Origin of the sequence: Stenotrophomonas maltophilia, assembly GCF_047782825.1 — a bacterium.
Classification (GTDB): Bacteria; Pseudomonadota; Gammaproteobacteria; order Xanthomonadales; family Xanthomonadaceae; genus Stenotrophomonas.
On the sequence record NZ_CP180589.1, the window covers coordinates 4396384 to 4625999 of the forward strand.

Below are 229616 nucleotides of genomic sequence, written 5' to 3' on the forward strand. Positions count from 1 at the left end.
CTGCTGCCAGCCGGTGGCCGGCGAACCGATCGTCGGCTACCTGACCCGTAGCCGGGGTGTCACCGTGCATCGTGCAGACTGCGCAGCGCTGGCGCGGCTGTCCGCGACCAGCCCGCAGCGCATCCTGCCGGTGGAATGGGGGCAGGCCGGGGGCGGCTACGAAGTGGACGTGGTGGTCAGCGCGGTCGACCGCCGCTGGCTGCTGAAGGACATCACCAACCTGATCGCCCAGGAAGACGCCTACGTGCTCGACATCCACAGTGACAACGTCCGCAACAGTGGCCGCGCGCACCTGCGCCTGCGGCTGAAGGTGAGCGACTACGGTCAGTTGTCGAACCTGCTGGGCAAGCTGGATGCCCTGCCGGGCGTGAGCGAGGCGCGTCGTCTGGGCTGAGCTTCACGCTGCCCCGGCTACCCTGCACGCATGGAACGCGAGCCCCTGCATCGCCGCCACGGCGCGGACCACCCCGCGCTGGACCGCGTTCGCCGCGAAGGCCGCTGGTGGTGGTTACAGGCGCGCCATGCGCGCCGGGTCTGGCGTTGGGCGCTGCTGGCGGCCGTGGTGGTGTTCGTTGCGCTGGTACTGCTGCGCAAGCCGCTGGCCGACTGGTTCTGGGATGAGCCGCAGATCGAACAGCTGCTGGCCGAGGGCGACCGCGCGCTGGCCGCCGGGCGGCTGACCGCTGCCGATGGCAGTGGCGCGCGGGAGCGTTACCAGGCCGTGCTGGCGCTGGATGGTGATCGCATGCAGGCACGCCAGGGGCTGGCCCGCACCGGTGCAGCCGCGCTGCAGCAGGCGCGTGATCGCCTGCAGGCCGGCGATCTGGAGGGCAGCGCGCAGGCGCTGGCGCTGGCCCGTGAACTGCAGGTGCCGCAAGGCCAGGCCGATGGCGTGGCGCGCGACCTGCAGGCCCGGCGCAGTGCCGGTGCAGGGATCGGCGCCCTGCTGGCACAGGCACGCAATGCGTTCGCGGCCGGGCGCCTGGATGAGGGCGACAGCAGTGCGCTGCCGCTGTTCCAGCGCATCCTGGCCCTGCAGCCGGACCATCTGCCGGCGCTGGAAGGCCGCGAGGACGCACTGAGTGACCTGCTGCAGCAGGCCCGTGCGCGCGCCGCGCGCGGGGAACTGGCCGACGCGGCCGCCATCCTGCAGCGCGCGCGCCAGTTCGATGCCGGCCACGCCGATCTTCCCGCCAGCCAGGAAGCCTTGGCGCAGGCCATCGACCAGCGCCTGCGGCAGGGCCAGCGTGCGTTGAAACAGCAGCGGCTTGAGATGGCCGCCGACGCCTTCGAGGCGGTGCTGACAGTGGCGTCGGATGACGCCACTGCGCTACGCGGCCGTGAACAGACCGCACAGGCGCTGCTGGCACGCAGCCAGCGCCAGGCGGCGGACTTCCGGTTCGAGGCGGCCGCAGAGGATCGTGCGCGGGCCGCCGCGCTGGGGGCATCGCAGGCGGCGCTGCAGCAGGCCTCGCAGCGCATCCAGCGCGCCCAGCAGGCGCAGCAGTCACTGCAGCACCCCGTACTGAGCGCCGCCCAGCGCGAACGCCAGCTGCGCGATCGCCTGCGCCAGATCGACCGTGCCGCGCGCGACGGGCAGTGGATCAGTCCACCGGGGCACAGCGCATTCGATGCGCTGCGCGAGGCGCAGGCCCTGGCCCCGCGTGACCCGCGGGTCAAGGCAGCGGCGGCACGGCTGCTGCCGGCCAGCCAGCGCTGCTTCGACGACAACCTGCGGCAGAACCGGGTACAGGCCGCGGGCGCCTGCCTGCAGGCCTGGCAGACCCTGGCGCCGACCGCACCGGGCATTCCTTCGGCGCGGGTGCGCCTGGCGCAGCGTTGGCTGGCGATCGGCAGCGAGCGCCTGGGCCGGGGCGATGTGGCGTTCGCCGAATCGGCCGTTGCCCAGGCGCGCCGCCTGCAGCCGGACCTGGCGGAGCTGCCGGCGTTCGAGCAGCGCCTGCGGCAGGTCGGGGCGGACGCGTGGCGGCGGTGACCCTGCGTGGCGGGGGGGAGTCGGGTATAGTCCTGCGGCTCCAACTTCCCCAGTCTGGCCATGTCCTGCGTAGCATCTGAAGTAACCATCGGCTTGAGCGTGTTGCCGGAGATGCGGTGGACCCGATGATCCAGCAGGCGGCAGCTTCCCCCGCGGGCTTCGATCCGTCCCGCGTCTGCGCGGTCATCGTTACCTATGGTCCAGACGCAGCGCTGCTGCGGCGGGTGGTCGACAGCGTGCTGCAGCAGGTGGGGCACCTGGTCGTGTTCGACAACGGCAGCGGCGATGTCGATGTCGCCGCGTTGTTGGGTGATGCGGCCGGCGTCAGCCTGATAGCGTCGCCGCACAATGTGGGGCTGGGCTCAGCCCTGAACCGCGCCTACCAGAAGGCCGACGCGCTCGGCTTCGATCACGTGCTGCTGATGGACCAGGACAGCGTGCTGGCGCCCGGCATGGTGGACGTGCTGGGGACAGCGCTGGCCGAACTGGCCGGCACTGAGCGTGTCGCCGCTGTCGGGCCGCAGTTCCGCGATTCGCGTAGCGGCGTATTGGCACCGTTCGTCCGTTTCGGTTTCCCGCTCAACCACAAGCTGCGCGGTGGGCCCGGCCAGCGCATCTCCTGCGATTTCCTGATCACATCCGGCTCGCTGGTACCGATGGATGCATTGCGGGAAATCGGTCCGATGGACGAAGGCCTGTTCATCGACAACTTGGACATGGACTGGTGTTTCCGGGCCAAGCGCAGTGGCTATGCCTTGTATGGCATCTGCGACGCGCAGATGAGCCACAGTATCGGCGAGGAACTGCTGCCATCGCGGGCAAAGCCGGATGGCGTAATTGTGCACAAGCCGTTCCGCCTGTACTTCATCATGCGCAACCGGGTGCTGCTGTATGCGCGCGCTTATACCCCGCGCGTGTGGATTGCCCAGGACGTTCCGCGGCTGGTGCTCAAACTGGTAGGCAACAGTCTGTTTCTTGCCCCCCGCTGGGCTCGACTGCGGTTCATGTTGAGAGGCCTGTGGGATGGCCTGCGGGGCAGGACCGGCCCCTTGCCGCCGGGCCGTCGCTGAACAGAGGGATGGTCGAACCTGTCTTGGGGGAAGGGCTGGGGTAGACTCGCCAGACCCTACATACCTGCATTCCCGTGCCCCGACGCTACGATTCCGACGACATCGACGATTCCGACGACGACGACCAGCAGGACTCCGGACCGCTGTGGCGGCGCCGGCTGATCACCTGGAGCATGGCGGCGGTCGCGCTGGGATTGGGCTTCCTGATCCCCTATACGCTGTACCTGAACCAACAGGTGACCCAGCGTTTCGGCGAACTGCGCTGGCAGATTCCGACCCGTGTCTACGCGCGCCCGCTGGTGCTGGCGCCGGGCAAGGCCATGGACGCGGCCACGCTGAAGACCGAACTGGCGGCCTCGGCCTACCGCGATGATGGCCAGGGCAAGGAACCGGCGACCTACGCGGTGCAGGGTGGGCGCTTCACCATTGCCAGCCGTGGCTATAACGATGTCGACGGACACGTCGCGGCCAAGCGCGTGGAACTGTCGCTGTCCGACGGCAGCATCGCCTCGCTGCGCGATGCCGACAGCCGCAAGGCACTGAAGGCCGCGCGGCTGGATCCGGCACGCATCGCTACCCTTTACGGGCAGAAGCAGGAAGAGCGGCGCCTGATTCGCATGAACGAGGCGCCGGACCTGCTGGTGACCGGCCTGCAGGCGGTGGAGGACAAGGACTTCAACCGCCACCACGGCATCGATCTGTCCGGCATCGCGCGTGCGGTGTGGGTGACCATCCGTTCCGGTGGCCAGAGCCGCCAGGGCGCCTCCACGCTGACCCAGCAGCTGGCCCGCAGTGGCCTGCTGGGCATCGGCAAGGAACAGACGATCACCCGCAAGTTCAACGAAGTGCTGTACGCGCTGATCATGGAAGCGCGCTACGACAAGCGCACCATCTTCGAGGCCTATCTGAACCAGGTGTACCTGGGCCAGCGCGGCAGCCAGGCGATCCACGGCATGTCCTCCGGCGCCGAGTTCTGGTTCGGCCGCGACCTGTCCTCGCTGGATACCGAGCACATCGCGCTGCTGATCGGCCTGGTCAAGGGCCCGTCCTACTACGATCCGCGGCGCAACCCGGAACGCGCGCTGGACCGCCGCAACTTCGTGCTGGGCAAGCTGCACGAATCGGCGCTGATCGACGACGCCGAGTACCAGCGTGCGCTGAAGGCGCCGCTGGGGGTGCCGAAGAGCCCGGGCCTGGTGGCGGCCAACCGCTTCCCGGCCTACGTGGATCTGGTGCGCCGCCAGTTGGGCCATGACTATCCCGAATCGGCCCTGCAGGGCGCCGGCCTGAGCGTGATGAGTGGTATGTCGCCGTCGGCCCAGGCGTATGCGGAAGGCGCGGTGACCCGCACCATCAAGTCGCTGGAAAGCAAGCGACGCCCCGAGCTGCAGGCCGGCATGGTGATGACCGACGTGCACAACGGCGACGTGATCGCGGTGATCGGCAGCCGTGAAGTGTCCGAGGTCGGCTTCAACCGCGCCATCGAGGCACAGCGCCCGGTCGGCTCGCTGCTCAAGCCCTTCGTGTATCTGCTGGCACTGGCCCAGCCCAACAGCTACTCGCTGGCCAGCTGGGTGGACGATTCCCCGGTCACCGTGCAGCTTGGCCGCGGCCGCAACTGGAGCCCGGGCAACGCGGACAACCGCAGCCACGGCACCGTGCGCCTGATCGACGCGCTGGCCCATTCCTACAACCAGGCCACCGTGCGCGTGGGCATGCAGGTCGGCCCGGAGCGGGTCACCCACCTGATCCACGTGCTGGCCGGTATCAAGGCCGAGGCGAACCCGGCGGTGATCCTCGGCTCGACCGACCAGAGCCCGTACGCGATGGCGCAGCTGTACCAGTTTCTGGCGTCCGGCGGCGAGATCCAGCCGCTGCACGCCGTGCGCGGCGTGCTCGACCCGCAGGGCAAGCTGCTCAAGCGCTATGACAAGAGCCCGGCACCGGCGCAGGAAGGCGACTCGATCGCCGCCAACCTGATCAGCATCGGCCTGCAGCAGGTAGTCGCCAGCGGCACCGCGCAGCGCCTGAATGCCGATGGCCTGGGCCGCCTGCAGCCGGCGGGCAAGACCGGTACCACCAACGATGGCCGCGACAGCTGGTACGCCGGCTACACCGGCGACCATCTGGCGGTGATCTGGATGGGCAACGACCAGAACGAGCAGGCTGGCCTGTACGGCGCCACCGGCGCCATGCGCGTCTGGTCGGGCATCTTCCAGCGCCTGCCCAGTGCGCCGCTGAAGGTCAGCAACAAGGGCCTGGACTGGCAACCGGTGGCCGCCACCGGCACCAACAGCACCGATGAAGGTTGCCCCGGCGCGCGTCGCTTCCCGTTCGTGGTTGGCTATGCGCCGGCCTACGCGCCGTGTGCACCGGCGCCGCTGCCGGAAGAGCAGGGCGGCGGTGAGAGCGAAGGCGGTGGCTGGCGCAGCTGGTTCGGCCTGGACCGCAAGCCGGAGCCGCCGGCCGAACCTGCAGCCGCACCGGCTGCAGCCACTCCTCCCCCGAGCCGGTGATGCCGATGACGATTCGATTCCTGTACCAACCCCTGGCCGTTGCCGGCCTCAGCCTGGCCCTGGCGGCCTGCATGAGCAGCGCGCCGCAGGTGGTCAAGCCGGTCGACACCACCACGCCGGCGCAGCGCCTGGCGGCCGTGGAAGCCGCCGCCGGTCCGGACGACAAGGAACTGTCGGTGCAGCCGCTGCGTGATTCGCAGGTGGAAGACCTGCGGCAGACCGCGCAGTCGCAGCGCCAGGCCAACGACCTGGCGGCGGCGGCTGGCAGCCTGGACCAGGCGTTGCAGATCGTGGCCGGTGACCCGTCGGTGCTGCAGGAACGTGCCGAGCTGGCACTGCTGCAGGGCCAGTGGGCCGAGGCGGAGACGTTCGCGCGCAAGGCGGTGGACCTGGGGTCGAAGACCGGGCCGCTGTGCCGCCGGCACTGGGCGACCATCGAGCAGGCGCGGTTGGCGCGGGGCGAGAAGGAGAATGCCGTGTCGGCGCATGCGCAGATTGAAGGGTGCACGGTGCCGGGGATCAAGCGGTACTGAGTTTCCAGCCAACGGCGCAGCCCCTCGTGGCTGGGTCGGCTGCGGGTATGCGAGTTGGGCCGGGCGGGTTGGGTTCGCGGGACACGCCGTAAACCCATCCTTGGGGGCTCGTAGGCGCCATCCATGGCGCCTGCGGTCCCGCGAACCCAACCCGCCCGGCCTCTGACAGTTTCTGTGTGCGTCCAGCCACGGAAAAGAAAAACTCGAATCAAAAGCGGGTCGCGCGCTGCGCGCACTCGCCGTGGGGTCGGAGCCGTTTTCCGCAGGAAAACGGCTCCGACCCCTTCTTGTTTCCGTTCGACCCACCGCTTCTGAATCCAGTCGAGCAAGCTCGACGCTACGCAGCATGTCCATCCGCCACCGGGAAACTGTCGAAGGCGAGGCGGGAGGGGCCGGCAGGACCGCTGGCGCCATGGATGGCGCCAACGAGCCCCCCAGGAATGGGTTTACGGCGTGTCCTGCCTGCCCCTCCCGCCCCGCCAAGCACGCAGCAACCCAGAGCCATGAACCACGCTGTTGCTGTTGCTCCAGCCCTGGCCCTGGCTTGAAACGGGTGCCGGGCAGCGCCCGGCCGGGTATCCTTCCCGTCTGATGTCCGACCTCGTTCATGCCAGCCGCGAAGCCCTCAGCGAAGGCGGCGCGCTCGCCTCCCACCTGGATGCCTTCAACCCGCGTCCCGCGCAGCTGCGCCTGACCGAGGCCATCGCCGATGCGCTGCAGCAGCGCGATCTGCTGTTGGCGGAGGCCGGTACCGGTACCGGCAAGACCTTCGCCTACCTGGTGCCGGTGCTGCTGTCCGGCCTGCGGACCATCATTTCCACCGGCACCCGCGCACTGCAGGACCAGCTCTACCACCGTGACCTGCCGCGGGTGCGGCAGGCACTGGGGGTGGGCATGCGCAGCGCCTTGCTGAAGGGGCGCGCGAACTACCTGTGCCGTTACCGCCTGCAGCAGGCCCGCGGCGAGCCGCGCTTTTCCAGCCCCGAACAGGCCGCGCAGTTCCAGCGCATCCTGGCCTGGTCGGGCCGTTCCGATGCCGGTGACATCGCCGAACTGGAAGGCCTGGCCGACGACTCGCCGCTGCTGCCGATGGTTACCTCCACCGTCGACAACTGCCTGGGCACCGATTGCCCGTTCTGGGATGACTGCTTCGTCGTACGCGCGCGGCAACGTGCGCAGGCGGCCGATGTGGTGGTGGTCAACCACCACCTGCTGCTGGCCGATCTGGCGCTGAAACAGGAAGGCTTCGGCGAACTGCTGCCTGGCGCGCAGGCCTTCGTCATCGACGAAGCGCACCAGCTGCCTGAACTGGCCGCGCAGTTCTTCGGCGAGGGCTTCGGCATGCGCCCGTGGCAGGAACTGGGTCGCGACTGCCTGGCCGAAGCGCGCGGCGTCGGCGGTGCGCAGTCTGCGCTGCAGGAACCGGTCGACCAGCTGCAGCAGGCGCTGCTGGGGCTGCGCGCGGCGATGGAAGGACTGCCGTCACGCGGCACGCAGTGGCGCGCGCTGGCGATGCCGCAGGTGCGCGAGGGGTTCGATACGGTGATGGCGCATCTGGTTGCGCTGGAACAGGCGCTGCAGCCGCTGCGCGAAGCTGCGGCCGGGCTGGATGCCTGCCATGCACGCGCCCGCGAAGCGGTGTCGCGGCTGGGGCGTTGGCTGGGCGACGACGAGCCTACGCTGGATTTCGATACCGATCCGGCCGAAACGGCCAGCGCCGCCGACGTGCTCTGGTACGAACTCACCCCGCGTGGCTTCCGCTGCCAGCGCACGCCGATGGATGTATCCGGGCCCTTGCGCGAACACCGCGAGCGCAGCCGGGCGGCATGGATCTTCACCTCGGCCACGCTGACCGTGGGCGGTGGCTTCGACCACATCGCCACCCGCCTGGGCCTGGAGGATCCGCACACGCTGGTCCAGCCGAGTCCGTTCAACTGGCCCGAGCAGGCGCTGTGCTACCTGCCTGAAAACCTGCCCGATCCGGCTGCGCGCGGCTTCGGTACGGCCCTGATCCAGGCGCTGCGGCCGGTGCTGCAGGCCTCGCAGGGCAGAGCGTTCCTGCTGTTCGCCTCGCACCGCGCGCTGCGCGAGGCCGCCGAGGCGCTGCGTGACGGGCCGTGGCCGCTGTTCGTGCAGGGCGAGGCGCCGCGCGCGACCCTGCTGCAGCGCTTCCGCGATTCCGGAAATGGCGTGCTGCTCGGCTCGGCCAGCTTCCGCGAGGGCGTGGATGTGGTGGGCGAGGCGTTGAGCGTGGTGGTCATCGACAAGCTGCCGTTCGCCGCGCCGGATGACCCGGTGTACGAGGCACGGCTGGAGGCGATCCGTGGCCAGGGGGGCAATCCGTTCCGCGACGAGCAGCTGCCGCAGGCAGTGATCGCGCTGAAGCAGGGCGTTGGCCGGCTGATCCGCAGCGAGACCGACCGTGGGGTGCTGGTGCTGTGCGACCCGCGCCTGCTCAACCGTGGCTACGGCCGGGTGTTCCTGGATTCGCTGCCGCCGTTCCGTCGTACCCGCAGCCTGACCGATGTCCAGGCCTTCTTTGCGCCACAATGGACCCCCGCGGGCGCCCCTGCGGCCACCACCGTCCCGGCCCCCGCGCCGGGCCCGGAACCGGCCCCCGGCGCCACGTTCCCCCTGTTCTGACCCGATCCGTGCTGACCCGATCCGATGAAACTGCTCGCCTTTGAAACCGCCACCGAAGCCTGTTCCGTTGCCCTGCATGTGGACGGGCAGGTGCTGGAACGCTTCGAGATCGCCCCGCGCCGGCATGCCGAACTGAGCCTGCCCTGGGCCGAAGCGCTGTTGGCCGAGGCCGGAATCAGCCGCAGCCAGCTGGACGGCATCGCGCTCAGCCGCGGCCCGGGCGCCTTCACTGGTGTGCGCCTGGCGATCGCGATCGCACAGGGCATCGCCCTGGCGCTGGACCGCCCGCTGCTGCCTGTATCGACCCTGCAGGTGCTGGCGCTGCGCGCGCCGGCCGGGGAAGAGCAGATCCTGTCGGCGATCGACGCGCGCATGGGCGAACTGTACGTGGCGCGTTTCGAGCGCGTGGACGGCCTGCCGGTGGCCCGCGACGCCGAGCGCGTGTGTGCGCCGGAAGCAGTGGCGTTGCCGGAAGGGCTGCAGGCTTACGGTATCGGCACTGGTTTCGGTGCCGCCGACGGCGCGCTGGTGGCGCAGCTGGGCGCAGGGTTGCGTGGTTTCGATGCCACCGCACTGCCGCGCGCATCGGATGTACTGGCGCTGGCGGTACCGGCGTTCGCCCGCGGCGAAGGCATGGCGCCGGAGAAGGTGGAGCCGGCGTACCTGCGCGACAACGTCGCACTGACCCTGGTCGAGCAGCAGGCCGCCCGCGAGGCGAAGGCGAAAGCCAACGGCTGAGCCCCTCGTGGCGGGGGATAGGTAGAGTCGACTGCAACAGCCGCGCGTGGCCGGGCGGGTGGGTTGCGCAGGGGACGCCGTGAATCCGTCCATGGAGCAACTGTGTTGTTGGAGGGGCTCAGGCCCCTCCGGCAGACGGGCACGGTAGTGCCGGCCGCTGGCCGCAGCCTGTAAACGTACGCGCAAGCTGGCTTCAGGCGGGGATCGGTCCGCTTTCAGCGTCTCGCACGCGGGCGTTGAGGATCACCAGCATCTTCCGCATCACCGCCACGATGGCCACTTTGCCTTCCTTGCCGCGGGCCCGTAGTGACTGATAGAAATCCCTCAATCGAGGCTCATGGCGCATGGCCGACATCGCCGCCATGTAGAGCACCTGGCGGATTTCTGCTCTACCGCCCTTGATACTTCGTTTTCCTCGCATCGTGCCGCTGTCGTGGGACATCGGGGCCACCCCGACCAGGCTGGCGATGCGCTTGCCACTGATCCTGCCCAGTTCGGGCAGATAGCTGGCCAGTACGGCCTGCAGGGCCGGCCCTACGCCCTTCATCGACTTCAGTATCTTCAGTTGCGGCTGCTGACCAACCTGCTCGGCAATCTGCTTGCCCAGACGTTCCACCAGCGTCTGCTGCCGGATGATGTTGGCCTGCAGCAGGCGACGAAGCTCACGATCACTCACCATTTCCTGCTGCTGGCGGGCGATGGTCAATGCCTCCATCGCCTGCCGACGTGCCCGCACGAACTCCCGCATTCTCTGTTGCCAAGGCTCCAACGGCTGATAGGAGTGCAGCTTCACCAGGGCTGCCATCTGTGCCAACGCGTAGGCATCCAGCCGATCAGTCTTGGCCGTCTGGCCCATCCCCTGAGCGAACTTCCGGGCCCGAAACGCGTTGGCGCGGACCACCGGATGACCGGCCTTGTGCAGGAAATCCAGCACCGGCTGCTCATAGCCACCGGTGGCTTCCAGCACGATCTGGCTGGCCGCGTGTCTCTTCAACCATGTATCCAATTCAGAAAAGCCGGAGCGGCTGTTGCTGACCTGCAGGGTCTCTCCGTCGGTCGTGCCGACATCCAGCTGGCGCTTGCTGACATCAATCCCGATCCCGTTCATCACCGGACTCCGTATAGTCTGGAAGGGTCGAGAGCTCCCCCGCTTGCCCAGTCTTATCACTGCGAGTGTCAGCTCCAGCAACTGTTCGGGCGGATCAAGGGAGATTCCGGCGTGGGCGCCAAGCTCCATGGCGATCGTCGAGATCCAGGCTTGCACGGCGGCCCACGCCGGCTCTCGACACCTAAGCTGCCAGATCTCCATCAGATAAGGCTCGTAGGCGCCATCCATGGCGCCTGCGCCCCCGCGAACCCACCCCGCCCGACCTCTGACAGTTTCCGTGCGCGTCCGCCACGGAAAATCAAAAAAGAAAAATCAAAGTCAAAATCAAAAGCATCCACGCGCTGCGTGGATGTGTGTCGAGCAAGCTCGACACCTACCGGCGAAGAAGCGCCGTGATCTGTCAGAGGTGGGGCGGTGTGGGCTTGCAGGACCGCAGGCGCCATGGATGGCGCCTACGAGCCCCCATGGACGGGTTTACGGCGTGTCCTGCAAGCCCACACCGCCCCGCCAGACCAACAGTCCAACCGCCGTTCTTGACGTTGATGTTGATGTTGACGTCCAGCGGGTCCCGGGCCGCAGGCCCGGGCAACAAACCTACCGGTCGTCGCGCAGTTCGCCACCCGGCAGAAACACCCACGTGCGGGTAACCTGCAGAATATCCACCCCATCATCCGTCTTCGGCAACGCCGGGAACGGCTGCGCCAGCTGGATCACCCGCAGCGCCGCCTCATCCAGCAACGGTGTGTCGCTGGATTTCAGGATCCGGCTGCTTTCCACGCTGCCATCGCGGCGAACGCCCACGCTGATCACCACCTGGCCGCCCAGCCGGCGCTGCCGCGCCTCATCGGGGTAGTTCAGGTTGCCCACCTGCTCGGCGCGGTCCACCCACGCGCGCAGGTAATTGGCATAGGCATATTCGCGCGTGCTGGCCGAAACGAACTTGCGGTTCGGGCGCTTGGCGTACTGCGCCGAACGCAGATGCACTTCGGCCGCCAGCCTGGCCATTTCCGCATCGCGCTGCTCGCGCGCGGTCATCGGCGCGTCAGGTGCCGGCTCCAGCGGAGTGGGGCGGGTCTGCGCCTGCTCCACCGTGTCCTGGCCGTTGCGGCTGCTGACCACCCGGGCCTGCGGCGGCGGGACCGGCGCGGCCGACTGCTGTTGCTGCGGCACCGGGCTCAGCCCGGTCTGCGCCTGCGGCACGATGCCGGTCTGGTTGTCACGCGGGCGCTGTGCGCGGTCATGCTCGCCGCCGCCCTCCTGGCTGGCGGCGGCCAGGAAGTCGGCCTGCTTCGGCGTCAGCGCCGTGCGGGTCTGGCTGAAAATCACTTCCAGCGTGGGCACCAGCGGGGCCTCGCCCTTCACGGCAAAGCCCACGCCCAGGATCAACAGGGCGTGGACCAGTACCGACAGGGCAATGGTCGCTCCCAGCCGCTGCGTTTCGCGCGGCGGCGGGGGCAGCACGGCGGGTGCGGCTTCCATCAGCGCAGACCGGCCTCGATCGCATCGAACAGGGTGCCGGCGATGTTCAGGCCGTACTGTGCGTCCAGTTCGCGCACGCAGGTCGGGCTGGTCACGTTCACCTCGGTCAGGTAATCGCCGATCACATCCAGGCCGACGAAGCGCATGCCGCGGCGCTTCATTTCCGGGCCCACCTGGGCGGCAATCCAGCGGTCACGCTCGCTCAGCGGGCGGCCTTCGCCGCGGCCACCGGCGGCCAGGTTGCCGCGGAACTCGTCGCCCTGCGGAATGCGGGCCAGGCAGTAGTCCACCGGTTCGCCGTCCACCAACAGGATGCGCTTGTCGCCAGCAGTGATGTCGGGAATGAACTTCTGGGCCAGCGCCAGCTTGCGGCCGCCGTCGGTCAGGGTCTCCAGGATCACGTTCAGGTTCGGATCGCCCTGGCCGCTGCGGAAGATCGAGCGCCCGCCCATGCCGTCCAGCGGCTTCAGCACGGCCTGGCCGTGTTCCAGGGCGAAGGCCTTCAGGGCCTTGGCATCGCGGCTGACCAGGGTCGGCGGGCAGCACTGCGGGAACAGCAGGGCCGCCAGCTTCTCGTTGTAGTCGCGCAGGCCCTGCGGGTTGTTCACCACGCAGGCACCGGCGGCGGCGGCCACGTCCAGCACCTGGGTGTCATAGACGTATTCGGCATCGACCGGCGGGTCCTTGCGCATCAGCACGATCTGGCCGGGGCCGAACTCGGTGCGGCTGAATGCGCCCAGTTCATACCAGCCGGACGGGTCGTCGCGGACCTGCAGCGGGGCGGTCTGGGCCACGGCCACCCCGCCTTCCAGGGCCAGTCCGCCCGGCCGCACGTAGTGCAGGGCATGGCCGCGGCGCTGGGCTTCCAGCAGCATGGCGAAGGTGGTGTCCTTGGCGATCTTGATGTGGGCGATGGGGTCCATCACCACGATGACGTTCAACGGCATGGGTGCACCTGTCAGGCAAGGCGTTGATGGTAGCGGCAACGCCCGCCGTCCGCCTCCCCGCGGCGCTGCAACGCTGCGTCCGTCCCCCGGTTGCGCAGTCATTGCCAAACTGGTCACGTTCAGCCAGCCGCCACCCCAAGCCCCGTGGGCGTCCCTTGAAGCGGGCGCGGAAAGTGCGATATAGATACGCCTTCGTAGCGGCCCCCAGTACAGAAGGGTCGCGCGCTTGGGGAAAGGCAATGACTGAAAACACGACTGCGGGCGGGGAGCTCGCAGGACTCCGGGTGATGGTCATCGATGACTCGAAGACCATCCGCAGGACTGCGGAAACACTGCTCAAGCGCGAAGGCTGCGAGGTGGTGACCGCGACCGATGGCTTCGAGGCCCTGGCCAAGATCGCCGACCAGCAGCCACAGATCATCTTCGTGGACATCATGATGCCCCGTCTGGACGGGTATCAGACCTGCGCGCTGATCAAGGGCAACCAGCTGTTCAAGGCGACCCCGGTCATCATGCTGTCCTCCAAGGACGGCCTGTTCGACAAGGCCCGCGGGCGCATCGTCGGCTCGGAACAGTACCTGACCAAGCCTTTCACGCGTGAAGAACTGCTGGGTGCCATCCGCACATACGTCAACGCCTGACCAGGGGGGAAAGGCACAATGGCTCGTATCGTCCTGATCGAGGATTCACCGACCGACCGCGCGGTGTTCACCCAGTGGCTGCGCCGTGCCGGCCACGAGGTGCTGGAAGCGGGCAACGCCGAAGATGGCCTGCAGCTGGTGCGTGACCAGGTTCCGCAGCTGGTGCTGATGGACGTGGTCCTGCCCGGCATGAGCGGTTTCCAGGCCACCCGTGCGATGGCCCGCGACGCGGCCATCAAGCACATCCCGGTCATCATCGTCAGCACCAAGGCGATGGAAACCGACAAGGCCTGGGGCCTGCGCCAGGGCGCAGCCGATTACATCGTCAAGCCGCCGCGCGAGGAAGACCTGATCGCGCGGATCAACGAACTGGTGGCCTGATGCGTTCGCCCTTCGACATTCTTGAAGCCTATGAACGGCGCAGCCTGTCCCACGCGGTGCAGCTGCCCGAACGGCAGTTCGCCCAGGACCTGTGGCGTGGCGTCGGCTTCCGCGTCGGCCAGCGCCGGCTGGTGTCCGATTTCCGCGAAGTGGTGGAAATCGTGCCGATGCCGCCGGTGACCCCGGTGCCCTGCGCACAGCCCTGGCTGCTGGGCGTGGGCAACCTGCGCGGCAACCTGTTCCCGGTGGTCGACCTGAAGTACTTCCTGGAAGGCGCGCGTACCGTGCAGCAGGAAGGCCAGCGCGTGCTGATCATGCGCCAGGCCGGCGGCGACGTCGCCCTGACCATCGATGAACTGTTCGGCCAGCGCAGCTTCGAACTGGGCCAGCAGGTCCAGGCCGGCACCTTGGCCGAGGGCCGCTACGGCCATTTCGTCGATCACGCCTTCCATGCCGATGGCCACGACTGGGGCGTGTTCTCGCTCTCGTTGCTGTCGCGCACCCCTGAATTCCGGCAAGCCGCGGCCTGAGGCCGGGCAACGCCCCCTGCATTGAAGATCGAGGTTGAACGATGAGTACTGCTTCGGACGCCCCCAAGACCGGCAAGCTGCGGCTGGGCGGCAGCAACCTCTGGCTGGCCCTGCTCGCCCTGTCGATGATCGTGTTCGGCCTGAACACCGGCGTGTCCACCTGGCAGGGCAGCCGCCTGGCCGACGCCGGTTCCAAGGCCGCCGACCTGCAGGTGCTGTCGCAGCAGCTGGCCAACCAGGGCCGTGACGCGGTGGGCGGCAACGCGCAGGCGTTCACCGCCTTCAAGGCCACCCGCAACGCCATCGAACAGAACGTGTCCACGCTGCAGGGCCGCTACGGCAACGAGCCGGGCGTGTCCAAGGCCATCTCCACGCTGGCCGATACCTGGACGCCGCTGGGCAAGCAGGCTGGGCAGCTGGTGGCCAGCGAACCGGCGGTGCTGGCCCTGGCCGGCAATGCCAACAACTTCACCGGCGCGGTGCCGGGCCTGCAGGCCCAGCTGAACGAGCTGGTCCGCGCGATGTCCGCATCTGGTGCTCCGGCGTCGCAGGTGTACAGCGCCCTGCAGCAGGTGGTGGTGGCCGGTTCGATGGCACGCCGGGTGACTGAAATGCGCGCCGGTGGCACCGGCGCGGCGACGTCCGGCGATGCACTGGCGCGCGACATCACCGTGTTCTCGCAGGTGCTCGATGGCCTGCGCAACGGCAACGAGGAACTGGGCATCACCGCCGTGCGTGGCGCTGCCGCCGTGGCCGCGCTGGAACAGTCGCAGCAGAAGTGGCAGGCGATGAAGCAGGACGCCGACGCCATCCTGGCCAGCTCGCGCCAGCTGTTTGCCGCGCAGTCCGCCGCCAACGCGCTGGGCCAGGGCTCGGCACACATGCTGGACGACAGCCGCAAGCTGTTCGAGGCGTTCTCCTCGTTCGGTTCGGTGTCCGATACCCGCCTGTTCCCCAACTTCTGGATCGGCGTGGTGTCCGGTGCGCTGTCGCTGATCGCGATCATCGGCTTCGTGTCCACCAGCGTGCGCAGCCGTTCGCGCGAACAGGAACTGCGCTACCAGACGCAGGTGGAATTCAACAGCCGCAACCAGCAGGCGATCATGCGGCTGCTGGACGAAATCTCCTCGCTGGGTGAAGGCGATCTGACGGTGAAGGCCTCGGTGACCGAGGACATGACCGGCGCCATCGCAGACGCCATCAACTACGCCGTTGACGAGCTGCGCCACCTGGTGACGACCATCAACGACACCTCGGCCAAGGTTGCCCTGTCCACCCAGGAAACCCAGGCTACGGCCATGCAGCTGGCAGAGGCGGCAGGCCACCAGGCCAACCAGATCACCTCGGCCTCGGATCGCATCGGCGAAATCGCGGCGAGCATCGAACAGGTGTCGCGCAACTCGGCCGAGTCGGCCGACGTGGCACAGCGCTCGGTGGTCATCGCCGCCGAAGGTGCCGGCGTGGTGCGCGAGACCATCCAGGGCATGGACCAGATCCGCGACCAGATCCAGGAAACCTCCAAGCGCATCAAGCGCCTGGGCGAGTCGTCGCAGGAAATCGGCTCGATCGTGGAACTGATCAACGACATTTCCGAGCAGACCAACATCCTGGCGTTGAACGCGGCCGTGCAGGCAGCGTCGGCCGGTGAAGCGGGCCGCGGTTTCGCGGTCGTGGCCGACGAAGTGCAGCGCCTGGCAGAACGTACCTCGGGTGCGACCCGACGCATCGAGAACCTGGTGCAGGCCATTCAGGCCGATACCAACGAAGCGGTCACCTCGATGGAGCAGACCACCGCTGAAGTGGTGTCCGGTGCACGCCTGGCCGAGGACGCGGGTACCGCGCTGACCGAGATCGAGCGCGTGTCCAACGCCCTCAACACCCTCATCAAGAACATCTCCATCGCCGCCCAGCAGCAGTCCGCTGCGGCATCGGACATCACCCGCACGATGGGCGTGATCCGCCAGATCACCGGCCAGACCTCGCAGGGTGCCGGTCAGACCGCCGAATCGATCGGCCACCTGGCGCAGTTGGCGGCCGACCTGCGTCGTTCGGTCGCCGACTTCAAGCTGCCGGCGTGACACGGGCAGGGCGGCGAGCAAGGAACCATTCGATGAAGCATTTCCATTCCCCACGCCAGAATGCGCGCGGCCCCCGCGCGGCGGCGACCGGAGCGCGTCCATGAGCAGCCTGCGCGATGCGATGAGCCATGCGGCGCTGGGCTGGGTCAAGCCCGAGCTGGACGAGACCCTGCGCCAGGTGCGCAACGAGGTCGAGTACTTCGCCGAGGACCCGGCCGACGCCAGCCGCATGCGCATCTGCGCCGGCTACCTGCACCAGGTGCAGGGCACCCTGCGCATGGTCGAGCTGTATGCACCGGCGATGGTGGCCGAAGAACTGGAACAGCTGGCGGTAGCCGTCGGCGAAGGCCGGGTGGTCGACCGCGATGAAGCCTGCGCGACCCTGATGCGTGGCAGCGTGCTGCTGCCCGATTACCTGGAGCGCCTGCAGAACGGCCATCGCGATATTCCCATCGTGCTGATGCCGCTGCTCAATGAGATCCGTGCCGCGCGCGGCGAGGAAGGCGTCAATGACAGCGTGCTGTTCGCCTTTGCGCCGGACAGCGTCAGCGCCACCGAAGCCGAGCTGGACCACGCCCGTGGCAGCCTGAGCGGGCGCAACCGCGAACTGCTCGACACCGTCGGCAACGCGGTGAAGGAAGAACTGCTGCAGGTCAAGGACGCCCTGGACCTGCACCTGCGCACCGGCGGTGCGCCGCAGCAGCTGCAGGAGCAGGTGACCAAGCTGGGCGCCGTGGGCGACACGCTGGGCATGATGGGCCTGGGCGCCGCCCGCAGCGTGGTCGCGCAGCAGCGCGATGCGCTGCTGGGCGTGGTCGAAGGCCGCCAGCAGATCGATGAGGACCTGCTGCTGGATATCGCCGGCGCACTGCTCTATGTCGATGCCTCGCTGGATGACCAGGTCGCCCACCTGGGCGCCGGTGGCAGTGGCGAAGACGATCCGAGCGCGGTGGAGAACCGGCGCACGGTGGAAGTGCTGGCGCATGAGGCCATCGCCAATTTCGCCGCCGCCCGCGAACACTTCGTCGCCTTCATCGAAACCAGCTGGAACCATGCCGAACTGCAGGACGTACCGCGCCTTCTGGGCGACGTGTCCGGTGCGTTGCGCATGCTCGACCTGGGCACCGCCGCCGACTACCTGCGTGGCGTACAGCAGTACATCGAAGCCGAACTGATCGGCCGCCAGCGCGTGCCCAGTGGCCGCCAGCTGGACACGCTGGCCGATGCCATGGCCAGCCTGGAGTACTACCTGGAAGCCCTGCGCGACCGCCGCCCGGGGCGCGAGGACATCCTGGACATTACCCGCAGCAGCCTGGAAGCCCTGCGCTACTGGCCGCTGCCGGAACGTGGCAGCGCCGAGGCCGCGCCGGAACCGGTGCAGCCGGTGGCCCGCGAAGCCGTGGCCCTGGCCGCCGCGCCGCTGCAGCTGGATCCGCTGGAGATGGCCGTGCAGGCCGCTGCGCCGGCCCCGGGCGATGCGCCCGTGCCGCTGCCGGACTTCACCTTCGATCCGCCGCCGGCCGCACCGGTGGAGGACAACCGCCTGCTGTTCGGTGGTCTGAGCGAGCCGCAGGCCGCCATTGAGGCGCCCGCCGAGCCGGCGCCGCTGCTGTTTGCCGCATCCACCGCGCCGGCGCCCAGCGTGCCGCAGTGGGAGATCGGCGGTTACGAAGCGGCCGCGACTGCTGAAGAGCGTGCACCGGCCTTCGACAGCTTCGATCCGGTCAGCTTCGATCCGGTCGGTGCCGAACACGGGCAAGCCACCTCGCAGTGGACCCTGTCCGACGTCGTTGCCGTGCAGGCCGATGACAACGACACCCTGGTGCTGGAAGAGGCGGGCGAGCACTTCGGCTTTGCCGCGACGGACGACACGGTCGCTGTCGATACGCTGGATGTGGTCGCCGCACCGGCGTTCGATCCGGTGGCCGCCGAGCATGAAGGCCAGGCCGCGCCGGCCGACGAAGTGGTGTTCCACTTCGACAGCAGCGCCCTGGACAATGCCGACGACGTGCTGTCGCTCGATGCGATGGAAACGCTGACCCTGGACGAAGCGCAGGATCAGCTGCCGCCGGTGCTGGAGATCGTGGATGCGGTGCCGACCGACGAGGCCACCGGCCGGGTCGTGGGCGCAGACGCGGACGTTGTTGGGTTCGCCGATGGCATCGAGGTGATCGAGGCCGTCGATGTGGTCGTGCCGGCCGATGCCGTGCAGACCGTCGAGACGCTGGAGGTGGCCGAGGCTGCTGCCGCTGACGATGTCGCCGTGGCCGATGAGCCGGTGGCCGCGCCGACCGTGGCGCTGGTCGATGTCGATACCATCGCCCCGATCGATTTCAGCGACGCCGATGCGCAGTTCTTCGCCGAACTCAGTGCCGCCGCTGCCGACTTCAATCCGCAGGCAACGCCGGTTCCGGCCGTGCCGGCGGAGACGGCTGCCGCCGTGGCCGTGGAGGACGCCGGTTTCGAGGGCGGCTTCGACGACGACGCCGAGAACATCGACCAGGACATCCGCGAGGTGTTCCTGGAAGAGTTCGACGACGAAATGGGCAATCTGGGCACGCTGCTGCCGGCCTGGCGCATGCAGCCGGACAACATGGACCGCCTGCGCCCGATCCGCCGCATCTTCCACACCCTGAAGGGCAGTGGCCGCCTGGTGGGTGCGCGCACCCTGGGCGAGTTCGCCTGGAAGATCGAAGGCATGCTCAACCGCGTGCTGGACGGCAGCCGTCCGGCCACGCCGGCCGTGCTGGCCATGGTCGACCACGCCCACGCCGCGCTGCCGCAGTTGAACGCCGCACTGCGCCACGGCCAGCGCATCACCGTGGACCTGCAGGCGATGCAGGCCATCGCTGATCGCGTTGCTGCTGGCGAGGAAACCTTCTACGTGCCGCTGCCGGGTGCAGCGGCGCCCGCGCTGGTACCGGCCGAGCTGGCTGCCGAGGCGCCGGCCGAGGCGCCGGCCGAGGTGGCGGATGTTGCCACCGAGTCGATCGTTGTGGCCGAGCCGGAGCCGATCGGCACCCCGGCCAACATCGACAGCGTGCTGCGCGAGATCCTGGAGGCCGAGGTGGAAGTCCATCAGGCCACCCTGCAGGCCTGGGTGCGTTCGGCACAGCAGGCTCCGCAGCCGGTCGACGACGCGCTGCTGCGCGCAGTGCACACCATGAATGGCGCCTTCGCGATGACCGAAGTGCCGGAGATCACCGCAGTTACCGGTGGTGCGGAGTCGTACATCAAGCGCGCACTGGCCGCCGAGGCGGTGCCGGGCGATGACGCCGTGGCCGCTTTGGACGCCACCGCACAGGCCATCAACACGACGATGGACGCGCTGCAGGCCGAACAGCCACGCATCGCCCCGCATGCCGAACTTGCGCAGCGCCTGCAGGCGCTGGCGGGAGAGCTGCCCGAAGCGCGTTGGCCGATCGTCGGTCTGGAAATGGACGACGAGGACGAGGACGAGGACGAGGACGAATTCGAAGCGGAAGCTGAAGCTGGAGTCGTGGCCGATGCCGCAGTCGAAGCCGAACCCGAAGCCGAAGCACCGGCAGAACCGGAACCGGTGGTCGACACCGCTGCCGAAGAACCGGCCGCGATTGAGCGTGAGGCCACCGCCGAAACCGATTTCGACGCACACGATGCCATGGTCGCGCAGGCCGCGGCTGACACGCTGCAGGCGCCGACCGAGGCCAGCGAAGCGGTGCTGGACAGCGGCCTGGAAACGGCTGAACTGACCGGCGGTGAAGATCTGTCGCGCTACTTCGACGCCGGATGGCCGTCGATGCCCGAGGCTGCGGCAACGCTGCCGGCGGCGCACGACGCCGTGGCCACCGAAGTGGCAGCGTCGGACGCCGACGGCGCATCCCTGCCGGAAGACCAGGCCGTCGCCACGCAGGGCGAAGATGAGGATGTCGCGCCGCTGGAGCCGGTGGCAGGGGACATCGCTGACCTGACCGGCGCTGACGATCTGTCGCCCTACCTGGACGCCAGTGCGCTGCCGGTCGACGACCGTGACCCCGAAGAGCGCCGCCTGGACGCTATCGTTGCGGCTGATGACGCAATTGACCTGAATACGCAGGCGCAGGCCCCGTACGAGACCACGATCGACGAGGACGTCGCGCTGTTGGCGCTCGACAGCGACGCTTCCAGCGTTCAGGATGAAATGGCTGTGCCGGGCTTCGCAGAACCGGTCACGCTGGAAGCCGCGCTCGAGGCCGGCCTGCACGTGATCGATGAAGAACAGGCGCAGGACGACGACGGCCAGTGGCCGGTACTCGGCCTGCAGGCCAGCGAACTCGCGCCGGGCGAGGCGGAAGCCTTTGCCGAGGATGCGGACGTCGGCGGGGAGGCAGCGGTCGGTGAAGGAGAGAGCGCCGACCTGCCGTCCCCGGCGACGGTGGAGGTTGTCGAGCCGGTGCGCTTCTTCGAAATGGAAGATGCCCCGGGTCAGCATCTGGATGCAGACGCAACCGTGGTTGCGCCTGTTGCCCCGGTCGTAGACGAACCGGCTGCCGCCGAAGCCGCGCCGGCCGAAGCTGAAGCAGAGGCCGAAGCCGAAGCCGAAGCAGAGGCCGAAGCCGAACAGCTGGATTTCAGCATCTACGACCGCGAGCTGGTGGACATCTTCGTCGAGGAAGGCAAGGACCTGCTCGACCATTGCGATGGCCTCATCAGCGAACTGCGCGATGCACCGCAGGACCGCGAAGTCGTGGCCGGGCTCCAGCGCGATCTGCACACGCTCAAGGGCGGTGCGCGCATGGCCGGCATCAATGCCATCGGCGATCTGGGCCACAGCATTGAATCGCTGCTGGAAGCCGTGGCGGCGGGCCGCACCGAAATCGAACGTCGTGATGTGCAGTTGCTGGAGCGCGGTTTCGACCGCCTGCACCAGCTGCTGACCCGCACTGGCGACCATCGCGTGGTCGAGCCGGCGCAGGATCTGGTGGACGCCTTTGAAGCGCGCACCCGCCACGACGCTGCGGCTGCGGCCGCAGCCGCGGCTGCCGCCAGCGCGGCCGTCGCCGACGAGGCACCAGCAGCCGCATCGCCGCTGGCCGTGGTCGACGCGCCGCTGTCGGCACCGCTGCCGGTGGAAGGCACGCCGGATGAAGACCCGCTGGCACGTCCGCAGCAGGAACAGGTGCGTGTGCGCGCTGACCTGCTCGATCGCCTGGTCAACCATGCCGGTGAAGTGGCGATCTACCGTTCGCGCCTGGAACAGCAGCTCGGCGCCTTCCGTGGCGCCATGGGCGAACTGGAGCGCACCAATGCGCGACTGCGCGACCAGCTGCGCCGACTCGATCTGGAAACCGAGGCGCAGATCGTCGCCCGTTACCAGCGCGAGCAGGACCAGGCCGACCAGAAGTTCGATCCGCTGGAACTGGACCGCTTCTCCACCCTGCAGCAGCTCAGTCGTGCGCTGAACGAATCGGCAGCCGACCTTGGCGGCCTGCAGGGCGTGCTGGACGATCTGTCGCGCCAGTACGATTCGCTGCTGCAGCAGCAGTCGCGCGTCAGCTCGGAACTGCAGGATGGCCTGATGCGTGCGCGCATGGTGCCGTTCGACGGCCTGGTGCCGCGCCTGCGCCGTGTGGTCCGCCAGGCCGGCATGGACACCAGCAAGCAGGTCCACCTGACCCTGGAAGGTACCCATGGCGAACTGGACCGCAACGTCCTGGATCGCATGGTCGCGCCGCTGGAACACATGCTGCGCAACTCCGTGGCCCACGGCCTGGAAGCACCGGAACAGCGTCGCGCCGCCGGCAAGCCGGAGGAGGGCGAGATCGCCATCCGCCTGCACCGCGAAGGTTCGGAAATCGTGCTGGAAGTGGCCGATGACGGCGCCGGCCTGGACCGTGAGGCGATCCGTCGCCGCGCCATCGACCGTGGCCTGCTGGCCACCGATGCGGCGCCGTCGGAACAGGAACTGGACAACCTGATCTTTGCATCGGGCTTCTCCACCGCCGACCAGGTCAGCCAGCTGGCTGGCCGTGGCGTGGGCATGGACGTGGTGCGCAATGAAGTGCGCCAGCTCGGTGGCTCGGTCGACATCCAGTCGGTGCGTGGCCAGGGCGTGCGCTTCACCCTGCGCCTGCCGCAGACCCTGGCGGTGACCCAGGCGGTATTCGTGCAGATCGGCGAAACCACCTTCGCCGTGCCGGTTGCTTCGGTCAGTGGTATCGGCCGCCTGTCGCGCGAACGTTTCGAAGCGGCCGACAGCAGCTACCGTTACGGTGGCGAAGAGTACCCGCTGTACGACCTTGGCAGTCTTGTCGGCCAGGCCCCGGCACGCGCCGATGGCCAGGACCAGGTGCCGCTGCTGCTGGTCCGCGCCGGCGACCTGCGCGCCGCCGTGGCGATCGACCAGGTGCTGGGCAACCGCGAAATCGTGGTGAAGCCGGTGGGCCTGCAGATTGCATCGGTGCCGGGCATCTACGGCGCCACCATCACCGGCGATGGCCGCGTGGTGGTGATCCTGGACGTGGCCCCGCTGGTGCGCCGTTACCTGGCCAACCCGACCGTGCCTGTGCAGGACAACGCACCGCGCCAGGACCGCCAGGTGCCGCTGGTGATGGTGGTCGACGATTCGCTGACCATGCGCAAGGTCACCGGCCGCATCCTGGAACGCCACAACTTCGAGGTCAGCGTCGCCCGCGACGGCGTCGAAGCCCTGGAGCAGCTGGAAGAGCGCGTGCCCGACCTGATGCTGCTGGACATCGAAATGCCGCGCATGGATGGCTACGAGCTGGCCACCGCCATGCGTGCCGACCCGCGCTACAAGGATGTGCCGATCGTGATGATCACCTCGCGCAGCGGTGACAAGCACCGCCAGCGCGCCTTCGAGATCGGCGTGCAGCGCTACCTGGGCAAGCCTTACCAGGAGCTGGACCTGATGCGTAACGTGTACGACCTGCTGGGGATCGCCCGTGTCCGTGAGTGATGCCAATCCGGTTCCGGCCGTTGCCCTGCTGGCCCGCCCTGGCGCAGCGCGTGAGCGCCTGCGCGAGGCGCTGGCCCATGCCGACGTGCTGATCGTGCTGGAAGACGACCCGACCACGCTGGAGCCGCAGGCGCTGGGCGATGCCCATCCGCAGTTCGTGGTGATCGCCCTGGAGGCGGCCATCGAGGAAGCGCTGGAGCGCCTGGAGCCGGCGTTGTCGGCCCCGGGCCTGACCCTGGTGTTCGACGAGGCCGACCTGGCCGCACGCCGCGACGGTTGGGAAGCGCAGCGCTGGGGACGCCACCTGGCGGCCAAGCTGCACGGCCACCAGCAGGTGCTGCCGCCCGGTGCCGAAGACGAACCCAGCCTGCAGCTGGAGCCGGGGCGGCCGTCGCCGCCGCCGGTGCCGCCGAAGGATGAGGTGCTGCACGCCCATATGGAACAGGCGCAGGACTGGGCGGGCGACGTGCCGGCCGACGGCCTGTACGCGCCGCCTGCACCGTCCCCGACGTTCGCCGAGCCGGTGTCGCTGGAGCAGCACCTGGCCGCCCTGCAGGCGCTGACCGCGGAGCGGACCCACGACGAACCACCGGCAGCGCCCGCGCCGCCTGCCGATGTGCCTGCGCCGCAGCCGCCGGTGTCCTTCGATCACACCGCCTGGTCGCTGGTGGACGAGGCCGCCGATACGCCGGCTGCCGCCGCACCCATCCGTAACGAGGGGATAGCCGCGCCGTCCTTCGATACCGGCCACCTGAGCCTGGTCGATCTGGATGCGAACCTGCCTGCCGGTGCACGCGCTGGTGCAGGTGCCGGTGCGCTGCTGGTGCTGGCCGGCATCGGTGGCCCCGATGCGCTGCGCCGCCTGCTGGGAGCGCTGCCGACCGGGCTTGATGTGCCGGTGCTGGTGCACATGCGCCTGGATGGCGGCCGTTACGGCAACCTGGTCAAGCAGATGGCCCGGGTATCGCCGTTGCCGGTGCAGCTGGCCGAGACCGGCCAGCGTGCCGTGCCGGGCGAAGTCCATGTGCTGGCCGATGACATCGGCGTGAGCGCCGCTGCCGATGGCCTGTATTTCCAGAGCGAGCCGCAGGGCATCTCGATTGCCGCGCTGCCGCCCGAAAACAGCGCCCTGGTGCTGCTCAGTGGTGCCGATCTGGCCCATGTCGGCCCGGCCCTGGACCTGGCCGCCGCCGGTGCCTGGGTGGCCGGCCAGGTGGGCGAAGGCTGCTATGACCCGGCCGCGGCGACGGCCGTGGTCGCCGCCGGCATGGTGGCCGGTGAACCGCAGGAACTGGCGCAGGCGATTGCCGCGCGCTGGTCGGTGGACGAGGACAACGGAGAGACGCCATGAGCTATGCCAGCAACGATGAAATCCGTGGCGTCCTGATCCAGGCCGGTGGCGAGCGCGTACTGCTGCCCAACGCAACGGTGGCCGAAATGATGTCGCGCGTGCCGGTGGAGCCGGTGGCCGATGCGCCGCGCTGGCTGGTCGGGCAGATCGCCTGGCACGGCTGGCAGGTGCCGCTGCTGTCCTTCGCCCGCCTGTCCGGGCTGGGCGATGAGGTGGTGGGCGGGCATAACAAGGTGGTGGTGCTCAAGGCGCTCAGCGGCAACGCACAGCGCCCGTACTACGCGCTGCTGACGCAGAACTTCCCGCAGCTGATTGCCGTGCCGCGTGACGGCCTGCTGGCCGACGCATCGGAAGAAACGCTGCCGGACATCGTGCACATGCGCGTGCTGCTGGGCGAGCAGAGCGCCCTGCTGCCGAACCTGGACGCACTGGAAGCCGCGCTGGATTCGCTGGCGGCCTGAAAATCCGCCGGGCCACGCCCGGCGAGCGCAGCGGTCACGGTCGTCCGTACCCTTACCCCAGGTCCCCCAGCCGCGCCTGCAGCGCCGCGATCGCGGCCAGGCCTGCGGTTTCCGTGCGCAGGATGCGCGGCCCCAGCTGCAGCCCCTGGAAGCCCGCCGCCGCCAACTGGTCACGATCACGCGGCGACCAGCCTCCCTCCGGGCCAATCGCGATGACGATGCCACCGGCTGGGGCCGAATCCAGCGTCGACAGCCGGTGCGCACCCTGCGGGTCCAGGGTGAGCCGCAGTGTGTCGGCCGGCAGTGCCGCCGCGGCCTGCGCCAGCGACAACGGCGAACCCACCTGCGGAATGCGCGCCCGCCCGGACTGGCCGCAGGCCGAGGTCACCACGTTGTTCCAGTGCGCCACGCGCTTTTCCGCGCGCGCGGCATCCAGCTTCACCTCGGTGCGCTCGGCATTCACCGGCACGATGGCGCTCACCCCCAGTTCGGTGGCCTTCTGCAGGATCAGGTCCATCTTCTCGCCGCGGGCGATGCCCTGCAGCAGGGTGATCGCCAGTGGCGATTCGTTGTCCACCGCCTGCACCGCGTCGATGCGCACCTGCACCTCGCGCTTGCCGGCCACGACAAGCGTGGCGCTGTAGTCGTGGCCATCGCCATTGAACAGCACGCAGGCATCGCCTTCGCGCAGGCGCATCACCCGCACCAGGTGGTTGGCCGTCTCTTCCGGCAGGGTCACGGTCTGGCCGCTGTGCAGCGCCAGGTCGATGGGGCAGCGGGTCACGCGCATGCAATCGCCTCGTCGATGGCTGCCAGCGTGGTATGTGCCAGCAGCTCCAGTTGTTCGTCATCCACGCAATACGGTGGCATCCAGTACAGCACGTCGCCCAGCGGGCGCAGCACCACGCCGCGCTTCAGCGCGGCCTTGTAGGCGTGCAGGCCAAGCCGCAGCGCCGGGTCGAACGGGGTGCGCTTGTCGCCGCCCCGGGAAAGCTCGAACGCCACCACCATGCCGGCCTGGCGCACATCGGCCACGTGCGGGTGGTCGGCAAACGGTGCCGCCAGCGTGCCCATCACCGAGGCGATGCCGCGGTTGCGGGCAACCACGTCCTCGTCGCGGAAGATGTCCAGCGTCGCCAGCGCCGCGGCACAGGCCAGCGGATTGCCGGTGTAGCTGTGCGAGTGCAGGAAGGCGCGCTCGCGTGAGTCGTCCAGGAAGGCATCGTAGACCGCCTGCGTGGCCAGCACGGCCGCCAGCGGCAGGAAGCCCCCGGTCAGGCCCTTGGACAGGCACATCAGGTCGGGCATCACGCCGGCCTGTTCGCAGGCGAACATCGTGCCGGTGCGGCCAAAGCCGGTGGCGATCTCGTCGGCGATCATGAATGCGCCGTGCGCATCGCACAGTTCGCGCACGCGCTGCAGGTAGACCGGGTCATGCATGCGCATGCCACCGGCGCACTGCAGGCGGGGCTCCAGGATCACCGCGCAGATCTCGCCGGGGTGCTGGTCGAACAGGGTGGCCAGGCCATCGGCCGCCTGCCGTGCGCGGTCGGCGGCGCTCTGCCCCGGTTCGGCCAGGTAGGCATCGGGGGAGGGCGCGAACAGGCCTTCGGCCAGCAGCGGCGCGTACACGCGGCGGTACAGCGGGATGTCGCCCAGCGCCAGCGCACCCAGGGTTTCGCCGTGGTAGCCGTTTTCCAGGGCGATGAAACGCGTACGGCTGGGTTCGCCGCGATTCTGGAAATACTGGAAGGCCATCTTCAGCGCCACTTCCACGCCCGCCGAACCGTTGTCGGCGTAGAATACTTTGGCCAGCGGTGCACGCCCGGCCTGGCGCGGTGCCAGGGCCAGCAGGCGCTCGGCCAGCACGATGGCCGGCTCATGGCTGAAGCCGGCCAGCATCACCTGTTCCAGCTGCCCGGCCTGGGCGGCGATGGCCGCGCCGATGCGCGGTTCGGCGTGGCCGAACAGATTGGTCCACCAGCTGCTGACCGCATCCAGGTAACGGTTGCCGTCGTGGTCGATCAGCCACGCACCCTGGCCCCGCGCGATCGGCACCAGGGGCAGGGTGTCCGGGTGCTCGCGCATCTGCGTGCACGGGTGCCACAGCACCTGCAGGTCGCGATCCCGCCAGTGCCGGGCCAGCGGGGAGGGGGTTGGGTCTGCTAGCATTTCGGGCTCATGAACATGTTGCTGCCTGCACATTCTATCGGCCCCGGCGCCCGCGCCGGCCGCCGCGGAGATTCCGCATGAACGACGACCGCGCCGGCCGTCGCCTGCCGATCATCCACCGGATCACCGACGAGGAGAACGGCCCCTTCCAGCGCCAGCACCTGGACCTGGAGTTCTCCAACGGTGAACACCGCCGTTTCGAGCGCCTGGTCAGTCGTGGCCATGGCGCGGTGGTGGTGGTCCCGATGCTGGATGAAGAGACCGTACTGCTGGTGCGTGAATACGCGGCCGGCGTGCATCGCTACGAGCTGGGCCTGGTCAAGGGCCGCATCGATGCCGGTGAGACCCCCGAACAGGCGGCCGACCGCGAACTGAAGGAAGAGGCCGGCTACGGTGCGCGCCGGGTCGATGTGCTGCGCGCGATGACCCTGGCGCCGACCTACATGAGCCACCAGTCCTGGCTGGTGGTGGCCCGCGACCTGTACCCGGAAAAGCTGGCCGGTGATGAACCGGAAGAGCTGGAAGTGGTGCCGTGGAAGCTGGCCGATCTGGACCAGCTGATGCTGCGCGAAGATTTTTCGGAAGGGCGCTCGCTGGCGGCGCTGTTCATTGCCCGCCAGTGGCTGCAGGCAACACGATGATCAAGTTGACCACGGAGCTGCGCGAGACCGCCATTGCCATCGCCCAGGAAGCCGGGCAGGCGATCATGCAGGTCTATGGCAGTGGCTTCGACGTGACCCTGAAAGCGGACGACAGCCCGGTCACCGCCGCCGATCTGGCCGCCAACCGGGTGATCGAGCAGGGCCTGCGCCAGCTGACGCCGGAGCTGCCGATCCTGTCGGAAGAATCGCCGGTGGTGCCGTGGGAGCAGCGCCAGCACTGGGGCGCCTACTGGCTGGTCGACCCGCTGGATGGCACCCGCGAATTCGTCAAGCGCAATGGCGAATTCAGCGTCAACATCGCCCTGATCTACCAGGGGGCCCCGGCCTTCGGCGTGGTCCAGGCCCCGGTGACCGGCATCGTCTGGCATGCCATGCGGGGCGAGCTGGCCTACCGCCGGCAGGGCCTGCACGACACCGTGCTGCGCACCCGCACGCCTGCCACCGCGCCGTTGCGCGTGGCCGCCAGCCGTTCGCACCGTTCGCCGGAAACCATTGCGCTGCTGCAGCGCATGGGCGAGATCGAAACGGTGGCACAGGGATCATCGCTGAAGTTCTGCCGGATCGCCGAAGGCGGTCTGGATGTGTACCCGCGGCTGGGCCCGACCTCCGAATGGGACACTGCCGCCGGCCAGTGCGTGCTGCACGCTGCCGGTGGTGCGGTGCTCTCGGCCAGCAGTGGCAAGCCGTTCCGCTACAACCGCCGCAATACCCTGTTGAATGGCGATTTCATCGCCCTTGGCGACACCAGCCTGCCGTGGCGCGACTGGCTGTCCGACTGACCCTGGAGCCCGCATGAGCGACACCCCCACCGCCGGCAACGCCGCCAGCACCGAACTGGAGCGCCTGCTGGCGATCATGGCGCGCCTGCGTGATCCGCAGGGCGGCTGTCCCTGGGATCTGGAGCAGAATTTCGCCACCATCGCCCCGTACACCATCGAAGAGGCCTACGAGGTCGCCGATGCGATCGACCGCGGCGACCTGGATGACCTGTGCGACGAGCTGGGTGACCTGCTGCTGCAGGTGGTGTTCCATGCGCGCATGGCCGAAGAGCAGGGTGCGTTCGCCTTCGCCGATGTCGCCCGCGCGATCAGCGACAAGATGCAGCGCCGCCACCCGCACGTGTTCGCCGACGTCAGCGTGGACGATGCCGATGGCGTGATGCGCAACTGGGATGCGATCAAGCGCGCCGAGCGTGCCGCCAAGGGCGACCAGGACACCTCGGCACTGGCTGGTATTTCGCGTGGGCTGCCCGAATGGCAGCGCGCGGTGAAACTGCAGTCGCGCGCGGCCAAGGTCGGCTTCGACTGGCCCGGCCCGCTGCCGGTGCTGGACAAGGCGGCCGAGGAACTGCAGGAACTGCGCGAGGAATTCGAGCGCGGCGACATCGCCGGCAACAAGGCGCGGCTGCAGGAAGAGCTGGGCGACCTGCTGTTCGTCTGCGCCAACTTGGCCCGCCATGCCGACATCGACCTGGGTGCGGCCCTGCGCGGTGCGAATCACAAGTTCGAGCGTCGTTTCCGCGCCATGGAAGCGCAGGCCGAAGCCAAGGGCAACACCTTGGCGGCGATGGACCTGGATGCACAGGAAGCCCTGTGGCAGCACGCCAAGGCGACGGAGAAGGCGTGAAGACGCTGGGGCTGTTCCTGCTGACCGCACTGGCCGAGATCGTTGGCTGCTACCTGCCGTGGCTGTGGCTGCGCAAGGGTGGCAGCGTCTGGCTGCTGCTGCCGGCCGCGGCCAGCCTGGCGCTGTTCGCCTGGCTGCTGACCCTGCACCCCACCGCCAGCGGCCGCGTGTATGCCGCCTACGGTGGCGTCTACATCGGCACCGCGCTGTTCTGGCTGTGGCTGGTCGATGGCATCCGCCCCAGCCGCTGGGACCTGCTGGGCGCCGCACTGTGCCTGGCCGGCATGGCCGTGATCATGTTCGGGCCACGCCAGCCGGTGTGATGCCCGACTGCCGTTGATCTTCTGTAGAGTCAAGCCATGCCCGACTGCCTTTGATCCTCTGTAGAGTCGAGCCATGCTCGACTGCCTTGGCTTTGGCAAAAAGCAGTCGAGCATGGCTCGACTCTACAAAAACCGGGTCACCATCTGATCCGGCCGCGCAGGATGTCGGCGAACATCACCCAATCGCCGACGAACGAGTACAGCGGGTGGCGGAAGGTGGCCGGGCGGTTCTTCTCGAAGAAGAAATGGCCGACCCAGGCGAACCCATAGCCGCACGCCAGTGCCGCCAGCAGCAGCATCGGCTGGCCGCGCAGCAGCGCTGCGGCCACCAGCAGCAGTACGCCACAACTGCCGATGAAGTGCAGGCGCCGTGAGACCGGGTGGCGGTGCTCGTCCAGGTAGAACGGGTAGAACTCGCGGAAGCTGGCGAAGCGGGACATGCACGTGCTCCGGGGCGATGACCGGCTACATCATGCACCTTCCGTGTGTAGAGTCGAGCTTGCTCGACTGCTTTTGATCTTCTGTAGAGTCGAGCCATGCTCGACTGTTTTTGGCAGAGGCAATCGAGCAAGCTCGACTCTACGAAACCACGGCAGCCGAGCATGGCTCGGCTCTACCGGAAGCGCCCTACCGCGGGGGTTCGCACCCCAGCATCTCCAGGTCGATCGCTTCGGCCATGCGCCGGTAGCCTTCATCGTTCGGATGCAGATGATCGCGGGTGATGTTGGCCGGCAGTGATTCGGGCTGCGCCGGATCGCGCAGTGCCGCATCGAAGTCAACCACGCCATCGAAACCACTGTCCTTGCCGCGTGCCCATTGGTTGATCGAGGCGCGGGTGGTGGCCGAGACCGGCTCGTAGCGCTCCGAGCCGCCGAACGGCGTGAGCGTGCCCAGGTAGGCGCGGATGCCGTGCGCGTGCAACCGGGCCGCCACCTGCCGGTAGCCCAGCAGCATGTCCGGTGCGTTGCGGCCGGGAACCGGCTGCGCGCCGCCGCCGTGGCGGATGTCATTGATGCCCTCAAACAGGATGACCTGATCGGCATCGGCCACCGCGATCACATCGCGGTCCAGGCGCGAGAGTGCGCTGTGGCTGCGGCCATGGTCCAGCAGCTTGTTGCCGCTGATGCCCTGGTTGAGCACCACGAAACGGTCCGGGCAGGCCTGCTGCAGACGCTGCGCCAGCCGCTCCGGCCACTGGTTGAACGATCCGCGCGTGGCGGTCGCGCCTTCGGTGATCGAATCGCCCAGCGCCACGATCACCTGCGGTCGTTCCGCGCGCTGCACCAGCACCGCCGAAAACACGTTCTGCTGGTAGCTGACGCGTACCTTGTCGGCCACCTCGTCCTGCTGGCCTTCAACCGCGCGCACCACGGTACGCCGGACGGCCGGCCGTGTGGGCTGCGGGAACCAGGCGGTCACACTGATCTCCTGCAGCGCGTTGACCGCCAGCGGCAGCGGATCGCTCAGCAGCGCCGCGCCCACCGGTACGTCGATGGCGCGGCGGCCATCGACAGTAACCGGCAGCGCCGCAGCGCTTCCGTCCTTCAGTCGCACGCGGATGTCTTCCACGTGCAGCGGCGCAGCGCCCAGCTCGTTGCTGATGCGCAGGCGCAGCGCCCGGCCACGGCTGCCCACCCGGATGTCCTGGCGCACCGTCTGTGCAGCGAACTGCACCGGTGCATCCGGCTTGCCGTCCTTGCGGTCGGGGGCGGGCGAAGCGGTCCAGGCGGTGACCCAGACCGGAGCGGCCTGGGCGACGGGGGCAGCCACGGCAGCGCCGAGGGCCAGCGAAAGCAGGGTGATCCAGCGCTGCATGGCAGGTGTCCGCTCAGGTCAGGAGAAGTAGGTGCCGCCGTTGACGTCCAGGTTCGCACCGGTGATGAAGGCGGCTGCATCCGAGGCCAGGAACACCGCCGCATCGGCCGCTTCATCCGGCACGCCCTGGCGGCGCAGCGGGGTGTTGCCGGCCACGGCGGTACGCACTTCCGGCTTGGTGAATTCATCATGGAAGCGGGTGGCGATCATGCCGCAGCACAGCGCGTTCACGCGGATACCCTTCGGCCCCAGTTCCTTGGCCATGGCGCGGGTGAAGGTCATCACCGCGGCCTTGGCCGTGGCGTAGATCGACGCGCCAGGGCCACCGCCATCGCGGCCGGCCTGCGAAGCGAAATTGACGATGGCCGCGCCTTCGCCCATGTGCGGCACCACCGCGTGGGTGGTCAGGTAGGTGGACGTCAGGTTCAGATCCATCACCGTGTGGAAGAACGCGGGGTCGATCTCGGCCAGCGGGCGGCGCTGCACCATGCCGCCGGCCACGTTCACCAGCAGGTCGATGCGCTCGCCGAACGCGGCCTGGGTCGCGGCTACCAGACCGGCCACGGCGGCGGCATCGGTCACGTCGGCGCGGTGCACGATGGCCTGGCCACCGGCGGCCTGGATCTGCGCCAGTGTTTCGTTGGCGCTGGCTTCATCGTTGGCGTAGTTGATGCAGACGCGTGCGCCGGCAGCGGCCAGCTTGATCGAGACGGCACGGCCGATATCACGGCCACCACCGGTGACGATGGCCACCTTGTCCTGGAACGACATGCGGGAAACTCCTTGGTTTGCGGGGGAATGAAGAGAAAAGACAGGCTCAGCCGCCACGGCGGTCGAGCTTGTGGATGGGTCCGGTCCACCACCACAGCGCGGCCAGCGACAGCGGCACCAGCGCGGCGACGAGGATGAAGATCGGGGCGTAGGAATGGCGGGTCAGCACCGGCACCAGCCAGGTGGTGATCAGCGTGCCGGCCACCGCGGCCAGGCCACCCAGGCCGGCCAGCGTGCCGACCGAGCGGCCATCGAACAGGTCACCGGGCAGGGTCTGGATGTTGCCGATGGCCACCTGGAAGCCGAACAGCACCGCGGCAATCGCCAGCACGGCAATCAGCGGCTGGTTGGCCAGCACCGCGCCCAGCAGGGCAGGGGCCATGATCACGCAGCCCAGGGTGATGGACAGCTTGCGCGCGCGGTCCACGCTGTGCCCGCCGCGGATCAGGCGCCCGGACAGCCAGCCGCCGCTGAGGCTGCCGAGCATCGCGCCGACGAACGGCACCCAGGCAAACAGTCCGATCTGCTTGATGTCGAAGCCGAAGGTCTCGGCCAGGTAGATCGGCAGCCAGGACACGAACAGCCACCAGATCGGGTCCAGCAGGAAGCGGCAGGCCAGCATGCCCCAGCTCTGCCGGTGGGCCAGCAGCGCACGCACGCTCACCTTCGGTGCCACCGCGTCCTGCTGCCCGGCCTGGTCTTCCATGATCAACCGGCGCTCGGCATCGCTCACCCACGGGTGCTTGTCCGGGCCGGCACGGTAGACGAACAGCCACGGCAGCAGCCACAGGAAGCCGATGGCACCGACCAGCACGAAGGTGCCGCGCCAGCCCAGCCACAGGTACAGGCCGGCGATGGCCGGTGCGGACACGATCGCGCCGATCGACGCACCCGCGTTGAACACGCCTTGCGCCAATGCGCGCTCGCGCGCCGGAAACCACTCGGCATTGGCCTTCACCGCGCCCGGCCACGCACCGGCCTCGCTGATGCCGAGCATCGCCCGCACCAGGCTGAAGGACAACATCGAATGGGTGATCGAATGCAGGGCGATGGAGATCGACCACACGCTGATCGACAGCGCGAAGCCCAGGCGCGTGCCGATCATGTCGAACAGGCGCCCGAACAGGAACTGGCCGGCGGCGTAGAACAACATGAACACCGTGACCAGCAGCGCGTAGTCATCCTTGGTCGCGCCCACTTCCTTGGCGATTTCCGGCCACATCACCGCCAGTGCGTTGCGGTCGATGTAGTTGATGACCGTGGCCACGGCGATCAGGCCAACGATCAGCCAGCGCACGGCCGACCGCACCGGCACCTTGCGCAGCTGGCTCACCACCGCAGGCCCGTTCATTTCGCGCCACCCTTGCTGCGGTCCATACGCGCATGGCTGCCATTCCAGCGGTAGACGTGGCCGTCGACGGTCACGCTGTGCTCGCCCTTGGCGGCACTGTCATCGGCCACGCCCAGGGCGATGCGTGCGCCGCTGGCCAGGCGCAGCTCGATCACCTCGGCATCGCTGCCACGGGTGCGCACGATGTCCTTGATGCGGCTGTCGGCGCCGTGCACGTACTCGGCCGTGCCGTTGTACTCGCCATGCGGCTCCAGCACGCTGAAGAAGGTCACGTCCTTCTGGCCTTCCACGCGCTGCAGCAGGGCCGGCTCACGGCGCAGGTTGAATTCGGGGTCGTTGGCACCGCTTTCCACCAGCAGCGCCTGTGCCGGCGCACTACTGCCGAAGCGGTAGGTGTAGAAACGCCCATCCAGCAGCCACGCCAGAGATCGCGGCTCGCTGCCGGGCTTGCTGCGTGCGTCCAGCCACAGGTGCTGGTAGCCGTTGTCCTTGCCCAGCACCGGGCGCTGGGCGGGGAAGTGTTCGGCTTCGAAGCCGGTGGTGATGATGTGGCCGTTGAAGTGCAGCGGCAGGTCGTAGCGCGCGGCCTTGTCGCCGTGCACCTGCAGCAGGTCCAGCACCACCGGCAGGCCCAGGTCGGGATGGCGCAGCAGTGCCTGGGTACGGGTGAACACCACGCCGGGGTAGGCGTCGCGCATCGTTGCCGAGGCAACCTGGGTATCGGCATCGGCCTGGAAGAAGCGCACCTGCGGCGCATGTTCCTCGCCGCGCTTCCAGTCACCCTTGAAGTGGCTCTGCTCGTCCACCACCAGCGTGTTGTGGGCCACGGTCTGCTTGGCCCAGCTGCGGTTCTCGGCCAGGTAGATGCCGCCGCGCTTGGCTTCCACGTTGAGGAAGCGTGCTGCACCGTAATCGGTCACCACCGGGTTGCCGTTGTCGTAGAACAGCCAGTTGAGCTTGTCGAAATGGCCGTGGCCCATTCCCTGCATGGTGTCCTTCTGCACCAGCGCCTGGCCGCGTTCGCCGTTCATGCGCAGGATGGCCAGGCCGCCGCGGTCGCCGTCAGGGCCGTCGCGCAGCAGCATCGGCCGGTAGTCGAAGGGCTTGGCCTTGTTCGCGGCCAGGGCCTGCGCCACCTGCAGGCCTTCGGGCGAAAGCAGCAGGCGTTTCTGCTGCTGAGCCACCGACAGCAGGCGGTCATCGCCGGTACGCGCATACGCAATGCCGATGCCAGCCACCAGTTCCTCGGTGTCGATGCCTTTGTCCAGGATCGCATCGTTGATCGGGAAGAACAGGCCGTCGTAGCTGGTCTGCACCAGCACATCCACGGCCTTCAGCAGCACGCCGTCGCGGCGCGCGAATATCTTCCGCTGCGGTTCGTTGCGTTCGATGGCATTGGCGAACAGCAGGAACGGCGCCAGGGCATAGCGCTGGTAGTAGGGGCCTTCCTCGTAGTAACCGTCGGGCGAGAACAACAGGTCGATCTGCCGCAGGAAGCCGAACTGATCGTCCTTGCGGCTGCCGCGCAGCGATTTCTCCACCAGCTCCTGGTCGCGCAGCACGTAGCCGGTCATGCCGGTGGCGGCCACGGCCCAGGTGGCGTGGTTGTGGATCTGGTCGTAGTTCTTCGGCTCGCTGATGAGGAATTCGGCCATCGGCCGGAACACCTGCGATTCGATGGTCTGCCGGTCCTGCGCGGACAGCGCATCGCGGATCGCGTCGTAGCCCTGGATGGCGTTGACCAGCCACACCGAATCATTCAACACCTGCCAGAACACGCGGCCGGGAATCTGCCCGCGACCTTCCGGGTGCGGGCCCAGCGTGGGGTAAAGCTTGGCGTACTGCAGCAGCATGTCGCGCGAGTACGCGACATAGGCCTTGTCGCCGGTCAGCCGGTACAGGGTGCCGGCCGCCAGCAGGGCCTGGTAGTTGCGCTTGTGCTGTTCATGGGTCCGGCCGCCGCCCTTGTCCTTGGGCGCCGGCACGTCGATGCCGGCCTTCATCATCTTCTTCAGCGACTTTTCCGTGCGCGCCTGTTCCTTGGCGAACCACGGGTAGCGGCTGCCTTCGCTGGCCATCTGCTGCCACTGCGCGGCGGTGACCAGCACTGGTGCGGCATCGGCCTGGCGCGCAGCCGCGGCCGGGGCCGCCAGCAACGGCGCGGCCGGCAGCAGGGCAAAGGGGACGGCCAGGGCCAGGGAAACGAACAGCGGCTGCAACCTCATCGATCAACTCCGGTGCTGGTGCGGGACAGGGCAACCTCGCCCACCTTGGGATACCAGTCCACCCCCGTGGCCTCGCGTGCGGTCATCGCCAGAGCCGGATCGGCACCATTGGCGGGCAGGGCAGGGGTGGGCGTCCACAGGCCGCCGGCGGCCTGCTGCAGGGTCACGCTGCGGCTTTCGACGCCGCTGGGAAATACCGTGCTTGCCTGCGGCGACTGCACGTTGCCGCTGAAGGCGATGCCGGCCAGCGCACTGGCGGCGGTGGGCGGGTTCTCGCTGGTGCGGTTGACGATCAGGTTGGCGCTGAAGCGGCTGTTGCTGGCGGCCACGTCGATGCCCTTGGCCGCGTCATGGCCGACGCCGAAGCTGATCTTCGCCACATCCACGAACGTGTTGCGGCTGATGGTGGCGTTGACCACCGGCGCATAGCCGGACAGCGGCGGATCGGCCTGCGCGTCCATGATCGCCAGCGCCGAGCGGTTGCTGGAACCGGCCAGGCGCTCGAAGTAGTTGTTGCTGACAGTCTGGTCGGCGTTGATGATGCGCACGCCGCCGGTGCCGGCCTTGTCATCGCCCAGGAAGACGTTGTCGATCACCCGGTTGCCGTTGCCATGGCGCAGGGTCAGCGCACCGGCGGAGCGGTAGAACACGTTGCCGCGGTAGGTGTTGCCGCCGGACTTGTTGGAGACGATCTCGGTCTCGCCGTCGCAGCCTTCGAACCAGTTGTTTTCCACGGTGCTGTTGGAATCGCTCAGCGAGGTATCGCTGGTGCCGACGCGGATCGTTTCGCCGCCGTTGACGCCGAGCAGCGGGCGCGGCCCGAACCAGTTGTGGTCGATGCGGTGCTGGTTGTCCAGGCCCTGGGTGGCATCGCGCACCACCACCACGGTCGGCCCGGCATTCGTCTTGCCGCGCAGCTGGCTGTGGTCCAGGCGGTTGTGGCTGCCGTACAGCGATACCCAGTAGTCCTGGTCGCTGGCATCGGGGTTGGTGTAGTCGTCGATGACCAGGCCGGTCACCCGGCTGTGGCTGGCCACCGCCTTGCTGGATTCGCGGAAGGCCACCACCGCGTCGCCCGGCGTGTAGCCGTTGCGGAACACCAGGTGGGACACCTGCAGATAGCTGCCGGCCAGGCGCAGGTCAGAACGCCCGCTGAGGATCACCTTGCCCGGCGTCTGCGCGCGCAGGCTGATCGGCGCGGCCTCGGTGCCTTGGCCCTTCAGCAGCAGGCGGGTGTCGGTCCAGGTGCCATCGGCCAGCACGATTTCATCGCCCGGCTGCAGCGCAGCGCTGGCGGTGGCGAACTCGGCGGCATCATGGACCAGCCAGCTGGCGGCCAGTGCTGGCTGGGTGGTCAGGCAAAGTGACAGACCAGTTGCCAGCGAAAGTGAGCGATAGAGGTTGGACGGGCGTTGCGAATTCGATTCGATGCGCATGAAGTCCTTCCGGGAAGGGTCGAGCCGCGGTTTCGGGTGGGTGTGCATACCACTTGCAGGGCTTGTTGTAAGCCAGCTTTCGCGCAAAGTCATGCTGCATCAGCACATTCAATGGCATCCAAGTGGTATGAAACAAAGGTATTAAGAAAAATACAGTCCAGTTGGTTGACATTTGTGTGGCGGCGTGTCGAAGCTGCGTCCCACGCCTGCCGTCCAGGCGATCCTTTGGGAGGAGGAAACCATGCGGCGAACTGCCGGAGCTGTACGCACGTTGTCACCCACGCCCCTGGTCGTGGCCCTGCTTGCCGCGCTGTCGGCCGCCCCGGCGGTGCAGGCGCAGTCCACCGCCGGCAACAGCGGGCAGGACGCCACCACGCTGGACCAGGTGCAGGTCACCGGCATCCGCGAATCGATGCAGAGTTCGATCAACAAGAAGCGCGACGACACCGTCATTGCCGACGTGCTGTCGGCCGACGACATCGGCGACCTGCCGGCCCCCTCGCTGGCCGATGCGATCGAAACGCTCACCGGTGCGGCCTCGACCCGCGACAAGACCGGCGCCTCGGAAATTTCCATCCGTGGCCTGGGCGCCTTCCTCAGCAGCACCAACTTCAACGGCCGCGAGATCACCAACGGCAGCGGCGACCGCTCGGTGAACTTCAACATGTTCCCGGCCGAGCTGATCAATACGGTGGCGATCTACAAGACCCAGCGCGCCGACATCATCGAAGGCGGTGTGGCCGGAACCATCGGCCTGGAGACAGTCAAGCCGCTGGAGTACGGCAAGCGCTCGGTGCAGTTCGACCTGCGCGGCAGCTGGGCCGAGTATGACAAGAAGTACCGCGACGACGATGGCATCGGCTACCGCGGCACGGCCAGCTACATCGATCAGTTCGAATTCGGCGATGGCCAGAAGCTGGGCATCTCGCTGGGCTTCCAGCGCCTGGATGGCACCGACCCGGAAGAAAGCATCACCAGCGGCTCTACCTGGTATGCCTGCGATGGCAAGCAGAACGTGACCAACGCCAACTGCAGCGAAGTGTCCGCACAGGCCATTGCCAACGGCGCACCGTACTACCTGGTGCCCAGCAGCCGCATCTACCGCCTGAAGCAGGAACGCAACGACCGCCAGAGTGAATTCGGTGCACTGCAGTGGCGGCCCAACGACATGGTCGAAGTGAATGTCGACTTCGAGCATACCGAGCGCAACTGGTACGAGAACCGCAGCGACCTGAGCCTGTCCAATGCACGCCGGGGCATCACCCAGCGCGAGGTGGATGAGGACGGCATCGTCCGCCACCTGCACGGCAGCACGTCCATCGATTCCACGTCCAACCGCTACTGGCGCGGCGAGGAGTACACCGGTGGCGGGCTGAACCTGATCCTGCGGCCGACCCCGGCCTGGGAACTGTCCACCGACCTTTCCTATTCGCATACCAACCGCCTGGACAGCGAACGCATGACCCGCCTGCGCGCCAACCAGCGCGACGTCAACAATGCCGTGGTGCCGGGCATCAGCAGTGGCGCCACCGGCTACGTGGACTACGATTGGGACTGGCATGGCGAGGTGCCCAGCATCGCCCTGGCACCGAACTTCGACCCCAACAACTGGGGCGCCTATACCGGCGCGGCGCGGGTGACCTCCAGCGCCACCGAGAACGACCACAAGATCAAGGCCGGCCGTTTCGATGCCAGCTTCACGCCCGAGTCCGGCTTCTTCACCCGCATCAAGGGCGGCGTGCGCGCCAGCCAGGCCGACTACCGGCTGCGCGACAACACCCTGGTGACCGACTACGACCCGCGCATCGCCGCCGACAAGGCAAAGATCATCGCCGCCAACCAGGCCTGCCGTGCACCGTTCCCGCAGGATGACTTCATGGATGCCGCCAGCGGCAACACCATTTCGTCCTGGGCCTACTTCGATCCGATGTGCCTGTACCAGTCCTTCCGCGGTATCACCGACAGCGGCCTGGACCCGGATTTCCAGGATCCCAACAACGTCGACATCACCGAAAAGACCCGCGCGCTGTACCTGATGGGGGAATTCAGCAGCACCCTGTTCGGGCTGCCGGTGACCGGCAACCTGGGGCTGCGCTGGATCAAGACCGATGTGCGGTCCGAAGGCGTGCGCACCGGCCTGCAGATCGAGGACAACGGCGATGGCACGATCCGCCTGCAGCCGACCGGCGACTACAGCACCCAGGTCTTCAAGGCCGGCAATGACAAGCTGCTGCCCAGCCTGAACGCGGCCTTCGAACTGCGCCCGGACCTGCTGCTGCGCGTGGGTGCCTACCGCGCCATGTCGCGCCCGGATATCGCAGCACTGGGGGCCGGCCGCACCATCAATGTCAGCAGCGATGCCACCTACGGCAACCTGGCCGACGCGCTGGACGACATCAGTGCCAGCGGCAACCCCGCCGCGCAGCCGTTGATGTCCTGGAACGGCGACCTGTCGCTGGAGTGGTACCCGAACCCGGACACGATGCTGGCCGGCGCGGTGTACTGGAAGCAGTTCAATGGCGGTACCGCCACCGCGCTGGTGCCGGAAACCTACACCATCGACGGCCAGAGCGTGACCGTACCGGTACGCCAGCAGGTGACCACCGACGAGGACAGCACCCTGACCGGCTTCGAGCTGACGGCCACCCATCGCCTGTCGTACCTGCCCAAGCCGTTCGATGGTCTGGGCTTCAAGGTCAGCTACAACTATGCCGACGCCGACTACCAGACCCAGGACTCGCGCCTGGGCGAGCAGTTGGCTGCCGATGGCACGGTCATTCCGGCCATCGTGCCGCCGGCCGGCTTGAGCGGCTTCTCGCGGCACGTGCTGTCCGGTTCCATCTACTGGGATGTGGGCCGCTTCAACATCCAGGCCATCGGCAAGTTCCGCTCGCACTATTACCAGGACTTCACCGGCAATACCGCGCAGCAGAACCGCTATTACGACGACAACACCAGCGTCGACCTGCGCATGCGTTACCGGGTCAGCAAGCAGCTGTCGCTGTCGCTGGAACTGATGAACCTGACCAACGAACCGCGCGTGGCGTACCAGCCGCTTTACGGCAATTTCCGTGAAGTGGTGACCTACGGGCGGCGTGCGTATTTCGGTGTACGATACAAGTTCTGAACAGGGCGGCGCGGCCAGTGGTCGCGCCGTCGCTCCATCCGGACCCGCACCGTGCACGGTGGCCCGGGACGGGCCCGGAGGGAACCGCCAAGGGTCAGCCGCATGTCCGCCAACCGCCTCTACCAGACCATCGCCGCCAAGCTCCGCAAGCTGATCGAGGACGGCGAATTCCCGCCGGGCTCGCGCCTGCCGGGCGAGCGTGAGCTGGCCGAACGTTTCGGTGTCAGCCGGGTGACCGTGCGCGAAGCCGAGATCGCGCTGGAAGCGCAGGGCTGGATCGCCATCCGCATTGGTTCGGGCGTGTACGTGAAGCCGCGTCCGGCGCAGGCCGCCGGTGGCCTTCCCGATGTCAGCGCCTTCGACCTGACTGCTGCCCGCGCGGTATTCGAGGCCGAAGCCGCCGCGCTGGCCGCCAGCAATATCGATGAGGCCGGCATTGCCGAACTGCAGCTGCTGGCCGAAGCGTTGTGCCGCCGCGACCTGACCGACGACGAGGCTGGCGATTATGACCGCCGCTTCCACCTGACCATTGCCCGCCTGTCGGGCAACCCGGTGGTGGAGTACTTCATCCAGCAGATCTGGCGCATGCGCAGTGAGCTGCCGCGGGTGACCGAGGTGTACGCGCGGGTCTGCCACGATGACGGCGCCAGCCGTGCCGACGAGCACATGGCGATCTTCGAGGCCCTGCGCGGGCGCGACCCGGTGGCTGCGCGCAATGCCATGCGTTACCACTTCCAGCGCCTGTTCGAGGCGATGCTGGAAGCGACCGAGAGCCAGGCGCTGGAGGAGATCCGGCGGCGCACCCAGCAGGATCGCGAGCGGTTCCTGGCGACTACGCGGATCTGAGGGTTTCCCAGCCAACGGCGCAGCCCCTCGTGGGGTGGTCGCTTGATGCATCGGGGTCTGTGTGTTGGGTCGGGCGAGTGGGCTGTGCAGGGGGCGCTGCAAGTACGTCCATGTAAGCTCGGTCGCCGCATCCATGCGGCTCACGCCCCTGCACAGCCCACCCGCCCGCCCCCCGACAGTTTCCGTGCGCGTCCAGCCCACGGAAAAGAAATGAAGAGCAACAGCAAAAGCCGGTCGCTGCGCTCGCGGGGTCGGATCCCTTTCCGCAGGAAAGGGCTCCGACCCCTCTATCTATATATGTATCGACATCCAGATCTGCTTTTGATCTGGCTCTGGCACTTGCTTTCCGTCCGTCGCCGGGCATCTGGAAGGGTGGGGCGGTGTGGGGTGGAGGGACCGCAGGCGCTATGGGCCCGAGGCATGCCTCGGGCGGGTTGGGCAGGATGCCCAACCCCGGTCTTGCCGTGTGCGCAGGACAGCGCACACGAGCAAGGCGCCTACGAGCCCCCATGGGTGAGGGCGCTTTGCTTGCGAAGCACTGCTTCGTAAGCGCCCGAACGCACAGCCGCCAGCGGCTGGGCCGGACCGCGGAGCGGGGTTCACGGCGTGTCCCGCAACCCCACACCGCCCCGCCCACACCGAAAGAATCCAGAGCCGAAACGCTACGGCTTTGCGCTTTACGCTCTGCGCCTTGGCTGTAGAAATGCGGCGCCGGCCGCAGGCCGGCCAAACACAAACCCCCGCTGCGCTGCGGCACGCCTGCCGCCGACCGATCTGGGATAATGGCCGTTCTTGTTTCCCCTGCTGCCGGACCGGTCATGACCCAGAAGACGCTGCTCAACGATACCCACCGCGCCCTCGGCGCCAAGATGGTCGATTTCGGGGGCTGGGACATGCCCATCCACTACGGCTCGCAGCTGGACGAACACCACCTGGTGCGCCGCGAAGCCGGTGTCTTCGACGTCAGCCACATGACCGTGGTCGACCTGCGGGGTGACCAGGTCAAGCCGTTCCTGCGCCGGCTGCTGGCCAACTCCGTCGACAAGCTGAAGGTACCGGGCAAGGCCCTGTACTCGTGCATGCTGAACCCGCGCGGCGGCGTCATCGACGACCTGATCGTCTACTACCTGGCCGACGATTTCTTCCGCATGGTCGTCAACGCCTCCACCCGCGAAAAGGACCTGGCTTGGCTGCGCGAGCAGGCTGCACCGTTCGGCGTCAGCGTTGAACAGCGCCCCGACCTGGCCATCCTGGCCGTGCAGGGGCCGCTGGCACGCGACATCGTCGTTGGCCTGGCCAGCGAAGCCGACCGCGAGGCACTGGCCAAGCTCGGCCGCTTCGCCGCCCTGCAGGTCAAGGCCGACGATGGCGTCGAACTGTTCGTCGCCCGCACCGGCTACACCGGCGAAGACGGCTTCGAGATCCTGCTGCCGCAGGACGCGGTGGTCGCCTTCTGGAACCGTCTGCTGGCGGCGGGCGTGAAGCCGGCCGGTCTTGGCGCGCGTGACACCCTGCGCCTGGAAGCCGGCATGAACCTGTACGGCCAGGACATGGACGAAGAGATCAGCCCCTATGAAGCGGCGCTGGCCTGGACCGTGTCGCTGGACGAAGGCCGCGACTTCATCGGCCGCGACGTGCTGGAGGCGCAGAAGGCCGCCGGCAATGCACGCCAGATGATCGGTCTGGTGATGGACGAGAAGGGCGTGCTGCGCCACGGCCAGGCGGTGACCACCGCCGGCGGCCAGGGTGAGATCCTGTCCGGCACCTTCTCGCCCACCCTGGCCAAGGGCATCGCCTTCGCGCGCGTGCCGGCCGGTGAACTGGGCCAGGTCACCGTCGACATCCGCGGCCGGCAGGTGCCGGTGCGCGTGGTCAAGTTCCCCTTCGTCCGCGAAGGCCAGGCCCAGGCCGGCGTGCTGGCCGACGCCTGATCCGAACGTGCCGGTCGTCACTGACAGCAGTGGCGGCCGGTTGGTTACACTAGCCCCGATTTTTCCACCCCCTGCAAAACCTGGAGCAGTTCCCATGAGCGAGATCCCCGGCGACCTCAAGTTCCTCAAGTCCCACGAGTGGGCCCGCGTCGAAGGCAATGGCCGCGTCACTGTCGGCATTTCCGACCATGCCCAGGGCCTGCTGGGTGACCTGGTCTATGTCGAGCTGCCCGAAGTCGGTGCCGATGCCAAGGCCGGCGAGCAGATCGCCGTCGTCGAGTCGGTCAAGGCCGCCTCGGACGTCTACAGCCCGATCAGCGGCAAGATCGTCGAGGTCAATTCGGCGCTGTCGGACAAGCCGGAAACCATCAACGAAGATGCCTACGGCGAAGGCTGGATGTTCGTGGTCGAACTGACCAGCACCGACGAGCTCAACGAGCTGCTGGATCCGGACGCCTACGCCGAAGCGCTGGAAAACGAAGACCACTGAGTCGTCGTTTCCCGGAACGAAGGCGGCCACCTTCGGGTGGCCGTTTTCGTTTCGGCCGCCGTACCCGCTCATGACATCCGGTGCGATGCACGCCCGCGGCATGGCATCAGGCGGCACGGATCGGCGTCCCGAGGCGCGCGCAGTTTTGCGCAAATCCGCGTTTCCACCCCGCGCCGGCGCGTTCGAATGTGAAAACTTTTCACCCCTGTTGCGGACCCGTTGTGGTGCCAGGAACGCAGGTGCCGGCACGCGTCGCCCACGGCGGCGTGCTGCGCGCCACCAACAATGGCCTATCAACGCAGAGTGCTTATTTCAAGCGTTTTTCATTCAGTGTGCGAGCGAAGCCAGCAACGCGCGTGGCGTAGAAGGTGCGCTGCAGAGGGGTGTGGCGACGTCGTGCGACGGTGCTGCCGACGCCGGCCCAGCGGACGCGGATGTGAAATTTTTTCGCGGGGGTTGTTGACAGTAAAAAAAACCGTGATTAGGTTTCGCCTCAGCAGACCTTGCCTGCCAAACCGAGTGCGCAGAATCAATCGTCCGATGCGAAGCAGCCCCTTCAAGACCACCGCGATCCTGATGACGGTGGACATGGCCCCGCTTCCCCCGGAGAAATGCAAGGCACCTCCCGTTCCAATGCCCGCTCCGCCGATCGAGGCGGGCATTGCCGCATCCGTAACGGCGCGCCTGACGCGCCGGCGGTCCCCGCACGCAGCACCTGCGGGTTTGATCCACCTGGGCGTTTCAACTCCCTATCACTGACGAGGAGCCATCCCATGGCAACCAAGAAAGCTGCGAAAAAGAAGCCCGCCGCCAAGAAAGCGGTGAAGAAGGTCGCTAAGAAGGCTGCTGCCAAGAAGGCAGTGAAGAAGGTCGCGAAGAAGGCGACCGCCAAGAAGGCCGTGAAGAAGGTCGCCAAGAAGGTCGCCAAGAAGACCACTGCGAAGAAGGCAGTGAAGAAGGCGGCGAAGAAGGTAGCCAAGAAGCCGGCGAAGAAGACCGCGAAGAAGGCCGTCAAGAAGGTCGCCAAGAAGGCTACTGCCAAGAAGGCAGTGAAGAAGGCGGCGAAGAAGGTCGCCAAGAAGCCGGCAAAGAAGACCGCGAAGAAGGCCGTAAAGAAGGTCGCCAAGAAGGCAGTGAAGAAGACTGCCAAGAAGGCGACTGCGAAGAAGGCCACTGCGAAGAAGGCCACCAAGAAGGCTGCCCCGAAGAAGGCTGCCAAGAAGGTTGCCAAGCGCAAGCCGGCCGCCCGCAAGAAGAAGGCCGCTCCGGTCGCGCTTCCGGCAACCCCGGCGCCGCTGATCTAAGTACTTCCCGATAGCCGTACCCTGAAACCCCTTCCCTGGCTGCCCAGCGGGGAGGGGGTTTTTTTATGGGCCGTGGTGGGCCGTCAGTCGAATCGAGCCTGCTCGACTACACATGACCCGTAGCGTCGAGCTTGCTCGACTTCATTGCGCAAAGGGCAGGCCAGCAAGCTCGACATTGCAGACGCCACGCGCTCGCCCAACAAAAAGGGCGGCCCGTAGGCCGCCCCTTTGTGCAGTGCGTGAGCCCGCCGGGTCAGCGCGGCGAGGCGACGGCGCGGTTGCTCGAGGCGCCCTTGCCCTTGCGCTTGTCCTGCTGCGCCGGGGTTGCGCCTTCGGCCATCAGGCTGTCGCTGCCGAAGTCGGTGTCCACATCCAGCCAGCGCTGCGTGGGCAGGCCCAGGGCCGAATCGAGCACGGTCGGCAGCAGGCCGCTGGGCAGGCCGCTTTCGCCGTTCCACATGATGGCGATGCCCAGGTCGCGCTCGGGCACCAGCGCGACCAGGCCGCGGTAGCCCTGCACGGCACCGGCATGGAACACCACGTCGTGTCCGGCGTAATCGAAGGTACGCCAGCCCAGTGCGTAACCGGCCGAGTGCAGGCGCTCGCGGCGCCAGCCCGAACGCATCTCGCCCGGGGTGTTGATCAGGCTCGAATGCAGGGTGGCCAGCAGCGGCGCCGGCAGCACGTCGGGGCGGTGGCCGGTATGGGCCAGCAGCCACTGCGCCATGTCGCTGGCGCTGGCATTGACGCCGGCCGCCGGGGCGACGCGGTAGTAGGTCGGCTTCGGCGTCAGCGACACCCAGCCGTTGCGGCTGCGCACATGCGGGCGCGCCCAGCGCGAACTGGCCTGGATGCCGGCCAGGCCCAGGCTGGCATCGTTCATGCCCAGCGGCTTGAAGATGCGGCGTTCGACCGACTGTTCGTAGAAGCTGCCGGAGGCGGCGTACACCACATCGCCGATCAGGCTGAAGGCCACGTTCTGGTAGGCGTAGCAGTCGCCCGGCAGGCACTTGAGGCTGGTGTTGGCCAGCTTCTGGGTCAGCGTGTAGTACTCGGCGTTGCCTTCAATGTCGCGGTCGTAGGCGTTGTACGGCAGGCCGACGCGGTGGCTGAGCACATCGGCCACGGTCAGGCGGTCGGTGGCTTCGGGCGAGTTCAGGCGGAAGCCCGGCACGTAGTCGGTCACCTTGCTGTCCCAGCGCAGGGTGCCATCGTTGACCAGCAGGCCGGCCATGGTGCCGGCAAAGGCCTTGGACAGCGATGCCAGGCGGAACACGGTATGCGCGTCGACCGGCAGCGGGTTGTTGACGTCGGTCACGCCATACCCGCGCGCGCTGAGCACGCGGCCGCCCTGCACGATGGCCACCGCCATGCCCGGCACGCGCTCGCCGTAGGTCAACTGCTGCGCCATCGATTCGATGTTGGCAACGTTGAATCCAGCCGCCGGCAACTGCACGCGCGGCACCAGGCCGGTGCGGTAGGCGGCGGGCTGGGTGTGGGCCACGGTCGGGCCGGCAGCAGATTCGATGTTGGTCGGCATCGGCGGCAATGCCGGCGGCGTCTGCGCGGTGGTGGACATGGCAACGGGCATGAGCATGCCCAGCAAACCGGTGGCCGCCGAACGGATCGGGCGACGCAGGTTGTTCATTTTCATCGAATTGGACCCGTGCGCGACTGCTGATTGTGATTCTAGCGCCGGTTTTCGCCTGTGCACAAACAAAGCGAAGATGAATGCGCATCTCGTTGAAAAAGTTGGATTTTTGACGCCCGTTCCATGTGTCCTGACGTGTCAATGACGGCGCGCTGCCGCGGTGCCCCGCGGCAGGCACAGGCATGCGTGCTGGCGATGTTGCAGAGCATTGGCTAACGTACGCGCTTCACTGCCCCCGGAGCCTGCCATGCCGCCATCCAACCGCCGCTGCCTGGCGAGGGGAGCCGCGTGAGCGCGGTGCAGGGCAGGGGGCCGCTGCGTGGCCTGGTCGCAGCGCTGCGCGAATCGCCGGCGCTGTGGTGGTCGTTCCTGTATTTCTTCTGCCTGCTCAGCGGCTACTACGTGCTGCGCCCGGTGCGCGAGGCGATGGCTGCTTCGGCCGATCTGGAAACGGTGTTCCCGCCGGTGCTGATTGCCTGGTTCGCCAGCCACGGCATCGCCCTGAAGGACTTCGTCCTGCAGTTCCTGTTCACCTGCGTGTTCGTGATCATGCTGGCGCTGCAGCCGGTCTATGGCTGGCTGGTCAGCCGCTTCCCGCGGCGGGTGTTCCTGCCGGTGGTTTATGGCTTCTTCATCGTCACCCTGCTGGGCTTCTACGCGCTGTTCGACAGCAGCGTACCGGGGCGGGGCATGGCCTTCTTCCTCTGGGTGATGGTGTTCAACCTGTTCGCGGTGGCCGTGTTCTGGAGCTTCATGGCCGACGTGTTCTCCAACACGCAGGCGCGTGCCTACTATGGCTACATCGGTGCGGCCGGTACCGTCGGCGCCTTCCTGGGCCCGCTCATCACCAGTGCGCTGGCACAGCGCGTGGGCATCGCCAACCTGATGCTGGTGTCGGCCGGTTTCCTGGTCGTCTGCCTGTTCTGCATCTGGCGCCTGCGGCACTGGGCGGTGCTGCGCGAGCGCGAGCAGCAGCTGGTGTCGGGCGAGACGCCGATGGGCGGCAGCGTGCTTGATGGCCTGAAGCTGATCGCACGCGAGCCGCTGCTGCGCTGGCTGGCGGTGCTGGTGGTGTTCGGCGTGGGCGTTGGCACGATGCTGTACAACCAGCAGGCCAGCATCGTGCGCGCTGCGTTCAGCGACCCGGCCGCCAGTACCGCGTTCTTCTCGCGCATCGACCTAGCGGTGAACGCACTGACCCTGCTGCTGCAGCTCAGCCTGACCCGCTGGCTGCTGTCGCGCCACGGCATCGCCCCGGCCCTGCTGATTCCCGCCTTCGCCATCCTGCTTGGCTTCTCGGTACTGGCCGCCTCGCCGCTGCCGATGATGGTGGCGGTGGTGCAGGTGCTGACCCGCGCCAGCGAGTTCTCGCTGTTCAAGCCGGCACGCGAAACCATCTACACCCGTGTCGACCGCCAGTGGCGCTACAAGGCCGGCGCGGCCATCGACACGGTGGTCTACCGCGGTGCCGACCTGAGCTTCACCTGGGTGCACAAGGGGCTGTCCCTGTTCGGCTCGCACGTGGTGTTCATCGGCGGCATGCTGGTGGCCGCGTGCATGACCGCCGCCGCGTTCGGCGTACTGCGCGAAGAAAAGAAACTGCCGCGCGACCGCTGAGCGTCGCGGGGTCGGATGCCTCTCCCACGGAGAGGGCTCTGACCCCATCACCCCATCAACCTGCCCAAGGAACCCGCCATGTACTGGATCGCACTCGCCCTGACCCTGCTGGTCGCACTGCTGCACGTCTATTTCCTGGTGCTGGAAATGTTCCTGTGGACCCGCCCGCTGGGCTTGAAGACGTTCCGCAACACGCCGCAGAAGGCGGAGATCACCCGCGTGCTGGCGGCCAACCAGGGGCTGTACAACGGCTTCCTCGCCGCCGGCCTTTTCTGGGGCCTGTTCGACCACCTGCCGATGCTGGTGAATTTCTCGCTGGGCTGCGTGATCGTGGCGGGCTGCTACGGCGCGTGGAGCGTCAACAAGCGGATCTTCTTCATCCAGTCGGTGCCAGCGCTGCTGGCGGCAGTGGCGTGGTGGTTCGTGCCGGCGTAATCGCTTGGTAGAGCCGAGCCCACGCTCGGCTGCTTTTCCCCGCCGCGGCCTCAGCCGAGCATGGGCTCGGCTCTACAACAAACAAAAACGGCGGGCCGAAGCCCGCCGTTTTCATGTCCGCGTCCTCCAGGCGATCACGCTGCCTGCGAATGCGGGTCCTTGTGCTGGCGGTCGTAGTAGCTGGCCGCACGCAGCTCGTGGGTGTCGAAGTCGTCCACGGTGATGGTGTCCAGGGTCAGCGTGCGCAGTTCTTCCAGCAGGCTGCGCTCGTCCTGGGTGATCACGCCTTCGGCCACGGCTTCGTCCAGCTGGGCCTTGAAGTCCAGCGCCTCGATGCCCTTGCTCTTCAGCGCCTTCAGGAACTTGCGCTCCACCGGCTCGGCCATGATCGCCTTGCTCAGGTAGCTGTTGATGCGGCCACCCGGGTTGTTCTCGCACGGGGTCAGGAACACGCCACTGGCCAGACGGTCGCGGGCTTCATTGGGGGCCATCAGCAGGGCGGCAACGCGCCGGCTCAGACGGTCGCCCGGGGCCTCGGCACGACGGCCCAGCGGGAAGATCAGCGCCCACATCAGCCAGCCGATCGGACGGATCGGGAAGTTGCGCAGTGCTGCCGACAACGATTCCTCGATCTTGTGCACGCTGTCATGGAAGGCCCAGGCCAGCAGCGGCTGGTCGGCCTGCGGTGCGCCTTCGTCGTGGTAACGCTTGAGCATGGCGCTGGTCATGTAGACGTGGCTCAGCACGTCGCCCAGGCGGCCGGACAGCGATTCCTTGAACTTCAGCTTGCCGCCGAGGGTCATCATCGAGATGTCGGCCATCAGCGCCAGGTTGGCCGAGTAACGGTCCAGCTTGCGGAAGTAGCGGCGGGTGTAGGCGTCGCCCGGGGCGGCACCGAAGCGGGCGCCGGTCAGGCCGAACCAGAACGAACGCACGGCATTGGAGATGCCATAGCGGATGTGGCCGAACAGGCTACGGTCGAAGTCCTGCAGGCCGGCACGGGTGTCCGGATCCTGCGCGGCCTTCATTTCCTTCAGCACCCACGGGTGGCAGAGGATCGCACCCTGGCCGAAGATCAGCAGGCTGCGGGTCATGATGTTGGCGCCTTCCACCGTGATGGCGATCGGCGCGGCCTGCCAGCTGCGGCCGGCGAAGTTGCGCGGGCCCAGGATGATGCCCTTGCCGCCGATCACGTCCATCATGTCCGAGATCACTTCACGGCTCATGTTGGTGCAGTGGTACTTGGCGATGGCCGAGGGCACCGACGGCACGTCGCCACGGTCGACCGCGGCGGCGGTGGCCTGCGACAGCGCGCTGATCTTGTACGCCTTGCCGCCGATTCGGGCCAGCGCTTCTTCCACGCCCTCGAAGCGGCCGACCGACAGGCCGAACTGCTTGCGGATGCGTGCATAGGCGCCGGTCACGGCGGCACCCGCCTTGGCACCGCCACTGGCGGTGGACGGCAGGGTGATCGAGCGGCCCACGGCCAGGCACTCGTTGAGCATGTTCCAGCCCTTGCCGGCCATGGCCGCGCCACCGATCAGCTGGGTCAGCGGAATGAACACGTCCTTGCCGCGGATCGGGCCGTTCTGGAACGTCGAGTTCAACGGGAAGTGACGACGCCCGATTTCAACGCCGGCGGTATCGCGCGGCAGCAGGCCCAGGGTGATGCCGATGTCGCGGGTCTGGCCGATCAGGCCATCCGGGTCGTACATGCGGAAGGCCAGGCCGATCAGCGAAGCGACCGGGGCCAGGGTGATGTAGCGCTTGTCGAAGGTCAGCTTGACGCCGAGCACCTGCTCGCCGTTCCACTCGCCCTTGCAGACAATGCCGTAATCGGGAATGGAGGTGGCGTCGGAGCCGGCGAACGGGCCGGTCAGGCCGAAGCAGGGCACTTCGCGGCCATCGGCCAGGCGCGGCAGGTACTGGTCCTTCTGTTCCTGGGTGCCGTAATGCACCAGAAGTTCACCCGGGCCCAGCGAGTTCGGCACGCCGACGGTGGAGCTGACCACCGAAGACACCGAGGCCAGCTTCTGGATGACCTTGTGGTGGGCCAGCGCGGAGAAGCCCAGGCCGCCGTATTCCTTCGGGATGATCATGCCGAAGAACTTGTTCTTCTTGATGAAGGCCCACAGTTCCGGCGGCAGGTCGGCATGGACGTGGGTGATTTCCCAGTCGTTGACCATGGTGCACAGCTCTTCGACCGGGCCATCAAGGAAGGCCTGTTCTTCGGCGGTCAGCTGCGGCTTGGGGTAGTTCAGCAGGATGTTCCAGTCCGGATCACCGGTGAACAGCTCGCCTTCGAAACCGACCGAACCGGTTTCCAGGGCGATGCGCTCGGTCTGCGACAGCGGCGGCAGCACCTTGCGGAACACCTTCATCATCGGGCCGGTCAGCAGCGGCTTGCGGATGAACGGCAGCAGCAGCGGCACGGCGATGACCGCCAGCACGGCGGCCGCGACGATCGTGGCGGTCTGGTTGACGTAGGGAATGAACCAGCAGGCGGCCAGCAGGGCCACGCTGATCAGCGTCCAGGTAACCAGCCGCATGCGGTGGTAGGCGACGAACGCGCCTGCCAGCAGCAGGGCGAGGAAGGGAAGAACGATGCTCATGAGCGTGCTCCGGTGACGTGCTCGTTTGTGGCGGACGAAGCTGCAGCATCCGCTGCGGGCAACACGTCCAGATAGTCCAACACAGTAGCGGTAAAGGCGTCGTTGTCATCACCGGCGACCATGTGCGTGGCCTGCGGCAACTGTACGTGGCGTGCATGCGGCGCCAGTGCCAGGAATTCGGCGACGGTCTGCGGGGTGACCAGATCGCTGCGGCCGCCGCTGACCAGCAGCAGCGGGCACTTCACCTGGCGTGCGGCTTCGGCCAGCGCGTCCTGGTGCTGCTCGCTGTCGCGCGCCAGTTCGGCCACCAGGCGCGGGTCCCAGTGCCAGCGCCAGCGGCCCTGGCCGTCCTCGCGCAGCAGCGCACGCAGCGACTGCTCGGACTTGCGCGGGCGGTGCGGCATGTACGCGGCGATGATATCGGCGGCCTGGGCCAGCGACGCGAAGCCATCGGGGTGGGCGGTCATGAAGGCGAGGATGCGTTCGACGCCAGCGGTATCCCAGCGCGGGGTGATGTCCACCAGCACCATGGCCGAGAACAGGCCCGGCCAGCGCGATTCGGCCAGCAGGCCGAACAGGCCGCCCATCGATGCGGCGACCAGCACCGGCGGCCGCGGCTGTTCGCCGGCCAGCACGATCAGGTCATCGGCGAACTGTTCGCCGTGGTAGGGCAGGTCGGCGGCATTCCAGTCCGAATCGCCATGGCCGCGCGCATCGTAGGCCAGGGTCTGCAGGCCCGCGGCCGACAGCGCCCGCGCGGTGGCGTTCCAGGCGTGCCGGGTCTGGCCGAAGCCATGGGCGAACAACACCCGGCCGCGGCGACCGTGGTCGCTGGCGGTGACCGCCAGACGCGCGCCATGGGCCGCCTCCTGGCGCAGATCATGGAACGCAGCGGGAATAGGGGACGTGACCATACTCGCTAGTATGGATTGCTGGCAGCGGAAGTCAATACTATGGAGTATGGTGCATTGCGGAAGCCGCCATGGCCCGCCCTGCGTCGGTTTCCGCCGAAACCGCGTACTGCAACGAACCCCGCCGTATGGTTAAATCAGCCCATGAATCAACCTGACGCTTCTGCCGGCGAACCGCGCGCCGGCCGCAACAGCCGCCTGAGTGCCGAAGACTGGGCCCAGGCGGCCCTCGACCTGATCGCTGAACAAGGAGTGGGTGCCGTCGCGGTGGAACCGCTGGCGCGCCGCCTTGGCGTGACCAAGGGCAGCTTCTACTGGCACTTCCCATCGCGCGACGCCCTGCTGCAGGCCGCGCTGGAACGCTGGGAACTGTTCGAACAGGAACAGGTGTTCGGCAGCCTGGAAGATGTTCCCGATCCGCGCGCGCGCCTGCGCCAGCTGTTCCAGATGGTGGCCCACGAAGTGCAGCCGCACATCATCTACAGCGAACTGCTGAAGGCGCTGGACCACCCGATGGTGCGGCCGGTGATCGACCGCGTTTCGCAGCGTCGCCTGGATTACCTGGTTGCGTCTTTCCGCCAGGCCGGCCTGAGTTCGACCGATGCGCGCCATCGTGCACGCCTGGCCTATGCGGCCTATGTCGGCTTCCTGCAGCTGTCGCTGCAGCTGCAGCAGCCCAAGCAGGCGCGCGAGGATTTCGAAGCCTACGTCGAGCACCTGATCGAAACGCTGATCCCGAACGGCTGACTCCGCCGCGCCGGAACATGCAGAAGGCCGCAGCCCCGCTGCGGCCTTTTTATTTGCGCTGCCCGGGTGCCGAGCCAACGGGCAGCACAACAGAAACGGGGCCCCGAAGGGCCCCGTCCTGGCGTTTTGCTACTTACACCCGTGCTTCCATCAGAAGCGCTGGCGGTACTCCATGTACATGTAGCGCCCCGGGGTGTCGTACTGGTAGTCGAAGGAGTTGGCGAAGGCCTGGGTGGCCACCGGCGGTTCCTTGTCGAACACGTTGGTCAGACCGACCGAGACGGTACCGTTCCACGGCAGGTTATAGCGCACCTGCAGGTCGTGGTAGGTGGTAGCGGCCAGGTGGTTTTCCGGATCCGCACGGCCTTCCAGGCCGATCTTGCCCGGGTTGCTGCACAGCTCGGCCACGCCCGGGAACTTGCAGTTCTCGTTCAGGCCCGAGAAGTAACGCACGGTCCAGCTCACACCGAAATCACCATAGGTCCAGTTGGTGGTCAGGTTCGAGCGGATGCGCCACACCGGGGTGTCGCGGGAGTAGCTGCCGACTTCAGACGGATCCCAATCCGATTCCGGGGTGGCCTTGGTGCGGTAGTTGCTCATGTAGACGCTGTCCCACACGAAGGAGAACGAGCCGAAGCGCGTATCCGGCAGCTGGTAACGCATGGTCAGGTCGAAGCCTTCCACTTCCAGCTCACCCAGGTTCTGCAGGTAGCGGGCCATGTAGGTGATCTGGCCGAGCGAATTGCGGGTCAGGCCCGAGTTGCCCAGCACGTCACACCAGCCGTTGTTGCCCTGCACGTAGCACTGCTCGAGCATGTAGTCGGCGGTCGGGCGGCTGATCACGTCCTTGATGTTGATCTTCCACCAGTCCAGCGATACGTCGAAGCCGCGCACGAAGCTCGGGCTGTAGACGATGCCCAGGCTCTTGGAGGTCGAGGTTTCCGGGCTCAGCTCCGGGTTCGACTTCCACTCGAACGGCCATGCAGTCTGGCCGCCGTAGCCTTCGCGCTGCTGGTAGCTGGCCGGGATGCCTGCAGCGGCGCAGCGGGCAGCAACGGCGGCATTGCCGATGTACGGGCTGCCGACCGAGCACGGATCGCCGTAGCTGTCGTAGGACTCGCCGGCACCGCCGAACAGGTTGGAAATGGACGGCGCGCGGAAGCCCTCGGCCCAGTTGCCGCGGACCATCAGGTCTTCAATCGGCTTCCACTTGAAGCCGAACTTGCTGTTCAGCGTCGAACCGAAGTTGCTGTAGTCCGAACGACGGGTGGCGGCGCTGAATTCCAGCGACTTGGCGCCCGGCAGGTCCTTCAGCAGCGGCACGGCCAGTTCCAGGTAGACGTCGGTCAGGTCGTAGGCACCGGAGGTCGGCTGGCGGCCATTGCCCGAGCTCAGGCCGGCCGACACGAAGGCGTCAGGCATGTCGTAGCCCGATTCCTTGCGCTTTTCCACACCGGCGGCGAAGCCCATCATGCCGCCCGGCAGTTCGACGATGTCGCCGGACAGGTTGGCGGTGAACGACTTGGACTTGTTCTGGTACTTGTCCTTGGCGTTGAACAGGATGTAGTCCAGCTGGTCCTGCGGCATGTTGCCGGCGCTGGTGAACGGGTTGAACGGCACGCAGCCGGCGATGACCGCGCCCGGTGCACCGCACTTGACCACGCCGTCGGTGTCCATGAAGGACGCACCGGTGGCCTGGTACAGGTTGCCCATGTTCACGTCGCCGATCTGGGTGTCGACCTGGTCGGTGACGTTGTAGGCAGCGCCTGCATCCCAGTTGAAGTAGCGGCCGGCCACTTCGAACGAACCTTCAAGGCCACCGTACCAATGGAAGGTCTTGACGTCCTGTTCGTAGTAACGATCCTGCTCGACCAGGCGGCGGTTCCAGTTCAGCTCGCGCGGGTTGTCGGTCAGGCGGGTCGGGTTGTAGTAGCTGTCGGCCAACAGACCCTGGTCACCACCGAGGTAGCTGCCCGCGCTCAGCGGGTAGCCGGCCAGCTGCTGGGCCGACAGGCGCTGGTTGTACAGCGCGTCGGTACGCAGGGCGATCGAATCGGTCAGGTCGTAACGGCCCTGGATGTAGATCGACTTGCGCTCCTGCGGGGTGCGCAGGTAGTTGTCCTTGGCGTAGTTGTACGCGTCGGCAGAGCTGTAGTTGTGGAAATTGTTCGGGTTGGTGCCGTCGGCACCTGCGTTGACCACGCGACGGGCAAGGCCGGCACGGTCTGCGGTGGCTTCGTCATCGCTGCCGGCCAGATCGCTCCACGCATCGTAATCGTCAGTGCCGACGCCATCGATGGTCAGATCCCACAGGCCGCCGGACGAGGTCTGGCTGCTGTACTGCGAAGCGCCCAGGCCATACACCGGGTCACGCGAGATCTTGCGCGCGCCGGCCATGACGGCCTTTTCCTTCACGTAGCTGGCGCCGAACACCAGGCTGCTGCGGTCGTTGCTGCTGCCCAGGGTCAGATCCAGCGCCTGGCGCTGGCCGTCACCCTTGCTGAACTGGCCGTAGTAGACGTGCGCTTCGCCACCGTTGAAGTTGTCGCGGGTGATGATGTTGACCACGCCGGCGATGGCGTCCGAACCGTAGATCGAAGAGGCGCCGTCCTTGAGGACTTCAATGCGCTCGACGATGGCGGTCGGAATCGAGTTCAGGTCGACGGTACCGTCCAGGGCCTGCACCCAGCGGCGGCCGTTGACCAGCACCAGGGTGCGCGAGGAACCCAGGTTGCGCAGGTCGACGCCGGCCGAGCCGTCACCACCGTTGTTGAACTGGGTGTTGATCGCAGCGCCGTTGGTGGCGATCTGCTGCAGCACTTCGGCAACGTTGGTACGGCCGGTCTGCTGGATCGTTTCACGCGACAGGGTCAGGACCGGCTGCTGGGTTTCCAGGTCGACCGAACGGATGCGCGAACCGGTGACCTGGATGCGATCCAGGTTGGTCGCACCCGAGGTGGCCTCCTGGGCCTGGGCGGTCGCGATGGAGGCACCGGCGACCAGCGCGATGACAACCGCATCGCGCAGTTTGTTGGACTTCAAATTCATTGGCTCTCTCTCTCCAAGGAAATCTTGGCTGGGTGATTGCCTGCGTGCGGAGCGGAAAAAGTCGCTCCAAAAAACGCGAGGCTGAACCGATAGTAACGGCGCCCCCGCGAAAATTAAAGCTGCGTTAATTTTTGATGTGCTTTGTCTTCACATCCGGACGAATCTTTTCGATTCAATGGCTTACAGGGTATGCCTGGCGCGGTCCTGTGATCTCGTTATCGTTTTGTGATCAAATTCGTTTCTGTTGATACATTTCATCGTGTTTCGATATGTATCAATCGCGGCCAGTTTCGCCCCCGTGTTACCTGCGGAAACAGGAAGGGCGCCCGGAGGCGCCCTGCGAGGGTTGCAGCTGTGACGTACGGCACTGGGCCGGTTACAGATCCTGCTCGTAGCGCACGTACGGCACGGTGCCGTCATCGTTGCTTTCGTTGCGCGGGGAGAACGGATTCTTGCCGCGGCTGATCACGTTCTCGGCACCGACGGTCAGCTGGCCCGACCACGGCGTGCGCCAGGTCAGGCCGATACCCAGGCCTTCCCACTTGCCCGGCTTGCCGGGCACATCGACCACGCGGCCGACGATGCTGCCGGTGAAGTTGCCGTAGCCGGCGCCCAGGCTCAGGCTCTTGCTGTCCCAGCGGTCGACGATGGCCGGTGAGGCGTCAGCCAGCGGCACCAGTCGTGCCTTGGCATAGGTGCCGGCGATGGACACGAAGCCCTCGCGGCCGATGTTCCGCTGCGCGAACACGGTCAGGTCGTTCTGTTCGGCGCGCAGGGCAGGGGTCTTGTTCGGCGATGCCAGCCAGGCCGGCAGGGTCTCGCGGCCGGTGCCGGCGGTGATGCCCAGGCGGTTGTTGCCGCGGTTCAAGGCAGCCGTGCCGGTGAAGCGACGGTTGTTGGCACCGATGGCATCGTCTTCGTCGCCCAGGCTGGCCAGCATGCAATGGCTGGCCAGACCGCTGATGCTGGTCCCGCTGCTGCTGTTGCAGAGCAGGCCCAGCGAATCGCCCGAGGACAGGCCGAAGGCCGCATCCAGCGAATTGCGGCCGAAGTGCCAACGGGCACCGGCGGCCTGTTCACCGGTCGGTTCCAGATACAGCAGGGCCTCGACCTTGCCGCTGCCCTTGTTCCACACCGGGATCACGGTGCGGGTGTCCTTGCTCTGCGCATGCGCGCCCGTGATCGCGCCAAGGGCGATCAGCAGGGCCAGCGGTAGACGCAGGAAGGTACGCATCGGACCAGTTCAGACAGGGACAATCAACGGAAGTTCCCGCTGGGGCGGGAACTCGATCCTAGGGTGTTTATGAATTCTTAACAAGCCTTGATCCTCCCCAGAACACAAGACCTGCTATTTACTGAAGCCGTTCAGGCGCCGGTACAGTCCCCTCGGCACCGTGGAACAGTATGCCGAACTCCGTCAACGGAAAGTGATACTCACGTCCGCAGAATTCGCAGCGGACATCCACCGATCCGGTGTCTTCGGCGGCGGCCCGGGCTTCTTCCTCGCCCAGCGATACCAGCATCGAGGCCACGCGTTCGCGCGAGCACGAGCAGCCGAAGGACAGCGGCTTGCTGCCCACCAGTTCCGGCTTTTCCTCGTGGAACAGGCGGTGCAGCATCTGCTCGGCCGGGGTGGCCAGCAGTTCGGCCTTGCCCAGCGTGTCGAACAGGGCGCTGGCGCGCGCCCAGCCGTCGTCGTCGCCTTCGTCGCCCGGCAGCTTCTGCAGCAGCAGCCCCACCGCGCCGTTGCGGTCGGCGGCCAGCAGCAGGCGGGTCGGCAGCTGCTCGGACTGGCGGAAGTAGTCTTCGAAGGCCTCGTCCAGCGCCGGCGCGGTCAGCGCCACCAGGCTCTGGTAGCGCTGCGGCTCGCGCGGGTCCAGGCCCGGGTTCTCGATGGTGATCGCCAGCAGGGCGTCGCTGCCCAGGCTGGACAGGTCACGCGGCGCGTCGGCGCCGTCGGCCAGCTGGGCGATGCCGCGCAGGGTGCCGGCGGCCGTGCATTCGGCAAACAGGGTGCGCAGGCCGGTGTTGCTGCGCAGCTGGATGGACAGGCGGCCGTCCACCTTGGTGTGGCCGGTGAACAGGGCCGAGGCGACGCAGGCCTCGCCCAGCAGCTCGGCGGCATTGTCCGGATAGGCGGCGTGGGACAGGATTTCCTGCCAGGTGGCCTGCAGTTGCACGTGCACGCCGCGGACGCCGGCGTCGGGCAGCAGGAAGCGGATCAGGGAATCGGTTTGGGCGGTCATCGGCTCACATCGCGCGTAAACAGGGGCGGTTGCCGGATAATGCGCCGACAACCAGGCATGAGAAGGATGCACCAGTAATGGGGGCAGGGGGAGAACAGAACAAGGTGGACGCGGTGGCGACCGCCCCGGTCCGCAGGCGCTGGCGCTGGAAGCGGCTGCTGTGGCTGCCGGTGCTGTTCGTGGGCTTCAGCTGCCTGCAGGTGCTGGTGCTGCGCTTCATCGACCCGCCGCTGTCCACGGTGATGCTGTGGCGCTATGGCGAGGCACTGGGCGAGGGCGACTGGTCCTACCGGCTGCATTACCAGTGGCGCGATCTGGACCAGATGGCGCCCAGCCTGCCGATCTCGCTGGTGGCCGCCGAGGACCAGCGCTTCCCCGACCACAACGGCTTCGACCTGCAGGCCATCGAGAAGGCGCGCGACCACAACGCCAAGGGCGGGCGCCTGCGTGGCGCCAGCACGATCAGCCAGCAGGTGGCCAAGAACCTGTTCCTGTGGCAGGGCCGCAGCTGGGTCCGCAAGGGCCTGGAGGTCTGGTACACGGTGCTGATCGAAGCGTTCTGGCCGAAGGAACGCATCCTGGAGATGTACGCGAACATCGCCGAGTTCGGCGATGGCGTGTACGGCGCGCAGGCGGCGGCGCAGAAATTCTGGGGCAAGGACGCCGCGCGGCTGGCGCCGGGGGAAAGTGCACGGCTGGCGGCGGTGTTGCCGGCGCCGCGGCGGTACAACGCGGCCAAGCCGGGGCCGTATGTGCAGCGGCGGGCGGCGTGGATACAGCGGCAGGCGCGGCAGCTGGGTGGGGCGGGGTACTTGGACGAGTAGTTCGGGATCGTTCGCGGCGCATCATTCTCGCGCGTAGAGCCGGAGCAAGGCGGCAGGCAGGACACGCCGTAACCCCCCCTCCGGGGTCCGACCCAGCCGCTGGCGGCTGTGCGTTCGGGCGCTTGCGAAGCAGTGCTTCGCAAGCAAAGCGCCCTCACCCATCGGGGCTCGGTCGGCGCATCCATGCGCCTCACGGTCCTGCCTGCCGCCTTGCTCCGGCTCCGGACAGTTTCCTGCGCGCGCGGAACGAGAGCGGGAATTCAAAAGAAAGAAGCAAAAAGCAGAATCAACAGCTGGGCCAACCAAGGTTGGCACCTGCCAGAAGCGGGTGATCGGCATTGAAGCGCACCGCGCCCGCGGGAACGTGTCCAGAGGCGGAGGGCATGGCTGTGCAGGACCGTAGGCGCCAGGGACGGCGCCTACGAGCTACATGGACGTATTTACCGCGTGTCCTGCACGGCCATGCCCTCTGCCTCATTCACGTATCAGGAAGGCGCTGCTTCTGCAGTTGCCGTTGCTCTGGGCGGGCCGGCGGGCTGCAAGCCCGCCAGCGACGTACAATCCGCCGATGACACGCCAACGCCTCACTTTCGTCATTGCCGCCCACAACGAGGAACTGGCGCTGCCCCAGTTGCATCCGCGCCTGTGTGCTGTGCTCGACGGGCTGGACCACGTCGAGGGGCACATCCTCTATGTGGATGACGGCAGCAGTGACGCCACCTGGGCGGTCATCGAAGACCTGGCCCGTGCCGAACCGCGCGTCTCGGCCCTGCGGCTGTCGCGCAACTTCGGCAAGGAAGCCGCGCTGACCGCGGGCCTGGACCAGGTGCGCGACGGCGCGGCGATGATCCTCGATGCCGATGGCCAGGACCCGCCGGAGCTGGTGCCGGCGTTCGTCGCGCGCTGGCGGGAAGGCTATGACAACGTCTACGGCACGCGCCTGGTGCGCGATGGCGAAAGCTGGAGCAAGCGCACCACCGCGGCGCTGTTCTATCGCGTGATCGGTCGCCTGTCGCGGACACCGATTCCCGCCGATACCGGCGATTTCCGCCTGCTGTCGCCGCGCGCGCTGGGGGCGCTGCGCGAAATGCGCGAGCGCCACCGCTTCATGAAAGGGCTCTTCAGCTGGGTGGGCTTCCGTCGCGTGTCGGTGCCCTACCACCGGCATGCGCGGTTGGCCGGCAACAGCAAGTTCAGCCTGTGGCGGTTGTGGAATTTCGCGCTGGAAGGCATCACCGGCTTTTCCACGGTGCCGTTGCGGGCGGCGACCTACCTCGGCCTGGCGACGGCAGCGGTGGCGTTCGTGTTCGGCCTGTGGGTGATCGTGAAGGCGGCGCTGTACGGCGACCGGGTGGCGGGCTGGCCGACGATGATGGCGGTGATCCTGTTCCTGGGCGGCGTGCAGCTGATCGCCCTGGGCCTGATCGGCGAATACCTGGGCCGCCTGTACGAGGAATCCAAGCAGCGGCCGCTGTACCTGGTTGACGCCTGGCTAGCACCATCCGTGGCAGACTCGGGCCTGCAACCCACCCTGGGAGGGCAGGCAGATGACGTCGGTACGGCAACTGTTGGACGGCAAGTCCCCTGAAGTACATGCGGTCGCGCCCGGCGCGGCGGTGATCGATGCGATCCGGCTGATGGCCCAGAAGGGCATCGGCGCGGTGCTGGTGATGGAAGGGCCGCGGCTGGTCGGCATCCTTTCCGAGCGCGATTACGCGCGCAAGATCGTGCTGCATGATCGTTCTTCCCGCGATACGGCGGTGTCGGAGATCATGACGGCCAAGGTGGTGACGGTATCCCCGGGCGAGCAGGTGGAGCACTGCCTGCAGCTGGTGACTGATTACCGCATCCGCCACCTGCCGGTGGTGGAGGGTGGTTCGGTGCTGGGGGTGATTTCGATTGGCGACCTGGTGAAGGCGGTGATCGACGCGCAGCGGCGGGAGTTGGATCAGTTGCAGCAGTACATCGTGGCGGGGTGAGTTTTTTCGCTGGCGGGCTTGCAGCCCGCCGGCCCGCTAAAGGCAACGGCCAAATCGAGAGCAACTGCGGCGCCTTCCTGGTGCGTGGGGAGGCGGAGGGCATGGCCGTGCAGGACACGCGGTAAATACGTCCATGTAGCTCGTAGGCGCCTTGCTCGAGTGCGCTGTCCTGCGCACTCGGCAAGGCCGGGGTTGGGCGTCCTGCCCAACCCGCCCGAGGCATGCCTCGGGCCCTTGGCGCCTACGGTCCTGCACGGCCATGCCCTCCGCCTCTGCACACATTCCCGCGAGCGCGGTGCGTTTCAGCGCCGATCACCCGCTCCTGGTAGCTGCCAACCTTCGTTGGCAAAGCTGTTGATTCTGCTTTTTCTTTTGATTTTGAATTCCCGCTCTTGTTCCGCGCGCGCAGGAAACTGTCAGGAGTAGGGCGGGCAGCCTGGGCAGGACCGCAGGCGCCATGAATGGCGCCTACGAGCCCCCATGGTGAAGTGACCCCCTGGAGTTGGACACCTGATCCAACCCAGAGGGTTACATGAACAGATATGAGGTTCGTTTCAAATTGCAGGTGGCTAAAGAGGCCTGCAACACCTCCACATCGGTCAAGGCTGTTGCCCGCCGCCATGGCCTGGAGTTCTCCACGGTGAGGCGGTGGGCAGCGACCTACCGGCTGCATGGCCGACCGGGGTTTGACCGCAAACCGCGGTCCTACGATCTCCAGTTCAAACTTGCGGTCCTGGAGAAGATGAGCCAGGACGGAATGTCCGCGCGTGAGGCCACCACTTACTTCCAGATTGGCGATGCCGGCGCAGTGGGGCTGTGGCGGCGGCTGTATGCTAAGGGGGGTGCCCAAGCGTTGGCACCGCCACCATTACCGCCTCAAAAGCCGATGAAAAAGACCCGCTCGTCCAAGCCCGCCGAGGACATGAGCCGCGATGAGCTCCTCAAGGAAGTGGCCTACCTGCGTGCGGAGACCGCTTACCTAAAAAAACTCGATGCCTTGATCCGGGAAGAGCAGGCGGCGCGAGATGCAAAGCGCAAGCCGTCCAAGGATTGAGGCAGATCTACGCACTGCCGCTGTTGCTCGAGGCGGCCGAGCTCTCTCGCAGCACGTTCTATTACCAGATCAACGCCTTGGCCCATCCCGATGAGGGCGAGGCGGAGCTGCGTGAGCGCATCCGCGCGATCTACGACGAGAACCAAGGGCGCTACGGCTACCGTCGCATAACACTGGAGCTGGCCAATCAGGGCCAGGCCATCAACCACAAGCGGGTACAGCGGCTGATGGCCGAGCTGGGCCTGCAGTCGCGGGTACGCATCAAGCGCTATCGCGCGTTCAAGGGAGCGGCCAATGTCGTGGTTCCCAACGACCTGGGCCGCCAGTTTGAGGCTGAGATGCCCAATCGTAAGTGGGTGACCGATGTAACCGAGTTCAAGGTGCAGGGCATGAAGCTCTATCTTTCGCCGATCATGGACCTCTACAACGGCGAAATCGTGACTTACAAGATGAAGCGTCGACCAGTATTCGACCTGGTGGGTGAGATGCTGGATCAAGCGATCAAGAAGCTTTCGCCCGCAGATCGACCGATGATTCACTCGGACCAAGGCTGGCATTACCAGCACGAAAACTACCGCCACAAGCTCGCAACGCACTCGCTGAAACAGAGCATGTCCCGGCGTGGCAACTGCCTGGACAACGCGGCCATGGAGAGCTTCTTCGGGACGCTGAAGTCGGAATTCTTCTACCTGAACACCTTTGACAGCATCGAAAGTTTGGAAGCCGGGCTGGTGGAATACATCCGGTACTACAACGAAGACCGTATCCGACTGAAACTAAAGGGTCTGAGCCCGGTAAAGTACCGGGAACAGGCCGCGCTGGCCGCCTGATCCCCAACTGTCCAACTTTTGGGGGTCACTTCAAGGATGGGTTCACGGCGTGTCCTGCCCAGGCTGCCCGCCCCACTCAACGCAGTAGCAACAGAGGCGCCGCGAACACCGCCGTAAACCTACTTCGCATACTGCCCACCACAGTCGGCATCCTTGCCCGGCCCCAGTTCAATCGTCGCCAGCAGCGCCGCCGGCGGGGCAATGCTGCCCAGCGCCAAGGCCACCGCGCCACGTACACCCAGCGCCTTGAAGTCCGGCCGGAACGAGGGATCCTTGAACGTACCGCCGATGCGCAGGGGCGAGCGCAGCACCAGGATGCTCTTGTCCTTCGGCCGCGGTTTCAGCAGCAGGTCCAGCTGCTCATCGCGCAGGCTTACGGTGCCTTCGCCAATGATGATCGTGTCAGTGGTATCCACCGCCAGCGCGCGGCTGGTCATCAGGCCGTCGCGGACGCCGAAGTCTGCAAAGGCGCAGCGCAGCGGGATCTGCCGGTCGCCGGTGAACAGGAATTTCAGCGATTCGGTGATGTCCAGGCCGGCCAGTTCCATCACCAGGTTGCCCACGTGGCCGCGGCCCATCGCCACGCCGACATCGCCGCTGCTGCTGCCCAGCATGGCGGCAATGGAGTTGCCGCGGCCGCTCAGGTCGATCTGGCCGCTGATGCCGCCCTTGGCCTGCTCGGCCAGTTTCGCATCCGGGAACAGCTGGCCCAGCTGCACGCCGCGCACGCGGGCTTTCAGTGCGGTGCTGATCTGCGTCTGCCGCGCATCCATGCGGATGGTGCTGCGGATGTCACCGCCGGCGACACCGAAGTTGAGCGGGTCCAGGCGCAGCACGCCGTCATCCAGCAGCAGGTGCGCGTCCATGTCGTCCAGCGGCAGCGATGGGGCGTTGATGCGGTGGGCCTTCCAGCGCACGTCGGCGTCCATGGCGCGCAGCTTGCCCAGGTTGTACGGCGTGTCCGGCAGCACCTTGGCGCTGACGGCGAGACGCGCGGCTTCGGCCTTCTGTTCGGCGTTGGCGGTTTCGCCGCCACCGGTCTTCGGCGGTGCGCCGACGAAACCGGCCAGGTCGTCGAAGTCCAGCCGGCGCGATTCCAGCGTGGCGGTCAGGCGCGGGCGGTCGCGCCCCACTTCGAACTGCAGGTTGCCACCAAGGTCGCTGTCACCGACCTTGCCGGTGAAGCCGTCGTAGCGCCAGATGTTGTGGTCACGCTTGAGCCGGCCCTGCAGTGCATACGGCGGCGAGGGCGGGATGGCGATGCCCAGCAGCGGGTATAGATCGGCCAGGTCCTGGCCGCTGAGCGCGAACTGCAGGTCGAATACCTGCAGGGCGAATGGGTTGGTCAAGGTGCCGGTGGCCACGGCGTGGGTGCCGCCGGCGCGGCCATCCAGATGGATGCGGAAGGGGTGGGCGCTGTCGGTCAGCTGCAGCGGCGATTCGGTGCCGCCGCTGAGCGTGAACGGGTTGCCCTGCCAGCGGCCCTTGCCCTGTACCAGCAGCGGCGGGGCGGCATCGGCCTGCTTGGGTTCGCCACTGCGCACGCCCACACGGATATCGGTGCGGCCCAGCGCATCCAGGAACTGCAGGCGGCCGTCATCAATGCGCAGGCCCTTCAGCTGCAGCGTGCTGCCACCGCTGCTGCTGGGCAGGAAATCCCAGTTGCCGGGCTCGCCCTTGCGTGGGGCGGTTTCCAGCAGCACGTCCGGACGGGTCAACCGTACCTCGGGCAACTGGATGCTGCCGCGCAGCAGGGGCCAGACGCGCACATCGATCTCGACCCGGTCGGCGCTGGCCATGTTGGCCTGCTTGGCCCAGGGCGCATTGGCGAAGGTGATCGCATCGGCCCGCACGGTGCTGGTCCGGCCCAGGTCGACGTCCAGGTGGCCGATGTGCAGGGCACGGCCGGTGCGGGCCTGGACCGCCCGTTCCACCGGGCCCTTGAACCAGTTCCAGTCCCACAGCGCGATCAGGATCAGCAGCGCGGCCAGCAGGAACACCAGCACGGCCAGCCAGCGCTGGCCGCGGCGGCCCGGGCGGCGGAATCGCCAGCGCGAAGGGCGCGGCGCGGCGGGGGAAGGGGCGGCATTCACACCGCCATGGTTGCCCCATCACGGTGGACAGGGCGCGAAGCGCTCATGTGCTTGGCGTGCACGGGCACGCTGGGCGGTGGGTTTACAGCACCCGCAGGTTTACAGCACCTGCATGGTCACCGCGACGAAGTGGCAGACGCTGCCGCCGATCACGAACAGATGCCAGATCGCGTGCGAATAGGGGATCGATTCGCGGTGGTAGAAGTACGTGCCCAGCGTGTAGGACAGGCCACCGGCGAACAGCCAGGCCAGCGTCCCGCCGTCAATGGAGGCCCACATCGGCTTGATCGCCACGATCACCAGCCAGCCCATCGCAATGTAGATGCCGGTGGAGAGCGCCTTGAAACGGCCGGTATAGAACAGTTTGAACACCACGCCGCCCAGGGCCAGCGCCCAGATGGCGGTGAACAGGCCCCAGCCCCAGGGCCCGCGCAGGCCGATCAGGGTGAAGGGCGTGTACGTGCCGGCAATCAGCACATAGATCGCGCAGTGGTCGAAGACCTTGAGGCGGCCCTTGGCCGTGGGGTGCTGGATCGCGTGGTACAGCGTGGAGGCGGTGTAGAGCAGCAGCAGGGCAATGCCGAACACGATGGCGCTGGCCAGCTGCCAGCCGTCGCCGTAGATGGCGGCCAGGGTGATCAGGACAGCGCTGGCGGCCAGCGCGAACACGGCGCCCAGCCCGTGGGTCAGGGCGCTGGCGATTTCTTCACGGATGGAAGCAACAGTCGTGGAGGACATGGCGATGACGTGGTTCGCGGGGAGGGGGACCCGCAGCCCCCCTATCATCGCCGCGATGGCGATTGCTTGCACCCCCGCCCCCGTATGGTGGATGAATCCGCGCCTATCCACGCATGGCGTGGATCTACCGGGGCGCGGATCTGCCCCCTTGCATCAGCCCGCCGGGACGGTGTGCGCCGCTTCGCGGGTGGCCGAGAAGCGCACGTCCGGTGCGCGTTCCTGCGCCAGCTGCAGGTTGACCCGGGTCGGGGCCAGGTAGACCAGGTGGCCGGCCGCATCCAGGGCCAGGTTCAGCGCATTCTTCTCGCGGAACTCTTCCAGCTTCTTCTCGTTGCTGCAGTGGACCCAACGCGCGGTGGTCACGCTGACCGGCTCGAAGGTGGCTTCCACGCCGTACTCGTCCTTCAGGCGATAGGCCGCCACGTCGAACTGCAGCACACCCACCGCGCCCAGGATCAGGTCGTTGCTGGTGAGCGGGCGGAAGAACTGGGTCGCACCCTCTTCGGACAGCTGGGCCAGGCCCTTCTGCAGCTGCTTCAGCTTGAGCGGATCGCGCAGGCGGGCACGGCGGAACAGTTCCGGGGCGAAGTTGGGAATACCGGTGAAGGTGACTGCTTCGCCTTCGGTGAAGGTATCGCCGATGGAGATGGTGCCGTGGTTGTGGATGCCGATGACATCGCCCGGCCACGCTTCAGCGGCGATTTCGCGGTCGCTGGCCATGAAGGTCAGCGCGTTGGCCAGCTTCATGTCCTTGCCGGTACGCACGTGGAAGGTCTTCATGCCGGCGCTGAAACGGCCCGAGCAGATGCGCATGAACGCCACGCGGTCGCGGTGCTGCGGATCCATGTTGGCCTGGATCTTGAACACGAAGCCGCTCAGCTTGTTCTCTTCCGGGGCGATGATCCGGCCGGTGGTGGTGCGCGCCTGCGGCGGCGGGGCGTGCTCGACGAAGAAGTCCAGCAGCGGCTGCACGCCGAAGTTGTTCACGCCCGAGCCGAAGAACACCGGGGTCTGCTTGCCGGCGCGGTAGGCGTCCAGGTCGAACGGGTGGCTGGCGCCCTGCACCAGTTCCAGTTCATCACGCAGGTCGGCCAGCATCTGCGCGCCGATCTTCTCGGCCAGGCCGGGGGCATCGATGGACGGGAAAATGGTCGAATCCTGGCGGGTGAAGTTGCGGCCCGGTTCGTACAGGTGCACTTCGCCGGTCAGCAGGTGCACCACGCCCTTCAGGCGCTGGCCCATGCCGATCGGCCAGGTGACAGGAGCGCACTGGATGCCCAGCACGGTTTCCACTTCATCCAGCAGCTCGATGGGGTCCTTGCCCTCGCGGTCGAGCTTGTTGATGAAGGTCATGATGGGGGTGTCGCGCAGGCGGCACACTTCCATCAGCTTGATGGTGCGTTCTTCCACGCCCTTGGCCACGTCGATCACCATCAGCGCCGAGTCCACCGCGGTCAGCACGCGGTAGGTGTCCTCGCCGAAGTCGGCGTGGCCGGGGGTGTCGAGCAGGTTGACGATCTTGCCTTCGTACGGGAACTGCATCACCGAGGAGGTGACGGAGATGCCGCGCTCCTTTTCCAGCGCCATCCAGTCGGACGTCGCGTGGCGGGCGGCCTTGCGGCCCTTCACCGAACCGGCCATCTGGATCGCGCCTCCGAACAGCAGCAGCTTTTCGGTCAGCGTGGTCTTGCCGGCGTCAGGGTGGGAAATGATGGCGAAGGTGCGGCGACGCGACGCTTCGGTGGCGACTTCGGACATGGCAGTGGCGCCCGCCCGGGGCGCTTTTCAAAGAGATAAGCGCCCGATTATACCGGCCGGGGCCGTTCAGCGCCCGGTGCCGCCGTCGGCGTCGCCCTGGCGGGCGAACTGCAGCTGGCCCTGCGCGGTGAAAATACGCACCGGCACCGAGCGCAGGCCCATGCCGCGGTTGACCTGCACCACGAAATGCAGGTGTGGGGCGGTGCTGTAGCCGCTGTTGCCGGACAGGCCGATCGGTTGCCCGGCCTGTACCGCCTGGCCGGGCCGCACGCGCATGCCGCCGGCCTGCAGGTGGCCGTACAGCGCCATGCTGCCGTCGCTGTGCAGGATGCGGATGAAGTTTGCACGGCCGGCATCGCGTTCGCGGTCCTGGCCATTGCCCTGGAAGCCGTCCTGCACCTGCATGACCGTGCCCTCGCGCGCGGCCATCACCAGGGTGGCCTCGGGCAGGGCGAAGTCCACCGCATCGCGGTTCTCTTCGTCCTGGTGGCTGAAACGGCCATTCGGGGCCTGGTCCACGCGCAGCTGCGGTGCTTCGAACGGCAGCCGGTAGGCCACGTCTTCCGCGCGGGCGGCGGGATTGCCCGGCACCGAGCGCAGACGCACTTCCAGCGTACGGCCATCGCCCGGCGCGGGCAGATGGCCGACCACCAGGCTGCCGCCGCCCTGGACCAGCGACTGCATCGGCAGCCCCTCGATGGACTGCCCGGGGGCGGCGCGCAGCTCCACCTGCAACGGGCCGGCCAGCGGATTGTCGATGCGTGCCTGCCACTGTTCACCCACCGCCTGCAGGCGCAGCTGGGCCATCGGTGCGGCCGGCAGCGCCGGTGCGGCGGACCCGGTCGGGGCCGCCTGCGGCACCAGCCCCCAGCCCTGGCGCCAGTCGCTGGCATGGGCGGTCGCGCTGGCCAGCAGGGGCAGCAGCAGGCAGCACAAGGGCAGGCGGGGCATCGGCAGGTCCAGTGGAAAGGGCGTCCGGGACTGTACCGGATCCTGAACATGGGGACCGGTCGCACCTCCCGGAATGGCGGTTCATTTATTCCATCGCTTTATCCGCATGAAGGGATTGACATGTGCCGAAGGGGCTGGCATCGTGGCTCCACCATCGAGACCGGCAGAGGGACAGGCCCTTTGAAGCCGGGGCAGCCCGCAGGCGCGCAAGCGTCGGCGTAGGTGCCAAATCCTGCGGGGACCGTGGCGTCCACCGAAAGATGGTTCGAGCGTGCACCGCTGGTGCAACTCGAACGCGAGCCCCGCGAAGGCTCGATGGCCGATTCCCCAAACGGATCCCGCCATGAGCTTCGCCACCAGCACCGCACTTCGCCCCGAATCCTTTGTCCCCGTCAGCGTGCCGGTCGATGACCGCGTGCACGCCGAGCGCGGCGAGTTCGCCGCGGTGCTGTCGATGCGCCACGCCGGGGCCAGCCCGGTGCGCCTGCGCTATGAATGGGTGGGGCCGGCCAACGCACCGGTGGTGGTGCTGGCGGGCGGCATTTCCGCCCATCGCCACGTCGCTTCCAATGCACAGTTCAGCGAAAAGGGCTGGGCCGAAGGCCTGGTCGGCAACGGCCGCGCCCTGGATCCGCAGCAGCTGCGCGTGCTGGCCTTTGATTTCATCGGCGCTGACGGCGCGCTGGATGTGCCGATCGACACCGCCGACCAGGCCGATGCGCTGGCGCTGCTGCTGGACCATCTGGGCATCGGCGTGCTGAAGGCCTTCGTGGGCTATTCCTATGGCGCCCTGGTCGGCCAGCAGTTCGCGATCCGGCACCGCGCACGTGTGCGCCAGCTGGTCCTGGCCAGCGGCGCGCACCGCCCGCATCCCTATGCCGCCGCCTGGCGCGCACTGCAGCGCCGTGCCGTCGCGCTGGGCCAGCTGCAGTGTGGCGAAGACCACGGCCTGGCCCTGGCCCGCCAGTTCGCCATGCTCAGCTACCGCACCCCGGAAGAGTTCGGCGAGCGCTTCGACGCCGCGCCGGAAGTGGTCAATGGCCGCGTGCGCGTGGCCGCCGAAGACTACCTGGACGCCGCCGGTGCGCAGTACGTCGCACGCACGCCGGTGACCGCGTATCTGCGCCTGTCCGAATCGATCGACCTGCACCGCGTGGATCCCGCCGCCATCCTGCCGCCCACCGTGGTGGTGGCAGTGGAAGGCGACCGTCTGGTGCCGCTGGCCGATCTGGTCGGCCTGGTGGAAGGGCTGGGCCCGCGTGGCAGCCTGCGCGTGCTGCGCTCGCCCTACGGCCACGATGCCTTCCTCAAAGAAACCGATCGCATCGACGCGATCCTCGCTACCGCCTTCCGCACTTCTGGAGAGTCCGCATGAGCCTGCACGCCAACGAGCCGTCCTGTAGCCGCACCACTGCCGCTGTCCGCGCCGGCATCGATCGCGACACCGCGCATGGTGCGGTCACCCCGCCGATCGTGCTGTCGTCCAACTTCAGCTTCGAAGGCTTCGGCAACAAGCGCCAGTACGACTACACCCGCAGCGGCAACCCCACCCGCGATCTGCTGGGCGAAGCGCTGGCTGAACTGGAAGGCGGCGCCGGCGGCGTGATCACCGCCACCGGCATGGGGGCGATCAACCTGGTGCTGAACGCACTGCTGCAGCCGGGCGATACCCTGGTCGTGCCGCACGATGCGTACGGCGGCAGCTGGCGCCTGTTCAACGCACTGGCGAAGAAGGGCCATTTCGAACTGGTCACCGCCGACCTGACCGATCCGCGTGCGCTGGCCCAGGCGCTGGCCAGCCAGCCGAAGCTGGTGCTGATCGAGACGCCGTCCAACCCGCTGCTGCGCATCACCGATCTACGTTTCGTCATCGATGCCGCGCACAAGGCCGGTGCGCAGGTGGTGGTCGACAACACCTTCCTGTCGCCGGCCCTGCAGCAGCCGCTGTCGTTCGGCGCCGACGTGGTGCTGCATTCGACCACCAAGTACATCAACGGCCACAGCGACGTGGTTGGCGGCGCGGTGATCGCGCGCGACCCGGCCGTGCACGAGCAGCTGGTGTGGTGGGGCAACGCGCTGGGCCTGACCGGTTCGCCGTTCGATGCCTTCCTGACCCTGCGTGGCCTGCGCACCCTGGATGCGCGCCTGCGCGTGCACCAGGAAAACACGCAGTCCATCGTCGCCCTGCTGGATGCCCACCCGGCGGTGGCACGGGTGTACTACCCGGGCCTGGCCGATCACCCGGGCCACGCCATCGCCGCGCGCCAGCAGAGCGGCTTCGGCGCCATGCTGTCCTTTGAACTGGCCGATTGTGAAGGCGACGATCCGCATGCCGCGGTGCGCGCCTTCGTCGATGGCCTGGGCTGCTTCACCCTGGCCGAGTCGCTGGGTGGTGTGGAAAGCCTGGTCGCACACCCGGCCACCATGACCCATGCCGCGATGAGCGCCGAAGCGCGCGCTGCGGCGGGTATCAGCGAAGGCCTGCTGCGCCTGTCGGTGGGCATCGAAGCCGAGCGTGACCTGCTGGCCGATCTGCGCGCGGCCCTGCAGCGCGCCGAAGCGGTGATCGATGCGGCCGCGCGCCGCAAACAGGTGGTGGATGCATGAGCGCGCTGCCCGCTGAAATTCCTGCGCTGGGCGGTGGCCGCCTGGCCCTGCTCGGCACCGGTACGGTTGGTTCGGCCTTCGTGCAGCGCTACCAGGCGCTGCAGGCGCGCGGGCTGGAACTGCCCAGCGTGCAGTGGCTGGCCAATTCGCGCACCGCGCTGGCCATCGACCGCGATCTGGCGCTGCCGCTGGAACTGGCGCGGCGTGCCCCGCGTGATGGCCATGGCTCGCCGCCATGGGCCAACGCCGAAGGACTGGAGCGCGGCGACGTGGTGGTCGATGCCACCGCCAGCGAGGACGTGGCGGCGCGCCATGTGCAGTGGCTGGCGCGGGGCGTGCACGTGGTCACCGCCAACAAGCTGGGCCGCGGCGCGCAGTGGGCGCGCGCGCAGGCCATCGCCGAAAGCTGTGCCGACAGCGGTGCTCATTACGGCGACAGCGCCACCGTGGGCGCGGGCTTGCCGCTGTTGAGCAGCCTGCGCGCGCTGGTGGCCGGCGGCGACCATATCCATGCGATCGAAGGCGTGCTGTCCGGCTCGCTGGCGTGGCTGTTCCATCGTTACGACGGCTGCTCGGCCTTCTCCGCAGCGGTGCGCGAAGCATTGGCGGCGGGCTATACCGAGCCCGACCCGCGCCTGGACCTGTCCGGCGAGGATGTACGCCGCAAGCTGCTGATCCTGGCGCGCAGCAGTGGGCTGGGGCTGGATGCCAGCCAGGTGCAGGTCGACTCGCTGGTGCCCGAAGCGCTGGCCGCGTTGCCGCTGGAGGCTGCACTGGCCGCACTGGAGCAGCTGGACGCGCCGCTGCAGGCGCGCTGGCAGCAGGCCCGCGACAACGGCCGGGTGCTGCGCTTCGTTGGCCGTGTCGATGGCGAAGGCGCACAGGTGGGCCTGCGCGAACTGCCGGCGGATCATCCCTTGGCCCAGGGCGCCGGCACCGACAACCGGGTGGCCATCCACAGCGACCGCTATCGCCAGCAGCCGCTGCTGATCCAGGGGCCGGGCGCCGGCGCCGAAGTCACCGCCGCCGCCCTGCTGGATGACGTGCTGCGCATCGTGGGTTGACGGCCTGGCGGCATACCAGGCGGATCAGAAACTTCGTAGAGCCGAGCCGGTGCTCGGCTGCGCTTGACGTAGCCGGCCCTGCGCGATCAGCCGAGCATGGGCTCGGCTCTACAAGGGGAATCCGGCAGGTCAACGCGCCTTCAACGCCTTCAACAACGCGGCGTTGAACTGCTTGGGGTCCTGCACCTGCGGCGAATGGCCCAGTGCGGCGAATTCCACCAGCGTCGCGCCGGGAATGGCCGCGGCGGCGGCCTTGCCCAGCACCGGGTAGTTGCCCAGCGTGGCCTTCAGTTCCGGCGGCGCCTGATCGCGGCCGATCGCGGTGCGGTCCTTCTGGCCGATGAACAGGGTGGTGGGCACCTGCAGGTTCTTCAGTTCGTGCACCACCGGCTGGTTGAACACCATGTCCGAGGTCAGCGCCTGGCTCCAGGCCACGGCTTGCTTGCCCGGGCCCTCGTACATGCCCGACTGCATGCGTGCCCACGGTTCGTAGGCCGGCTTCCACTTGCCGTCGTAGTACACGTCCAGCTGGTAGCGGCGGATGCTGTCATAGCTCACGTTCAGTTCGCCTGCGTACCAGGCATCCACGCTGCGCCAGGGAACGCCCAGTGCCTTCCAGTCTTCCAGGCCGATCGGATTGACCAGCGACAGGCTGCGCAGGTCCTGCGGGTACATCAGCGCGTAGCGCACCGCCAGCATGCCGCCCATCGAATGGCCGACCAGGTGCACCGGCGTATCGCCCAGCTGCAGCTGCTGCAGCAGCGCATGGGTGTTGGCCGCCAGTTGGCCGAACGAGTACTGGTAGCGCTCGGGCTTGGTGGATTTGCAGAAGCCCACCTGGTCCGGGGCGATTACCCGGTAGCCAGCGGCCAGCAGCGGCTTGATGGTTTCCTTCCAGGTGGCCGCGCAGAAGTTCTTGCCGTGCAGCAGCACCACCACGCCCACAGGCTTCTTCTTCGGCGCGATGTCCAGGTAGGCCATCTCCAGCGGCTGCCGCTGCGATTCCAGCGCGAAGATCTTCACCGGATAGCCGTAGTCGAATCCTTCCAGGCGCGCGCCGTAGGTGGGCGGTGGCGCGGCCAGCGCGGACAGGGGCAGGCAGGCGAGCAGGGCGGCAGCGACCAGGCGCATGGGGTTCTCCGTGACAGTGAACCCTGAGCCTAGCCGCAAACCGGTGACGGTGTCCTGCGGTGTCGAGCCGAGCCCATGCTCGGCTACTCCATCAGCCGGGCATGGGCCCGGCGCTACCACTCAGCATTCGATGACATTCACTGCCAGGCCACCGCGGCTGGTTTCCTTGTACTTGTCCTGCATGTCACGGCCGGTATCGCGCATGGTCTTGATGACCTTGTCCAGCGACACCTTGTGTTTGCCGTCGCCACGCATGGCCATGCGCGAAGCGTTGATCGCCTTCACCGCGCCCATCGCGTTGCGCTCGATGCACGGAATCTGCACCAGGCCACCGATCGGATCGCAGGTCAGGCCCAGGTTGTGTTCCATGCCGATTTCCGCGGCGTTCTCGATCTGGCTGGGGTTGCCGCCCAGCGCCGCGACCAGGCCGCCGGCGGCCATCGAGCAGGCCACGCCCACTTCACCCTGGCAGCCCACTTCGGCACCGGAAATCGAGGCGTTTTCCTTGTACAGGATGCCGATCGCCGCCGAGGTCAGCAGGAAGTCGAACACGCGCTGCTCGTTCGCGCCCGGGCAGAAGCGGTCGAAGTAATGCAGCACCGCCGGCAGCACGCCGGCGGCACCGTTGGTCGGTGCGGTGACCACGCGGCCACCGGCAGCGTTCTCTTCGTTCACCGCCAGTGCGTACAGGTTGACCCAGTCCAGCGTGGTCAACGGATCGCGCATGGCCGCTTCCGGCTTGGAGGACAGCTCGCGGTACAGCGCTGGTGCACGACGGCCGACCTTCAGGCCGCCCGGCAGCACGCCTTCCTCGCGGATGCCGCGTGCCACGCACGACTGCATCGCGCTCCAGATCTCGCGCAGCTGGGCGCGGATCTCGTCTTCGCTGCGCCAGCACTTCTCGTTCTCGAACATCAACTGGGCGATGCTCAGGCCGCTGCGCGCGGTCTGCGCCAGCAGTTCGTCGCCGCTCTTGAACGGGTAGGGCAGCGGCGTTTCATCGGGCACGATGCGGTCATCGGCAGCGTCGTCCTGGTTGACCACGAAGCCGCCGCCAACGGAGTAGTAATCGCGGGTGGCGATCACTTCGTCCTCGGCGTTGTAGGCAGTGAAGCGCATGCCGTTGGTGTGATAGGGCAGCTTCTGGCGCTTGTTCATGCCCAGGTCGCGCTTCTCGTCGAAGGCGATCTCGTGCTGGCCCATCAGCTGGATGCGCTTGCTGCTGCGGATGCGCTCCAGCGTGGCCGGAATGATGTCCGGGTCGATCAGGTTCGGGCGCTGGCCTTCCAGGCCCAGCAGGATCGCCTTGTCGGTGCCATGGCCGCGGCCGGTCAGGGCCAGCGAGCCGTAGACATCGGCGCGGATGCGCGCCACGTCCTGCAGCCGGCCCGGATCGAGCAGCCAGCGGTGGATGAAGCGTTCGGCCGCCTTCATCGGCCCGACGGTGTGCGAGGAGCTCGGGCCAATGCCGATCTTGAAAACGTCGAACGTGCTGACAGCCATGGTTGCCGTACTGCGGGTACCGGAAGAGACCGCTATTCTAGCGGTTCGCGCCGCCGTTCCATGGCTGCGGCGCAGCATTTCCGCCAAGGGAGCCGAGCCGGTGTTGACCCTGTTCCAGCGTGATGACTGCCACCTGTGCGACATGGCCCTGGCCGAGCTGGCCAGGGCGCGGGCGCCGGAGTTCGAATCGGTGTTCCTGGATGACCTGCCGGCACTGGAAGCGCGCTACGGCGCGCGGGTGCCGGTACTGCGCGAGGAGGCCAGCGGCCGCGAGCTGGACTGGCCGTTCGATGCGGCCACCGTGCAGGCCTGGCTGGCCGCGGGGTGAATCCGCCGGGCATGGCCCGGCGCTACCCTGCATCAACGTTCCAAGGTAGCGCCGGGCCATGCCCGGCGGCAGTCCCGTCTTATTTCGCGTCGAACTTCACGATCGTGCTGATCGAGGTTTCGTCCGGGATGGTCTTGGTGTCGGCCCAGTCACCCCCGCCCACGCCGAAGTCCAGCCGCTTGACCGTGGCCTTGCCGGTCAGCACCGGCTGGGTGCCCGGCTTCCAAGTGAAGGTCAGGGTGACCGGCTTGCTGACGCCGCGCAGTTCCAGGGTGCCATCGGCACTGAACTGATCCTTGCCCACGGCGCGGAAGCCCTTGGCGGTGTAACGCGCGGTGGCGAACTTGCCGACGTTGAAGAAGTCCGCACCCTGCAGGGTCGAATCACGGTCGCTGTTGCCGCTCTTGGCGCCCGCCAGCGGAATCACCACGTCCAGCGAACCGGCCGCCGGGTTGGCCGGGTCGAAGCTGAGCTTGGTGGCAAAGCCCGGGAAGCTGCCGGTGAACACTTCGCCGTCGTACTTGGTGGCGAACACCAGGATCGATCCGGCACCAGGGGCCTGCGCGTACTCGGCGGCGAGCACCGGGGCGGTGGCCAGCATGCCGGCCAGGGCGGCGGCCACGGCGGCCGGGGTGGTCAGTTTCAGGTTCATCGGTCAGTCCTTCTGGGGGGAGGCGAGCCAGCCACGCGGCAACATCCGGGACAGGGTGGCATCGCGCTGGAACAGGTGGTGGTAGAAGGCGGCGCCGGCATGGGCCAGCACCACCGCGATCAACAGCCAGAAACCGTATTCGTGGATGGCATGGGACACCGCGACCGTCTGCGGGTCCGGGCCGCTCAGCTTGGGCACGTCAACCAGGCCGAACCAGCGGAACGGACGCAGGCCGCTGGCCGAGTCGTACAGCCAGCCCGACAGCGGAATGGCGAACATCAGCACGTACAGCAGCACGTGGGTGGCACTGGCGATGCGTTCCTGCCAGCTCGGCACGCCCGGCACCGGCTTGGGCGCGCCGGCATACAGGCGCCAGCCGAGGCGGAACAGCACCAGCGCCAGCACGGTGATGCCGATCGACTTGTGCGCGGTATAGACCCAGAAGTACTTCGGCGTCTTCGGCAGTTCGCCCATGGTCAGGCCGACCACGCCCAGGGCGAGGATCAGCAGGGCGATCAGCCAGTGCAGGGTCTGGCTGACACTACCCCAGGCGGCAGGGGTGTTCTTGGCGGTCATGAGGGATCCTTGGTGGCCGGCGTGCTGTTGGAGTGCGGATCGGTGTCCGGGGTTCCCGGGCTGTCACTGCGGTCCAGCGCGGCCTCGGCTTCGATCCTGACCTGCACGGCATCGCCGATCACGCCCGGCCAGGCGGTGATGCCGAACGCGCGCCGGCTCAGGGTGGTGATGGCAGAGAAGCCGACGGTGCGGCGGAACGGCGGCAGCGGGTAACGCTTCATGGCATTGAGGGTGACATCCAGCACCACCGGCTGGCTGACCCCGCGCAGGGTCAGGGTGCCGGCCACATGGGCGCGCTTGTCATCGATCGGATCGACCTGGGTGGAGACGAAGCGTGCGGTGGGGAAGCGCTCCCCATCCAGCAGGCTGCGTGCCAGCGTGGCCTCGTTCCACTTGGCATCGCCCAGGTCCAGTCGCGATACCGGAATCTCGACGTCCAGCTTCGCATCGCGCCAGTTGTCGGCATCGAACTGCAGGCGGCCCTGGCTGCCGGAGATCGTGCCCATCGCCTGCGAGTAGCCGGCATGGTCGATGGCGAACAGCACGCGAGTGTGCACCGGGTCGATGCGCCAGGCATCGTTGCCGGCCCACGCCGGGGCGGCGGCAAGCAGCAGGGGCAGCAGGGCCAGGCAGGAACGCATCAGTGGCGGGCTCCGGTAAAAGGTGGCTCGATCATACGCACAGCCCCTGCCTGCCGTTGTGTGCACGGCTGCAACAGTTCGTGGTGGCAATGCCGCTGGCAACAGGCTGTTGCAGCGATGGCCCCGCCCCTGTGTGACAATCGGCGCAGGACAGGGGGTTCAGGATGAAGAGCGGCTGGCGCCGGTATTGGCGGGGTTTGGCAGCAGCAGGCCTGCTGCTGGTGGCGTTGTCGGCCACGGCGGCGGGCCTGGACATGGCCGGCGAAACACCGCGCCTGCGTCGCTTCGGCGCGGCCGAGGGGCTTCCGTCGCGCATGGTCGTGGCGCTGGCCCAAGATCGCCAGGGGCACATCTGGGCGGCGACCGACGGTGGCCTGGCCCGCTATGACGGCGGTGAGCTGCGCGTCTGGCAGCACGATCCGGAACAGCCGGGGTCATTGCCGGGCAACGAGATCGAAACCCTGCTGGTCGATCCGCGCGACCGCGTCTGGGTCGGCATCAACGGCAAGGGCGTGGCCCGGCTGGACGCCGACCGCCAGCGCTTCAAGACTTTCGACACCCTCAACAATGGCTGCCAGGGACAGTTCTGGACCCTGGCCTATGCCGAAGGTGCGCTGTGGGTGGGCAGCAGCACCCATGGCATCTGCCGTTTCGCAGAAGACGGCAGCCTGCGCCTGTTCCGCCAGGCGCCCGGTGGCCTGCCCAGCGACACCGTCTACAGCAGCCTGGTCGATGGGCAGGGCCGTCTGTGGGTCGGTACCGAGGCCGGCGTTGCACGCTGGAACGGCACCGCGTTCGAGACGGTGGCGGCACGCGAACTGGGCGCGCTCAGCGTACTGCGCTTGAGCCGCGATCCCGAGGGTTCCATCTGGGTCGGCACGCAGAACGATGGCCTGTACCGCATCGATGCGCAGGACCGGGTGAGTCGGCCGGCCTGGGCCGACAGCGCGGATCTGCGTTCGGCGGTGGTGCTGGCCGATCACCAGGGAGGGTACTGGGCGGGTACGTCCGATGGCCTGCTGCGTGGCGATGCGCAGCAGCTGCGGCGCCTGGAGGGTGATCGTGGCAGTGGCTTCCTGACCGCCCACAGCGGTGTGCTTGACCTGCTGCAGGACCATGAAGGGGGCATGTGGGTGGCCCTGCTGACCCAGGGCCTGGCGTACCTGCCCCCGGACTGGAAACGCTTTTCCACCTGGTACCAGCTCGATGGTCGCCCGTTGGACAGCCAGTACCTGCTGAGCGCCGGCACCGATGGCCGCAACTATTTCGTCGGCTCGGCCCATGGCGTCTACAAGCTGGATGGCCAGGGCACCTTGAGCCTGCTGGCCAGCGACCGCGAACTGGGCAGTGGCGCGGTCTGGTCGGTGCTGCCGCGGCCCGACGGGCAGCTGTGGCTGGGCCGTGCCGGGCGCATCAGCGTGTATGACCCGGCCCGCCGCAGCCTGCGTGAGTGGCCCATCGGCGGCGGTGCCGACCTGCGCCAGCGCATCGACCTGATGCGTCAGGCACCCGACGGGACGGTCTGGGTGTCGGTGATGAACCTGGGCCTGCAGCAGCGTGCCGGCGATGGTCGCGTGCTGCGCAGTTTCGATCTGGCCACGCTGCGTGGCGAGGGCGACGCGCCGGTGGAGCAGATCCGCTTCGATGCGCGTGGCCAGGCCTGGGTGATGAGTGACATGGGGATCTGGCGCGAGCAGGCGGATCGCTTCGTCGCCGTGCCCGGTGTCTCCCAGGGGGCCATCTACGATCTGGTGTGGATCGACCCGCAGCAGATGTGGCTGGCCCGGCAGGGCGCATTCGAGCGCTACCAGTGGGATGGGCTGAGCCTGCGCCTGGTGCAGCGCGTGGACGCGACCCACGGCGTGCCACCAATCAGCATGGGCGGGCTGGCGCTGGCCGCCGACGGCCGGCTGTGGGCGACCACCCCGCGTGGTCTGCTGCGCTGGGACCCGAAGCAGCGCCGCCTGCAGCAGTTCAACGAGCGCGACGGCCTGCCCGATGCCGAGTTCACCGGGCGCCCGCCCGCCATCGGTGCCGACGGCCGCGTGCTGGCGGTCACCCAGACCGGCCTGGTCGGGTTCGACCCCGACGCGCCGGATGTGGCGCTGCCACCCTCCCAGCTGGTCATCGCCCAGGTGCGCGTGCGCCGCGACGATGCGCGGGGCTGGCAGCCGCTGCCGGCCACCGGCACCCTGCTGCTGGGGCCGGATGACCGCGATCTGCAGATCGATGCGCGCCTGCTGTCCTTCGCCAATCCGCAGGGCAACCGCTATCGCTTCCGCGTGGAAGGCTACGACCAGAACTGGGTGGAGCAGGGCGGCGATGGCCAGCGCACCCTGTCGCGTCTGCCGGCCGGGCTCTATTCGATCGATGTGCAGGCATCCACCGCCAGCGGCCCCTGGACGCCGGTGAAGCAGTTGCAGGTGAAGGTGCTGCCACCGTGGTGGCGCAGCGGCCTGGCCATCTTCGGCTACGTGATGCTGGGTTCGTTGCTGTTGCTGGTGCTGGCCTGGTCGATCCGCCGGCGGCTGCGGCGGCGGCAGCAATGGCAGCTGACCGTGCACAAGCAGCAGCTGGCCGAGCAGGCATCGCAGGCCAAGAGCCGCTTCCTGGCCACCCTGGGCCATGAGGTGCGCACGCCCATGACCGGCGTGCTGGGCATGAGCGAACTGCTGCTGGCCACCGAGCTGGATCCGGTGCAGCGCAGCTACGCCGGCTCGATCCAGCAGGCGGGCAGCCATCTGCTGCGGTTGGTGAACGACGCGCTGGACCTGGCCCGCATCGAAGCGGGCCGGCTGGAGCTGGATATCCGGCCGTTCGATCTGAACACCCTGCTGGACCAGGTGCAGGCGCTGATGCAGCCGATGGCACAGCAGCGCCAGTTGGCCTTCCAGCGCGAGGATGCGCTGCCCGGGCCGATCTGCGTCAGTGGCGACGAGATGCGCGTGCGGCAGATCCTGCTGAACCTGCTGGGCAATGCCATCAAGTTCACCGAACGCGGCCATGTGGGCCTGGGCGCGCAGCTGGATGCCCAAGGCGGCGCAGTGACCTTCGAGGTCAGCGACAGTGGCCCGGGCATCAATGCCGAGCAGCAGCGGCGGCTGTTCCACCGCTTCGAGCAGGCCGACGGGCCGCGCACGGCGTCGCGTTACGGCGGCAGCGGCCTGGGGCTGGCGATCTGCCAGGAACTGGCGGTGGCCATGGGCGGCCGCATCGATGTGGACAGCCAGCCCGGCAAGGGCGCGCGCTTCCGTGTGCGGCTGCCGCTGCCGTGGGCGCAGCAGGTTGCCTCGGCACAGGATGAGGCCGCGGCCACGCCAACGCTGCCGGCGCTGCGTATCCTGCTGGTTGAAGACGATGCCACCGTGGCCGAGGTCATCGCGGGCCTGCTGCGCGCGCGCGGCCACCAGGTGGTGCATGTGCTGCACGGCCTGGGCGCGCTGTCGGAAATCGCCACCGATGGCTTCGATGTCGGCCTGCTGGACCTGGACCTGCCAGCACTGGATGGCACCGCCATCGCCCGCCAGCTGCGCGCGCTGGGCTATGAACTGCCGCTGGTGGCGGTCACCGCGCGTTCGGACGCCTACGCTGAATCGCAGGTGCTGGCCGCCGGTTTCGACGGTTTCCTGCGCAAGCCGGTGACCGGCGATCTGCTGGTGGCAGCGATCATCCAGGCCCGGGCGAAACGCCACGTGGATGTCTGATCCGGTCATTGCGCGGCGTGAACACCGCGACTTTCGGTTTACCATGCCGACGCCCGTGGCGCGGGCACCATCTACAGGCAGCATGAGGAGGCAATCGGTGGCGTATCTGCGGGCGGCGACGCTGCTGCTGATCCTCCTGTGCGCCCTGGTGCCTGCCGCCGCACAGCCGGTGCCGCCAACCCCGCGCCAGGTGACCGTGTTCGATGGCTTGCCGTCCAACACCGTCAACCGCATGGCCGAAGACCGTTACGGCTACCTGTGGATCGCCACCAACGATGGCCTGGCCCGCTACGACGGGCGCAACTACCGCATCTGGCGTTCCGAGGATGGCCTGCGCGACAACCGCATCTGGACGGTGCTGGTCGATGCCCAGAACGAGCTGTGGATCGGCACCGAGAATGCCGGCCTGGTGAGGATGTCGGCCGACCGCCGCCAGCTGCGCTTCTACGACCGCAGCAGCCAGCCGTTGATGGGAAGCAACACCGTGTGGAGCCTGGCGGCCACGCCCGATGGCGCGATCTGGTTCGGCACCCACGAAGGCGGCCTCTACCGGCTGGACAACAACGACCACCTGCAGCGCTTCCTGCCTGAAGCCGACAATCCCCGCAGCGTTCCCGCCACCTCGGTTCCCTACCTGGCCACGTTGCCCGACGGCAGCCTGTGGGTGGGCACCAAGCATGGCGTGGCGCGCTGGACCGGCACCGATTTCGAGCGCCTGAGCAGCGAATTCGTGCCGGGCATGCTGATCAACGGCCTCACCGCCGAACCCGATGGCAGCCTGTGGATCAGCAGCCTGGCCGGCGCCACCGTGCGCCGCCCGGATGGCCATTTCGAAGCACCGCCGTGGCCGCTGCCGGCCGGCGAACAGGTGCTGGGCATGATGCTGCGCGACGAGCAGGGTGGGCACTGGCTGGATACCCGTTCCGGGCTGGGCCGTGCAGTGGACGGGCAGTACCAGACCGTGCCGCTGTACAGCGCCATCGCCCGCGGCCTGGTGCGGCCGAACTGGACCGGCGCCTATGAAGACCGCGAAGGCGGCATCTGGCTGGCCAGCACCAATGCCGGCCTGTGGCACCTGCTGCCGCGCTGGTGGCAGTTCGCCGTGTTCTCGCGGCTGGAGGATGACCCGTCCTCGCTGCGCAATTCCTATGTGCTCGGCACCAGCCCCTCGGCCAATGGCGGGGTGTGGACCGTCGGCAGCCATGGCGCGCTGGACCGCTTCGACCCGCGCACCGGCACCATCGAGCAGCACCGCACCTTCGTCAACGGCATCCACTGGCTGACCTCGGTGCGCGAGGACCGCCGGGGGCGGGTCTGGGTGGGGTCCACCGACGCGCTGGTGCGCTACGACCCGCGCAATGGCGAGATGCGTCGCTGGGGACGCGATGCCGGCGCCGACGCCACCATGGAAGGCACCGTCGAAGCGATGATGACCTGCGATGGCGACAGCCTGTGGCTGATGCTGCCCTCGGGCCTGCAGCAGCGCGACCTGGACGGGCACCTGCGGCGCCAGCTCGAAAACGGCCACAGCGGTCTGCAGTCGGGGCAGTTGAACCTGGACGTGGAATGCGGGCCGCAGGACCGGATCTGGCTGGCCAGCAGCCGCGGCCTGCTGCAGTGGCTGCCGGAAGCGCAGCGTTTCCAGCCGGTGCCCGGGGCGCCGGCCACCGCCGTGTACGCGATGCACGTGGGGGGCAATGGCGAAGTCTGGCTGTCCGAGGATGGCCGCCTGTCGCGCTACCGCTGGAGCAATGGCCGCCTGGAGCGGCAGGCCGTGGTCGGCGCGGAGCAGGGCTATCCGGCCATTTCCGCATCGGGCCTGGTGGTCGATGCGCAGGGCGTGGCATGGGCCACCAGTGCGCGCGGCCTGATCCGCGTCGGCGCCGATGGCCAGAGCGTGCGCCTGTATGGCGTGCATGATGGCCTGCCCAGCCAGGAATTCCGCGAACACACGCTGATCGCCACGGCCTCCGGGCGGATGGTGGCCGGCACGCCGGCCGGCGTGGTGTCCTTCGACCCCGAACTGGTGCGGCCCTCGACCCGCCGCGCACCGCTGGTGATCGAACGGGTGGAGGTGCGCCGCAACGAGCAGGTGCTGGACCTGACCCACGACACGCCGTTGCAGATTGCCGACGGTGACCGCGATCTGCGCATCGTCGCGCGTCTGCTGTCCTTCGCCGATTCGGCGTCCAACACCTACCGTTACCGCCTGGCCGGCTACGACCCGGACTGGGTGGAAGTGGGCCCGGCCGGCGAGCGTCTGTTCTCGCGCCTGCCGCCGGGCGCCTACCGGCTGGAAGTGCAGGCACGCTCGGCCGACCACGTCTGGTCGCGGGTGCAGACCCTGGAATTCCACGTGCAGCCGCCTTGGTGGCGCAGCCTGTCCGGCCTGCTGGTGCTGGCGTCCATCGCCCTGCTGCTGACCAGCTGGTTCGCCTGGCTGTACCGCCGCCGCCTGCAGCGCAAGCATGCCTATCAGCTGGCCCTGCACAAGCAGGAACTGGCCGAACAGGCCTCGGCGGCCAAGACCCGCTTCCTGGCCAACCTGGGCCATGAGATCCGCACGCCGATGACCGGCGTGCTGGGCATGAGCGAGCTGCTGCTGTCCTCACCGCTGGACCCACAGCAGCGCGGCTATACGCAGTCGATCCGGCATGCCGGCGAGCACCTGCTGCATCTGGTGAACGATGCGCTGGATCTGGCCCGCATCGAATCGGGGCGCCTGGAACTGCAGTCCAAGCCCTTCGCCCTGAACAGCCTGCTTCAGGACCTGGCTGCGCTGATGGGGCCGCTGGCGGCGCAGAAGGGCCTGCGCTTCGTGCTGGACAACCAGCTGCCGGCTGGCCTGCAGGCCACCGGTGATGCGATGCGCGTGCGGCAGATCCTGCTGAACCTGCTGTCCAACGCAGTGAAGTTCACCAGCCGCGGCACCATTACCTTGCACGCGCGCTGCGAAGATGGCCCGCGCGGGCTGCACTTCGAGGTGAGCGACACCGGCCCGGGCATCAGCCAGGAACAGCAGCAGCGCCTGTTCCGCCGCTTCGAACAGGCCGAAGGCGCGCGCACGGCCGCGCAGTACGGCGGCAGCGGCCTGGGCCTGGCGATCTGCCGCGAACTGGCGCAGGCGATGCAGGGCCGGATCCGCGTCGACAGCCAGCTGGGCAGTGGCACCCGTTTCGAAGTGAGCCTGCCGCTGCCGTTGCAGCAGGGCGCCGCCGGCGAAGCGAACGAGACCGACGGCGGTGACGACGCGGCGGCGAACATGCCTTCGCTGCGCGTGCTGCTGGTGGAGGACGACGCCACGGTGGCCGACGTGATGATCGGCCTGCTCGGCTCGCGTGGCCACCAGGTGGTGCATGCCGGCCACGCCCTGGCCGCGCTGCGCGAGATCAGCGCGGGTGATTTCGACGTTGGCCTGCTGGATCTGGATCTGCCGGGGCTGAGTGGCTTCGAACTGGCCCAGCACCTGCGCAACCAGGGCTACACATTGCCGCTGCTGGCGGTGACTGCGCGAACCGATGCGGACCTGCAGGGGCAGGTGCAGGCGGCGGGCATCTGCGGGTTCCTGCGCAAGCCGGTGACTGGGGAACTGCTGGTGGAAGCGATCGCACGCGTATTGGGTAGGTAGGGTTTTCTGCAGGGCTTGCAGCCCTGCACCTGCTGGATCAACGTCAACGTCAAAGGCGTGCTTTCCGTGGGATGGCGGGGTGGGTCCGGTGGCAGGGGACGCTGCAAGTACGTCCATGTAAGCTCGGTCGCCGCATCCATGCGGCTCACGCCCCTGCCACCGGACCCACCCCGCCTTCGACAGATTTCCGCGATCTGTCGGAGAACGGGCTCCGACCCCAGATGAATTTCGATATCTGAGAGAAAAATCGTGTCGACCAAGGTCGACACCTACCAACAGCCGCCGTTACCAACCGCCGCGGGAAACTGTCGGGGGTGGGGCGGTGTGGGTGGGCAGGACCGCAGGCGTCATGGATGGCGCCTACGAGCCCCCAGGGACGGGTTTACGGCGTGTCCTGCCCACCCACACCGCCCCGCCCAACACACAGAAAACCAGAGCCGCCTTTGACGTTGACGTTGATCTGGCTTGTAGCAGGTGCAGGGCGCAGCCCTGCAAAAAAAACCTACTCCGCCACAGACTCGACCTGCCGCGGTTCCGGCTTCGTGTCCGGCAGCTGCCAGAAAATCATCGTCGAGGTCAGCGTGATCGCCCCCACGCAGATGAACGTTGCATGCAGCGCCGCCGTCGCGCCGTGGCCCTCCAGATGCGTGCCGAACGCGGCCAGCAGGCTGCCCGCGGCTGCGGCGCCGAAACCGGCGGCCAGCATCATCACCATCGACAGCAGGCTGTTGCCGGAACTGGCGAATTCGCGGTCCAGGTCGCGCAGGGTTACGGTGTTCATCACGGTGAACTGCAGCGAATTGACCGCGCCGAAGAAGGCCAGCTGCAGCAGGCGCCAGGCCAGGTGCTGGCCCGGGGTCATCAGGATGAAGCTGGCCATCGCCAGGCCCACCAGTACCGTGTTGATCATCAGCACGCGGCGGTAGCCGTACTGTTCGACCAGCTTCACCGCCAGCTTCTTGGACACCATGCCGGCAGCGGCTACGGGCACCATCATCAGGCCGGCGTTCATCGGGCCCAGGCCCAGGCCGACCTGCAGCAGCAATGGGATCAGCATCGGCATGGCGCTGCTGCCGATGCGCGAAAACAGATTGCCCAGGATGCCGATGCGGTAGCTGGGTACGCGGAACAACGCCAGCGAGAACAGCGGTGCCGTCGAATTCGCCGCATGCAGCCAGTAGCCCACCAGTGCGGCCAGGCCGGCCACGGTCATCAGCATGATCAGTGCGTGCGGTGTGCCCAGGCCGGAAATGCCGTCCAGCGCCAACGACAGCACCACCATCGCGAAGGCCAGCATGATGTAGCCACGCAGGTCGAAGCGGGTACGGTGGCTGGCGTAGTGGTCGGGCATGATCTTCATCGCGGCGATGAAACCGATCACGCCGATCGGCAGGTTGATCAGGAACACCCAGTGCCACGACGCGATTTCGACCAGCCAGCCGCCCAGGGTCGGGCCGATCAGCGGGCCGACCAGCGCGGGAATGGCAATGAAACTCATCGCGCGCAGGAAATCCTCGCGCGGCACCGAACGCATCACCGCCAGGCGGCCGACCGGCAGCAGCATCGCGCCGCCGATGCCCTGCAGTACGCGTGCGCCCACCAGCTGGTGCAGATGCTGGGCCAGGGCACAGGCCAGCGAGCCGAGGGTGAACAGGATGATCGCTACCAGGAAGGTGCGGCGGGTGCCGTAGCGGTCGGCGATCCAGCCGGAAGCCGGAATGAAGGTGGCTACGGCCAGTGCGTAGCTGAACACCACCGACTGCATCTGCAGCGGGCTTTCGCCCAGGCTCCTGGCCATCGCCGGCAGCGCGGTGTTGACGATGGTCGAATCGAGCATCTGCATGAAGATCGCCAGCGAGACCAGCCACAGCAGGGGGCGGAAGCGGGCGTATTCGGCAGCGGATGCGGGGGTGTCGGGCGAGGGCGCGCCGGTGGGCGACGGTTCGGACATGGCGTGGGGGCCGGTGCAGCGTGGGGCCGCCATGATCGCGCAATGCAGGTCACGGCGCGATCAATGCCGCGCCGTGACCGCTGGCAGGGTTCAGCGCTGGCTGTGCGCGTGCACTGCGTCGACCAGCACCTGCACGTGTGCCGGGTCCATGTCCGGCGACATGCCATGGCCCAGGTTGAACACATGGCCCTCGCGCGAACCACCGTTGCCGGCGGCATAGGTGTCCAGTACGCGCGCGGCAGCGGCAGCGATCGCGTCGGGCGAGGCGTACAGCGTGGTCGGGTCCAGGTTGCCCTGCAGCGCCACACGGCCACCGGTGCGGCGCAGGGCCTCGTCCAGATCCAGGGTCCAGTCCAGGCCCAGCGCATCGGCGCCGGTCTGCGACAGCGCTTCCAGATGCAGGCCGGTGCCCTTGCCGAACAGGATCAGCGGCGTGCGCTCGCTGCCTTCGCCGCGCTTCAGGCCTTCGGCAATCCGCTGCAGGTAGCGCAGCGAGAATTCGCGGTACATGGCCGGCGACAGCACGCCGCCCCAGGTGTCGAACACCTGCAGCGCCTGCGCACCGGCGGCACGCTGCGCGCCCAGATAGGCGATCACCGCGTCGGTGGTCACTTCCAGCAGGCGGTGCAGGGCCTGCGGGTGGTTCAGCGCCATCGCCTTGATGCGCGCGAAATCCTTGCTGCCGCCGCCTTCCACCATGTAGCAGGCCAGCGTCCACGGGCTGCCGGAGAAGCCGATCAGCGGCACCTGGCCGTCCAGTTCACGGCGGATCAGGCGCACCGCGTCCATCACATAGCCCAGGTCCTGTTCCATGTCCGGCACCGCCAGCCTGGCGATGGCGGCTTCATCGCGCACCGGGTGGCGGAACTTGGGGCCCTCGCCTTCGACGAAGTACAGCTCCAGGCCCATCGCATCGGGAATGGTGAGGATGTCCGAGAACAGGATGGCGGCGTCCAGCGGAAAGCGGCGCAGCGGCTGCAGGGTGACTTCGCAGGCGATCTCCGGGTTCTTGGCCATGGCCAGGAAGCTGCCGGCCTTGGCCCGGGTCGCGCGGTATTCCGGCAGGTAGCGGCCGGCCTGGCGCATCAGCCAGACGGGCGTGCAGTCCACCGGTTCGCGGCGCAGGGCGCGCAGCAGGCGATCGTTGCGGAGGGGGCTGGTCACGATGGGCATTCCTTGGGCGAAAGTTGGCAGCGGCGTCAGTCGCCGTGCGAAAGGATCTGGAAGCCGCGATGCAGTTCGGCATCGCGGGCCTTCTCGAAGGCATGGCGGGCTTCGTCGGCCTGCAGGAACAGCTCGCGCCGCAGCTGCGAGCGGCCACCGACGCGGCCGCTCTCGCGCAGCAGCTCCCAGCCGCCGAACAGGTCCGGCTGCAGGCTCAGGCGCAGGAAGCGCGGTGCCTGCGCACCGGCATCGGGATGTTGCAGGTAGACGTGCATGGCCCCGATTGTATCGCCCCGGGACGACACGGACCTGTAGAGCCGAGCCCATGCTCGGCTGCGCTTCATCGGGTCATCGGGGGACAGCCGAGCATAGGCTCGGCTCTACAGCGGCCGGGATCAGCGGTCCGACAGCACCTTCAGCACCGCCGCCTCGTCCACGTCCGGCACCACTTCGGCACGGCCCATGCCCCGCCACAGCACCAGGCGCAGGCGGCCGGCCACGTTCTTCTTGTCCAGCCGCATGCGGCCCAGCAGCGCCTGCGGGTCCAGCCCGGCGGGGATCGCCACTGGCAGGCCCAGCCGTTCCAGCAGCGCCTGCAGGCGCGCGCGGTCGGCATCGTCGGCCAGCCCCAGCTGGGTGGACAGCTGTGCCGCCAGTACCATGCCCACGGCCACGGCTTCGCCATGGTTGAGCGCATCGCGGCCCGGGGCCGAATAGCCCTGCTCGGTCTCGATGGCATGGCCGAAGGTGTGGCCCAGGTTGAGCAGGGCACGCTCGCCCTTTTCGAACGGGTCACGCTCGACGATGGCGGCCTTGTGCCGGCAGCTGCGTGCGATCGCCTCGGCCAGCGCGCTTTCATCACCGGCCACCAGGGCATCGGCATGCTGCTGCAGCCATTCGAAGAACACCGCGTCGCCCAGCGCGCCGTACTTCACCACTTCGGCCAGGCCCGCGCGCAGTTCACGCGGCGGCAGGGTAACCAGTACGCCGGTATCGGCGATCACCGCGCGCGGCGGATGGAAGGCGCCGACCAGGTTCTTGCCGGCCGGAATATCCACGGCGGTCTTGCCACCCACCGAGGAATCGACCATCGCCAGCAGGGTGGTCGGCAGCTGCACGCAGTCCACGCCGCGCATCCAGCAGGCCGCTGCGAAACCGGCCAGGTCGCCGACCACGCCGCCGCCCAGGGCGAACACGCAGGCATCGCGGGTGGCGCCCAGCGTGGCCAGGGCTTCGATCGCGCGGCCGAACTCGGCCAGGGTCTTGGACGCCTCACCGGCGGCCAGCACGTGTTCGCCCACGATCAGGTCGGGGCGTGCAGCCAGCAGGGCCTGTTTCAGCGCCGGCAGATAGCGCGGCGCCACTTCGCTGTCACTGAGCAGCAGCACATGGCGGCCGCGCACGTGCGCGGCCAGCGCAGCGCCGTCGGCCTGGGCGCCGGCGCCGATGGTGATGGTGTAGGGGCGGTCGCCGCCAACGGCGACCTGCAGCAGGGCGGGGGAGGTCATGCAGTCAGGTCCTGGCGCTGCCATTGCGTGGCCAGCTTGACCACAAGCTGGGCCGTGGCGTCGGCAGCGGTGTACGGGTCGGTATCGAGGGTGAGGTCGGCCAGTTCGCGGTACAGCGGATCGCGGGCGGCGGCCAGATCATGCAGCACCTGTTCGCGATCCGGGCGCTGCAGCAGCGGCCGGCCCTTGTCGCGGGCCAGGCGGTCCAGCTGGGCGGCCACGCTCACCCGCAGGTAGACCACGAAGCCGCGCTGGGCGATCAGGGCCCGGTTGCCGGCATCGAGCACCGCGCCACCGCCGGTGGAGACCAGCTGGCCCTGGCCTTCCAGCACGCGGGCCAGGGCCTCGCGTTCATGCTGGCGGAAGCCGGCTTCGCCGGAGTGTTCGAACAGGGTGGGAATGCTGGCCCCGGCGGCGTCGACGATGACCTGGTCGACATCGACGAAGTCCAGCGTGAAGCGCTCGGCGAGGCGGCGGCCGATGCAGGTTTTGCCGGCGCCCATCGGGCCGATCAGGATCAGGTTCGGAGCAGGATTCATGCCCTCTGATGCTAACACCTCCGTGCCCCGGCCTTTACGTTCTTCACGTCAGGGTGGGCGTTCCCGCGGGAATTCCCGCGCCAACCGGAGTACGCGCCATGTCGGTCGCCAAGGTCATCGAAATCACCGCCTCCTCGCCCAAGAGCGTGGAGGATGCCGTGCGCAGCGGGTTGAAGAAGGTTTCCGAGACGGTCAAGGGCATCCAGGGCGCCTGGGTGAACGAAACCAAGGTCGTCACCAATGGCAGCGGCGAAATCACCGAATGGCGGGTCAACCTGCGCATCACCTTCCTGGTGGAGTAGGCGGGTTCAGCGCACCGCCTGCACCTGGCGTTGGCCGTCCAGCACCACTACATGGTCGGCCAGCGTGGGCAGCGCCTGCAGGGCCTGCCGGCTGACCCGTTCGTAGTACTGCACGAAGCGCTCCAGCTGGGGGCGGCTCATGCCGTGGCGGCCGGGCTGGGCGGCCTGCAGGTTCTGCTCCTGCTGCCAGCGCCAGCGCGGCACCACCGAAAAATCCGGCGGCTGCAGGAACCACAGGCGGTCGCAGCGCTGCCACAGGGCCGGGTAGTCGCGGGCCAGGGCCTGGTTGCACCAGCGCCGCCAATGCCCGTCGGCGTCGGCCTCACGTTCCAGTGCGTTCAGTGGGGTGTCCAGGGCCGCGTCGTCCTGTGCGGGCGTGCCCAGGAACCAGCCCTCGAACACCAGCAGGTCCAGCGGTTGCTGCAGCTGCGGCCACTGGTCCTGGGGCAGGCGTTCGTCGGCCAGCTTGTCGAAGCGCGGCAGGGCCAGCGGCTGGCGTGCGGCCACCGCGTCGAGCACCGCGTGCGCCAGCGGCAGGTCGTGGGTGCCGGGCGGGCCACGGGTGATCAGCAGCGGATGCACCTGGCGGGCCAGCCGCTGGCGCTGTGCGCGGGTCAGGTAGACATCGTCGATGGACAGGGTCGCCGCGTTCAGGCCACGTGCCTTCGCCCGCGCCACCACCTGCGCGGCCAGCGTCGATTTGCCGCTCCCCTGCAGCCCGCTGATCGCCAATACTGGCACTGCGGCGCCGCTGCCCAGCACATCGTCCAAGGCCTGCTCGGCCAGCGTTTCCGGGAATCCTTTCACCTGGGGCATGTACGCAGCAGCAACCATGCCGCCACAATAGCCCAATCCGTGTGAGAAGAAGCGAACCATGAGCGACCTGTACGCCGAAGCCCTGTCCACCTTTGCCGCCCTGTTCGACGAGGCCAAGCAGAGCCGCGAGGTGGAGCCGAACGCGATGACCGTGGCGACCGCCGACGCGCAGGGCCGCCCCTCCGCGCGCACGGTGCTGCTGAAGGCCTTCGACGAGCGCGGCTTCGTGTTCTACACCCACCTGGACAGCCACAAGGGCCAGGAGCTGCAGGCCAATCCGCAGGCGGCGCTGCTGTTCCTGTGGCGCAGCCTGCGCGAAGCCGGCATCCAGGTGCGCATCGAAGGCCGCGTCGAGCAGGTGGCCGATGCCGAAGCCGATGCCTATTTCGCCAGCCGCCCGCGCATGAGCCAGATCGGTGCCTGGGCGTCGCTGCAGTCGCAGACGCTGGCAACGCGCGAGGCGTTCGATGCGCGCGTGGCCGAAGTCGAAGCACGTTTCGAAGGCAAGGACGTGCCGCGCCCGGACGGCTGGAGCGGCCTGCGCGTGGTGCCCGACCGGATCGAGTTCTGGTACGGCGCGCAGTTCCGCCTGCACGAGCGCTGGTGCTATGAAGCCGGTGCCGAAGGGCGCTGGAGCAAGCGCCTGCTGTATCCGTAAGACAGGCCCGGCGCCGCGTTCGATCACCGTGGTGCGGGCGCTGCCAGCATCGCATCGACGGCGTCCACATCCACTGCATCCTGCTGGCCGGCAGTCATGAAGCGCGCGGCGAAGTCGCGCCACAGGCCCTGGTGCAGGAAGTAGCGGAACAGGTCCGCATCCAGGTGCTGTTCGTTGCACATCGCGGCCATGATCTTCAGGGTCTCGCTCATGGCCTTGGGCTTCTTGTACGGCCGGTCCGCGGCGGTAAGCGCTTCGAACACATCACACATGGCCATCACCCGGTCCAGCACGCCCAGCTGCTCGCCCGGCAGGCGCCGCGGGTAGCCCTTGCCATCCAGCCGTTCGTGGTGGGTGGCGGCCAGCTCGGGCACCCGTTCCAGCCCCGGCGGCCAGGGCAGATCCTTCAGCATGATGTAGGTCTGCACGATGTGGTCGTTGATCTTGAAGCGGTCTTCGTCGGTAAGGGTGCCGCGCCGGATGCCGAGGTTGTGCAGTTCGCCGATGTCCTGCTGGCAGGGCGGTAGTTTCATGTCGAATCCCAGCGTATTGCGCGGGTCGCCCGCTTCCACCGCGGGCCGGTCCTCGTCCCAGTGCACGCGGTGTTCGGGAAGATCGGCCAGCAGGGCGGTCTCCGCCGGCAGCGGCGGCGCCTGCGGGCGCATCGTCTCCAGTTGGCGCAGTTCCGCAGTGGACAGGCCCAGGCGGTCATCGAAGTGGCGCTGCCAGGTCTGCGCACCGATGGCGTGCAGGCGGGCGATGGCTTCATCGGCCAGGAACTCACCGCCCAGGTTGCAGGTGGCCACGAAGGCGAAATCCTCCTGCAGCTGCCGCTGGCGCGCCTGCATCTGCGCGGTGTCCGACTGTCCGCGTGCGGCAGCCAGTTCGGCGTCGCGCCAGAGGATCTCGAAACGCAGGCGCACCTCGTGGATGCGGTTGCGGATGACTTCCAGCTTGGTTGCCTTGTCGACAATGTGTTCCGGGCTGGTCACCTTGCCGCAGTCGTGCAGCCAGGCGCCCAGGCGGAACGCCTCGCGTTCGTTGTCGTTCATGTGGAAATCGGCGTAACGGCCTTCTTCGGTGGCCTCCAGGCGGTTGGCGAACTCGATGGTCATCTGCGGCACGCGCTCGCAGTGGCCCCCCGTGTACGGGCTCTTCGCATCGATGGCATCGGCCAGCAGCTGGATCAGGGCGTCGAACAGGCGGCGCTGCGCTTCCACCAGCTGGCGGGTTTCGATGGCCACGGCCAGCATGCCGGACAGGCGCCGCGCGAAACGCTCGAAGGCGGCGCTTGAATGTGCATCATCGGCCTGGAATTCCAGGGCCAGCAGGCCCTGCAGGTCACCCTGGCGGCCGCGCAGTTCCAGGTCCAGGTGCCGGTGCGGGCTGCCCGGCGGCAGTTCGACATGCAGGGCCGGCAGTGGCGGGTAGGCAAACGTGGTTGGCAGCGGCCGGAGCAGGGTGCCGGCACGCGCGGTGTGGGTCATGCAGGAAGTGCTGGCCTCCCACAGATAGACCGCCGCGCCGTTCGACTGGGTGGCACGGGCCAGCTCGGCCAGCACCTGCTGCAGCATCTGTTCCATCCTGGGCTCGGTGGCGAGCTTCTCCGTCAGGTTCAGGAAGGCTTCGATGGTCTGGCCCATGTGCTCGATGGCCAGGGACAGCTCGCTCACTTCGCGGATATGGCTGCGCGGCAGGGCGCCGCCGGAGAAATCGAAGCGCGCGATGCGCAGGCTGCGTGCCTGCAGGCTGCCCAGGTGCCGCCCGATGGCGCGGCCAGCCGTCCAGCCCAACGGCAACAGCAGCAGCGACAGGCCTACGCCCAGCGCGATGTTGTCCAGCGCCCGGCGGCGCGCGTCGGCGGACAGTTCGTCCAGCGGCACGGCCTGCATCAGCTCGAAACTGCCACCGTGGCCGATGTCCATCCGGGTGTGCAGGCCGATCCATTGCTGCCCGTCGATGTCCAGCACGCGCGGTGTTCCCGGTGCATGAGGGCCGGCCAGCAGCTGCTGCAGCTGGGGCTCATCGATGGCGTCCAGGGTGGGGGCTTGGTCGCGGCCTGGCCCCTGCAGCGGCGCCGTGGACGCCACCACATGGCCCGCGCCCTGCAGCAGCGCCAGCCGCGTTCCCGGCGTGGCCCGCAATGCCACCAGCAGCTGGGCCAGGTCATCCAGTGCCACGTCGATGCCGGCCACGGCGTCGCCCGAGGTCGCCTGCTCGCTCAGTGTCACGCCCAGCTGCTGCGTGGTCGCAAACCGGTAGGGCGCGGTGAACTGCAGATCGCGAGGGTGCTGGCGGGCCAGGCGGTACCAGGGGCGGGTGCGTGGATCGAAGTCGTAGTCCGGGCGCGGCGCGGCCTGAAGCAGCCGGGCGTCCGCATCCAGATAGTGGAAGTGTCCCAGGCGGGTGCCATCGGCCTGTTGGCTGATGGTCTGCACCAGGAAGGCCGCGCCTGCCGGTGCGCCCACCTGCTGGCGCAGGCCGGGCTGGGCCAGGCGGCGGGCGAGCAGCAGGTCGCCATTGGGGTAGGCCACGTAGGCCGACGCGGCCAGCGGGGTGGAGCCCAGGGCCGCCAGCAGCGTGCCGACACTGTGCAGCCGGCTGGCCTCGTCGGTGGTGGCTGGCAGGTGCCCGCTGGCGATCTGGCGCAGGGCGGCCTGCGCGGGCGCCAGCTGCAGGCGTACCTGTTCGCGCAGCAGTGCCGAATCCTGCACGGCGCGCTGCCCGGCATCGACCACCAGCCGCTCGCGGGTGGCGATCCATCCCCATCCGATCAGCAGGATCGCCACCAGCGCCATGCAGGCCATGGTCAGGGCCGCGATATGAACGCGGATGCGGAACTGCCTGGGAGCAAGCACGACACCGTTCATCAGGCCTACCTTCCACTCCTGTGGTTCTGTCAGGAACGCAATGTCGCCAATGGACCGGCCAGCTTCATCTGCGAGCAGGCGGTCATTGGGCACACTCCGGCCGATGTTCCCTGTTCCGGAGTTGCCATGCCGTCCTGGCGTTGCCTGTTTGCCGTGCCATCCCCGCGCGGTGGTATTGAAGGTCTGTTGCTGTTGTCCGCGCGCATCGTGGCCGGGGTGATGTTCAGCGTGTCCGGCTGGAACAAGGTGTTCACCGAGGCCGGCCGCGAGCGCATGGTGCACACGCTGGTGGATGCGGGCGTTCCGTTCCCGGTGTTCAGCGCGCCGGTGCTGGGGGCCATTGAATGGATTGCCGGTGGTCTGCTGGTGCTGGGGCTTCTGAGCCGCCCTTCGGCACTGCTGCTGGCGGCGATCTGCGTGGTGGCGGCGCTGACCGACGGCATCGCGCGCATTCCTGCCGGGCTCAGCGTGCCGGATTGGCTGAGCTGGTTCTTCTACCTGAGCGAAGTGCCGCTGGGTGTGCTGCTGTCATGGGTTGCGGCTGTGGGCAGTGGCCGGTTCGCTTTCGAGGCGCGCTGGGCGCGGCGTAGCTGACCTGTCATCTGTAGAGTCGAGCCATGCTCGACTGGCGTTTTGTAGTCGAGCATGGCTCGCCTCTACAGAACGCGAGCATGGCTCGACTCTACAAACCCTCCGCGCGCAGCCAGCGCCACAGCGTGGTGCGCGACACGCCCAGCGCCTGGGCCATGCCTTCGCGGTCATTGCGGTGTTCCTGCAGCAGCGCTTCCAGCTGCGTGCGTGGTGGGCGCCTGCCGTTGCTTTCCGCCGGCAGGGCAGGGGTGCCCTCGCGCATCAGCTCGGGCGCCAGTTGCAGCAGTCGCGCGGCGCCGATCAATCCTTCGCCGGGTTGCCAGTGGATGCGCAGGCGATCGACCAGGTTGCGCAGTTCGCGCACATTGCCGGGCCATCCGGCCGCAGACAATATGGCCAGCGCATCCTCATCCAGCGGCGCATCGATGCCACGCAGCTGGCGGAAGAAATGCTGCGCCAGCAGCGGGATGTCACTGCGGCGTGCGCGCAGCGCGGGCAGGGCGATTCGCAGTGCGGCCAGCCGGTAGTACAGGTCGCGGCGGAAACTGCCGGCCGCAGCGCGCTGCTCCAGTGACTGCAGGGTCGCGGCCACCACGCGCAGGTCCACCGGGGTCGGTTCGGTGGCGCCCACGCGCAGCACTTCGCGTTCTTCCAGCACCCGCAGCAGGCGGGTCTGCAGCGGCAGCGGCAGTTCGCCGATCTCATCCAGGAACAGGGTGCCGCCGTCGGCGGCTTCGACCAGGCCGACGCGGCCGCCCCGGCGTGCGCCGGTAAAGGCACCATCGCTGTAGCCGAACAGTTCGGCTTCCAGCAGCGATTCGCTGATCGCACCGCAGTTCAGCGCCACGAAGCGGCCACGACGGCCACTGGCTGCATGCAGTTGACGCGCGACCAGTTCCTTGCCGGTGCCGGTTTCGCCGGTGACCAGTACGGTGCTTTCATGCGGGGCGTACAGCGCAATCTGCGCACGCACGCTGGCCATGGGCTCGCTGTCGCCCAGCAGGGCATGCGCATCACTGCGCGGTGCGGCGCGGCGGCGCATGGCCGGTCGGCTGCCACCGGAGCGGGCCAGGGCCTGGGTCAGTTCCAGCGCGTGCTCGAAGGCCTGCCGCACCGAATCGGCCGAGTACAGCAGTACGCCGGGCAGGCCCATCTGTTCGGCGTGGTCGATGGCCATGCCGGTGCCGACGATCACCTCGATGCCGTTGGCGCGCAGATCGGCGATGCAGTCGCGCGCATCTTCGCGGGTGACGAAGCGGCGATGTTCGATGTCCAGCCCGAAGCTCTGCTGGAAATTGCTGAACACCGGCACGTCGCTGGCGTGGGTGACCAGGCCGATGCGGCTGGCGATGCGGCGCGCACGCGCCAGTGCCTCCATCAGGTCGAAGCCGTTGGCCTGGATCGGAACCAGCGGCAGCTCCAGCCGGCCGCGCAGCCAGGCCGCGTTGGAGCCGCCGGCAATCACCACGTCGCAATGCTCGCGGCGCAGGCGCTGGCCGATCACCTCCACGGCCTCCTCGAAGCCCAGGTTGATCTGCTCGATGCGGGCGCGGCGGTCGAACTCGGGAATGACATCGCCGAGCAGGCCGGTCAGGCGCGAGACGCTGACTGTCCAGATGACCGGGCGGCCGGGGTCGGCATCGGCATGGCGCAGGGGCGAGCGGGGCAGGTACATGGCAGCGGCAGCGGTGGGCGATGTTTCATGATACATCTGTTTCAGTGTTTCATATGTTTCATCGTTTCAGGGCGGTCATGCCTTTGAAATCAACCGCTTGCAGGTTGGCATGGTGCTTGCGCCCTGTATCCCGTTCCCAACCTGGATTGCCGCATGACCGCTTCCACTCCCTTCTCCGCCGGTGCCCGCTTCCGCGAGGCGCTGGCTGCCGAATCGCCGCTGCAGGTGATCGGTGCGATCAACGCCAACCACGCCCTGCTGGCCAAGCGCGCAGGCTTCCGCGCCATCTACCTGTCCGGCGGCGGCGTTGCCGCTGGCTCGCTGGGCCTGCCGGACCTGGGCATCAACACCCTGGAAGACGTGCTGATCGACGTGCGCCGCATCACCGATGTCTGCGACCTGCCGCTGATGGTCGACATCGACACCGGCTTCGGCCCGAGCGCGTTCAACATCGCCCGCACCGTGAAGTCGCTGATCAAGGCCGGCGCCGCGGCGTGCCACATCGAAGACCAGGTCGGCGCCAAGCGCTGCGGCCACCGCCCGGGCAAGGAAATCGTCTCGCAGGGTGAAATGGTCGACCGCGTGAAGGCCGCTGCCGATGCCAAGACCGATCCGGACTTCTTCCTGATCGCCCGCACCGATGCCATCCAGGTGGACGGCGTGGACAAGGCCATCGAACGTGCCGTCGCCTGTGTCGAGGCCGGTGCCGACGGCATCTTCGCCGAGGCCGCCTACGATCTGGATACCTACCGCCGCTTCGTCGATGCGGTGAAGGTGCCGGTGCTGGCCAACATCACCGAGTTCGGCGCCACCCCGCTGTTCAGCCGCGACGAACTGGCTTCGGCCGGCGTGGCCATCCAGCTGTTCCCGCTGTCGGCCTTCCGAGCCGCCAACAAGGCCGCCGAGAACGTCTACCAGTCCGTGCGCCGTGATGGCCACCAGCGCAACGTGGTGGACAGCATGCAGACGCGTGAAGAGCTGTACGACCGCATCGGCTACCACGCCTTCGAGCAGCAGCTCGATGCACTGTTCGCCGCCAAGAAATAAGCAGTACCCTGCACCATCAGTTTTCGGAGGGAAAACATGAACGATACGACCGCAACCCCGACCTTCAAGCCGAAGAAGTCCGTCGCCCTGTCCGGCACCGCTGCCGGCAACACCGCGCTGTGCAGCGTGGGCCGCAGCGGCAATGACCTGCATTACCGTGGCTACGACATCCTGGACCTGGCCAACACCAGCGAGTTCGAGGAAATCGCCTACCTGCTGGTGCACGGCAAGCTGCCGACCCGCGCCGAGCTGGTGTCCTACAAGGCCAAGCTGAAGTCGCTGCGCGGCATTCCGGCTGCGGTGAAGGCCGCGCTGGAAGAACTGCCGCCGTCGGCGCACCCGATGGACGTGATGCGCACCGGCGTGTCCGTGCTCGGTTGCGTGGCGCCGGAAAAGGATGACCACAACCACCCCGGCGCGCGTGACATCGCCGACAAGCTGATGGCCTGCCTCGGCTCGATGCTGCTGTACTGGTACCACTGGAGCCACAACGGCCGCGCCATCGACGTGGAAACCGACGACGACTCCATCGGCGGCCACTTCCTGCACCTGCTGCACGGTGACAAGCCGCAGGATTCGTGGGTGAAGGCGATGCACACCTCGCTGATCCTGTACGCCGAGCACGAATTCAACGCCTCCACCTTCGCCTGCCGCGTCATCGCCGGCACTGGCAGCGACATGTACAGCGCGATCTGCGGTGGCATCGGCGCGCTGCGCGGCCCCAAGCACGGCGGCGCCAACGAAGTCGCCTTCGAAGTGCAGAAGCGCTACGACAACCCCGATGAGGCCGAGGAAGACATCAAGGCCCGCGTCGAGCGCAAGGAAGTGGTGATCGGCTTCGGCCACCCGGTCTACACCGTGTCCGATCCGCGCAACAAGGTGATCAAGGACGTGGCCCGCGAGCTGTCCGAAGAACAGTCCAGCATGAAGATGTACGACATCGCCGAGCGCCTGGAAACGGTGATGTGGGACATCAAGAAGATGTTCCCGAACCTGGACTGGTTCAGCGCCGTCAGCTACCACATGATGGGCGTACCGACCGCGATGTTCACCCCGTTGTTCGTGATCGCCCGCACCGCCGGCTGGAGCGCGCACATCGTCGAGCAGCGCATCGACGGCAAGATCATCCGCCCGAGTGCCAACTACACCGGCCCGGAAGACCGCGAGTTCGTCGCCATCGACAAGCGCGCCTGATCCACCTGCTGTACCCATCCGGCCGGCCGCGTGCCGGCCGGATGCCTTCGTTGCCGCTTCGACGGCACCCGGCCCGCCTCAAGTACTCCGCCAGCCCATGAATACCGATTACCGCAAGAACCTCCCCGGCAGCACGCTGGACTATTTCGATGCGCGCGCCGCCGTCGACGCGCTCCAGCCCGGCGCCTACGCCACGTTGCCGTACACCTCGCGCGTGCTGGCCGAGAACCTGGTGCGCCGCTGCGACCCGGCCACGCTCACCGATTCGCTCACACAGCTGATCGAGCGCCGCCGCGACCTGGATTTCCCGTGGTTCCCGGCACGCGTGGTCTGCCATGACATCCTCGGCCAGACCGCGCTGGTGGATCTGGCCGGCCTGCGTGATGCGATCGCCGACAAGGGCGGCGACCCGGCCAAGGTCAATCCGGTGGTGCCGGTGCAGCTGATCGTCGATCACTCACTGGCGGTGGAATGCGGTGGTTTCGACCCGCAGGCATTCGAGAAGAACCGCGCGATCGAAGATCGCCGCAACGAAGACCGTTTCCACTTCATCGACTGGACCAAGCTGGCGTTCCAGAACGTGGACGTGATTCCGCCGGGCAACGGCATCATGCACCAGATCAACCTGGAGAAGATGTCCCCGGTGGTCTACGTGCAGGACGGCGTGGCCTTCCCCGATACCTGCGTGGGCACCGACAGCCACACCCCGCACGTGGATGCGCTGGGCGTGATCGCCATTGGTGTTGGCGGTCTGGAAGCGGAGAACGTGATGCTGGGCCGCGCCTCGTGGATGCGCCTGCCCGACACCGTCGGTGTGGAACTGAGCGGCCGCCCGCAGCCGGGCATCACCGCCACCGACGTGGTGCTGGCCCTGACCGAGTTCCTGCGCAAGGAGCGCGTGGTCGGTGCGTGGCTTGAATTCTTCGGCGAGGGTGCCGCGGCACTGACCATCGGTGACCGCGCCACCATTTCCAACATGTGCCCCGAATACGGCGCCACCGCCGCGATGTTCTATATCGATGGGCAGACCATCGATTACCTGCGCCTGACCGGCCGCGAGGAAGCGCAGGTGGCGCTGGTGGAGAACTACGCGCGCACCACCGGCCTGTGGGCCGATGACCTGGCTACCGCGCAGTACGAGCGCGTGCTGCGCTTCGACCTGTCCACTGTGGTGCGCAACATGGCCGGCCCGTCCAACCCGCACAAGCGCGTGGCTACCGCCGAGCTGGCCGAGCGCGGTATTGCCGACGAAGCCAAGCTGGAGGCGGGCAAGGCCGAGCAGGCGCAGGGCCTGATGCCCGATGGCGCGGTGATCATTGCCGCCATCACCAGCTGCACCAATACCTCCAACCCGCGCAACGTCATTGCTGCCGCACTGCTGGCGCGCAACGCCAACGCGCGCGGTCTGCAGCGCAAGCCGTGGGTGAAGTCGTCGCTGGCACCGGGCTCGAAGGCCGTGCAACTATACCTGGAAGAATCCGGCCTGCTGCCGGACCTGGAGCAGCTCGGCTTCGGCATCGTCGCCTTCGCCTGCACCACCTGCAACGGCATGAGCGGTGCGCTGGACCCGAAGATCCAGCAGGAAATCATCGACCGTGACCTGTACGCCACGGCCGTGCTGTCGGGCAACCGCAACTTCGATGGCCGCATTCATCCGTATGCGAAGCAGGCCTTCCTGGCCTCGCCGCCGCTGGTGATCGCCTACGCCATCGCCGGCACCGTGCGCTTCGATATCGAAAAGGACGTGCTGGGCGTGGATGCCGACGGCAACGAGGTGCGCCTGAAGGACATCTGGCCGAGCGACGCTGAGATCGACGCGGTGGTGAAGGCTTCGGTGAAGCCCGAACAGTTCCGCAAGGTCTACAACCCGATGTTCAACGTGCGCGTGGAGCATGGCGCCGCGGTCAGCCCGCTGTATGACTGGCGCCCGCAGAGCACCTACATCCGCCGCCCGCCGTACTGGGAAGGGGCGCTGGCCGGTGAGCGCACGCTGTCTGGCATGCGTGCGCTGGCGGTGCTGCCGGACAACATCACCACCGACCACCTGTCGCCGTCCAACGCGATCATGGCCTCCAGCGCCGCCGGCGAATACCTGGCGAAGATGGGCCTGCCGGAAGAGGACTTCAATTCCTACGCCACCCACCGAGGTGACCACCTGACCGCGCAGCGCGCCACGTTCGCCAATCCGAAGCTGTTCAACGAGATGGTGCGCAACGACGACGGCAGCGTGAAGCAGGGCTCACTGGCGCGCGTGGAGCCGGAGGGCAAGGTCATGCGCATGTGGGAAGCGATCGAGACCTACATGGACCGCAAGCAGCCGCTGATCATCATCGCCGGTGCCGACTACGGCCAGGGCAGCTCGCGTGACTGGGCCGCCAAGGGCGTGCGCCTGGCCGGCGTGGAAGCGATCGTGGCCGAAGGTTTTGAACGCATCCACCGCACCAACCTGATCGGCATGGGCGTGCTGCCGCTGGAGTTCAAGCCGGGCACCACCCGCCTGACCCTGGGCATCGACGGCACCGAGACCTTCGACGTGGTTGGCGAGCGCACCCCGCGTGCCGAGCTGACCCTGGTCATCCACCGCCGTGACGGCCAGGACGTGGTCGTGCCGGTCACCTGCCGCCTGGACAGCGACGAGGAAGTGGCGATCTACGAGGCCGGCGGCGTGCTGCAGCGCTTCGCCCAGGACTTCCTGGATGGGGCCAAGGTGGCGTAAGACATCCGACGGCCCGGCAACGGGCCGTCTTTCTTTGCAAGGAACACATCCATGACCTTCCTCCCGCAACTCCGTATTCCCGCCACCTACATGCGCGGTGGCACCAGCAAGGGCGTGTTCTTCCGCCTGCAGGACCTGCCCGAAGCCGCACAGGTGCCGGGCGCCGCGCGCGATGCACTGCTGATGCGCGTGATCGGTTCGCCCGACCCGTATGGCAAGCAGACCGACGGCATGGGCGGCGCCACGTCCAGCACCAGCAAGTGCGTGATCATCTCCACCGCCTCGGTGCCCGACCACGACGTGGACTACCTGTACGGCCAGGTGTCGATCGACACTGCCTTCGTCGACTGGAGCGGCAACTGCGGCAACCTCAGTACCGCCGTCGGCCCGTTCGCGATCGCCAACGGCCTGATCGATCCGGCCCGCGTGCCGCGTGACGGCCTGTGCACCGTGCGCATCTGGCAGGCCAACATCGGCAAGACCATCATCGCCCACGTGCCGATGCGCGATGGCGAAGTGCAGGAGACCGGCGACTTCGAGCTGGATGGCGTGACCTTCCCGGCGGCCGAGATCCAGCTGGAATTCATCGATCCGTCCGACGACGGCGACGGCGGTGCGATGTTCCCCACCGGCAATCTGGTCGACACGCTGGACGTGCCGGGCGTGGGCAGCTTCGAGGTGACCATGATCACCGCGGGCATTCCGACCATCTTCCTCAACGCCGCCGACCTGGGCTACACCGGCACCGAGCTGCAGCCGGCCATCAACGAAGACAAGACGGCGCTGCAGAAGTTCGAGACCATCCGGGCCTACGGCGCGCTGCGCATGGGGCTGATCTCGAAACTGGACGATGCGGCCACCCGCCAGCACACGCCGAAGGTGGCCTTCGTGGCGCCGGCGCAGGATTACGTATCGTCCAGCGGCAAGGCCATTCCGGCATCGGCCATCGATCTGCACGCGCGCGCGCTGTCGATGGGCAAGCTGCACCACGCCATGATGGGCACGGCGGCGGTGGCGATCGGTACCGCGGCGGCGATACCGGGAACGCTGGTCAATCGCGCCGCCGGTGGCGGTGAACGCGAGGCGGTGACCTTCGGCCATCCGTCCGGCACCCTGCGCGTGGGTGCACAGGCCGGGCGCGTTGACGGCCAGTGGACGGTGACCAAGGCCATCATGAGCCGCAGCGCCCGCGTGTTGATGGAAGGCAAGGTACGGGTGCCGGCCGACACCTTGTAACGCGGGACCATCGCGGCAGCGCCGGGCCATGCCCGGCGGTGCAGCAGGGCCCGCCCATGAGCCGCCGGGCGTGGCCTGGCGCTACCGGAGTCCGGATGATGTCCAGCAGCCACACCCCCTCCAACGAGCGTGCAGCGTGGGATGCGCTGCTGCTGGACATCGTCGACTACGTGCGCGACGCCCGCATCGACTCACCGCTGGCCTTCCAGACCGCGCACCATTGCCTGCTCGATACGCTGGGCTGCGGGCTGGAAGCACTGTCCTTCCCCGCCTGCAGCAAGCTGCTCGGTCCGCTGGTGCCGGGCATCAGCGTGGTCAACGGCGCGCGCGTGCCCGGTACGCATTACGCGCTGGACCCGGTGCAGGCCGCCTTCAACATCGGCGCGATGGTGCGCTGGCTCGATTTCAACGACACCTGGCTGGCCGCCGAGTGGGGCCATCCATCGGACAACCTGGGCGGCATCCTTGCCGTCCTCGATTGGCTGGGGCGCAACGCGCAGGCCCTGCGTCGTCCCCCACCGACCGTGCACGACGTGTTGCTGGCGATGATCAAGGCGCACGAGATCCAGGGCGTGTTGGCGCTGCAGAATTCGTTCAACCGGGTCGGGCTGGACCACGTGGTGCTGGTCAAGGTGGCCACCACGGCGGTGGTCGCGCACCTGCTTGGGCTGGACCGTGAGCGCATGCTCAATGCGCTGTCGCTGGCCTGGGTCGATGGGCAGGCCCTGCGCACCTACCGGCATGCGCCCAACACCGGCTCGCGCAAGAGCTGGGCGGCCGGGGATGCGACCAGCCGCGGTGTGCGTCTGGCACTGATGGCGGCCAGTGGCGAGATGGGTTACCCCAGCGTGCTGAGCGCGCCGACCTGGGGCTTCGAAGCCGTTTCCATGCATGGCCAGCCGTTGGTCCTGGGCCGCCCGCTGGGCAGCTACGTGATGGAGAACGTGCTGTTCAAGATCAGCTACCCGGCCGAGTTCCACGGCCAGACAGCGGTGGAGGCGGCCATCATCCTGCACGCGCAGCTGCGTGCGATGGGCCGCACGGTCGATGACATCGCGCACATCGACATCCGTACCCAGGAGGCCTGCATCCGCATCATCGACAAGCAGGGGCCGCTGCACAACCCGGCCGACCGCGATCACTGCGTGCAGTACATGGTCGCCATCGCGCTGCTGCATGGGCGGCTGGTGGCCGAGGACTACGAGGACGACATGGCAGCCGATCCGCGCATCGACGCACTGCGGGCGAAGATGGTCTGCCAGGAAGACCCTCAGCTCAGCGCCGATTACCTGGACCCGGCCAAGCGCAGCATCGCCAACGGGTTGACCGTGCACTTCAGCGATGGGAGCCCGCTGCCCGAGGTGCTGGTGGAGTACCCGCTGGGCCACGCCCGACGCCGGGAGGAGGGCATCCCGCTGCTGATGGACAAGTTCCGCCGGCACCTGGCCCACCGGTTCCCGACCGCCCAGCAGCAGCGCATCCTGGCGGCCTCGCTGGACCCGGTGGCGCTGGCGGCGATGCCGGTGACCGACTATGTGGACCTGTATCTGCCGGGGTAGGGGCGGGGTGCTTGCCGAAACCGCGTCAACACCTTGACGCGACGCGCCTATAATGGCCGCCTCGATCAAGGAGTGACGACATGAGCGGTCCGGCACGGCGGAAGCGGTGGGGATGGGCGGCGGCGGTACTGGCAGGAGGCCTGTTGCTGGGCCTGGCCGGCTGCCGCAACGACAGCGGGCAGCTGCCCAAGGCCAGTGGCGAGGCAATCACCACCAAGGCCGAGCAGGTGAAGGAATTCACCCTGCTGCGCGCCTACCCGGACCAGAAGAGTGAAGGCCTGTCGCTGGCGCTGGAGTTCTCGCGCCCGCTGGTCGGCACCCAGGACTTCGACAAACTGGTGCGCTTCGAGGAAAAGGTCGGCAACGATGACAGCAGCTGGACCCTGTCCGATGACGGCCTGACCCTGCGCTACCCCTTCGTTGAAGCCGGCAAGGAGTACAGCCTGGTCGTTTCCCCGGACCTGCTGGCCGCCGACGGCAGCCGCCTGGGCAAGGAACTGAAGCAGAAGGTGTTCAGCGGTGAACTGAAGCCGGTGGCCGGCTTCGCCTCGCAGGGCAGCGTGCTGCCGGCCAAGGACAGCCGTGGCCTGCCGGTGGTGTCGGTGAACGTGCCCGAAGTGGACGTCGAGTTCCTGCGCGTGCGCGAAAAGGACCTGCCGACCTTCTTCAGCCAGTACCAGCGCGGCGGCCGCCGTGGCAGCTGGGAACTGAGCAGTGACTACGAGCGCAGCCCGATCAACAAGCTGGCCGAGCCGGTCTACGTCAACCGCTTCATCCTGGGCGGCAAGCAGAACGAGCGGGTCCTGACCTACCTGCCCACCCAGGACATCAAGGAACTGCAGGAGCCGGGCCTGTACTTCGCCCTGCTCAAGCGCACCGGCGATTACGAGGGCGAGTTCGATACCGCCTTCTTCTCGGTCAGCGACATCGGCCTGCATACCCGTGCCTACAAGGACAAGCTGTTCGTCCACACCGCCGGCCTGAAGGACGGTGCGGCGCTGAAGAACGTCGACCTGCGCGTGCTCGACGCCAAGGGCGAAGTGGTGCTCAAGGGCAGCACCGACGGCAACGGCAACGCACTGCTGAACTACACCCTGGACGCCACCCACGTGCTGGTGGCCAGCAGTGGCAAGGACACCAGCTTCCTGCCGTTCAACCAGCCCGCACTGGACCTGAGCGAATTCGCCGTGGCCGGCCGTGACAACGCCTGGTTCGACGTCTACGCCTGGTCCGGCCGCGATCTGTACCGCCCGGGCGAAACCGTGCGCCTGTCGGCCCTGCTGCGCGACAACGACGGCAAGCCGGTGAAGGCACAGCCGGTGTTCCTGCGCCTGAAGCAGCCCGACGGCAAGACCTTCCGCGAGACCCGCCTGGAACCGGGCGAGCAGGGCTACATCAACTTCGAGCAGACCATTCCCGTCGAGGCGCCGACCGGGCGCTGGCAGGTTGAGTTCCGCACCGACCCGGCCAGCAAGGAAGCGATCCAGGGCATGACCCTGCGCATCGAGGAATTCCTGCCCGAGCGCATGAAGCTGGACCTGGACAGCGCGCAGAAGACGCTGAAGCCGGGCGAGGAGCTGCGGCTGCAGGCCAACGGCGCCTATCTGTACGGCGCCCCGGCCGATGGCAACCGCTTCACCGCGCGCATGGCGGTCAGCGCCGAGCAGAAGCCGGTCGACAACCTGCCGGGCTACTTCTTCGGCGACCCGACCCTGCAGCTGCCGCGCGAAGCCAAGGACGTGGTCGATACCACGCTGCCGGCCAATGGCCAGCTGCGCGAAGACGTGGCGCTGCCGGAAGAGGCAGCCAAAGCCAAGGCGCCGATTGCCGTGGTGCTGTCGGGCAGCCTGTATGAAACCGGCGGCCGCACGGTCACCCGCACCCTCAAGCGCGTCATGTGGCCGGCCAATGCACTGGTCGGCGTGCGCCCTCTGTTCAACCCCGATGACGGTGCCGATTCCAACGGCAACGCGCGCTTCGAGCTGATGCGCGTGGACGCGGCCGGCAAGCCGCAGCCGGCCAAGGGCCTGAAGGTCACCCTGGTGCGCGAGCTGCGCGACTACCACTGGACCTTCAACGACAACCGCTGGGACTACGACTTCACCCGCCGTTTCGAGAATAAGGAAACCCGCACCGTCGATGCCGGCAGCAGTGCGGTCGCCTTCGATTTCCCGGTGGAGTGGGGCGAGTACCGGGTGGATGTGTTCGATCCGTCCACCGGCCTGACCAGCCGCTATCCGTTCCGTGCCGGCTGGAGCTGGGGCGATGACAACCGCGGCCTGGATGCACGCCCGGACAAGGTCAAGCTGGGCTTGGACAAGACCGGCTACAAGGCTGGCGACACCCTGCAGGTGACGGTTACCCCGCCGCATGCCGGCAAGGGCATCCTGATGGTCGAGACCGACCGCATGCTGTACGTGCAGGAGATCGACGCCAAGCCCGGTGCCACCTACAAGATCCCGGTCACCGCTGACTGGGAGCGCCACGACGTCTACATCACCGCCCTGGTGTTCCGCGGCGGCAGTGCGCCCAGCAAGATCACCCCGGCCCGTGCCGTGGGCGTGGTGCACGTGCCGATGGACCGCAAGGGCCGTACCGTGGCCGTGGGCCTGGTCGCGCCCAAGCAGATGCGCCCGGAACAGGACCTGCCGGTGACGGTCAGCGCACCGCAGCTGGCCGGCAAGACCGCGCATGTCACTGTTTCGGCGGTGGACGTGGGCATCCTCAACATCACCCGCTTCCCGGTGCCCGATGCCGGTGCGCACTTCTTCGCCCAGCGCCGCCTCGGCATCGATGCCTATGACATCTACAGCCGGGTGATCGAGAGCTTCGACGGCAGCAACGGCAAGCTGAAGTTCGGTGGCGACATGGCCCTGCAGGCATTGCCGCAGGCCAAGCGACCGACCGCGCGCGTGCAGACCGTGGACCTGTTCTCCGGCCCGGTGCAGCTCGATGCCAAGGGCAACGCCCGCATCCGCCTGAAGGTGCCGGACTTCAACGGTACCCTGCGCGTATCGGCGCTGGTCTACAGCGATGACCAGTACGGCAAGCGCGATGTGGAAACCATCGTGCGCGCGCCGATCCTGGCCGAAGCCAGCATGCCGCGCGTGCTGGCCCCGGGCGACCGCAGCACGGTGACCCTGGACGTGCAGAACTTCACCGGCAAGCCCGGCCAGTTCAACGTGAAGGTGGAAACCGAAGGCCCGTTGAACCTGGGCGAGGGCAGCCGCAGCGTGCAGTTGAATACCGATGCCAAGACCACCCTGAGCTTCCCGCTGTCGGCCCGCGAGGGCAACAGCGTGGCCAAGGTGCGGGTGCGCGTGGATGGCAACGGCTTCAAGGCCGACCGCCGCTACGAGCTGCCGGTGCGAGCGGCGTGGCCGCAGGTGATCCGTTCGCAGGTGCGTACGCTGGATCCGCTGGCGGCAGTCAGCCTGGACGGTGGCCTGACCGATGGGCTGATGCCCGAATCGGTGAACGCACGCCTGCTGGTCAGCCCGCTGCCGCCGATTCCGTTCGCCAGTGCCCTGCAGGGTGCGCTGAACTATCCCTACGGCTGTGCCGAACAGACCACCAGCAAGGGCTACGCCGCGCTGATCCTGGACCAGGCCACCTCGTCGATGCTGGGTGCCGATGGCCTGGATGCCAAGACCCGGCGCGAGCGCATGGAAGGTGCGTTCGGGCGGCTGGCGTCGATGCAGGTAGCCAATGGCAACTTCTCGATGTGGGGTGACGATGGCTACGTGAACCCGTGGCTGACCCCGTACATCACCGAGTTCCTGCTCGATGCCAAGGATGCCGGCTTCGCCGTGCCGGACAACGTGCTGCAGAAGGCGCTCAACCGCCTCAGCGAGGACCTGCTGTCCGGCGGCAACCAGTTCTACGGCCAGGATGAGCGCGAGAAGCTGAAGTTCGCCAACCAGGCCTACTCGGGCTACGTGCTGGCCCGGGTCAACCGCGCCCCGCTCGGAACCCTGCGCACGCTGTACGACAACGAGCGTGGCAAGGCGGTGGGGGGCCTGTCGCTGGTCCACTTGGGCATAGCGCTGTCGCTGCAGGGCGACGCCAAGCGTGGCCAGGCGGCGCTGGCGGCCGGTTTTGCCAAGTCCAGCAGCGAGCGTCCGTCGTACTTCGGCGATTACGGCAGCGCGATCCGCGATGACGCGCTGATGATCGCCCTCACCCACGAAAACAAGCTGGCCAAGCCGGCCTGGGACGCGCGTGCGGTCGATCTGGGCCGTGGCCTGGATGCGCGCCGCAATGCCGGCTGGATGTGGCTCAGCACGCAGGAACAGGTGGCCATCGCCCGCCTCGGCAAGGCCCTGGCGGCCAACCAGAAGGCACTGGTGGCCGGTGAACTGGTAATCGGTGGCAACAGCGAGTCGATCGGCGAGCGCAAGCTGTTCGGGCGCAACTTCACCGCCAGCGAACTGGCCAGCGGCGTGCGCTTCACCCCGCAGGGCCAGCCGCCGATGTTCGCCAGCATCGATGTGGCCGGCATCCCGCGCACGGCCCCGGCACCGGACAACAGCGTGCTGGGCGTCGAGCGCAGCTACTTCGGCACCGATGGCAAGCCGTGGTCGCCGCGTCCGCTGAAGGAAGGCGAAGCCTTGATCGTGCGCATCACCATCAGTGCCGACACGCAGATGCCCGATGCGCTGCTGACCGACCTGCTGCCGGCGGGCCTGGAGATCGAGAACTTCAACCTGGGCGATGCCAAGCAGTGGGCGGATGTGGTGGTTGATGGCATCACCATCAGCGACCGCAGCTCGGCGGCTGACACCAAGCACGAGGAATTCCGCGATGACCGCTACGTGGCCGCGCTGAAGCTCTCGCGTGGCGGCAAGGCCAACGTGTTCTACCTGGTGCGTGCGGTGACCCCGGGCACCTACTCGGTGCCGCCGCCGCTGGTGGAGGACATGTATCGCCCGCAGCTGCGTGGCGTGGGCCGCAGCAACCCGACCACGATCACGGTGGTCCAGCCGTGACCGCGCGGACGGGCCGCGACGGCGCGGCCCGTCCTACCGGCACGCTGCAATGAAGATGGACGGGACGACCCGGCGCGCAGCCCTGCGGCGCTGGCTGCAACCGCTGTGGCCCTGGCTGCGCTGGGGCACGGCGGCACTGCTGTTGCTGCTGCTGGTACTGGATTTCGCCTTCCCGCCGCCGTTGCCGAAGCAGCGCGATACCAGCACCCTGGTGGTGGCCGCCGATGGCAGCCCGCTGCGTGCCTTCGCCGATGCCGATGGCGTGTGGCGCTACCCGGCCTCGGCCGACAGCGTTTCGCCGCTGTACCTGCAGGCGCTGCTGACCTACGAAGACCGCTGGTTCTGGAAGCACCCCGGCATCAACCCGCTGGCGATCCTGCGCGCCGGCGGCCAGCTGCTGCGCGGCGGCCGCATCGTGTCCGGTGGCTCCACCCTGACCATGCAGGTCGCGCGCATCCTCGACCCGCATTCGCGCACGCCCTGGGGCAAGCTCAAGCAGATGCTGCGTGCGGTGCAGCTGGAAGTGCATCTGTCCAAGGCGCAGATCCTGGCGCTGTACCTGGAACGCGCGCCTTACGGCGGCACCATTGAGGGCGTGGAAGCGGCCAGCTGGGCCTACCTGGGCAAGCCGGCCACCCAGCTGTCGCATGCCGAAGCTGCGTTGCTGGCGGTGCTGCCGCAGGCGCCCAGCCGGCTGCGCCCGGACCGCCACCCGGAAGCGGCGCAGAAGGCCCGCGACAAGGTACTGGCGCGCATGGCCGAACTGGGCGTGTGGACGCTGGACGAGGTGGAGGATGCGCGCATCGAGAACGTGGTTGCCCGCTCGCTGCGTCCCCCGCTGCATGCAGCCCTGCTGGCGCAGCGGCTGCATTCGGCGCACCCGGGCCAGGCGCGCATCCAGAGCAGCGTTGACCTTGACCTGCAGCGCACGCTGGAAGAGCGCGTGGCCAGCTACTTCTCCACGCTGCCCGAGCGCACTTCGGCCGCGCTGCTGGTGGTCGATAACCAGACCCTGCAGGCACGTGCCTACGTGGGCACGCTGTCCTTCGGTGATCGCCAGCGGCTGGGCCATGTGGACATGGTCCAGGCGTGGCGGTCGCCGGGTTCCACGCTCAAGCCGTTCCTGTACGCGATGGCGCTGGATGATGGCCTGATCCATTCGGAGAGCCTGCTCGTGGATGCGCCGCAGAGCTTCGGCAACTACCGGCCAGGCAACTTCGATGAAGCTTTCAACGGTCCGGTGGGCGCGTCCAATGCGCTGCGCCTGTCGCTCAATGTGCCGGCGGTGGACCTGCTGCAGCGCGTGGGCGCGGCACGCTTCGCCGCGCGTCTTTCGCACGCGGGTATCCAGTTGCGCTTCCCGCCGGGCAGTTCGCCCAATCTTTCGCTGATCCTCGGTGGCACCGGTGCACGCCTGGAAGATCTGGTGGGCGCCTTCGCTGCGCTGAACCGCAACGGCATCGCCGGCCGCGTGCGCTACACCGATGACGAGCCGATGATCGAGCGCAGGCTGGCCTCGCCCGGCGCCAGCTGGATCGTGCGCGAGATGCTGGAATCGAACCCGCGGCCGGGTTACGGCGTGGGTACCTTCGATGTCGCCGGCCGCCCGCGCGTGGCCTGGAAGACCGGCACCAGCTATGGCTACCGCGATGCCTGGGCGATCGGCAGCACCCGCCACTACACGGTGGGCGTGTGGGTGGGGCGGCCTGATGGCACGCCGCTGCCGGGGCAGTACGGCGCGGTCACCGCGCTGCCGCTGATGTTTGAAGTGGTCGACAGCCTGCCGCGCCAGCCCGGCGATGCCGCCGCTGCGCCGATGCCGGCCAGTGTCAGCCGCGCGGATGTGTGCTGGCCGACCGGCGAACTGGCCGAGTCGTTGCCGGCGTCGCTGTGCCAGCGGCGGATGACCGCGTGGCTGCTGGATGGCGGCGTGCCGCCCACCTTCCCCGAGCGCGAAGCGCGGCGCTGGCAGCCCGGGCGGCAGCGCTACGTGGCCGATGTGCGCACCGGCCAGCGCCTGTCCGCCGATTGCAGCGCCCCGCACCAGGAAGAGGAGCGCGAGATCGCGCGCTGGCCAGCGTTGCTGTCACCGTGGTTGCCCAAGGCCACGCGCGACGCCTCGCAGCTGCCGCCGCTGGCGCCGGATTGCAGGAATGACGGGCGTGACGCCAGCGTGGCCCTGCATGTGGATGGGCTCAACGATGGTGCAGCCCTGGCGCGTGCGCCCAATGCCCAGCACGGTGTGCGCCTGCAGCTGCGGGCGCTGGGCAGCGAACAGGCGGTGGACTGGCTGCTGGACGGGCGCTGGATTGCCCGCACGCAGGGCGCACAGCTGATGCAGCGCGAATTCGCCGAACCCGGTGCACACACGTTGACCGCGCTGGCCACCGATGGCGCCTGGACCCAGGTGCGGTTCACGGTGCTGCGGTGACGTCTGCCTCGCTGTTGTAGAGCCGAGCCCATGCTCGGCTGCATCTGTAGCGGACGTGCAACAGGCAGCCGAGCGCGGGCTCGGCTCTACAGAGTGCAGGGTGCCGCTATTTCCCGATCCAGCCATCCAGCAGGTCAGCGAACTCGTCGGCGTGTTCCTCCTCCTGCGCCAGGATTTCTTCCAGGATGCGCTTGGTGGTGGTATCGCGATCACCGATGAAGTTGATCATCTCGCGGTAGCTGTCGATGGCGATGCGCTCGGCCACCAGGTTCTCGCGCACCATGTCGCGCAGGTCGCTGCCTTCCTTGTACTCGGCGTGCGAGCGCGCGCTGAAGGTATCCGGGTTGAGATCCGGCTCGCCGCCCAGCTGCACGATGCGCTCGGCCAGCTTGCCGGCATGCGCCTGTTCCTGCTGCGCGTGCTCGAGGAATTCGGCCTTCACCGCATCGGCCAGCATGCCCTTGGCCATGAAGTAGTGCCGGTAGTAGCGCAGGACGCACACATACTCGGTGGCCAGCGCATCGTTGAGCAGCTTGATCACCACCTTGCGGTCGGCGCTGTAGCTGTCGGTGATCGCACCGTCCTCGATGTTGCGGCGCGCGCGGTCACGCAGGGTCTTGCGGTCACTGATGCCGGGTACCTGTGTGCTGGGCCGGGCGGCGGTCTTGCTGGCTTTGGCTGGCTTGTTGGACATGGCTGGCCGTTTCCTCGTGCAGTGGGGTGTCAGGTGGGAAGGTGCTCCAGCACGTAGTCGGCCGAGGACACCTCGAACTGGCCGGGTTCCTCGATCCAGGCGGCGCGTACCACGCCGTCGACCACGTACAGGGCAAAGCGGCGCGAACGGATGCCCATGCCCGAGGCGCTGGCATCCATTTCCAGGCCCAGTGCATGGGTCAGCTCGGCGTTGCCGTCGGACAGCATCAGCAGCCCATCGGGCACGTGCTGGTCGCCCGCCCAGGCTTTCATCACGAACGGGTCGTTCACGGCAAGGCAGTAGACATCGATGCCGCGCTGGCGGAACGTCTGGAACTTCTCAACGAAGCCCGGCAGGTGGCGGGCCGAGCAGGTGGGCGTGAAGGCGCCGGGCACGGCGAACAGGACCACCTTGCGCCCATCGAACAGGGCGTGGGTGTCCAGGGTCTCGATGCCCTCGCGGATGCGCTTGAGGGTCACTTCCGGAATACGGTCGCCGACGTGGATGGTCATGGGAACTCCTTGCTGGGCAGGCTAGTGGGGCCAATGGGAGGGAGGCGTCAAGACATTGGAAATCCGGCGTGCACGCCCCATCTTGGGACCTGGCGGCCGGGGCTTCCAGCCACAGCCTGGGGCAGGGCGATGGCAGGCGCATTGCGCTGGATCAGTTGGCCTCACCGGGGCCGCACGAGCGGCGGCGTAGCATCGCCGGCGCGTAGAATGAACCCGGGGCGGCGCCACCGGCGCGGCCGAAGCGAAACGAGGTAGCTGGATGGAATTCAAGGATTACTACGCCACCCTGGGGGTGGAACCGAGTGCGGGTGAGGCGGAGATCAAGACGGCCTACCGCCGGCTGGCGCGCAAGTATCATCCCGACGTCAGCAAGGAGGCCGGCGCCGAGGACAAATTCAAGGCGGTCAACGAGGCCTACGAGGCGCTGCGCGATCCGGAAAAGCGCGCGGCCTATGACCAGCTGCGCGCCCAGGGCTACCGCCCCGGCGAGGAATTCAACGTGCCGCCGAACTACGGCGGTGCCGGTGGTTTCAATTTCGAGGAGGTCTTCGGCGGCGGTGGTGCCGGCGGTGGCTTCAGCGATTTCTTCGAAAGCCTGTTCGCGCGCCAGCGCGGCGGGCAGGGCGCGGGCCCCGGCCCGGGCTTCAGCAGCCAGGGGCATGCGCCCAACCGTGATACCCGGGCCAAGCTGTCGGTGCCGCTGGAAGCGGCGTACAGCGGGGACAGCCTGCGCATCACCGTCAACGGCAAGCAGCTGGATGTGCGTGTGCCCAAGGGCATCCGTCCAGGCCAGGTGATCCGTCTGGCGGGGCAGGGCAGCCATGGCGGCAATCTGCTGCTGGAAGTGGAATACGCCGCCCACCCGCAGTTCGAGGTGGATGGCCGCAACATCCTGCACACGTTGCCGGTCACCCCGTGGCAGGCCGCGCTGGGCACCAGCATCAGCGTGCCGACCTTGGGCGGTGCGGTGGAACTGAAGATTCCGGCCGATTCCGATGCCGGGCGCAAGCTGCGCCTGCGCGGCCGCGGCCTGCCGGGCAACCCGGATGGCGACCAGATCGTGGAACTGGAGATCGTGGCGCCGGCGGCCACCGACGAGGCGCAGAAGAAGGCGTACCGGAACCTGGCCAAGGCCTTTGGCGAGACGATCTGAAGGTAGTGCCGGGCCACGCCCGGCGGACGTTCGCGCAACATCATGTAGAGCCGAGCCCGTGCTCGGCTGCCCTTCGCGCTGCGCGCGCAAGTCGAGCATGGCTCGACTCTACAAGAGCCAACAGCAGTCGAGCATGGCTCGACTCTACAAAAGCCGCCTCAGCCCTGCCCGGCGAACACGCGCTCCAGCACTTCGGACAGCTCGTCTTCCGAGAACGGCTTGGTGATGTAGGCCTTGGCGCCCTGGCGCATGCCCCACATGCGGTCGGTGTCCTGGTCCTTGGTGGTGACCAGAATCACCGGGATATGCCGGGTGGCTTCGTCGCGCGCCAGCGTGCGGGTGGCCTGGAAGCCGTTGAGATTGGGCATCACCACATCCATCAGCACCAGGTCGGGCAGCTCGGCCTTGGCGGTTTCCACGCCGGCGGCGCCATCGGTGGCGGTCAGGATCTGGTGCCCGAGCTTTTCGACGATGCGCTGTATCCCCAACAGCTGCGACGGTGAGTCGTCGACGATCAGAATGCGTGCCATGTTGTTCCCCATGTAATGCCCGCAGTGTAGTGCGGGCACATTGCCGGTGGGAGTAGGCGGGCTGCCGTCCGTCGCCTGCCTGCGACGTTCAGTCGATCCGCACCACGGTGCGGCCCAGCGAGCCGCCGGCCAGCATGCGTTCGAACACGGCAGGCAGGCCCGGCAGATCAACCTCGGCGGTGCAGATGCGATCCAGGTGCTGCGGCTTCCATGCGTCGCCCAGTCGTGCCCAGACGTCCTCGCGCAGGTTGCGCGGTGCATTGGCCGAGGACACGCCCAACAGCGAGACGCCGCGCAGGATGTACGGCATCACCGTCATCTCCAGTTTCGGGCTGGCCGCCAGGCCGGCACTGACCACGCTGCCGTAAGGCGCGGTCTGCGCCAGCAGGCTCGCCAGCATCGGGCCACCGGCATTGTCCAGGCCGCCGCCGAAGCGGGCCGACTGCAGCGGCGCAGTATCGGCCAGCGCCTCGCGCGGCAGCACCTCGGCCGCGCCGATGGCCCGCAGGAAGGCCGCCTGTTCCGGCTTGCCGCTGATCGCATGCACGTCGTATCCGGCCCGGCTGAAGATGTCCACGGCCAGCGCACCCACGCCGCCGCTGGCGCCGGTCACCGCCAGTGGCCCCAGCTCCGGGGTCTGCCGGTTGTCCTGCAGGCGCAGCAGGGCCAGCGCGGCGGTGAAGCCGGCGGTGCCGATCACCATGGCCTCGCGCGGGCTCAGCCCGGCCGGCTGGGCGATCACCGCGCTCGAATCCAGCCGCACGTACTGGCTGTAGCCGCCGTCACGGGTCTCGCTGAGGCCGCAGCCGGTGGCCAGCACCGCATCGCCCTCGCGCCAGGCCGGGTCGCTGGAGGCCACCACCGTACCGGCCACGTCGATCCCGCCCACCAGCGGGAAGCGGCGCAGGATGCGGCCCTTGCCGGTGCCGGCCAGGGCGTCCTTGTAGTTCACCGAGGACCAGTGGGCGCGGATCAGCACCTGGCCGGGGTTGAGGTCGTCCACGCCCAGCTGGACCAGGCCGCTGCGGTAGCCGGCGTCGTCGTTTTCGATACGGAAGGCGGTGAACGGGGTGGTGGGGGCCATCGGCGCTGCCTGACTTCGAGGAAAACGCCACCTTACTCCGACCGGCCCCTTTCAAACCTGCCAGTCCGCCCCATCTTGTATGATCGGTGAAGATTCACGGCTGGCGCCGCGGGAAGGGCCCGCGCCGCAGCCCACATATAGATGGAGCGTGCATGGCCTGGAATACACCCGGCGGCAACAAGGGCGGACAAGGCCCCGAGGACAATCGACGCGGGCCCTTCGGGTCGCGCGGCGGTGGCAATGGTGGTGGCTGGGGCGGTCTGCCCGGGCCGCTGAAGGACCTGTTCGACGGGGGTATCCTGCGTTGGGTGGCGGCGGCGGTCGTGCTGCTGGTGCTGTTCTCCAGCTTCCAGCTGATCGGCGAACAGCAGCGTGGCGTGGTGCTGCGCTTCGGCCAGTTCTCGCGCATCCTGACCCCGGGCCCGAACTTCAAGCTGCCCTGGCCGATCGAATCGGTCACCAAGGTCAACGCCACCGAGATCAAGACCTTCTCGATCCAGGTGCCGGTGCTGACCCGCGACGAGAACATCGTCAACGTCTCGCTCAACGTGCAGTACCGCATCGATGACCCGCAGCAGTACCTGTTCGGGACCGTCGACGCCGACCGTGTGCTGGAGCAGTCCGCGCAGAGCGCCGTGCGCGAGGAAGTCGGCCGTGCCGACCTCAACGCCGTGCTGAACAACCGTGGCCCGCTGGCCGTGGCCGCCGAGGAGCGCCTGCAGGCACTGCTGGGCGCGTTCAAGACCGGCCTGACCGTGACCGGCCTGACCCTGCAGGACGCCCGTCCGCCGGAAGAGGTCAAGCCGGCCTTCGACGAAGTCAACGGTGCCCAGCAGGTCAAGGAACGCCTGATCAACGAAGCCCAGGCCTACGCGGCCAAGGTCGTGCCGGAAGCCCGTGGCCAGGCCTCGCGCGCCCGTACCACCGCCGAAGGCTACAAGCAGGCCGTGGTGTCCAAGGCCGAGGGTGATGCACAGCGCTTCAGCCTGCTGCAGGCCCAGTACAAGGACGCCCCGGAAGTGACCCGCAAGCGCCTGTGGCTGGAAACCGTGCAGCAGGTGCTGAGCGAGAACCGCAAGGTGATCGGTGGCGATGGCCGCCAGCTGATCTACGTGCCGATGACCGGCGACACCCGTCCCAGCACCTCCGCGCCGGCCGCCGTGCCGAACCCGGATGTGGTGATGCCGTCGCTGCCGGGTGCCGCAGCGGAAGTTTCCCGTGACCCGGGCCGGCCGGTGGCCCGCCCGACCGGGCGTCCGAGCGGCCGTGAGGAGGGCAGCCGATGAGAAATTCGATCTGGATCGCCGTCGCCGTGGCGGCCCTGCTGGGCCTGCTGGGCTCGGTCTACGTGGTCCGCGAGGACCAGACCGCCATGGTCCTGAACCTGGGCAAGGTGGTGCGTTCGGACATCAAGCCGGGCCTGCACTTCAAGCTGCCGGTGGTGGAAACCGTGCGCGTGTTCGACCGCCGCTTCCAGGTGCTGGACACTGCACCGGCGCGCTACTTCACCGCCGAACAGAAGGACGTCAGCGTCGACTTCTTCGCCATCGGCTACATCTCCAACGTGGGCGACTACTTCCGTGCCACCGGTGGCGACCCGCGCGTGGCCAATGCCCGCCTGGCCCCGATCATCACCGACTCCCTGCGCAACCAGATCAACTCGCGCACCCTGCAGCAGCTGGTGTCCGGTGACCGCAGCGAGCTGATCGCCGAGCAGCTGAAGGGCATCAACGAAGCCGTGGCCGGCCTGGGCATGCAGATGATCGACCTGCGCATCAAGCAGGTCGATCTGCCCACCGACAGCCAGGTGATCAACGATGTGTACGAGCGCATGCGCGCCCAGCGCAAGCAGGAAGCAGCCAAGCTGCGCGCAGAAGGCGAGGAGCAGTCGCTGACCATCCGTGCCCAGGCCGACCGTGACAGCACCGTGCTGATCGCCGAAGCCGAGCGCGATGCCCAGCGCCTGCGCGGTGAAGGCGATGCCGATGCCGCGCGCATCTACGGCAAGGCCGGCTCGGCCGATCCGTCGTTCTACGCCTTCTACCGCAGCCTGGAGGCCTACCGTGGCTCCATGACCGACGGTAACGGCGTGATCGTGCTGGACAAGAACGACCCGTTCCTGCAGTACCTGAAGAACGACCGCTGAGGTCGCAGGGCAGTACCCCACGGGGCCCGGCATCTGCCGGGCCCCGTGCTTTTTCCGGAGTTCCCCCCCATGAAAGATCTGTTCGCGGCCGTCTGCCTGGTGGCCGTGCTGGAAGGCCTGCTGCTGTTCGTCGCCCCGCTGGCGTGGAAGCGCATGGCCGAGCGCCTGCTGGACCTGCCCAGCCCGGCCCTGCGCAGCTTCGGCGGCCTGGTGCTGCTGGCCGGCCTGAGCCTGCTGTGGTGGGCGCGGCATTGAACCGGTAGTGCCGGCCGCTGGCCGGCAACCCGACGCGGTCGGGTGTAGCGCCCGAGCCTGTGCTCGGGCGGCGCCGCGCAGCGGCGGCACAGCAGCCGAGCATGGGCTCGGCTCTACACAGGGGCGGCCGGGTGTAGCGGCGGCACAGCAGCCGAGCATGGGCGCCTGAGCGGCCGGTGAAGCCGTCCGTCGGAAAGGTGGCACCCGACCCCGGAAACCCGGATAATGCACAAAAGCCGGACGGGCCTCCCCGTTCGGCTTTTTCCGTGTCTGGGCCTTCCATCGCCGGCCGCTCCCCGTTTGGAGCCGCCATCCAGGTGCTGGCCAGCCCCGCCACGGTTTACCCGTCCGCGGCCCCGATGGCCGCAACAAAACCGAGGAGCCCGTCATGGGTCAGTCTGTCGTAGTGTTGGGTGCCCAGTGGGGCGATGAAGGCAAGGGCAAGATCGTCGATCTGCTCACTGAGGAAATCGGCGCCGTCGTGCGCTTCCAGGGCGGCCACAATGCCGGCCACACGCTGGTCATCAACGGCAAGAAGACCGTCCTGCACCTGATCCCGTCGGGCATCCTGCGTGACGATGCGCTGTGCCTGATCGGCAATGGCGTGGTGATCTCGCCGGCCGCGCTGCAGAAGGAAATCGCCGAGCTGGAAACCTCCGGCGTGGAAGTGCGTTCGCGCCTGAAGATCTCCCCGGCCGCGCCGCTGATCATGCCGTACCACATCGCCCTGGACCAGGCGCGCGAACGCGCTGCCGGCGGCAAGGCGATCGGCACCACCGGCCGTGGCATCGGCCCGGCCTACGAAGACAAGGTGGCGCGCCGCGGCATCCGCATCGCCGACCTGCATTACCCCAAGCAGCTGGAAGAGCTGCTGCGCACCGCGCTGGATTACCACAACTTCGTGCTGACCAAGTATCTGAACACCGATGCGGTCGACTTCCAGAAGACCTTCGACGAAGCCCTGGCCTTCGGCGAATACGTGCAGCCGATGAAGTCCGACGTGGCCGGCATCCTGCACGACCTGCGCAAGCAGGGTAAGCGCGTGCTGTTCGAAGGCGCGCAGGGCGCACTGCTGGACATCGACCACGGCACCTACCCGTACGTCACCAGCTCCAACACCACCGTGGGTGGTGCGCTGGCCGGTGCCGGCGTCGGCGCCGATTCCATCGACTACGTGCTGGGCATCGCCAAGGCCTACGCCACCCGCGTTGGCGGCGGCCCGTTCCCGACCGAACTGGACGATGAAATCGGCCAGGGCATCCGTGACCGCGGCGCCGAGTACGGCGCGTCGACCGGTCGCCCGCGTCGCTGCGGCTGGATGGACATCGTTGCGCTCAAGCGCGCGGTGGCCATCAACGGCATCAGCGGCCTGTGCATCACCAAGCTGGACGTGCTCGATGGCATGGAAAAGCTGAAGGTCTGCATCGCCTACGAATACAACGGCAAGCGCACCGAATACGCGCCGCTGGACGCGCAGGGCTGGGAAGACTGCACCCCGGTGTACCTGGAGTTCCCGGGCTGGAGCGAGAACACCCACGGCATCACCAACTGGGACGAGCTGCCGCCGGCCGCACGCGCCTACCTGCGTTCGCTTGAAGAGCTGGCCGGTTGCCCGATCAGCATCGTCTCCACCGGCCCGGACCGCGACCACACCATGGTCCTGCAGGATCCGTTCGCCTGAGTGGTTGACCGGTAGCGCCGGGCCATGCCCGACGTCGCAGCAAGGAGAAGCCCCGCGCAAGCGGGGCTTTTTCGTTTTCGGTAATGTGTCGGCACAGCCGGCAGGGAAGCGCAGCGATGACGGAGACTTCGGCATGAAGGGCGTGACGGTGGCACGGGTGACCCTGTGGGTGCTGTGGTGCCTGTGGACCCTGGCCAGCCTTGTGCTGGTGCTGGGCGCGGCCGCCAACTACCTGGCCTCGCGCACGCAGACCCTGCCCTTGGTGCTGACCCCCGGCGCGACGGCGGAAGCTACGGTCTACCGCTTCATCGACGATCCGCTGCGCCTGCGTCTGCGCTACGCGGATGACGGTGATGATCCGGCGATCGATCCCGAGGTGCGCCTGCGCGCGGACACCCCGACCGACCACAACGAATTCCGTGCGGACACGCGTTCGGGCACGTCAGACACGGACATCATCCGTGTATTGGCATCGGTCAAGCCAAGCAGGTTCGCCGCCTCGTACTTCGGCTATGGGCGGGGGGATGCGCTGCCGCGCGGGCGTTCCTGGCTGCGGCTGACCGTGCTGGAGGTCGACCCGGCCCTGGCCGGACGCGAAGCTTCGGTGGAACTGCTGCCGCCGATTGATGTGCTGAAGCTGACCGACCTGGATTACCTATGGTTGTGGCCGTTCTTCTTCTGGCAGCCGGTGGCGCTGCTGTTGCTGATCGCGGGTGGCGGACTGGCGACGGCCAGCATCGCGCTGCGGAGGTGGCAACGCCGACCTCGGGCGCGGTAGCGCCGGGCCACGCCCGGCGGACTCCTGGCTGACCGGTGAATGCCCAATATGGGTAGGATCATGCCCATATTGGGTAGGAATGCCCCAATCCCCCCTCAATAGCAGTCCCCCGATCGGCAGAACGTACTTCGTCGACCAGCGCGAGTTTCTGTCGTTTTCTGCCTTGGCCCCATACGGTGTGACAGGCCTCGGTCGGACGGGAAGCACCGTGCGCCAATGGTTGGCGTCCTGGAAGTCGCCCTGCGTGCGGATTTCGCGAGTCGCACCCTGTCGACTGCACGATGATGGAGGAAGGCTGCGCGTGTCCTGCGCGGCATCTGCCAATCAACGAGGAGCAATCACATGGGAGCATGGGGAGACGGTTCATTTGAGAACGATGACGCCTGCGATCTGGCCTGCGAGCTGACGGAATGCACGGATCTATCGCTTCTGGAGGAAGCGCTGAGCGCGGCCATCAATCCCGACGACTACGTGGAAGCTCCCGAAGCAGGCAGGGCGCTGGCAGCCGTGGAGGTAGTGCTGGCCCTGCTGGGCCGACCGACGGCTGCCATTGCCGAGGAAGAGGAGCTGATGGCTTGGGTAGCTGCCTGCAATCAGATGCCATCCCCCGCGCTGTTGTCGCTGGCCCACCTCGTACTACAGCGGGTGCAAGCCGAGAACTGCGAACTGCGGGAGCTGAAAGAGGAGTCCGACGGACTGCAAGCGTGGATGGCAGAAGTACACGCGCTGCAGTCGTACCTGTCGGCAGCAGGCGGTACCGCAAATGGGACGGCCTAGCGGTCGCCTTGCTTCGCCACGAGCAACGGATACGGATTGATCGATTCACCCTTCCACCACTGTTTTTCCGGCCCCAGCACATGTACCTCGAAATGCAGGTGCGGGGCCTCGGCGCTGGCATTGCCGGTGCTGCCCACGTAACCGATCACCTCGCCGCGCGTGATCACCTGCTTTTCGGCCAGGCCATCGGCATAGCGCTGCAGGTGCGCGTAGTAGTAGCACCAGCGTCCGCTGGGCTCGAACTGGTAGATCGTCAAGCCACCGCGCTTGCTGTCGAACAGTTTTTCCACCGTGCCATCGGCCACCGCCAGCACCGGCGTGCCGGCGTCGGCCATGATGTCGATGGCATCGTGCACGCGGCCTTCGCTGCGTGCATCGGTGAAGGTGTCGCGCAGCTGCGAGGCCGGGATGCCCTGCACCGGCAGCAGCAGGCCGGCTGGCACACCGGTGGCACTGCTTGGCGGCACGGCAGTCGGAGCCGGAGCGTCCAGGCGCTGCGTTGCGGCCCCACCCGGCGGTGCCGCGGCCACCGCAGGTTGCGCTGCAGGTGACGCAACCGCCACCGGCTCACCCGCATCACGGCGCAGCCACCAGCCCACGCCCAGCCCCAGCACCACACCCAGCACGATCAGCTGCGAAAGACGCATCGGCTCACTCCTGCATCAGCACTGGCACCGAGGTATCGACGGCGTCGGCCACGCGCACGGCATCCCAGTTGGTCATGCGCACGCAGCCGTGCGATTCGGTCTTGCCCACATGGCCGGGTTCGGGCGTGCCGTGCAGGCCGTAATGCGGCTTGGACAGGTCGATCCAGACGCGCCCGACCGGGTTGTTCGGGCCCGGCGGCAGCGTCGCCTTCTTCTCGCCCTTGCGCGCATCCCAGAACAGCTTCGGGTTGTAGTGGAATGGCGGATCGCGGTACACGCCGAGGATCTTCCATTCGCCGATCGGCAGCGGGTCATGCTGGCTGCCGGACGATACCGGCACCTGCGCGATCACCTTGCCCTGTGCATCCAGCAGTTGCAGGGTGGAATCGGATTTGTCGACCACCACCTTGGCCGCCTTCGGCAGCGGTGCCGGCGCGATGTTGGGCACCTGGATGCGGCTGCCGGCCTTGCCCAGGTCCACGCCCGGATTGAGCGCCTTCAACAGCTCCGGCGATGCATGGAAGCGTTCGCCCAGCGCTTCTTCCACGCTGCTGTAGCCCAGCGCTTTCAGCTTGGCCTGCTCGGCCGGCTTCTTCGGAATCGGCTGGAACGGTCCGGCCACGTCTTCGCTGGTCAGCGTGTAGCTGGCCAGCGGCGCGTTGGCATCGGCCTGCAGGGCGTTCCAGGTGGCATCGTCCAGTTCGCCGGTCACCTTCAACCCATGCGCGGCCTGGAAGCCGGACACCGCGCGACGCTGGTTGCTGCCCACTTCGCCATCGATCTGCCCCGGCGAGAAATTGGCGCGGTCCAGCAGCACCTGCGCATGCAGCGGCGAACGCGCAGCGATGTCCGGCCCGGCGCGCTCGGCAATGGGTTCGGGCAATCCGGCCGGTGCGGTCTGCGCGAAGGCGGGAGTAACCATCAACGACAGCGCAAGCATGGCAACGCGGGGTGAAAGCATGGGACGCTCCTGCGGGATTCGTCCCCACCATGCCTGTACCCCGCGGCCAGCCCGCGTGAAAACGCTGACGCCCTGCTGAGCGATGGATGTACGCGCAGGTCTCAGCGCGTCGCGTCACGCGTGATGCGCCCGCTCTGCAGCACGCCGAAGGCGATCTCCGCGGCGGTGAACAGCAGCAGGATGGCGCTGGCGCCGTGCAGCACGGCGTAGACCTGCCACAGCGCGAACATCCCGCGCGCCGCCGCATCCAGCCGGCCCAGCAGTACCGTGGGGGCGAGGATGCGTGCCAGCGACCACACCACCACCACCGAGCCGAGCAGGTTGGCCAGCAGCATGTGCAGCGGGTCCAGCGCCGGCACCTGGCCGGGCAACTGCCAGGCCTGGGCCAGCCAGGCCAACGCCGCGTGCAGTGGGGCGAAGGTCCAGGGCAGCGCGAAGGGCAGGGTGACCAGCAGGTCATAGGCCGCACTGGCGCGGACGATACGGAGATAGCGGGAAATCAGCATGGAAGCCCTTGGTCGTGGAAACAGGGCGTACTGTCAGGGCTGAAGTAAACTTCAAGGTCAAGCCCTTCTGGACCGGACATGCAGATTGGAGAACTGGCGCAGGCCTGCGGGCTGTCGCGCGAAGCGCTGCGTTTCTACGAAAAACAGGGCCTGATCGGCGCGCGTCGGCTGGCCAATGGCTACCGCGACTACCCGGCCGAAACGGCAATGCTGGTGCACTACATCCGCACCGCCCAGCAACTGGGCTTCACCCTGGCCGAAATCGGCCAGCGCCTGCCCCGGCTATGGGAACAGGCCGATGCCGGCCCGCTGCTGGCCGCCGCGCTGCGGGAGAAGCTGGCCGACATCGACGCCCGCATCGTGGCCCTGACGGCGCTGCGCCAGGACCTGGCCACACGGCTGGCCAGCGCCTGCCCGCTGCAGCCTGATACCACGCCAGGCTGAACGGCCAATGTGAACCGCCACCGAAGCGTTCAGGCTTGCGGGGTCAAGACGCGCCTGCGGGGGGCCGATAAGGCGACATCCCCCCCGTTTTGGATACCCCCATGAACTACTTGAGGAACGTCAGGGTTGCCTGGCGTCTTGGGCTGGGCTTTGGCCTGCTGCTGTTGCTGGTTGCTGCCGTCGTGGCCACCGGCGCCACTGCCACCGCCGTGCAGAAGCGTGCGATGCAGCAGGTGGTCGAGGTCAGCGTGGCCAAGGTGCGCCTGCTGTCGGAAATGCTCGACGCCAACAACCAGATGATGGTCGTGCGCCGCGAGATGCTGATCCGCCAGGGCGACGCACGCGATGCCGACGAACAGCGCATCGCCGATCTGGTCAAGCGCTACGAAGCCAGCTGGACGGCCTACCAGGCACTGCCCGGCAATGCCGAGGGCAAGGCGATGGGCGAAGCGATCGCGGCCAAGCGTGCCATTGCCCGCCCGCTCAACAAGCAGACCAGTGAACTGATGCAGCAGGGCGATTTCCCCGGCGCGGTCACGCTGACCCTGGGCCCCGTGCAGGAAGCGGCCAATGGCTGGAACAAGGCGCTGGCCGAAGGCGTAGCGTTCGAAGAAAAGGAAAGCCGCCAGGCAGCTGCCGAAGCGATCCGCCTGGGTGAGCGCAGCCTGCTGCAGCTGCTGGTGCTGGGTGGCGTGGCGCTGCTGGTCGGCATTGGCGCGTCGGTGATGATCGGACGCAGCATGACCGGTCCGCTGGCGCGTGCGGTGCAGCTGGCCGAGCGCCTGTCCAAGGGCCAGCTTGACCAGGAATTCCGCCTGGGCGGCCGCGATGAGCTGACCCAGCTGGGTGAAGCCATGGCCAGCGTGCGGCAGAGCGTGCAGGCCGCCATCGGCGCGCAGCTGCACATGGCCGAACAGCACGAGGCCGGTGCGATCCGTTACCGCATGGATGCCGATGCCTTCCCCGGTGATTTCGGCCGCATGGTGCAGGCCACCAACAGCCTGGTGGAATCGCACGTGCAGGTGGAACTGCTGATGGCTGACGTCATGCAGCGGTACGCCATTGGTGACCTCAGCCGCGACCTGCCGGAGTATCCGGGCGAGAAGGCCGCGCTGACCCGCACCCTGGCTGCGGTGAAGCAGAGCCTGATGGCGATCAGCGCGCAGATCGACACGCTGGCGCAGGCAGCCGGGTCAGGTGACTTCAGCGTGCGCGGCGATGCCGCCGCATTCCAGTTCCAGTACCGGGCCATGGTCGAACACCTCAACGCCATGATGGCCAGTTCGCAGGCCAGCATCGCCGATGTTTCCGACGTGCTGCGTGCGATCTCGCACGGCAACCTGACCGCCCGCATGGACGGTGAGTACGAAGGTGTGTTCGCCCGCATGCGTGACGATGCCAACACCACCACCGCCCAGCTGACCGGCATTGTCCGTGGCATCCAGGTGGCGGCCGACAGCATCAACAATGCCGCGCAGGAACTGGCGGCCGGCAACAACGACCTGTCGCGCCGTACCGAACAGCAGGCCGCCAACCTGGAAGAGGCTGCCGCATCGATGGAGGAACTGACCTCTACCGTGCGCCAGAACGCCGAGCTGGCCCGCCAGGCCGACAGCGAAGCCCATGCGGCTGGCGCCGCAGTGCGCGAGACCGAGCAGGCGATGGCGCAGATGGCAACCGTGATGGGTGAGATCAACCAGTCGTCCTCGCGCATCTCGGAAATCTCCACCGTGATCGATGGCATCGCGTTCCAGACCAACATCCTGGCACTGAACGCGGCCGTGGAAGCCGCGCGTGCCGGCGAACAGGGCCGTGGTTTCGCGGTGGTCGCCAGCGAAGTGCGGACCCTGGCCCAACGTGCCGGCGTCGCCGCCAAGGAGATCAAGGAACTGATCGAAGACGCGGGCGCCAAGGTGCAGAGCGGCCTGGCCGTGACCGTGCAGTCTGAAGCAGCGATTGCCCGTCTGGCCCAGGCCAGCTCGCGGACCAACCAGCTGATGAGCGACATTGCTGCGGCCAGCAAGGAACAGGCGGCCGGCATCGAACAGGTCAATCAGGTGGTGGTGCAGATGGACCAAGTGACCCAGCAGAACGCCGCCCTGGTGGAAGAAGCCACCGCGGCCAGCCGCGCGCTGGAAGAGCAGGCCAACGCGCTGACCACCTCGGTTGCGGTGTTCCAGATCGAGCAGGGCGGCCCGACGCGCGCCGTGGTGGCCCGCGCGGCCTGATCGCTGCGCCGGTAGAGTCGAGCTTGCTCGACTGCTTGTGGCAGAGGCAGTCGAGCAAGCTCGACTCTACCGCGCGGCCCCTTTTTCGGCGATGCTCGCTGCAGACACCGGGGGAGGGAGCATGGACAGCAACGAGACCGAAGGCGCCTACGGCGATGTGCCACGGATGCAGGGCATGGCCGCGCCCGCCATGCCTCCAGCCGAGGTGCCGACCGACTGGTCGATGCTGCCGCTGACCCGTGGCGATGATGATTCGGCGGTGATGCAGGCGCTGCGCCGCATGCGCCGCGAACCGGCCCTGCTGTTCACCGTGGCCTACCTGCTGGCGTCACTGCTGGGGCTGTGGTGCAGCTTCTGGTTCTACCGCGGCTTCGAGCTGTCGATCCTGGATTACATGCAGCCCAGCGATTTCCTGGTGGCCGGCATCCGCGACCCAGCCTATGCGCTGCTGCTGGCCGCAGGTGTGCTGCTGGTACTGGTGGTGAGCTGGCCGGAAACGCTGCGCAAGCGCAACGCGGCCAAGCTTGAACAGCTGCGTGCACGCAACTGGGCCTGGCGGGCGGTGCTGACGCGCTCGGTGCTGACCAGTTGGGAAGGTGTGGGACTGCGGCCGCTGACCGCGATGACCTTGGCTGTGGCCGCCTTCATGGCCATTGGTGCGGCCAACTACGTGCAGGTGCGTGGGCAGCAGATCCGCAACGAGGGCCGCGGTGAAGTGATCCGCCTGCAGTTGAATGGCGACGCAGCGCCCTTGCCCGGTAGCGCCCGCCTGCTCGGCTCCAGCAGTGCATTCCTGTTCGTCTGGTGGCCGCAGCAGCGGCGCGCTGAAGCCATTCCGATCGCTGCGGTGCGCAAGCTGCAGGCGGTCGCCGTCGCGGCACCGGTGGTCAAGGGCGGGGCGGGCGATTGACCGCCCCGCTGCGCCCGCGTGTGCTGATGTTGCCCGGCCTGGATGGCGGGGTGGGGATGTCCGCGCCGTTCCTGGATGCCCTGCGCGCGCACGGCGTTGATGCCGACGCACTGCCGCTGCCCCTGCACGGCGCACAGGACTATCCCACATTGGCCGCCTGGCTGCAGCCACTGCTGCCGCAGCAGCCCTGGGTGCTGCTGGCCGAATCGTTTGCCGGTCCGTTGGCCGTGCAGATTGCGGCGCAGGCACCCCCCGGCCTGCGTGGGCTGGTGCTCAGCACCACGTTCGCGCGGCGGCCGGTGCCGATGCCGGCGGCCAGCGCACTGGCCCTGTCATTGGCCTGGCCGCAACCGCCGCTGCCAGTGTTGACGCGCCTGCTGCTGGGGCGCTGGCGGACGCCGGACAACGTGCGGGCCCTGCGCCTGTCCCTGGCCGAGGTGCCTGCGCGGGTGCTGCGGCAACGTGCGGCCGTCACCCTGCAGGTGGATGTGCGCCCCCTGCTGCCGCGCATCACCTTGCCCACGCTTTGCCTGCAGGCACGCCAGGATCGTCTGCTGTGGCCGCCCAGCGTGGCCGAGCTGCTGGCCCTGCTGCCCGACGCGCGGCATGTCGCCCTGCAGGGCCCGCATCTGCTGCTACAGGCCCGCACCGAACAGGCTGCTGCCGTCGTGGCTCGCTGGGTCACCGCGCTGCCGGACTGACAGCCCGTGCATGCAGGGCGGCTGCAGCCCTGCAGGCCATGTCTTCAACGCAACGGCTGGCGGAAAGCCCGGCACGCTGCACGCTTGCCCGCGTCCTTCATGGCCAGCCCCGGATCCGGGGCTGGCGTTCCCTGGTGCTCTCGCCTCAGCGCGGTGCGGCGAGCGCCTGCGTCGGGCAGCGGCGCGGGTTGCAGCGCTGCTTGCCGTTGCTCTCGCTGCTGCCCAGCGCATCGGAACCTTGCGCAGCACCGGCGGCCCCATAGCCAAGGCGCAGGCCGATGCTGGTGGCCCGGCTCGCGCCGCGGGTCTGCTCGTGGCCCAGCAGCAGTGACATGAACCAGCCCCGCTGCAGGCGAACGTCCATGCCGGCAGCGATCGACAGCGCGTGGTCGTTGTAGCTCTGCATACGCAGCTGGTAGTCCTGCGCGCGCGGCCCGATGGCATAGTTCAGGTAGGCATCGCCCTTGTCGTCCAGCGCCTGGCGGTACTCGATGCTCCAGAACGGACGTACGCGCGCTTCCGGGTCTGCAGACAGGTACGTGCCCTCCAGGCCCAGTGCCACGGCGCTGTTGCGCACCACCTGCTGGCGGTAGACCAGGTCGTACAGGCCGGCGCCGTTTTCGCGGTAGCTGTCCAGCGTACTGCGGCTGGCCTCGACACGGCCGTAGCCGGTCAGCGTGGTGCCGGCAAGGCGCTGCTCATAGCCGAAGGCCAGCGAACCGAACCACTGGTCACCGTCGCGCTTGCCCTGGGCAAAGGCATCGGCGTCCGCACTCCATCGGCGGGTATCGAAGTCCAGCGTGCCGGTGGCCACGATGCCATCGATGAACACGTGCTCACCGCCACGCCACAGGCCATAGGCCGCCAGCGATCGCTGATCGGACTTCACCCGGGCATCGCTGTCTTCCATGTCGCTGTTGTTGCGGCCCAAGCTGCCGGCTACACCGAACAGCAAGCGGGTGCCGAAGGCGCGGTCCACGCCGACGGTCAGGCCATCGGTACGGAAGTCGTACCGGCCACCACGGCCCGGCCCGGCACCGTAGCTGGCCGAGCCGGAGGCCCACATGCCCCAGCCGGCAGGCAACGCGGGCAGGGCGTCGCCACCCAGCCGGGACACCGGTACCGACACGTTGGGCAGATCGTTGCCAGCGGCATAGCTCAGTGACAGCTGGTTGCTGGACGCATTGCTGCCACCGCGCACCTGGCGCAGACGGTCGCGGATGTTGGACTGCTGTGCACTGGCGAAGCGCACGCTGGCATCCACCTGCGCCTGCAGGCCGGCAACAACACCCGGGTCGCGGGTCGGGTCAGGGCGCAGGCTGACCACCAGACGCAACTGTGCGTTGCCTGCTGCGTAGCCTCCCGAGGCTGCCTGGGTGACCGTGAGGATCGCCACACCTTCACCCACCAGGGTGACGGTGCGTCCCTGCACGCTGGCGACGCGCGCATCACTGCTGGCATATCTGAAGGCGCCGCGGCTCGGGCTCTGCGGATCGACCAGATCGAAGGCGGCCTCGCCGAACACCTTGTGCAGTTCCTGCGGCCACTGCAGCACCGGCACAGCGGCGGTGATGTCCACATCCAGCGTGGCCGGGGTGGCCGCCAGATACTGCGTGTTGCCAGCCTGGTTGGCGGTCAGGCTGCAACGACCGGCGGCAAGCATCGTCACGCTGCTGCCGTCCACGCGGCACACGGCGGGGGTGGTGGTGGCGAACACGATGGCATTGCCGGACGCGCCGCCGCTGGCGGAAACGCTGAAGCGGCCATTTTCGCTGTAGACCGGCGCGGTGGGGTTGGCCAGGAACGCGCTGATCTGCTGCACCGCTTCAAGCACCTGCAGGGTATAGGCCTGGTTGGCGGTGAAGCCGTTCGCATCGGTGACTGTCACCGTGAAACCGTAGTTGCCTGCGCCCTGGGGTGTGCCGGAGAACACGCCATCGCTGGCCAGCGCCAAGCCGGTCGGCAGGGCACCGGCACTTACCGCGAAGCTGTACGGCGCGGCACCACCGGAGACCTGCAGGCGCTGCGTATAGCCAGTGGCCGTGGACGACTGCGGCAGGTTGGAGAGTGCAAACGCCAATTGCGGAGCGTTCACCACCAGGGTGTAGGCGGTGTCCTTGCTGGATGGGCCACTACCGGTGCTGCTGTCGGTCACGCGCACGCTGAAGCTGTAGGTGTTGGCTGCGGTGGGCGCGCCGCTGAAGACGCCTGCCGGGCTCAGCGACAGGCCCGGCGGCAGCGTTCCGATCACCTGGTAGCTGTACGGCGCCGCGCCACCACTGGTGGACAGCGTCGGCGTGTAGGCGGTGCCCGCGGTTGCCGGGCCCAGCGAGGCGGGCGTTGCCACCAGCGTCGGCGGGGACACGGTGATGCTGACCGTCACTGTGGCCGAGGTCGTGTTGCCGTCGCTGGCCTGGTAGCTGAAGCTGTCCGCGCCGTAGTAGCCGGTTGTCGGCGTGTAGGTGACCGAGGTTCCGCTGACGGCGGTCTGGCCATGGGCCGGATTGCCGATGATGACCACGCTGGTCGGAATGCCGCTGATCGTCAGTGCCACAGCGCTTGCAGTGTCGTAGGCCACCGTTGCGCTGGATGGGCTGGCAACGATCGCATCCGCAGCGGTGACCGCATTGGATGCAGCAGACGCGCTGCCGGTGCCTGCGCTGTTGGTGGCGGTGACGGTGAACGTGTACGACTGGCCGACGGTCAGGCCGGTGACGGTGATGGGAGAACCTGCACCCGTGCCGGTAGCGCCGCCTGGCGAGGCGGTGACCGTGTAGCCGCTGATCGTCGATCCGCCGGTACTGGCCGGAGCGGTGAAGGTGACACTGACCTGACCGGTGCCCGACGGGCTGGCGGACACGCTGGTCGGTGCGCCGGGTACCACCGCATTGACGGTGAACGACTGGCTGACCTGCGATGCCGGCAGGTAAGTGCTGTCTCCGGCCTGGTTCGCATTGATCGTGCAGGTACCGGTGGTGACGAAGCTCAGCTGCCCACCGCTGGTGATGGTGCAGACCGCAGTTGTCGACGAGGTGAAGCTGACCGCAAGGCTGGAGGTGGACGTTGCCGTCAACGTGGGAGTGGTGCCATAGGTCTGCGCGCCCGGGTTGGCGAAGGTGATCGTCTGCGGAGACGCCGGGGTGATGGCATTGGAGGCGGCAGACGCGCTGCCTGTTCCGGCGCTGTTGGTCGCGGTGACGGTGAAGGTATACGCAATGCCGTTGGTCAGGCCGGTAACGGTGATCGGCGAACTGCTGCCGGTGCCGGTCAGTCCTCCAGGATTGGAGGTCACGGTGTACCCGGTGATGCTGCCGCCGCCATTGCTGGCCGGCGCAGTGAAGGTCACCGATGCCTGGCTGTTTCCAGCGGTCGCGGTGCCGATCGTCGGCGCGCCGGGTGCGATCGCGGCGACGGTGAAGGTCTGCGACACCTGCACTGCGGCCGTGTAGGTGGCATTACCTGCCTGATCCGCATTGATGGTGCAGCTGCCGGCGGAGACGAAGGTCAGGGTACCACCAGACGCGATGGTGCAGACCCCGGTCGTGGCGGAGCTGAAGCTTACCGGCAAGCTCGAACTGCTGGTGGCCGACAGCGTTGGCGTAGTGCCGAAGTTCTGTACACCCGGATTGGTGAAGGTGATGGTCTGCGTGGCCTTCGGTGTGACGGCATTCGATACGCCGGACGCCGCGCTGGTGCCGATGGCGTTGGTGGCAGTGACGGTGAAGGTATAGGCCGTGCCGTTCGTCAGGCCGGTGACGACGATGGGCGATGCCGAGCCCGTAGCAATGACGTTGTCCGGCGAGGAGGTGACGGTGTAGCCGGTGATGGCAGACCCGCCGGTGTTGGCAGGTGCAGTGAAGCTGATCGTGGCCTGGGCGTTGGCAGCGGTCGCCGCGCCGATGGTCGGGGCATCCGGCGCGGTGGGAATGGCGACGTTGTGCGCGGTGCCTCCGCTGTATGCCGCCGCGACATTGCCGGCTGCGTCGACAATGTCGGTGCCATTGTTGAGATTGAGCTTGAGGCTACCGTTGCCGGTAATGCCCGACACGTCGACGCTGTAGACGGCGCCACTGCCCGATATTGCGGTGATGGCACCTGCAGCGTTGCCCGTGGTGCCAAGGGTGAAGTCGTTGGCGGTCACGTTGTTGACCACCTCGCTGAAGGTTACCGCGAAGCTCACGCTGGTGGCGGTGGCCGGCGGCGAGCCGGTGGGCGCGGTGCTGACAACGGCAGGTGCCAGATCGTCGATGACGGTGAGGTTGAAGAGCTTCTCGACGCTGGCGCCGGCAGCGTCGGTGCTGCGCACACGGATGCTCTGGCTGCCTGCCGGAAGCGTGCGTGCATCGTTGGCGCGGAGCGCGTTTCCGCTGATGTTGAAGGATGCATTGTTGCTGTCCCCGGCACCACTCACCAGGGCATAGGTGAACGTGTCACCGGCATCGGCATCGGTCGTGCTGAGCGTGCCGATCACCGCGTTCGCACCCGCGCTCTGGCCGACGCTGGGATTGCTCAGCGTCAGATCGGTAGGCGCAGTGTTGGCGGGCTCCACGATCAGGTTGTTGATCGAGTGCCATGTACTGTTGATGTTCGTGCCGCCGCTGAGCGTGCGGATACGTACTTCATCGACATCGCCGAACGTGGCCGGCAGCAGGGTCACGGTAAGCGGAATGCTCAGGCCCGGCGGTGTCGAGAAATTGCGGCTGCCCACCAAGGCACCGGCGCGATAGGCCTCGACGATGTACGTCGTGTTCTCCGTCTCGCCCCAGTTGTAGTACTTGAAGGAGCTGATCGCGAAATGCCGGCCGGTCGTCGAGCGTATCGCCATGCCGAACCGCCCAGCATTGTCGGTATGGGTCAATCCGCTCCACGACGGGTCGCCGCTTGAAAGGAATGTGTTGTCCTGCCAGGTCATGCCTGCAGCAGGTGTGCCTGCCGCGTTGCTGGTGTGGAATATCTGCAGGGTGAGGCCGGGAATATCGACCGACCCGCCTTGCCCGTCCTCGGCGAAGGTGCCGCCGATGCCGCCGGCATTGCTGAAGATCAGCTGGGTCGGCGCGGCCTGCGCGCTCGACAGGATGCCGGCCAACAGCAACAGCAGAAGTGCCGCCCGCAGCAGCGGACGGGCAAAGTTTGGTGCGGACATGCGATCCCCCTGATCCATCCACGAATGTCAGCCACCGCATCGCGCCTGCGCGCATCTGCCGGTGGGCCGTTCCTTCTTTTCAGATTCCCGATGTCGGCCGGGTTGCCGGTCGAAAGTCCATTGCCGTGATGCAATTTCCGTGCCGTGGCACGGACTTCCTCAATCCCCTGGGCTACCGCTGGCGACCCGTGTGGCGGCGATTCTATCCGTTTATTCGTGTTTGCCAACGGGGGCGTCTGAACGGGTCATCGCGGACGTCTGCGTACGTCTGCGTATGGCGTGTTGGCTCCCGTTCGGCCATGCTCGAGGTCCTCCACCGTGGACATGCGAAGGGCGTTGCCTTGAGTGATCCGTTGCCACTGCAGGTTGTCGTGTTGCCCGGGCTGGACGGCACCGGCTGGCTGTCGATGCCCTTCCTGGATGAGCTGCGCGCGCGTTGGCACTGCCCGGTACGGGGGCGCAGGATTACGCAACCTTGGCGGAGGCGGTACGGCCGCAGCTGCCTGCGCAGCCGTTCGTGCTTCTTGCCGAGTCCTTCGCCGGCCCGCCAGCGATGGAACTGGCCGCAGGCCCGCTGCCCGGACTCCGTGGACTGGTGCTGTGCACGACCTTCGCACGGCGACCGGTGCCGTTGCCCGCCAGCGCCGCCATGGCGCTGGCACCTGCCTGGCCAATGCCGCCGTTGCCACTGATGGCACGACTGCTGCTGGGGCGCTGGCGCACCCGCAGCAATCAGCAGCACCTGCAGGACGCACTGGCACAGGTGCCGGCGTTGGTGCTGCGCCAACGCGCAGCGGCCACCCTGCGCGTTGATGTGCGCGCGCTGTTGTCCAGGATCCAGGCGCCAACCTTGAATGTGCAGGCGCTGCAGGATCGACTGTTGTGGCCGCGCAGCGTACGCGAACTGCAGGCATTGCTGCCCGACGCGCGGCACCTCGCCATTGAAGGCCCGCACCTGCTGCTGCAGGCGCGGGCCGAACCGGCTGCAGCGTTGATCGCGTGCTCTGGATCAACACGCTGCCGAGGTAGCCGGAGTCATCCGCTAGTGCGGGTACGCGAAGCCGTCTTTGCCACCTTCTTTGCAGGCGCCTTGCTTGCCGAAGTCTTCTTTGCAGCTGTCTTCCTGGCCACCTTCTTCGTTGCCTTGCGCCCGCTGCCGCTGCGCTTGCCGCCGCCATCCTGCTTGTTCACGGTGGCCCAGGCGATGCGCTCGGCGGTGCCCTCGCTTGCACCGCGTTCGCGCTCGCTTTCTTCGATGTGCTCGGCCTGGCGCTTCTGCTTTTCGGTATAGGCGGATTTGTCACCACGGGGCATGAGCGTTCTCCTTTTGGATGGTCAGGCCAGCAGGCGCAGCTTCGGCTCGCGCGCCCACTGGCGGGTGGCGGCAGCAGTGAGGAAGGCCTTGCTGTCTCCGGCCTCGACGTTGCCGGCGTCGTTGCCGACGCGGGCGGCTTTCAGCAGCGTCTGTGCACCCTCATCGCTGGCGATGGCCTTCAGGTGTGCCCATGCATCACTGACGAAGCCAACGGCCGCCGCTTCCTTGGCCAACGCCTTGGCAGCGTCGGCACTCAGCACTACCGCCACCGCGTCGAAGACTACCGACGGGGTACCGGCCAGCTGTCCATCGGCGGCCTGCACCTTGCCGTCGCTGAGCGTGGCGCCACCGACTTTCGGTGCGACCAGCTTGACGCTGGCGCCGGCCTTTTCAGCGGCCTTGCGCAGGCTGGCGATTACCCGTGCATCGGAACCTTCGTCGAACAGGATGCCGATGCAACGCCCCTGCAGCAGTGGCTTGGTGCGGCCGATCACGCGCACTTCCGGGGCGGCCGCCAGGTCCTTCGCGGGCGTTGCCGTCGGTGCCGGGTCGGGCAGGGCGCGCAAGCCCAGGCCGTCACTCACACGCTTGGCCAGTCCTTCGTCGATGTTACGCAGATGGCTGACGGTGCGCACGCGCACCTTCTCCGTTTCCACCTTCGACAGCTCGAACACCAGCGCCGAGGCCAGGTGCGCCTGTTCCGGCTTCTCCAGGCTGCGGAAGAACATCCGTGCCTGGCTGTAATGGTCGGCGAAGCTTTCCGCGCGCGTGCGACCCTTGCGGCCATCGTCGGCCGTGGCATGGCTGCGGAAACCGGCCGGCGTCTCGCGAGGGCTGTCGTCCTCCAGCGAACTGGGGTCGTAGGCCACGCGGCCCTTGGGTACCTGCATCTGCATGTGCCCATCGCGCTGGTGGTTGGCAAACGGGCACTTCGGCGCATTGACCGGAATCTGGTGGAAGTTGGGTCCGCCCAGGCGGATCAGCTGGGTGTCCAGGTACGAGAACAGCCGGCCCTGCAGCAGCGGGTCGTTGCTGAAATCGATGCCTGGCGGCACGTTGGCCGGGCAGAACGCCACCTGTTCGGTTTCAGCGAAGAAATTGTCCGGCCAGCGGTCCAGCACCATCTTTCCGATCACTTTCAGTGGCACCAGTGATTCGGGAATGATCTTGGTCGGGTCCAGATGGTCGAACGGGAACGCCTGGGCCTCTTCTTCGGTGAACAGCTGCACGGCCAGTTCCCATTCGGGGAAGTCGCCGCGCTGGATCGCTTCGAACAGGTCGCGACGGTGGAAATCATTGTCGGCCGCCTGAAGTTTCAGCGCTTCGTCCCACACCGTGGACTGGATGCCCAGCTTCGGCCGCCAGTGGAACTTGACGAAGGTGGATTCGCCGGCCTCGTTCAACAGGCGGAAGCTGTGCACGCCGAAGCCTTCCATCATGCGCAGCGAACGCGGTATGGCGCGGTCGCTCATCGCCCACATGATCATGTGCATCGATTCGGGCATCAGCGAGATGAAATCCCAGAACGTGTCATGCGCGCTGGCGGCCTGCGGGAACGCACGGTCCGGCTCCATCTTCACCGCATGCACGAGGTCGGGAAACTTCATCGCATCCTGGATGAAGAACACCGGGATGTTGTTGCCGACCAGGTCCCAGTTGCCTTCCGGCGTGTAGAACTTGACCGCGAAGCCGCGCACATCGCGCGGGGTGTCGACCGAACCGGCACCGCCGGCCACGGTGGAGAAGCGGGTGAACACCGGCGTCTTCGTGCCGACTTCAGTGAGCACGCGGGCGCGGGTGTACTTCGCCAGCGAACGGGTCAGTTCGAAATAACCATGGGCGGCGCTGCCGCGCGCATGCACGATGCGTTCGGGAATGCGCTCGTGGTCGAAGTGGGTGATCTTCTCGCGGAGGATGAAGTCCTCCAGCAGGGTGGGGCCGCGCGGGCCCTCGCGCAGCGAGTTCTGGTTGTCGGCCACCGGAATGCCCTGTGCGGTGGTCATGGCCGGATGCGTGCCGCCGGCCTGCAGGTGCAGTTCGTCACCGTCGCCGCGCTGCTGGGCCTGGGACTTCTGGGACGGGGCGGGTGCGCGCTTGCCGGTCGGCTTGCTGGCGGCCATCGGGGGGTTCTCCGGGATACGAGGGGGCAGGCCATGACAGTCGCCCCCGGGCCGTTAACCCACGGTCCGCCGCGGGTGAACGTACAGGCAAAAGCGGGCTCGGGTATGCTTGCCGCATGCGAGTCGAGCCCACCGACATCGAAGCCCTGTTCGACGCCATTCCGGACGTGCTGTTCTTCATGAAGGACCGCCAGGGCCGCTATACCCACGTCAACCAGACCATGCTGCGGCGGCTGGGCCTGCGTGCGCGCAAGGATGTCATCGGCCGCACCGCTGCCGAGATCTACCCCACCGGGCTGAGCGCGGACTACGTGGACCAGGACGCGCGCGTGCTGTCCGGCGAGGTGATCGAGAACCTGATGGAGCTGCACCTGTTCGCCAATCGCGAACCGGGCTGGTGCCTGACCTGCAAGCGGCCGTTGCTGGTGGACGGCAGCATCCAGGGCCTGATCGGCATTTCCCGCGACCTGGGCCAGAAGGACAGCCTGGGCAGCCAGTACGAACAGCTGCGCCTGGCGCTGGCCCACCTCAACGCGCACTACGCCGAAAACGTGCGCATGCAGACCCTGCTGGACATCACCGGCTTTTCGCTGTCCAAGCTGGAGCGCAGCTTCCGCAAGGTGTTCCAGATGACCCCGCAGCAGGTGCTGACCCGGCTGCGCATCCAGATGGCCATGCACCTACTGCATGGCGACGACAGCATCGCCTGCATCGGCCAGGCCTGCGGCTTCAGCGACCAGAGTGCGTTCACCCGCAAATTCAAGGCTGAAACCGGTTTCTCGCCGCGCGCCTACCGGGCACGTATCGGGGGGTATGCCGGTGGCGCGGTCGGCGAGGCCATGCTGCCCTGAGCGGTCTGCTGCACTGTGCCTATCCCCGTAGGTGGGGGACAATGTAAGGTGACGCCCCTGTAGCCGCCGCCAGTCCCGCCGATGCCCGCCAGCCCCGTTACGCCTGCCTCGCCTTCCCGCCTGGGCCATTCGCTCAAGCCGCGTCAGCTGATCATGATGGGCCTGGGCAGCGCGATCGGCGCCGGCCTGTTCCTGGGGTCCGGCGTAGGCGTGCAGGCGGCCGGTCCGGCCGTGCTGGTGTCCTACCTGGTGGCCGGGGCGCTGGTGATCATTGTCATGAACGCCCTGGGCGAAATGGCCGCGGCCAAGCCGACCAGCGGTGCGTTCTCGGTGTATGCCGCCGACGCCATGGGCGCCACCGCCGGCGCCACCGTGGGCTGGCTGTGGTGGGTGCAGCTGGTGATCGTGATCGCCGCCGAGGCGGTGGGCGCTGCCGGCCTGCTGGCCACGGTCTGGCCGGTGATACCGGTACCGATGGCGGCGCTGGCCTTCATGCTGTTCTTCACCGCCATCAACCTGCTCGGAGTGAAGAACTTCGGCGAGTTTGAATTCTGGTTCGCCATCCTGAAGGTAGCCGCCATCCTGGCCTTCATCGCTGTCGGTATCGCTCTGCTGATGGGCTGGCTGCCGCAGGTGGCTTCGCCGGGGCTGAGCAACTTCACCCAGCACGGTGGCTTCGCACCGAAGGGCCTGGCCGGCATCGGTGCCGCGCTGCTGGTGGTGGTGTTCGCCTTTGGGGGCACCGAGATCGTGGCGGTGGCGGCAGCCGAGACCGAAGACCCCGAGCGCAGCATCGCCCGTGCCATCCGCACCGTGGCCTGGCGCATCCTGGTGTTCTACATCGGCTCGCTCAGCGTGATCATCGCGGTGGTGCCGTGGACCAGCGAATCGCTGAAGTCGCCGTTCGCTGCGGTGCTGGACGTGGCCAATATTCCGGGCGCAGCCACGGCCATCACCCTGATCGCAGTGATCGCACTGCTGTCTGCGCTCAACGCCAATCTCTACGGCGCCTCGCGCATGATGTATTCGCTGGCCCAGCGTCGTGAAGCACCGGCCGTGCTGGGCTGGACCGACCCGCGCCAGGTGCCGGTGATTGCCGTGCTGGCCAGCGTGCTGTTCGGCTTCGCTGCCACCATCATGGAACTGCTGTTCCCGGACAAGGTGCTGCCGGTGCTGCTGAACATCGTCGGTTCCACCTGCCTGCTGGTGTGGACGCTGTCGCTGGTGTCGCAGCTGGTGCTGCGCCGCCGGGCCGATCGTCTGGGCACGCGCCTGCCGTTCCGCATGGCGGGCTTCCCGTGGCTGACGGTGTGTGCACTGGGCATCCTGGCGCTGATCTTCGGCCTGCTGCTGAGCGAAGCGCATACGCGCCTGCAGTTCCTGTCGATGGTGGCGCTGACCGCGACCATCGCCGCCGGCAGTGCCATTGCCCGGCGCATGCGCGAAGCGTAATTCTGTAGAGCCGACCCTATGGTCGGCTGCTGTTGCTTTGCCTTTGTAGAGCCGACCCTACGGTCGGCTGCTGTTCGCGCAGACGCCAGCCGAGCATGGGCTCGGCTCTACAGAGGCTGCGGCCGCCAGCCGAGCATGGGCTCGGCTCTACAGAAGGCATACATCCGCCATGCCATCCTGATCGCGTGGGCCGTCACCGGCCCGTCGAGCAGGAGTACCGCATGCTGCGCAGCCGTCCCTTCCTGATGTTCACCGGCCAGGCCGAGGCCGCCATGGCCCTGTACGCCGAAGCCTTCGCCGATTTCCGCCTGCTGGCCCTGCAGCGCCATCCCGAGGGTGCGGGCGCGGGCGTGCCCGGGCAGGTGCGCCAGGCCATTTTCCTGCTGGGTGGCACCCACTACCTGTGCTTCGACAGCCTGGACGTGCACGATTTCACTTTCAGCCCGTCCATGTCGCTGTTCGTGGAATGCGCCGGCAGCGAGCAGTTCGAGCGTGCGGCGCGCGTGCTGGGCGAGGGCGGGCACTGGCTGATGCCGGTGGGTGATTACGATTTCAGCAACCGCTACGGCTGGGTGCAGGACCGCTACGGTGTGTCGTGGCAGCTGAGCCTGGGGCAGATGCCCGACCCGTGAGGCACAACGAAAACGGCCCGCTTGCGCGGGCCGTTCCGTTTACCGGTGCATCGAGGGATTACGCCTCGATTTCGTCGTCCTTGTAGGCATCGACCGGGATGCAGGCGCACATCACGTTCTTGTCGCCGTACACGTTGTCGACGCGGGCCACCGGCGGCCAGTACTTCTGCAGCTTCAGGCTGGGCAGCGGGAAGGCGGCCAGTTCACGCGGGTAGGCGTGGGTCCATTCGCTGGCGGTCACTGCGGTGGCAGTGTGCGGGGCGTTCTTCAGCGGGTTGTCCTCGCGGTCCAGGCGGCCGTCTTCGATCGCGCGGATTTCCTCGCGGATCTGGATCATCGCGTCGATGAAGCGATCCAGCTCGTGCAGCGATTCGCTCTCGGTCGGCTCGACCATCAGCGTGCCGGCCACCGGGAAGCTCAGGGTCGGGGCATGGAAGCCGAAGTCGATCAGGCGCTTGGCCACGTCCTCGGCGCCGATGCCGCTGGTCTTCTCCAGCGGGCGCACGTCCAGGATGCACTCATGCGCCACCAGCCCGTTGCGGCCGGTGTACAGGGTCTTGAAGTGCGGGGCCAGGCGCTTGGCGATGTAGTTGGCGTTGAGCTGGGCCACCTGGGTGGCCTTGCGCAGGCCTTCGCTGCCCATCATGGCGATGTACATCCAGCTGATCGGCAGGATCGAGGCGCTGCCGAAGCTGGCCGCGCTGACCATGCCGACCGGGCCGTTGTCGCCCAGCTTGCCCGGCAGGAACGGTGCCAGGTGTTCCTTCACCGCACACGGGCCGACGCCTGGGCCACCGCCGCCGTGCGGGATGCAGAAGGTCTTGTGCAGGTTCAGGTGGGAAACGTCCGAACCCCACTTGCCCGGCTTGGCCACGCCCACCAGGGCGTTCATGTTGGCGCCGTCGGTGTACACCTGGCCGCCGTGCTGGTGGATGATCTCGCAGATCTCGACCACTTCTTCCTCGAACACGCCATGCGTGGACGGGTAGGTGATCATGATCGCGGCCAGGCGGTCGCTGTACTTCTCGGCATTGATGCGGATGTCTTCGACATCGACGTTGCCGTTGGCATCGGTCTTGGTCACCACCACCTTCATGCCGCACATCTGTGCCGAGGCCGGGTTGGTGCCGTGCGCCGAATCCGGGATCAGGCAGATGTCGCGGTGGCCTTCGCCGCGCGAGCGGTGGTAGGCGCGGATCGCCAGCAGGCCGGCATATTCACCCTGCGCGCCCGAATTCGGCTGCAGGCTGACCGCGTCGTAGCCGGTGCATTCGACCAGCATCGCTTCCAGCGTCTCGATCAGTTCCTTGTAGCCCAGCGCCTGGTCGGCCGGCACCAGCGGATGGATCTGCGAGAACTCCGGCCAGGTCACCGGGATCATCTCGGCGGTGGCGTTGAGCTTCATGGTGCACGAGCCCAGCGGGATCATCGTGCGGTCCATCGCCAGGTCCTTGTCGGCCAGCGAACGCAGGTAGCGCAGCAGTTCGTGCTCGCTGTGGTGGGTGTTGAACACCGGGTGGGTCAGGAACGCGGACTGGCGCAGCAGGCCGGCCGGCAGCGCGTCGGCGGTGCTGGCATCGAGCGCGTCGACGTCGGCCTGGGCACCGAACACCGCAGCCAGCGCAACCACGTCGGCGCGGGTGGTGGTTTCGTCCAGGCTGATGCCGACCGAGTCGCTGTCGATCGCGCGCAGGTTGTAGCCGGCGGCACGGGCCTTGGCGTGGATCTCATCGGCGTGCACGCCGGTGATGTGCAGGGTGTCGAAGAAGTCGCCACCCACCTGCACGCCGGCGTTGCGCAGCGATGCGGCCAGGATCGTGGCCAGGCGGTGGGTGCGGCGGGCGATGCGGGCCAGGCCTTCCGGGCCGTGGTAGACGGCGTACATCGAGGCCATCACGGCCAGCAGCACCTGCGCGGTGCAGATGTTGGAGGTCGCCTTCTCGCGGCGGATGTGCTGCTCGCGGGTCTGCAGGGTCAGGCGGTAGGCCGGGTTGCCTTCGGAATCGATGGAGACGCCGATCAGGCGGCCCGGCATCGAGCGCTTGTAGGCATCACGGCAGGCCATGAACGCGGCGTGCGGGCCGCCGAAACCGAAGGGCACGCCGAAACGCTGGCTGTTGCCGACCACGATGTCCGCGCCCCATTCGCCGGGAGCGGCCAACAGGGTCAGGGCCAGCAGGTCGGTGGCCACGGCCACCAGGCCGCCGCGTGCGTGCACGGCATCGACCAGGGCCTTGTAGTCGCCCACCTGGCCGAAGGTGTCCGGGTACTGCAGCAGCAGGCCGAAGGCTTCGGCTTCCAGTGCTTCGGCCGGGGTGCCCACGCGCAGCACGATGCCCATCGGCTCGGCGCGGGTGCGCAGCAGTTCCAGGGTCTGCGGGTGCACGGCGTCGTGCACGAAGAAGGTGTCCGACTTCGACTTGGCCGAACGCTTGGCCAGGGTCATCGCTTCAGCGGCGGCGGTAGCTTCGTCCAGCAGCGAGGCGTTGGCGATTTCCATGCCGGTCAGGTCGGCGCACAGGGTCTGGAAGTTGATCAGCGCTTCCATGCGGCCCTGCGAGATTTCCGCCTGGTACGGGGTGTAGGCGGTGTACCAGGCCGGGTTTTCCAGGATGTTGCGCAGGATCACGTTCGGCGTGTGGGTACCGTAGTAGCCTTGGCCGATGAAGCTGCGCAGCACGGTGTTCTTGTCGGCGATCGCGCGGATCTTCGCCAGCGCCTGCACTTCGGTGATCGACTCCGGCAGTGCCAGCGGTGCCGGCGACTTGATCTTGGCCGGCACGATGGCATCGGTCATCGCATCCAGCGAGGCGTGGCCGATGACGCCTAGCATCTGCGCGATCTCGGCATCGTTGGGGCCGATGTGGCGCTCGACGAAGGCAGAGTGATGCTCAAGCTCACGCAGGGAAGGGGTGTTCTGGGACATGGCGAAGGATCCGTCAGGAAAGGGCGCACGCACGGGCACAAACCGCCGGTCGGCGGTCTGCGGGGCGCCCCTCTGTCCTTTTGCCTGAGAGTTTAAAAGCGCGGCGGACCGCAGCTTCGTGCCCCTTCGGCGCCGGATCGAACCGGTCTCTCCAGAGTTCTGTTACGGGTGGTATCGGGCCTGAGCGATTACGGGCGTTGCGCCTTCGGCAGCGGTGACCTGCTTCTCCCACCATGTTGCCCGCCGATTATAGCCTCTTGCCGGCGCCAGACGGTGGCCCGGAGCGGCCTCACAGGCCTGAATGGCCTATGGCCCGGGCGTGCGTTCTGTGCACCGGTGCATGGCATCGCGCGCATTCCCCACCTATGATGGGTGGATTCTCGTATTCATCTGGCGCCGTCCCTGCTGCAGGGGATCGGCGCCCGCCGTGCGTGTAACGCATGGCCCTGCCGGACGCTTTCCCGATGACCGCCGCTGTTGCCCCGTCCACCCGTCGCATGGCCCTGCTGCTCGCAGGCCTGGCCATGTTCGGCCCGTTCTCGATCGATACCATCTTCCCGGCCTTCCCGCAGCTGGCCCAGCGCCTGGCCGTGGATGAAGTGGCGGTGCAGCAGACCATCAGCGTCTACCTGCTGTTCTACGGCCTGATGAGCCTGGCACACGGGCCGTTGTCCGATGCCTGGGGCCGCAAGCGGGTGATCCTTGGCGGCCTGGTGGTGTTCATCGGGGCGTCGGTCGGCTGTGCGCTGTCCACTGATCTGACCACGCTGCTGGCGTTCCGCGCGCTGCAGGGCCTGTCGGCCGGCGTCGGCATGATCGTCGGCCGCGCGGTCATCCGCGATCTGTACCACGGCCACGATGCGCAGCGGCTGATGAGCCAGGTGTCGATGCTGTTCGGCATCGCCCCGGCCATCGCGCCGATCATCGGTGGCTGGATCCTGCTCAGCGGTGCCGGCTGGCCGCTGATCTTCTGGTTCCTGGTGGTGTTCTCGCTGCTGCTGCTGGTGGCCACCGCGCGCTATCTGCCGGAAACCCATCCGGTGCACGCGCGGGTACCGCTGTCGCCGCGCGTGCTGCTGCGTGACTACGTGCGCATCGGCTTCAACCCGCGCTTCCTGCGCCTGGCGCTGGCCGGCAGCATCGGGTTCGGCGGCATCTTCCTGTACATCTCCTCGGCGCCGGTGTTCGTCATGCAGCACCTGCACCTGGGTGAAGGGGGCTTTGCCTGGCTGTTCATTCCCACCATCGGCGGCATGACCACCGGTTCGTTCCTGTCCGGGCGCATGGCCGGGCACACCACGCCCACCCGCCAGGTGTCCATCGGCTTCTGCCTGTGCGCGCTGTCGGTGCTGCTCAACGTCGGCTATGTGGCGCTGGCGCCGCAGTTCGTGCTGCCGTGGGCGGTGCTGCCGATCTTCCTGGGTGGCATGGGCATGGCGCTGATCTTCCCGATCCTCGCGCTGGCGGTGCTGGACATGTACCCGCAGCAGCGTGGCCTGGCCTCGTCGCTGCAGGCCTTCGTGCAGCTGATGATCAGCACCGTGGTGGCCGGCGTGGTATCGCCGCTGGTCAGTGCCAGCCCCTTGCATCTGGCACTGGGCCAGGCCGGCTTCTTCGCTGTCGGCTTCGTGTTCTGGTACTGGGAACACCACCGCGAGCGTGCATCACAGGCAGCCGGCACGGTGCATTGACCAGCGCGCAGGGGTAGGGCGCATGCACGCGCCCGAACCCCTTGCGGCCGCCACCGGCCGCACTAGGCTGGGGACTCCAGCCAGCCGGTGCAGGAGTGCACGACAGCCAGCCGATCCGATGTCGTTGCACGAGGTTCCCGCATGGCTGCGCAGCAGACCTACCGCCTGTTCGAGGTGGCGCTGAAGGAGCGCCGCGTTCTTTCCCCTTCCCTGGACCGCATGGTGTTCACCGGTGCCGACGTGGCGCGGATGAAGACCGAAGGGCCTGACCAGCGGATCAAGGTGTTCTTTCCCCTGCCCGGGCAGGACCTGCCGGACGTGCCACGCGGCGCGGACTGGTACGCGCGCTACCGCGCCCTGCCCGATGGGCAGCGTCCACCGATGCGCACCTACACCATCCGCCAGTTGCGCGCTGCCCAGTGCGAAGTCGATGTCGACTTCGTCCTGCACGGGCAGACCGGCCCGGCTTCACGCTGGGCCACGCATGCGCGGCCGGGCGACCGGGTGTTGCTGCTGGCTCCGGACGCCGACTGTGCCGACAGCAGCGAAGGCTGGGAATGGAAGCCGCCGGCCGGGGTCGGGCAGGTGCTGCTGGTCGCCGACGAGACCGCGTTGCCGGCGGTGGCCGGGATACTGGAGGCGCTTTCCGCGCTGGCCGATCCGCCGCGCACGCTGGCCCTGCTGGAAGTGGCGCAGGGCGGCGATGCCCTGCCGCTGAAGGCGCCACCCAGCGCCGAACTGGTGTGGCTGCCGCGCGGGCAGGCCGCCCACGGGCAGCCGCTGCTGCAGGCGGTGCAGGCGCGATTGGCGGCCGCACCGGCCGTGGCCGCCGGCGAGGCACTGGATGAGATCGACGTGGACGCGCAGATCCTGTGGGAGCAGGCCGATGCCAGCGTGGCCGGACCGCTGTATGCCTGGGTGGCCGGCGAGGCCGGTGCGGTGATGGCGATCCGCCGCCACCTGGTCGGTGCCTGCGGCCTGGACCGGCGGGCGATCACCTTCATGGGCTACTGGCGGCAGGGCCGGGTGCTGGACTGAGGGCGCCCGGCCGGAGGCGCCGTGAAGCGGTGTGGTGGGCGGGGTGCGCTATCCTTGCGCCCCCTCGTAGCGGTACCGCCCCCATGTCCACCACCTCCAAGACCCGTCGCGACCAGCGCCGCCGCCAGGAAGAAAAGGCCGCCAACAAGGCCGCTGCCCAGGCCTCGCCGGTGGAGCCGCATGCCGAACTGCGCGATACGCAGCGCACGTTGCTGGCCGGTGTGGTCCGCCGCGACGGCGAGTGGGTGCTGGGCATGGATGGCCGCATTGCCGGGCACAGCGAAAGTGCCGCGCAGGTACTGGCGCTGATCATGCAGGCAGGTGAGCTGCACGAACGCAAGGGCACGCCGGTACGCCTGGTGTACTCGGATGCGCTGCGCGATGCCGCGCAGGCCGAAGCCAAGGAGAAGGGCCAGACCTTTGAGGAATTCAAGGCCGAGCTGGCCGCAGCGATGGCGGCGAAGAAGAACAACTGACACCCCCGCCCTTCTGTAGAGTCGAGCCATGCTCGACTGCATTCCAAACCAGCCGAGCATGGCTCGGCTCTACAGCATGGGAAAAGGGGCGGATCCTTGCGGACCCGCCCCTTCTTTCATCTCGCCGCCGGTGCTGCGCTGGCCTGCCAGCCGCACATCTGGCCCTGGTTCTGCTGCTTCAGCCACTCGTTGACCGGGCTGAAGTACTCGATCATCGGGCCGGCATCGAGCTTGTCGCTGCCGGTCAGCTCCTTCAGCGTGGCCTGCCACGGCTGGCTGGCGCCCTTGCTCAGCATCGCCCAGTACTTCTGCCCGGCTTCCTTGTTGCCGTAGAAGGTGCACTCATGCAGCGGACCCTTGTAGCCGGCTGCATCGCACAGGCCCTTGTAGAACTGGAACTGCAGGATGCGTGCCAGGAAGTAGCGGGTGTACGGGGTGTTGCCCGGCACGTGGTACTTGGCGCCCGGATCGAAGAATTCCTCGCCGCGGGTGCTGGCCGGGGCCACGCCCTGGTACTTGGCCTTCAGGTCCCACCAGGCCTTGTTGTAGTTGTCCGGGGTGATCGAACCATCGAACACGCCCCAGCGCCAGCGGTCGATCATCAGGCCGAACGGCAGGAACGACACCCCCGACAGCGCCATGCGCATCTGGTTGTTGATGACCGCCTCGCGGCTTTCGGTCGGTGCGTCTACCAGGCCGATCGAGCTGAGGTACTTGGGCGTCATCGCCAGCACGATGGTGTCGCCGATTGCTTCGTGGAAGCCATCGTTGGCACCGCCCTGGAACAGCGGCGGCAGCGGGTTGTAGGCCAGGTCGTAATAGATGTGGCCCAGCTCGTGGTAGATGGTGGTGAAGTTCTCTTCGTTCGGCTTGATGCACATCTTGGTGCGCACATCGCCTTCCATGTTCATGTCCCAGGCGCTGGCGTGGCAGACCACGTCGCGGTCATCGGGCTTGATGAACTGGGTTCGTTCCCAGTACGTCTGCGGCAGCGAGGGCATGCCCAGCGACACGTAGAAATCCTGCGCGCGCTCGGTCATCTGCTTGGCGGTACGCAGTTCGGCTTCGCGCTGCGCCTTGTACTGCGCCGCCACGCTGGCGTCCTTGCCGGCCTTGGCCAGCGCCGCGCTCAGGTTGGTCTGGTACTGCTTTTCCAGCGCGGCGGTGATGTCCAGGCTGCCGGCACCGGGGTAGGGTTCCAGCTGGTCCCACAGGTTGGACCAGTCCTGCTGCCACATGTTGCCCAGCAGGTGCGCGGCAATCAGGCCGTTGCCCACTTCGGCCTTGTCCTTGCCGTAGGTCGTGTCCAGCTTGCCGCGTGCGTAGCAGTGCAGCTGCTCGTACATCGGCTTGACCTGTTCCCACAGGCGGTCGGTTTCCGGGCCGATCTGTTCCGGCGGCATGTCGTAACCGCTGCGCCACATCTGCCCGGCATCGGCGAAGCCCATGCCCTTGGCGCCTTCGTTCACCAGGCTGACGAACTGCTGGTAATCGCCACGCATGCTCTTGGTGGTGCTGTGCCAGCCCTGCCAGGCATCGAGCTGCTTGTCGTAGTCGCGGCTGCGCGCCAGCACCTGTTCCAGCTCGCCCAGCTGGCGGCAGGAGTTCGGATCATTGGCATCGGTGCAGTACTTGCCCGCGCCGTAGCTGCCTTCCATGCGCGTAGCGATCTGGGTCAGCTGCGCGAGCTTGGCCGGATCACGCGGCGCCGGCATGGACGACATCAGCTTCAGCAGATGGATGGCGCGCTTGCTGTCCTCGCTCATCGGCTGGCCTTCGAACTTGCCGGCCTGTTCGATCCAGCTGTTGAGCTGGGTGAGCGAGCGTTCGTTGGCCTTGGCGGCGATGCGTTCGGAATCGCTGTTGATGTAGGTGGAGGACAGCCACTGTGCCGACGTCATCTCCGGGTAGGCGGCCTTGTATTCGGCGTTGATGCGGGCGACGAACTGGTCGGCGGTTTCCCCGGCCGGCGCGCTGGGGGCGGCGGCTTCTGTACCGGGGGTAGCTTCTTTCTTGCAGGCGACCAGGGCCAGCGTGGCGGCGGCGATAGCCGAGGCCAGCAGGAGATGGCGGTGTTTCACGGGCGGTCCTTGGGTGGTGAACGACGGCCGAAGGCTAGTGGGCAGTCGTTGCCGCCGCAAGTGGCAAAGGTTCGGCAGGGCTGCGCCCTGCACCCGCTCAATGCAACGGCAACGGCCAAAGCAACTCGGGTTTTCTGTGGGTTGGGCGGGGCGGTGTGGGCGGGCAGGACACGCCGTAAACCCATCCTTGGGGGCTCGTAGGCGCCATCCATGGCGCCTGCGGTCCTGCCCACCCACACCGCCCCGCCTTCGACAGCTGGCCGGTGGCCAGTAGATCCACGCCATGCGTGGATGAAATCCATCAGATATCGACAGACTTGTGGGGTCAGATCCGTTTTCCCGCGGAAAACGGATCTGACCCCAGGAGCATTCCCGACAGATCGCGGCAGTCTGTCGAAGGCGGGGTGGGTCCGGTTGAGGGGGCGTGAGCCGCATGGATGCGGCGACCGAGCTTACATGGAGGTACTTGCAGCGTCCCCCTCAACCGGCCCCCCCCCGCCAACCCACGGAATGCCAGCTTTTGACGTTGACGTTGACGTTGCTTCGGCAGGTGCAGGGCTGCAAGCCCTGCCGAACAAACCCCTCAGCTCTCGCAGCCAGCGAACAGGTCACGCTCGCGCTCGTACAGCGCCGTCTTCACCTGCATCAACCCCAGCACCGAGGGAAACAGGTTGTCGTGGTCGGTATACGCCGCCGACCGCTTGCGCACGCACTGCACGTCCAGCCCGCGGCTGCTGGCAAAGCCCGGCGAGAACCACATCGTCATCGGTACACGGGTCTGCTCGGCCGGGGCAATCGCATACGGTACGCCGTGCAGGAACAGGCCCTTCTCGCCCAGTGATTCGCCGTGGTCGGACAGGTAGATCATCGCTGTGTCGTAGTCCTGCAGGCCCTGCAGCGTGCCAATCGTCTTGCTCAGGAAGTGGTCGGTGTACAGCACCGCGTTGTCGTAGCTGTTGGTGATCTCTTCGCGCGAGCAGCGGCCGATGTCGCGGGTGTCGCAGGTCGGCTTGAAGCGGGCGAAAGCGGCCGGGTAGCGTTCGAAATAGGCCGGGCCGTGGTTACCCAGCTGGTGCAGCACCACCACCCGGTCGCCCGGCTTGGCGCGTACCTGCGCGGCCAGGTCCTGCAGCAGGATTTCATCCATGCAGCGGCCATCGGTGCACAGGCCCGGGGTGGTCGCGTCGGACAGCGACTGGAAGTCCAGCCCTTCGCACACCCCCTTGCAGCCGGACTGGTTGTCACGCCACAGCGGGGTGACGCCGGCGCGGTTCAGCACGTGCAGCAGCGACTGGTGCGCGCGGATCTTCTTCTCGTCGTAGTCGTGGCGTCCCCAGGGCGAGAACAGGCAGGGCAGCGATACCTCGGTGCTGGTGCCGCAGGAGTGCATGTCGGGGAAGTTGACCACCGGCGCCTGGGCCAGTTCCGGGGTGGTGTTGCGACCGCCGTTGAGGCCCCAGTTCTGTGCACGCACGGTTTCACCCATGACGATCACCAGCAGGCGCGGCTTGCTGGACGGTGCACGCGGGGTGGCCTTGGCATCGGTGCCGATCGGCAGCTTCGGCGCACGCTGCACCGGGTTGTCACTGCGCAGTGCACGCGGCATGCCCAGTAGCACATTGGCCGGGGTGGCCAGGTAGCGCACTTCACGCTGGTTGCGCATCAGCGCCGACACATCCTGGAAGGAGATCAGCGCACCGCCCAATGCGGTAGCCGCGGCCACCAGCAGGAAGCCGATGCGCCAGGCCAGCGTGCGGCCCCAGCTGCGGCGGCGCAGTTCCACCCGCCACACCAGCAGCATCGGCAGCACGGCCAGCAGCAGCACCGGCCACACCAGCGATACCGTCATCAGCTCTCGGCTTTCCTTCGGGTCGGTGGCCAGCACGTTGCGCAGCATGTCCGCATCCAGGTAGATGTGGTACTGGCTCATGTAGTGCGCGGCGAAGGCGGTCACCAGCAGCAGCACGCTGATCACCACCTTGGCGTTCCAGCGCCATACCAGGATGCCCAGCAGCACCGCGTGCGCGCCCAGCAGCAGCAACAGCAGTGAAAGCGCGTAGCGCAGGCTGCCCGGGTGGCTGGCCATGGCGCTGTGCCAGAACAGGCCGTTGCCGGCCACGGCGAAGAACAGGCTGGTCAGCGCGATCAGGGCTTCGGTGGTCAGCTGCGGCCGCCAGCGGTGAAGGCTGGCCAGCGACGGCAGGCGCGCGGGACGTTGGACCGATGCATTCATGCGTGTGCCTCCTGGCGGCGGGGACGGTCCAGCTGACGGCGGATCAGGACATACAGGCCCAGGGAGATGAGCCAACATATCAACGCGGTGGCAACGTCATGCGAAAGGAAATGCGCCCCCCGCAGCTGCTGGCTGATGCCGAACACCAGGCCGGTGCCCAGGCCGATCCACAGCCCGGCCCAGCGCCAGGCCGGGCGCCACAGCAGGGCGAAGAAGTACAGACACAGCCACGCATAGCCCGCACTGGCGTGGCCGGCGGGGAAACAGGCCTGGGTCGGCATGCCTTCCGGCCGCGTGGTGAACAGGCCGATGAAGGGCGCGTGGCCGCCATAACGCAGCAGGTCCCAGGGGCAGTCCATCGGCACCAGCGATTTCAACAGGGAGATCACGCCGGTGCCCAGCGCCATGGCAATTACGACATAAAGCAGCGCCCACCGCAGGGTGCGATCGCGCCCCACACGCCAGTGATGGAAGCACAGCAGGATCGCCACCAGGGCCGCTGCCGTGCTCATCCACTTGCCGGCCTTGTGCACCACCGAGCGGGTGATCCACGCGTCCTGCAGCGCCCAGTGGCCACCTTCCAGGCGGAACAGGTGGTCGGCCACCCACTGGTCGCCGCCGAACCCCATCAGCGGGGTGAACACGGCGAGGCCGATTACGACAGGCAGCCAGAAGTGAGTTACGGCAAAGCGCGACGCCAAAGGCGATGTCGCAAGCGGGGCTACCGATTCAAGGGGACGGACGGGCATGCGCGGAAGGGGCGGTTCGGGAATCCGCAGCCATGCTCGTCATCTCGATGTCGGAGAAGGGTCGGACGCGCGTTCGCGCCGGGTTAATCATTCCCCGGCGCGGGTCAACGTTCAGTCTTCTTCTGCGGTCGAGCCCGTCAGTTCCGCATGGCATTCGGCGTTCCAGGCGCTACCGGGAAGCAGTTGCCAACGATTGCGGTTCGCAATGCCGATGTCGACGACCTGGCTGCGGTCGACACAGGGGCTCATCGCCTTGTCCAGTACCAGCACCCAGCGCCTGTCCGGTGCCTGGGCCAGCCAGGGGCCGGCGTCGTGCCACTGCTCGGCCCAGGGGCGCTTGAAGCCGAACTCACGCACCGGCCGGTCGGCCTGCAGCAGGTTCTGCTCGCGCCAAGCCACCAGGGCCAGCTCGGCATCCGGACCGATCCGCTTGCCGACGCGGTGCATCAATGCCGACGCCGACGCGTAGGGATCCAGTGCGGGGATCAGCACCAGCCCGTACAGCATCCACAGCATGCCGTGGGTCAGCAGCACCAGCGTGGCCGCGCGGCGCACGCGCAGCCAGATCGCCAGCGTGGCCACGGCGATGGCGAAGGTCAGCAGGCCGGTGCCCAGCGTCGGCAGCAGGGAATCGGGCATCGCACGGCGTGCCAGCTGGGCCTGTGCCCAGTGGTGGTCGGTCAGCATCATCACGCCCAGCGTGCCGGTGGCCAGCATCAACACCACGCTGTAGCCAAACAGGTAACGGCGCACGCACAGCCGGCGCAGCAGGCCGGGCAGCAGCGGGGCCACCGCCAGGGCCATGGCCGGCAGCATCGGCAGCACATAGACCTCGCGCTTGCCGGGGCTGGCGGTGAAGAACAGCAGCACCAGCGCGGCCCAGCCCAGCAGCAGCCACTGGCGGCGATCGCCGCGGCGCAGGCGGCGCCACCAGGGCTTGGCCAGCAGCGGCAGCAGCAGGCTGCCCGGCAGCCACAGGGTGAGGATCACCTGCAGGTAGTACCAGACCGGCTGCCGGTGGTGCCAGGCATTGGCGTAGCGGGTGCCGGTCTGCTTGAACAGCAGTTCGTGGGCGTAGGACTGCAGGGCCGCACTGGGCTCATGCAGCAGGGCCCAGCCCAGCGGCGCCAGCCACACCGCCGTGCCCAGCAGGAAGGCGGGAATCAGGTACAGCAGGGTGGCCGGGTGCGGGCCGTCCACCGTACGCCCGCGGTGGCGCTGGTACAGCCACCAGCCAAACCAGGGCAGCACCATCAGCAACGGCAGGAAGCCCACGCCCTTGGTGACCGTGCCCAGGCCCGCGGCGAAGCCGGCCAGCCACAGTGCAGGCAGGTTGCGGCGCTCGCACAGGTGGCGCAGCAGGCCCCACAGGGCCACGGTGGTCATCGCCACCAGCACCATGTCGATCTGTGCGCGCTTGGCCATCAGCCCGAACTGCAGGGTGCAGAACAGCGCCGCCACCGCATACAGGGAATGCCGGGGCGACCACAGCCGCCGTGCCAGATCCGACACAAGCCACAGGCTGAGCAGGGCGGCCAGCAGCGAGGGCAGCAGGAACGACCACTGCCAGCTGCCGACCACCTGGTGGGCCACCGCCTGCAGCCACATGAACACCGGCGGCTTTTCCGCGTACAGCTCACTGCCGCGGTGCGGCAGCAACCATTCCCCACTCTGGACCATGGCGCGGGCGGCCAGCACGAAGCGCGGTTCGTCCGGCGGCTGCGGCTGGCGCATGCCGATACCGGCGGCCAGCCCGGTGATGATCAACAGCCACAACAGGGGCAGGAGCCAACGACGGGGCAGGGCGACGGGCACGGCAGGCTCCGGGAGCAAAACGGCCATTGTGGAAGGGCGGGCGTGGGAAAGGCGTCGGAGCGGGGGCAGGGCGACCGCATTCCGACATGCGCGGCGCTACCATGGTACGAACTTCCGTGGATGTTGCGTGCATGCGCCTGTTGGTGATCGAGGACAACCGCCAGTTGGTGGCCAACCTGTTCGACTATTTCGAGTCGCGCGGGCATGTGCTGGACGTGGCCCCCGATGGCATCACCGGCCTGCACCTGGCCGGCAGCCATCCCTACGATGCGGTCATCCTGGACTGGATGCTGCCGCGCATGGAGGGGCCGGAAGTACTGCGCCGCCTGCGTTCGGAACAGGGCTCGGAAGTGCCGGTGATCATGCTGACCGCCCGCGACGAGCTGCCGGACAAGATTGCCGGGTTCCGCGCCGGCGCCGATGACTACCTGACCAAACCCTTCGCCCTGCCGGAACTGGAAGTGCGGCTGGAGGCCCTGCTGCAGCGTGCGCAGGGCCGCAACCCGCGCAAGCGTCTGCAGGTGGCCGACCTGGTGCTGGACCTGGCCACGTTGGAAGCCCAGCGCGCCGGGCAGACGCTGCACCTGTACCCGGCCTGCCGCAAGCTGCTGGAAGTGCTGATGCGCGCCAGCCCCGGCGCGGTCACCCGCCAGCAGCTGGAATTCGCCCTGTGGGGCGACGAGCCGCCCGACGGCGACCTGCTGCGCTCGCACGTCTATGAACTGCGCCGCAGCGTGGATGGTCCGTTCGCTGACAAGCTGATCCATACCCTGCCACGGGTGGGATACCGCTTGGCCGCCGCCACTGCAGGAACCGGGGCCGATGAAGAAGGCGCGTAAACCCGGGCCGCTGTACCGGCGCGTGGTCGGTTGGCTGCTGGGTTACCTGGCGCTGATCTCGCTGGCGGTGTTCAGCGTAGGCAACTACGTGCATGAACATGCCGAGCACGCGGCCTGGCGCGCGCTGCTCAATTCCGAACTGGACAGCATCGTCGAGCACACCGAACACGAGCCGCAGTACCACTGGCAGGATTCGGACACCCTCAGCCTGTACCGCTTCGACGAAGCCAGCCTGCCCGGGAGCCTGCGCCATCTGCACCCCGGCCTGCATGACGGGGTGATGATCGGCGAACGCGAAACGGCGGTGATGGTGCGCGACACGGGCAGCATGGGGCGGGTCGCACTGGCCCTGGACATCTCCGATTTCCACGACCTGGAGCAGTTCGCCACGCGCTGGGTGATGCTGGCGGGCATCATCATGATCTTCGTCACCGTGCTGATGGCCTCCTTCGGCATGGAGCGCATGGTGCGCCCGCTCAGTCTGCTGGCCCAGCACATCGGCGCACTGCGGCCGGGGGATCAGGGCCAACGGGTGGCGGTCGATCCGCGCGGCAGTTCCGAGCTGCACACCATCGCCGATGCGTTGAACGACTACCTGGACCGCAACGAGCAGTTCGTCGAACGCGAACGCGTGTTCATCAGCACCGCCAGCCACGAACTGCGCACGCCCATCGCGGTGATGACCGGCGCGGCCGAACTGGCCCTGGAACAACCCGGCCTGCCCGAACGTGCGCGCCAGCAGATGCAGCGCGTGCTGCGCACGGCGCAGGGCGTGGAGCAGTTGATCGAACTGCTGCTGGTGCTGGCCCGTGATCCGGCGCGGCTGGCCGCCCGTGCCGAGCGCATCGCCCTGGACCAGCTGCTGCCGGACATTGTCGATGACCACCGCCACCTGCTGGGCGACAAGGATCTGAGCATCGGCATCCATGCCGCGCCGGTGGACATCATCGCGCCGATGGCCGTGGTCCAGGCTGCCATCGGCAACCTGCTGCGCAACGCCATCGAGAACAGCGGCCGCGGCCATATCGAGCTGCGCCTGGGCGACGACGCGGTGTTGACCCTGCAGGATCCCGGCCATGGCATGGCGCCGGAGGAAATCGCCGCCATCCATGCCCGCATGGCACGCGGTGAGCGCGCCGACCGCGGCGGCATCGGCCTGGACCTGATCGCACGCCTGTGCGAACACCTGGGCTGGACCCTGCATCTGCAACCGGTCGAGCCGCGAGGCACGCGGGTCACCCTCGATTTCGGTGCCTCGCGTCCCGCCTGATCGATCGCCCCTGCAGGTGCCAGCCTTGGTTGGCACGTCGTTCGTCAAACACGATGGCCGGCCGCGACCTGTCAGTGTCACCGCCCCTTTGGCCGCTCCACATGCTGATCGATCAGGATCACATTGCCGTCGGGATCGGCCAACTGCAGGTAGCCGGTGCCCTGGCCATCGGGGTCGGTACGTACCGCCAGTTCGACGCCGCGCGCATCCAGTTCGGACTGCAGTTCACGCACGTCCTGGAAATCGTCCAGTACCTGTCTGTGCTGGTCCCAGCCTGGATTGAACGTCAGCAGATTGCCCTCGAACATGCCCTGGAACAGGCCAACCACGATGCCGCCATTGCGCAGCACCAGCCAGTTCTGCGCGGCATCGCCACCGGTCACCGAAAAGCCCAGCGCCTCGTAGAACGCGCGCGAGGTGGCCAGGTCCTTCACTGACAGGCTGACCGAAAAAGCACCGAGTTGCATGGGGGCTCCTGCAGGGATGCGCCGGTGGCGGGTGCGCCGATTCTGCTCACGCCCCGCCGCTTGTCGCAAGCAGCGCAGCATGACCCGGCGTGAAGACGGTGTTAATCTCGAAACGCGCCGCTTCATGCGGCGCTTTTTTTTCACCGCTCTTTCGATCGACAGAGGATCCCATGCCGACCGAACCCGCTACTGCCCTGATCAGCAACGACATCGTTGGCCTGGGCCTGATCGCCGCCACACTCGCCCTGATCTTCTGGGCTGCCAGTGGCCCCACGCCCCTGCTGAAGAAGATCTTCGCCTGGGTACCGGCCCTGCTGCTGTGCTACTTCATCCCCGCCATCTACAACACCGCCGGTGTCATCGATGGCCACAACACCGCGCTGTACAACCCGGTGGCCCGTGACGTGCTGCTGCCGGCCGCGCTGGTCCTGCTGACCCTGTCGATCGACCTGAAGGGCATCGCCAAGCTCGGCCCGAAACTGCTGATCGTGTTCTGCGCCGGCACCGCCGGCATCATGCTGGGCGCCATCGTGTCCTTCCAGGTGATGAAGCTGATCCACCCCGAAACAGTGGCCGGCGATACCTGGGCCGGCATGGCTGCGTTGGCAGGCAGCTGGATCGGCGGCGGCGCCAACATGGTCGCCATGCGCGAAGTGTTCGGCACCGATGCGACCACCTTCGGCCAGTTCGCCGTGGTCGATGTGGCCTGCGCCAGCCTGTGGATGGCGATCCTGCTGTTCCTGGCCAACCGCGCGCAGCAGATCGATACCCGCAACGGTGCCGATACCCGCGCCATCGACGAGATGAAGGCACGCATCAGTGCCTACGAGGCGCAGAACGCGCGCATTCCCAGCATGACCGACCTGATGATCATCGTCGGCGTTGCGCTGGGGGGTGTCGGCCTGGCCCATGCCATCGCCGCGCCGCTGGCGGGCTGGTTCAAGGTCCATGTCAGCTGGGCCAGCCAGTTCAGCCTGGACAGCCAGTTCGTCTGGGTGATCCTGCTGGCCACGACGATGGGCCTGGGCCTGAGCTTCACCCGCGCGCGCCGGCTGGAAGCCGCCGGTGCCTCGCGGCTGGGTACGGTGTTCCTGTATTTCCTGATCGCCTGCATCGGCATGCAGATGAATCTGCTGTCGCTGCTGGACCGGCCGTGGCTTTTCGCGCTGGGCGCGATCTGGATGGCGACGCACGTTCTGGTGCTGTGGGTCGTTGCCAAGCTGCTGCGTGCGCCGCTGTTTTTCTTTGCCATTGGTTCGCAGGGCAACATCGGCGCAGCCGCTTCGGCCCCTGTGGTGGCGGCGGCGTTCCACCCTTCGTTGGCACCGGTGGGCGTGCTGCTGGGCACGGTGGGCTATGCCACCGGTACCGGCCTGGCCTATGTCACCGGCTTGATCCTGAAGTGGATGGCCAACGGCTGAGTGCGAGCTGCCCTGGCGTCATGCTTCCGTAGATCCACGCCATGCGTGGATGCATTTCATGGGTCTCCATGAACATGAAAGGGGTCAGATCCGTTTCCCGGAGGAAACGGATCTGACCCCGGATGCATCTTGCCGTCACCGGCAATCTGTCGAAGGTGGGGCGGTGTCGGATTGCGGGGTGTCCGCCGCATGGATGCGGCGGCCAAGCCTACAGGGACGTACTTGCGGCGTCCCCGCAATCCGACACCACCCCGCCAAACAAACAGAAACCCAGAGCCGACGCTCTTGCAGTTGCAGTTGCAGTTGCTCCGGCCTCTGCGGGCGCCGGGCTGCAAGCCCGGCACCCACCCCGGAACCTCAACAGCAGCGACCGCCGTTGCGACCGCCGTACCGCGCTTCCTGCCGCTCGCGGAAAAACGTCTTGTAGTCCATCGGTTCCTGATCCGGATGCTTTTCCAGCATGTGCCGGACGTAGTTGTCGTAATCAGGAATTCCACAGCACAGTCGTGCGGTCTGCACCAGGCGCCGCCAGATGCGGCGGTGCGCCTGGTACTGGCCAGCGGGAACCAGTTGCGTGCTCATCACAGATCCACCATTTCATGCGGCTTCAGCGCCACGTACGGGGTCTCGCGGTCAGTGCGCTGCGGATTGCGGCGTGCCGCCAGGATGGTCTTGATCGAATACACCAGCACCGCGCCCACCACCAGCAGGAACAGCGCGGTCAGGCTGGTGTTGACGTAGGCGTTGACCACGATCTGCTTCATCTGCGCCACCGACTTGGCCGGCGCGGTGATGGTGTCGCTGGCAATGGCGGCCTGGAACTTGTGCGCCTGCGCCAGGAAGCCCTGCGCCGGGTTGCTGTCGAAGATCTTGATGAAGCCGGCGTAGGTGGTGCAGATCAGCAGCCACACCGCCGGCACCGCGGTCACCCACGCATAGCGGTCACGCTTCATCTTGAACAGCACCACCGTGCCCAGCATCAGCGCGATACCGGCCAGCATCTGGTTGGAGATGCCGAACAGCGGCCACAGCGTCTGGATGCCGCCGAACGGATCGACCACGCCGGTGTACAGCAGGTAGCCCCACAGCGCCACGCAGCCGGCGGTGCCGATGATGTTGGCGGTCCACGACTCGGTCTTCTTCAGCGCCGGGATGAAGTTGCCCAGCAGGTCCTGCAGCATGAAGCGACCGGCACGGGTACCGGCATCGACCGCGGTCAGGATGAACAGCGCTTCAAACAGGATCGCGAAGTGGTACCAGAACGCCATCATCGCGTCGCTGCTGCTGGGAATCGCTTCGTGCAGGATCTGCGCGATGCCGACTGCCAACGTGGGTGCGCCACCGGCACGGTGCAGGATGGTCGGTTCACCGATGGCTGCCGCGGTCGCGGTCAACTGTTCGGGGCTGATGGTGAAGCCCCACGTGTTGGTGATGAAGTGCGCGGCCGAGGCCGCATCGGCTCCGATTACCGCCGCCGGGCTGTTCATCGCGAAGTAGATGCCCGGATCGATGATCGAGGCCGCCACCAGTGCCATCACCGCCACGAACGATTCCATCAGCATGCCGCCGTAGCCGATGTAGCGCATGTGCGCTTCATTGGCCAGCAGCTTGGGCGTGGTGCCCGAGGAGATCAGGGCATGGAAGCCGGACACCGCGCCGCAGGCGATGGTGATGAACAGGAACGGGAACATGCCGCCCTTCCACACCGGGCCGTCGCCGCTGGCGGCGAACTGGGTAAGTGCCGGCATCTTCAGTTCGGGCATGACCACCAGGATGCCGATGGCCAGGGCGATGATCGTGCCGATCTTCAGGAAGGTGGACAGGTAATCGCGCGGGGCCAGCAGCAGCCACACCGGCAGCACCGAGGCGACGAAACCGTAGCCGATCAGCATCCAGGTGATCTGGGTGCCGGTGAAGGTGAACGCCGGGCCCCAGGTCGGGTCCGCCGCCACCTTGCCGCCGAACCAGATCGCGGCCAGCAGCAGGACCAGGCCGACCACCGAAATCTCACCGATCTTGCCGGGGCGGATGTAGCGCATGTACACGCCCATCAGGATCGCGATGGGCATTGTGGCGATCACCGTGAACATGCCCCAGGGGCTCTCGGCCAGCGCCTTGACCACCACCATCGCCAGCACCGCCAGGATGATGATCATGATCAGGAAGGCGCCGAACAGGGCGATGGTGCCGGGTACCTGGCCCATTTCCTCTCTTACCAGGTCGCCCAGCGAACGGCCGTTGCGGCGGCTGGACAGGAACAGGACCACGAAGTCCTGCACCGCGCCGGCCAGCACCACGCCCACCACCAGCCACAGCAGGCCGGGCAGGTAGCCCATCTGCGCGGCCAGCACCGGGCCGACCAGCGGGCCTGCGCCGGCGATGGCGGCGAAGTGGTGGCCGAACAGCACGTGCTTGTTGGTCGGGACGTAGTCCAGGCCATCGTTGTTGATCACCGCCGGGGTGGCCCGGGTCGGATCGAGCTGCATCACCTTGTCGGCGATGAACAGGCTGTAGAAGCGGTAGGCCACCAGGTACAGCGAAACTGCCGCCACCACGATCCACAGTGCGTTGATGTGTTCACCGCGGCGCAGGGCCACGGTGCCCAGACAGAATGCGCCAAGCAGGGCGAGGGCCGCCCAGCCTATTTTGGAAAACCCTTTCATGAGCTGCTCTCTCCCGGAAAGATGTTCAAAGAGTCCCGCGTGACCTGTGCACGGTCAATGTGTGAGGGACCTTTCTGCGGTAGTACTTTGGTCGAACACAACGCAGGCGCCGTCGCGCGGCGGACATGACGCGCGGCGAACACCAGGGATGGAACAATCGGTTGCGGCGCCGTCCATTGGCGTTGCGGCGTGCAGCGTCCATCTTCACTGGCATCCCCCACACAGGAGTCGCCATGAGCCTTCCCGAGCCGGTGCGCGTGCAGCGCACCATCCGTGGCATGCCCACCTCCGACGGTGCCGGCGTGCGCCTGACCCGCGTCATCGGCGGCCCCGCGCTGCCCGACCTGGATCCGTTCCTGCTGCTGGATGAGTTCGGCACCGATCGTGCCGAGGACTACATCGCCGGCTTCCCCGAACACCCGCACCGCGGCTTCGAGACCGTCACCTACATGCTCGACGGGCGCATGCGCCATCGCGACAACCATGGCAACGAGGGCCTGCTGACCCCGGGCAGCGTGCAGTGGATGACCGCAGGCCGCGGCCTTGTGCATTCGGAAATGCCGGAGCAGGAAAGCGGGCAGATGCGCGGTTTCCAGCTGTGGGTGAACCTGCCAGCGCGCGACAAGATGACCGACCCGAAGTACCAGGAATTCGCGCCCGAGCGCATTCCGGTGGTGCAGCCGGCCGAGGGCGTACAGGTGAAGGTGATTGCCGGCACCGTCGACGGCACGTCCGGGCCGATTTCGCAGCCGGCCACCGATCCGCTGTACCTGGACATCCAGCTGGACGCCGACCGCGCCTGGACCTACACCCTGCCGGAGGGCCACAACGCCTTCGCCTACGTGTTCGAAGGCGGCGTGACCGTGGGCGAACAGGACGCCGCACGCGACGTGGCGCGCCAGGAAATGGCGGTGCTGGGCGGCGGCGAGCAGCTGCACCTGTCGGCGGGCAGCGAAGGTGCGCGCCTGATCCTGGTGGCGGGGCGGCCGCTGCGCGAGCCGGTCATGCGCCATGGCCCGTTCGTGATGAACACCCGGCAGGAACTGATGCAGGCCTTCGTCGATTTCCAGGAAGGCCGCTTCTGAGGGGTAGCGCCGGGCCATGCCCGGCGGCTTTCCCCGCGTCGCGCGCAAGCGCCCGTTCGCCGGGCATGGCCCGGCGCTACCGATCAGTGTTGATGTGCGGGGATGCTGCCAGGCAGTCATCCCCGCGTTCACTCAGCGACCGTCGGCCACGGCTGACGGGGTCAGGCTCATGCCCTGCGCCAGCTGCTGCAGGCTGCCCAGTTCCTGCGGCGTGCCCGGATACAGCGCGATCTGCGCGTAGCGGCCCTTGTCCAGCTTGACCACCGAGATGCGCCGTTCGGCGTAGCCCGGTGGCTTCTGGCCGCCCAGGTCCGGCTGGTACCAGTACATCGATTCGCCGCCGAAGCTGCCTTTTTCCTGGCGCAGCGCGCGGCTGAGCGGAATGCCCGGATCGCGCTGGCTCAGCATCAGGCTCAGTACTTCGCGGCCATCCTCGGTAGCAGCGCGGCAGACCACGAAATCGGGCTGTGCCTGCTGCTGCCACTGCAACCCGCTGCTGGCAGGCAGCGACGGGCATTCGACCGGAGCCTGCGCGGCGGCCTGGGCCGCAACGAACAGCAGGCTCGACAACACAACAGGCGCGAACTTCATGCATCCCCCAAGGTGGCGTGTCGTAGGGCGCCGCCGGTGGAGCCGGCGGCCGTGGCATCCCATCCCCGGATGCCAACCCGCCCGGCATGTGCACGGACGGTCAACCCGACCTTAACGGAACGTGAGCGATCGCACAAATTGCGGTTACAACCGTAACCATCACGGCTGAGTGTCAGCCGTGATGGCCGGGGCAGGGCTCAGCGGTCGCTGCCGACCCACTTGTAGATGATCCCGCCGATCATGCCGCCCAGCAGCGGGGCGACCCAGAACAGCCACAGCTGGCCGGTGGCGCCACTGCCGGCGAAGAAGGCCACGGCGGTGGAGCGGGCCGGGTTCACCGAGGTGTTGGTGACCGGGATGCTGATCAGGTGGATCAGGGTCAGGGCCAGGCCGATGGCCAGCGGCGCAAATCCGGCCGGGGCCTTGCCGTGGGTGGCGCCCATGATGACCACCAGGAACACCGCCGTCAGCACGACTTCGCACAGGAAGGCCGCCGCCACGCTGTAGCCGCCCGGCGACAGTGCGCCATAGCCGTTGCTGGCGAAGGCCCCGGCCTGGCTGCCATCGATGGCGAAACCGCTGGCACCGGACGCGATCTGCAGCAGGATGAAGCCGGCCAGCAGGCCGCCAGCGCACTGGGCAATGATGTACGGCACCAGATCGCGGGCCGGAAAACGGCCACCGGCCCACAGGCCGACGCTGACCGCAGGATTGAAGTGCGCACCGGAAACGTGACCGAACGCATAGGCGCCGGTCACCACGGTCAGGCCGAAGGCCAGCGCCACGCCCAGGAAACCGATGCCCAGCGGATTGCCGTCGCCGCCGAACTTGGCCGCCAGCACCGCGCTGCCGCAACCCCCCAGGACAAGCCAGAACGTGCCGAGGAATTCGGCAGCCAAGCGTTTACCCATACCCATGACGTGCACTCCAATGAGGCGCGCGGATGCGTGCGGTCGCATTGAAGTGTGCGGCGGGTGATGGCCGCGTATACGTCCCGTAGAATCGCGCTGTCCCGGCTGCCGTCGACCTCAGTACTGCGGCAGCGGAATGAATTCCTTGTCATCCCCCGGAATCGTGCCGAAGCGGCCCGCTTCCCAATCGTGCTTGGCCTGCTCGATGCGTTCCTTGGAGCTGGACACGAAGTTCCACCACAGATGGCGCGGGCCATCCAGCGGCTCGCCACCGAACAGCATCGCCTTCACCGGCGTCTTCGCGCGCAGGCGGCCAATGGCGCCGGCTTCGGGGATGACCAGGTGCTGGGCGGGAATATCCACGCCATCCAGCTGCGCCTGGCCTTCGAGGATGTACAGCGCACGCTCGCGATGGCCGTTGTCGATGTCGATTTCCGCATCCGGATCGAGATCGATGGCCACGTTCAAGGTATCGGCGAACACCTTCACCGGCGATTCCTCGCCGTAGGCGCGGCCGGCGATGACACGCAGCCACGCACCGTTGCGGCGCTGCTCGGGCAGGGTCGCGGCGGCATGGTGGTAGAAGGCCGGCTCGATTTCCTCGTGCGACTTCGGCAACGCAACCCAGGTCTGCATGCCGTGGATCGGGTTGTCGTGATCGCGATCCGGCGCTGGCGTGCGCTCGGAATGGGCGATGCCGCGGCCGGCGGTCATCCAGTTCACATCACCGGGGCGGATGACCTGGTCCGAGCCCAGCGTATCGCGGTGGCCGATGGCGCCGGACCACAGGTAGGTGACGGTGGCCAGGCCGATATGCGGGTGCGGGCGCACATCGATGGCGGTGCCGGGGTGCATGAGAGCCGGCCCCATCTGGTCGACGAACACGAACGAACCGATGCTGCGGGCCTGCAGGGTGGGCACGGCGCGGCGCACTTCCAGGCCGCCGATGTCGTGTACGCGCGGGGCGATGATGGTGGTCATGCGGGCGTTCTCGTTGGCAGGGATCAAGGTGGCCAGCATGGCATGCGGTGGTGACGGGGACATGCCCCATGCGGGTAACAGCCTGTTCCGCAGCGTCGAGCTTGCTCGACGGGGTTCCCGCCAACGGCGCAGCCCCTCGTGGCTGGGCGGTGCGAATTTCGTGTTGGGCCGGGGCGGGTTGGGGGCGCGGGACACGCCGTGAATCCGTCCCTGGAGGCTCGTAGGCGCCATCCATGGCGCCTGCGGTCCCGCGCCCCCAACCCGCCCCGGCCCTGACGGTTTCCGTGCGCGTCAGCCACGGAAAAGAAAAAAGAAAATCAAATTCGAACGCCGGTCGCTTCGCTCCTGGTGGCTACCAAGGTAGCCACCCACCAGTTCGTAGTGATCCCAAATGAAGTGGCTGTTTACCCACCGTCACCGGGAAACTGTCAGGGGTGGGGCGGTGTGGGCTGGCAGGACCGCAGGCGCCATGGATGGCGCCTACGAGCCCCCATGGACGGGTTTACGGCGTGTCCTGCCAGCCCACACCTCCCCGCCCAGCAAACAGAAAAGCCAGAGCCGGCTGTTGCTCCGGCTCTGGCTTCGGCTGTTGCTGTTGCCTCTGCGGGTGCCGGGCCGCAGGCCCGGCCGACACACTCACACCACCGGTTCGCGCAGGGCCGGATTGTCCCAGCCCGGGCGCGGGGCGAAACGGTCGCCGTGGCGCTGCTGCAGAGCCTTCAGCCGCTCGACGATCGCATCGGCACCCACCGCACGGATGTGCTGGATCGGACCGCCGCGGAACGGGGCAAAACCGGTACCGAAGATCACACCCGCATCCAGCAGGTCCGCATCGGCCACCACGCCTTCGTGCAGGCAGGCCACCGCTTCGTTCAGCAGCGGCAGGATCAGGCGGTCTTCCAGGTCCGCCGGGGCCTGGTAGTCGCGCGCCACGTCCGGCTTCTTCGCCCGGCCGTTTTCCCAGGTGTAGATGCCCTGGCCATCCTTCTTGCCGCGCTTGGCCGGGTCGACCGACTGCAGCGCCGCCGGAATCTGCAGGCCCAGGAACGGTGCCAGCTCGCGGCCCACGCCGGCAGCCACGTCCAGGCCCACGGTGTCGATCAGCTCGATCGGGCCCATCGGCATGCCGAACTTCACCGCCGCCTTGTCGATCACCGGGCCCGGAATGCCCTCGGCGTACGCCGTGGCCGCTTCCAGCATGTACGGGAACAGCACGCGGTTGACCAGGAAGCCCGGGCTGCCGGCCACCGGCACCGGGAACTTGCCCAGCGCCTTGCAGAACGCGGCCAGGCGGCGTTCGGTCTCCGGCGCCATGCCGTCGTGGTGGATGATTTCCACCAGCGGCATCTGCGCCACCGGGTTGAAGTAGTGCAGGCCGGCGAACTGCGCCGGGCGCTGGATGTGGTCGCGCAGCTCCACCAGCGGAATCGACGAGGTGTTGGTGGTCAGCAGTGCGTCCAGCTTCATCTTTGGTTCCAGCGTCTGGTACAGCGCACGCTTGGCTTCCGGGTTCTCGATGATCGCTTCGATCACCAGATCGGCCTCGGCCACGCCGTTGCCTTCCAGGTCGGCACGCAGGCGTGCGGCCACCGCCGGGCGCTTGCTCTCGTCGCGCACCTTCTTGGCGAACAGGGCCTGCGCGCGTTCCATGGCCGGGTCGATGAAGCGCTGCTCACGGTCCTGCAGGGTCACCTCGAAGCCCTTGTAGGCGGCCCAGGCGGCAATGTCGCCACCCATTACGCCGGCGCCGACCACGTGTACGTGGCGGATGCCGGAATCGCCGCTGCCCAGGCCCTTCAGGCGCTCGGTCAGGAAGTAGATGCGGATCAGGTTGCGCGCGGTGGGGGTGCTGGCCAGCTTCACCACGGCGCGGCGCTCGGCGTCCAGGCGCGCCTGCACCGGCTTGCCGGCGCTGCGCTGCCAAGTGCTGATCAGCGCGTAAGGCGCCGGGTACTGGTCCTTCTTCGCCTTGCGGGCGACCTGCTTGACCATCTGCGGGGCCAGCAGCTTGCGCGCCAGCCAGGTGTTGGTCGCCCAAGCAGTGGCGCGCTGCTTGAACGGACGGGTCGTGCCGGACAGCGCCAGCGCTACGGCGGTATCGAGCACCACTGCCGGGGCCACCACCTTGTCGACCAGGCCGATGCCACGCGCGGCCGAGGCCGACAGGGTGCGCCCGGTCAGCATCATGTCCATCGCCGCCGGGGCGCCCACCAGCTGCGGCAGGCGCGCGCTGCCGCCCCAGCCCGGGAAGATGCCCAGCTGGGTTTCCGGCAGGCCGATGCGGGTGCTGCTGTCATTGGACGCCACGCGGTAGCGGCAGGCCAGCGCCAGCTCGGTACCGCCGCCCAGGCAGTGGCCGTGAATGGCGGCCACGGTAGGGCAGGGCAGCTCGGCCAGCTTCTGGTAGGTGGACTGGCCGCGGCGGATCGCATCGTTCACGGTGCCGCGGCGGTCGAACTCCTGGAACTCCTTCAGGTCCGCCCCGGCAATGAAGCCGGCCTTCTTCAGCGACTGGATCACCACGCCCTTGGGCGGGTCCAGGGCGATGCGCTCGAGCAGGTCGCCCAGCTCCAGCAGGACATCCTGCGACATCGCGTTGACACTGCTGTCCTGACGATCCAGTGACAGCACGACCACGCCGTCATCGCGGATCTCGGGGTGCCAGTGGCTGAAGCGGAGACCATCGAAGCCTGAGAGCATGGACGTTCCATCCGGTTGTGTATGGAGAAGCGGCTATGATCCAGAGGTTGTTTCCCCCGCGTCAAATCCCTATAGCTGGGGAGTGGCGACCCCGGATCCATGGCCCCGGACCGGGACGCTAGCGGAACGGTGGTTAAAAGCTGGTGCGGCGCCAGGTGATCGGCGACTGAACTTTTCCCGGGATTGGCAGTCTCATTGCCCGACGTCGGTTGGGCTGACAGGAGTGCGGCCCCTCATGGCCGATGTTGAAACACCACAGGAGCTGGATCTGGAACTGGTCCGGCGCGTGCAGCGCGGCGAGAGCGCGGCCTTCGATGTCCTGGTACGCAAGTACCAGCATCGGGTCGTGGCCCTGGTCGGTCGCTACATCGCCGACTGGAGCGAATGTCAGGACGTCGCCCAGGACACTTTCATCCGCGCCTACCGCGCGATCGGGAGTTTCCGTGGCGATGCCCAGTTCTCAACCTGGTTGCATCGGATCGCCGTGAACACTGCCAAAAACTACCTGGCTTCACACAATCGACGCCCGCCGACCGATGACATCGACGTCGGCGACGCCGAGCAGTTCGATACCGGGACACGCCTGCGCGACACCGACACGCCCGAACGCGAGTTGATGCGCCAGGAGCTGGAACAGACGGTGATGAAGGCCGTCAACGCGCTGCCGGAGGAGCTCCGGTCGGCGATCACCCTGCGCGAGGTGGAAGGCCTGAGTTACGAGGAAATCGCGCAGAAGATGGGGTGTCCGATCGGCACCGTGCGCTCCCGGATCTTCCGGGCGCGCGAGGCGATCGACACCGAACTCCGGCCGCTGCTGGACATCGGCAGCGCCACCCGTGAGAAGAGCCGCGTATGACCCACAGTCCGTTGAACGAATCGCAGAACCACCAATCCCCCGCCGGGCAACGCCTGGACCAGCGCCACCGCGAACAGCTGTCGGCCCTGGTCGATGGCGAGCTCGGTGCCGATGAGGCCCGCTTCCTGCTGCGCCGCATGGAACACGATCCCGAACTGTCCGGCTGCCAGGAACGCTGGCAGCTGCTGGGCGATGTGATGCGTGGCCAGGCATCGGTGCTGGCGCCGGCAGGCTTCAGCGCCGCCGTGGCCGCTGCCATCGCTGCCGAACCGGCGCCGCAGGCCGAGCCGCGCCGCGCGGTACGCCGCAGTGGCTGGCGGGCCTGGGGCGGCGGTGCCGCGCTGGCCGCATCGGTGGCCGCCGTCGCCCTGTTCATGGGCGGTGAGAAGCTGAAGGAAGCCAGCCCCGGCGAAGCCTTGCCGCCGCAGGTGGTGGCCAGCCAGGCCGAACTGGCCCCGGGCCCCGCATCGGCGCCGGTGACCGATGCGTCGGTGGATGGCGCGGCAATGGCCGTGGCCGCCGCGCCCGCCGTGGCCATGGCGGCCAGCCGCCGCCAGGATGCCCGTCGTGCCAGTGCCACCCGCAGCCAGCAGGCCGCACGTGTCGCCCAGCGCGACGAGGCGCCGCAGCGTGCGGTCGCCGCCGCGCAGACGCCGCTGTCCCCGGTGGCGCCGGCCGGCACCGCCCGGCACCTGCCATTCGGTGATGTCGGCAGCCTGCAGGCCCGGCCCTGGCCGAAGTCCAGCCTGGCGCCGGCCGCTGGCGGCGCACTCAACGCCAGCTTCCCGGCCGCGTCCGGCGGTGCCGCGTTCTACCCGTTCGAGCCACGCCTGCAGGACGACCTGCCGGCGTCGCAGCGCCCGCGCGACTGACGCGTGCGGGCACACGCCCCGCCGTCGGCGGGGCTTCCCTTCCCCTCTCCATCCGATCCGGAGGTTGCCGTCCGATGACTCCCCGACTCCGCACGCAGGCCATGGGCCTGCTGGCCCTGACCCTGCCGCTGGTGGCCTGTGCCCAGCCCGCCGCGCCTGCCGCCCAGCCGCAGGCCGCCGCCGCCCCGCGCGCACCGGCGCAGCCGCTGGTCAGTGGCCTGCCTGATTTCACCAACCTGGTCGAACAGGTCGGCCCCGGCGTGGTCAACGTCGACACCACCATCGTCCGCAGCAACCGCCAGGCCTCGCGCGGCCCGATGGGCGGTGACGACGATATGCCCGAGTTCTTCCGCCGCTTCTTCGGGCCGGATTTCCCGATGCCGGGGCAGGGGCCGGGTGGGCAGGATGGCGGCCCCAGCATCAAGGGCCGTGGCATGGGCTCGGGCTTCATCATCTCGCCCGATGGCTATGTGCTGACCAACTACCACGTAGTGGCCGACGCCAGTGATGTGAAGGTCAAGCTGGGCGACAGCCGTGAGTTCACCGCCAAGGTGATCGGCAGCGACCAGCAGTACGACGTGGCCCTGCTGAAGATCGACGGCAAGAACCTGCCGACCGTGCGCGTGGGCGACTCCAACAGCCTCAAGCCGGGTCAGTGGGTTGTCGCAATCGGCTCGCCGTTCGGCCTCGACCATTCGGTCACCGCCGGCATTGTCAGCGCGCTGGGCCGCAGCACCGGTGGCGCCGACCAGCGCTACGTGCCCTTCATCCAGACCGACGTGGCGATCAACCAGGGCAATTCCGGCGGTCCGCTGCTGAATACCCGCGGTGAAGTGGTCGGCATCAACTCGCAGATCTTCTCCGCGTCCGGCGGCTACATGGGCATCAGCTTCGCGATCCCGATCGATCTGGCGATGAGCGCGGTCGAGCAGATCAAGAAGACCGGCAAGGTCACCCGTGGCCAGCTGGGCGCGGTGGTTGAACCGATCGATTCGTTGAAGGCGCAGGGCCTGGGCCTGCCCGACAGCCGTGGCGCACTGGTCAACCAGATCGTCCCCGGCAGCGCCGCGGCCAAGGCTGGCGTGCAGCTGGGTGACGTGATCCGCTCGGTCAATGGCAGTGCGGTCAACAGCTGGTCCGACCTGCCGCCGCTGATCGGTGCCATGGCGCCGGGCAGCAAGGTGACCCTGGTGGTCTACCGCGACGGCAAGCCGCGTGAGCTCAGCGCCACGCTGACGGCCTTGTCCGAGGACGCCCAGAGCAACACCCGCGGCCCATCGGGCGCCAATGCCGACGCCACCCCGCAGACCGGCGCCAATGCGCTGCTGGGCCTGGACGTGACGGATCTGACCGCCGCGCAGCGCAAGCAGCTGGGCCTTGAGTCGGGCGAGGGCGTGCGCATCACCGGGGTCAAGGGAGAAGGCGCCCGCGACGCCGGCCTGTCCCCGGGCATGGTCGTCCTGCAGGTCGGCCGTACCGCGGTCGGCAGCGTGGACGCCCTGAACCGCGCGCTGTCCAGCTACAAGAAGGGCGATGTGGTGATGCTGCTGGTCCGCGCCAACAACGGCAACAGCGCCTTCGTGGCGGTCAAGGCCGGCGCGTAAGGCCTTCATGGCCGCCCCGGGCGGCCCTGACAATCCCCCCGAAGCCCCGCCCCGGCGGGGCTTCGGCCATTCCGGGCCCGGTCCGGTGCGGCCGTTTTCGCAGCCGGGCCCCCGGCATGCGATAATCGACCGTTACCCTGACGACGCCGCGCGCCGCCGCCACCTATGTCTTCTGATTCGATGCGGAACATCCGCAACTTCTCCATCATTGCCCACGTCGACCACGGCAAGTCCACGCTGGCCGACCGCATCATCCAGCTTTGCGGCGGCCTGCAGGCCCGCGAGATGGAAGCGCAGGTGCTCGATTCCAACCCGATCGAGCGCGAGCGTGGCATCACCATCAAGGCCCAGTCGGTCTCGCTGCCGTACCTGGCCAAGGATGGGCAGACCTACCACCTGAACTTCATCGATACCCCCGGCCACGTCGACTTCTCCTATGAAGTCAGCCGTTCGCTGGCCGCCTGCGAAGGCGCGCTGCTGGTGGTCGATGCCGCCCAGGGCGTGGAGGCGCAGTCGGTGGCCAACTGCTACACCGCCGTCGAGCAGGGCCTGGAAGTGGTGCCGGTGATCAACAAGATCGACCTGCCCACCGCCGATATCGAGCGCGCCAAGGCCGAAATCGAGGCCGTCATCGGCATCGATGCCGCCGACGCCGTGCCGGTCAGCGCCAAGACCGGCCTGAACGTGCAGGACGTGCTGGAAGCCATCGTCCATCGCATTCCGGCCCCGGTGCCGCGCGATACCGACAAGCTGCAGGCGCTGATCATCGACTCCTGGTTCGACAACTACCTGGGCGTGGTCTCGCTGGTGCGCGTCATGCAGGGCCAGATCAAGGCCGGCGACAAGCTGCAGGTCATGTCCACCGGCCGCACCCACCAGGTCGACAACGTCGGCGTGTTCACGCCCAAGCGCAAGGTGCTGCCGGCGCTGCGTGCCGGTGAAGTGGGTTGGGTCACCGCCAGCATCAAGGATGTGCACGGTGCGCCGGTCGGCGATACGCTGACCCTGGCCGCCGACCCGGCGCCGAAGCCGCTGCCGGGCTTCCAGGAAATGCAGCCGCGCGTGTTCGCCGGCCTGTTCCCGGTCGATGCCGAGGACTACCCGGACCTGCGCGAAGCGCTGGACAAGCTGCGCCTGAACGACGCGGCGCTGCGTTTCGAGCCGGAAAGCTCCGAGGCGATGGGCTTCGGCTTCCGATGCGGCTTCCTGGGCATGCTGCACATGGAAATCGTGCAGGAACGCCTGGAACGCGAATACAACCTGGACCTGATCAGCACCGCGCCGACGGTGATCTATGAAGTCCTGAAGACCGACGGCACCATCGTCAACATGGACAACCCGGCCAAACTGCCGCCGGTCAACCATGTCGAAGAGATCCGCGAGCCGATCATCCGCGCCAACGTGCTCACCCCCGAGGAGTACATCGGCAACATCATCAAGCTCTGCGAAGAAAAGCGCGGCAGCCAGATCGGCATCAACTACCTGGGCAGCCAGGTGCAGATCAGCTACGAGCTGCCGATGGCCGAAGTGGTGCTGGACTTCTTCGACAAGCTGAAGTCGGTCAGCCGTGGCTATGCCTCGCTGGACTACCACTTCGTGCGCTTCGATGCCGGCCCGTTCGTGCGCGTGGACGTGCTGATCAACGGTGACAAGGTCGACGCCCTGTCGCTGATCGTGCACCGCAGCCATGCCGACCGCCGCGGCCGCGAACTGTGCGAGAAGATGAAGGACCTGATCCCGCGCCAGCAGTTCGACGTGGCCATCCAGGCCGCTGTCGGCTCGCAGATCATCGCCCGTACCACGGTCAAGGCCATGCGCAAGAACGTGCTGGCCAAGTGCTATGGTGGCGACGTTTCGCGCAAGAAGAAGCTTCTGGAAAAGCAGAAGGAAGGCAAGAAGCGCATGAAGCAGGTCGGCCGCGTGGAAATCCCGCAGGAAGCCTTCCTGGCCGTGCTGCAGATGGACAACAAGTAAGCCCGCAGCGGCCCTTCGGGGCCGCTCGTCCGGTGACGTTGCAAAGGACCCTGAATGAAACTGTTTGAGATCCTCCTGGTCGTACTGACTCTGGCCTCGGGCCTGATCCTGCTGGGCGAGAAGCTGTACTTCGCCAAGCGCCGCGCCCAGCGTGCCGGCCTGCTCGATACCGAGCCGGTACTGGTGGATTACTCGCGTGCGTTCTTCCCGGTCCTGGCGATCGTGCTGATCGTGCGCAGCTTCATCGCCGAACCGTACAAGATCCCGTCCAGTTCGATGATGCCGAACCTGCTGATCGGCGATTTCATCCTGGTCAACAAGTTCTCCTATGGCCTGCGCCTGCCGATCAGCAACACCAAGTTCGTGCCGGTGGGCGAGCCGTCGCGTGGCGACGTGGTGGTGTTCCATTACCCCGGCCGCAGCGACAACGACCCGGCCAAGGGCGAGAACTTCATCAAGCGCGTGATCGGCGTGCCGGGCGACACCGTGGTCTTCGAAGGCGACGGCGTCATCCTCAATGGCGAACCGCTGAAGTACGACAACAAGGGCATCTACGCCGGCCACAAGGGCCAGGGCGAGGGCGCCAACCTGCTGGTCGAGCACCTGCCGGGCCGCACCCACACCGTGCTGGAGACCGAGTTCCCGCGCGGGCAGGGCCAGTGGACCGTGCCGGCTGGCAAATATCTGGTGATGGGCGACAATCGCGACAACAGCGACGACGGCCGGTTCTGGGGCCTGCTGCCGGAAGAGAACCTGCGCGGCAAGGCCTTCCTGATCTGGCTGAACTGCTCGGGCTGGTTCTGCAAGGATGGCTTCGAGCCGTCGCGGATCGGTTCGGGCATCAACTGACATCACATCCACTCGCGTATCTGGGGAGAACGCAATGAAGAAGATGAATGCACAGCGTGGCATGACCCTGACCTCGTTCCTGGTGGTCCTGATCGTGGTCGGGTTCTTCCTCTATGTAGGCATGAAGCTGTTCCCGATGTACCAGGAGTACTACGCCGTGCGCTCTGCGATGAAGAGCCTGGCCAACGAGCCGGAAATCGGCACCATGGCGCCGGCGCAGATCCAGACCCTGCTCTTCAAGCGCCTGGACATGAACTACTCGGAAAACGTGAAGCCGGCCGACGTCAAGTTCAACCGTCGTGACAATGGCTGGACCCTCAACGTCAACTACGAAGTGCGCCGCCCGCTGGTCGGCAACCTGGACGTGGTTGGCAAGTTCGAATCTTCCCAGGACCTGATCCGTAGCGGTGCCCAGTAAATTCATCCAACGTGGTGACCTGATCGGTCACACCTTCAGCGATCCAGCCCTGCTCAAGCAGGCGCTGACCCATCGCAGTGCCGGCGCGCCGCACAACGAGCGCCTGGAATTCCTCGGCGACAGCATCGTCAACATGATGGCGGCCGAGGCGTTGTACCAACGCTGGCCCAAGGCCGACGAGGGCGCCATGACCCGTGCCCGCGCCGAGCTGGTGCGTGAAGGCGCGCTGGCGGTAATCGGGCGCAGCTTGGAGCTGGGCGAGCGGCTGACCCTGGGCCCGGGCGAAATGAAGTCCGGCGGACACCGCCGTGACTCGATCCTGGCCGATGCCGTGGAAGCGGTGGTGGCGGCGATCTACCTGGATGTGGGCTTCGAAGCCTGCCGGGCGGTCGTGCTGCCCTGGTTTGCCGCCTCGATGGAGGCCCTGCCGGCCACCGGCCGGCCCGAGAAGGACCCCAAGACCCGCCTGCAGGAATGGCTGCAGGCCCGACAGAAGGCGTTGCCGCAGTACGAACTGGTGTCAGAATCCGGTGACGACCACGCCAAACACTTCCGGGTACGCTGCAACGTAGCGGACCCGGTTGCCAGCACCGAGGGCGAAGGCCCCTCGCGCCGGCTTGCCGAACAACAGGCGGCTGCAGCCGTCCTAGAACAACTGGATTCCAAGTGAGCGAACAAACTCCCCATCATTGCGGCAGCGTGGCCGTCATCGGCCGCCCGAACGTGGGCAAGTCGACCCTGACCAATGCCCTGGTCGGTGCCAAGGTCAGCATCGTCTCCAACCGCCCGCAGACCACGCGCCATCGCCTGCTGGGCATCGCCACCTACCCGGAAGGCCAGCTGGTGCTGGTTGACACCCCCGGCCTGCACAAGGTGCAGAAGCGGGCGATGAACCGGGTGATGAACCGCGCCGCGCGCGGTTCGCTGGAAGGCGTCGATGCCGGCCTGCTGGTGATCGAAGCCGGCCGCTGGGACGAGGAAGACAGCCTGGCCTTCAACGTGCTGCGCGACGCCGGCATTCCGGTGGTGCTGGTGGTCAACAAGATCGACCGCCTGAAGGACAAGGGCGCGCTGCTGCCGTTCCTGCAGCAGGTGACCGAAGGCCGCGACTTCTCGTCCGTGCACCCGATCTCGGCGCAGAAGCGCAACGGCCTGGAAGCCCTGGTCCGTGACGTGCTGGCCCTGCTGCCGGAAGCCCCGCCGATGTTCGGCGAGGACGAGATCACCGACCGCAGCCAGCGCTTCCTGGCCGGCGAACTGGTGCGCGAGCAGTTGATGCGCCAGCTGGGCGAGGAGCTGCCGTATGCCACCACGGTGGAGATCGAGCGTTTCACCGAAGACGGCAACCTGCTGCGCATCGGCGCGGTGATCTGGGTCGAGCGCGAAGGCCAGAAGGCCATCGTGATCGGCAAGGGCGGTGCCCGCCTGAAGGAGATCGGCGCCAAGTCCCGCCTGCAGATGGAGCGTCTGTTCGGGGCCAAGGTGTTCCTGGAAACCTGGGTGCGCGTGCGCGAAGGCTGGTCCGACGACGAGGCCGCACTGAAGGCCTTCGGCTACGAGTAAGCGGCGGCGGTCGCTTCGATGCTGATCGAGGACGACACCGGCTTCGTGCTGCATGCACGGGCCTACCGCGAGACCAGCCTGCTGGTGGAGGTACTGAGCGCCGAGCACGGCCGCATCGGCCTGCTCGCGCGTGGCGTGTCCACGGCCAAGGGGCAGGTGCTGCGCGCCGCCCTGCAGCCGCTGCAGTGGATCCGTTTCAGCGCCCAGCAACGGGGCGAACTGGCCCAGCTGCGCGGCGCCGAAGCACTGGACGCCGCACCACGGCTGGTGGGCCAGGCGATGCTGGCCGGCTTCTACCTGAGTGAACTGACCCTGCGCCTGGCCCCGCGCCAGGACCCGCTGCCGGAGCTGTACCTGGCCTACGGCGAGGCGCGCGCGCGGCTGGCGGTGGGCGCCGGCCTGGCATGGACCCTGCGTCGTTTCGAACGCGAGCTGCTGGCGGCGCTGGGCCTGGGTTTCGACCTGGACAACGGCAGCGATGGCCAGCCGATCGACCCGGCTGCCCGCTACGAACTGGACCCGCAGGAAGGCCCGCAGCGTCTGCTGAGCGAGCGCGGCGGTGAGCGCCGCTCGGCCGCGACGGGCTCGGCCCTGCTGGCCCTGGCGGCGGACGAAGAGCCCGATGCGGCCGACCTGGCCAGCCTGCGTCTGCCGATGCGGCGGGTGCTGGCCCATCACCTGGGGGCCAAGGGCCTCAAATCCTGGGAACTGCTCGAGCAGCTCACTCCCCGCAGGTAGGGGGTGTTCGGCAGGGCTTGCAGCCCTGCACCTGCTCAATGCGACGTCAACGTCAACGGCTGAAGCTGGCTATCCGTGGGATGGCGGGGTGGGTCCGGTTGAGGGGGACGCTGCAAGTACGTCCCTGTAAGCTCGGTCGCCGCATCCATGCGGCTCACGCCCCCTCAACCGGACCCACCCCGCCTTCGACAGACTTCCGCGATCTGTCAGAGCACGGGGTCGGATCCCGTTGCTGCGCAACGGGATCCGACCCCGGAAGAATTTCGATATCTGATGAATTTCATCCACGCATGGCGTGGATCTACTGGCCACCGGCCACCGGCCAGCTGTCGAAGGCGGGGCGGTGTGGGTGGGCAGGACCGCAGGCGCCATGGATGGCGCCTACGAGCCCCCATGGAAGGGTTTACGGCGTGTCCTGCAAGCCCACACCGCCCCGCCCAATAAACAGAAAACCAGAGCCGCTTTTGATCTTGGCTCTGGCTTGAACGCTTCGGCGGGTGCAGGGCTGCAAGCCCTGCCGAACACGCCCTCAGTGCAGGAGCGCCGCCACCGCCGCCCGGAACCCGGCCTGCGCCGGCACCGACTCCGGCGCGTGATGCAGCTGCCGCACCGCCCGCGCCAACCGCGCCGCCCCCACAAACCCGCAACTGGCCTGCAGCCGGTGCAGCTGGCTGCGCAGGGTCGGTTCGTCATGCTGGTCCACCGCCTGCTCGACCGCATCGCGTACCCCTGGCAGCTCGGCCAGGAACAGCTCGCGCAGAGCGATGAGGTGGTTGCGCTGGCCATTCAGCGCGGCCAGGGCTGCGGTTTCATCCCAGTCCTCCACCACCAGCTCGACCGCGGCCGGCGGCAGGGCGGTGCCGCCCGGGCTGTTGACCAGGGCGCGGCGGACCGCCTTCAGCAGCTGGTCACGGCCCAGTGGCTTGACCAGGGTGTCGCTGAAGCCCGCCTCGCGCAGGCGCGCGTGGATGCCCACATCACCGTCGGCGGTGTGCGCCAGGGCAGGGGTGTCCGGGTGCGAGCGGCGCAGTTCGCGCAGCAGCTGGGCGCCATTGCCATCAGGCAGGTTGACGTCGATCAGCCACAGATCATGGGCGCCGGGTTCGGCGCGCTCCAATGCACTGGCAAGTGAGTCAGCGGTGTCCACATCCGCTGGTAACGTTTCCAACGCCGCTTTGAAAAAACCACGGCTGATGATGTCGTCCTCGACAAGCAGGAAGCGTGGCCGGCTGGCCCGCGGGGTCATCTGCATCAGGGCTGCCTCCATGTCAGCTGGGTCCATCATCAAGCACGACGGCGGCGGGCGCAAGCGGCCATCGGGCCGCCTCGGCCAGGATCTGCGACAATACGCCCCCATTTTTGCCCGCAGCCTGTTGCCACGTGGCCCGATCCCGCTCCCGCATCGACCGTACCCCGTTCCAGACCGAGATCCTCGACCTCAGCCATGATGGTCGTGGCGTCGCCCGCCGTGAAGGCGAAGGCGGCAAGGTCACCTTCGTCAGCGGCGCCCTGCCGGGCGAAGTGGTGCGGGCCGAACAGACCGCCCGCAGCCGCCATTTCGACGAGGCCCGCACCGTCGAAGTGCTGCAGGCCTCGCCGCAGCGCGTGACGCCCAAGTGCCCGCACTTCGGCACCTGCGCCGGCTGCGTGCTGCAGCACCTGGACGAGGACCAGCAGATCGTCGCCAAGCAGCGCGTGCTGATGGACAACCTCGAACGCATCGGCCATGTGAAGCCGGGCAGCGTGCTGCCGCCGCTGGTCGGTGAGAGCTGGGGCTACCGCCGCAAGGGCCGTTTCTCGGTGCGCCGGGTGGAGAAGAAGGACAAGACCCTGGTCGGCTTCCGCGAGCAGGACCCGCGCTTCGTCGCCGATCTCAGCCAGTGCCTGACCGTGATCCCGGAAATCGGCACCAAGGTCGAGGCGCTGTCGACCTTCATCGAGTCGCTGGATGGCAAACGCGACATCCCGCAGATCGAGTTCATCGCTGGCGACCAGGCCGTGGTCCTGACCGTGCGCCACCTGCAGCCGCTGAGCGATGCGGATCGTACCGCCTGGGCCGCCTTCGGCCAGCAGCATGGTTTCGTGATCTACCTGCAGTCCGGTGGCGTAGACACCGTGCAGCCGCTGGACGGGCAGGACGTGCCGCTGTCGTTCCGGCTGGCGCCGTGGGATGTCGAACTGGCGTTCCGCCCGCTGGACTTCATCCAGGTCAACGCCAAGCTCAATGAAAAGATGATCGCCCACGCCCTGGACCTGCTGGAGCCGGGTGAAGACGAGCGCGTGCTGGACCTGTTCTGCGGCCTGGGCAACTTCACCCTGCCGCTGGCCCGCCGTGTGCGCGAAGTGGTGGGCGTGGAAGGCGACGCCGGCCTGGTCGCGCGTGCCCGCGAAAACGCCGAGCGCAACGGCCTGGCCAATGCGCAGTTCTTCAGTGCCGACCTGACCCAGGACCAGCGCAACACGTCGTGGATGCGCCAGGGCTTCGACAAGCTGCTGCTGGACCCGCCGCGTTCGGGGGCCATCGAAGTGCTGCAGCAGCTGCCGCTGAAGCAGTTCAAGCGCATCGTCTATGTCAGCTGCCACCCGGGCTCGCTGGCCCGCGATGCCGGCTACCTGGTCAACGAGCAGGGTTTCACCCTGGTCAGCGCCGGTGCCATGGACATGTTCCCGCACACCGCGCACGTGGAAAGCATCGCGGTGTTCGAAAAGCGCTGAGTCAGTTCACCGGCAGCGGGTTCAGGCGCCACTGGTCGCCCACCCGCTGCAGGCCCACGGTCAGCTGGCCGTCGTGGCCGCTGTCGAAGGCCAGGCGCAGGGCGCAGCGCAGTTGCCCGTTGGCCTGGTCCAGCTCGCAGCCGTTCAGGCCGGTCAGGCGCATGCCATCGAAATCCGCACGCAGGGCCGCGCGCTCGGAAGCGTCGCTGCCTTCGGCAATGAGGTCCTCGATGCGGGCCTGAAGCTGCGGGGCCAGTTCGTGGGTGGGCGGTTCCGGTGCTGCCAGCCGCGTGGTCTCCACGCGCCAACCGTCGCCCTGCGGTGACAGCCGCATCATCCGGTGGCGCTGGTCCATGCCGCGCTGGTAGCCCACGCTGCAGTCGACGGCACCGTCGCTGGCCGGCGCGCACCAGGGCAGGGCGTTCAGGCGCGGCGCGAACATGGCCGCTGCCATCACGGTGCCGACGCGCTTGCCCTGCAGTTCCGTTTCCAGCTGCGCCGCCATGGCCGCCTGCACCTGTTCCAGGTCGGGCATGGCCGTGGCCGTGGCCAAGGCGGGTGGGCAGCAGAGCAGCAACAGCAGCAGACGGCGCATCGACCGGCATCCATGCAGGAGGGAGCGCCATTGTAGGTGGCCTGGGCCGCCCGCAGTGGCGGGACGGTCACACCGATCGCGCATAATGCCGGCATGGGCATCGAAATCGAACGCAAATTCCTCGTCACCCGCGATGGCTGGCGCACTGCCGCGCACACGGTGATCCCGATGGCGCAGGGCTACATCAACGACATGGGCGCGCTGGATCGTGGCACGCAGAACGCCTCGGTGCGCGTGCGCATCGAAGGCGACCACGCCGCGCTGAACCTGAAATCGCGCACCATCGGCCATACCCGCCAGGAATTCGACTACCCGATTCCGGTGCAGGACGCGCGCGACCTGCTCGCGCTGTGCGTGGGCGGGTTGATCGACAAGCGCCGGCATCTGGTCGAGCACGCCGGCCTGACCTGGGAAGTGGATGAGTTCCTGGGCGACAACGCCGGCCTGGTCGTGGCCGAAGTGGAACTGGACAGCGCCGACCAGGCCATCGACGTGCCGGACTGGGTGGGCGAGGAAGTGACCGACGACACCCGCTACTACAACGTCGCCTTGGCCAGTCACCCGTATTCACAGTGGTGAGCCCCCTTTTTTCGTCCGCGACGGTCCCCATGTCATTCGGATGAAAATCGATATCTATTCCGACGTGGTCTGCCCCTGGTGCTGGATCGGCAAGCATCGATTCCGGCAGGGCGTGCAGTTGCTGGGCGCCGAGGCGCCTGAACTGGACATCCAGTGGCAGCCGTTCCAGCTGGATCCGGATGCCGGTGACACCCCGGTACCGCTGCGCCAGGCGTACGCGGCCAAGTTTGGTGGCGCCGAGCGTACCGAGCAGATCCTGGGCCAGACCCAGACCACTGCGCGCGCCGAAGGCCTGCCGATGGACTTCAACCAGGGCCAGGTGCGGGTGACCACGCTGCCGGCGCACCGGGTGCTGTGGCTGGCCGGCGAGCACGGCGTGCAGGACGCGGTGGGGGAAGCCCTGTTCCGCGCCCACTTCGAGCATGGCCAGAACCTGGCCGACACCGCGGTGCTGGTGAAGGCGGGCGTGGCCGGCGGCCTGGATGGTGGCGAGATCGCGCAGATGCTGGCCTCCGATCGCGGCCTGGCCGAGGTGGAAGCCAAGCTCGCCCAGGCCCACGCGCTGGGTATCTCCTCGGTGCCGACCTTCGTCATTGACGGCCGCTGGGCCATTTCCGGCGCGCAGCCGCCGGAAGCCTTCGCCCAGGCCCTGCGCCAGATCGCTGCCGAGCAGGGTGCGCCCACGGCGGCCGCCGGGGACCAGGCCTGCGGCCCGGACGGCTGCGCCGTCTGAGCGGGCTGGGGTCGGAGCCCCTGCGGGGATCCGACCCCGGGTGAGATCCCCGCAGGGGCTCTGGCCCGCGGCTGCTTTCGCCCCGAAGCCTGCGCCTTCCGGCCGGTTCTGCGACAATGCGGCACTGCGCCATGCGGGCGCTTGTTGTGGAGATCGACCATGCTTCTGATCGGCGTTGCCGGCACTGAACTGACCGACCAGGAACGCGACTGGCTGCAGCACGACGCCGTGGCCGGGGTGGTGCTGTTCAAGCGCAACTTCGCCTCGCGCCAGCAGGTGACCGATCTGAGTGCGGCCATCCGTGCCGCCGCCCCGCGCCCGCAGCTGATCTGCGTGGACCAGGAAGGCGGCCGCGTGCAGCGTTTCCGCGAGGGGTTCAGCGAGCTGCCGCCGCTGCAGGACATCGGCGCGCTGTACGCCAGCGACCGGCAGCAGGCCCTGGCCCTGGCCGAGCAGCACGCCTGGCTGATGGCCAGCGAAGTGCGCGCCAGCGGCGTGGACCTCAGTTTCGCCCCGGTGGTCGACCTCGGTCGCGGCAACCGCGCCATCGGCAACCGTGCCTTCAGCGAAGACCCGCAGGTGGTGGCCGCCTTCACCGCCGCCTACGTGCGGGGCATGCATGCCGTGGGCATGGCCGCCACCCTCAAGCACTTCCCCGGCCACGGCACGGTGCTGGAAGACACCCACGTCGATACCGCCATCGACCCGCGCGCGCTGGATGAGCTGCGTGCGCAGGACCTGGTCCCGTTCAGTGCCGGCATTGCCGCCGGTGCCGATGCAGTGATGATGGCCCACGTGATCTACCCGCAGGTCGCGCCGGAGCCGGCCGGCTATTCGCCGCGCTGGATCCAGGACATCCTGCGTGGCGAGCTCGGCTTCCGTGGCGTGGTGTTTTCCGATGACATCGGCATGGCTGCGTCGCACAGCGCCGGCGGTGTGCCGGCACGCGTGCACGCACACCTGGACGCCGGCTGCGATGTGGTCCTGGTCTGCCACCCCGAACTGGTCGATGAAGCCCTGCATGCCGTGCAGGGCCGCACCCTCAATACCGCCGCGCTGCTGGGCCTGCTCGGCCGCGGCGCGCTTGGCTGGGATGGCCTGCTGGCCGACACCCGCCATGGCGACACCCAATCCCGTCTGCTCCACACCCTTGGAAGAACCGTCTGATGCCGAACCTCACCATTTCCCAGGCCCTGGCCCAGGCCGACCTGCTGGTCGACCGTCCCACCATCGACAAGGCCATCGCCAGCATCGCCGACGCGATCGCGCGCGACTACGAGGGCGAGGTGCCGCTGTTCCTGTCCATCATGCACGGTGCCCTGCCGTTCGCCGGCCAGCTGGCGCTGGAACTGGGCGCGCGCGGCCAGGACGTGCAGTTCGATTACCTGCACGCCACCCGCTACCGCGGTGAAACCACCGGTGGCGACCTGGTCTGGAAGCACAAGCCGGCCACCGCGCTGTTCGGCCGCCGCGTGCTGCTGGTCGATGACATCCTGGACGAGGGCTACACCCTGCAGGGCGTGCGCACCTGGTGCCTGGAACAGGGCGCGACCGACGTGCGCATCGCCGCGATGACGGTGAAGAAGCACGACCGCGCGCTGCCGGACGTCACCGCCGACTACGCCGGCATCGAACTGCCGGACCGCTACGTGTTCGGCTTCGGCATGGACGTCAACGAGACCCTGCGCTGCGTGCCGGCCATCTACGCGATGAAGGAATAACGGCGCGGCCGCCTGCGGCCCGTCCTGTCCCACGCCGGCATCCTCGGGTGCCGGCGTTCGTCTTTTCCTGGAGTGCTTTGCATGCAACAGATCGCCCTGGCCGTGATTGGCGGCACCGGTGTCTACAACCTGGCCAAACTCGACGACGTGCAGACGCACGAGGTCGACACCCGTTTCGGCCGCCCGTCCGGCCCGGTGCGCGTGGGCACGCTGCTCGGCCATCGCGTGGCCTTCCTGGCCCGCCACGGTGAAGGCCACTCGCTGCCGCCGCACAAGATCAACTACCGGGCCAACCTGGCCGCGCTGCAGCAGTTGGGCGCGCAGCGGGTGCTGGCGCTGAACACGGTGGGCGGCATCGGTGACGACTTTGGTCCGCGCGTGCTGGCCTGCCCAGACCAGGTAATCGATTACACCTGGGGCCGGATCAGCACGATCTGTGAAGAAGAGGGTACCGACGTGGTGCACGTCGACTTCGGCCACCCCTACACGCCGATGCTGCGCAGCAAGATCCTGGCAGCGGCGAAGGTGACCGGTGTGAAGGTGCACGATGGTGGCTGCTACGGCGCTACCCAGGGCCCGCGCCTGGAAACCATCGCCGAAATCGCCCGCATGCGCCGCGATGGCTGCGACCTGGTGGGCATGACCGGCATGCCCGAAGCCGCGCTGGCACGGGAGCTGGGGCTGGATTACGCCTGCCTGGCGATCGTGGCGAACTGGGCGGCCGGCTGTGGCGACGGGGAGGAGATCACGATGGCCGAAGTGCTGGCCAATGTGCAGGCGGCGGGCAACGGACTTCCGGAACTGGTCGGCGAATTGGCGCGGGGGTGATTGTCATCGCCGGGCAAGCTTTGCATACTCAGCCGGTACGCGGGTTCAGCGTACACCACCCATTCATTGCAAAGGTCTCGCATTAACATGCCGAACGGTACCGTCAAGTGGTTCAACGACGCCAAGGGATTTGGCTTCATCTCGCCGGAGGATGGCAGCGCCGACGTGTTCGCGCACTTCTCCGCCATCAACTCCAAGGGCTTCCGCAGCCTGCAGGAAGGCCAGCGTGTCACCTATGACGTGACCCAGGGCCCGAAGGGTGCGCAGGCTTCGAACATCACGCCGGCCGAGTGATCCACTCGACAGTGCGTTGAAAACCCCGCTTCGGCGGGGTTTTTTTTTGCGCAGTAGAGCCACGCCATGCGTGGATGCCCTTCGCGCTGGCCCCTCTCCATTGGCAATCCGGCTCGGGCACAATGCGGGCATGAAGGAACGACTGCGCATCGCCGTGATCGGCTACGGCACCGCTGGCCAGGCATTGGCCGTCCTGCTCACCCGTGATGGCCACGAAGTGGACATCTTCGAACGGGTGCCCACGCCCGGGCCGGTGGGGGCGGGGTTCCTGCTGCAGCCCAGTGGCCTGCAGGTGCTGTGGCAGATGGGCCTGCTCGACCCGGTGCGCGCGCATGCGGCGCCGGTGCACCGCCTGTATGGCGATACGCCCTGCGAACGGGCGGTGATGGACATGGGCTACAGCGGGCTGGATGCGCGCCTGCACGGGCTGGGCATGCAGCGCGGGGCGCTGTTCACCCTGCTGGACCAGGCCCGTGAAGGGGCCGGCCAGCTGCACGTCGGCACCACCATCACCTCGGTGGACACCGCACAGGGGCGGCTGCGCGACAGCGAGGGGCGCCAGCACGGGCCGTTCGATCTGGTGGTGGCCGCCGACGGTGCGGCATCGACGCTGCGCGGCGGGGTGGAGGACGGCATGGCCCTGGACCGCGTCTACCCGTGGGGCGCGCTGTGGTGCCTGCTGCCGGCCGAAGACTGGCCGCACGCGCAGGAACTGCGACAGCGCTACGTGGCCGCACGCAAGATGATCGGCCTGCTGCCGGTGGGCACGCGTCCGGGCGATGACATTCCGCGGCTGAGCTTTTTCTGGAGCCTGCCGCGCGCCGATTTCGAGCGCTGGCAGACCGATGGCATGGCGCCGTGGCTGGATGAGCTGCATGCGCTGTGGCCGCAGGCCAGCGCGCGCTTCGCGCACCTGCAGGACGCCGGCCAGCTGGCGCGGGCGGTGTACCGCGATGCGGTGATGAAGCGCTGGCACCACGGCCGGCTGGTACTGGCCGGTGATGCCGCGCACGCGATGAGTCCGCAGCTGGGGCAGGGCGTGAACATGGCCCTGCTCGATGCACTGGCGCTGCGTGACGCGCTGCGTACGCATGGCGCGGGCGAGCCGGCGCTGCAGGCCTACCAGGCGCAGCGCCGCGCCCATGTGGCGGTATACCAGCGCTGGAGCCGCTGGCTGACGCCGCTGTTCCAGTCCGACCGCGATGTCTGGGCCAAGGCGCGGGATGTACTGCTCGGGCCGATGGGAAAGATGCCGGGTGGGCGCGGCCACATGCTGCGCGTGCTCAGCGGAATCCAGCATGGCTGGTTCGGCGCATTGCCCCTGCAACCGGACTTCATCCAAGCGCTTTCACAGACCCCCGCTGCGGCGCCGATCACCGCGATTCCCGTGCGTGCGTGAACCCTGCCGTCACGGCGATTAACGAACACCTCACCTCGTTTATGCGAGAAGAGGGGAGCACGCCATCGGTGCGTCGCCCGTTTTCCTTTCCGTGATCGAACATCGCGCGTGGCCGGGCGGCGGCGCCGTCGCGGCCTGTTGCGGCCCGGATGCGCCGCAGGAAATGAGGAGGACGCCATGTTGTTCGCGGTCGAAGAGCTGGAATCGGAAATCTGCAAGCTGCGCGGTCTGCTGCAGATGCTTCACGAGGACCAGCCCGACGTACTGGAAGATGTATTCGAGTTCCATGTCGGCAGCCTGATCAGCCACGCGGCGCCGGCGCATCACGCCCGCATCCGTGCCTGCGCACGTGAGATGCTGGTGGCCATCCAGGCCCTGCCACGGCGTGGCGACGAGGGCAGTGTCGATTTCCGGGTGATGCCCGAGCTGCTGGCACGCCCGGCCTGAACTAGCGCGGCGGCAGCGGTACCAGTTCGTTTTCCACGCAGGCCACCCACCGCTCACCCGCGACCCGCGCTGGCACCACGCCGGCGGTGAATGCCGAAAATGCCGGCAGCACGGTGGATCCTTCGCGCAGCCAGAACGCGGGAAAACGCCGGCGCAGCGGCGGCAGCGCCAGCTGCGGATGGATGTGGCCGGCGATGACATGCGCGTCCGCAACGCGTTGCGGTTCGTGGCACAGCAGGAACGGTCCCAGCCGCAGCGGATCGTGGATCTCCACCTGCAGTGCTGCATGCGGCAGCTGCAGATCATGATTACCGCGCACCACATGCACATCCAGTGTGGGGTGCTGCTCACGCCAGCCCAGCCACTGCCGATGCCATGCGGCGCGGTGCGCGGGGCCATGCAGGATGTCGCCCAGGATCCAGAGTTCGGCGCAGTCATGCTGCTGCAGAAGCGTCTGCAGGCGCTGCAGATCCTCCTGGGTACCGCCGCTGGGCAGGGCGATGCCCGCGCGCCGGAACACATCGGCCTTGCCCAGGTGCAGATCGGCGATCAGCAGGGCGCGCCGCGCTGGCCAGAACAGGGCACGCGCGCCGAGCAGCTGCATCGGCTCGCCGCCCAGCAGCACCGGCAGTTCAGCGGCCATGGCGGCGCTCCAGCTGCTCGGCCGCGCGCTGCACGCGGGTGCGCCAGTCTTCGTTGCTGAACTGCCCACGCAGGCGCTCGGCCCACAGCGGGAAGCCCAGCGGCGTGAGTGAGGCCGGCTGCTGCAGCAGCAGCGCCTGCGTGGCGATGTGCTGCAACGCCTGCTGCAGCCCGGGCAGGTCGAGTGCATCGGTGAGGACTTCATGTTCGGCCTGTGCCAGCAGCAGATGGCCGGGGTCGTGCTCGCGCAGCACGTCGTACAGCAGGCCCGCCGATGCCTGCAGCTGGCGCAGCGAGCGTGGCATGCCACCGGGCAGGCTGGGCACCAGCAGGCCGGCCACGCGTGCGATCCCGCGGAACTGGCGGCGCGCGAGCTCGCCCAGGTTCACCGCCGCGCGCAGGTCGTCCAGCAGATGGGTGGGGTCGAACAGGCTGCGCCAGCCGTCGGCATCCAGTTCGATGGCCTGCGCCGGCGCCAGCACCAGCCCATGGTCGTTGACCGCATAGCCGATGCTGTTGCGCTGCAGGCGCGCGCAGCGCAACGACAGCAGGGCGGCCAGGGCTTCGTGCACATGGCGGCCGGCGAAAGGGTAGACGAACAGGAACTGGCCCTCGCGCCGGCGCACCTGTTCCACCAGCAGATGGCCAGCACCCGGCCGCGCCGACAGCGTGTCCTGCAGGGCCAGCAGCGGGGCCAGCCAGCGGCTCTCTGCACTGTCGTCGCGCCCGGACAGCACCGCTTCCAGCGCGTGCCCCAGTGCCGTCGACAGCGGCAGCTGCCCGCCCTGCCAGCGCGGCACCACACCATCGCCACTGCCGCGTGCCAGGCGCACGTAGGCGGTCATGTCGCGCAGCTGCACCAGTTCCAGCAGGCGGCCAGCGAACTGGAAACGATCACCGCGGCGCAGGCGGCTGGCGAACTGTTCTTCCACCGCACCCAGGCCGCCGCCGCGCAGGAACTGCACGCGCACGCTGCCATCGCTGCTGATGGTGCCGATGGACAGGCGGTGGCGCAGCGCTTGCCGGCGATCATGCATGCGGTACTGGCCATCCTCGTCCAGCACCACCTTGTGGTATTCCGGGTACTGCGCCAGCGCGCGTCCACCCTGCACGATGAACTCGAGCACCGCCTGCCACTGCGCGTCCTGCAGGCCGGCGAAGGCATGCGTGCGGCGCACCTGGGCCAGCAGGGCATCGGCCTGGAAGCCACCGGCCAGTGCACGGCTGACTGCATGCTGGGCCAGCACGTCCAGCGACAGCGTGGGCGGCGTGCGCGGCTCGGTCACGCCCTCGCGCAGTGCGCGGCGCACGGCAGCGTACTCGGCCAGTTCCAGCGCGTGGGTCGGTACGCACAGTACGCTGCCGCTCGCACCGGGACGGTGCCGTGCGCGCCCGGCACGCTGGCGCAGGCGCGCCACGCCCTTCGGGCTGCCCAGCTGCAGTACCTGTTCCACTTCGGGGAAGTCCACGCCCAGGTCCAGGCTGGAGGTGACCACCACGCAGCGCAGCGTGCCGGCGCGCAGCCCGTCTTCCACCTGCTGGCGCAGCACGGGATCCAGCGAGCCGTGGTGCAGGGCGAGGGTGTGCGCGTCTTCCGGCCATACCGCGGCCAGTGCCTGGTGCCACAGCTCGGCCTGGGCGCGGGTGTTGGTGAACAACAGGCTGCTGCGTGCCGCCAGCAGCGACTCCAGCACGCGTGGCAGCTGCGCCAGGCCCAGATGCCCGGCCCAGGGAAAGCGCTCGCCGCTGGCCGGCAGCAGGCTGTGCACCGCCACCGGCCGCTGCCGCGCGCCCTGCACCTGCAGCGCATCGGTACGGCCGGGCAGCAACACATCGCAGGCCTGCTGCAGGTTGCCCAGCGTGGCCGACAGGCCCCACAGCTGCAGTGCCGGTGCGGCATCGCGCAGCAGTGCCAGGTTCAGCTGCAGCAGCACGCCGCGCTTGCTGCCCAGCAGTTCGTGCCATTCGTCCACCACCACGCAGCGCAGCTGGCGCATGCGCGCCAGCGTATCGGGGTAACTCAGCAGCAGGGCCAGCGATTCGGGCGTGGTCACCAGCACATCGATCCGCCCCTCGCGCGCCAGGCGCCGCTCGCGGCTGCTGGCGTCACCACTGCGCAGGCCCACCTTCCAGCCCAGGCCCAGGCCCTCGATGGGGGCCTGCAGGGCACGCGCGGTGTCGCTGGCCAGCGCACGCAGCGGGGTGACCCACAGCACCTGCAACGGGCGCACGGCGTTGGCGCGTGGCGGCGCCGGCGGCGGATCGATCATCGCCTGCAGCAACGGCCCGCCGAACATCGCCAGGGTCTTGCCGCTGCCGGTGGGCGTATGCAGCAGGCCCGATCCACCGGCCAGGTAGTGCCGCCACATCGCGCGCTGGAACGGCAGCGGCTTCCAGCCACGGGCATCGAACCAGGCCTGCAAGCGCCGCAGCGCGTCGCTGCGCCTCATCGCGCCTGTGCCTGCAGGGTGGCCAGCAGGTCGGCCTCGGCGGCCGGCTTGTCGCGGCGCCAGCGCAGGATGCGTGGGAAGCGCACGGCAATGCCTGATTTGTGCCGTGTACTGCGGTTGACTGCCTCGAAGCCGAGTTCGAAGACCTGCTCGGCGCGCACACTGCGCACCGGCCCGAAGCGTTCGCGGGTGTTGGCGCGGATCCAGCGGTCCAGTTCCAGTATTTCCTTGTCGTCCAGGCCGGAATAGGCCTTGGCCACCGGCACCAGGGTGTCGCCATCCCAGACACCGAAGGTGTAATCGGTATACAGCGTGCTGCGCCGCCCGTGGCCGGCCTGTGCATACAGCAGCACCGCATCGATGGTGAGCGGGTCGACCTTCCATTTCCACCAGTCGCCACGGCGGCGGCCGGCCTGGTAGACCGAATCGCGGCGCTTGAGCATCAGGCCTTCCACGCCGCGTTCGCGGGCAGCATCACGCAGCTGCGCGGCGTGCGCCCAATCGTCGGCCGGCACCTCCGGCGACAGCTGGATGCGCGGGTCGTCCAGCGCGCCGAGCAGCGCGGCCAGCTGTGCGCGACGTTGCTGCAGCGGATGCGCACGCAGGTCCTGGCCGTCGTGTTCCAGCAGGTCGTAGGCCAGCACGCGCACTGGCGTATTGCGCAGCGTGGCAGCGCCGGGCTTGCGGCGCTGGATGCGGGTCTGCAGTGCGGCGAACGCGCGCGGCAGGTTGTCGGCCACGTCCCAGGCCAGCAGTTCACCGTCGATCACGCAGCCATCGGGCAGGGGCGCCGCAGCCTGTTCGATTTCCGGGAAGCGGCCATCCAGGCGTTCTTCGCCACGCGACCACAGAGCCACTTCGCCGCGCCGCCGCAGCAGCTGCAGGCGGATGCCATCCCACTTCCATTCCAGCAGCCACGCTGCGATATCGCCCAGGCGTTCAGCGGGCGCAGCCTCCAATGGCGAGGCCAGGAAGAACGGGTAGGGCTGCTGCCGGTCCTGCGGCAGTTCCTCAGCCGACAGCAGCTGGGCCAGCAGGCCGGGCGAGGGCACCCACTCGCCCAGCATGCGCTGGGCGATGCGCGCGATATCCAGCCCCGACCATTCGGCCAAGGCCTGCTGCACCAGGCGCTGCGACACGCCCACGCGCAGCGCGCCGGTCAGCAGCTTGTTGAACACCAGCCGCTCGCGGGCAGGCAGTTGCCGCCAGCCGGCAACCACCGCCGCGCGACGCTCCGCTTCAGGCTGGTTGGCCACGGCCAGCAGATGCTGTTCGATCCAGTCGGCCAACGGCCGGTCCGGCGCAGGCTGCGCCGGATCATCCAGCAGCAGGGTCAGCGTTTCGGCCAGGTCACCCACCTGTGTGTAGCTGTCGTCCACCAGCCACGGCGGCAGCGCGGATTCTTCACTCACCCAGGCGCGCAGTTCGCCGCTGGCGGCGATCCTGCGGCGTGCGCCGCCCACCTTGCCGCCGCTGAGCAGGTACAGCGCCCACGCCGCATCGTGCGCGCGTGCATGGCGGAAGTAATCAACCAGCGCCGCGCGCTTGTCCAGCGTGGCGGTGCTGCGGTCCAGGCGCTGGTAAAGCGCAGCGAAGGCCTTCATTCCTCGCTCCCGAAATCGGTGCGGAAGGCTTCGGCGGCCACGCCCTGTTCGCGCAGGAAGGGAATCAGCGCATCGGTGTTGCCATGGGTGGCGATCACCCGGGTCGCGCCGGTCTGTTCGATGGTCTGCAGCAGGGCGGGCCAGTCGGCGTGGTCGGACACCACGAAGCCACGGTCGACATTGCGCCGGCGGCGGTTGCCGCGCAGCTGCATCCAGCCCGAGGCGAACCCGAGCTGGTGGCGGCCGAAGCGGCGCAGCCACGGCGTGCCGGCCGCCGAGGGCGGTGCGAGGATCAGTTTGCCGGCGGCGTCCGGCTGGCGGCCCTGTTCGGCCACGGTCAGCGTTTCCAGCATCGGGATGCCTGCGTCGCGGTACACCGCTACGCCATTGGCGATGGCGCCGTGCAGCCAGGCCGGCGAATCATCCAGCGGGCGAAGTTCGGCCAGTACCCGCTGCGCCTTGCCCAGCGCGTAGCAGAGCAGTACGGCGGCTTCGCCGCGCTGCGCGCACTCCTGCCGCCAGGCCACGATCTCGGCGGCCACCGCTGCGGTATCGGGCCAGCGGTAGATCGGCAGGGCGAACGTGGCTTCGGTGATGAAGGTATCGCAGGGCACCACTTCGAACGGCGCGCAGGTGGGGTCGGGCTGGCGCTTGTAGTCGCCTGACGCCACCCAGACCTGTTCGCCATCGTCGATGCGCACCTGCGATGAACCCAGGACATGGCCAGCCGGATGCAGCGATACCTGCACACGGCCCAGGGTGAAGCGATCGCCTTCGGCGTGCACCTGCAGCGGCACCTCGCCCAGGCGCCAGCGCAGGATCGGCGCGCTGCCGGTGCTGCAGTGGTATTGGCCCATGCCCGGCCGTGCGTGGTCGCCGTGGCCGTGGGTGATGACCGCACGTGGCACGGGCCGCCACGGGTCGATGTGGAAATCGCCCGCCGGGCAATACAGCCCCTCGGGCCGGAGCACCACCAGATCGTCGTTGACTGCCATGCCTGCACTGTGGCGCGGCGCTCGTGCAGGGGGTGAGAACCGGCCTGAACGCGGGCTTGGCAGGTGATGCTGCACAATCGGGCGGCAGTCTCCCTGTCGGCAGGATGGAACCGATGAACGGACCGAGCTTCAGCAGCGCGCCCTTTGAAACCCATGTGGTGCTCAACCAGCCGCCGCCGTTCGCCGGCCGCCATCTATGGACCGACGATGTGGCCCTGGCCGGATCGGTGCAGCGCGAGGGCGGCGGCGGTTTCAGCTCGCGCCTGGCGGTGTATGGCGCGCTGGCAGGCAACGAGCTGTACCGGCTGGGCTTTGACGCCAACCGTGATCGCCCGCGCCTGCGTACGCATGATGCGCAGGGCCACCGTATCGACACGGTGGAATTCCATCCGGCCTACCACCAGCTGATGCAGACGGCCAAAGAGCATGGCGTGGCCGGCCTGTCATGGCACGAACCGCAGCCCGGCGCGCATGTGGCGCGTGCGGCGTTGAGCTACCTGCACCACCAGGCCGAGGCGGGCACCAGCTGCCCGCTGACGATGACCCACGCGGCGGTGGCGGTGCTGCACACCCAGCCGCATCTGGCCGAATGGGCGCGCAAGGCGGCTGCCCCGGTGTACGACCCGCGTGATGTGCCGGTGGCGGACAAGGCCGGCATCACCCTGGGCATGGGCATGACCGAAAAACAGGGCGGTTCGGATGTGCGTGCCAACAGCACCCGGGCCGAGCCGATCGATGGCGAGCGCTACCGGCTGGTCGGCCACAAGTGGTTCTTTTCCGCGCCGATGTGCGATGGCTTCCTGGTGCTTGCGCAGGCCCCGGCCGGCCTGACCTGCCTGTTGATGCCGCGTCGCCTGGCCGATGGGGATCGCAATGCGTTCCGCCTGATGCGCTTGAAGGACAAGCTGGGCGACTGGGCCAACGCATCCAGCGAAGTGGAATTCTGCGGCGCGCAGGCATGGCGGGTAGGCGAGGAAGGGCGCGGCGTGGCCACCATCATCGGCATGGTGATGATGACCCGGCTGGACTGCATGCTGGGCGCGGCGGCGGAAATGCGCATGGCACTGGCGCAGGCCCTGCACCACGCACGGCACCGGCGCACGTTCGGCAAGCCGCTGGTGGAACATGCGCTGATGGCCAATGTGCTGGCCGATCTGGCGCTGGAATCGGAAGCGGCCACGACCCTGGCGATGCGCATCGCGCGCGCGGTCGACCGTGCCGGCAGCGATCCGGCCGAAGCGGCGCTGGCGCGGCTGGGTACGGCGCTGGGCAAATACTGGGTGTGCAAGCGCGCGGCGGCCTTCGTCAACGAAGCACAGGAATGCCTGGGCGGCGCCGGCTACGTGGAAGAGTCGATGCTGCCGCGGCTGTACCGGCAGGCGCCATTGAATTCGATCTGGGAAGGCAGCGGCAACATCCAGTGCCTGGACGTGCTGCGCGCACTGGCGCGCGAGCCGGAGGCGCTGGCGGCGCTGCGGGCCGAACTGGAGTCGGTGGCCGGTCGGGATGCCGGGTATGCGGCGGCGCTGCAGCGCTGGACGGCGGGGCCGGTGCCGGATGAATCGCAGGCGCGCATGTTCTGCGAACGCACGGTGCTGTTGCTGCAGGCGGCGTTGCTGCTGCGGGCGGGCAGCCCGATGGCGGAGGTGTTTGTGCGCAGCCGCCTGCAGGGGGAGCACGGGCTGGTGTTCGGGACGCTGCCGGCGGGGGCGGATGTGGGGGCGATGATGGCGCGGGCGCTGCCGCAGTAGGCGGCCAACGGCGGAGCCCCTCGTGGGGTTGTGCGCTTGGATTCCTGTGTGCTGCCGGGGCGTGTGGGTTCGCGGGACACGCCGTGAACCCGTCCCTGCGGGCTCGTAGGCGCCATCCATGGCGCCTGCGGTCCCGCGAACCCACACGCCCCGGCCGCGGACGGTCTGCGCGCGCGTCCACCACGGAATCAACAGAAGAGCAGAAGCAGAAAAGCCGCGGCATTGCCGCGGCTTTTCCTGTAGAGCCGAGCCCATGCTCGGCTGTGGCGGTAGCGCCGGGCCATGCCCGGCGAGCGGCGCGTCAGTGCTTGGCTTCTTCCTTGGCGGCGTTCGCCTTGGCGTCGGCGGCGACGTCGCGGGCCTTGTCGGCAACCTTCTGCGCGGCGGTGGCGGTGGCGTCGCTGGCGTGGGCAGCGGCATCGGTGGCGGCGGCCTTGGCCTGGTCGGCGGCGTTGGCGGTGGCGTCGGCGGCGTTGTCCAGCGCGCGCTGGGTGTCGGCGGCGGCGTGTTCGGAGGCTTCGGCGGTCTTGTCGGCGGCGTCGCGGGTGGCGGCTGCGGCCTTGTCCACGGCTTCGCGGGCGGCGGCGCCGGCGCTGTCGGCGGCCTGGGCGGCATCCTGCTTGGCCTGTTCGGCTTCCGGGCCCTTGCAGGCGGCCAGGGCCATCAGCAGGGAGGCGGCCAGTACGGTGGTGGTCAGCGGACGGATCTTCATGGCGGTCTCCTGCACTGCAATGGATGGGGACGCCAGCCTATTCATGCCGTCGTGAAGGCCCGGTCGTGGCCGCAAGGCAAAGAAAAAGCCGCTGGCGAACCAGCGGCTTTTCCAGAACAGCGTGAAGAAAGAAGTTATTACTTCTTGGCTTCTTCAGCAGCGTCCTTGGCCTTGTCGGCGGTGCCTTCGGCAGCCTTGGCAGCGTCGGCAGCAGCGCCGGCAGCAGCGTCGGTGGCAGCAGCGCCAGCCTGGGCAGCAGCTTCGGTCGAAGCGTCAGCAGCGGTGGCGGCGGTGTCAGCGGCCTGCTGGGCAGCGTCGGCGGTCTGGGCGCCAGCAGCGGCGGCCTGGTCGGCAGCAGCCTGGGCTTCGGTGGCGGCTTCGTTGGCCGAAGCAGCGGCGTCCTGGGCAGCTTCCTGCTTCGAGCAGGCGGCCAGGGCCAGAGCCAGGGACATAGCGACCAGCAGCTTGTTGATGCTCATTGTGTAAATCCTCGTCGTTGAATTAGGCAACGCGCAACTGCGCGCCGACAACATGATGACAAGCCAAGTTTGGCTGTCAAGCGATCCCGCATTCATTTTTGCGAAATCAGCGTTAATTCCTTTCAGATCAATTCGATGGCGATTGCAGTTGCTTCGCCGCCGCCGATGCAGAGGGTGGCAATGCCGCGCTTGCCGCCGTGCGTGCGCAAGGCGTTGACCAGGGTCACCACCAGACGGGCGCCGGACGCGCCGATCGGATGGCCCAGTGCGCAGGCACCGCCATTCACGTTCAACTTGTCATGCGGGATGCCCAGTTCACGCATCGGCGCCATCGCCACCACGGCGAAGGCTTCGTTGATTTCGAACAGGTCGACCTGGTCCAGCGACCAGCCGGTCTTTTCCAGCAGCGTGTGCAGCGCGCCGATCGGTGCGGTGGTGAACCACTCCGGCTCCTGCGAATGGGTCGCGTGGGCGACGATGCGCGCCAGCGGGGTGATGCCGCGTGCGTTGGCGTCCTCTTCGGTCAGCAGGACCACGGCGGCAGCGCCATCGGAAATGCTGGACGAACTGGCGGCGGTCACGCTGCCGTCCTTCTTGAACGCGGGGCGCAGGGTCGGGATCTTGGCGATGTCCGAGCGGCCCGGCTGTTCGTCGGTGGCGAACTCGACTTCACCCTTGCGGGTGGCGACCTTCACCGCGACGATCTCGTCGGCGAAGGCGCCATTGGCCTGCGCGGCCTGGGCGCGGCGCACCGATTCGATGGCGTAGGCGTCCTGTTCCTCACGGGTGAACTGGTACTTGTCCACCGCGCATTCGGCGAACTCGCCCATGGCCTTGCCGTCATAGGCGTTGACCAGGCCGTCGTGGGCCATGTGGTCCACCGCCTGGAAGTTGCCGAAGCGGTTGCCGGTGCGCGAATTGGGCAGCATGTGCGGGGCGTTGGACATCGATTCCATGCCGCCGGCGACCACCACCTTGGCCGAACCGGCCTTGATCAGGTCATGGCCCAGCATGATGGTCTTCATGCCCGAGCCGCACACCTTGTTCAGCGTGGTGGCACCGGCCGACAGCGGGATGCCGGCGGCGATCGCGGCCTGGCGGGCCGGGGCCTGGCCCAGGTTGGCCGGCAGCACGCAGCCCATCAGGACTTCGGACACGTCGCTGGCCGGAACCCCCGACTGCTCAAGGGCGGCGGCGATGGCGGCCGCGCCCAGGGTGGGGGTGGGCACGCCGTTGAACTGGCCGAGGAAGGAGCCGATGGCAGTGCGCTTGGCGGCGGCGATGACGATGTTGGACATGGCAATCTCGTTGATGCGTAAGCAATGTTCGGAAAGGAGACGGCGATTGTTGGAAGCGGCACCGTTTCCCGGCAGACTGCGTGGGGGTCGGCCCCAGTATAGAGGGTCGGCGGTGGCTGCCGCTGGGCAGCCCTGGATGCCTGCAGGGGTTGCGGCAGGCCAACGTTCATGGGAAGGAAACGATGGAACGTAAGACGATGGCAAGGTCGATCCTGGGATCGGCGCTGGCAGTGGCATTGACGGCATGCGGCGGCGGTGGAGGCGGCGGCAACGTCCGTATCGACCCGCCCCCGACCACGCCGCCCACGACGCCGCCGACCACACCCCCGGTCACACCCACCAAGCCGCTGGAGCCGGCCATCGACGCGCACCTGGCCATCACCCAGGCCGGTGCGGCGCGCACCGCGGGCCTGGATGGCACCGGCGTGCGCATCGGCATCGTCGATTCCGGCGTGATGCGTGGTCACCCGACGCTGACCGGGCGCGTCGCGGCCAACCTCAGCTACGTCGATCCACGCACCAACAACCTCAACATCGATGACGTGGTCGGCCACGGCACCGCGGTGGCCGAACTGGCCGCCGGCAAGGCATTCGGTTCCTGGCCCGGCGGCATCGCGCCGAATGCGCAGATCGTCTCGGCCCGGATCATCAGCGATACCCGGCCCACCGACGATGGCTCGGGCAACGGCAACGAAGTGACCGGCGCGCTCGGCCTGGCAGGGGTCCACCAGGACCTGATCAACCAGGGCGTGAAGGTGATGAACAACTCGTGGGGTGGCCTGTACTGGACCAACACCTCCGCCACTGCGCCCATCGCCGACGAGTACCGCCCCTTCATCCTCGGCAACAATGGCCTGGTGGTGTTTGCCACCGGCAACGAGTCCAAGGCCAACCCGTCCAGCATGGCCGCGCTGCCCAGCCAGGCCGGTGCCGGCGGTACGCGCCCGGCGGCCGACCTGGAGCGCGGCTGGCTGGCGGTGACCGCCGTGGACTCGACCGACCCGAGCAAGCTGGCCACTTATGCCAATGCCTGCGGCGTGGCTGCCAGCTACTGCCTGGCAGCGCCCGGTGCGGCGGTGTTCGTCAATCCGCAGTACCCCTCCGGCGATACCTACCTGTGGAATTACGGCACGTCCTTCGCCGCGCCGCTGGTGTCCGGTGCGGCCGCGCTGGTGTGGCAGAAGTACCCGTATTTCAGCAACGACCTGGTGCGGCAGACCCTGCTGGGCACCGCCACCGACCTGGGCGCGCCCGGCGTGGACAGCACCTTCGGCTATGGCCTGCTCAACATCGCCAAGGCCATCAACGGCCCGGCGAAGTTCGACTGGGGCAATACCACGGTCAACGTGTCCCAGCTGGGCCTCAATTCGGTGTGGAGCAACAACATCAGTGGCAGCGGTGGCCTGATCAAGCAGGGCAACGGTGCGCTGGGCCTGTCGGGCACCAACACCTATACCGGTGATACGCGCATCGAACAGGGCACGCTGGTCCTGCGCGATGGCGGCTCGATCACTTCCAACGTGACCATCCTGCCGCCGCTGGGTGTGGCCGGTGAGGCTGCGCTGCAGTTCCTGCCCGGCACCAGCCGGGTCAAGGGCAACGTCGACAACGGTGCCAACGTGATCGTGCGCGATGCCAATACCAGCGCCACCATCGACGGCAACTACATCCAGCGTGCCGGTTCACGGCTGATGATCGCGCTGGGTTCCAGCCCGCTCAATGTCACCGGCACCGCCACCCTGCAGGGCGGCGTGGTGCACATCAACAGCATCGTCAGCGGTTACGTGGCCGCCGATGGGCGCACCCAGACCGTGCTGCATGCCAACCAGGGCGTCATCGGCACGTTCGATGGCATCACCGACAGCCTTACGGCAGGCACGCTGATACAGACCACGCTGTCGCACACCGCCAACGATGTCACCCTCACCACTGACCGCATCAACGTGACCCTGGCTGCCACGCAGGCACGTGCGAACAGCGCGGCGCTGGCGTCCGCGCTGCGGGTGGAATCGGCCTTCGAGGGGCTCGACGCCGGCGCCGGTTCGGCCAGCTTCGCCGGTGGTGCCGGCGCGCTGCAGCAGGTGCAGGGCAACCAGGCCCTGCAGCAGAGCCTGGAAAGCCTGTCCGGCAAGGCGCATGCGCTGGCCGCAGCGGCCACCTTCGACAGCATCGACCTGAGCCGCCGCGCGCTGTCGGCCCGCTTCGGCCAGGTACAGGGCGCACCGCGCCTGGGCGGCGCCTGGCAGAACGCGCTGGGTGATGCAGGGCAGGGCAGCTTCTCGGCCAGCGGCACCGATACCCGCGGCTGGATGATGGGCCAGGACTTCGCGATGGCGGGCAATGGCGTGCTCGGCTTCGCCTTTGGCGAACTGCGCAGCCACAGCAACAGCAGCTGGGGCGGCGAACGCGGCCGTGACCGCCAGTCGCAGGCGCAGCTGTATGCCGGCTGGAGCAGCCGCGGTGCCTATGCGCTGGGCCAGGTAGGTGCCGGCCAGTTCACCCGCGAGATCGACCGCCAGCTGCTGCTGGGGGCGGGCCAGTACGGTGTGAATGCGCGTTACGGTGGCAGTTTCAGCACCGCCAGCGTGGAAACCGGCTACCGCTTCGGTTCGGCGCGTGCCGCACTGACGCCCTATATCGGTGCCGACTATGCGCGCGTGGACAGCGACCGCTTCAGCGAACAGGGCGGCCTCGGTTTCGGCCTGCGCACGCAGGGCGGCATCAGCAGCCGCAGCCAGGCATTGGCCGGCGTGCGGGCCGAACGCCAGTGGGGCACGTGGTCGCTGCGCGGCTACGCCGAGTGGCAGCAGCTGCTGAACAGCCAGGGCATGGACCAGGACGCCAGCTTTGTCGGCATTGATGCCTGGGCGCCGATGGCGGGCCTGCAGCCCACGCGTTCGGGTGGCCTGTTCGGCGTGTCGGTGGAATCGTGGTTGAGCCGCAACACCCGGCTGGGGTTCGGCTATGACCAGCGCTTCGGCCCGCGTGGCGATCTGCGCCAGGTCGCGCTGCGCTACAGCGCCGCGTTCTGATCTAGGTTTGCCGGCCAGCGGCCGGCACTACCCGGTAGTGCCGGCCGCTGGCCGGCATTCCCTGTGTCCTTTTCCGGGCGGATCAGCCGCCGCGCAGGTTGCCCAGGCGCGGGGTGCTGCGGCCCAGCGGCATCTTCAGCTTGCCGATGGACAGGATGCGTGCTTCGGCAATGCGGTCGGCCGCACGCTGCGGCGCGATGTTCTCGCGCTGGGACAGTTCGAAGATGCGCGTCAGGTTGTGGTAGATGCTGCGGATCAGGCGCATCGCGCGTTCGCGGTTGTAGCCGTCGATCTCCAGCGACACGTTCATCACGCCACCGGCGTTGACCGCATAGTCGGGCGCGTAGAGGATGCCGCGCGCATGCAGTTCATCGCCGATCTCCAGGCTGGACAGCTGGTTGTTGGCGGTGCCGCAGATGATCTTGGCCTTGATGCGCGGCAGGGTGTCGGCATTGATCGCGCTTTCCAGCGCGCACGGTGCGAACACGTCGGCGTTGACCTCGTGGATCTCATCCGGCTTGACCGCTTCGGCGCCGAAATCGCTGACCGCGCGATCGACCAGGGCGCTGTCCAGATCGGTCACATAGAGCTTGGCGCCGCGGTCACGCAGCAGCTTCACCAGCTCCATGCCGATATGGCCCAGACCCTGCACGGCGATGCTGGTCTTGCCCACTTCCTCGTGGCCGAACTTGAAACGCAGCGCCGCCATCAGCGCCTGCAGCGCGCCGTAGGCAGTGAAGGGCGCCGGATCGCCGGAACCGCCATGGACCTGGTGCACACCGGTCACGAACTGGCTTTCCAGATAGATGTTCTCCATGTCGTTGACGTCGGTGCCGACGTCCTCGGCGGTGATGTAGCGCCCGCCCAGCGAATCGACATAGCGGCCGAAGGCACGGAACAGCACCTCGGTCTTGTCCACCTTCGGGTCGCCGATGATCACCGCCTTGCCGCCACCGACATTCAGCCCGGCCAGCGCGTTCTTGTACGTCATCGTCCGGCTCAGCCGCAGCACGTCGGCCAGCGCCTCATCGGTGCTGGCGTAGGGGCGCATGCGCACGCCGCCCAGGGCCGGGCCCAGGGTGGTGTTGTGGATGGCGATGATCGCCTGCAGGCCGGCATCCTGGTTGTGGCAGAACACCACCTGTTCGTGGCCGGTGGTGGCGAGGGTTTCGAATAGCATGGCGTCTCCGATGGCGCGATCAGCAGCGAACTGCAGCGAACTGCCAATGAACGGTAGGGTCCCAAAACAAAAAAAGCGACGTCGTCATGGCTGGGGGACGGGTCGCGCGGCGCCATTCTAGTCCATTCCCCCGGCATGTGCCGTGCACAACAGGGCACCCGGGGTTAAAGAAGATGAAAGTGCGGCCGATGCTGCGGGATGGCAGGTCGCCGATGTGAAGAAGGCCCAGGTGCAGGCAGTGGCAGCAGGATGGCAACGACAGGGCGGGCCACGATGATCCAGGCCTGGTGGCGAACGCTGGCGGGCTGGTTGTCCCGGGTGACCGGGGCGGCACCGTCACGCCTGGTGGCCGCACCCCGGCAGGCGGTGGCCGCTGCGGCGGCCAGCCTGCAGGGCGAGGCGCTGCCGCCGGCCGAGGTCGCCGCGCACCTGCAGCGCGGCCTGCATGCGCTGGCGCTGTACCCGCGGCTGGCCGGTGAAGCGGGCCAGGCCATCCCGTCGCCGCTGGGCGAGGCGGTCGACCGCGCCCTGCAGGACCGCGACTGGGCGACCCGGCAGCTGCCGCGGCGACCGCAGCTGCTGCCGCAGCTGATCCAGACGGTCAATGACGACGTCGCTTCGGCGCGGGTGATGGCCGCCATCATCGGCCAGGACCCGGTGCTGACCGGCAATCTGCTGCGCATCGCCAACAGCCCCGCCTACAAGGTGCACGAGCGCCCGGTGGAAAGCCTGCAACGGGCGGTCACCCTGGTCGGCACCGAAGGCGTGCGGCAGATCATCAGCGCGGTGCTGGTGCAGCCGGTCATGCAGGTGCAGTGCGAGGTGTTCCCGCAGTTCAGCGCGATCATCTGGGAGCACGCGCTGCTGGCCTCGCGCGCAGCTGCCGACCACGCACGCACGGTTACCTTCGGCGATGCCTTCGCCGCGCAGTGGCTGGGGCTGGTACAGGGGCTGGGCGCGGCGCTGGTGATGCGGCAGCTGCTGCAGGAGGCCCAGGCGCGTGGCGAGACCGTGGAGCCGGCCCTGGCGCTGGACCTGCTGCAGCGCTGGTCGCTGCCGCTGGCCCAGCGGGTGGCGGCCGCCTGGGACCTTCCCGAACCGGTGCACCAGGCACTGGCTGGCGATGCCGAAGGCGCGCTGGCCGACAGCCTGAGGCTGGGCAGTGCCGCTGCCGCAGCCAGCCTGCTGTGCCGGCACGGGCATGCCAGCCAAGGGCGGATGCTGGCCCTGCTGGAACAGCTGCCGTCCGCACCGCCGCACGCATTGCGCTGGATCTGGCGGCGCCTGCATGGGCGCAACGTGGAAACGCTGGATGAGGCGATGCAGGACGGCCACGCCGAGGCCGCGCCGTAACCGCTACAGCTGCGATTCCACCGGCAGCCAGCTGATCACCCGCGCGGTCCAGCGCTTGCCCAGGCTGCTGCCCGGTTCGGCACGGACCCAGTGTGGTGGGGGTTGCCGTTCCAGCCAGCGCAGTTCATCGCCGGGCCCGCGTGCCAGCCACCAGCTGTGCTGCGGATCGGCCAGGCGCAGGTACTCATCGCGCAGCGTCGCGCCCAGCACCGGGTCGTCGAACAGCACGCCCATTTCGGTGTTGACGTAGGCCGAGCGCGGGTCGAGGTTGAACGAACCGACGAAGCCGCGGCGGTCGTCCACCACGAAGGCCTTGGTGTGCAGGCTGGCGCCGCTGCTGCCGAACAGGCTGGATTCGCCCGGATCGCCATGCGCCTTCAGCTCGTACAGCTGCACGCCGGCCTTCAGCAGCGGCACCCGGTAGCCCATGTAGCCACCGTGTACGGCCGCGACATCGTTGGCCGCCAGCGAATTGGTCACCACGCCCACCTGCACGCCGCGCGCGGCCATGCCGGACAAACCGTCCAACCCTTCCTGGCCCGGCACGAAATACGGCGATACCAGCAGCGCACTGTGGCGAGCCGATTGCAGCTGCGCGACCAGCGCGCTGACCAGCCAGGTGCCACGCGCATCATCGCGGTGCTTCATCGGCGGGTCGGACAGGATGCGCACGCCGGCGCTCCAGTGCAGGGGTTCCGGGCTGGGCTGGCGCAGCTGGCGTGAGCGGGCCACGCGCTGCAGGTAGGGCTGCGCCCGGGCATGCAGCGCATCCAGATCGGACTGCCGCACCAGCCGGCGCAGCTGCACATCGGTGTAGGTGGACAGCGCAGCGATCGGGATGGCCGCGCTGCTGTTCCAGTAGTCGTCGAATATCTGGTTGGCCTGCTGCACTGCCGGGCCGGCCACCACCAGGTCCAGGTCCTGGAAGTTCACATCGTTGCGGGCACTGAAGTACTCCTCGCCGATGTTGCGGCCACCGACGATGGCCACCCGGCCATCGGCGATCCAGCTCTTGTTGTGCATGCGGTGGTTCACGCTGAAGGCACGCTGGATCAGTTCCAGCGTGCGCGCGATGCCGCCGCGGTTGCGGAACGGGTTGTACAGGCGGATCTCGATGTTGGGGTGCGCATCGAGCGCCATCATCAGCGCATCCTTGTCCTTGGCGTTCATGTCATCGAGCAGGATGCGCACGCGCACGCCGCGCTGGGCCGCGTCGTACAGCGCCTTGGCCATCAGGTGGCCGACCAGGTCGTCGTGCCAGATGTAGTACTGCAGGTCCAGGCTGCGGCCGGCCTGTTCGGTGATCATCGCGCGGGCGGCGAACGCATCCATGCCGTCACTGAGGAAGGCCACGCCGCTCTGCCCGGGGCGGGCGTCCTGTTCGGGCACCAGCTGCCGGTCGATGGCGGTCTGCGCGGGCTGCAGCGGCAGCACCTGCGATGCCTGGCCATGCGCCTGCGGCGTCAGGTGGTCGGCCAGCAGCAGGCCGGACAGCACCAGCAGCAGCAAGGCAGCGATGAGGATCGCAACGACGCGCAGCAGGCGTCGCCACAAAGGCTTGGGCGTGCTCATGCCCGCCATGCTAGTAGATCCACGCCATGCGGGGATGGCATTCAAGGCAACGTCACGCCATGCGTGGAAGGGGTCAGAGCCCATGCCTGCGGCACGGGATCCGACCCTGCAGTCTCAGAACCGCTCGTCGCTGCCCAGGTAGCGCCACTGTCCCGGCGGCAGCGGGCCCAGCGCCACGCGGCCCACGCGCAGGCGGCGCACGGCGCTCACCTGCAGGCCGGCGGTGGCCACTGCCGTCCTCAAGCCCTTGGCGGTCAGCCCCTTGCCGGCGAAACGCAGGCGCTGCTCGCTCTGCCAGCTGACCTTGGCACCACCGGCTTCCTGCTGCAGCCGCGCCATCAGCCACGGCCCACGCTCGGGGCCACCTTCGGCCACTTCCACCAGGTATTCCTGTTCGGTACGGCCCAGGTTGCGCTGCAGATGGGCCAGTGTCGCCGGGTCCTGGCTGACCACCACCAGGCCACTGTCGGCGGCCGGCAGCGATGCCGCCAGCTGCAGCCCATGGAAATGGCGCTGCAGCGGACGGATGTCGCTGGCATCGAGTTCGCTGCGGGTGGCGCTGCTGACCAGCGCGCACAGCGCTTCGGCGGCCAGGCCGGCCGGTTTGTGCAGCAGCATGGTGACCCGCTCGGCCTTGCTGTCCTCGGCCTGTTCGGCCACCACGATCACAGCGCTTTCATCGACCGGGCGCTGCGGCTGTTCGACCACCTCGCCGTCGACGCTGACCCAGCCGCCTTCGATGTAGCGACGCGCTTCGCCGCGCGGGATGCCGAGCAGGGCGGACAGGCGTTTGTCGAGACGGATCGGTTCCATGGCAGGCAGGTCGGGCAGTGGGCGCGCAGTGTAGCTGCTGCGGGCGGTCAGCGCTGGCTGCGGTTGGCCAGCTCGGTCAGGTACAGGCGGGTATCGAACTCCAGCTGCAGGTACTCCGGCTCCATGTGCTGGCACAGCTGGTAGAAGGCCTTGTTGTGGTCGGCTTCCTTCAGGTGGGCCAGTTCATGCACCACGATCATGCGCAGGAACGCCGCCGGCGCCTGGCGGAACACGGTGGCGATTCGGATCTCGCGGCTGGCCTTCAGTCGGCTGCCATGCACGCGCGAAATGGCGGTATGCGTGCCCAGCGCGTGCTTGATGACTTCCAGCGTGTTGTCGTAGCAGACCTTGTTCAGCGGCACCGATTTGCGCAGGTAACGGTCCTTCAGCTCCTGGGTGTAGTCGTACAGCTGGCGGTCGCTGCGCACCTCGTGCGGGTCGGGGTAGCGCTGCTGCAGCCAGGGGCCGAGCTTGCCCTGGGCCAGCAGTTCGCTGACCTGGGCGACCAGGGGTTCGGGATAGCCGGTGAGGTACTTCAGGACTGCCATGCAGGGGCGGCGGGGCATCGGTAGAATGGGGCATCCAAGATTACACGCGGTACGCATCGACCATGGCAAAGCCCAACGCGCTGCAGGAACAATTGCTCAAGGCCGGCCTGGCCAAGAAGTCGCAGGCCAGCGCTGCCGCGAGCGCGCAGGCCAAGGCCCGCCAGGGCAAGGCCGAGTCGACGTCCGCCGAGGTCCAGCGAGAAGCTGAACGCGCCCGCGCCGAGAAGGTCGAGCGCGACCGCGCGCTGGCCGCCGAGCGCAACGCCCAGGCCCGGCTGGCTGAACAGAAGGCGCAGGCGAAGCAGATCATCACGGCCCACGCCGTGCCCCACAAGGGCGATGACGAATACCGCTTCAGCGATGGCGCGGCGATCCGCACGCTGCTGATCGACCCCAAGCTGCGCAAGGCGCTGTCGGTGGGCGTGCTGGTCATTGTCGCTCACGGCGACAGCTACGCCCTGCTGCCGCGCGCCGCGGCCGAGAAGGTACGCGAGCGCAGCCCCGAAGCGATCATCGTCGACCACGGCCAGCCGGGCTCGACGGCCGAGATCTCCACCGGCAACGCCGAAGACGACGCCTACTACGCCCAGTTCCAGGTACCCGACGACCTGGTCTGGTAAGGCGCGGCTGAACCGGCGGCGACGCCAGCCGGGCCTGGCCCGGCGCTGCCGTTTGCGGCGCGGTGTATCGTCCCCATATCAGGCGACACACCAGCGGAGAATGGCCATGGCCACCGGTTGGGCAGGAGACGGCGCGGTCCAGGACCAGATCGACGCCACCGTGGACGATGCGATCGCCCGCGCGCGGCGCCAGCTGCGCGAAGGACCGGGTCTGGAACACTGTGAGGAATGCGACGCGCCGATTCCGTTGGCGCGGCGTGAGGCCGTGCCCGGTGTACGGCTGTGCGTGGCCTGCCAGCAGGCGCTGGACGACGAAGAGCAGGCGCATGCCGGCTACAACCGGCGCGGCAGCAAGGACAGCCAGCTCAGGTAGGGGTGTTATTGCAGGGCTGCGCCCTGCACCTGCAGAAGCAACGTCAACGTCAACGTCAAAGGCGGCTCTGGTTTTCTGCTGGTTGGGCGGGGCGGTGTGGGCGGACAGGACACGCCGTAAACCCGTCCCTGGGGGCTCGTAGGCGCCATCCATGGCGCCTGCGGTCCTGCCCACCCACACCGCCCCACCCCCGACAGATTCCGTGCGCTGTTGGTGGATGCCGACCGTTGGTCGGCACATCTGTCAGATATCGAATTTCATCTAAGGTCGGATCCCGGCCAGTAGATCCACGCCATGCGTGGATGAAATCTGTCAGATATCGAAATAGATCTGGGGTCAGAGCCCGTTGGGCAGCAACGGGATCCGACCCCGTGTTCCGACAGATCGCGGAAGTCTGTCGAAGGCGGGGTGGGCCCGGTTGAGGGGGTGTGAGCGGCATGGGCCCGAGGCATGCCTCGGGCGGGTTGGGCAGGATGCCCAACCCCGGTCTTGCCGTGTGCGCAGGACAGCGCACACGCGCAAGCCGCGACCAAGCCCCCATGGGTGAGGGCGCTTTGCTTGCGAAGCACTGCTTCGCAAGCGCCCGAACGCACAGCCGCCAGCGGCTGGGCCGGACCCCGGAGGGGGGTACGGCGTCCCCCTCAACCGGACCCACCCCGCCAACCCACGGAAAGCCAGCTTTTGACGTTGACGTGGCTTGGCGGGTGCAGGGCGCAGCCCTGCAAGGAAAAACCACCCTCAGCCGTCGCCCTGGATCCCACCCGGCGCGTGCGAGGGATCGCGCCAGCGCCGTACCGTGCGCTGGAAGAACAGGTTGTTCGGCAGCTGCAGCACCGTGCCCTCGTGCCCGTCGCCGGTTTCCTGCAGCGTGGTGTAGATCAGGTTCACGTCGATCACCCGGCCCTTCAGGCCCGGCTTCTCGCCGTTCTCCAGCACCTCGATGTAGTCGTGCAGGCGGAACGGGCGGGTGGTGAAGATCAACAGCGTGCAGAAAATGTTCGACAGCACGCTCCATGCCGCGAAGAACGCCACCGCGCCCACTGCGGCAAACCCGGTGAAGGCCGTCCACAGTACCGACGGCGATGCGCCCAGCAGGCTGAGGATGTACAGCAGGGCGCTGAAATACACCACGAAACTGCTGATCCGGCGCGCGCCCATCGCCATTTCCGGCGGCAGCGTGTAGTGCTCGGCGAAGCGGCGGATCAGGCGGCGGGCCAGTACCCGCAGCAGCCAGGCAACAACCAGGACCAGCACGATCTGCAGGGCGATGCCTGCGTAGTCCAGCCAGGGATGGCTCCAGGCCGGCAGGTGATCCTTCAATGACAACATCATGGGGCGACAGCAGGGGCAGGAACGGGTCTTGATGTTACCCGGCGCGTGCCGGGGTTTCGACCGGGGGCGACCAGGCCAGGCACAGCAGCTCCTGCCGGTGCTGCTGCAGGCAGGCCCCGCTGCTGTCGGTGCGCAGCTGCAGGGACAGGCCCAGGGTCTGCAGCACGGCGCAGGTGACGATCACCAGCAGGGCGGCACAGGAGGGGCTGGACATGGGCGGGCTCCGGGCGGTCGTATCAGGACGGTCATGGCATGGATGCAGCGGCGGCCGAAAAGGTTGCAACGCAGCCCCGGCACAGGGCCGCTGATCGGCCTTAAACCTTTTCGCAGGTGGCCGCATCCAAGCGATATGCTCGACACCACCATGCCCGCGCTGCCCGCCGCCAACGACGCCGTCGATGAATCCGCTTTGGTGCGGGCCGCGGCCGCCGGTGACATGGGTGCCTACGAACAGCTGTACCGGCGCCATTCGCCGCGGGTGTTCGCCGTGCTCTGGCGCCTGTGCGGTGGCCAGCAGGCCCGCGCCGAGGATGCGCTGCAGGAAGCCTTCCTGCAGGCCTGGAAGGCGCTGCCGGGGTTCCGTTTTGAAAGCAGCCTGTCCACCTGGCTGCACCGGCTGGGGGTCAATGCGGCGCTGATGGAACTGCGCGGGCGTGGCGCCGGGCAGGACCACGACAGCCTGGACGATGTCGATGGCGGGCTGCAGGAACTGGCCGTGCATGATCGCTGCGCCGGTACCGAACGCGATCTGGAACGTGCGCTGGCAACGCTGCCACCGCGCGCCCGTGCGGTGCTGGTGCTGCACGACATAGAGGGCTGGAAACACCAGGAAATCGCCGAGCAGCTGCAGATGGCCGTCGGCAGTTCCAAAGCACAGTTGCACCGTGCGCGTGGCTTGCTGCGCGTGCGTCTGGGAGACATGACATGAGTACGCACGAACCCGATCACACGCCCGATGACGCGCTGCAGGCACGGCTGCGCTCCCTGCCCGGCGAGCGCATGCCCCCCGCCGACGGATGGGCACGCCTGGCGGCACGGTTGCCGCCACGCGAGTCTGCGGCGGAACCTGCCGCAGCCGACAACGTGGTGGCCCTGCCACGGCGTGGGCGGCCGCGCTGGTGGTTGCCGGCAGGTGCGGCGTTGGCCGCCAGCCTGGCGGTGTATGCCGTCGCACCCTGGCGCCATGCGCCGGTGGCGGCGCCGGCTCCGTCCATGCTGCAGCTGCAGGCCGCACAGATGACCGAGCAGTACCGGCAGGCGGTGGCATCGCTGCCCGATGGCCGCGCACCGCAGTGGCAACCGGCGCTGCACGAACTGGATGAAAGCGCGGCAGAGATCCGTGCGGCACTGGCGCAGGACCCGCGTGCGCCGCACCTGCTTGGACAGCTCAAGCGCACCTATGCGCTGCGGCTGGAACTGACCCGGCAGGCGGCGCAGGCCGCCGCTGCCGGACTGACAACCTGAGGAGACCCCGATGCGAACCTTTTTTACCTGCTGCGCAGCCATGCTGCTGATGCCGTCGCTGGCACTGGCCGATACCCGTGTCGATGAACGCCACACGCTGGCCAGCGGCGGCCGCATCGAGCTGAGCAACGTGGCCGGCAAGGTCACCGTGCGCGGCTGGGACCGCAATGAAGTGCAGTTGACCGGCAGCCTCAGCGATGGTCTGCAGCTGCGCCAGGAAAAGAGCGCCAACCGTGTGCGCTGGGAAGTGGAATATCCGCGCCGCAACAACAATGGTGGTGCCACCCTGGTGCTGAACGTGCCGCGCTCTTCGGAACTGCTGCTGAGCACGGTCAGTGCCAACCAGGACATCAGTGGCATCGATGTGCGACGCCTGCAGGCCGATACGGTCAGCGGCAACCTGAGCGCCGCCGGCCGCAGTGGCGACAGCAAGCTCAATACGGTCAGTGGCAATGTGATCGCCAGGCTGCAGACGCCGCGCCTGGACGTGAACACGGTCAGTGGCCGGATCGAGGCCGGCGGTGGGGTGTCGGGGGATATCGGCGCGCAGACCGTGTCCGGCCGGGTCGGGGTGGACGCAGGTCGCATCCAGCGCCTGGCGGTGGAAACCGTATCGGGCGGCATCGACCTGGCCACCAGCGGTCTGGCGCCGGGCGGTCGCATCAGCGTCGAATCGGTCAGTGCCTCGGTGAACCTGCGGTTGCCGGTGAAGGTGTCGGCCCAGCTGTCGGTGAACAGCTTCAGCGGATCGATCAACAGTGATGCCGGCAGCGTGGAGCGGCCACGCTATGGCCCGGGCAGCCATCTGGATACGAAGCTGGGTGGCGGCGATGGTGACATCCGCATCCAGTCGCATTCGGGCAGTGTACGGGTGAGCCTGGACCGCTGAGCGCGGCCCGGCAGGCCGCGGCGGCAACGCCGCCGCGGACAGGGTGGGTCAGCTGGCTTTCTTCAGCGACCAGGTGGTGCCAAGCACTTCGATCTTGCCACCGCTCTTGCGGAACGCGGCCAGATCGGACGCAATCGAATCGCTGCTGACCGTGGTGCTGGCGGCCGCGCCCTTGCGTTCGCTGCGGATGCTGTTGGTAGCCTTCGCGGGGGTCTTTGCCTTGCGGGGCATGGTTGCTCCTGTCAGGTGGAAGGGGAGGAAAGCGCCCAGGCATCAGCCTGGCGCAGGTAATCCTGCCGCTCGCGGCGGCAGTCATCGCCGCCCATCGAGAACTGGCGGCAGATCGCCGGGCGCTGCGAATAGATCGTGCAGCGCAGGTGATAGGGATCGATCGCCGCGCACCAGCCCTCGTCATTGCGCGCCATCACGGCACGGCCGTGCCTGTCGCGCGAGGTATACTGGCGGGGCACGTCATCGCCGGCCTGCAGCAGCACTGGCAACCGGCAACAGACTGCGTCACAACGGCGGCAGTCGATGGGTGCAGGGGCTTGCTCGGATTGTGCGGCCACAGGGGCCTGGCGGGTGCCCAAAGCGGGTCTCGATGGCGGCTCGGGTAGTACGCGGACCATGAACGAGCCAGAAGGCATGGCCGCAAGGCCCGCAGAACGGGCCGGGCCATACCCGGGGTGCACACACCGGCGCAGCCGGCGGAAGGTAGGGCCTGTATCAAGCCTACCGAGGGTAGCAAACTCCGCGTAACGTTTTGTTAATCCCGGCTGGCTGCCGCGAGCGCCAGGCCCTGGACCACGCCCAGCGAGGGCTCGCCGTGGACCATGCGGGCGCCCGGGAAGGCCTCGGCCGCGGCCTGCCGCAGGTAGCCGGCGCGGGACATGCCGCCGGTCAGGAACACCGCATCGGGGTCGCCACCGATATCGCTGCGCACCTGGGCCAGCAGTTCGTGGATCTGTGCCAGGTAGCCGGAGGCGGCCGTGGCCAGGCCCTCGGCACTGCTGTCGGCGTGCAGGTCGCGTGCGATGTAGTCCAGCGTGCTGCGATGGCTGTCGGTGCTGCTCAGGGCGATCTTGGCGCGTTCCACATCGCGGTACAGGCGCGCGGTGTTGCCGGTGTCCTGCAGGGCCTGCAGGCGCGCACCCCACGGGTCGTCCACGTGGTCGTACTTGTGCTGGCGGAAGTCGCGCTGGCGGGTCATGTCCTGCACGGTGGCCGCTTCCACGTAGTGGTGCGCGGGCACGCGGGTGATGCCACGGCCGAACAGCGGCATGTAGCTGGACAGGCTCAGCGACAGGTCGATATCGGTACCGCCGCGGGCGATGCCCCAGGCGCGGTGGATGCGCGGCGGCGCATCGCCGCCGACTTCGGCGTGGGCGATGTCGGTGGTGCCGCCGCCGATGTCGACGATGACCGCCTGGTGCCGTTCGCGGCTTTCAGCGTGGTAGTGCATGGCCGCTGCGGCCGGTTCCTCGAGGAAATCGATCTGGTCGAAGCCAGCCTGGGTGGCGGCCTCGCGCAGGATCTCCAGGGCCTGGTCATTGCCGGCCGCGCCGATCGAGCTGCGGAACTGCACCGGGCGGCCGAGCAGGGCCGCGCGCAGGGGCTGGCCGAGCTGGGCACTGGCGGTCAGGCGGATATGTTCGAGGATGTGCGCGGCGATACCGGTGATGGTCTGCCTGGCGCGGGGGTGCAGGTTGTAGCCGAGCATCGACTTGGGGCTCTGCACCAGGTTGCCTTCGTGTTCCTCGAAATAGGCTTCCAGGGCGTCATCGCCGTAGATGGCGTTCTGCAGCAGGTCGTTGGCGCTGCGCTCCTTGCCGGCGCGGGCTTCCATCCATTCGCGGCGCAGGGCGCGCAGGGCTTCTCGGCGCAGCGCCTGCGGGGTGCGTTCCTGGCCGGCGGCGCGGGCGGCACGGGCGGCGCTGTCGATCATCTGCTGCAGTTCGTGTTCCTGGCCGGCGTCGAGCTGGAAGTCGTCCGGGTCGGGCACCACGCCGGGGAAATACACGCTGGTGCGGAACTGTTCGGCGTCGCCGAAGCGGATCGGCAGCAGGTGCCCATCACGGACGATGGCGGCGGCGGAGTTGCTGGTACCGAAGTCGATGCCGAGGCGCATGGTGAGGATCCGGGGGCGGGCGGGGGCCGCGCACTCTGCTGCAGTTCGGGCCTTCCTGCAAGTTCCTGTTGGCTTCGGGTGGGTTCAGCGCCTCCTTGGACCGCTCGGGCGGCGCGGGGAGGGGCGGACGGGACACGCGGTAAATACGTCCATGTAGCTCGTAGGCGCCGTCCTTGGCGCCTACGGTCCCGTCCGCCCCTCCCCACGCCGCCATGACAGTTCCCCGCGCCGCGGAAACAGACAGCAACGCCGCAGCCCAGGCTTTTGATTTTTCCGGCCGCCGGCGCGGGAAACTGTCGAGAGGCGAGGGGCCATGACACGGAGGCGCCACACCGGAAAAATGAGCAGAACCAGCAGCCGGTTACAATGGCGGTTGTTGATTCATTTTGAGGTACTTGCTGATGTCGTCCGCTCCCGCTTGCCCGCAGTGCACCCTGGAAAACACCTATGCCGATGGCGCGCTGTGGATCTGCGCCGACTGCGGTTTCGAATGGACCGCCGAGGAGGGCGCCGGTTCGACGCTGGTCGTGCGTGACAGCAACGGCAATACCCTGCAGGCCGGCGACACGGTCACCGTCATCAAGGACCTGAAGGTCAAGGGCTCCTCCATCCCGCTCAAGCAGGGCACCGTCATCCGCAACATCCGCCTGGTCGAGGACGATGCCGAACACATCGAAGGCAACTCGGACAAGATCAAGGGGCTGGTGCTGAAGACCTGCTTCCTCAAGAAGGCCTGATCGCCTTCAGCGCCGCGCCTGCTGCTGGGTGCGCAGGCGCGCCAGGCTGTCCAGCTTGGCCTGATAGCGCGCCTGTTCGGTGGTTCCACCCAGCGACCGCGCGCGCAGCAGTTCGCGGTCGGCACGAGCCACCTGGCCACTGAGGAAATACGCGCGCGCCAGCCCGAAATGGAACTGGTGCGCGTTGTCATACAGCTGCACCGCGCGCCGGTAGTAGCGGATGGCCGTGGCCAGATCGCCACGACGCTCGGCCGCTGCGCCCTGCATGTACTGCACGAAGGGATCCACCCGCTGCACCGACTGCAGTCGCTGTTCCAGTGCCTGCGCCTGGGCAGGTAGGCCCAGGCGGCGGTACAGCACGCTGGCGTTGGTCAACGCCGCGTCCTGGCGGTCGTCCACGCGCAGCGCTTTTTCCAGCGATGCACGTGCGCCGGCCAGATCGCCCTGGCGGCTGTCGAGCACGCCCAGGTTGTTCCAGGTGGCCGAAAAATCCGCATCCTGGGCCAGTGCCGCATCGAAGAACGCACGCGCGCCCACCAGGTCGCCCACCGCCATGCGTTCGGCGCCGCGGTTGTTGTAGAAGTGCGCCAGCGCCCGCTCACCGGTAATCGGATGCGGCCCGCGGCGGTCGTACAGGATGTTGCGGTCCAGATCGACGGTGCCGTTGCGGCCCTCCACCAGCACGCCCACGTTGACGTGGCCCACGCTGTAGACCACGCCCTGGTTCTGGTCCTGGTACCAGGACACCACCCGGTCCACTTCCTGCACGCGCGCCTGGATGCGTGCCTCGCGGGCCAGGGTCACGAACAGCAGGGTGAAGGCCAGGCAGTTGGCGCGCCGGTTCTGCCAGATCTCCGATACGGTGTAGGTCGCGTTGGGGTCGTACTGCAGGTCCAGTGCCTGCGCACCGAAGATCATTTCGACCAGCGCCTGCAGACGCTGTTCGCGCGCGTTGTGGCGGGCGATCACCTGTTTCTGCAGCATCTGCCGCAGTTGCGGCGGAATGGCCAGCACCTGTTCCGGTGTTGGCACGGTGGCCACGCTGGGCGGTTTGGCAGGCGCCACATAGGGGGCCGGCGGTGGCGGCTCCTGGGCCTGGGCGATGGGCGTGCCGGCAATCGCCAGCAGCGGGGCAAGGAAGCAAGCGGCAAGACGGCGCATGGCGGTTCCCGGCGACGGCGGGCGCTCCCGCCTGGCGGCAGTGTAGACCCGCGGCAAGGGCCCCGCATCTACCGCCGGTCGGTCACCGGTTCATCCACACGTGGTGTGGACCAGCCCTCGACAAAGCTGTGGACAACCGCATCGCAGCCTTGCCCCGCAAGCGATGTGAGTGGCTGGTGAAAAATTGTCCAGCTTGCCCGGCGCGGTCGCTGGCAGGATGATCGCTGCATGGACTTCGCCCCGATCCCGCTTGCTCCGGCGCAGTGGCAGACGCTGCAGGATGCCTATGCCACGCCGCCGCGTGCCTACCACCACTTCGGCCACGTGCGCGCGGTGCTGCAGCACTGCCAGGAGGTGGCCGATGGCCCCGGCTGGCAGCAGCCCGCCGAGGTCTACCTGGCCGTGCTCTACCACGATGCCATCTACCAGGCCGGCCGCAAGGACAACGAGGCGCGCTCGGCCGCGCTGGCACTGCAGGCCATCGCGCATGCACCCGCGCTGGCCGGGGTGGATGCAGCGCGGGTCGAGAAGCTGATCCTGCTGACCGCGCGCCATGGCGAGCTGGGGCCGGACGATGTGGATGCCGAAGCGGCCCTGTTCCTGGATTGCGACATGGCCATCCTGGCCGCGCCCGAGCCGGTGTTTGCCGCCTACGATCGCGGCGTGGCCGAGGAATACCAGGGCGTGGTGCCGGGCTTCCTGTACCGCGCCGGCCGCCGTCGCTTCCTGCAGGGGCTGCTGCGCGCGCCGCGCATTTTTCTCAGTGAGTTCTTCCACCAGCGTCTGGATGCGGCGGCCCGTGCCAACCTGCGCCGGCAGCTGGGGGCCTGAGCCGGGCCGTTACACTGGGGGCCTGACCGACCGCAACGCCGTGCCCACCCGTGACCGACCCCGTACCCGTTCCCCAGCCGCTGCCTGACCCCGATCCGCGCCCGCTGCCGCCGGAAGAACCCGGCCCCAACGAGTGCTGTGGAAGTGGTTGCCCACTGTGCGTGCTGGACCTGTACAGCGAAGAGCTGCAGCGCTACCGCAAGGCGCTGGCCGAGTGGCAGGCCCGCCATCCGCAGGCCACGCCGTGACACCTGCGCGCCCCGCAGCCGCGCTGGCGGTGGTGGCCCTGCTGCTGTTCCTTGCCACCGCCGTGTGGACCCAGTTCGCGCGCGCTGACCTGGACTGGGTGCAGGCCACACTGAGCCTGTACCTGCACGGCCCGTGGGGATTGGCCCTGCGCGGCGCCTATTGCCTGCTGGCCCTGTCCATCGCAGTGCTGGGCATCGCGCTGTACCGGCATAGCGTGGGGCCGCGGCGCAGCGCGGCGGCACCGCTGCTGTTCACTGTGGCGGCCCTTGGCCTGGCCACCGTATCCATCGGTGACAGCTGGCTGCCCGATGCAGCGCCCTTGGTCGCGCCGCTGGTACACGGCCTGGCGGCCAACACTGCCTTCCTGTGCGCCAGCGTGGGCATGCTGCTGCAGGCGTGGTACCTGCGCCGCGAGCCGGGCTGGCAGCGCAGTGCGGCCCTGCTGTGGGGCTGGGCGTGGTTGGCCTTCGCCCTGTTGTGGCTGCATGTGCTGTGGCGCGCGGGCCCGCCGCGTGGCCTGGGCCAGAAACTGGTGATCGTGGTGATCGTCGGCTGGCTGCTGTGGCTGGCGGTGGTGCTGTACTGGCGCGGCCGCCGCATCGCATCCGACTGAAACCCCAACGGCCTGCACCGGTACGTGCCGTGCACGCGGTGGCGGCGTATCGTGTGCGCATTCCACCGGGGATGCGATATGAAGCGTGCGGGGCTGGGCAGGGCAATGGGTGTGGTGCTGGCGCTGGCCGCGCTGCCGGCGATGGCAGCGGCGAGCGTGCAGCAGTTCAGCCACGGGCGGTTCGAGCAGATTCCGGTGCACATGCCGGCGGGCACTCCGCAACGGGTGGTCATCTGGTTCCATGAACCCACTGCGGGGGGCGATACCAGCCGGCTGCCGATCGAGGCCCTGCGTGCCGATGGTGCGCTGGTGGCGGCGGTGGACATCGCCCACCTGCGTGGCGTGCTCAAACGTGAAGGCGATCCGACCTGTTCGTTCGGCGCCGGCGACGTCGAGAATTTCTCGCGCTGGCTGCAGGCCTACCTGCAGTTGCCGGGCTACCACCTGCCGCTGGTAGGCGGTGATGGCGAGGGCGCCGAACTGGCCTATTCGCTAGCGGCGCAGGCCGACACCCATGTGTTTGCCGGCCTGCTGACCACCGGCTTCTGCCCGGACCACACGCACGAGCGCATGGTCTGCGGCGATGGCGTGAAGCACAACCGGCTGCAGCCGACCGAACTGAATTTCCCGTGGCTGAGCGCGGCCGGCGACCAGGGTTGCAAGGCCGGCCTTGCCAGTGCGTTCGTGCAGCAGGTTGCGATGGCGCGTGAGTTCAAGCGCAGCGCCCGCGGCGATGCGTCGCCGGGCCTGGTGGCTGCCGCGCGCGTGGTGGGGGCGCAGGCCGGCGTCAGCCTGGCGCCGCCGCCTGCGGTACTGAAGGGGTTGCCGGTGGTGGAAGTGCCGGCTGCCGGCAACGGTGACACGCTGGCGATATTCGTTTCCGGCGATGGCGGCTGGGCCGGTCTGGACAAGGATGTGGCGTCTTCGCTCAGCGAACATGGGGTAGCCGTGGTCGGTATCGATTCGTTGCGCTACTTCTGGAGCGAGCGCACGCCGAAGGGTTTTGCAGAGGACCTGCAGAAGATCATCGACCACTACCGCCAGCAGTGGCACCGCGACAAGGTGATGCTGATCGGTTTCTCGCAGGGTGCCGACGTGTTGCCGGCAACCATCAACCAGCTCGATGCCGCCACGCGTGACGGGCTGGAGCGCATCGCGCTGCTGTCGGTGGGCAGGAAGGCCGATTTCGAATTCCACGTCACCAACTGGTTGGGCGGTGGGGGCGGTGGCCAGCCGATCGCCCCGGAAGTGGCCAAGCTGCCGGCTGCGAAGACCTTGTGCGTGTATGGCGAGAAGGATGACGACGCACTGTGTCCGGACCTGCCGGCCAGCGAGGGCGTAAAGAAGGTGAAGCTGCCGGGCGACCATCACTTCAACGGTGATTACGATCGCCTGGCCGAGGTGATTCTCAAGGGCGGCGTGTAAGCCGCACGGTTGCGCCGGGCCATGCCCGGCGCCCCCCCCCCGATCACCCGCGCCGCGGATCCAGCGAGATCAATCGCGTGGCGTCCAGCAGCGCGGCCGGCAGGTGCATGCCGCCGGGGGCCGCCAGGTAGCGGGGGCGCCACTGCGGGTCGAACTTCGATTTGAAGCGGCGCAGGCCGCTGAATCCATAGAAGCGTTCGCCATGCCGTGCCAGCAGGCCTGCCAGCCGGTTCCAGCGCCCGGCCAGGCGATGCTGGGCCAGCCCGGACAGCGGTGCCATGCCCAGCGAGAAACGCGCATAGCCCTGTGCACGCCCCCACAGGAACAGTTCGATGAAGAGGAAATCCATCGTGCCCTTCGGCGCCTCGTTGACGTGGCGCATCAGGTCCACCGACAGCTCGGCGCCAGCAGGGGCCTGCCACAGGTTGGCGAAGGCCACGATCTGCCCTTCGGCTTCAACCAGGGCCACCGGGAAGCGCACCAGGTAATCGGGATCGTAGCTGCCCAGCGAGAAACCCTTTTCGTCGCCGGCCTTGTCATCCAGCCACGCGTTGGAAATGGCATGCAACCGCGGCAGCAGGCTGGGAATCTCTTCCACCGGCGCCACGCGGAACGACAGCCCGCTGCGCTTGCCGCGGTTCCAGGCCTGGCGCAGGTCGGCGCGTTCGCGCCCTTCCAGGCCGAAGTCGTGCAGCGGCACCATCGCTTCTTCGCCCAGCTTCACCAGCCCCAGGCCCAGGTCCAGGTAGGTCTGCCAGTAGGCTTCGCCCACCTGGTAGAACACCGGGCGCAGGCCCAGACGATCGGCTTCCTCGCGGAAGCGCCAGATCAGCGCGCGTGCGACGTCCGGCGGGCCCACCGGGTCGCCCATCGCGATCAGTGAGCCACCGTAGCGCTGCATCATCACGAAGCCCTGCTGCGCTTCATCGCGCAGCACCGCCTTGTCGGCGGTCAGCACCAGGCAGGCCTGGGTATCGGTGGCGCCAGCCAGCACCGGTGCCAGCGCCTGCAGCGTGGCATTGTCGGCGGCCGGCAACGGGCTGCGCGTGCTGTGCAGCAGGCGCGCCAGGCCGAACATGACCAGGGCGATGGCCACCACCAGCAACGCGCGCAGTGCACGCGGCGCATTGCCCGACACCGCGAACTGCCACCACAGCTCGTTCTGGTATTCGACATGGCTGTAGGTGAAGAACAGCAGCCAGGTGACCGCCACCAGCACCAGGCCGAGGTTGCGCAGCCACGGCCACGACCAGGCTTCATCCAGCAGCGCGCCCTGGCGGTAGAACTCGCGGCGGGCGGCCCACAGTGCCATCGCCACCAGCAGCGCGGACACGGCGATGAGCGGCTGCCCACCGCGCAGCCACAGCGGCAGTGGTGTGATCACGCACACGGCCATGGCCAGCATCCATGCGGCATGGCTGCGCCGGGCCAGGCCCTGGCCGATCAGCAGCAGGGCTACGCCCCCCAGGCTGCCGATCAGGTGCGAGGTTTCCAGGATCGGCAGCGAGGCGTTCAGCAGATGGCGACGTGGGGTGGGCAGGGTGCCGTCGATGACCAGCGCGGCACCGATGCTGAAGGCGGCCAGCGCGATGATCTGCGGCAGCCACGGGCGCAGTGCGTGCCAGCCGGCACGGGTGGCGCCGGCACTGGCCTGCAGCGGCTGCCGCAGCGCCGGCGCCAGGGCCAGCAGGGTCGCCAGCAGCAGCGGCAGCACGTAATAGGTAACGCGGTAGATCAGCGCGGCGGCGAGCACGGCGGCCGGTGCCACCTGCGGCAGCAGCTTCAGCAGGCTCCACTCGAACACGCCCAGGCCCGCCGGCACCGTGGACACCAGGCCGGCCAGCACGGCCACCAGATAAAGACCGACGAAGCCAGGCAGGCCGGTGGGCGTGGAATCGGGCAGCAGCACGTAGAACGCGGCACTGGCCAGCACCAGCTCGACCACGCTGAGCGCGGTGACGCCCAGCATGGTGCGGCGATCAGGCAGCCACAGGCCGTGGCCGAAGATGTTGAACTGGCGACCTTCACGGCCAACCAGCAGCACGGTGGCCGCATAGGCCAGCAGGGCCACGATGCCGACCACGCGCACCGCAGCCGGGTCCAACGGCAGGGCCAGCGCAGCGGCGGCCGGTTCCATGCACAGCGCAATGCCGATCAGCAGCCAGGCGCCGAAGATGAAGCCCAGCGTGCTCATCAGCACCACCTGGCCGATCTGGGCCAGATCCAGGCCCGCGCTGCGATAGCCGCGCAGGCGCACCGCACCGCCGGTCAGGGCCGCAAAACCGACGGTCTGGCCCAGCGTGTGGGCGAGGAAGGCGGTGATGCCCACGCGTGCGGGATGCACACGGATGCCGCTGCGGCGCAGGCCGATGGCATCGAAGCCGATCAGGCAGGCGTAGCTGGCCAGGCCGAGCAGGACGGTCAGTGCGATCTGCGCGCCGGTGAGGTTGTGGAAGGCCTCGCGGATGGCGCGGTAGCCATGCTCGTCGAATTCATTGGCCAGGCCGTGCAGGGCCAGTGCCAGGATCAGCAGCGGGATGACGATGGTCAGGACCCGCTTCCAGGCTGGCGTGGAGGAAGCGGTGGCGGGGTCGGGGGCTTGGGTCATCGGCGCAAGGGTGCGTCAGCTGGGGCGAGGGTGGTGTCAACGTGAACGTGGCGCATCGTGCGCCTGTCGCCGGCATTTGACCAGCACCGGCGCTGTGCGGCGATTGGCGGCATTGAACAACCGCGACCGGTACACATTTCCGGCCCGCGCTGGGTGAGAATGAAGGCCTGTCCACCCGCAGGAGCCACGCCCATGATGGAGCGTTACGACGTCGGACCGCGCATGTCCGAGATGACCGTTCACAACAAGGTCGCCTACCTTTCCGGCCAGATTCCGGAAGACACCAGCCAGGACATCACCGGGCAGACCCGGCAGGTGCTGGCGGAGATCGACAAACTGCTGGCGCTGGTGGCCAGTGATCGCCAGCACGTACTGCGCGCAGAGGTGTTCCTCGCCGACATTGCCGATTTCGATGGCATGAACAAGGCGTGGGATGAGTGGGTGGTGGACGGTGCGACGCCGGCCCGTGCGACGTTCGAGGCGAAGCTGGCGCATGCCGAGTGGAAGGTCGAGATCGTGATCACGGCGGCGGTGCCGTAAGCCGGGATTGCATGAAGCGGGGTCAGAGCCCTTTCCTCTGGAAAGGGATCCGACCCCGGCACAGGCCGTTACAGCTGCACCAGGTCGATGCAGTCCACCGGGCACGGCGGGATGCACAGCTCGCAGCCGGTGCACAGATCGGCAATCACCGTGTGCATGTACTTGGCGCCGCCGACGATGGCGTCCACGGGGCAGGCCTGGATGCATTTGGTGCAACCGATGCAGTCGGCTTCAATGATGACGGCGACCTGTGCGGCCTTGTGTTCGCCGCGCATGCGGTCGAACGGCACGGCGGGTACGCCCAGCACCTGGGCCAGGGCCCGCGCGCCGGCATCGCCCCCCGGCGGGCAGCGGTCCACGCCAACTTCACCGCGCGCCATGGCCTGCGCATACGGGCGGCAGCCGTCGTAACCGCATTGCCCGCATTGGGTCTGCGGCAGCAAGCGGTCCAGGCGTTCGGTCAGGGGCGGGATCAGGCTCATGCGTGGCGAAGGCTGCGCGTTGGAATCACTTCAGGGGTTTTCCGCGGTACCAGCGCTCATGGGCGAGGGCCAGCATCGGGCGGTCTTCGTAACTGTCGCCGTAGGCGTGGATGCGCAGGTAGCGCGACAGATCGAACTGGCGGCGGATGTGCTCGACCTTGCGCGGGCCGCAGTCGCCGCCCGCGTAGCGCCCGGTCAGGCGGCCATCCTGGCTTTCCAGTCGGTTGCAGATCAGCTGCAGGCCCAGTTGTTCGCACCACGGCCGCAGGTACAGGTCCAGCGAACCGGACACGATCACCACGGTGTGCTGCTGCTCCTTGTGCCAGCGGATCTGCTCCAGCATTTCCGGTCGGATCACATCGGGCAGGAACTCGCGGGCAAAGCCGGTGGCCAGCGTGGTGATGTCATCGGCGTGGCGTTCGCTGAATGTCAGCCGGGTCACCCGCGCGCGGATGCGTTCGGCTGAAATGATCCGCAGGCGGTAGGCCAGCAGCCAGGGGCCGACCTTCCACCACGCGCGCGCCAGCTGTTCGGGCGTGGCCACGCGGCGCAGGAAGCGGCCATAGGTATCGCAGGTGGTGACGGTGTGGTCGAAATCGAACAGCGCCAGCTCCATCCTGCTCTCTCCCATGGCGATGCCTTCCGTGGCGGTCTGCGTGGAGGGGCGCGGCGGTGACCGCGCCCACAAGGCATCAGCGGACCGGCATGCCCGGCAGTGCGCCGCTGTCGGCGTCCAGCAGCGCCAGTGCGCCGCCGTCGAAACCGGCCGACAGGATCATGCCTTCGCTCAGGCCGAAGCGCATCTTGCGCGGGGCCAGGTTGGCGATGAACACCACGCTGCGGCCGACCAGAGCTTCCGGTTCGCCGTAGCTGCCGCGGATGCCGGAGAATATCTGGCGCTTGCCCAGGTCGCCGGCGTCCAGTTCGAAGCGCAGCAGCTTGTCCGAGCCTTCCACGAACTCGCACACCAGCACCTTGCCGATGCGCAGATCGAGCTTGGCGAAATCATCGATGCCGATGGTGGCCGGTGCGTCGGCGCTGTTCGCTGCGTCCTTGGCCGGGGCCGGGGCGGCCGGCTTGGCGGCTTCGGTCTTCGCGGCAGGGGCGGCAGCGGCGGCCGGCTGCAGGGTGTCCTTGGAGGCGTCGATCATGGCGTCAATCTTCTTCGGGTCGATACGGGTGAACAGCGGGGTGTATTCGGCAATGCGGTGGCCCAGCAGCGGCTGTGCCAGTGCGGTCCAGTCATTCACCGGTGCGGCCAGGAAGGCCTCGGCCTGCACGGCGGTGGCCGGCAGCACCGGCTTCAGTGCGGTGACCAGCACGCGGAACAGGTTCAGGCCCTGGCTGCACACTGCCTGCAGCTGCGCGTCGGCGCCTTCCTGCTTGGCGATGACCCACGGCTTGACCTCGTCGATGTAGCGGTTGGCTTCGTCGGCCAGGGTCATGGTCAGGCGGATGGCGGCGGCCGGGTCGTTGCGCTCGTAGGCTTCACGGATCGGTGCCAGGCCATCGACGAAGCGCTGGTACTGCGCGGCGTCGGGCAGCTGTGCGGCCAGCAGGCCGTCGAAGCGCTTGCTGATGAAGCCGGCGCAGCGGCTGGCCAGGTTGACGAACTTGCCGACCAGGTCGGCATTCACGCGCGCCACGAAGTCGCCCAGGTTCAGGTCGAGGTCGTCCACGCCGCCGCTGGTCTTGGCCGCGTAGTAGTAACGCAGGGCTTCCGGCTCCAGGCCGGCGTCGAGGAAGGTGCGCGCCATCACGAAGGTGCCGCGCGACTTGCTCATCTTCGCGCCGTCGACCATCAGGTAGCCGTTGACGTGCAGGCGGGTCGGCGCGCGGTGGCCGGTACCGTTCAGCACCGCCGGCCAGAACAGGCCGTGGAAGTTGACGATGTCCTTGCCGATGAAGTGGTGCAGTTCGGTGCTGGTGCCTTCGCGCAGGTGCGATTCGAAGTCTTCGCCGAGCTTGCCGCACAGGGTCTGGAAGCTGGACAGGTAGCCGATCGGCGCGTCCAGCCAGACGTAGAAGTACTTGCCCGGCTGGCCCGGGATCTCGAAACCGAAGTATGGCGCATCGCGCGAGATGTCCCATGCGCGCAGGCCGCCGTCAGCGTCCAGCCATTCCATCAGCTTGGCTTTCACACCCGGCAGGGCGACGTCGCCGGCCAGCCAGGTGCGCAGGAAGCCTTCGAAACGGCCGACCTCGAAGAAGAAATGTTCCGAATCGCGGATCTCCGGCGTGGCGCCGGAGATCACCGACTTCGGATCCTTCAGGTCGGTCGGGTTGTAGGTGGCGCCGCAGACTTCGCAGTTGTCGCCGTACTGGTCGGCGCTGCCGCAGTTCGGGCAGATGCCCTTGATGTAGCGGTCGGGCAGGAACATGCCCTTGGCCGGGTCGTAGAACTGCGCCACCGAGCGACGGCTGATGTGGCCGGCCGCTTCCAGCTTCAGGTAGAACTGCTCGGTCAGCGCCTTGTTGGCCGCCGAATTGGTCGAGTCGTAGTGGTCGAAGGCCACGCCGAAGGCGGCGAAGTCGCGCTCATGGCCGGCCTGGATGTTGGCGATGAAGGCTTCCGGGGTGACCCCGGCCTTTTCCGCCGCCAGCATGATCGGCGTGCCGTGGGTGTCGTCGGCGCAGACGAACCAGGCCTTGCCGCCGCTCATTCGCCGCGCGCGCACCCAGATGTCAGCCTGGATGTAGCCGACCAGATGGCCCAGGTGCAGGGGGCCGTTGGCGTAGGGCAGGGCGGTGGTGACGAGCGCGGTACGGGTCATGGTCGCGGGGTGCAGCCGAGGGGAACCGCAGATTATCGCATGCCTGCAACGAGGTGACCCGGCCGGGGCCGGGTCACGGAGGTGCTGCGCTGGCCGGAGGCGTTACTCGCGGACCCAGGTCTGGGTGCGGCAGATGAAGGCGATGCAGCCGGACACGTCCAGCTTGCCGCCGCCCGGCTGCAGTTCCAGCTTGGACTTGTAGGTCTTGCCGTTGGCCGGGTCGAGGATGGTGCCGCCGGACCACTTGCTGTGGCTGCCCTTGTCCTGCGACAGGTTCCACAGGATGGTCATGCCCTTCACCGGCTTGTTCTTGTTGGCGCCTTCGCAGCCGTCGCAGATCGGATTGGGACCCTTGTCCGAGTGCAGGATCTCGACCACCTTGCCGGTCAGCGCGCCGTTGGCGGCCTGGCTGATCTCGACGATCGACTTCACCTTGCCGGTCTTGTCGTCGATGGTCTTCCAGCGGCCGGCGGCGCTGTCGGCGGCTTGGGCCGACAGGGCGGCCAGGCACAGCGGCAGTGCCAGCAACAGGGTCTTGAAGGTCTTGCGCATGGTCCCCTCCCAGGGTTCATTCCGGCACGTTGCCGGTACAGGGCGACTGTATACCCATTCGGCGGGGTATGGGGAAGGGGGGGGGCTTTGCAGGGCTTGCAGCCCTGCACCTGCAGAAGCAACAGCAAGAGCAACAGCAACAGCGGGCTTTCCGTGGGATGGCGGGGCGGTGTGGGCTTGCAGGACACGCCGTAAACCCGTCCATGGCGCCTGCGGTCCTGCAAGCCCACACCGCCCCACCTCTGACAGTTTCCCGCTGCCCATGGTGGGTGCCGACCGTTGGTCGGCACGGGGCCGGATCAACCGACTTGGTACAGCTCCAGCGGCAGGTCGTCGGGGTCGGCGAAGAAGGTGAAGCGGGCGCCGGTGTATTCGTCCACGCGGATGGGTTCGCAGGCCACGCCGTGGTCGGCCAGGCGCTGGATGAACGGTTCCAGCTTGGCGACGCGGAAGGCGAGGTGGCGCAGGCCCTGGGCCTCGGGGCGGCTGGGGCGTGGGGGCGGGGCGGGGAAGGAGAACAGCTCCAGCTGGCCTCCGTCGGGCAGGGCCAGGTCCAGCTTCCACGAATCACGCGCGGGGCGGTGGTTCTCCGCCAGTACGCGCAGGCCAAGAATGCGCACGTAGAAGTCCCTGGAGCGGGTGTAATCGCTGCAGATCAGTGCGGCGTGATGGATGCCCAGCAGGGCGGTGGGGTCGTTCATTGCAGGGTGTCCAGCCAGCGCTGGGCGATCTTCAGCGCCAGCGGATAGGGTTCAGGGGCGTTGCGGTTGCTCAGCACGATCACGGTCAGGTGCTTGTCGGGATAGCGCAGGATGACGTTGCGGAAGCCGATGCTTTCGCCGCTGTGCCATTGCGCGCGACCGTTCAGGCGCCAGCCGAAACCGTAGTGCGGTACGTCCGGCTCGGGCGTGGCGGTGGCCGGGCTGAACATCGCCCGCCGCGATGCCGCCGACAACAGGCGGTTGTCGTACAGCGCGGCGTCCCAGCGGGCCAGGTCGTCCAGCGAGGCATAGATGCCGCCGTCGCCCAGCACGGCGCTGGTGGTGCTCTGGTCGGTGCGTTGCCAGTGCCCGTCGATCCAGCTGTAGCCGTAGGCGCGCGCGGCGATGGCGTCCACGCCGTCCTGGTGGGCCACGCTATGGGCCATGCCCAGCGGGGCGAAGATGCGCTGCTGCAGGAAGCTTGCGTAATCGATGCCCGAGGCGCGTTCCACAATCAGTGCCAGCAGCGCATAACCGCTGTTGCTGTAGCGGTACCGCGTACCAGGGGTGAAGTTCACGCGGTCCTGCCGCGCCAGCAGGGCCAGTACGTCAGCGTCGTGCACCTGGCGGGTGTCGGCCGGGTCCATCAGGTCTTCGTAATCCAACAGGCCGCTGGTGTGGGACAGCAGCTGGCGCAGGGTGATGGTTGCAGCGGCAGGGGGCAGTTCGGGCAGCCAGCGGTGGGCGGGCTGGTCCAGTGCCAGGCGGCCGTCCTCCACCAGCAGCAGCACCGCTGCGGCGGTGAACTGCTTGCTGATCGAGGCCAGGCGGAAATTGCTGGCTGCGGTGACGGCGGTGGCATCTTCGACCACGGCCAGGCCGTAGCCGCGGCGGAACACCGGCCGGCCGTCGAGCAGCACCAGCACGGCGGCACCCGGTACCTGGCCATCGTAGGCCTGCATCAGGCCGTCAATGCCGGTGTCGGGTGGTGCGACCGCTGCCGCCGCCGAAGCGGTCGGCGGCAGCAGGGCCAGCAGTGCGGCGAACAGGGCAGGGGCGGCGCGCATGCTGGCCCGGCAGCGGTCAGGGTGCCGGCGTGGCCGCTGCGGCCGGCTGCGCCAGCCAGCGCTCGACCTTGTGGTCCAGCACGTCCAGCGGCATCGAGCCGTCCTTCAGCACTTCGGCATGGAAGCGGCGCAGATCGAACGCGGCGCCCTGGCTGGCCTTGGCCTTGTCACGCAGGGCGATGATGCGGGTCAGGCCGGCCACGTTGGACAGCGCTTGGCCGGGCTGGGCCATGATCCGTTCCACTTCCGCGTTGGCATCGTCGGCGCTCATGTCCACCGACTTCTGCAGGTAGCTCACCGCCTGCTGCTTGCTCCAGCCCTGTGCATGCACGCCGGTGTCGGCCACCACGCGGGCGGCGCGCACCAGGCGCGAATAGAGGTAGCCGATGCGGTCGTAGGGATCGTTGTAGGCGCCCAGTTCCTCGCCCAGGGTTTCGGCATACAGGCCCCAGCCTTCGATGAAGGCGACGTCGCCACCCTGGCGGCGGAAGCGCGGCAGCTTGGCCAGCTCCTGCTGCAGGCCCAGCTGCACGTGGTGGCCGGGAATGCCTTCATGCAGGTATTGCACCGGCACGCTCCAGCGCTTGCGGCTGGGCAGGTCGCGGGTGTTCACCGCCAGCACGCCCGGCTGGTTTGCCGGGCCGGGCTGATACGCGGCGGCTGCGGCGGTCATCGCGCGCTCGGGGTCCACCGCGCGGATCTCCAGCGTGGCCTTGGGCAGCGTGTCCAGCACCTGCGGCAGGCGCATGGAGACCTGCTGCTGCACCTGGCGGTAGCGGTTGAGCAGGGCTTCGCCATCGCCGTACTGGAACTGGCGGTCGCTGCGCATGCTCTTCAGCAGCTTGCTCTGCGAACCGCGCAACTTGTTGTCCTTCATCACGGCGGCAATCTGCGCGCTCAGTTCCTGCACGCGCTGTTCGCCCAGGGCATGCAGCTGCGCGGGCGTCTGGTCGCTGGCGGTGGTCTGCACGATCAGGTTGGCGTACCAGTCCTGGCCGTTGGGCAGGCCGCCCAGGCCGCTGCTGGCACGGGTGGCCGGCAGGTATTCGGTGGCGATGAAGCCGCGCAGGGCACGGTAGGCCGGCATGATGCGCAGTTCGATCATGCGCTTGTATTCAGCGCTGATGCGCGCCTTTTCCTCGGCCGGGATATCGCTGGGCATGGTGCGGATCGGCGACCAGAAGATGCTCTCTTCGGCGCTGGGGGTGATCACCGCATCCAGCTGCGGCAGCACCTTTTCCATCAGGTCGCGCGGCTGCACCACGCCGGCCTTCATGCCCTGGCGCATGTTGTCGATGGCCTGGTTGAACAGGTCGGGGATGCCCAGCGAACGGCGTGACCAGGTGTCGTAGTCCTTCACCGTGTTGAAGGGCTGCGCACCGGCGCCGGCGCCGAGAATCGCCATGATGCTGCCGATGTTGTAGTACTGGCTGATCGGCATCATCCAGCTGGGGTAGCGCTCTGCGGCCAGCGAGGCGCGGGCATCGCGCACGAAGATCTCGTAGCTGAGCAGGTCCTGGCCCTGCAGGCCGTCACTGCCGACCTTCTCGACCTTGCCCAGCCATTCGGTCGTGAAGTCGTGCGACTGCTGGCGCCAGGCGGCGGACAGGATGTTGGGCAGCTGGTCGTTGTAGCGGGTATCGCCCTGGAAGGTGGCCTGCAGCGGGTTCAACCGCATCGAGGCTTCCCAGTATTCGTCGTACAGGCGCTCCAGCTGCACCTGCTTGGGTACGGCGCGGGCCGGGGCGACCGGACGGGCGGCGGCGCGGCGTGCAGTGCTGCCACGTGCCGGCGTGGCACGCGCGGGCCTGGCCTTCGGCTTGGCGGCCTGCCGGGTCTGCGCGGCGGCGGGGCGGCTGGCCTTCTTCTTCGCTGCTTCGGCCGACGGCACGGCACTGAATAGGAACAACGCGGCGATGGCGGCGGCCAGGGCGCGGGTGGGATACGGCATCAGGAGCTTCCGTGGAACACAGACCGTGGAGCTTGCACGATCCGCGCGCGTACGGCCAGCGTGAAGGCGCAGTCAGCTTGCCGGCGCTGGGGGTTCAGTCAGCCGCAGCGGCGGCGCGCAGATCGGCCGCGCGCTGTTCGCCCAGGTAGCGGGTGATTGCACGCCGCATCAGGTACAGCAAGGGGATCAGGGCAATGGCGAAGGCCATCTTGTACACGTAATTGACGCTGCTGACGGCCAGGAACAGCGAGGTCGGCCATTTCTGCGGGCCCAGCACGAAAGCGATCCAGATCACCACGAAGCTGTCCACCAGCTGCGACACGGCGGTCGAGCCGGTGGCGCGCAGCCACACGTGGCGTTCGCCGGTGGCCTGGCGGATGCGATGGAACACCGCCACATCGATCAGCTGGCCGACCAGGAAGGCCACCAGTGAACCGGCGATGGTCCACATGCCTTGGCCGAATACCGCCGCGAACGCCGCCTGGTAATCCGGCACGCCGTGCGCATCCATCGAGGTGACCCACCAGCTGGCCGGGGCCAGCGAGATGGCCGCGAACGCGAACAGGAAGCCGTAGCCGATCAGCACCACCGCCAGCCACGAGATGAAACGCACCCCGCGCTTGCCGAAGAACTCGTTGATGGTGTCGGTCATGATGAACACCACCGGCCACAGCAGCGTACCGGCGGTGAAGCTGAGCGAGCCGGTCTGGCCGAACAGGTTCCAGTTCAGCGGGTCGATGCCGAGGGTGTCTTCCAGGGCGAAGATCTTCACCCCGATCAGTTCGGCCAGCACCGCGTTGCCGCAGAAGAACGCAGCCAGCACGATGAACAACAGGACCGCACGGTCCTGCAGTGGCCGCGCGTGCGGCGTGGCCGGGGTGCCGGTCACTCGGCGCGTTCGCCGGCGCGGGTGAACGGCACGCTGGCCGGAGCCACCGCACCACCGGAAATGATGAAGCTCATCGCCTGGTCGACGGTCCAGTCGGTGGGGGTGAGCAGTTCCACCGGCACGATTTCCAGGTAACCCGAGGTCGGGTTGGGGGTGGTCGGCACATACACCGCAGCCAGTTCGCGGTCGGTGCCCTGTTCCTTGATGACCCGGGTGACCAGGCCGACCGACTTCATGTCACGGTGCGGGAAGTCGATCAGCACCACGCGCTGGGTGCTGCCCGGTTCGGTCTGCAGCATGTCCAGCAGCTTCTTGGCGCTGTCGTAGATGATGCTGGCCAGCGGAATGCGCTTGATGATGGCGCCGACCCAGCGCAGCAGGCGCTGGCCGACCACGCGGCGGCTGGCAACGCCCACGGCCAGGATCACCAGCAGGGTGGCCAGCAGGGCGATGGTGTCCTGGATCCACTCGGCGCGGACCCAGCCCAGGTAATGCGGGAAACTGGTCGCGATCTGTTCGGACAGCGGCACCACCAGCGGGCTGGAAATGCCCGACAGCAGCACGAACACGAACTTGACCACGACCCAGGTCAGCCAGATCGGCAGCAGGGTCAGCAGGCCGGTCAGGAACAGGCGCTGCAGGGAGGGGCGGGGAACCAGGGTGGGGGCTTCGAGCGACATGGGCGCATTGTAGCGGTCGCTGGCGCTGGATTACGCTGCTGCGCTGGACGGTGGGGCCGACAGGGAAGGGATGCTGTGTTGAGGATTCTGCGCGGATTGGGGTGGGGCCTGCTCGGCCTGGTTGCAGTGGGAGTGCTGGCGTGGACGGTGTCGCGGCTGTGGCCGCTGCCGGCTGCCCAGCGCGAGCAGGTGCGCCTGCTGGAAGACGTGCGGCCGCTGCAGGGAAAGAATGATTTCGCGTTGCTGTGGACGCTGCCCTTCGAGGGGCTGGACCCGGCCCAACGCGAGGCTGCGCTGGCCGAGGATGTGCGGCGCTGGCAGGCGCGCACCGCGCCGGACATGGACATTTCGGTGCTGGCCGCCGATCACCCGGCGGTGAAGGTGGACAACCAGGGCTACTGCCGGTCCACCGGCGAGAGCTGCCTGGCCAGGGTGCGCGCGGAGACTTCGCGGTTCCGTGCCGCGCACGCCGGACATGACGGCCTGCATGAACGCCTGGATGCGCTGGCGAACGGTGATCGTTTCGATAGCCCGTTCACGCCCGACGGTGCCTCCGGACTCTTCCCGATGCCGCGCTACCAGACCCTGATGGATGGCAGCGGTGCGCATGCGCTGGCCTTCGTGCAGGGCGATGTTCCTGCCGCGCTGGCTGGCAGCTGCCGTTCGGTGCAGCTGGGCAGGCGCCTGATGCGCGATGGCAACACTCTCATCGACAGCATGATCGGCGCTGCGATGGTGCGCACCAACGCGCAGCTGCTGGCCGACATGCTGGCCGAGCTGCCGCCGGACCACGCGCTGCCGCCGGCCTGCGAACATGCGCTGCAGCCGATGGCCGCCGCCGAACAGAGCCTGTGCCGGGCCATGCAGGGCGAGTTCGCGTTGAACAGGAGCGCGATCGACAGCTCCCTGCAGGAGCGCTTCAGCAGCCTGATGCTGGACCGCGCGAAAACGCTGGGCCGGATCGCCACCCATTTCGGTTGGGCCTGCGGTGCGGGTTCCACTGCGGCGCTGGAGGCCGACCAGCCGGTCGCCACCTTCGTGGGCGAAGGCTGGGACATCGGCTGCCTGGCCAACGTGGTGGGCTGCACGCTGAGTGACATCTCCGGCCCGGCCTACCAGGACTACGCTGCGCGCAGCCAGGACACTGCGGCATGGCTGCGCCTGCTGGGCGCGCAGCGCTGGCTGCGGCAGCAGCCGGAAGGGCCGGCGCAGGCGCTGGCCCGGTTGCCGGCGCAATGGCGTTCGGCCACGCGCACACCGGTGCTGTCGGCCGATGGCACGCGCCTGCAGGTGCCACGGCGGAGCCGCAGCCTCGATGCCAAGGCCGACCCGATGTTGTCGGTGCCGTTGTAGCTCAGGCGGCGCTGCCGCGTGCGTGCGGCTTCAAGCGCACGTAGACCTGCTTGCGCACGCGTGCGACCACCTCACCGGCCGCGTCGACCACGTCGTTGCTGAACCAGCGCAGCACCTTTTCGCCGTTGGCCGCTTCGGCGCGCAGTTCATCCAGCACCGCCTCGTCGATATGGAAGGCGGTGCGCACGGTGCCGCGGCCGGGCTTGAGGAATTCGATGGCACCGGCCCGGTCCCACACGTAGTAGTCGCGGCCCAGGGTATGCAGCAGGCCCAGCATCCAGAACGGATCGGTCATGGCGAACAGGCTGCCGCCGAAATGGGTGCCCACGTAGTTGCGGTTCCACGGCCGCAGCCGCAGCTCCACCTCGATCTGACGGTAGTCCGGGGTGATGCGGGTGACATGGATGCCGGTGAACAGGAACGGCGGCCACAGGTTGATGCCGAGGCGGAAGGTGCTGGCTTTCATGCGGGGGCGGGGCGCAGGGGCGAGGCCTCGAGTCTAACCATTCGCATGCGTATGTTGAACCCCGCCCAAACCCGTAGCGTCGAGCTTGCCCACTGCCATAGCCGGGTCCCATGGCCGTAAAGTCGAGCTTGCTCGACTGCCATAACCGGGTCCCATGGTCGTAGAGTCGAGCTTGCTCGACTGCTCTGCGCACGGTGTCAGAAAAATCCAGTCGAGCAAGCTCGACTCTACGGACGGCAGATTCCGTCTTCCCCTAGAGCGGCCGACCTCAAGAGCAGCCACGCTGGGGGCATGCCCAGTCCCGCGCTTCTGCGTCACCGTGCCTCAACCGTCGGCCACTTCTACGTCATCACCAGCGTGGTGGCCGGCCGTCGCGCCGTCTTTGCAGACCCGGCCTGTGCAGAACTACTCATTTCACAGTTCAGAGGCAGTGACAGCAGGGGGCTGACCCGGTCATTTGCCTGGGTGGTCATGCCGGATCACTTTCATTGGGTCATGCAGTTGCGTGAAGGGACACTGGGCCGCTGCGTGCAGTCCCTGAAATCGCGGGCGGCGATTGCTCTCAATGCCCGGTTGGGCAGGCATCAGGCGGTCTGGCAGCGCGGCTACTACGATCACTGGATCCGTGACGAGCGCGATGTGCGCCATCAGGTCATGTATGTGTTGGGCAACCCGGTGCGAGCGGGGTTGGCCTGCCGGCTGGGGGATTATCCGCAGGGTTGGTGTTGTTGGCCGTTGTTGTAGCGAAGGTCAGTCGAGCAAGCTCGACTCTACGGCCAGACGATACGGGGCAATCGAGCAAGCTCGACGCTACGATGAGGGAGGGGCGTCGATCACATACCCGTCGCGGCCGTTGTCCTTGGCGCGGTACAGCGCGGCGTCGGCGCCTTCGACGAAATGGTGGGGCTGCAGGCTGCCGTCCGGCACGCGGGTGTAGACGCCGATGGTGAGGGTGATGGCCGCGCCGCTGCCGTCGCCCGGTGCGGGCAGGGCGCGGACGCAGGCAATCAGGTCCTCGACCACCTGGCGGGCGCCGTCGGCGGGGGTGTCCGGGAGCACCAGGGCGAACTCGTCGCCGCCGTAGCGGGCGGCCATGTCGCGCGGCCGCCGGGCATGGGCGTTGATCAGGCGCGCAACGTCGCCCAGCACGCGGTCACCCACCTGGTGGCCGTGGCGGTCGTTGTGGTGCTTGAAATGGTCCACGTCGATCAAGGCCAGGCTCAGCGGCTTGCCGCTGCGCCGGGCCGCATCGCACTCCTGCTGCAGCGACTGCTCGAAGCGCAGGCGGTTGCCCAGCCCGGTCAGGGCATCGCGGTTGGCCTGGCGGTGCCAGGCGGAGATCCGCCACAGCGCCCAGACCGTCAGCACCAGCAGCACGCCCAGCAGGGCGCTGGCCGGCGCCCACCACAGGCTGCCGCCGCGCAGCAGCAGCCAGCTGAGCAGGGGCGCAAGCGGCAGCGAGCACAGGGCGGCCACCCAGGGCAGTCGCAGGCCCAGCAGCACCACGCACAGCGCCACCATCAGCCCGGACAGCACGTCCTGCCAGCCGCGCGGCAGTACGTGGATCTGCTTGTCCTGCAGCAGCATCGAGGCGATGTT

At 67.9% G+C, this 229616-nt stretch carries 187 protein-coding genes, 1 pseudogene and 2 riboswitches (2 of these 190 only partly in view); of the genes and pseudogenes, 101 read left to right on the top strand and 87 right to left on the bottom strand.

Annotation, left to right across the window (positions count from 1 at the left end):
• The 7 genes from ACM2ZB_RS20210 to tsaB form a co-directional block, all read left to right on the top strand.
• Positions 1-394, top strand: partial view of a bifunctional (p)ppGpp synthetase/guanosine-3',5'-bis(diphosphate) 3'-pyrophosphohydrolase gene (locus ACM2ZB_RS20210; RefSeq protein ID WP_313442096.1) — the 3' portion only. The gene continues 1763 nt to the left of window position 1, outside the view; only the last 394 of its 2157 coding nucleotides appear in the window; its start codon lies beyond the left edge, outside the window; the stop codon is at positions 392-394.
• A gap of 30 nt (positions 395-424) precedes the next feature.
• A complete protein-coding gene (locus tag ACM2ZB_RS20215; RefSeq protein ID WP_416056750.1) occupies positions 425-1996 on the top strand; it encodes a hypothetical protein in 1572 nt (523 codons plus the stop codon).
• Positions 1997-2121: 125 nt separating this feature from the next.
• A complete protein-coding gene (locus ACM2ZB_RS20220; protein WP_416058591.1) occupies positions 2122-3066 on the top strand; it encodes a glycosyltransferase family 2 protein in 945 nt (314 codons plus the stop codon).
• Between the two features lie 74 nt (positions 3067-3140).
• Positions 3141-5582, top strand: coding sequence for a penicillin-binding protein 1B (gene mrcB / locus ACM2ZB_RS20225; protein ID WP_416056751.1), 2442 nt, complete (start codon positions 3141-3143; stop codon positions 5580-5582).
• Positions 5582-6115, top strand: coding sequence for a hypothetical protein (locus tag ACM2ZB_RS20230; protein WP_313442090.1), 534 nt, complete (start codon positions 5582-5584; stop codon positions 6113-6115). The genes mrcB and ACM2ZB_RS20230 overlap by 1 nt, the downstream gene beginning before the upstream one ends.
• A 591-nt stretch (positions 6116-6706) precedes the next feature.
• Positions 6707-8758: an ATP-dependent DNA helicase gene (locus ACM2ZB_RS20235; protein ID WP_416056752.1), complete on the top strand. Its 2052-nt coding sequence runs from the start codon at positions 6707-6709 to the stop codon at positions 8756-8758.
• Between the two features lie 24 nt (positions 8759-8782).
• On the top strand, positions 8783-9496 hold the full coding sequence (tsaB, locus tag ACM2ZB_RS20240; RefSeq protein ID WP_416056753.1) for a tRNA (adenosine(37)-N6)-threonylcarbamoyltransferase complex dimerization subunit type 1 TsaB: 714 nt from the start codon (positions 8783-8785) through the stop codon (positions 9494-9496).
• Between the two features lie 193 nt (positions 9497-9689).
• Here tsaB and ACM2ZB_RS20245 read toward each other — a convergent pair whose 3' ends face one another.
• The 3 genes from ACM2ZB_RS20245 to gshB form a co-directional block, all read right to left on the bottom strand.
• Positions 9690-10604, bottom strand: coding sequence for an IS110 family transposase (locus tag ACM2ZB_RS20245; protein WP_416058592.1), 915 nt, complete (start codon positions 10602-10604; stop codon positions 9690-9692).
• 594 nt (positions 10605-11198) lie between these two features.
• Positions 11199-12083, bottom strand: a complete 885-nt coding sequence (locus tag ACM2ZB_RS20250) for a TonB family protein (protein WP_416056754.1) — start codon at positions 12081-12083, stop codon at positions 11199-11201.
• Positions 12083-13030, bottom strand: a complete 948-nt coding sequence (gene gshB, locus ACM2ZB_RS20255; protein ID WP_313442082.1) for a glutathione synthase — start codon at positions 13028-13030, stop codon at positions 12083-12085. Before gshB ends, ACM2ZB_RS20250 begins: the two co-directional genes overlap by 1 nt.
• A 239-nt stretch (positions 13031-13269) precedes the next feature.
• Here gshB and pilG point away from each other — a divergent pair, with 239 nt between their 5' ends.
• From pilG to ACM2ZB_RS20290, 7 genes are all read left to right on the top strand, one after another.
• On the top strand, positions 13270-13671 hold the full coding sequence (pilG, locus tag ACM2ZB_RS20260) for a twitching motility response regulator PilG (RefSeq protein WP_005418455.1): 402 nt from the start codon (positions 13270-13272) through the stop codon (positions 13669-13671).
• An 18-nt stretch (positions 13672-13689) separates the two neighbouring features.
• Positions 13690-14052 (top strand): response regulator, encoded by a 363-nt coding sequence (locus ACM2ZB_RS20265; RefSeq protein WP_416056755.1) that lies wholly within the window; start codon positions 13690-13692, stop codon positions 14050-14052.
• Positions 14052-14582 carry a chemotaxis protein CheW gene (locus tag ACM2ZB_RS20270; protein ID WP_313442080.1) on the top strand — a complete coding sequence of 177 codons (531 nt, stop codon included), beginning with the start codon at positions 14052-14054 and terminating at the stop codon, positions 14580-14582. The genes ACM2ZB_RS20265 and ACM2ZB_RS20270 overlap by 1 nt, the downstream gene beginning before the upstream one ends.
• A 41-nt stretch (positions 14583-14623) precedes the next feature.
• A complete protein-coding gene (locus ACM2ZB_RS20275; RefSeq protein WP_313442078.1) occupies positions 14624-16660 on the top strand; it encodes a methyl-accepting chemotaxis protein in 2037 nt (678 codons plus the stop codon).
• A gap of 100 nt (positions 16661-16760) precedes the next feature.
• The gene (locus ACM2ZB_RS20280; RefSeq protein WP_416056756.1) at positions 16761-23597 is read left to right on the top strand and encodes an Hpt domain-containing protein; all 6837 of its coding nucleotides are present in this window, start codon (positions 16761-16763) and stop codon (positions 23595-23597) included.
• Entirely contained in the window at positions 23584-24948 is a 1365-nt protein-coding gene (locus ACM2ZB_RS20285) for a chemotaxis protein CheB (protein WP_416056757.1), read from the top strand. The genes ACM2ZB_RS20280 and ACM2ZB_RS20285 overlap by 14 nt, the downstream gene beginning before the upstream one ends.
• Positions 24945-25409, top strand: a complete 465-nt coding sequence (locus ACM2ZB_RS20290; protein ID WP_313442072.1) for a chemotaxis protein CheW — start codon at positions 24945-24947, stop codon at positions 25407-25409. The genes ACM2ZB_RS20285 and ACM2ZB_RS20290 overlap by 4 nt, the downstream gene beginning before the upstream one ends.
• 52 nt (positions 25410-25461) lie before the next feature.
• On the opposite strand, the gene ACM2ZB_RS20295 is transcribed toward ACM2ZB_RS20290, so the two are convergent.
• Together ACM2ZB_RS20295 and bioA are read right to left on the bottom strand one after the other, a co-directional pair.
• On the bottom strand, positions 25462-26199 hold the full coding sequence (locus tag ACM2ZB_RS20295) for a 16S rRNA (uracil(1498)-N(3))-methyltransferase (RefSeq protein ID WP_416056758.1): 738 nt from the start codon (positions 26197-26199) through the stop codon (positions 25462-25464).
• Positions 26190-27581 (bottom strand): adenosylmethionine--8-amino-7-oxononanoate transaminase, encoded by a 1392-nt coding sequence (gene bioA / locus ACM2ZB_RS20300; RefSeq protein ID WP_416056759.1) that lies wholly within the window; start codon positions 27579-27581, stop codon positions 26190-26192. The genes ACM2ZB_RS20295 and bioA overlap by 10 nt, the downstream gene beginning before the upstream one ends.
• Positions 27582-27658: 77 nt before the next feature.
• On the opposite strand from bioA, the gene nudE reads away from it, so the two are divergent.
• The 4 genes from nudE to ACM2ZB_RS20320 are packed head-to-tail and all read left to right on the top strand — an operon-like array spanning position 27659 to position 30192.
• The gene (gene nudE, locus ACM2ZB_RS20305; RefSeq protein ID WP_313442066.1) at positions 27659-28222 is read left to right on the top strand and encodes an ADP compounds hydrolase NudE; all 564 of its coding nucleotides are present in this window, start codon (positions 27659-27661) and stop codon (positions 28220-28222) included.
• Entirely contained in the window at positions 28219-29022 is an 804-nt protein-coding gene (gene cysQ / locus ACM2ZB_RS20310) for a 3'(2'),5'-bisphosphate nucleotidase CysQ (RefSeq protein ID WP_313442064.1), read from the top strand. The genes nudE and cysQ overlap by 4 nt, the downstream gene beginning before the upstream one ends.
• A gap of 13 nt (positions 29023-29035) precedes the next feature.
• Positions 29036-29869 carry a nucleoside triphosphate pyrophosphohydrolase gene (mazG, locus tag ACM2ZB_RS20315; protein WP_416056760.1) on the top strand — a complete coding sequence of 278 codons (834 nt, stop codon included), beginning with the start codon at positions 29036-29038 and terminating at the stop codon, positions 29867-29869.
• Positions 29866-30192 carry a YnfA family protein gene (locus ACM2ZB_RS20320; RefSeq protein WP_108765990.1) on the top strand — a complete coding sequence of 109 codons (327 nt, stop codon included), beginning with the start codon at positions 29866-29868 and terminating at the stop codon, positions 30190-30192. The genes mazG and ACM2ZB_RS20320 overlap by 4 nt, the downstream gene beginning before the upstream one ends.
• A gap of 137 nt (positions 30193-30329) precedes the next feature.
• Here ACM2ZB_RS20320 and ACM2ZB_RS20325 read toward each other — a convergent pair whose 3' ends face one another.
• From ACM2ZB_RS20325 to ACM2ZB_RS20350, 6 genes are all read right to left on the bottom strand, one after another.
• A complete protein-coding gene (locus ACM2ZB_RS20325; protein ID WP_108757977.1) occupies positions 30330-30632 on the bottom strand; it encodes a DUF962 domain-containing protein in 303 nt (100 codons plus the stop codon).
• 187 nt (positions 30633-30819) lie between these two features.
• Positions 30820-32007 (bottom strand): GDSL-type esterase/lipase family protein, encoded by a 1188-nt coding sequence (locus ACM2ZB_RS20330; protein ID WP_416056761.1) that lies wholly within the window; start codon positions 32005-32007, stop codon positions 30820-30822.
• A gap of 18 nt (positions 32008-32025) precedes the next feature.
• Positions 32026-32778 carry an SDR family NAD(P)-dependent oxidoreductase gene (locus tag ACM2ZB_RS20335; protein WP_079222850.1) on the bottom strand — a complete coding sequence of 251 codons (753 nt, stop codon included), beginning with the start codon at positions 32776-32778 and terminating at the stop codon, positions 32026-32028.
• Between the two features lie 46 nt (positions 32779-32824).
• Positions 32825-34129, bottom strand: a complete 1305-nt coding sequence (locus tag ACM2ZB_RS20340; protein ID WP_416056762.1) for an MFS transporter — start codon at positions 34127-34129, stop codon at positions 32825-32827.
• Positions 34126-36354, bottom strand: a complete 2229-nt coding sequence (locus ACM2ZB_RS20345; protein ID WP_416056763.1) for an oligoalginate lyase — start codon at positions 36352-36354, stop codon at positions 34126-34128. The genes ACM2ZB_RS20340 and ACM2ZB_RS20345 overlap by 4 nt, the downstream gene beginning before the upstream one ends.
• On the bottom strand, positions 36351-37790 hold the full coding sequence (locus ACM2ZB_RS20350; protein WP_416056764.1) for a polysaccharide lyase 6 family protein: 1440 nt from the start codon (positions 37788-37790) through the stop codon (positions 36351-36353). Before ACM2ZB_RS20350 ends, ACM2ZB_RS20345 begins: the two co-directional genes overlap by 4 nt.
• Positions 37791-38031: 241 nt before the next feature.
• On the opposite strand from ACM2ZB_RS20350, the gene ACM2ZB_RS20355 reads away from it, so the two are divergent.
• The 5 genes from ACM2ZB_RS20355 (at position 38032) to ACM2ZB_RS20375 (ending at position 45488) form a co-directional block, all read left to right on the top strand.
• Entirely contained in the window at positions 38032-40917 is a 2886-nt protein-coding gene (locus ACM2ZB_RS20355; RefSeq protein WP_416056765.1) for a TonB-dependent receptor, read from the top strand.
• A gap of 102 nt (positions 40918-41019) precedes the next feature.
• A complete protein-coding gene (locus ACM2ZB_RS20360) occupies positions 41020-41763 on the top strand; it encodes a FadR/GntR family transcriptional regulator (protein WP_313442049.1) in 744 nt (247 codons plus the stop codon).
• A gap of 818 nt (positions 41764-42581) precedes the next feature.
• Positions 42582-43694, top strand: coding sequence for a glycine cleavage system aminomethyltransferase GcvT (gcvT, locus tag ACM2ZB_RS20365; RefSeq protein ID WP_313442048.1), 1113 nt, complete (start codon positions 42582-42584; stop codon positions 43692-43694).
• A 94-nt stretch (positions 43695-43788) separates the two neighbouring features.
• Positions 43789-44184 (top strand): glycine cleavage system protein GcvH, encoded by a 396-nt coding sequence (gene gcvH / locus ACM2ZB_RS20370; RefSeq protein ID WP_313442046.1) that lies wholly within the window; start codon positions 43789-43791, stop codon positions 44182-44184.
• Between the two features lie 773 nt (positions 44185-44957).
• Complete coding sequence (locus tag ACM2ZB_RS20375) at positions 44958-45488, top strand: hypothetical protein (RefSeq protein WP_416056766.1); 531 nt, start codon at positions 44958-44960, stop codon at positions 45486-45488.
• 253 nt (positions 45489-45741) lie between these two features.
• On the opposite strand, the gene ACM2ZB_RS20380 is transcribed toward ACM2ZB_RS20375, so the two are convergent.
• Positions 45742-47142: a serine hydrolase domain-containing protein gene (locus ACM2ZB_RS20380; protein ID WP_313442043.1), complete on the bottom strand. Its 1401-nt coding sequence runs from the start codon at positions 47140-47142 to the stop codon at positions 45742-45744.
• Between the two features lie 285 nt (positions 47143-47427).
• Here ACM2ZB_RS20380 and ACM2ZB_RS20385 point away from each other — a divergent pair, with 285 nt between their 5' ends.
• Positions 47428-48756 (top strand): NTP/NDP exchange transporter, encoded by a 1329-nt coding sequence (locus tag ACM2ZB_RS20385; protein WP_416056767.1) that lies wholly within the window; start codon positions 47428-47430, stop codon positions 48754-48756.
• A gap of 78 nt (positions 48757-48834) precedes the next feature.
• Positions 48835-49191 (top strand): DUF1304 domain-containing protein, encoded by a 357-nt coding sequence (locus tag ACM2ZB_RS20390; protein WP_416056768.1) that lies wholly within the window; start codon positions 48835-48837, stop codon positions 49189-49191.
• 134 nt (positions 49192-49325) lie between these two features.
• On the opposite strand, the gene ACM2ZB_RS20395 is transcribed toward ACM2ZB_RS20390, so the two are convergent.
• Both ACM2ZB_RS20395 and ACM2ZB_RS20400 read right to left on the bottom strand, forming a co-directional pair.
• On the bottom strand, positions 49326-51803 hold the full coding sequence (locus ACM2ZB_RS20395) for an acyl-CoA dehydrogenase (protein ID WP_416056769.1): 2478 nt from the start codon (positions 51801-51803) through the stop codon (positions 49326-49328).
• Positions 51800-52717, bottom strand: a complete 918-nt coding sequence (locus ACM2ZB_RS20400; protein WP_416056770.1) for an alpha/beta fold hydrolase — start codon at positions 52715-52717, stop codon at positions 51800-51802. Before ACM2ZB_RS20400 ends, ACM2ZB_RS20395 begins: the two co-directional genes overlap by 4 nt.
• 141 nt (positions 52718-52858) lie before the next feature.
• Between ACM2ZB_RS20400 and ACM2ZB_RS20405 the strand changes: the two genes are divergently transcribed.
• Positions 52859-53461 (top strand): TetR/AcrR family transcriptional regulator, encoded by a 603-nt coding sequence (locus tag ACM2ZB_RS20405; protein WP_079222832.1) that lies wholly within the window; start codon positions 52859-52861, stop codon positions 53459-53461.
• Positions 53462-53611: 150 nt separating this feature from the next.
• Here the strand turns inward: ACM2ZB_RS20405 and ACM2ZB_RS20410 are convergent, their stop codons facing one another.
• From ACM2ZB_RS20410 to ACM2ZB_RS20420, 3 genes are all read right to left on the bottom strand, one after another.
• On the bottom strand, positions 53612-56509 hold the full coding sequence (locus tag ACM2ZB_RS20410) for a TonB-dependent receptor domain-containing protein (RefSeq protein ID WP_416056771.1): 2898 nt from the start codon (positions 56507-56509) through the stop codon (positions 53612-53614).
• Between the two features lie 376 nt (positions 56510-56885).
• Complete coding sequence (locus tag ACM2ZB_RS20415) at positions 56886-57743, bottom strand: hypothetical protein (protein ID WP_313442030.1); 858 nt, start codon at positions 57741-57743, stop codon at positions 56886-56888.
• A gap of 118 nt (positions 57744-57861) precedes the next feature.
• Positions 57862-58755 (bottom strand): Hsp33 family molecular chaperone HslO, encoded by an 894-nt coding sequence (locus ACM2ZB_RS20420; RefSeq protein ID WP_416056772.1) that lies wholly within the window; start codon positions 58753-58755, stop codon positions 57862-57864.
• A 77-nt stretch (positions 58756-58832) separates the two neighbouring features.
• On the opposite strand from ACM2ZB_RS20420, the gene mtgA reads away from it, so the two are divergent.
• From mtgA to ACM2ZB_RS20440, 4 genes are all read left to right on the top strand, one after another.
• Entirely contained in the window at positions 58833-59579 is a 747-nt protein-coding gene (gene mtgA, locus ACM2ZB_RS20425) for a monofunctional biosynthetic peptidoglycan transglycosylase (protein WP_416056773.1), read from the top strand.
• A 568-nt stretch (positions 59580-60147) separates the two neighbouring features.
• Entirely contained in the window at positions 60148-61167 is a 1020-nt protein-coding gene (locus ACM2ZB_RS20430) for a glycosyltransferase family 2 protein (RefSeq protein WP_416056774.1), read from the top strand.
• Positions 61127-61558, top strand: a complete 432-nt coding sequence (locus ACM2ZB_RS20435) for a CBS domain-containing protein (protein WP_313442022.1) — start codon at positions 61127-61129, stop codon at positions 61556-61558. The genes ACM2ZB_RS20430 and ACM2ZB_RS20435 overlap by 41 nt, the downstream gene beginning before the upstream one ends.
• 532 nt (positions 61559-62090) lie before the next feature.
• A protein-coding gene (locus ACM2ZB_RS20440) for an IS3 family transposase (RefSeq protein WP_416056775.1) occupies positions 62091-63442 on the top strand; the annotation gives its coding sequence in 2 pieces (ribosomal slippage) (positions 62091-62538 and positions 62538-63442; 1353 coding nt in all).
• Positions 63443-63561: 119 nt separating this feature from the next.
• On the opposite strand, the gene ACM2ZB_RS20445 is transcribed toward ACM2ZB_RS20440, so the two are convergent.
• The 4 genes from ACM2ZB_RS20445 to ACM2ZB_RS20460 all read right to left on the bottom strand — a co-directional run bounded on the left by ACM2ZB_RS20445 (position 63562) and on the right by ACM2ZB_RS20460 (position 68982).
• Positions 63562-65535: an AsmA family protein gene (locus ACM2ZB_RS20445; RefSeq protein ID WP_313442020.1), complete on the bottom strand. Its 1974-nt coding sequence runs from the start codon at positions 65533-65535 to the stop codon at positions 63562-63564.
• Positions 65536-65634: 99 nt separating this feature from the next.
• Positions 65635-66273 (bottom strand): PAQR family membrane homeostasis protein TrhA, encoded by a 639-nt coding sequence (gene trhA / locus ACM2ZB_RS20450; RefSeq protein WP_079222824.1) that lies wholly within the window; start codon positions 66271-66273, stop codon positions 65635-65637.
• Between the two features lie 153 nt (positions 66274-66426).
• On the bottom strand, positions 66427-68031 hold the full coding sequence (locus ACM2ZB_RS20455; RefSeq protein WP_416056776.1) for a peptide chain release factor 3: 1605 nt from the start codon (positions 68029-68031) through the stop codon (positions 66427-66429).
• A 66-nt stretch (positions 68032-68097) separates the two neighbouring features.
• Positions 68098-68982: a M23 family metallopeptidase gene (locus ACM2ZB_RS20460; RefSeq protein ID WP_313442016.1), complete on the bottom strand. Its 885-nt coding sequence runs from the start codon at positions 68980-68982 to the stop codon at positions 68098-68100.
• Between the two features lie 148 nt (positions 68983-69130).
• Positions 69131-69249, top strand: a riboswitch (SAM riboswitch).
• A gap of 76 nt (positions 69250-69325) precedes the next feature.
• Here ACM2ZB_RS20460 and metX point away from each other — a divergent pair.
• From metX to ACM2ZB_RS20475, 3 genes are read left to right on the top strand one after another with little or no spacing between them, the layout of a single operon-like run.
• Positions 69326-70357 carry a homoserine O-succinyltransferase MetX gene (gene metX, locus ACM2ZB_RS20465; protein WP_416056777.1) on the top strand — a complete coding sequence of 344 codons (1032 nt, stop codon included), beginning with the start codon at positions 69326-69328 and terminating at the stop codon, positions 70355-70357.
• The gene (locus ACM2ZB_RS20470; RefSeq protein ID WP_313442012.1) at positions 70354-71589 is read left to right on the top strand and encodes an O-succinylhomoserine (thiol)-lyase; all 1236 of its coding nucleotides are present in this window, start codon (positions 70354-70356) and stop codon (positions 71587-71589) included. The genes metX and ACM2ZB_RS20470 overlap by 4 nt, the downstream gene beginning before the upstream one ends.
• Positions 71586-72653, top strand: a complete 1068-nt coding sequence (locus tag ACM2ZB_RS20475; RefSeq protein WP_416056778.1) for a homoserine dehydrogenase — start codon at positions 71586-71588, stop codon at positions 72651-72653. The genes ACM2ZB_RS20470 and ACM2ZB_RS20475 overlap by 4 nt, the downstream gene beginning before the upstream one ends.
• A gap of 129 nt (positions 72654-72782) precedes the next feature.
• Here ACM2ZB_RS20475 and ACM2ZB_RS20480 read toward each other — a convergent pair whose 3' ends face one another.
• A complete protein-coding gene (locus tag ACM2ZB_RS20480) occupies positions 72783-73784 on the bottom strand; it encodes an alpha/beta hydrolase (RefSeq protein WP_313442008.1) in 1002 nt (333 codons plus the stop codon).
• Positions 73785-73904: 120 nt separating this feature from the next.
• Complete coding sequence (locus tag ACM2ZB_RS20485; RefSeq protein ID WP_313442006.1) at positions 73905-75287, bottom strand: L-serine ammonia-lyase; 1383 nt, start codon at positions 75285-75287, stop codon at positions 73905-73907.
• Positions 75288-75387: 100 nt separating this feature from the next.
• On the opposite strand from ACM2ZB_RS20485, the gene ACM2ZB_RS20490 reads away from it, so the two are divergent.
• Entirely contained in the window at positions 75388-75615 is a 228-nt protein-coding gene (locus ACM2ZB_RS20490) for a glutaredoxin family protein (RefSeq protein ID WP_416056779.1), read from the top strand.
• Positions 75616-75694: 79 nt separating this feature from the next.
• Here ACM2ZB_RS20490 and ACM2ZB_RS20495 read toward each other — a convergent pair whose 3' ends face one another.
• The 3 genes from ACM2ZB_RS20495 to ACM2ZB_RS20505 are packed head-to-tail and all read right to left on the bottom strand — an operon-like array spanning position 75695 to position 77484.
• On the bottom strand, positions 75695-76267 hold the full coding sequence (locus ACM2ZB_RS20495; RefSeq protein ID WP_313442002.1) for a YceI family protein: 573 nt from the start codon (positions 76265-76267) through the stop codon (positions 75695-75697).
• 3 nt (positions 76268-76270) lie between these two features.
• Positions 76271-76843 carry a cytochrome b gene (locus ACM2ZB_RS20500; protein WP_416056780.1) on the bottom strand — a complete coding sequence of 191 codons (573 nt, stop codon included), beginning with the start codon at positions 76841-76843 and terminating at the stop codon, positions 76271-76273.
• Positions 76840-77484: a YceI family protein gene (locus ACM2ZB_RS20505; protein ID WP_416056781.1), complete on the bottom strand. Its 645-nt coding sequence runs from the start codon at positions 77482-77484 to the stop codon at positions 76840-76842. Before ACM2ZB_RS20505 ends, ACM2ZB_RS20500 begins: the two co-directional genes overlap by 4 nt.
• A gap of 164 nt (positions 77485-77648) precedes the next feature.
• On the opposite strand from ACM2ZB_RS20505, the gene ACM2ZB_RS20510 reads away from it, so the two are divergent.
• Both ACM2ZB_RS20510 and ACM2ZB_RS20515 read left to right on the top strand, forming a co-directional pair.
• Positions 77649-81188, top strand: coding sequence for an ATP-binding protein (locus tag ACM2ZB_RS20510; protein WP_416056782.1), 3540 nt, complete (start codon positions 77649-77651; stop codon positions 81186-81188).
• A gap of 97 nt (positions 81189-81285) precedes the next feature.
• A complete protein-coding gene (locus tag ACM2ZB_RS20515; protein ID WP_416056783.1) occupies positions 81286-84816 on the top strand; it encodes an ATP-binding protein in 3531 nt (1176 codons plus the stop codon).
• A gap of 502 nt (positions 84817-85318) precedes the next feature.
• Here the strand turns inward: ACM2ZB_RS20515 and mdtD are convergent.
• The 5 genes from mdtD to ACM2ZB_RS20540 all read right to left on the bottom strand — a co-directional run bounded on the left by mdtD (position 85319) and on the right by ACM2ZB_RS20540 (position 89978).
• Positions 85319-86767: a multidrug transporter subunit MdtD gene (gene mdtD / locus ACM2ZB_RS20520; RefSeq protein WP_416056784.1), complete on the bottom strand. Its 1449-nt coding sequence runs from the start codon at positions 86765-86767 to the stop codon at positions 85319-85321.
• Between the two features lie 90 nt (positions 86768-86857).
• Complete coding sequence (gene hemE, locus ACM2ZB_RS20525) at positions 86858-87940, bottom strand: uroporphyrinogen decarboxylase (RefSeq protein ID WP_416056785.1); 1083 nt, start codon at positions 87938-87940, stop codon at positions 86858-86860.
• A gap of 26 nt (positions 87941-87966) precedes the next feature.
• The gene (locus tag ACM2ZB_RS20530; protein ID WP_019660053.1) at positions 87967-88206 is read right to left on the bottom strand and encodes a WGR domain-containing protein; all 240 of its coding nucleotides are present in this window, start codon (positions 88204-88206) and stop codon (positions 87967-87969) included.
• Positions 88207-88326: 120 nt separating this feature from the next.
• Positions 88327-89439, bottom strand: a complete 1113-nt coding sequence (gene aroB / locus ACM2ZB_RS20535) for a 3-dehydroquinate synthase (RefSeq protein WP_416056786.1) — start codon at positions 89437-89439, stop codon at positions 88327-88329.
• A complete protein-coding gene (locus ACM2ZB_RS20540; RefSeq protein ID WP_313442212.1) occupies positions 89436-89978 on the bottom strand; it encodes a shikimate kinase in 543 nt (180 codons plus the stop codon). The genes aroB and ACM2ZB_RS20540 overlap by 4 nt, the downstream gene beginning before the upstream one ends.
• 98 nt (positions 89979-90076) lie before the next feature.
• Here ACM2ZB_RS20540 and ACM2ZB_RS20545 point away from each other — a divergent pair, with 98 nt between their 5' ends.
• Entirely contained in the window at positions 90077-90280 is a 204-nt protein-coding gene (locus tag ACM2ZB_RS20545) for a dodecin family protein (RefSeq protein ID WP_313442210.1), read from the top strand.
• Positions 90281-90286: 6 nt separating this feature from the next.
• Here ACM2ZB_RS20545 and ACM2ZB_RS20550 read toward each other — a convergent pair whose 3' ends face one another.
• Positions 90287-91114, bottom strand: coding sequence for a kinase (locus ACM2ZB_RS20550; RefSeq protein ID WP_416056787.1), 828 nt, complete (start codon positions 91112-91114; stop codon positions 90287-90289).
• Between the two features lie 40 nt (positions 91115-91154).
• Between ACM2ZB_RS20550 and pdxH the strand changes: the two genes are divergently transcribed.
• A complete protein-coding gene (pdxH, locus tag ACM2ZB_RS20555; RefSeq protein ID WP_416056788.1) occupies positions 91155-91754 on the top strand; it encodes a pyridoxamine 5'-phosphate oxidase in 600 nt (199 codons plus the stop codon).
• 23 nt (positions 91755-91777) lie between these two features.
• Here the strand turns inward: pdxH and ACM2ZB_RS20560 are convergent, their stop codons facing one another.
• On the bottom strand, positions 91778-94624 hold the full coding sequence (locus ACM2ZB_RS20560) for an HD domain-containing phosphohydrolase (RefSeq protein ID WP_416056789.1): 2847 nt from the start codon (positions 94622-94624) through the stop codon (positions 91778-91780).
• A gap of 126 nt (positions 94625-94750) precedes the next feature.
• Here ACM2ZB_RS20560 and ACM2ZB_RS20565 point away from each other — a divergent pair, with 126 nt between their 5' ends.
• Positions 94751-95218, top strand: coding sequence for a DoxX family protein (locus ACM2ZB_RS20565; protein ID WP_416056790.1), 468 nt, complete (start codon positions 94751-94753; stop codon positions 95216-95218).
• An 88-nt stretch (positions 95219-95306) separates the two neighbouring features.
• Here ACM2ZB_RS20565 and prpR read toward each other — a convergent pair whose 3' ends face one another.
• On the bottom strand, positions 95307-96890 hold the full coding sequence (prpR, locus tag ACM2ZB_RS20570; RefSeq protein ID WP_416056791.1) for a propionate catabolism operon regulatory protein PrpR: 1584 nt from the start codon (positions 96888-96890) through the stop codon (positions 95307-95309).
• A 153-nt stretch (positions 96891-97043) separates the two neighbouring features.
• Between prpR and prpB the strand changes: the two genes are divergently transcribed.
• From prpB to pbpC, 7 genes are all read left to right on the top strand, one after another.
• Positions 97044-97937, top strand: coding sequence for a methylisocitrate lyase (prpB, locus tag ACM2ZB_RS20575; RefSeq protein WP_416056792.1), 894 nt, complete (start codon positions 97044-97046; stop codon positions 97935-97937).
• Positions 97938-97973: 36 nt separating this feature from the next.
• Positions 97974-99131 (top strand): 2-methylcitrate synthase, encoded by a 1158-nt coding sequence (prpC, locus tag ACM2ZB_RS20580; protein ID WP_079222802.1) that lies wholly within the window; start codon positions 97974-97976, stop codon positions 99129-99131.
• A gap of 97 nt (positions 99132-99228) precedes the next feature.
• Complete coding sequence (acnD, locus tag ACM2ZB_RS20585; protein WP_416056793.1) at positions 99229-101847, top strand: Fe/S-dependent 2-methylisocitrate dehydratase AcnD; 2619 nt, start codon at positions 99229-99231, stop codon at positions 101845-101847.
• Between the two features lie 51 nt (positions 101848-101898).
• Complete coding sequence (gene prpF, locus ACM2ZB_RS20590) at positions 101899-103083, top strand: 2-methylaconitate cis-trans isomerase PrpF (RefSeq protein WP_416056794.1); 1185 nt, start codon at positions 101899-101901, stop codon at positions 103081-103083.
• A gap of 98 nt (positions 103084-103181) precedes the next feature.
• Positions 103182-104642: a bifunctional 2-methylcitrate dehydratase/aconitate hydratase gene (locus ACM2ZB_RS20595; RefSeq protein ID WP_416056795.1), complete on the top strand. Its 1461-nt coding sequence runs from the start codon at positions 103182-103184 to the stop codon at positions 104640-104642.
• 80 nt (positions 104643-104722) lie between these two features.
• Positions 104723-109630 carry an alpha-2-macroglobulin family protein gene (locus ACM2ZB_RS20600; protein WP_416056796.1) on the top strand — a complete coding sequence of 1636 codons (4908 nt, stop codon included), beginning with the start codon at positions 104723-104725 and terminating at the stop codon, positions 109628-109630.
• Positions 109631-109679: 49 nt separating this feature from the next.
• Positions 109680-112061 (top strand): penicillin-binding protein 1C, encoded by a 2382-nt coding sequence (gene pbpC, locus ACM2ZB_RS20605; RefSeq protein ID WP_416056797.1) that lies wholly within the window; start codon positions 109680-109682, stop codon positions 112059-112061.
• A gap of 106 nt (positions 112062-112167) precedes the next feature.
• On the opposite strand, the gene ACM2ZB_RS20610 is transcribed toward pbpC, so the two are convergent.
• Together ACM2ZB_RS20610 and ACM2ZB_RS20615 are read right to left on the bottom strand one after the other, a co-directional pair.
• Complete coding sequence (locus ACM2ZB_RS20610; RefSeq protein WP_416056798.1) at positions 112168-112755, bottom strand: ferritin-like domain-containing protein; 588 nt, start codon at positions 112753-112755, stop codon at positions 112168-112170.
• A 29-nt stretch (positions 112756-112784) separates the two neighbouring features.
• Positions 112785-113267: a peroxiredoxin gene (locus ACM2ZB_RS20615; RefSeq protein WP_416056799.1), complete on the bottom strand. Its 483-nt coding sequence runs from the start codon at positions 113265-113267 to the stop codon at positions 112785-112787.
• A gap of 259 nt (positions 113268-113526) precedes the next feature.
• On the opposite strand from ACM2ZB_RS20615, the gene ACM2ZB_RS20620 reads away from it, so the two are divergent.
• Positions 113527-114420: a DnaJ C-terminal domain-containing protein gene (locus ACM2ZB_RS20620; protein ID WP_313442182.1), complete on the top strand. Its 894-nt coding sequence runs from the start codon at positions 113527-113529 to the stop codon at positions 114418-114420.
• A gap of 158 nt (positions 114421-114578) precedes the next feature.
• On the opposite strand, the gene pilH is transcribed toward ACM2ZB_RS20620, so the two are convergent.
• Together pilH and ACM2ZB_RS20630 are read right to left on the bottom strand one after the other, a co-directional pair.
• On the bottom strand, positions 114579-114950 hold the full coding sequence (pilH, locus tag ACM2ZB_RS20625) for a twitching motility response regulator PilH (RefSeq protein WP_005410644.1): 372 nt from the start codon (positions 114948-114950) through the stop codon (positions 114579-114581).
• Positions 114951-115038: 88 nt separating this feature from the next.
• The gene (locus ACM2ZB_RS20630) at positions 115039-116034 is read right to left on the bottom strand and encodes a YhdH/YhfP family quinone oxidoreductase (protein ID WP_416056800.1); all 996 of its coding nucleotides are present in this window, start codon (positions 116032-116034) and stop codon (positions 115039-115041) included.
• 152 nt (positions 116035-116186) lie between these two features.
• Between ACM2ZB_RS20630 and hflK the strand changes: the two genes are divergently transcribed.
• From hflK to ACM2ZB_RS20660, 6 genes are all read left to right on the top strand, one after another.
• Positions 116187-117320, top strand: a complete 1134-nt coding sequence (hflK, locus tag ACM2ZB_RS20635) for an FtsH protease activity modulator HflK (protein ID WP_313442178.1) — start codon at positions 116187-116189, stop codon at positions 117318-117320.
• Positions 117317-118180 (top strand): protease modulator HflC, encoded by an 864-nt coding sequence (hflC, locus tag ACM2ZB_RS20640; RefSeq protein WP_416056801.1) that lies wholly within the window; start codon positions 117317-117319, stop codon positions 118178-118180. The genes hflK and hflC overlap by 4 nt, the downstream gene beginning before the upstream one ends.
• A 69-nt stretch (positions 118181-118249) precedes the next feature.
• On the top strand, positions 118250-118435 hold the full coding sequence (locus ACM2ZB_RS20645; RefSeq protein WP_079222788.1) for a DUF2065 domain-containing protein: 186 nt from the start codon (positions 118250-118252) through the stop codon (positions 118433-118435).
• Positions 118436-118823: 388 nt separating this feature from the next.
• Positions 118824-120116 (top strand): adenylosuccinate synthase, encoded by a 1293-nt coding sequence (locus ACM2ZB_RS20650; protein ID WP_416056802.1) that lies wholly within the window; start codon positions 118824-118826, stop codon positions 120114-120116.
• Between the two features lie 133 nt (positions 120117-120249).
• The gene (locus tag ACM2ZB_RS20655; RefSeq protein ID WP_416056803.1) at positions 120250-120894 is read left to right on the top strand and encodes a hypothetical protein; all 645 of its coding nucleotides are present in this window, start codon (positions 120250-120252) and stop codon (positions 120892-120894) included.
• Positions 120895-121236: 342 nt separating this feature from the next.
• Complete coding sequence (locus ACM2ZB_RS20660) at positions 121237-121671, top strand: DUF4259 domain-containing protein (protein WP_416056804.1); 435 nt, start codon at positions 121237-121239, stop codon at positions 121669-121671.
• Here the strand turns inward: ACM2ZB_RS20660 and ACM2ZB_RS20665 are convergent.
• The 3 genes from ACM2ZB_RS20665 to ACM2ZB_RS20675 all read right to left on the bottom strand — a co-directional run bounded on the left by ACM2ZB_RS20665 (position 121668) and on the right by ACM2ZB_RS20675 (position 123785).
• Positions 121668-122318 (bottom strand): M23 family metallopeptidase, encoded by a 651-nt coding sequence (locus tag ACM2ZB_RS20665; protein WP_416056805.1) that lies wholly within the window; start codon positions 122316-122318, stop codon positions 121668-121670. The two genes, ACM2ZB_RS20660 and ACM2ZB_RS20665, sit on opposite strands and share 4 nt — an antisense overlap.
• Positions 122319-122322: 4 nt before the next feature.
• A complete protein-coding gene (locus ACM2ZB_RS20670) occupies positions 122323-123279 on the bottom strand; it encodes a L,D-transpeptidase family protein (protein ID WP_416056806.1) in 957 nt (318 codons plus the stop codon).
• Positions 123280-123380: 101 nt separating this feature from the next.
• Positions 123381-123785, bottom strand: coding sequence for a hypothetical protein (locus ACM2ZB_RS20675; protein WP_416056807.1), 405 nt, complete (start codon positions 123783-123785; stop codon positions 123381-123383).
• A gap of 78 nt (positions 123786-123863) precedes the next feature.
• Here ACM2ZB_RS20675 and ACM2ZB_RS20680 point away from each other — a divergent pair, with 78 nt between their 5' ends.
• The 4 genes from ACM2ZB_RS20680 (at position 123864) to ACM2ZB_RS20695 (ending at position 128068) form a co-directional block, all read left to right on the top strand.
• A complete protein-coding gene (locus tag ACM2ZB_RS20680) occupies positions 123864-124229 on the top strand; it encodes a MerR family transcriptional regulator (RefSeq protein WP_416056808.1) in 366 nt (121 codons plus the stop codon).
• A 101-nt stretch (positions 124230-124330) separates the two neighbouring features.
• The gene (locus ACM2ZB_RS20685) at positions 124331-126457 is read left to right on the top strand and encodes a methyl-accepting chemotaxis protein (protein ID WP_313442162.1); all 2127 of its coding nucleotides are present in this window, start codon (positions 124331-124333) and stop codon (positions 126455-126457) included.
• Between the two features lie 121 nt (positions 126458-126578).
• Positions 126579-127367, top strand: a complete 789-nt coding sequence (locus ACM2ZB_RS20690; RefSeq protein WP_416056809.1) for a hypothetical protein — start codon at positions 126579-126581, stop codon at positions 127365-127367.
• Positions 127368-127423: 56 nt separating this feature from the next.
• On the top strand, positions 127424-128068 hold the full coding sequence (locus tag ACM2ZB_RS20695) for an alpha/beta fold hydrolase (protein WP_416056810.1): 645 nt from the start codon (positions 127424-127426) through the stop codon (positions 128066-128068).
• A gap of 145 nt (positions 128069-128213) precedes the next feature.
• On the opposite strand, the gene ACM2ZB_RS20700 is transcribed toward ACM2ZB_RS20695, so the two are convergent.
• The 3 genes and pseudogenes from ACM2ZB_RS20700 to ACM2ZB_RS20710 all read right to left on the bottom strand — a co-directional run bounded on the left by ACM2ZB_RS20700 (position 128214) and on the right by ACM2ZB_RS20710 (position 136646).
• On the bottom strand, positions 128214-133211 hold the full coding sequence (locus ACM2ZB_RS20700) for an autotransporter domain-containing protein (RefSeq protein WP_416056811.1): 4998 nt from the start codon (positions 133209-133211) through the stop codon (positions 128214-128216).
• 1047 nt (positions 133212-134258) lie between these two features.
• Positions 134259-134525 (bottom strand): annotated as a pseudogene (locus ACM2ZB_RS20705) (hypothetical protein); the annotation flags it as partial.
• 21 nt (positions 134526-134546) lie between these two features.
• Positions 134547-136646: a catalase gene (locus ACM2ZB_RS20710; protein ID WP_416056812.1), complete on the bottom strand. Its 2100-nt coding sequence runs from the start codon at positions 136644-136646 to the stop codon at positions 134547-134549.
• A gap of 116 nt (positions 136647-136762) precedes the next feature.
• Between ACM2ZB_RS20710 and ACM2ZB_RS20715 the strand changes: the two genes are divergently transcribed.
• The 3 genes from ACM2ZB_RS20715 to ACM2ZB_RS20725 all read left to right on the top strand — a co-directional run bounded on the left by ACM2ZB_RS20715 (position 136763) and on the right by ACM2ZB_RS20725 (position 139581).
• Positions 136763-137497 (top strand): AraC family transcriptional regulator, encoded by a 735-nt coding sequence (locus tag ACM2ZB_RS20715; protein ID WP_313442156.1) that lies wholly within the window; start codon positions 136763-136765, stop codon positions 137495-137497.
• Between the two features lie 81 nt (positions 137498-137578).
• Positions 137579-138949: an amino acid permease gene (locus ACM2ZB_RS20720; protein ID WP_313442154.1), complete on the top strand. Its 1371-nt coding sequence runs from the start codon at positions 137579-137581 to the stop codon at positions 138947-138949.
• 221 nt (positions 138950-139170) lie between these two features.
• Complete coding sequence (locus ACM2ZB_RS20725; protein WP_313442152.1) at positions 139171-139581, top strand: VOC family protein; 411 nt, start codon at positions 139171-139173, stop codon at positions 139579-139581.
• A 58-nt stretch (positions 139582-139639) separates the two neighbouring features.
• Here ACM2ZB_RS20725 and gcvP read toward each other — a convergent pair whose 3' ends face one another.
• Complete coding sequence (gene gcvP, locus ACM2ZB_RS20730) at positions 139640-142507, bottom strand: aminomethyl-transferring glycine dehydrogenase (protein WP_416056813.1); 2868 nt, start codon at positions 142505-142507, stop codon at positions 139640-139642.
• 62 nt (positions 142508-142569) lie between these two features.
• Positions 142570-142672, bottom strand: a riboswitch (glycine riboswitch).
• A gap of 299 nt (positions 142673-142971) precedes the next feature.
• On the opposite strand from gcvP, the gene ACM2ZB_RS20735 reads away from it, so the two are divergent.
• The 3 genes from ACM2ZB_RS20735 to ACM2ZB_RS20745 all read left to right on the top strand — a co-directional run bounded on the left by ACM2ZB_RS20735 (position 142972) and on the right by ACM2ZB_RS20745 (position 145712).
• Positions 142972-144198, top strand: a complete 1227-nt coding sequence (locus ACM2ZB_RS20735) for a multidrug effflux MFS transporter (RefSeq protein WP_416056814.1) — start codon at positions 142972-142974, stop codon at positions 144196-144198.
• Positions 144199-144339: 141 nt separating this feature from the next.
• Positions 144340-145236: a siderophore-interacting protein gene (locus ACM2ZB_RS20740; RefSeq protein WP_416056815.1), complete on the top strand. Its 897-nt coding sequence runs from the start codon at positions 144340-144342 to the stop codon at positions 145234-145236.
• An 83-nt stretch (positions 145237-145319) separates the two neighbouring features.
• Entirely contained in the window at positions 145320-145712 is a 393-nt protein-coding gene (locus ACM2ZB_RS20745; RefSeq protein ID WP_313442144.1) for a hypothetical protein, read from the top strand.
• Between the two features lie 116 nt (positions 145713-145828).
• Here the strand turns inward: ACM2ZB_RS20745 and ACM2ZB_RS20750 are convergent, their stop codons facing one another.
• The 4 genes from ACM2ZB_RS20750 to ACM2ZB_RS20765 form a co-directional block, all read right to left on the bottom strand.
• The gene (locus tag ACM2ZB_RS20750) at positions 145829-147793 is read right to left on the bottom strand and encodes a M2 family metallopeptidase (RefSeq protein WP_416056816.1); all 1965 of its coding nucleotides are present in this window, start codon (positions 147791-147793) and stop codon (positions 145829-145831) included.
• Positions 147794-148376: 583 nt separating this feature from the next.
• Positions 148377-150026 carry a phosphoethanolamine transferase gene (locus tag ACM2ZB_RS20755; protein WP_416056817.1) on the bottom strand — a complete coding sequence of 550 codons (1650 nt, stop codon included), beginning with the start codon at positions 150024-150026 and terminating at the stop codon, positions 148377-148379.
• A complete protein-coding gene (locus tag ACM2ZB_RS20760; RefSeq protein WP_416056818.1) occupies positions 150023-150775 on the bottom strand; it encodes a phosphatase PAP2 family protein in 753 nt (250 codons plus the stop codon). Before ACM2ZB_RS20760 ends, ACM2ZB_RS20755 begins: the two co-directional genes overlap by 4 nt.
• Before the next feature lie 111 nt (positions 150776-150886).
• The gene (locus ACM2ZB_RS20765; protein ID WP_416056819.1) at positions 150887-152590 is read right to left on the bottom strand and encodes an ArnT family glycosyltransferase; all 1704 of its coding nucleotides are present in this window, start codon (positions 152588-152590) and stop codon (positions 150887-150889) included.
• A 131-nt stretch (positions 152591-152721) separates the two neighbouring features.
• On the opposite strand from ACM2ZB_RS20765, the gene ACM2ZB_RS20770 reads away from it, so the two are divergent.
• Together ACM2ZB_RS20770 and ACM2ZB_RS20775 are read left to right on the top strand one after the other, a co-directional pair.
• On the top strand, positions 152722-153429 hold the full coding sequence (locus ACM2ZB_RS20770; protein WP_313442134.1) for a response regulator transcription factor: 708 nt from the start codon (positions 152722-152724) through the stop codon (positions 153427-153429).
• Entirely contained in the window at positions 153413-154699 is a 1287-nt protein-coding gene (locus ACM2ZB_RS20775) for a sensor histidine kinase (RefSeq protein ID WP_416056820.1), read from the top strand. Before ACM2ZB_RS20770 ends, ACM2ZB_RS20775 begins: the two co-directional genes overlap by 17 nt.
• A 77-nt stretch (positions 154700-154776) precedes the next feature.
• On the opposite strand, the gene ACM2ZB_RS20780 is transcribed toward ACM2ZB_RS20775, so the two are convergent.
• Entirely contained in the window at positions 154777-155166 is a 390-nt protein-coding gene (locus tag ACM2ZB_RS20780) for a VOC family protein (RefSeq protein WP_416056821.1), read from the bottom strand.
• Between the two features lie 170 nt (positions 155167-155336).
• Between ACM2ZB_RS20780 and ACM2ZB_RS20785 the strand changes: the two genes are divergently transcribed.
• A complete protein-coding gene (locus tag ACM2ZB_RS20785) occupies positions 155337-156587 on the top strand; it encodes a DUF819 domain-containing protein (protein WP_416056822.1) in 1251 nt (416 codons plus the stop codon).
• A 357-nt stretch (positions 156588-156944) separates the two neighbouring features.
• Here the strand turns inward: ACM2ZB_RS20785 and ACM2ZB_RS20790 are convergent, their stop codons facing one another.
• Entirely contained in the window at positions 156945-157169 is a 225-nt protein-coding gene (locus tag ACM2ZB_RS20790; RefSeq protein ID WP_005410613.1) for a YbdD/YjiX family protein, read from the bottom strand.
• Positions 157169-159250 (bottom strand): carbon starvation CstA family protein, encoded by a 2082-nt coding sequence (locus tag ACM2ZB_RS20795; protein WP_416056823.1) that lies wholly within the window; start codon positions 159248-159250, stop codon positions 157169-157171. The genes ACM2ZB_RS20790 and ACM2ZB_RS20795 overlap by 1 nt, the downstream gene beginning before the upstream one ends.
• A 233-nt stretch (positions 159251-159483) precedes the next feature.
• On the opposite strand from ACM2ZB_RS20795, the gene ACM2ZB_RS20800 reads away from it, so the two are divergent.
• Positions 159484-160335, top strand: coding sequence for a pirin family protein (locus tag ACM2ZB_RS20800; protein WP_313442126.1), 852 nt, complete (start codon positions 159484-159486; stop codon positions 160333-160335).
• Positions 160336-160467: 132 nt separating this feature from the next.
• Here ACM2ZB_RS20800 and ACM2ZB_RS20805 read toward each other — a convergent pair whose 3' ends face one another.
• The 4 genes from ACM2ZB_RS20805 to ACM2ZB_RS20820 all read right to left on the bottom strand — a co-directional run bounded on the left by ACM2ZB_RS20805 (position 160468) and on the right by ACM2ZB_RS20820 (position 165518).
• Positions 160468-160926: a hypothetical protein gene (locus tag ACM2ZB_RS20805; protein ID WP_313442125.1), complete on the bottom strand. Its 459-nt coding sequence runs from the start codon at positions 160924-160926 to the stop codon at positions 160468-160470.
• 197 nt (positions 160927-161123) lie between these two features.
• On the bottom strand, positions 161124-161843 hold the full coding sequence (aqpZ, locus tag ACM2ZB_RS20810; RefSeq protein ID WP_416056824.1) for an aquaporin Z: 720 nt from the start codon (positions 161841-161843) through the stop codon (positions 161124-161126).
• Between the two features lie 111 nt (positions 161844-161954).
• Positions 161955-162818 (bottom strand): pirin family protein, encoded by an 864-nt coding sequence (locus tag ACM2ZB_RS20815; protein ID WP_313442221.1) that lies wholly within the window; start codon positions 162816-162818, stop codon positions 161955-161957.
• A gap of 636 nt (positions 162819-163454) precedes the next feature.
• Positions 163455-165518 carry a 3-hydroxyacyl-CoA dehydrogenase NAD-binding domain-containing protein gene (locus tag ACM2ZB_RS20820; RefSeq protein ID WP_416056825.1) on the bottom strand — a complete coding sequence of 688 codons (2064 nt, stop codon included), beginning with the start codon at positions 165516-165518 and terminating at the stop codon, positions 163455-163457.
• A gap of 235 nt (positions 165519-165753) precedes the next feature.
• Between ACM2ZB_RS20820 and rpoE the strand changes: the two genes are divergently transcribed.
• The 9 genes from rpoE (at position 165754) to recO (ending at position 174392) form a co-directional block, all read left to right on the top strand.
• A complete protein-coding gene (gene rpoE, locus ACM2ZB_RS20825; protein WP_416056826.1) occupies positions 165754-166374 on the top strand; it encodes an RNA polymerase sigma factor RpoE in 621 nt (206 codons plus the stop codon).
• Complete coding sequence (locus tag ACM2ZB_RS20830; RefSeq protein ID WP_416056827.1) at positions 166371-167246, top strand: sigma-E factor negative regulatory protein; 876 nt, start codon at positions 166371-166373, stop codon at positions 167244-167246. The genes rpoE and ACM2ZB_RS20830 overlap by 4 nt, the downstream gene beginning before the upstream one ends.
• 74 nt (positions 167247-167320) lie before the next feature.
• Complete coding sequence (locus ACM2ZB_RS20835) at positions 167321-168850, top strand: DegQ family serine endoprotease (protein ID WP_416056828.1); 1530 nt, start codon at positions 167321-167323, stop codon at positions 168848-168850.
• Between the two features lie 180 nt (positions 168851-169030).
• A complete protein-coding gene (lepA, locus tag ACM2ZB_RS20840) occupies positions 169031-170824 on the top strand; it encodes a translation elongation factor 4 (protein ID WP_416058593.1) in 1794 nt (597 codons plus the stop codon).
• 54 nt (positions 170825-170878) lie between these two features.
• Positions 170879-171673, top strand: coding sequence for a signal peptidase I (lepB, locus tag ACM2ZB_RS20845; protein WP_416056829.1), 795 nt, complete (start codon positions 170879-170881; stop codon positions 171671-171673).
• A 34-nt stretch (positions 171674-171707) separates the two neighbouring features.
• The gene (locus ACM2ZB_RS20850; protein WP_416056830.1) at positions 171708-172091 is read left to right on the top strand and encodes a DUF4845 domain-containing protein; all 384 of its coding nucleotides are present in this window, start codon (positions 171708-171710) and stop codon (positions 172089-172091) included.
• Positions 172081-172761: a ribonuclease III gene (rnc, locus tag ACM2ZB_RS20855; protein WP_313442110.1), complete on the top strand. Its 681-nt coding sequence runs from the start codon at positions 172081-172083 to the stop codon at positions 172759-172761. Before ACM2ZB_RS20850 ends, rnc begins: the two co-directional genes overlap by 11 nt.
• Positions 172758-173654 carry a GTPase Era gene (gene era, locus ACM2ZB_RS20860; RefSeq protein WP_313442108.1) on the top strand — a complete coding sequence of 299 codons (897 nt, stop codon included), beginning with the start codon at positions 172758-172760 and terminating at the stop codon, positions 173652-173654. Before rnc ends, era begins: the two co-directional genes overlap by 4 nt.
• Positions 173655-173672: 18 nt before the next feature.
• On the top strand, positions 173673-174392 hold the full coding sequence (recO, locus tag ACM2ZB_RS20865; protein WP_416056831.1) for a DNA repair protein RecO: 720 nt from the start codon (positions 173673-173675) through the stop codon (positions 174390-174392).
• A 529-nt stretch (positions 174393-174921) separates the two neighbouring features.
• Here the strand turns inward: recO and ACM2ZB_RS20870 are convergent.
• Positions 174922-175644 carry a response regulator gene (locus ACM2ZB_RS20870; RefSeq protein WP_313443461.1) on the bottom strand — a complete coding sequence of 241 codons (723 nt, stop codon included), beginning with the start codon at positions 175642-175644 and terminating at the stop codon, positions 174922-174924.
• Between the two features lie 128 nt (positions 175645-175772).
• On the opposite strand from ACM2ZB_RS20870, the gene rlmD reads away from it, so the two are divergent.
• The gene (gene rlmD, locus ACM2ZB_RS20875) at positions 175773-177107 is read left to right on the top strand and encodes a 23S rRNA (uracil(1939)-C(5))-methyltransferase RlmD (RefSeq protein ID WP_313443459.1); all 1335 of its coding nucleotides are present in this window, start codon (positions 175773-175775) and stop codon (positions 177105-177107) included.
• Between the two features lies 1 nt (position 177108).
• On the opposite strand, the gene ACM2ZB_RS20880 is transcribed toward rlmD, so the two are convergent.
• The gene (locus ACM2ZB_RS20880; RefSeq protein ID WP_416056832.1) at positions 177109-177702 is read right to left on the bottom strand and encodes a hypothetical protein; all 594 of its coding nucleotides are present in this window, start codon (positions 177700-177702) and stop codon (positions 177109-177111) included.
• Between the two features lie 93 nt (positions 177703-177795).
• On the opposite strand from ACM2ZB_RS20880, the gene ACM2ZB_RS20885 reads away from it, so the two are divergent.
• The 8 genes from ACM2ZB_RS20885 (at position 177796) to ACM2ZB_RS20920 (ending at position 183703) form a co-directional block, all read left to right on the top strand.
• Complete coding sequence (locus tag ACM2ZB_RS20885; RefSeq protein ID WP_416056833.1) at positions 177796-178281, top strand: CYTH domain-containing protein; 486 nt, start codon at positions 177796-177798, stop codon at positions 178279-178281.
• A 40-nt stretch (positions 178282-178321) separates the two neighbouring features.
• A complete protein-coding gene (locus ACM2ZB_RS20890; RefSeq protein ID WP_416056834.1) occupies positions 178322-179014 on the top strand; it encodes a DsbA family oxidoreductase in 693 nt (230 codons plus the stop codon).
• 159 nt (positions 179015-179173) lie between these two features.
• The gene (gene nagZ / locus ACM2ZB_RS20895; RefSeq protein WP_416056835.1) at positions 179174-180181 is read left to right on the top strand and encodes a beta-N-acetylhexosaminidase; all 1008 of its coding nucleotides are present in this window, start codon (positions 179174-179176) and stop codon (positions 180179-180181) included.
• Positions 180181-180735 carry a hypoxanthine-guanine phosphoribosyltransferase gene (locus tag ACM2ZB_RS20900; protein ID WP_313443449.1) on the top strand — a complete coding sequence of 185 codons (555 nt, stop codon included), beginning with the start codon at positions 180181-180183 and terminating at the stop codon, positions 180733-180735. Before nagZ ends, ACM2ZB_RS20900 begins: the two co-directional genes overlap by 1 nt.
• Before the next feature lie 81 nt (positions 180736-180816).
• The gene (locus tag ACM2ZB_RS20905; protein WP_313443447.1) at positions 180817-181563 is read left to right on the top strand and encodes an S-methyl-5'-thioinosine phosphorylase; all 747 of its coding nucleotides are present in this window, start codon (positions 180817-180819) and stop codon (positions 181561-181563) included.
• Between the two features lie 87 nt (positions 181564-181650).
• Positions 181651-181857 (top strand): cold-shock protein, encoded by a 207-nt coding sequence (locus ACM2ZB_RS20910; RefSeq protein ID WP_005410590.1) that lies wholly within the window; start codon positions 181651-181653, stop codon positions 181855-181857.
• Positions 181858-181987: 130 nt separating this feature from the next.
• Positions 181988-183256 carry an FAD-dependent oxidoreductase gene (locus tag ACM2ZB_RS20915; protein ID WP_416056836.1) on the top strand — a complete coding sequence of 423 codons (1269 nt, stop codon included), beginning with the start codon at positions 181988-181990 and terminating at the stop codon, positions 183254-183256.
• Positions 183257-183433: 177 nt separating this feature from the next.
• On the top strand, positions 183434-183703 hold the full coding sequence (locus tag ACM2ZB_RS20920) for a hypothetical protein (RefSeq protein ID WP_416056837.1): 270 nt from the start codon (positions 183434-183436) through the stop codon (positions 183701-183703).
• A gap of 1 nt (position 183704) precedes the next feature.
• On the opposite strand, the gene pdeM is transcribed toward ACM2ZB_RS20920, so the two are convergent.
• Genes pdeM through ACM2ZB_RS20940 form a run of 4 tightly spaced genes read right to left on the bottom strand, consistent with a single transcriptional unit; the run spans position 183705 to position 189394 of the window.
• Positions 183705-184346 (bottom strand): ligase-associated DNA damage response endonuclease PdeM, encoded by a 642-nt coding sequence (pdeM, locus tag ACM2ZB_RS20925; protein ID WP_416056838.1) that lies wholly within the window; start codon positions 184344-184346, stop codon positions 183705-183707.
• Entirely contained in the window at positions 184336-186795 is a 2460-nt protein-coding gene (locus ACM2ZB_RS20930; RefSeq protein WP_416056839.1) for a ligase-associated DNA damage response DEXH box helicase, read from the bottom strand. Before ACM2ZB_RS20930 ends, pdeM begins: the two co-directional genes overlap by 11 nt.
• Entirely contained in the window at positions 186792-188399 is a 1608-nt protein-coding gene (locus tag ACM2ZB_RS20935) for an ATP-dependent DNA ligase (protein WP_416056840.1), read from the bottom strand. Before ACM2ZB_RS20935 ends, ACM2ZB_RS20930 begins: the two co-directional genes overlap by 4 nt.
• Positions 188396-189394: a ligase-associated DNA damage response exonuclease gene (locus ACM2ZB_RS20940; RefSeq protein ID WP_313443437.1), complete on the bottom strand. Its 999-nt coding sequence runs from the start codon at positions 189392-189394 to the stop codon at positions 188396-188398. Before ACM2ZB_RS20940 ends, ACM2ZB_RS20935 begins: the two co-directional genes overlap by 4 nt.
• A 113-nt stretch (positions 189395-189507) precedes the next feature.
• Here ACM2ZB_RS20940 and ACM2ZB_RS20945 point away from each other — a divergent pair, with 113 nt between their 5' ends.
• Complete coding sequence (locus ACM2ZB_RS20945) at positions 189508-191145, top strand: acyl-CoA dehydrogenase family protein (RefSeq protein ID WP_416056841.1); 1638 nt, start codon at positions 189508-189510, stop codon at positions 191143-191145.
• 301 nt (positions 191146-191446) lie between these two features.
• On the opposite strand, the gene ACM2ZB_RS20950 is transcribed toward ACM2ZB_RS20945, so the two are convergent.
• From ACM2ZB_RS20950 to ACM2ZB_RS20960, 3 genes are all read right to left on the bottom strand, one after another.
• Positions 191447-191857 (bottom strand): hypothetical protein, encoded by a 411-nt coding sequence (locus ACM2ZB_RS20950; RefSeq protein ID WP_313443433.1) that lies wholly within the window; start codon positions 191855-191857, stop codon positions 191447-191449.
• A 137-nt stretch (positions 191858-191994) separates the two neighbouring features.
• On the bottom strand, positions 191995-192336 hold the full coding sequence (locus ACM2ZB_RS20955) for a hypothetical protein (protein WP_313443431.1): 342 nt from the start codon (positions 192334-192336) through the stop codon (positions 191995-191997).
• Between the two features lie 122 nt (positions 192337-192458).
• Positions 192459-193634, bottom strand: coding sequence for an acetyl-CoA C-acyltransferase (locus tag ACM2ZB_RS20960; protein ID WP_313443429.1), 1176 nt, complete (start codon positions 193632-193634; stop codon positions 192459-192461).
• Positions 193635-193816: 182 nt separating this feature from the next.
• On the opposite strand from ACM2ZB_RS20960, the gene ACM2ZB_RS20965 reads away from it, so the two are divergent.
• Positions 193817-196666 carry a S8 family serine peptidase gene (locus tag ACM2ZB_RS20965; RefSeq protein WP_416056842.1) on the top strand — a complete coding sequence of 950 codons (2850 nt, stop codon included), beginning with the start codon at positions 193817-193819 and terminating at the stop codon, positions 196664-196666.
• 82 nt (positions 196667-196748) lie between these two features.
• On the opposite strand, the gene ACM2ZB_RS20970 is transcribed toward ACM2ZB_RS20965, so the two are convergent.
• A complete protein-coding gene (locus ACM2ZB_RS20970) occupies positions 196749-197846 on the bottom strand; it encodes a Glu/Leu/Phe/Val dehydrogenase dimerization domain-containing protein (RefSeq protein WP_313443424.1) in 1098 nt (365 codons plus the stop codon).
• Between the two features lie 273 nt (positions 197847-198119).
• On the opposite strand from ACM2ZB_RS20970, the gene ACM2ZB_RS20975 reads away from it, so the two are divergent.
• Positions 198120-199199 carry an HDOD domain-containing protein gene (locus ACM2ZB_RS20975; RefSeq protein WP_416056843.1) on the top strand — a complete coding sequence of 360 codons (1080 nt, stop codon included), beginning with the start codon at positions 198120-198122 and terminating at the stop codon, positions 199197-199199.
• A gap of 3 nt (positions 199200-199202) precedes the next feature.
• On the opposite strand, the gene ACM2ZB_RS20980 is transcribed toward ACM2ZB_RS20975, so the two are convergent.
• The 3 genes from ACM2ZB_RS20980 to ACM2ZB_RS20990 all read right to left on the bottom strand — a co-directional run bounded on the left by ACM2ZB_RS20980 (position 199203) and on the right by ACM2ZB_RS20990 (position 202132).
• Positions 199203-200771: a phospholipase D family protein gene (locus ACM2ZB_RS20980; RefSeq protein ID WP_416056844.1), complete on the bottom strand. Its 1569-nt coding sequence runs from the start codon at positions 200769-200771 to the stop codon at positions 199203-199205.
• 114 nt (positions 200772-200885) lie between these two features.
• The gene (locus ACM2ZB_RS20985) at positions 200886-201584 is read right to left on the bottom strand and encodes an RNA pseudouridine synthase (protein ID WP_313443418.1); all 699 of its coding nucleotides are present in this window, start codon (positions 201582-201584) and stop codon (positions 200886-200888) included.
• 47 nt (positions 201585-201631) lie between these two features.
• Positions 201632-202132: a M48 family metallopeptidase gene (locus tag ACM2ZB_RS20990; RefSeq protein WP_313443415.1), complete on the bottom strand. Its 501-nt coding sequence runs from the start codon at positions 202130-202132 to the stop codon at positions 201632-201634.
• 62 nt (positions 202133-202194) lie between these two features.
• Here ACM2ZB_RS20990 and ACM2ZB_RS20995 point away from each other — a divergent pair, with 62 nt between their 5' ends.
• On the top strand, positions 202195-202752 hold the full coding sequence (locus tag ACM2ZB_RS20995; RefSeq protein WP_416056845.1) for a DUF2058 domain-containing protein: 558 nt from the start codon (positions 202195-202197) through the stop codon (positions 202750-202752).
• Positions 202753-202858: 106 nt separating this feature from the next.
• Positions 202859-203125, top strand: a complete 267-nt coding sequence (locus ACM2ZB_RS21000) for a DksA/TraR family C4-type zinc finger protein (protein ID WP_313443410.1) — start codon at positions 202859-202861, stop codon at positions 203123-203125.
• Between the two features lie 738 nt (positions 203126-203863).
• On the opposite strand, the gene ACM2ZB_RS21005 is transcribed toward ACM2ZB_RS21000, so the two are convergent.
• Entirely contained in the window at positions 203864-204457 is a 594-nt protein-coding gene (locus tag ACM2ZB_RS21005; RefSeq protein ID WP_313442654.1) for a mechanosensitive ion channel family protein, read from the bottom strand.
• Positions 204458-204491: 34 nt separating this feature from the next.
• Positions 204492-204671 carry a hypothetical protein gene (locus tag ACM2ZB_RS21010; RefSeq protein ID WP_416056846.1) on the bottom strand — a complete coding sequence of 60 codons (180 nt, stop codon included), beginning with the start codon at positions 204669-204671 and terminating at the stop codon, positions 204492-204494.
• A 135-nt stretch (positions 204672-204806) separates the two neighbouring features.
• On the opposite strand from ACM2ZB_RS21010, the gene ACM2ZB_RS21015 reads away from it, so the two are divergent.
• The 3 genes from ACM2ZB_RS21015 to ACM2ZB_RS21025 are packed head-to-tail and all read left to right on the top strand — an operon-like array spanning position 204807 to position 206810.
• On the top strand, positions 204807-205385 hold the full coding sequence (locus ACM2ZB_RS21015; protein ID WP_416056847.1) for an RNA polymerase sigma factor: 579 nt from the start codon (positions 204807-204809) through the stop codon (positions 205383-205385).
• Positions 205382-205921, top strand: a complete 540-nt coding sequence (locus ACM2ZB_RS21020) for a hypothetical protein (protein ID WP_416056848.1) — start codon at positions 205382-205384, stop codon at positions 205919-205921. The genes ACM2ZB_RS21015 and ACM2ZB_RS21020 overlap by 4 nt, the downstream gene beginning before the upstream one ends.
• Positions 205922-205931: 10 nt before the next feature.
• Positions 205932-206810, top strand: coding sequence for a DUF4097 family beta strand repeat-containing protein (locus ACM2ZB_RS21025; RefSeq protein ID WP_313442645.1), 879 nt, complete (start codon positions 205932-205934; stop codon positions 206808-206810).
• A gap of 48 nt (positions 206811-206858) precedes the next feature.
• Here ACM2ZB_RS21025 and ACM2ZB_RS21030 read toward each other — a convergent pair whose 3' ends face one another.
• The 3 genes from ACM2ZB_RS21030 to ACM2ZB_RS21040 form a co-directional block, all read right to left on the bottom strand.
• The gene (locus tag ACM2ZB_RS21030; RefSeq protein ID WP_108765867.1) at positions 206859-207041 is read right to left on the bottom strand and encodes a hypothetical protein; all 183 of its coding nucleotides are present in this window, start codon (positions 207039-207041) and stop codon (positions 206859-206861) included.
• Positions 207042-207052: 11 nt separating this feature from the next.
• On the bottom strand, positions 207053-207304 hold the full coding sequence (locus tag ACM2ZB_RS21035; RefSeq protein ID WP_416056849.1) for a YkgJ family cysteine cluster protein: 252 nt from the start codon (positions 207302-207304) through the stop codon (positions 207053-207055).
• A gap of 272 nt (positions 207305-207576) precedes the next feature.
• A complete protein-coding gene (locus tag ACM2ZB_RS21040) occupies positions 207577-208938 on the bottom strand; it encodes an Hsp70 family protein (protein ID WP_416056850.1) in 1362 nt (453 codons plus the stop codon).
• A gap of 401 nt (positions 208939-209339) precedes the next feature.
• On the opposite strand from ACM2ZB_RS21040, the gene ACM2ZB_RS21045 reads away from it, so the two are divergent.
• On the top strand, positions 209340-209675 hold the full coding sequence (locus ACM2ZB_RS21045; RefSeq protein ID WP_014038055.1) for a zinc ribbon domain-containing protein YjdM: 336 nt from the start codon (positions 209340-209342) through the stop codon (positions 209673-209675).
• 6 nt (positions 209676-209681) lie between these two features.
• Here ACM2ZB_RS21045 and ACM2ZB_RS21050 read toward each other — a convergent pair whose 3' ends face one another.
• Entirely contained in the window at positions 209682-210836 is a 1155-nt protein-coding gene (locus tag ACM2ZB_RS21050; RefSeq protein WP_416056851.1) for a transglutaminase domain-containing protein, read from the bottom strand.
• Positions 210837-211064: 228 nt separating this feature from the next.
• Here ACM2ZB_RS21050 and ACM2ZB_RS21055 point away from each other — a divergent pair, with 228 nt between their 5' ends.
• The 4 genes from ACM2ZB_RS21055 (at position 211065) to ACM2ZB_RS21070 (ending at position 213954) form a co-directional block, all read left to right on the top strand.
• Positions 211065-211667, top strand: coding sequence for a hypothetical protein (locus ACM2ZB_RS21055; protein WP_416056852.1), 603 nt, complete (start codon positions 211065-211067; stop codon positions 211665-211667).
• 80 nt (positions 211668-211747) lie between these two features.
• Positions 211748-211915 carry an oxidoreductase-like domain-containing protein gene (locus ACM2ZB_RS21060; RefSeq protein ID WP_313442658.1) on the top strand — a complete coding sequence of 56 codons (168 nt, stop codon included), beginning with the start codon at positions 211748-211750 and terminating at the stop codon, positions 211913-211915.
• The gene (locus ACM2ZB_RS21065) at positions 211912-212529 is read left to right on the top strand and encodes a DUF998 domain-containing protein (RefSeq protein ID WP_416056853.1); all 618 of its coding nucleotides are present in this window, start codon (positions 211912-211914) and stop codon (positions 212527-212529) included. The genes ACM2ZB_RS21060 and ACM2ZB_RS21065 overlap by 4 nt, the downstream gene beginning before the upstream one ends.
• A 78-nt stretch (positions 212530-212607) precedes the next feature.
• Complete coding sequence (locus tag ACM2ZB_RS21070; protein ID WP_416056854.1) at positions 212608-213954, top strand: virulence factor family protein; 1347 nt, start codon at positions 212608-212610, stop codon at positions 213952-213954.
• A 43-nt stretch (positions 213955-213997) separates the two neighbouring features.
• Here ACM2ZB_RS21070 and mprF read toward each other — a convergent pair whose 3' ends face one another.
• Positions 213998-216562: a bifunctional lysylphosphatidylglycerol flippase/synthetase MprF gene (gene mprF, locus ACM2ZB_RS21075; protein WP_416056855.1), complete on the bottom strand. Its 2565-nt coding sequence runs from the start codon at positions 216560-216562 to the stop codon at positions 213998-214000.
• A gap of 192 nt (positions 216563-216754) precedes the next feature.
• Between mprF and ACM2ZB_RS21080 the strand changes: the two genes are divergently transcribed.
• The gene (locus ACM2ZB_RS21080) at positions 216755-217102 is read left to right on the top strand and encodes a RidA family protein (RefSeq protein WP_313442627.1); all 348 of its coding nucleotides are present in this window, start codon (positions 216755-216757) and stop codon (positions 217100-217102) included.
• Positions 217103-217170: 68 nt separating this feature from the next.
• Here ACM2ZB_RS21080 and rnfB read toward each other — a convergent pair whose 3' ends face one another.
• The 9 genes from rnfB to ACM2ZB_RS21125 all read right to left on the bottom strand — a co-directional run bounded on the left by rnfB (position 217171) and on the right by ACM2ZB_RS21125 (position 226198).
• Positions 217171-217584, bottom strand: coding sequence for an Rnf electron transport complex subunit RnfB (rnfB, locus tag ACM2ZB_RS21085; RefSeq protein WP_416056856.1), 414 nt, complete (start codon positions 217582-217584; stop codon positions 217171-217173).
• Between the two features lie 25 nt (positions 217585-217609).
• The gene (locus tag ACM2ZB_RS21090; protein ID WP_313442656.1) at positions 217610-218200 is read right to left on the bottom strand and encodes an HAD family hydrolase; all 591 of its coding nucleotides are present in this window, start codon (positions 218198-218200) and stop codon (positions 217610-217612) included.
• A gap of 76 nt (positions 218201-218276) precedes the next feature.
• Positions 218277-220358, bottom strand: a complete 2082-nt coding sequence (gene metG, locus ACM2ZB_RS21095) for a methionine--tRNA ligase (protein WP_416056857.1) — start codon at positions 220356-220358, stop codon at positions 218277-218279.
• Positions 220359-220460: 102 nt separating this feature from the next.
• Positions 220461-220910, bottom strand: a complete 450-nt coding sequence (locus ACM2ZB_RS21100) for a DUF2147 domain-containing protein (RefSeq protein WP_416056858.1) — start codon at positions 220908-220910, stop codon at positions 220461-220463.
• Positions 220911-221209: 299 nt separating this feature from the next.
• Positions 221210-221611, bottom strand: a complete 402-nt coding sequence (locus tag ACM2ZB_RS21105; RefSeq protein WP_416056859.1) for a VOC family protein — start codon at positions 221609-221611, stop codon at positions 221210-221212.
• Complete coding sequence (locus ACM2ZB_RS21110) at positions 221608-222678, bottom strand: serine hydrolase domain-containing protein (RefSeq protein WP_416056860.1); 1071 nt, start codon at positions 222676-222678, stop codon at positions 221608-221610. Before ACM2ZB_RS21110 ends, ACM2ZB_RS21105 begins: the two co-directional genes overlap by 4 nt.
• Positions 222679-222694: 16 nt before the next feature.
• Entirely contained in the window at positions 222695-224629 is a 1935-nt protein-coding gene (locus tag ACM2ZB_RS21115; RefSeq protein WP_416056861.1) for a DUF885 domain-containing protein, read from the bottom strand.
• A 94-nt stretch (positions 224630-224723) separates the two neighbouring features.
• A complete protein-coding gene (locus ACM2ZB_RS21120) occupies positions 224724-225518 on the bottom strand; it encodes a queuosine precursor transporter (protein WP_416056862.1) in 795 nt (264 codons plus the stop codon).
• Entirely contained in the window at positions 225515-226198 is a 684-nt protein-coding gene (locus ACM2ZB_RS21125; protein ID WP_313442610.1) for a DUF502 domain-containing protein, read from the bottom strand. The genes ACM2ZB_RS21120 and ACM2ZB_RS21125 overlap by 4 nt, the downstream gene beginning before the upstream one ends.
• A 75-nt stretch (positions 226199-226273) precedes the next feature.
• Here ACM2ZB_RS21125 and ACM2ZB_RS21130 point away from each other — a divergent pair, with 75 nt between their 5' ends.
• The gene (locus tag ACM2ZB_RS21130) at positions 226274-227551 is read left to right on the top strand and encodes a hypothetical protein (protein WP_416056863.1); all 1278 of its coding nucleotides are present in this window, start codon (positions 226274-226276) and stop codon (positions 227549-227551) included.
• Between the two features lies 1 nt (position 227552).
• On the opposite strand, the gene ACM2ZB_RS21135 is transcribed toward ACM2ZB_RS21130, so the two are convergent.
• Complete coding sequence (locus tag ACM2ZB_RS21135) at positions 227553-228017, bottom strand: DUF4442 domain-containing protein (RefSeq protein WP_313442606.1); 465 nt, start codon at positions 228015-228017, stop codon at positions 227553-227555.
• Between the two features lie 291 nt (positions 228018-228308).
• Here ACM2ZB_RS21135 and ACM2ZB_RS21140 point away from each other — a divergent pair, with 291 nt between their 5' ends.
• Positions 228309-228761: an REP-associated tyrosine transposase gene (locus tag ACM2ZB_RS21140; protein ID WP_416056864.1), complete on the top strand. Its 453-nt coding sequence runs from the start codon at positions 228309-228311 to the stop codon at positions 228759-228761.
• Between the two features lie 66 nt (positions 228762-228827).
• Here the strand turns inward: ACM2ZB_RS21140 and ACM2ZB_RS21145 are convergent, their stop codons facing one another.
• Positions 228828-229616 carry the end of a CHASE2 domain-containing protein gene (locus ACM2ZB_RS21145; RefSeq protein ID WP_416056865.1) on the bottom strand. The gene runs 843 nt beyond the window's last position, so the window shows 789 of its 1632 coding nt (coding positions 844-1632); its start codon lies off the right edge, out of view — the gene reads right to left on this strand; its stop codon occupies positions 228828-228830.

Coding starts and splice junctions, on each gene's coding strand:
- ACM2ZB_RS20215 (WP_416056750.1), top strand. CDS start 425: ATGGAACGCGAGCCCCTGCATCGCCGCCACGGCGCGGACCACCCCGCG.
- ACM2ZB_RS20220 (WP_416058591.1), top strand. CDS start 2,122: ATGATCCAGCAGGCGGCAGCTTCCCCCGCGGGCTTCGATCCGTCCCGC.
- ACM2ZB_RS20230 (WP_313442090.1), top strand. CDS start 5,582: ATGCCGATGACGATTCGATTCCTGTACCAACCCCTGGCCGTTGCCGGC.
- ACM2ZB_RS20235 (WP_416056752.1), top strand. CDS start 6,707: ATGTCCGACCTCGTTCATGCCAGCCGCGAAGCCCTCAGCGAAGGCGGC.
- tsaB (WP_416056753.1), top strand. CDS start 8,783: ATGAAACTGCTCGCCTTTGAAACCGCCACCGAAGCCTGTTCCGTTGCC.
- ACM2ZB_RS20245 (WP_416058592.1), bottom strand. CDS start 10,604: ATGAACGGGATCGGGATTGATGTCAGCAAGCGCCAGCTGGATGTCGGC.
- ACM2ZB_RS20250 (WP_416056754.1), bottom strand. CDS start 12,083: ATGGAAGCCGCACCCGCCGTGCTGCCCCCGCCGCCGCGCGAAACGCAG.
- gshB (WP_313442082.1), bottom strand. CDS start 13,030: ATGCCGTTGAACGTCATCGTGGTGATGGACCCCATCGCCCACATCAAG.
- pilG (WP_005418455.1), top strand. CDS start 13,270: ATGACTGAAAACACGACTGCGGGCGGGGAGCTCGCAGGACTCCGGGTG.
- ACM2ZB_RS20265 (WP_416056755.1), top strand. CDS start 13,690: ATGGCTCGTATCGTCCTGATCGAGGATTCACCGACCGACCGCGCGGTG.
- ACM2ZB_RS20270 (WP_313442080.1), top strand. CDS start 14,052: ATGCGTTCGCCCTTCGACATTCTTGAAGCCTATGAACGGCGCAGCCTG.
- ACM2ZB_RS20275 (WP_313442078.1), top strand. CDS start 14,624: ATGAGTACTGCTTCGGACGCCCCCAAGACCGGCAAGCTGCGGCTGGGC.
- ACM2ZB_RS20280 (WP_416056756.1), top strand. CDS start 16,761: ATGAGCAGCCTGCGCGATGCGATGAGCCATGCGGCGCTGGGCTGGGTC.
- ACM2ZB_RS20290 (WP_313442072.1), top strand. CDS start 24,945: ATGAGCTATGCCAGCAACGATGAAATCCGTGGCGTCCTGATCCAGGCC.
- ACM2ZB_RS20295 (WP_416056758.1), bottom strand. CDS start 26,199: ATGCGCGTGACCCGCTGCCCCATCGACCTGGCGCTGCACAGCGGCCAG.
- bioA (WP_416056759.1), bottom strand. CDS start 27,581: ATGCTAGCAGACCCAACCCCCTCCCCGCTGGCCCGGCACTGGCGGGAT.
- nudE (WP_313442066.1), top strand. CDS start 27,659: ATGAACGACGACCGCGCCGGCCGTCGCCTGCCGATCATCCACCGGATC.
- cysQ (WP_313442064.1), top strand. CDS start 28,219: ATGATCAAGTTGACCACGGAGCTGCGCGAGACCGCCATTGCCATCGCC.
- mazG (WP_416056760.1), top strand. CDS start 29,036: ATGAGCGACACCCCCACCGCCGGCAACGCCGCCAGCACCGAACTGGAG.
- ACM2ZB_RS20325 (WP_108757977.1), bottom strand. CDS start 30,632: ATGTCCCGCTTCGCCAGCTTCCGCGAGTTCTACCCGTTCTACCTGGAC.
- ACM2ZB_RS20330 (WP_416056761.1), bottom strand. CDS start 32,007: ATGCAGCGCTGGATCACCCTGCTTTCGCTGGCCCTCGGCGCTGCCGTG.
- ACM2ZB_RS20335 (WP_079222850.1), bottom strand. CDS start 32,778: ATGTCGTTCCAGGACAAGGTGGCCATCGTCACCGGTGGTGGCCGTGAT.
- ACM2ZB_RS20340 (WP_416056762.1), bottom strand. CDS start 34,129: ATGAACGGGCCTGCGGTGGTGAGCCAGCTGCGCAAGGTGCCGGTGCGG.
- ACM2ZB_RS20345 (WP_416056763.1), bottom strand. CDS start 36,354: ATGAGGTTGCAGCCGCTGTTCGTTTCCCTGGCCCTGGCCGTCCCCTTT.
- ACM2ZB_RS20350 (WP_416056764.1), bottom strand. CDS start 37,790: ATGCGCATCGAATCGAATTCGCAACGCCCGTCCAACCTCTATCGCTCA.
- ACM2ZB_RS20355 (WP_416056765.1), top strand. CDS start 38,032: ATGCGGCGAACTGCCGGAGCTGTACGCACGTTGTCACCCACGCCCCTG.
- ACM2ZB_RS20360 (WP_313442049.1), top strand. CDS start 41,020: ATGTCCGCCAACCGCCTCTACCAGACCATCGCCGCCAAGCTCCGCAAG.
- gcvT (WP_313442048.1), top strand. CDS start 42,582: ATGACCCAGAAGACGCTGCTCAACGATACCCACCGCGCCCTCGGCGCC.
- gcvH (WP_313442046.1), top strand. CDS start 43,789: ATGAGCGAGATCCCCGGCGACCTCAAGTTCCTCAAGTCCCACGAGTGG.
- ACM2ZB_RS20375 (WP_416056766.1), top strand. CDS start 44,958: ATGGCAACCAAGAAAGCTGCGAAAAAGAAGCCCGCCGCCAAGAAAGCG.
- ACM2ZB_RS20380 (WP_313442043.1), bottom strand. CDS start 47,142: ATGAAAATGAACAACCTGCGTCGCCCGATCCGTTCGGCGGCCACCGGT.
- ACM2ZB_RS20390 (WP_416056768.1), top strand. CDS start 48,835: ATGTACTGGATCGCACTCGCCCTGACCCTGCTGGTCGCACTGCTGCAC.
- ACM2ZB_RS20395 (WP_416056769.1), bottom strand. CDS start 51,803: ATGAGCATCGTTCTTCCCTTCCTCGCCCTGCTGCTGGCAGGCGCGTTC.
- ACM2ZB_RS20400 (WP_416056770.1), bottom strand. CDS start 52,717: ATGGTCACGTCCCCTATTCCCGCTGCGTTCCATGATCTGCGCCAGGAG.
- ACM2ZB_RS20405 (WP_079222832.1), top strand. CDS start 52,859: ATGAATCAACCTGACGCTTCTGCCGGCGAACCGCGCGCCGGCCGCAAC.
- ACM2ZB_RS20410 (WP_416056771.1), bottom strand. CDS start 56,509: ATGAATTTGAAGTCCAACAAACTGCGCGATGCGGTTGTCATCGCGCTG.
- ACM2ZB_RS20415 (WP_313442030.1), bottom strand. CDS start 57,743: ATGCGTACCTTCCTGCGTCTACCGCTGGCCCTGCTGATCGCCCTTGGC.
- ACM2ZB_RS20420 (WP_416056772.1), bottom strand. CDS start 58,755: ATGACCGCCCAAACCGATTCCCTGATCCGCTTCCTGCTGCCCGACGCC.
- mtgA (WP_416056773.1), top strand. CDS start 58,833: ATGGGGGCAGGGGGAGAACAGAACAAGGTGGACGCGGTGGCGACCGCC.
- ACM2ZB_RS20430 (WP_416056774.1), top strand. CDS start 60,148: ATGACACGCCAACGCCTCACTTTCGTCATTGCCGCCCACAACGAGGAA.
- ACM2ZB_RS20435 (WP_313442022.1), top strand. CDS start 61,127: ATGACGTCGGTACGGCAACTGTTGGACGGCAAGTCCCCTGAAGTACAT.
- trhA (WP_079222824.1), bottom strand. CDS start 66,273: ATGTCCTCCACGACTGTTGCTTCCATCCGTGAAGAAATCGCCAGCGCC.
- ACM2ZB_RS20455 (WP_416056776.1), bottom strand. CDS start 68,031: ATGTCCGAAGTCGCCACCGAAGCGTCGCGTCGCCGCACCTTCGCCATC.
- ACM2ZB_RS20460 (WP_313442016.1), bottom strand. CDS start 68,982: ATGCCCCGCCTGCCCTTGTGCTGCCTGCTGCTGCCCCTGCTGGCCAGC.
- metX (WP_416056777.1), top strand. CDS start 69,326: ATGAGCTTCGCCACCAGCACCGCACTTCGCCCCGAATCCTTTGTCCCC.
- ACM2ZB_RS20470 (WP_313442012.1), top strand. CDS start 70,354: ATGAGCCTGCACGCCAACGAGCCGTCCTGTAGCCGCACCACTGCCGCT.
- ACM2ZB_RS20475 (WP_416056778.1), top strand. CDS start 71,586: ATGAGCGCGCTGCCCGCTGAAATTCCTGCGCTGGGCGGTGGCCGCCTG.
- ACM2ZB_RS20480 (WP_313442008.1), bottom strand. CDS start 73,784: ATGCGCCTGGTCGCTGCCGCCCTGCTCGCCTGCCTGCCCCTGTCCGCG.
- ACM2ZB_RS20485 (WP_313442006.1), bottom strand. CDS start 75,287: ATGGCTGTCAGCACGTTCGACGTTTTCAAGATCGGCATTGGCCCGAGC.
- ACM2ZB_RS20495 (WP_313442002.1), bottom strand. CDS start 76,267: ATGAACCTGAAACTGACCACCCCGGCCGCCGTGGCCGCCGCCCTGGCC.
- ACM2ZB_RS20500 (WP_416056780.1), bottom strand. CDS start 76,843: ATGACCGCCAAGAACACCCCTGCCGCCTGGGGTAGTGTCAGCCAGACC.
- ACM2ZB_RS20505 (WP_416056781.1), bottom strand. CDS start 77,484: ATGCGTTCCTGCCTGGCCCTGCTGCCCCTGCTGCTTGCCGCCGCCCCG.
- ACM2ZB_RS20510 (WP_416056782.1), top strand. CDS start 77,649: ATGAAGAGCGGCTGGCGCCGGTATTGGCGGGGTTTGGCAGCAGCAGGC.
- mdtD (WP_416056784.1), bottom strand. CDS start 86,767: ATGTCCGAACCGTCGCCCACCGGCGCGCCCTCGCCCGACACCCCCGCA.
- hemE (WP_416056785.1), bottom strand. CDS start 87,940: ATGCCCATCGTGACCAGCCCCCTCCGCAACGATCGCCTGCTGCGCGCC.
- ACM2ZB_RS20530 (WP_019660053.1), bottom strand. CDS start 88,206: ATGCACGTCTACCTGCAACATCCCGATGCCGGTGCGCAGGCACCGCGC.
- aroB (WP_416056786.1), bottom strand. CDS start 89,439: ATGACCTCCCCCGCCCTGCTGCAGGTCGCCGTTGGCGGCGACCGCCCC.
- ACM2ZB_RS20540 (WP_313442212.1), bottom strand. CDS start 89,978: ATGAATCCTGCTCCGAACCTGATCCTGATCGGCCCGATGGGCGCCGGC.
- ACM2ZB_RS20545 (WP_313442210.1), top strand. CDS start 90,077: ATGTCGGTCGCCAAGGTCATCGAAATCACCGCCTCCTCGCCCAAGAGC.
- ACM2ZB_RS20550 (WP_416056787.1), bottom strand. CDS start 91,114: ATGGTTGCTGCTGCGTACATGCCCCAGGTGAAAGGATTCCCGGAAACG.
- pdxH (WP_416056788.1), top strand. CDS start 91,155: ATGAGCGACCTGTACGCCGAAGCCCTGTCCACCTTTGCCGCCCTGTTC.
- ACM2ZB_RS20560 (WP_416056789.1), bottom strand. CDS start 94,624: ATGAACGGTGTCGTGCTTGCTCCCAGGCAGTTCCGCATCCGCGTTCAT.
- ACM2ZB_RS20565 (WP_416056790.1), top strand. CDS start 94,751: ATGCCGTCCTGGCGTTGCCTGTTTGCCGTGCCATCCCCGCGCGGTGGT.
- prpR (WP_416056791.1), bottom strand. CDS start 96,890: ATGTACCTGCCCCGCTCGCCCCTGCGCCATGCCGATGCCGACCCCGGC.
- prpB (WP_416056792.1), top strand. CDS start 97,044: ATGACCGCTTCCACTCCCTTCTCCGCCGGTGCCCGCTTCCGCGAGGCG.
- prpC (WP_079222802.1), top strand. CDS start 97,974: ATGAACGATACGACCGCAACCCCGACCTTCAAGCCGAAGAAGTCCGTC.
- acnD (WP_416056793.1), top strand. CDS start 99,229: ATGAATACCGATTACCGCAAGAACCTCCCCGGCAGCACGCTGGACTAT.
- prpF (WP_416056794.1), top strand. CDS start 101,899: ATGACCTTCCTCCCGCAACTCCGTATTCCCGCCACCTACATGCGCGGT.
- ACM2ZB_RS20595 (WP_416056795.1), top strand. CDS start 103,182: ATGTCCAGCAGCCACACCCCCTCCAACGAGCGTGCAGCGTGGGATGCG.
- ACM2ZB_RS20600 (WP_416056796.1), top strand. CDS start 104,723: ATGAGCGGTCCGGCACGGCGGAAGCGGTGGGGATGGGCGGCGGCGGTA.
- pbpC (WP_416056797.1), top strand. CDS start 109,680: ATGAAGATGGACGGGACGACCCGGCGCGCAGCCCTGCGGCGCTGGCTG.
- ACM2ZB_RS20610 (WP_416056798.1), bottom strand. CDS start 112,755: ATGTCCAACAAGCCAGCCAAAGCCAGCAAGACCGCCGCCCGGCCCAGC.
- ACM2ZB_RS20615 (WP_416056799.1), bottom strand. CDS start 113,267: ATGACCATCCACGTCGGCGACCGTATTCCGGAAGTGACCCTCAAGCGC.
- ACM2ZB_RS20620 (WP_313442182.1), top strand. CDS start 113,527: ATGGAATTCAAGGATTACTACGCCACCCTGGGGGTGGAACCGAGTGCG.
- pilH (WP_005410644.1), bottom strand. CDS start 114,950: ATGGCACGCATTCTGATCGTCGACGACTCACCGTCGCAGCTGTTGGGG.
- ACM2ZB_RS20630 (WP_416056800.1), bottom strand. CDS start 116,034: ATGGCCCCCACCACCCCGTTCACCGCCTTCCGTATCGAAAACGACGAC.
- hflK (WP_313442178.1), top strand. CDS start 116,187: ATGGCCTGGAATACACCCGGCGGCAACAAGGGCGGACAAGGCCCCGAG.
- hflC (WP_416056801.1), top strand. CDS start 117,317: ATGAGAAATTCGATCTGGATCGCCGTCGCCGTGGCGGCCCTGCTGGGC.
- ACM2ZB_RS20645 (WP_079222788.1), top strand. CDS start 118,250: ATGAAAGATCTGTTCGCGGCCGTCTGCCTGGTGGCCGTGCTGGAAGGC.
- ACM2ZB_RS20650 (WP_416056802.1), top strand. CDS start 118,824: ATGGGTCAGTCTGTCGTAGTGTTGGGTGCCCAGTGGGGCGATGAAGGC.
- ACM2ZB_RS20655 (WP_416056803.1), top strand. CDS start 120,250: ATGAAGGGCGTGACGGTGGCACGGGTGACCCTGTGGGTGCTGTGGTGC.
- ACM2ZB_RS20660 (WP_416056804.1), top strand. CDS start 121,237: ATGGGAGCATGGGGAGACGGTTCATTTGAGAACGATGACGCCTGCGAT.
- ACM2ZB_RS20665 (WP_416056805.1), bottom strand. CDS start 122,318: ATGCGTCTTTCGCAGCTGATCGTGCTGGGTGTGGTGCTGGGGCTGGGC.
- ACM2ZB_RS20670 (WP_416056806.1), bottom strand. CDS start 123,279: ATGCTTTCACCCCGCGTTGCCATGCTTGCGCTGTCGTTGATGGTTACT.
- ACM2ZB_RS20675 (WP_416056807.1), bottom strand. CDS start 123,785: ATGCTGATTTCCCGCTATCTCCGTATCGTCCGCGCCAGTGCGGCCTAT.
- ACM2ZB_RS20680 (WP_416056808.1), top strand. CDS start 123,864: ATGCAGATTGGAGAACTGGCGCAGGCCTGCGGGCTGTCGCGCGAAGCG.
- ACM2ZB_RS20685 (WP_313442162.1), top strand. CDS start 124,331: ATGAACTACTTGAGGAACGTCAGGGTTGCCTGGCGTCTTGGGCTGGGC.
- ACM2ZB_RS20690 (WP_416056809.1), top strand. CDS start 126,579: ATGGACAGCAACGAGACCGAAGGCGCCTACGGCGATGTGCCACGGATG.
- ACM2ZB_RS20695 (WP_416056810.1), top strand. CDS start 127,424: ATGTCCGCGCCGTTCCTGGATGCCCTGCGCGCGCACGGCGTTGATGCC.
- ACM2ZB_RS20700 (WP_416056811.1), bottom strand. CDS start 133,211: ATGTCCGCACCAAACTTTGCCCGTCCGCTGCTGCGGGCGGCACTTCTG.
- ACM2ZB_RS20710 (WP_416056812.1), bottom strand. CDS start 136,646: ATGGCCGCCAGCAAGCCGACCGGCAAGCGCGCACCCGCCCCGTCCCAG.
- ACM2ZB_RS20715 (WP_313442156.1), top strand. CDS start 136,763: ATGCGAGTCGAGCCCACCGACATCGAAGCCCTGTTCGACGCCATTCCG.
- ACM2ZB_RS20720 (WP_313442154.1), top strand. CDS start 137,579: ATGCCCGCCAGCCCCGTTACGCCTGCCTCGCCTTCCCGCCTGGGCCAT.
- ACM2ZB_RS20725 (WP_313442152.1), top strand. CDS start 139,171: ATGCTGCGCAGCCGTCCCTTCCTGATGTTCACCGGCCAGGCCGAGGCC.
- gcvP (WP_416056813.1), bottom strand. CDS start 142,507: ATGTCCCAGAACACCCCTTCCCTGCGTGAGCTTGAGCATCACTCTGCC.
- ACM2ZB_RS20735 (WP_416056814.1), top strand. CDS start 142,972: ATGACCGCCGCTGTTGCCCCGTCCACCCGTCGCATGGCCCTGCTGCTC.
- ACM2ZB_RS20740 (WP_416056815.1), top strand. CDS start 144,340: ATGGCTGCGCAGCAGACCTACCGCCTGTTCGAGGTGGCGCTGAAGGAG.
- ACM2ZB_RS20745 (WP_313442144.1), top strand. CDS start 145,320: ATGTCCACCACCTCCAAGACCCGTCGCGACCAGCGCCGCCGCCAGGAA.
- ACM2ZB_RS20755 (WP_416056817.1), bottom strand. CDS start 150,026: ATGAATGCATCGGTCCAACGTCCCGCGCGCCTGCCGTCGCTGGCCAGC.
- ACM2ZB_RS20760 (WP_416056818.1), bottom strand. CDS start 150,775: ATGCCCGTCCGTCCCCTTGAATCGGTAGCCCCGCTTGCGACATCGCCT.
- ACM2ZB_RS20770 (WP_313442134.1), top strand. CDS start 152,722: ATGCGCCTGTTGGTGATCGAGGACAACCGCCAGTTGGTGGCCAACCTG.
- ACM2ZB_RS20775 (WP_416056820.1), top strand. CDS start 153,413: ATGAAGAAGGCGCGTAAACCCGGGCCGCTGTACCGGCGCGTGGTCGGT.
- ACM2ZB_RS20780 (WP_416056821.1), bottom strand. CDS start 155,166: ATGCAACTCGGTGCTTTTTCGGTCAGCCTGTCAGTGAAGGACCTGGCC.
- ACM2ZB_RS20785 (WP_416056822.1), top strand. CDS start 155,337: ATGCCGACCGAACCCGCTACTGCCCTGATCAGCAACGACATCGTTGGC.
- ACM2ZB_RS20790 (WP_005410613.1), bottom strand. CDS start 157,169: ATGAGCACGCAACTGGTTCCCGCTGGCCAGTACCAGGCGCACCGCCGC.
- ACM2ZB_RS20795 (WP_416056823.1), bottom strand. CDS start 159,250: ATGAAAGGGTTTTCCAAAATAGGCTGGGCGGCCCTCGCCCTGCTTGGC.
- ACM2ZB_RS20800 (WP_313442126.1), top strand. CDS start 159,484: ATGAGCCTTCCCGAGCCGGTGCGCGTGCAGCGCACCATCCGTGGCATG.
- ACM2ZB_RS20805 (WP_313442125.1), bottom strand. CDS start 160,926: ATGAAGTTCGCGCCTGTTGTGTTGTCGAGCCTGCTGTTCGTTGCGGCC.
- aqpZ (WP_416056824.1), bottom strand. CDS start 161,843: ATGGGTATGGGTAAACGCTTGGCTGCCGAATTCCTCGGCACGTTCTGG.
- ACM2ZB_RS20815 (WP_313442221.1), bottom strand. CDS start 162,818: ATGACCACCATCATCGCCCCGCGCGTACACGACATCGGCGGCCTGGAA.
- ACM2ZB_RS20820 (WP_416056825.1), bottom strand. CDS start 165,518: ATGCTCTCAGGCTTCGATGGTCTCCGCTTCAGCCACTGGCACCCCGAG.
- rpoE (WP_416056826.1), top strand. CDS start 165,754: ATGGCCGATGTTGAAACACCACAGGAGCTGGATCTGGAACTGGTCCGG.
- ACM2ZB_RS20830 (WP_416056827.1), top strand. CDS start 166,371: ATGACCCACAGTCCGTTGAACGAATCGCAGAACCACCAATCCCCCGCC.
- ACM2ZB_RS20835 (WP_416056828.1), top strand. CDS start 167,321: ATGACTCCCCGACTCCGCACGCAGGCCATGGGCCTGCTGGCCCTGACC.
- lepA (WP_416058593.1), top strand. CDS start 169,031: ATGCGGAACATCCGCAACTTCTCCATCATTGCCCACGTCGACCACGGC.
- lepB (WP_416056829.1), top strand. CDS start 170,879: ATGAAACTGTTTGAGATCCTCCTGGTCGTACTGACTCTGGCCTCGGGC.
- ACM2ZB_RS20850 (WP_416056830.1), top strand. CDS start 171,708: ATGAAGAAGATGAATGCACAGCGTGGCATGACCCTGACCTCGTTCCTG.
- recO (WP_416056831.1), top strand. CDS start 173,673: ATGCTGATCGAGGACGACACCGGCTTCGTGCTGCATGCACGGGCCTAC.
- ACM2ZB_RS20870 (WP_313443461.1), bottom strand. CDS start 175,644: ATGCAGATGACCCCGCGGGCCAGCCGGCCACGCTTCCTGCTTGTCGAG.
- ACM2ZB_RS20880 (WP_416056832.1), bottom strand. CDS start 177,702: ATGCGCCGTCTGCTGCTGTTGCTGCTCTGCTGCCCACCCGCCTTGGCC.
- ACM2ZB_RS20885 (WP_416056833.1), top strand. CDS start 177,796: ATGGGCATCGAAATCGAACGCAAATTCCTCGTCACCCGCGATGGCTGG.
- ACM2ZB_RS20890 (WP_416056834.1), top strand. CDS start 178,322: ATGAAAATCGATATCTATTCCGACGTGGTCTGCCCCTGGTGCTGGATC.
- nagZ (WP_416056835.1), top strand. CDS start 179,174: ATGCTTCTGATCGGCGTTGCCGGCACTGAACTGACCGACCAGGAACGC.
- ACM2ZB_RS20900 (WP_313443449.1), top strand. CDS start 180,181: ATGCCGAACCTCACCATTTCCCAGGCCCTGGCCCAGGCCGACCTGCTG.
- ACM2ZB_RS20905 (WP_313443447.1), top strand. CDS start 180,817: ATGCAACAGATCGCCCTGGCCGTGATTGGCGGCACCGGTGTCTACAAC.
- ACM2ZB_RS20910 (WP_005410590.1), top strand. CDS start 181,651: ATGCCGAACGGTACCGTCAAGTGGTTCAACGACGCCAAGGGATTTGGC.
- ACM2ZB_RS20915 (WP_416056836.1), top strand. CDS start 181,988: ATGAAGGAACGACTGCGCATCGCCGTGATCGGCTACGGCACCGCTGGC.
- ACM2ZB_RS20920 (WP_416056837.1), top strand. CDS start 183,434: ATGTTGTTCGCGGTCGAAGAGCTGGAATCGGAAATCTGCAAGCTGCGC.
- pdeM (WP_416056838.1), bottom strand. CDS start 184,346: ATGGCCGCTGAACTGCCGGTGCTGCTGGGCGGCGAGCCGATGCAGCTG.
- ACM2ZB_RS20930 (WP_416056839.1), bottom strand. CDS start 186,795: ATGAGGCGCAGCGACGCGCTGCGGCGCTTGCAGGCCTGGTTCGATGCC.
- ACM2ZB_RS20935 (WP_416056840.1), bottom strand. CDS start 188,399: ATGAAGGCCTTCGCTGCGCTTTACCAGCGCCTGGACCGCAGCACCGCC.
- ACM2ZB_RS20940 (WP_313443437.1), bottom strand. CDS start 189,394: ATGGCAGTCAACGACGATCTGGTGGTGCTCCGGCCCGAGGGGCTGTAT.
- ACM2ZB_RS20945 (WP_416056841.1), top strand. CDS start 189,508: ATGAACGGACCGAGCTTCAGCAGCGCGCCCTTTGAAACCCATGTGGTG.
- ACM2ZB_RS20950 (WP_313443433.1), bottom strand. CDS start 191,857: ATGAAGATCCGTCCGCTGACCACCACCGTACTGGCCGCCTCCCTGCTG.
- ACM2ZB_RS20955 (WP_313443431.1), bottom strand. CDS start 192,336: ATGAGCATCAACAAGCTGCTGGTCGCTATGTCCCTGGCTCTGGCCCTG.
- ACM2ZB_RS20960 (WP_313443429.1), bottom strand. CDS start 193,634: ATGTCCAACATCGTCATCGCCGCCGCCAAGCGCACTGCCATCGGCTCC.
- ACM2ZB_RS20965 (WP_416056842.1), top strand. CDS start 193,817: ATGGAACGTAAGACGATGGCAAGGTCGATCCTGGGATCGGCGCTGGCA.
- ACM2ZB_RS20970 (WP_313443424.1), bottom strand. CDS start 197,846: ATGCTATTCGAAACCCTCGCCACCACCGGCCACGAACAGGTGGTGTTC.
- ACM2ZB_RS20975 (WP_416056843.1), top strand. CDS start 198,120: ATGATCCAGGCCTGGTGGCGAACGCTGGCGGGCTGGTTGTCCCGGGTG.
- ACM2ZB_RS20980 (WP_416056844.1), bottom strand. CDS start 200,771: ATGAGCACGCCCAAGCCTTTGTGGCGACGCCTGCTGCGCGTCGTTGCG.
- ACM2ZB_RS20985 (WP_313443418.1), bottom strand. CDS start 201,584: ATGGAACCGATCCGTCTCGACAAACGCCTGTCCGCCCTGCTCGGCATC.
- ACM2ZB_RS20990 (WP_313443415.1), bottom strand. CDS start 202,132: ATGGCAGTCCTGAAGTACCTCACCGGCTATCCCGAACCCCTGGTCGCC.
- ACM2ZB_RS20995 (WP_416056845.1), top strand. CDS start 202,195: ATGGCAAAGCCCAACGCGCTGCAGGAACAATTGCTCAAGGCCGGCCTG.
- ACM2ZB_RS21000 (WP_313443410.1), top strand. CDS start 202,859: ATGGCCACCGGTTGGGCAGGAGACGGCGCGGTCCAGGACCAGATCGAC.
- ACM2ZB_RS21005 (WP_313442654.1), bottom strand. CDS start 204,457: ATGATGTTGTCATTGAAGGATCACCTGCCGGCCTGGAGCCATCCCTGG.
- ACM2ZB_RS21010 (WP_416056846.1), bottom strand. CDS start 204,671: ATGTCCAGCCCCTCCTGTGCCGCCCTGCTGGTGATCGTCACCTGCGCC.
- ACM2ZB_RS21015 (WP_416056847.1), top strand. CDS start 204,807: ATGCTCGACACCACCATGCCCGCGCTGCCCGCCGCCAACGACGCCGTC.
- ACM2ZB_RS21020 (WP_416056848.1), top strand. CDS start 205,382: ATGAGTACGCACGAACCCGATCACACGCCCGATGACGCGCTGCAGGCA.
- ACM2ZB_RS21025 (WP_313442645.1), top strand. CDS start 205,932: ATGCGAACCTTTTTTACCTGCTGCGCAGCCATGCTGCTGATGCCGTCG.
- ACM2ZB_RS21030 (WP_108765867.1), bottom strand. CDS start 207,041: ATGCCCCGCAAGGCAAAGACCCCCGCGAAGGCTACCAACAGCATCCGC.
- ACM2ZB_RS21040 (WP_416056850.1), bottom strand. CDS start 208,938: ATGCGCCTCGGCATCGACTTCGGTACCAGCAACTCCGCCGCCGCCATC.
- ACM2ZB_RS21045 (WP_014038055.1), top strand. CDS start 209,340: ATGTCGTCCGCTCCCGCTTGCCCGCAGTGCACCCTGGAAAACACCTAT.
- ACM2ZB_RS21050 (WP_416056851.1), bottom strand. CDS start 210,836: ATGCGCCGTCTTGCCGCTTGCTTCCTTGCCCCGCTGCTGGCGATTGCC.
- ACM2ZB_RS21055 (WP_416056852.1), top strand. CDS start 211,065: ATGGACTTCGCCCCGATCCCGCTTGCTCCGGCGCAGTGGCAGACGCTG.
- ACM2ZB_RS21070 (WP_416056854.1), top strand. CDS start 212,608: ATGAAGCGTGCGGGGCTGGGCAGGGCAATGGGTGTGGTGCTGGCGCTG.
- mprF (WP_416056855.1), bottom strand. CDS start 216,562: ATGACCCAAGCCCCCGACCCCGCCACCGCTTCCTCCACGCCAGCCTGG.
- ACM2ZB_RS21080 (WP_313442627.1), top strand. CDS start 216,755: ATGATGGAGCGTTACGACGTCGGACCGCGCATGTCCGAGATGACCGTT.
- rnfB (WP_416056856.1), bottom strand. CDS start 217,584: ATGAGCCTGATCCCGCCCCTGACCGAACGCCTGGACCGCTTGCTGCCG.
- ACM2ZB_RS21090 (WP_313442656.1), bottom strand. CDS start 218,200: ATGGAGCTGGCGCTGTTCGATTTCGACCACACCGTCACCACCTGCGAT.
- metG (WP_416056857.1), bottom strand. CDS start 220,358: ATGACCCGTACCGCGCTCGTCACCACCGCCCTGCCCTACGCCAACGGC.
- ACM2ZB_RS21100 (WP_416056858.1), bottom strand. CDS start 220,910: ATGCGCAAGACCTTCAAGACCCTGTTGCTGGCACTGCCGCTGTGCCTG.
- ACM2ZB_RS21105 (WP_416056859.1), bottom strand. CDS start 221,611: ATGAACGACCCCACCGCCCTGCTGGGCATCCATCACGCCGCACTGATC.
- ACM2ZB_RS21110 (WP_416056860.1), bottom strand. CDS start 222,678: ATGCGCGCCGCCCCTGCCCTGTTCGCCGCACTGCTGGCCCTGCTGCCG.
- ACM2ZB_RS21115 (WP_416056861.1), bottom strand. CDS start 224,629: ATGCCGTATCCCACCCGCGCCCTGGCCGCCGCCATCGCCGCGTTGTTC.
- ACM2ZB_RS21125 (WP_313442610.1), bottom strand. CDS start 226,198: ATGTCGCTCGAAGCCCCCACCCTGGTTCCCCGCCCCTCCCTGCAGCGC.
- ACM2ZB_RS21135 (WP_313442606.1), bottom strand. CDS start 228,017: ATGAAAGCCAGCACCTTCCGCCTCGGCATCAACCTGTGGCCGCCGTTC.
- ACM2ZB_RS21140 (WP_416056864.1), top strand. CDS start 228,309: ATGCCCAGTCCCGCGCTTCTGCGTCACCGTGCCTCAACCGTCGGCCAC.